The sequence below is a fragment of the Rhizobium sp. 01T417 genome (genome assembly GCF_056398905.1).
On record NZ_JBFTQH010000002.1, the window covers coordinates 1 to 230,686 of the forward strand.

General features: G+C 59.8%; 201 protein-coding genes, 1 tRNA gene and 2 riboswitches. Of the genes, 100 read left to right on the plus strand and 102 right to left on the minus strand.

What is annotated here, in order from left to right; all coding sequences use genetic code 11:
* Positions 1 to 416: 416 nt before the first annotated feature.
* The 3 genes from hrpB to AC1DPR_RS02240 all read left to right on the plus strand — a co-directional run bounded on the left by hrpB (position 417) and on the right by AC1DPR_RS02240 (position 4,867).
* Positions 417 to 2,882, plus strand: a complete 2,466-nt coding sequence (hrpB, locus tag AC1DPR_RS02230) for an ATP-dependent helicase HrpB (RefSeq protein ID WP_026372087.1) — start codon at positions 417 to 419, stop codon at positions 2,880 to 2,882.
* Positions 2,883 to 2,909: 27 nt separating this feature from the next.
* Positions 2,910 to 4,220: an ActS/PrrB/RegB family redox-sensitive histidine kinase gene (locus AC1DPR_RS02235; protein ID WP_018859450.1), complete on the plus strand. Its 1,311-nt coding sequence runs from the start codon at positions 2,910 to 2,912 to the stop codon at positions 4,218 to 4,220.
* A gap of 71 nt (positions 4,221 to 4,291) precedes the next feature.
* Positions 4,292 to 4,867, plus strand: a complete 576-nt coding sequence (locus AC1DPR_RS02240; RefSeq protein ID WP_025657901.1) for an ActR/PrrA/RegA family redox response regulator transcription factor — start codon at positions 4,292 to 4,294, stop codon at positions 4,865 to 4,867.
* A 2-nt stretch (positions 4,868 to 4,869) separates the two neighbouring features.
* Here the strand turns inward: AC1DPR_RS02240 and AC1DPR_RS02245 are convergent, their stop codons facing one another.
* Positions 4,870 to 5,364, minus strand: coding sequence for an MmcB family DNA repair protein (locus tag AC1DPR_RS02245; protein ID WP_026372086.1), 495 nt, complete (start codon positions 5,362 to 5,364; stop codon positions 4,870 to 4,872).
* Positions 5,365 to 5,544: 180 nt separating this feature from the next.
* Here AC1DPR_RS02245 and AC1DPR_RS02250 point away from each other — a divergent pair, with 180 nt between their 5' ends.
* On the plus strand, positions 5,545 to 6,231 hold the full coding sequence (locus AC1DPR_RS02250; protein WP_018859447.1) for a L,D-transpeptidase: 687 nt from the start codon (positions 5,545 to 5,547) through the stop codon (positions 6,229 to 6,231).
* Positions 6,232 to 6,303: 72 nt separating this feature from the next.
* Here AC1DPR_RS02250 and AC1DPR_RS02255 read toward each other — a convergent pair whose 3' ends face one another.
* The 5 genes from AC1DPR_RS02255 to hslV all read right to left on the minus strand — a co-directional run bounded on the left by AC1DPR_RS02255 (position 6,304) and on the right by hslV (position 13,036).
* Positions 6,304 to 8,472, minus strand: coding sequence for a malate synthase G (locus AC1DPR_RS02255; protein ID WP_477815714.1), 2,169 nt, complete (start codon positions 8,470 to 8,472; stop codon positions 6,304 to 6,306).
* A gap of 89 nt (positions 8,473 to 8,561) precedes the next feature.
* The gene (locus AC1DPR_RS02260; RefSeq protein ID WP_018859445.1) at positions 8,562 to 9,974 is read right to left on the minus strand and encodes a cytochrome P450; all 1,413 of its coding nucleotides are present in this window, start codon (positions 9,972 to 9,974) and stop codon (positions 8,562 to 8,564) included.
* 52 nt (positions 9,975 to 10,026) lie between these two features.
* Complete coding sequence (locus AC1DPR_RS02265; RefSeq protein WP_026372085.1) at positions 10,027 to 10,974, minus strand: DUF1402 family protein; 948 nt, start codon at positions 10,972 to 10,974, stop codon at positions 10,027 to 10,029.
* Positions 10,975 to 11,161: 187 nt separating this feature from the next.
* Positions 11,162 to 12,469 carry an ATP-dependent protease ATPase subunit HslU gene (gene hslU / locus AC1DPR_RS02270; RefSeq protein ID WP_018859443.1) on the minus strand — a complete coding sequence of 436 codons (1,308 nt, stop codon included), beginning with the start codon at positions 12,467 to 12,469 and terminating at the stop codon, positions 11,162 to 11,164.
* Between the two features lie 39 nt (positions 12,470 to 12,508).
* Positions 12,509 to 13,036, minus strand: a complete 528-nt coding sequence (hslV, locus tag AC1DPR_RS02275; protein ID WP_113469641.1) for an ATP-dependent protease subunit HslV — start codon at positions 13,034 to 13,036, stop codon at positions 12,509 to 12,511.
* 178 nt (positions 13,037 to 13,214) lie between these two features.
* Here hslV and hisB point away from each other — a divergent pair, with 178 nt between their 5' ends.
* Genes hisB through coaA form a run of 7 tightly spaced genes read left to right on the plus strand, consistent with a single transcriptional unit; the run spans position 13,215 to position 17,869 of the window.
* Positions 13,215 to 13,823: an imidazoleglycerol-phosphate dehydratase HisB gene (gene hisB / locus AC1DPR_RS02280; RefSeq protein WP_018859441.1), complete on the plus strand. Its 609-nt coding sequence runs from the start codon at positions 13,215 to 13,217 to the stop codon at positions 13,821 to 13,823.
* Positions 13,824 to 13,846: 23 nt separating this feature from the next.
* The gene (locus tag AC1DPR_RS02285) at positions 13,847 to 14,332 is read left to right on the plus strand and encodes a DUF2628 domain-containing protein (RefSeq protein ID WP_113469642.1); all 486 of its coding nucleotides are present in this window, start codon (positions 13,847 to 13,849) and stop codon (positions 14,330 to 14,332) included.
* Positions 14,333 to 14,983, plus strand: a complete 651-nt coding sequence (gene hisH / locus AC1DPR_RS02290; protein ID WP_018859439.1) for an imidazole glycerol phosphate synthase subunit HisH — start codon at positions 14,333 to 14,335, stop codon at positions 14,981 to 14,983.
* Between the two features lie 26 nt (positions 14,984 to 15,009).
* Positions 15,010 to 15,759, plus strand: a complete 750-nt coding sequence (gene hisA / locus AC1DPR_RS02295; protein WP_018859438.1) for a 1-(5-phosphoribosyl)-5-[(5-phosphoribosylamino)methylideneamino]imidazole-4-carboxamide isomerase — start codon at positions 15,010 to 15,012, stop codon at positions 15,757 to 15,759.
* Entirely contained in the window at positions 15,756 to 16,538 is a 783-nt protein-coding gene (gene hisF / locus AC1DPR_RS02300; protein WP_113469643.1) for an imidazole glycerol phosphate synthase subunit HisF, read from the plus strand. The genes hisA and hisF overlap by 4 nt, the downstream gene beginning before the upstream one ends.
* A gap of 15 nt (positions 16,539 to 16,553) precedes the next feature.
* Positions 16,554 to 16,877, plus strand: coding sequence for a phosphoribosyl-ATP diphosphatase (locus tag AC1DPR_RS02305; RefSeq protein ID WP_113469644.1), 324 nt, complete (start codon positions 16,554 to 16,556; stop codon positions 16,875 to 16,877).
* Positions 16,874 to 17,869, plus strand: coding sequence for a type I pantothenate kinase (coaA, locus tag AC1DPR_RS02310; RefSeq protein ID WP_018859435.1), 996 nt, complete (start codon positions 16,874 to 16,876; stop codon positions 17,867 to 17,869). Before AC1DPR_RS02305 ends, coaA begins: the two co-directional genes overlap by 4 nt.
* Here coaA and AC1DPR_RS02315 read toward each other — a convergent pair.
* The 3 genes from AC1DPR_RS02315 to AC1DPR_RS02325 form a co-directional block, all read right to left on the minus strand.
* The gene (locus AC1DPR_RS02315; RefSeq protein ID WP_113469645.1) at positions 17,866 to 18,477 is read right to left on the minus strand and encodes an alpha-ketoglutarate-dependent dioxygenase AlkB; all 612 of its coding nucleotides are present in this window, start codon (positions 18,475 to 18,477) and stop codon (positions 17,866 to 17,868) included. The genes coaA and AC1DPR_RS02315 overlap by 4 nt on opposite strands.
* 1 nt (position 18,478) lies before the next feature.
* Positions 18,479 to 18,913, minus strand: coding sequence for an alternative ribosome rescue aminoacyl-tRNA hydrolase ArfB (gene arfB, locus AC1DPR_RS02320; protein ID WP_113469646.1), 435 nt, complete (start codon positions 18,911 to 18,913; stop codon positions 18,479 to 18,481).
* Between the two features lie 96 nt (positions 18,914 to 19,009).
* A complete protein-coding gene (locus tag AC1DPR_RS02325) occupies positions 19,010 to 20,620 on the minus strand; it encodes a phosphoenolpyruvate carboxykinase (protein WP_018859432.1) in 1,611 nt (536 codons plus the stop codon).
* A gap of 342 nt (positions 20,621 to 20,962) precedes the next feature.
* On the opposite strand from AC1DPR_RS02325, the gene AC1DPR_RS02330 reads away from it, so the two are divergent.
* The 12 genes from AC1DPR_RS02330 (at position 20,963) to trxA (ending at position 38,612) form a co-directional block, all read left to right on the plus strand.
* Positions 20,963 to 21,694: a response regulator transcription factor gene (locus AC1DPR_RS02330; RefSeq protein WP_192241849.1), complete on the plus strand. Its 732-nt coding sequence runs from the start codon at positions 20,963 to 20,965 to the stop codon at positions 21,692 to 21,694.
* Between the two features lie 78 nt (positions 21,695 to 21,772).
* Positions 21,773 to 23,563, plus strand: a complete 1,791-nt coding sequence (locus tag AC1DPR_RS02335) for a sensor histidine kinase (protein WP_018859430.1) — start codon at positions 21,773 to 21,775, stop codon at positions 23,561 to 23,563.
* The gene (locus tag AC1DPR_RS02340) at positions 23,560 to 24,012 is read left to right on the plus strand and encodes an HPr kinase/phosphorylase (RefSeq protein WP_018859429.1); all 453 of its coding nucleotides are present in this window, start codon (positions 23,560 to 23,562) and stop codon (positions 24,010 to 24,012) included. Before AC1DPR_RS02335 ends, AC1DPR_RS02340 begins: the two co-directional genes overlap by 4 nt.
* 153 nt (positions 24,013 to 24,165) lie before the next feature.
* On the plus strand, positions 24,166 to 24,567 hold the full coding sequence (locus AC1DPR_RS02345) for a PTS sugar transporter subunit IIA (protein WP_007528763.1): 402 nt from the start codon (positions 24,166 to 24,168) through the stop codon (positions 24,565 to 24,567).
* Between the two features lie 16 nt (positions 24,568 to 24,583).
* Positions 24,584 to 24,859: an HPr family phosphocarrier protein gene (locus AC1DPR_RS02350; protein ID WP_018859428.1), complete on the plus strand. Its 276-nt coding sequence runs from the start codon at positions 24,584 to 24,586 to the stop codon at positions 24,857 to 24,859.
* A 169-nt stretch (positions 24,860 to 25,028) separates the two neighbouring features.
* Positions 25,029 to 26,429 (plus strand): adenosylhomocysteinase, encoded by a 1,401-nt coding sequence (gene ahcY / locus AC1DPR_RS02355; protein WP_018859427.1) that lies wholly within the window; start codon positions 25,029 to 25,031, stop codon positions 26,427 to 26,429.
* A gap of 204 nt (positions 26,430 to 26,633) precedes the next feature.
* A complete protein-coding gene (locus tag AC1DPR_RS02360; protein WP_018859426.1) occupies positions 26,634 to 29,216 on the plus strand; it encodes a PAS domain-containing sensor histidine kinase in 2,583 nt (860 codons plus the stop codon).
* Positions 29,216 to 30,730, plus strand: coding sequence for a bifunctional tRNA (adenosine(37)-N6)-threonylcarbamoyltransferase complex ATPase subunit type 1 TsaE/phosphotransferase (locus tag AC1DPR_RS02365; RefSeq protein WP_018859425.1), 1,515 nt, complete (start codon positions 29,216 to 29,218; stop codon positions 30,728 to 30,730). The genes AC1DPR_RS02360 and AC1DPR_RS02365 overlap by 1 nt, the downstream gene beginning before the upstream one ends.
* 13 nt (positions 30,731 to 30,743) lie before the next feature.
* Positions 30,744 to 31,475 (plus strand): nucleotidyltransferase family protein, encoded by a 732-nt coding sequence (locus AC1DPR_RS02370; RefSeq protein ID WP_018859424.1) that lies wholly within the window; start codon positions 30,744 to 30,746, stop codon positions 31,473 to 31,475.
* 3 nt (positions 31,476 to 31,478) lie between these two features.
* Positions 31,479 to 34,676: a double-strand break repair protein AddB gene (gene addB, locus AC1DPR_RS02375; protein WP_113469647.1), complete on the plus strand. Its 3,198-nt coding sequence runs from the start codon at positions 31,479 to 31,481 to the stop codon at positions 34,674 to 34,676.
* On the plus strand, positions 34,669 to 38,220 hold the full coding sequence (gene addA / locus AC1DPR_RS02380) for a double-strand break repair helicase AddA (protein ID WP_113469648.1): 3,552 nt from the start codon (positions 34,669 to 34,671) through the stop codon (positions 38,218 to 38,220). Before addB ends, addA begins: the two co-directional genes overlap by 8 nt.
* A gap of 71 nt (positions 38,221 to 38,291) precedes the next feature.
* Positions 38,292 to 38,612, plus strand: coding sequence for a thioredoxin (trxA, locus tag AC1DPR_RS02385; RefSeq protein ID WP_007528746.1), 321 nt, complete (start codon positions 38,292 to 38,294; stop codon positions 38,610 to 38,612).
* Between the two features lie 49 nt (positions 38,613 to 38,661).
* Here trxA and AC1DPR_RS02390 read toward each other — a convergent pair whose 3' ends face one another.
* From AC1DPR_RS02390 to AC1DPR_RS02435, 10 genes are all read right to left on the minus strand, one after another.
* Positions 38,662 to 40,014, minus strand: coding sequence for a bifunctional folylpolyglutamate synthase/dihydrofolate synthase (locus AC1DPR_RS02390; RefSeq protein ID WP_113469649.1), 1,353 nt, complete (start codon positions 40,012 to 40,014; stop codon positions 38,662 to 38,664).
* A 27-nt stretch (positions 40,015 to 40,041) separates the two neighbouring features.
* Entirely contained in the window at positions 40,042 to 40,947 is a 906-nt protein-coding gene (gene accD / locus AC1DPR_RS02395) for an acetyl-CoA carboxylase, carboxyltransferase subunit beta (protein ID WP_018859420.1), read from the minus strand.
* A gap of 39 nt (positions 40,948 to 40,986) precedes the next feature.
* Positions 40,987 to 41,826 (minus strand): tryptophan synthase subunit alpha, encoded by an 840-nt coding sequence (trpA, locus tag AC1DPR_RS02400; RefSeq protein ID WP_026372083.1) that lies wholly within the window; start codon positions 41,824 to 41,826, stop codon positions 40,987 to 40,989.
* 2 nt (positions 41,827 to 41,828) lie between these two features.
* Positions 41,829 to 43,049, minus strand: coding sequence for a tryptophan synthase subunit beta (trpB, locus tag AC1DPR_RS02405; protein WP_018859418.1), 1,221 nt, complete (start codon positions 43,047 to 43,049; stop codon positions 41,829 to 41,831).
* Between the two features lie 2 nt (positions 43,050 to 43,051).
* On the minus strand, positions 43,052 to 43,720 hold the full coding sequence (locus AC1DPR_RS02410; protein ID WP_112825374.1) for a phosphoribosylanthranilate isomerase: 669 nt from the start codon (positions 43,718 to 43,720) through the stop codon (positions 43,052 to 43,054).
* 74 nt (positions 43,721 to 43,794) lie between these two features.
* Positions 43,795 to 44,556 (minus strand): M48 family metallopeptidase, encoded by a 762-nt coding sequence (locus AC1DPR_RS02415; RefSeq protein ID WP_113469650.1) that lies wholly within the window; start codon positions 44,554 to 44,556, stop codon positions 43,795 to 43,797.
* Between the two features lie 94 nt (positions 44,557 to 44,650).
* Complete coding sequence (locus AC1DPR_RS02420) at positions 44,651 to 45,085, minus strand: DUF2852 domain-containing protein (protein ID WP_018859415.1); 435 nt, start codon at positions 45,083 to 45,085, stop codon at positions 44,651 to 44,653.
* Between the two features lie 145 nt (positions 45,086 to 45,230).
* Positions 45,231 to 46,508 (minus strand): polyhydroxyalkanoate depolymerase, encoded by a 1,278-nt coding sequence (locus AC1DPR_RS02425; protein WP_018859414.1) that lies wholly within the window; start codon positions 46,506 to 46,508, stop codon positions 45,231 to 45,233.
* Between the two features lie 205 nt (positions 46,509 to 46,713).
* A complete protein-coding gene (locus AC1DPR_RS02430; protein ID WP_113469651.1) occupies positions 46,714 to 47,556 on the minus strand; it encodes a fumarylacetoacetate hydrolase family protein in 843 nt (280 codons plus the stop codon).
* Positions 47,557 to 47,651: 95 nt separating this feature from the next.
* A complete protein-coding gene (locus tag AC1DPR_RS02435) occupies positions 47,652 to 48,605 on the minus strand; it encodes a glutathione S-transferase family protein (protein ID WP_113469652.1) in 954 nt (317 codons plus the stop codon).
* A 158-nt stretch (positions 48,606 to 48,763) separates the two neighbouring features.
* Here AC1DPR_RS02435 and AC1DPR_RS02440 point away from each other — a divergent pair, with 158 nt between their 5' ends.
* Together AC1DPR_RS02440 and AC1DPR_RS02445 are read left to right on the plus strand one after the other, a co-directional pair.
* Positions 48,764 to 49,048 (plus strand): DUF2218 domain-containing protein, encoded by a 285-nt coding sequence (locus AC1DPR_RS02440; protein ID WP_026372082.1) that lies wholly within the window; start codon positions 48,764 to 48,766, stop codon positions 49,046 to 49,048.
* 18 nt (positions 49,049 to 49,066) lie between these two features.
* Positions 49,067 to 49,660 carry a nitroreductase family protein gene (locus AC1DPR_RS02445; protein ID WP_062373739.1) on the plus strand — a complete coding sequence of 198 codons (594 nt, stop codon included), beginning with the start codon at positions 49,067 to 49,069 and terminating at the stop codon, positions 49,658 to 49,660.
* Positions 49,661 to 49,734: 74 nt separating this feature from the next.
* On the opposite strand, the gene gyrB is transcribed toward AC1DPR_RS02445, so the two are convergent.
* From gyrB to AC1DPR_RS02470, 5 genes are all read right to left on the minus strand, one after another.
* Complete coding sequence (gene gyrB / locus AC1DPR_RS02450) at positions 49,735 to 52,170, minus strand: DNA topoisomerase (ATP-hydrolyzing) subunit B (protein WP_018858961.1); 2,436 nt, start codon at positions 52,168 to 52,170, stop codon at positions 49,735 to 49,737.
* Positions 52,171 to 52,304: 134 nt separating this feature from the next.
* The gene (locus AC1DPR_RS02455) at positions 52,305 to 52,682 is read right to left on the minus strand and encodes a helix-turn-helix domain-containing protein (protein WP_018858960.1); all 378 of its coding nucleotides are present in this window, start codon (positions 52,680 to 52,682) and stop codon (positions 52,305 to 52,307) included.
* Positions 52,679 to 53,242: a Smr/MutS family protein gene (locus tag AC1DPR_RS02460; protein WP_113469653.1), complete on the minus strand. Its 564-nt coding sequence runs from the start codon at positions 53,240 to 53,242 to the stop codon at positions 52,679 to 52,681. The genes AC1DPR_RS02455 and AC1DPR_RS02460 overlap by 4 nt, the downstream gene beginning before the upstream one ends.
* Positions 53,242 to 54,360 (minus strand): murein transglycosylase A, encoded by a 1,119-nt coding sequence (gene mltA, locus AC1DPR_RS02465; RefSeq protein WP_113469654.1) that lies wholly within the window; start codon positions 54,358 to 54,360, stop codon positions 53,242 to 53,244. Before mltA ends, AC1DPR_RS02460 begins: the two co-directional genes overlap by 1 nt.
* Positions 54,353 to 55,057, minus strand: a complete 705-nt coding sequence (locus AC1DPR_RS02470) for a Tim44/TimA family putative adaptor protein (protein ID WP_018858957.1) — start codon at positions 55,055 to 55,057, stop codon at positions 54,353 to 54,355. The genes mltA and AC1DPR_RS02470 overlap by 8 nt, the downstream gene beginning before the upstream one ends.
* Positions 55,058 to 55,181: 124 nt before the next feature.
* Between AC1DPR_RS02470 and AC1DPR_RS02475 the strand changes: the two genes are divergently transcribed.
* Both AC1DPR_RS02475 and secB read left to right on the plus strand, forming a co-directional pair.
* Positions 55,182 to 55,670, plus strand: a complete 489-nt coding sequence (locus AC1DPR_RS02475; protein ID WP_018116317.1) for an FxsA family protein — start codon at positions 55,182 to 55,184, stop codon at positions 55,668 to 55,670.
* 92 nt (positions 55,671 to 55,762) lie between these two features.
* Entirely contained in the window at positions 55,763 to 56,245 is a 483-nt protein-coding gene (secB, locus tag AC1DPR_RS02480) for a protein-export chaperone SecB (RefSeq protein ID WP_016556856.1), read from the plus strand.
* Positions 56,246 to 56,302: 57 nt separating this feature from the next.
* On the opposite strand, the gene dnaQ is transcribed toward secB, so the two are convergent.
* From dnaQ to AC1DPR_RS02505, 5 genes are read right to left on the minus strand one after another with little or no spacing between them, the layout of a single operon-like run.
* Positions 56,303 to 57,013 (minus strand): DNA polymerase III subunit epsilon, encoded by a 711-nt coding sequence (dnaQ, locus tag AC1DPR_RS02485; protein WP_018858955.1) that lies wholly within the window; start codon positions 57,011 to 57,013, stop codon positions 56,303 to 56,305.
* Positions 57,006 to 57,617 carry a dephospho-CoA kinase gene (coaE, locus tag AC1DPR_RS02490; RefSeq protein ID WP_477815715.1) on the minus strand — a complete coding sequence of 204 codons (612 nt, stop codon included), beginning with the start codon at positions 57,615 to 57,617 and terminating at the stop codon, positions 57,006 to 57,008. Before coaE ends, dnaQ begins: the two co-directional genes overlap by 8 nt.
* Complete coding sequence (locus tag AC1DPR_RS02495) at positions 57,617 to 58,474, minus strand: shikimate dehydrogenase (RefSeq protein WP_018116314.1); 858 nt, start codon at positions 58,472 to 58,474, stop codon at positions 57,617 to 57,619. The genes coaE and AC1DPR_RS02495 overlap by 1 nt, the downstream gene beginning before the upstream one ends.
* Entirely contained in the window at positions 58,467 to 59,066 is a 600-nt protein-coding gene (locus AC1DPR_RS02500; protein WP_113469656.1) for a Maf-like protein, read from the minus strand. Before AC1DPR_RS02500 ends, AC1DPR_RS02495 begins: the two co-directional genes overlap by 8 nt.
* A 31-nt stretch (positions 59,067 to 59,097) precedes the next feature.
* Positions 59,098 to 59,919: a pyruvate, water dikinase regulatory protein gene (locus tag AC1DPR_RS02505; RefSeq protein ID WP_025657938.1), complete on the minus strand. Its 822-nt coding sequence runs from the start codon at positions 59,917 to 59,919 to the stop codon at positions 59,098 to 59,100.
* Positions 59,920 to 60,345: 426 nt separating this feature from the next.
* Here AC1DPR_RS02505 and hemE point away from each other — a divergent pair, with 426 nt between their 5' ends.
* From hemE to AC1DPR_RS02545, 8 genes are all read left to right on the plus strand, one after another.
* Positions 60,346 to 61,356, plus strand: a complete 1,011-nt coding sequence (hemE, locus tag AC1DPR_RS02510) for a uroporphyrinogen decarboxylase (RefSeq protein WP_018858951.1) — start codon at positions 60,346 to 60,348, stop codon at positions 61,354 to 61,356.
* Positions 61,357 to 61,359: 3 nt separating this feature from the next.
* Positions 61,360 to 61,896: a protoporphyrinogen oxidase HemJ gene (gene hemJ / locus AC1DPR_RS02515; protein WP_018858950.1), complete on the plus strand. Its 537-nt coding sequence runs from the start codon at positions 61,360 to 61,362 to the stop codon at positions 61,894 to 61,896.
* Between the two features lie 192 nt (positions 61,897 to 62,088).
* Positions 62,089 to 63,354: a transcription termination factor Rho gene (gene rho, locus AC1DPR_RS02520; protein WP_018858949.1), complete on the plus strand. Its 1,266-nt coding sequence runs from the start codon at positions 62,089 to 62,091 to the stop codon at positions 63,352 to 63,354.
* A 95-nt stretch (positions 63,355 to 63,449) separates the two neighbouring features.
* Positions 63,450 to 64,763 carry a tRNA uridine-5-carboxymethylaminomethyl(34) synthesis GTPase MnmE gene (mnmE, locus tag AC1DPR_RS02525; protein WP_113469657.1) on the plus strand — a complete coding sequence of 438 codons (1,314 nt, stop codon included), beginning with the start codon at positions 63,450 to 63,452 and terminating at the stop codon, positions 64,761 to 64,763.
* Between the two features lie 106 nt (positions 64,764 to 64,869).
* Positions 64,870 to 66,744: a tRNA uridine-5-carboxymethylaminomethyl(34) synthesis enzyme MnmG gene (gene mnmG, locus AC1DPR_RS02530; protein WP_477815716.1), complete on the plus strand. Its 1,875-nt coding sequence runs from the start codon at positions 64,870 to 64,872 to the stop codon at positions 66,742 to 66,744.
* Between the two features lie 33 nt (positions 66,745 to 66,777).
* Positions 66,778 to 67,395 (plus strand): 16S rRNA (guanine(527)-N(7))-methyltransferase RsmG, encoded by a 618-nt coding sequence (rsmG, locus tag AC1DPR_RS02535; RefSeq protein WP_018858946.1) that lies wholly within the window; start codon positions 66,778 to 66,780, stop codon positions 67,393 to 67,395.
* A 17-nt stretch (positions 67,396 to 67,412) separates the two neighbouring features.
* Positions 67,413 to 68,207 (plus strand): ParA family protein, encoded by a 795-nt coding sequence (locus AC1DPR_RS02540; protein ID WP_018858945.1) that lies wholly within the window; start codon positions 67,413 to 67,415, stop codon positions 68,205 to 68,207.
* Between the two features lie 26 nt (positions 68,208 to 68,233).
* Positions 68,234 to 69,118 (plus strand): ParB/RepB/Spo0J family partition protein, encoded by an 885-nt coding sequence (locus AC1DPR_RS02545; RefSeq protein ID WP_018858944.1) that lies wholly within the window; start codon positions 68,234 to 68,236, stop codon positions 69,116 to 69,118.
* A 9-nt stretch (positions 69,119 to 69,127) separates the two neighbouring features.
* On the opposite strand, the gene holA is transcribed toward AC1DPR_RS02545, so the two are convergent.
* From holA to leuS, 3 genes are read right to left on the minus strand one after another with little or no spacing between them, the layout of a single operon-like run.
* Entirely contained in the window at positions 69,128 to 70,162 is a 1,035-nt protein-coding gene (gene holA / locus AC1DPR_RS02550; protein ID WP_018858943.1) for a DNA polymerase III subunit delta, read from the minus strand.
* An 11-nt stretch (positions 70,163 to 70,173) separates the two neighbouring features.
* The gene (gene lptE, locus AC1DPR_RS02555) at positions 70,174 to 70,695 is read right to left on the minus strand and encodes an LPS assembly lipoprotein LptE (RefSeq protein WP_018116420.1); all 522 of its coding nucleotides are present in this window, start codon (positions 70,693 to 70,695) and stop codon (positions 70,174 to 70,176) included.
* Positions 70,685 to 73,315: a leucine--tRNA ligase gene (gene leuS / locus AC1DPR_RS02560; protein WP_018858942.1), complete on the minus strand. Its 2,631-nt coding sequence runs from the start codon at positions 73,313 to 73,315 to the stop codon at positions 70,685 to 70,687. The genes lptE and leuS overlap by 11 nt, the downstream gene beginning before the upstream one ends.
* 199 nt (positions 73,316 to 73,514) lie before the next feature.
* On the opposite strand from leuS, the gene AC1DPR_RS02565 reads away from it, so the two are divergent.
* Complete coding sequence (locus AC1DPR_RS02565) at positions 73,515 to 74,174, plus strand: YggS family pyridoxal phosphate-dependent enzyme (protein WP_113469660.1); 660 nt, start codon at positions 73,515 to 73,517, stop codon at positions 74,172 to 74,174.
* Between the two features lie 82 nt (positions 74,175 to 74,256).
* Positions 74,257 to 76,167, plus strand: coding sequence for a propionyl-CoA synthetase (locus tag AC1DPR_RS02570; RefSeq protein WP_113469661.1), 1,911 nt, complete (start codon positions 74,257 to 74,259; stop codon positions 76,165 to 76,167).
* Between the two features lie 58 nt (positions 76,168 to 76,225).
* Here AC1DPR_RS02570 and AC1DPR_RS02575 read toward each other — a convergent pair whose 3' ends face one another.
* A complete protein-coding gene (locus tag AC1DPR_RS02575; RefSeq protein ID WP_113469662.1) occupies positions 76,226 to 76,924 on the minus strand; it encodes a DUF1013 domain-containing protein in 699 nt (232 codons plus the stop codon).
* A gap of 228 nt (positions 76,925 to 77,152) precedes the next feature.
* On the opposite strand from AC1DPR_RS02575, the gene acs reads away from it, so the two are divergent.
* Positions 77,153 to 79,108, plus strand: a complete 1,956-nt coding sequence (gene acs / locus AC1DPR_RS02580) for an acetate--CoA ligase (protein WP_018858938.1) — start codon at positions 77,153 to 77,155, stop codon at positions 79,106 to 79,108.
* A gap of 523 nt (positions 79,109 to 79,631) precedes the next feature.
* Here acs and AC1DPR_RS02585 read toward each other — a convergent pair.
* Entirely contained in the window at positions 79,632 to 79,856 is a 225-nt protein-coding gene (locus tag AC1DPR_RS02585) for a DUF1674 domain-containing protein (RefSeq protein WP_018858937.1), read from the minus strand.
* Positions 79,857 to 79,979: 123 nt separating this feature from the next.
* Between AC1DPR_RS02585 and htpX the strand changes: the two genes are divergently transcribed.
* The 4 genes from htpX (at position 79,980) to purH (ending at position 85,814) form a co-directional block, all read left to right on the plus strand.
* Complete coding sequence (gene htpX, locus AC1DPR_RS02590; RefSeq protein WP_113469663.1) at positions 79,980 to 80,942, plus strand: zinc metalloprotease HtpX; 963 nt, start codon at positions 79,980 to 79,982, stop codon at positions 80,940 to 80,942.
* Positions 80,939 to 82,327 carry an RsmB/NOP family class I SAM-dependent RNA methyltransferase gene (locus AC1DPR_RS02595; RefSeq protein ID WP_026372014.1) on the plus strand — a complete coding sequence of 463 codons (1,389 nt, stop codon included), beginning with the start codon at positions 80,939 to 80,941 and terminating at the stop codon, positions 82,325 to 82,327. The genes htpX and AC1DPR_RS02595 overlap by 4 nt, the downstream gene beginning before the upstream one ends.
* A gap of 110 nt (positions 82,328 to 82,437) precedes the next feature.
* Positions 82,438 to 84,102: a heparinase II/III family protein gene (locus AC1DPR_RS02600; RefSeq protein WP_026372013.1), complete on the plus strand. Its 1,665-nt coding sequence runs from the start codon at positions 82,438 to 82,440 to the stop codon at positions 84,100 to 84,102.
* Positions 84,103 to 84,197: 95 nt separating this feature from the next.
* On the plus strand, positions 84,198 to 85,814 hold the full coding sequence (purH, locus tag AC1DPR_RS02605) for a bifunctional phosphoribosylaminoimidazolecarboxamide formyltransferase/IMP cyclohydrolase (RefSeq protein WP_113469664.1): 1,617 nt from the start codon (positions 84,198 to 84,200) through the stop codon (positions 85,812 to 85,814).
* A gap of 16 nt (positions 85,815 to 85,830) precedes the next feature.
* On the opposite strand, the gene AC1DPR_RS02610 is transcribed toward purH, so the two are convergent.
* On the minus strand, positions 85,831 to 87,216 hold the full coding sequence (locus AC1DPR_RS02610) for an MFS transporter (protein WP_113469665.1): 1,386 nt from the start codon (positions 87,214 to 87,216) through the stop codon (positions 85,831 to 85,833).
* 30 nt (positions 87,217 to 87,246) lie between these two features.
* On the minus strand, positions 87,247 to 92,022 hold the full coding sequence (locus AC1DPR_RS02615; RefSeq protein ID WP_477815717.1) for an NAD-glutamate dehydrogenase: 4,776 nt from the start codon (positions 92,020 to 92,022) through the stop codon (positions 87,247 to 87,249).
* Between the two features lie 254 nt (positions 92,023 to 92,276).
* Here AC1DPR_RS02615 and pdxY point away from each other — a divergent pair, with 254 nt between their 5' ends.
* The gene (pdxY, locus tag AC1DPR_RS02620) at positions 92,277 to 93,152 is read left to right on the plus strand and encodes a pyridoxal kinase PdxY (RefSeq protein ID WP_018858930.1); all 876 of its coding nucleotides are present in this window, start codon (positions 92,277 to 92,279) and stop codon (positions 93,150 to 93,152) included.
* Positions 93,153 to 93,214: 62 nt separating this feature from the next.
* The gene (locus AC1DPR_RS02625) at positions 93,215 to 93,856 is read left to right on the plus strand and encodes a carbonic anhydrase (RefSeq protein ID WP_018858929.1); all 642 of its coding nucleotides are present in this window, start codon (positions 93,215 to 93,217) and stop codon (positions 93,854 to 93,856) included.
* Positions 93,857 to 93,917: 61 nt separating this feature from the next.
* Here the strand turns inward: AC1DPR_RS02625 and AC1DPR_RS02630 are convergent, their stop codons facing one another.
* The 6 genes from AC1DPR_RS02630 to AC1DPR_RS02655 all read right to left on the minus strand — a co-directional run bounded on the left by AC1DPR_RS02630 (position 93,918) and on the right by AC1DPR_RS02655 (position 106,654).
* The gene (locus tag AC1DPR_RS02630; protein WP_018858928.1) at positions 93,918 to 94,736 is read right to left on the minus strand and encodes a lytic murein transglycosylase; all 819 of its coding nucleotides are present in this window, start codon (positions 94,734 to 94,736) and stop codon (positions 93,918 to 93,920) included.
* 170 nt (positions 94,737 to 94,906) lie between these two features.
* A complete protein-coding gene (locus AC1DPR_RS02635; protein ID WP_018858927.1) occupies positions 94,907 to 95,941 on the minus strand; it encodes an aspartate-semialdehyde dehydrogenase in 1,035 nt (344 codons plus the stop codon).
* 113 nt (positions 95,942 to 96,054) lie between these two features.
* Positions 96,055 to 96,306, minus strand: a complete 252-nt coding sequence (locus AC1DPR_RS02640; RefSeq protein ID WP_051085612.1) for a hypothetical protein — start codon at positions 96,304 to 96,306, stop codon at positions 96,055 to 96,057.
* Positions 96,296 to 97,516, minus strand: a complete 1,221-nt coding sequence (locus AC1DPR_RS02645) for an OpgC family protein (RefSeq protein WP_477815718.1) — start codon at positions 97,514 to 97,516, stop codon at positions 96,296 to 96,298. Before AC1DPR_RS02645 ends, AC1DPR_RS02640 begins: the two co-directional genes overlap by 11 nt.
* A 100-nt stretch (positions 97,517 to 97,616) precedes the next feature.
* Entirely contained in the window at positions 97,617 to 106,136 is an 8,520-nt protein-coding gene (locus AC1DPR_RS02650) for a GH36-type glycosyl hydrolase domain-containing protein (RefSeq protein ID WP_018858924.1), read from the minus strand.
* Positions 106,137 to 106,489: 353 nt separating this feature from the next.
* On the minus strand, positions 106,490 to 106,654 hold the full coding sequence (locus AC1DPR_RS02655; RefSeq protein ID WP_018858923.1) for a DUF1328 domain-containing protein: 165 nt from the start codon (positions 106,652 to 106,654) through the stop codon (positions 106,490 to 106,492).
* Here AC1DPR_RS02655 and AC1DPR_RS02660 point away from each other — a divergent pair.
* Positions 106,653 to 106,865 (plus strand): hypothetical protein, encoded by a 213-nt coding sequence (locus AC1DPR_RS02660; RefSeq protein WP_162763371.1) that lies wholly within the window; start codon positions 106,653 to 106,655, stop codon positions 106,863 to 106,865. The genes AC1DPR_RS02655 and AC1DPR_RS02660 overlap by 2 nt on opposite strands.
* 400 nt (positions 106,866 to 107,265) lie before the next feature.
* On the opposite strand, the gene AC1DPR_RS02665 is transcribed toward AC1DPR_RS02660, so the two are convergent.
* From AC1DPR_RS02665 to AC1DPR_RS02710, 10 genes are all read right to left on the minus strand, one after another.
* Positions 107,266 to 107,460 (minus strand): hypothetical protein, encoded by a 195-nt coding sequence (locus tag AC1DPR_RS02665; RefSeq protein WP_113469668.1) that lies wholly within the window; start codon positions 107,458 to 107,460, stop codon positions 107,266 to 107,268.
* Positions 107,461 to 107,620: 160 nt separating this feature from the next.
* The gene (locus AC1DPR_RS02670; protein WP_113469669.1) at positions 107,621 to 108,370 is read right to left on the minus strand and encodes an ABC transporter ATP-binding protein; all 750 of its coding nucleotides are present in this window, start codon (positions 108,368 to 108,370) and stop codon (positions 107,621 to 107,623) included.
* Entirely contained in the window at positions 108,367 to 109,200 is an 834-nt protein-coding gene (locus tag AC1DPR_RS02675; protein WP_018858918.1) for an ABC transporter ATP-binding protein, read from the minus strand. The genes AC1DPR_RS02670 and AC1DPR_RS02675 overlap by 4 nt, the downstream gene beginning before the upstream one ends.
* A complete protein-coding gene (locus tag AC1DPR_RS02680) occupies positions 109,197 to 110,132 on the minus strand; it encodes an ABC transporter permease (RefSeq protein WP_018858917.1) in 936 nt (311 codons plus the stop codon). The genes AC1DPR_RS02675 and AC1DPR_RS02680 overlap by 4 nt, the downstream gene beginning before the upstream one ends.
* Positions 110,129 to 111,196 carry an ABC transporter permease gene (locus AC1DPR_RS02685; protein WP_026372011.1) on the minus strand — a complete coding sequence of 356 codons (1,068 nt, stop codon included), beginning with the start codon at positions 111,194 to 111,196 and terminating at the stop codon, positions 110,129 to 110,131. Before AC1DPR_RS02685 ends, AC1DPR_RS02680 begins: the two co-directional genes overlap by 4 nt.
* 18 nt (positions 111,197 to 111,214) lie before the next feature.
* Positions 111,215 to 112,858: an ABC transporter substrate-binding protein gene (locus AC1DPR_RS02690; protein ID WP_113469670.1), complete on the minus strand. Its 1,644-nt coding sequence runs from the start codon at positions 112,856 to 112,858 to the stop codon at positions 111,215 to 111,217.
* 49 nt (positions 112,859 to 112,907) lie between these two features.
* Positions 112,908 to 113,966: a dipeptidase gene (locus tag AC1DPR_RS02695; RefSeq protein ID WP_018858915.1), complete on the minus strand. Its 1,059-nt coding sequence runs from the start codon at positions 113,964 to 113,966 to the stop codon at positions 112,908 to 112,910.
* A gap of 158 nt (positions 113,967 to 114,124) precedes the next feature.
* On the minus strand, positions 114,125 to 115,150 hold the full coding sequence (locus AC1DPR_RS02700) for an ABC transporter permease (protein ID WP_018858914.1): 1,026 nt from the start codon (positions 115,148 to 115,150) through the stop codon (positions 114,125 to 114,127).
* Positions 115,151 to 115,181: 31 nt separating this feature from the next.
* Positions 115,182 to 116,723, minus strand: coding sequence for a sugar ABC transporter ATP-binding protein (locus AC1DPR_RS02705; protein ID WP_026372010.1), 1,542 nt, complete (start codon positions 116,721 to 116,723; stop codon positions 115,182 to 115,184).
* 72 nt (positions 116,724 to 116,795) lie between these two features.
* Positions 116,796 to 117,725, minus strand: coding sequence for a sugar ABC transporter substrate-binding protein (locus AC1DPR_RS02710; protein WP_018858912.1), 930 nt, complete (start codon positions 117,723 to 117,725; stop codon positions 116,796 to 116,798).
* A gap of 327 nt (positions 117,726 to 118,052) precedes the next feature.
* Here AC1DPR_RS02710 and AC1DPR_RS02715 point away from each other — a divergent pair, with 327 nt between their 5' ends.
* Positions 118,053 to 118,562, plus strand: coding sequence for a DUF1993 domain-containing protein (locus AC1DPR_RS02715; RefSeq protein WP_477815719.1), 510 nt, complete (start codon positions 118,053 to 118,055; stop codon positions 118,560 to 118,562).
* A gap of 6 nt (positions 118,563 to 118,568) precedes the next feature.
* Here the strand turns inward: AC1DPR_RS02715 and AC1DPR_RS02720 are convergent, their stop codons facing one another.
* Both AC1DPR_RS02720 and galE read right to left on the minus strand, forming a co-directional pair.
* Positions 118,569 to 120,086 carry an alkaline phosphatase family protein gene (locus tag AC1DPR_RS02720; RefSeq protein WP_477815720.1) on the minus strand — a complete coding sequence of 506 codons (1,518 nt, stop codon included), beginning with the start codon at positions 120,084 to 120,086 and terminating at the stop codon, positions 118,569 to 118,571.
* Between the two features lie 8 nt (positions 120,087 to 120,094).
* Entirely contained in the window at positions 120,095 to 121,078 is a 984-nt protein-coding gene (gene galE / locus AC1DPR_RS02725; protein WP_477815721.1) for a UDP-glucose 4-epimerase GalE, read from the minus strand.
* A gap of 346 nt (positions 121,079 to 121,424) precedes the next feature.
* On the opposite strand from galE, the gene AC1DPR_RS02730 reads away from it, so the two are divergent.
* On the plus strand, positions 121,425 to 122,207 hold the full coding sequence (locus AC1DPR_RS02730) for a class I SAM-dependent methyltransferase (protein WP_477815722.1): 783 nt from the start codon (positions 121,425 to 121,427) through the stop codon (positions 122,205 to 122,207).
* Between the two features lie 6 nt (positions 122,208 to 122,213).
* Here the strand turns inward: AC1DPR_RS02730 and AC1DPR_RS02735 are convergent, their stop codons facing one another.
* The 11 genes from AC1DPR_RS02735 to AC1DPR_RS02785 all read right to left on the minus strand — a co-directional run bounded on the left by AC1DPR_RS02735 (position 122,214) and on the right by AC1DPR_RS02785 (position 133,480).
* Complete coding sequence (locus AC1DPR_RS02735; RefSeq protein ID WP_018855981.1) at positions 122,214 to 122,918, minus strand: response regulator transcription factor; 705 nt, start codon at positions 122,916 to 122,918, stop codon at positions 122,214 to 122,216.
* Positions 122,915 to 125,623: a sensor histidine kinase gene (locus AC1DPR_RS02740; protein WP_018855980.1), complete on the minus strand. Its 2,709-nt coding sequence runs from the start codon at positions 125,621 to 125,623 to the stop codon at positions 122,915 to 122,917. The genes AC1DPR_RS02735 and AC1DPR_RS02740 overlap by 4 nt, the downstream gene beginning before the upstream one ends.
* 60 nt (positions 125,624 to 125,683) lie before the next feature.
* On the minus strand, positions 125,684 to 126,253 hold the full coding sequence (gene kdpC / locus AC1DPR_RS02745) for a potassium-transporting ATPase subunit KdpC (protein WP_018855979.1): 570 nt from the start codon (positions 126,251 to 126,253) through the stop codon (positions 125,684 to 125,686).
* A gap of 12 nt (positions 126,254 to 126,265) precedes the next feature.
* The gene (gene kdpB / locus AC1DPR_RS02750; RefSeq protein WP_192241210.1) at positions 126,266 to 128,353 is read right to left on the minus strand and encodes a potassium-transporting ATPase subunit KdpB; all 2,088 of its coding nucleotides are present in this window, start codon (positions 128,351 to 128,353) and stop codon (positions 126,266 to 126,268) included.
* Positions 128,354 to 128,395: 42 nt separating this feature from the next.
* On the minus strand, positions 128,396 to 128,551 hold the full coding sequence (locus AC1DPR_RS02755; protein WP_169681903.1) for a hypothetical protein: 156 nt from the start codon (positions 128,549 to 128,551) through the stop codon (positions 128,396 to 128,398).
* Positions 128,552 to 128,560: 9 nt separating this feature from the next.
* Positions 128,561 to 130,264: a potassium-transporting ATPase subunit KdpA gene (gene kdpA, locus AC1DPR_RS02760; protein WP_018855976.1), complete on the minus strand. Its 1,704-nt coding sequence runs from the start codon at positions 130,262 to 130,264 to the stop codon at positions 128,561 to 128,563.
* A gap of 61 nt (positions 130,265 to 130,325) precedes the next feature.
* The gene (locus AC1DPR_RS02765) at positions 130,326 to 130,415 is read right to left on the minus strand and encodes a K(+)-transporting ATPase subunit F (RefSeq protein WP_016556800.1); all 90 of its coding nucleotides are present in this window, start codon (positions 130,413 to 130,415) and stop codon (positions 130,326 to 130,328) included.
* 434 nt (positions 130,416 to 130,849) lie between these two features.
* Positions 130,850 to 131,503, minus strand: a complete 654-nt coding sequence (locus AC1DPR_RS02770; RefSeq protein ID WP_477815723.1) for a CDP-alcohol phosphatidyltransferase family protein — start codon at positions 131,501 to 131,503, stop codon at positions 130,850 to 130,852.
* The gene (locus AC1DPR_RS02775) at positions 131,500 to 131,892 is read right to left on the minus strand and encodes a hypothetical protein (protein WP_026371623.1); all 393 of its coding nucleotides are present in this window, start codon (positions 131,890 to 131,892) and stop codon (positions 131,500 to 131,502) included. Before AC1DPR_RS02775 ends, AC1DPR_RS02770 begins: the two co-directional genes overlap by 4 nt.
* Positions 131,889 to 132,839, minus strand: a complete 951-nt coding sequence (locus AC1DPR_RS02780) for a phosphatidate cytidylyltransferase (RefSeq protein ID WP_018855973.1) — start codon at positions 132,837 to 132,839, stop codon at positions 131,889 to 131,891. Before AC1DPR_RS02780 ends, AC1DPR_RS02775 begins: the two co-directional genes overlap by 4 nt.
* Positions 132,836 to 133,480, minus strand: coding sequence for a lysophospholipid acyltransferase family protein (locus tag AC1DPR_RS02785; protein ID WP_477815724.1), 645 nt, complete (start codon positions 133,478 to 133,480; stop codon positions 132,836 to 132,838). The genes AC1DPR_RS02780 and AC1DPR_RS02785 overlap by 4 nt, the downstream gene beginning before the upstream one ends.
* A gap of 241 nt (positions 133,481 to 133,721) precedes the next feature.
* On the opposite strand from AC1DPR_RS02785, the gene AC1DPR_RS02790 reads away from it, so the two are divergent.
* The 6 genes from AC1DPR_RS02790 to AC1DPR_RS02815 all read left to right on the plus strand — a co-directional run bounded on the left by AC1DPR_RS02790 (position 133,722) and on the right by AC1DPR_RS02815 (position 140,905).
* Positions 133,722 to 134,003, plus strand: coding sequence for a DUF6074 family protein (locus AC1DPR_RS02790; protein WP_312867209.1), 282 nt, complete (start codon positions 133,722 to 133,724; stop codon positions 134,001 to 134,003).
* A gap of 444 nt (positions 134,004 to 134,447) precedes the next feature.
* Positions 134,448 to 135,611, plus strand: coding sequence for an isovaleryl-CoA dehydrogenase (locus AC1DPR_RS02795; protein ID WP_477815725.1), 1,164 nt, complete (start codon positions 134,448 to 134,450; stop codon positions 135,609 to 135,611).
* Positions 135,612 to 135,647: 36 nt separating this feature from the next.
* Positions 135,648 to 137,255: a carboxyl transferase domain-containing protein gene (locus AC1DPR_RS02800; RefSeq protein ID WP_477815726.1), complete on the plus strand. Its 1,608-nt coding sequence runs from the start codon at positions 135,648 to 135,650 to the stop codon at positions 137,253 to 137,255.
* Between the two features lie 7 nt (positions 137,256 to 137,262).
* The gene (locus AC1DPR_RS02805; protein ID WP_029792564.1) at positions 137,263 to 139,248 is read left to right on the plus strand and encodes an acetyl/propionyl/methylcrotonyl-CoA carboxylase subunit alpha; all 1,986 of its coding nucleotides are present in this window, start codon (positions 137,263 to 137,265) and stop codon (positions 139,246 to 139,248) included.
* Complete coding sequence (locus tag AC1DPR_RS02810) at positions 139,248 to 140,129, plus strand: hydroxymethylglutaryl-CoA lyase (RefSeq protein ID WP_049809243.1); 882 nt, start codon at positions 139,248 to 139,250, stop codon at positions 140,127 to 140,129. Before AC1DPR_RS02805 ends, AC1DPR_RS02810 begins: the two co-directional genes overlap by 1 nt.
* On the plus strand, positions 140,129 to 140,905 hold the full coding sequence (locus AC1DPR_RS02815) for a crotonase/enoyl-CoA hydratase family protein (RefSeq protein WP_029792561.1): 777 nt from the start codon (positions 140,129 to 140,131) through the stop codon (positions 140,903 to 140,905). Before AC1DPR_RS02810 ends, AC1DPR_RS02815 begins: the two co-directional genes overlap by 1 nt.
* A 159-nt stretch (positions 140,906 to 141,064) precedes the next feature.
* Here the strand turns inward: AC1DPR_RS02815 and AC1DPR_RS02820 are convergent, their stop codons facing one another.
* From AC1DPR_RS02820 to AC1DPR_RS02830, 3 genes are all read right to left on the minus strand, one after another.
* Positions 141,065 to 141,967 (minus strand): alpha/beta fold hydrolase, encoded by a 903-nt coding sequence (locus tag AC1DPR_RS02820; RefSeq protein ID WP_018855964.1) that lies wholly within the window; start codon positions 141,965 to 141,967, stop codon positions 141,065 to 141,067.
* A 210-nt stretch (positions 141,968 to 142,177) separates the two neighbouring features.
* Positions 142,178 to 143,401, minus strand: coding sequence for an alpha/beta fold hydrolase (locus AC1DPR_RS02825; RefSeq protein ID WP_245267916.1), 1,224 nt, complete (start codon positions 143,399 to 143,401; stop codon positions 142,178 to 142,180).
* 551 nt (positions 143,402 to 143,952) lie between these two features.
* Positions 143,953 to 146,067 (minus strand): carboxy terminal-processing peptidase, encoded by a 2,115-nt coding sequence (locus tag AC1DPR_RS02830; protein WP_018855962.1) that lies wholly within the window; start codon positions 146,065 to 146,067, stop codon positions 143,953 to 143,955.
* 368 nt (positions 146,068 to 146,435) lie between these two features.
* On the opposite strand from AC1DPR_RS02830, the gene AC1DPR_RS02835 reads away from it, so the two are divergent.
* The gene (locus AC1DPR_RS02835; protein WP_018855961.1) at positions 146,436 to 146,741 is read left to right on the plus strand and encodes a hypothetical protein; all 306 of its coding nucleotides are present in this window, start codon (positions 146,436 to 146,438) and stop codon (positions 146,739 to 146,741) included.
* Between the two features lie 111 nt (positions 146,742 to 146,852).
* On the opposite strand, the gene AC1DPR_RS02840 is transcribed toward AC1DPR_RS02835, so the two are convergent.
* Positions 146,853 to 147,257, minus strand: coding sequence for a response regulator (locus AC1DPR_RS02840; RefSeq protein ID WP_026371620.1), 405 nt, complete (start codon positions 147,255 to 147,257; stop codon positions 146,853 to 146,855).
* A 358-nt stretch (positions 147,258 to 147,615) separates the two neighbouring features.
* Between AC1DPR_RS02840 and bcsN the strand changes: the two genes are divergently transcribed.
* From bcsN to AC1DPR_RS02865, 5 genes are read left to right on the plus strand one after another with little or no spacing between them, the layout of a single operon-like run.
* The gene (gene bcsN, locus AC1DPR_RS02845) at positions 147,616 to 148,623 is read left to right on the plus strand and encodes a cellulose biosynthesis protein BcsN (protein WP_192241215.1); all 1,008 of its coding nucleotides are present in this window, start codon (positions 147,616 to 147,618) and stop codon (positions 148,621 to 148,623) included.
* A 57-nt stretch (positions 148,624 to 148,680) separates the two neighbouring features.
* A complete protein-coding gene (gene bcsA, locus AC1DPR_RS02850; RefSeq protein WP_018855958.1) occupies positions 148,681 to 150,870 on the plus strand; it encodes a UDP-forming cellulose synthase catalytic subunit in 2,190 nt (729 codons plus the stop codon).
* On the plus strand, positions 150,870 to 153,344 hold the full coding sequence (locus tag AC1DPR_RS02855) for a cellulose biosynthesis cyclic di-GMP-binding regulatory protein BcsB (protein WP_018855957.1): 2,475 nt from the start codon (positions 150,870 to 150,872) through the stop codon (positions 153,342 to 153,344). Before bcsA ends, AC1DPR_RS02855 begins: the two co-directional genes overlap by 1 nt.
* Positions 153,341 to 154,390: a family 8 glycosyl hydrolase gene (locus AC1DPR_RS02860; RefSeq protein WP_018855956.1), complete on the plus strand. Its 1,050-nt coding sequence runs from the start codon at positions 153,341 to 153,343 to the stop codon at positions 154,388 to 154,390. Before AC1DPR_RS02855 ends, AC1DPR_RS02860 begins: the two co-directional genes overlap by 4 nt.
* Positions 154,387 to 156,690 (plus strand): cellulose synthase, encoded by a 2,304-nt coding sequence (locus tag AC1DPR_RS02865; RefSeq protein WP_477815727.1) that lies wholly within the window; start codon positions 154,387 to 154,389, stop codon positions 156,688 to 156,690. The genes AC1DPR_RS02860 and AC1DPR_RS02865 overlap by 4 nt, the downstream gene beginning before the upstream one ends.
* A gap of 188 nt (positions 156,691 to 156,878) precedes the next feature.
* Here AC1DPR_RS02865 and AC1DPR_RS02870 read toward each other — a convergent pair.
* Positions 156,879 to 156,968, minus strand: a tRNA-Ser gene (locus AC1DPR_RS02870).
* Between the two features lie 304 nt (positions 156,969 to 157,272).
* On the opposite strand from AC1DPR_RS02870, the gene rplU reads away from it, so the two are divergent.
* The 11 genes from rplU to modC all read left to right on the plus strand — a co-directional run bounded on the left by rplU (position 157,273) and on the right by modC (position 166,792).
* A complete protein-coding gene (gene rplU / locus AC1DPR_RS02875; protein ID WP_007528566.1) occupies positions 157,273 to 157,590 on the plus strand; it encodes a 50S ribosomal protein L21 in 318 nt (105 codons plus the stop codon).
* Between the two features lie 35 nt (positions 157,591 to 157,625).
* Positions 157,626 to 157,895, plus strand: coding sequence for a 50S ribosomal protein L27 (gene rpmA / locus AC1DPR_RS02880; RefSeq protein WP_018855954.1), 270 nt, complete (start codon positions 157,626 to 157,628; stop codon positions 157,893 to 157,895).
* Positions 157,896 to 158,021: 126 nt separating this feature from the next.
* Positions 158,022 to 158,678, plus strand: coding sequence for a GNAT family N-acetyltransferase (locus tag AC1DPR_RS02885; protein ID WP_026371618.1), 657 nt, complete (start codon positions 158,022 to 158,024; stop codon positions 158,676 to 158,678).
* Positions 158,675 to 159,262, plus strand: a complete 588-nt coding sequence (locus AC1DPR_RS02890; protein ID WP_026371617.1) for a GNAT family N-acetyltransferase — start codon at positions 158,675 to 158,677, stop codon at positions 159,260 to 159,262. The genes AC1DPR_RS02885 and AC1DPR_RS02890 overlap by 4 nt, the downstream gene beginning before the upstream one ends.
* A 277-nt stretch (positions 159,263 to 159,539) precedes the next feature.
* On the plus strand, positions 159,540 to 160,622 hold the full coding sequence (gene obgE / locus AC1DPR_RS02895) for a GTPase ObgE (protein WP_477815728.1): 1,083 nt from the start codon (positions 159,540 to 159,542) through the stop codon (positions 160,620 to 160,622).
* Positions 160,609 to 161,778 (plus strand): glutamate 5-kinase, encoded by a 1,170-nt coding sequence (gene proB / locus AC1DPR_RS02900; protein ID WP_477815729.1) that lies wholly within the window; start codon positions 160,609 to 160,611, stop codon positions 161,776 to 161,778. Before obgE ends, proB begins: the two co-directional genes overlap by 14 nt.
* The gene (locus tag AC1DPR_RS02905; protein WP_018855949.1) at positions 161,771 to 163,054 is read left to right on the plus strand and encodes a glutamate-5-semialdehyde dehydrogenase; all 1,284 of its coding nucleotides are present in this window, start codon (positions 161,771 to 161,773) and stop codon (positions 163,052 to 163,054) included. Before proB ends, AC1DPR_RS02905 begins: the two co-directional genes overlap by 8 nt.
* A gap of 37 nt (positions 163,055 to 163,091) precedes the next feature.
* Complete coding sequence (locus AC1DPR_RS02910) at positions 163,092 to 163,685, plus strand: nicotinate-nucleotide adenylyltransferase (RefSeq protein WP_477815768.1); 594 nt, start codon at positions 163,092 to 163,094, stop codon at positions 163,683 to 163,685.
* A gap of 481 nt (positions 163,686 to 164,166) precedes the next feature.
* The gene (gene modA, locus AC1DPR_RS02915) at positions 164,167 to 164,952 is read left to right on the plus strand and encodes a molybdate ABC transporter substrate-binding protein (protein ID WP_113469684.1); all 786 of its coding nucleotides are present in this window, start codon (positions 164,167 to 164,169) and stop codon (positions 164,950 to 164,952) included.
* 74 nt (positions 164,953 to 165,026) lie between these two features.
* Complete coding sequence (gene modB, locus AC1DPR_RS02920; protein WP_018855946.1) at positions 165,027 to 165,728, plus strand: molybdate ABC transporter permease subunit; 702 nt, start codon at positions 165,027 to 165,029, stop codon at positions 165,726 to 165,728.
* Positions 165,725 to 166,792 carry a molybdenum ABC transporter ATP-binding protein gene (modC, locus tag AC1DPR_RS02925; RefSeq protein WP_477815730.1) on the plus strand — a complete coding sequence of 356 codons (1,068 nt, stop codon included), beginning with the start codon at positions 165,725 to 165,727 and terminating at the stop codon, positions 166,790 to 166,792. The genes modB and modC overlap by 4 nt, the downstream gene beginning before the upstream one ends.
* On the opposite strand, the gene AC1DPR_RS02930 is transcribed toward modC, so the two are convergent.
* Positions 166,793 to 167,164, minus strand: a complete 372-nt coding sequence (locus tag AC1DPR_RS02930) for a winged helix-turn-helix domain-containing protein (protein ID WP_018855944.1) — start codon at positions 167,162 to 167,164, stop codon at positions 166,793 to 166,795.
* Between the two features lie 204 nt (positions 167,165 to 167,368).
* On the opposite strand from AC1DPR_RS02930, the gene rsfS reads away from it, so the two are divergent.
* From rsfS to AC1DPR_RS02960, 6 genes are all read left to right on the plus strand, one after another.
* Positions 167,369 to 167,812 (plus strand): ribosome silencing factor, encoded by a 444-nt coding sequence (rsfS, locus tag AC1DPR_RS02935; RefSeq protein WP_018855943.1) that lies wholly within the window; start codon positions 167,369 to 167,371, stop codon positions 167,810 to 167,812.
* 109 nt (positions 167,813 to 167,921) lie between these two features.
* Entirely contained in the window at positions 167,922 to 168,404 is a 483-nt protein-coding gene (gene rlmH / locus AC1DPR_RS02940; RefSeq protein ID WP_477815731.1) for a 23S rRNA (pseudouridine(1915)-N(3))-methyltransferase RlmH, read from the plus strand.
* Between the two features lie 118 nt (positions 168,405 to 168,522).
* Positions 168,523 to 169,977, plus strand: coding sequence for a murein hydrolase activator EnvC family protein (locus tag AC1DPR_RS02945; protein ID WP_477815732.1), 1,455 nt, complete (start codon positions 168,523 to 168,525; stop codon positions 169,975 to 169,977).
* Positions 169,967 to 171,289, plus strand: coding sequence for a S41 family peptidase (locus tag AC1DPR_RS02950; protein ID WP_018855940.1), 1,323 nt, complete (start codon positions 169,967 to 169,969; stop codon positions 171,287 to 171,289). Before AC1DPR_RS02945 ends, AC1DPR_RS02950 begins: the two co-directional genes overlap by 11 nt.
* Before the next feature lie 80 nt (positions 171,290 to 171,369).
* A complete protein-coding gene (locus tag AC1DPR_RS02955) occupies positions 171,370 to 172,575 on the plus strand; it encodes a divergent polysaccharide deacetylase family protein (protein WP_477815733.1) in 1,206 nt (401 codons plus the stop codon).
* A gap of 14 nt (positions 172,576 to 172,589) precedes the next feature.
* Positions 172,590 to 173,123 (plus strand): RNA pyrophosphohydrolase, encoded by a 534-nt coding sequence (locus AC1DPR_RS02960; protein ID WP_018855938.1) that lies wholly within the window; start codon positions 172,590 to 172,592, stop codon positions 173,121 to 173,123.
* A 36-nt stretch (positions 173,124 to 173,159) separates the two neighbouring features.
* Here AC1DPR_RS02960 and bfr read toward each other — a convergent pair whose 3' ends face one another.
* The 5 genes from bfr to AC1DPR_RS02985 form a co-directional block, all read right to left on the minus strand.
* Entirely contained in the window at positions 173,160 to 173,645 is a 486-nt protein-coding gene (gene bfr, locus AC1DPR_RS02965; RefSeq protein WP_007528518.1) for a bacterioferritin, read from the minus strand.
* A complete protein-coding gene (locus AC1DPR_RS02970) occupies positions 173,611 to 174,024 on the minus strand; it encodes a (2Fe-2S)-binding protein (protein WP_018855937.1) in 414 nt (137 codons plus the stop codon). Before AC1DPR_RS02970 ends, bfr begins: the two co-directional genes overlap by 35 nt.
* A 68-nt stretch (positions 174,025 to 174,092) precedes the next feature.
* A complete protein-coding gene (locus AC1DPR_RS02975; protein ID WP_477815734.1) occupies positions 174,093 to 177,524 on the minus strand; it encodes an error-prone DNA polymerase in 3,432 nt (1,143 codons plus the stop codon).
* Complete coding sequence (locus AC1DPR_RS02980; protein ID WP_477815769.1) at positions 177,524 to 179,077, minus strand: Y-family DNA polymerase; 1,554 nt, start codon at positions 179,075 to 179,077, stop codon at positions 177,524 to 177,526. Before AC1DPR_RS02980 ends, AC1DPR_RS02975 begins: the two co-directional genes overlap by 1 nt.
* A complete protein-coding gene (locus AC1DPR_RS02985) occupies positions 178,989 to 179,936 on the minus strand; it encodes an ImuA family protein (RefSeq protein ID WP_018855934.1) in 948 nt (315 codons plus the stop codon). The genes AC1DPR_RS02980 and AC1DPR_RS02985 overlap by 89 nt, the downstream gene beginning before the upstream one ends.
* A gap of 161 nt (positions 179,937 to 180,097) precedes the next feature.
* Between AC1DPR_RS02985 and AC1DPR_RS02990 the strand changes: the two genes are divergently transcribed.
* Positions 180,098 to 180,535 carry a metallopeptidase family protein gene (locus AC1DPR_RS02990; RefSeq protein ID WP_018855933.1) on the plus strand — a complete coding sequence of 146 codons (438 nt, stop codon included), beginning with the start codon at positions 180,098 to 180,100 and terminating at the stop codon, positions 180,533 to 180,535.
* Positions 180,536 to 180,543: 8 nt separating this feature from the next.
* Here AC1DPR_RS02990 and AC1DPR_RS02995 read toward each other — a convergent pair whose 3' ends face one another.
* Positions 180,544 to 180,750: a DUF1737 domain-containing protein gene (locus AC1DPR_RS02995; RefSeq protein ID WP_018855932.1), complete on the minus strand. Its 207-nt coding sequence runs from the start codon at positions 180,748 to 180,750 to the stop codon at positions 180,544 to 180,546.
* Between the two features lie 13 nt (positions 180,751 to 180,763).
* The gene (locus AC1DPR_RS03000) at positions 180,764 to 181,672 is read right to left on the minus strand and encodes an HpcH/HpaI aldolase/citrate lyase family protein (RefSeq protein ID WP_026371613.1); all 909 of its coding nucleotides are present in this window, start codon (positions 181,670 to 181,672) and stop codon (positions 180,764 to 180,766) included.
* 111 nt (positions 181,673 to 181,783) lie between these two features.
* Between AC1DPR_RS03000 and AC1DPR_RS03005 the strand changes: the two genes are divergently transcribed.
* From AC1DPR_RS03005 to leuD, 3 genes are all read left to right on the plus strand, one after another.
* Complete coding sequence (locus AC1DPR_RS03005) at positions 181,784 to 182,026, plus strand: hypothetical protein (RefSeq protein WP_018855930.1); 243 nt, start codon at positions 181,784 to 181,786, stop codon at positions 182,024 to 182,026.
* 113 nt (positions 182,027 to 182,139) lie between these two features.
* A complete protein-coding gene (locus AC1DPR_RS03010) occupies positions 182,140 to 182,568 on the plus strand; it encodes a VOC family protein (protein ID WP_018855929.1) in 429 nt (142 codons plus the stop codon).
* Positions 182,569 to 182,706: 138 nt separating this feature from the next.
* Positions 182,707 to 183,315: a 3-isopropylmalate dehydratase small subunit gene (gene leuD, locus AC1DPR_RS03015; protein WP_018855928.1), complete on the plus strand. Its 609-nt coding sequence runs from the start codon at positions 182,707 to 182,709 to the stop codon at positions 183,313 to 183,315.
* Between the two features lie 58 nt (positions 183,316 to 183,373).
* Here the strand turns inward: leuD and AC1DPR_RS03020 are convergent, their stop codons facing one another.
* Positions 183,374 to 184,306, minus strand: a complete 933-nt coding sequence (locus tag AC1DPR_RS03020) for a pyridoxal-phosphate dependent enzyme (RefSeq protein WP_025658021.1) — start codon at positions 184,304 to 184,306, stop codon at positions 183,374 to 183,376.
* A 177-nt stretch (positions 184,307 to 184,483) separates the two neighbouring features.
* On the opposite strand from AC1DPR_RS03020, the gene leuB reads away from it, so the two are divergent.
* Together leuB and AC1DPR_RS03030 are read left to right on the plus strand one after the other, a co-directional pair.
* Complete coding sequence (gene leuB / locus AC1DPR_RS03025; protein ID WP_018855926.1) at positions 184,484 to 185,596, plus strand: 3-isopropylmalate dehydrogenase; 1,113 nt, start codon at positions 184,484 to 184,486, stop codon at positions 185,594 to 185,596.
* 117 nt (positions 185,597 to 185,713) lie between these two features.
* Entirely contained in the window at positions 185,714 to 186,475 is a 762-nt protein-coding gene (locus AC1DPR_RS03030) for a phosphatase PAP2 family protein (protein WP_477815735.1), read from the plus strand.
* A 66-nt stretch (positions 186,476 to 186,541) separates the two neighbouring features.
* Here AC1DPR_RS03030 and AC1DPR_RS03035 read toward each other — a convergent pair whose 3' ends face one another.
* From AC1DPR_RS03035 to AC1DPR_RS03045, 3 genes are all read right to left on the minus strand, one after another.
* Positions 186,542 to 188,428 (minus strand): MFS transporter, encoded by a 1,887-nt coding sequence (locus AC1DPR_RS03035; protein WP_113162026.1) that lies wholly within the window; start codon positions 188,426 to 188,428, stop codon positions 186,542 to 186,544.
* Positions 188,429 to 188,635: 207 nt separating this feature from the next.
* Complete coding sequence (locus tag AC1DPR_RS03040) at positions 188,636 to 188,989, minus strand: VOC family protein (protein ID WP_018855923.1); 354 nt, start codon at positions 188,987 to 188,989, stop codon at positions 188,636 to 188,638.
* A 113-nt stretch (positions 188,990 to 189,102) separates the two neighbouring features.
* A complete protein-coding gene (locus tag AC1DPR_RS03045; RefSeq protein ID WP_018855922.1) occupies positions 189,103 to 190,866 on the minus strand; it encodes a glucan ABC transporter ATP-binding protein/ permease in 1,764 nt (587 codons plus the stop codon).
* Positions 190,867 to 191,182: 316 nt separating this feature from the next.
* On the opposite strand from AC1DPR_RS03045, the gene AC1DPR_RS03050 reads away from it, so the two are divergent.
* Positions 191,183 to 191,923 carry a helix-turn-helix transcriptional regulator gene (locus tag AC1DPR_RS03050; protein ID WP_026371612.1) on the plus strand — a complete coding sequence of 247 codons (741 nt, stop codon included), beginning with the start codon at positions 191,183 to 191,185 and terminating at the stop codon, positions 191,921 to 191,923.
* A gap of 115 nt (positions 191,924 to 192,038) precedes the next feature.
* Positions 192,039 to 195,503, plus strand: coding sequence for a pyruvate carboxylase (pyc, locus tag AC1DPR_RS03055; protein WP_018855920.1), 3,465 nt, complete (start codon positions 192,039 to 192,041; stop codon positions 195,501 to 195,503).
* 126 nt (positions 195,504 to 195,629) lie between these two features.
* Here pyc and AC1DPR_RS03060 read toward each other — a convergent pair whose 3' ends face one another.
* The 3 genes from AC1DPR_RS03060 to AC1DPR_RS03070 form a co-directional block, all read right to left on the minus strand.
* Positions 195,630 to 196,391 (minus strand): amino acid ABC transporter ATP-binding protein, encoded by a 762-nt coding sequence (locus AC1DPR_RS03060; RefSeq protein WP_018855919.1) that lies wholly within the window; start codon positions 196,389 to 196,391, stop codon positions 195,630 to 195,632.
* A complete protein-coding gene (locus AC1DPR_RS03065; RefSeq protein WP_113469690.1) occupies positions 196,388 to 197,068 on the minus strand; it encodes an amino acid ABC transporter permease in 681 nt (226 codons plus the stop codon). The genes AC1DPR_RS03060 and AC1DPR_RS03065 overlap by 4 nt, the downstream gene beginning before the upstream one ends.
* A gap of 103 nt (positions 197,069 to 197,171) precedes the next feature.
* Positions 197,172 to 197,945: an amino acid ABC transporter substrate-binding protein gene (locus AC1DPR_RS03070; protein ID WP_113469741.1), complete on the minus strand. Its 774-nt coding sequence runs from the start codon at positions 197,943 to 197,945 to the stop codon at positions 197,172 to 197,174.
* A gap of 245 nt (positions 197,946 to 198,190) precedes the next feature.
* Here AC1DPR_RS03070 and AC1DPR_RS03075 point away from each other — a divergent pair, with 245 nt between their 5' ends.
* From AC1DPR_RS03075 to ispG, 3 genes are all read left to right on the plus strand, one after another.
* Complete coding sequence (locus AC1DPR_RS03075) at positions 198,191 to 198,967, plus strand: DeoR/GlpR family DNA-binding transcription regulator (protein WP_477815770.1); 777 nt, start codon at positions 198,191 to 198,193, stop codon at positions 198,965 to 198,967.
* 60 nt (positions 198,968 to 199,027) lie between these two features.
* A complete protein-coding gene (locus AC1DPR_RS03080; protein WP_192241227.1) occupies positions 199,028 to 200,221 on the plus strand; it encodes an MFS transporter in 1,194 nt (397 codons plus the stop codon).
* A 96-nt stretch (positions 200,222 to 200,317) separates the two neighbouring features.
* Positions 200,318 to 201,568, plus strand: a complete 1,251-nt coding sequence (gene ispG / locus AC1DPR_RS03085; protein WP_018855914.1) for a flavodoxin-dependent (E)-4-hydroxy-3-methylbut-2-enyl-diphosphate synthase — start codon at positions 200,318 to 200,320, stop codon at positions 201,566 to 201,568.
* Between the two features lie 17 nt (positions 201,569 to 201,585).
* Here ispG and AC1DPR_RS03090 read toward each other — a convergent pair whose 3' ends face one another.
* Complete coding sequence (locus AC1DPR_RS03090; RefSeq protein WP_018855913.1) at positions 201,586 to 202,224, minus strand: LysE family translocator; 639 nt, start codon at positions 202,222 to 202,224, stop codon at positions 201,586 to 201,588.
* A 116-nt stretch (positions 202,225 to 202,340) separates the two neighbouring features.
* Positions 202,341 to 203,255 (minus strand): polyprenyl synthetase family protein, encoded by a 915-nt coding sequence (locus AC1DPR_RS03095; RefSeq protein ID WP_018855912.1) that lies wholly within the window; start codon positions 203,253 to 203,255, stop codon positions 202,341 to 202,343.
* 134 nt (positions 203,256 to 203,389) lie between these two features.
* On the opposite strand from AC1DPR_RS03095, the gene mtgA reads away from it, so the two are divergent.
* The 5 genes from mtgA to AC1DPR_RS03120 all read left to right on the plus strand — a co-directional run bounded on the left by mtgA (position 203,390) and on the right by AC1DPR_RS03120 (position 206,505).
* Positions 203,390 to 204,136, plus strand: a complete 747-nt coding sequence (gene mtgA, locus AC1DPR_RS03100) for a monofunctional biosynthetic peptidoglycan transglycosylase (protein WP_026371609.1) — start codon at positions 203,390 to 203,392, stop codon at positions 204,134 to 204,136.
* Positions 204,137 to 204,233: 97 nt separating this feature from the next.
* The gene (locus AC1DPR_RS03105) at positions 204,234 to 204,953 is read left to right on the plus strand and encodes a DUF1868 domain-containing protein (protein WP_477815736.1); all 720 of its coding nucleotides are present in this window, start codon (positions 204,234 to 204,236) and stop codon (positions 204,951 to 204,953) included.
* 11 nt (positions 204,954 to 204,964) lie between these two features.
* Positions 204,965 to 205,612 (plus strand): glutathione S-transferase family protein, encoded by a 648-nt coding sequence (locus AC1DPR_RS03110; RefSeq protein ID WP_018855909.1) that lies wholly within the window; start codon positions 204,965 to 204,967, stop codon positions 205,610 to 205,612.
* A gap of 156 nt (positions 205,613 to 205,768) precedes the next feature.
* Positions 205,769 to 205,954: a 50S ribosomal protein L32 gene (gene rpmF, locus AC1DPR_RS03115; protein WP_016556742.1), complete on the plus strand. Its 186-nt coding sequence runs from the start codon at positions 205,769 to 205,771 to the stop codon at positions 205,952 to 205,954.
* 146 nt (positions 205,955 to 206,100) lie between these two features.
* Positions 206,101 to 206,505 (plus strand): hypothetical protein, encoded by a 405-nt coding sequence (locus AC1DPR_RS03120; RefSeq protein ID WP_018855908.1) that lies wholly within the window; start codon positions 206,101 to 206,103, stop codon positions 206,503 to 206,505.
* Between the two features lie 3 nt (positions 206,506 to 206,508).
* Here AC1DPR_RS03120 and phaR read toward each other — a convergent pair whose 3' ends face one another.
* On the minus strand, positions 206,509 to 207,081 hold the full coding sequence (gene phaR / locus AC1DPR_RS03125; RefSeq protein WP_018855907.1) for a polyhydroxyalkanoate synthesis repressor PhaR: 573 nt from the start codon (positions 207,079 to 207,081) through the stop codon (positions 206,509 to 206,511).
* A 235-nt stretch (positions 207,082 to 207,316) separates the two neighbouring features.
* On the opposite strand from phaR, the gene AC1DPR_RS03130 reads away from it, so the two are divergent.
* Both AC1DPR_RS03130 and phbB read left to right on the plus strand, forming a co-directional pair.
* On the plus strand, positions 207,317 to 208,498 hold the full coding sequence (locus tag AC1DPR_RS03130; protein WP_018855906.1) for an acetyl-CoA C-acetyltransferase: 1,182 nt from the start codon (positions 207,317 to 207,319) through the stop codon (positions 208,496 to 208,498).
* 68 nt (positions 208,499 to 208,566) lie between these two features.
* Entirely contained in the window at positions 208,567 to 209,292 is a 726-nt protein-coding gene (gene phbB, locus AC1DPR_RS03135; RefSeq protein WP_018855905.1) for a beta-ketoacyl-ACP reductase, read from the plus strand.
* On the opposite strand, the gene AC1DPR_RS03140 is transcribed toward phbB, so the two are convergent.
* The 8 genes from AC1DPR_RS03140 to metA form a co-directional block, all read right to left on the minus strand.
* On the minus strand, positions 209,289 to 209,441 hold the full coding sequence (locus AC1DPR_RS03140) for a hypothetical protein (protein WP_167354919.1): 153 nt from the start codon (positions 209,439 to 209,441) through the stop codon (positions 209,289 to 209,291). The genes phbB and AC1DPR_RS03140 overlap by 4 nt on opposite strands.
* 88 nt (positions 209,442 to 209,529) lie before the next feature.
* Complete coding sequence (locus AC1DPR_RS03145) at positions 209,530 to 209,676, minus strand: hypothetical protein (protein ID WP_018855903.1); 147 nt, start codon at positions 209,674 to 209,676, stop codon at positions 209,530 to 209,532.
* Positions 209,677 to 209,817: 141 nt separating this feature from the next.
* Positions 209,818 to 210,546: an SIS domain-containing protein gene (locus AC1DPR_RS03150; protein ID WP_169684190.1), complete on the minus strand. Its 729-nt coding sequence runs from the start codon at positions 210,544 to 210,546 to the stop codon at positions 209,818 to 209,820.
* Between the two features lie 14 nt (positions 210,547 to 210,560).
* Positions 210,561 to 211,712 (minus strand): N-acetylglucosamine-6-phosphate deacetylase, encoded by a 1,152-nt coding sequence (gene nagA / locus AC1DPR_RS03155; protein ID WP_477815737.1) that lies wholly within the window; start codon positions 211,710 to 211,712, stop codon positions 210,561 to 210,563.
* Positions 211,712 to 212,743 (minus strand): SIS domain-containing protein, encoded by a 1,032-nt coding sequence (locus AC1DPR_RS03160; protein ID WP_026371608.1) that lies wholly within the window; start codon positions 212,741 to 212,743, stop codon positions 211,712 to 211,714. The genes nagA and AC1DPR_RS03160 overlap by 1 nt, the downstream gene beginning before the upstream one ends.
* Positions 212,740 to 213,513 (minus strand): GntR family transcriptional regulator, encoded by a 774-nt coding sequence (locus AC1DPR_RS03165; protein WP_477815738.1) that lies wholly within the window; start codon positions 213,511 to 213,513, stop codon positions 212,740 to 212,742. Before AC1DPR_RS03165 ends, AC1DPR_RS03160 begins: the two co-directional genes overlap by 4 nt.
* A gap of 111 nt (positions 213,514 to 213,624) precedes the next feature.
* Complete coding sequence (locus tag AC1DPR_RS03170) at positions 213,625 to 214,647, minus strand: aldose epimerase family protein (RefSeq protein WP_477815739.1); 1,023 nt, start codon at positions 214,645 to 214,647, stop codon at positions 213,625 to 213,627.
* Between the two features lie 125 nt (positions 214,648 to 214,772).
* Positions 214,773 to 215,696: a homoserine O-acetyltransferase MetA gene (metA, locus tag AC1DPR_RS03175; RefSeq protein ID WP_018855897.1), complete on the minus strand. Its 924-nt coding sequence runs from the start codon at positions 215,694 to 215,696 to the stop codon at positions 214,773 to 214,775.
* 35 nt (positions 215,697 to 215,731) lie between these two features.
* Positions 215,732 to 215,809: riboswitch (SAM riboswitch) on the minus strand.
* 150 nt (positions 215,810 to 215,959) lie between these two features.
* Here metA and AC1DPR_RS03180 point away from each other — a divergent pair.
* Entirely contained in the window at positions 215,960 to 217,786 is a 1,827-nt protein-coding gene (locus tag AC1DPR_RS03180) for an ABC transporter ATP-binding protein/permease (RefSeq protein ID WP_026371607.1), read from the plus strand.
* A 4-nt stretch (positions 217,787 to 217,790) separates the two neighbouring features.
* Here the strand turns inward: AC1DPR_RS03180 and AC1DPR_RS03185 are convergent, their stop codons facing one another.
* From AC1DPR_RS03185 to AC1DPR_RS03200, 4 genes are all read right to left on the minus strand, one after another.
* Positions 217,791 to 218,351: a DUF5666 domain-containing protein gene (locus AC1DPR_RS03185; protein WP_245267918.1), complete on the minus strand. Its 561-nt coding sequence runs from the start codon at positions 218,349 to 218,351 to the stop codon at positions 217,791 to 217,793.
* Positions 218,352 to 218,545: 194 nt separating this feature from the next.
* Entirely contained in the window at positions 218,546 to 220,372 is a 1,827-nt protein-coding gene (locus AC1DPR_RS03190) for an ABC-F family ATP-binding cassette domain-containing protein (protein WP_477815740.1), read from the minus strand.
* A gap of 3 nt (positions 220,373 to 220,375) precedes the next feature.
* Positions 220,376 to 221,026, minus strand: coding sequence for a thiamine diphosphokinase (locus AC1DPR_RS03195; protein ID WP_477815741.1), 651 nt, complete (start codon positions 221,024 to 221,026; stop codon positions 220,376 to 220,378).
* 48 nt (positions 221,027 to 221,074) lie between these two features.
* A complete protein-coding gene (locus tag AC1DPR_RS03200) occupies positions 221,075 to 221,605 on the minus strand; it encodes a MarR family winged helix-turn-helix transcriptional regulator (RefSeq protein ID WP_018855892.1) in 531 nt (176 codons plus the stop codon).
* A gap of 118 nt (positions 221,606 to 221,723) precedes the next feature.
* On the opposite strand from AC1DPR_RS03200, the gene AC1DPR_RS03205 reads away from it, so the two are divergent.
* From AC1DPR_RS03205 to AC1DPR_RS03225, 5 genes are all read left to right on the plus strand, one after another.
* A complete protein-coding gene (locus tag AC1DPR_RS03205; RefSeq protein ID WP_113469698.1) occupies positions 221,724 to 223,256 on the plus strand; it encodes an MDR family MFS transporter in 1,533 nt (510 codons plus the stop codon).
* Positions 223,257 to 223,315: 59 nt separating this feature from the next.
* A riboswitch (TPP riboswitch) is annotated at positions 223,316 to 223,426 on the plus strand.
* Positions 223,427 to 223,470: 44 nt separating this feature from the next.
* The gene (gene thiB, locus AC1DPR_RS03210; RefSeq protein ID WP_018855890.1) at positions 223,471 to 224,499 is read left to right on the plus strand and encodes a thiamine ABC transporter substrate binding subunit; all 1,029 of its coding nucleotides are present in this window, start codon (positions 223,471 to 223,473) and stop codon (positions 224,497 to 224,499) included.
* Positions 224,499 to 226,133: a thiamine/thiamine pyrophosphate ABC transporter permease ThiP gene (thiP, locus tag AC1DPR_RS03215; RefSeq protein ID WP_477815742.1), complete on the plus strand. Its 1,635-nt coding sequence runs from the start codon at positions 224,499 to 224,501 to the stop codon at positions 226,131 to 226,133. Before thiB ends, thiP begins: the two co-directional genes overlap by 1 nt.
* Positions 226,126 to 226,842 (plus strand): thiamine ABC transporter ATP-binding protein, encoded by a 717-nt coding sequence (locus tag AC1DPR_RS03220; RefSeq protein WP_477815743.1) that lies wholly within the window; start codon positions 226,126 to 226,128, stop codon positions 226,840 to 226,842. The genes thiP and AC1DPR_RS03220 overlap by 8 nt, the downstream gene beginning before the upstream one ends.
* A 246-nt stretch (positions 226,843 to 227,088) precedes the next feature.
* The gene (locus AC1DPR_RS03225; RefSeq protein ID WP_477815771.1) at positions 227,089 to 228,633 is read left to right on the plus strand and encodes a M48 family metalloprotease; all 1,545 of its coding nucleotides are present in this window, start codon (positions 227,089 to 227,091) and stop codon (positions 228,631 to 228,633) included.
* Positions 228,634 to 228,686: 53 nt separating this feature from the next.
* Here AC1DPR_RS03225 and AC1DPR_RS03230 read toward each other — a convergent pair whose 3' ends face one another.
* Positions 228,687 to 229,550 (minus strand): RNA polymerase factor sigma-32, encoded by an 864-nt coding sequence (locus AC1DPR_RS03230; protein WP_018855886.1) that lies wholly within the window; start codon positions 229,548 to 229,550, stop codon positions 228,687 to 228,689.
* Positions 229,551 to 229,927: 377 nt separating this feature from the next.
* Positions 229,928 to 230,500: a CarD family transcriptional regulator gene (locus AC1DPR_RS03235; protein ID WP_007528356.1), complete on the minus strand. Its 573-nt coding sequence runs from the start codon at positions 230,498 to 230,500 to the stop codon at positions 229,928 to 229,930.
* Between the last annotated feature and the right edge of the window lie 186 nt (positions 230,501 to 230,686).

A 230,686-nucleotide genomic window follows, 5' to 3' on the forward strand; every position in this document is an offset into this window, starting at 1 on the left:
GCCAATCTTAAAAGAAACTTGAGAGCGAAGGACCTCGTCGCCAGCAGCGCCGCCGCCCTCGTTCAGTGAGGGGGCTTATAGATCCTACCCCTTTTCTAAGTCAACAGCGCCAGACAAAGTTTTTTGACATTTTTGTAACAGATTGATTCGATTGAGATATATTCTGGAAGCGCGGTTTCGGATTGCTTTTGGTGCGGAGGCGGCGACCTCTGCCTGTGCTGTTTCGGTCGCCACCACTTTGGGCTGTGTCATTTGGGGCGGTTGGGCTCCGCCGCAGTCCGGATGTCGGCATGACTTGCACGCGATAGGGCAGCATCGGTAGTTTCGTTTTCGATCCGACACGTGGGGAATGACCGGCGCTTGTCCTGAATGGTGGGGGCCGGCACCATTCCCGCCAACGAAACGAAGACACCGACGTGACCCCTATGACTTCCTTGCCGGAGCTTCCGGTTTCGCATGTTCTTCCCGAAATCGGGGCAGCACTCGGTGCACAGGGGCGCGCAGTCCTTTCGGCGCCGCCGGGCGCCGGCAAGACGACGCTCGTACCGCTCTATCTGCTGAGGCAGGACTGGCGCGGCGACGGCAAGATCGTACTTCTCGAACCGCGGCGGCTGGCAGCACGCGCGGCCGCCAGCCGCATGGCCTCGCTGCTTGGCGAGACTGTGGGGGAAACGGTCGGCTATCGCATGCGGCTCGACACCAGGGTTTCCGCCAAGACCCGCATCGAGGTCGTGACCGAAGGCGTGTTCGCGCGCATGATCCTCGAGGATCCGGAACTCTCGGGTGTCTCGACCGTCATCTTCGACGAGTTTCATGAACGCTCGCTGGACGCCGACTTCGGCCTGGCGTTGGCGCTCGACGTACAATCCGCCTTGCGCGACGACCTGCGCCTGCTGGTGATGTCGGCGACGCTTGACGTTGCGCGCGTTGCTGCGCTTCTCGACCAGCCGCCTGTTATCGAAAGCATGGGGCGAAGCTATCCGATTGACGTCCGCTACAAGGATCGGCCGGGCGGCGAACGCATAGAGGATGCGATGACGCGTGCGATCGTCGACGCCCATGCCAGTGAAAGCGGATCGATCCTCGCCTTCCTGCCCGGCCAGGCGGAGATCGCCCGCACGGCGGAGCGGCTCCAAGGACGCTTCGGGCCGGAGACACTGATTGCGCCCCTCTACGGCAACCTGACACAGAAAGAACAGGACGCGGCAATCCGACCGGCCGAAGGCGGGACGCGCAAGATCGTGCTCGCCACCTCGATTGCCGAGACATCGATCACCATCGACGGCGTACGGATCGTAATCGATAGCGGCTTGCAGCGGCTTCCGGTGTTCGAGGCCTCAACCGGCATCACACGGCTGGAAACGGTGCGCGTCTCTCGCGCCTCCGCCGACCAGCGTTCCGGGCGAGCCGGCCGAACCGAGCCCGGCATCGCCATCCGCCTCTGGCATCAGGGACAGACCGCGGCCTTGCCGGCTTTCACGCCGCCGCAGATTCTCTCCAGTGATCTCTCCGGTCTGGTCCTCGACCTTGCCCACTGGGGCGTTCAGGATGCCCGCGTGCTGTCCTTCGTCGACCAGCCGCCGGAGACGACGCTGGCGGAGGCGCGCGCGCTCCTGTTGCAACTCGGCGCGCTTGACAAGGACGGCGCACTCACCCCGCGCGGACGGATGATGCGTGACCTTGCGCTGCCGCCACGTTTGGCCGCCATGGTGATCTCAGCCGGCGAGACTGGGCAAGCGAGAGATGCGGCCGCCCTTGCCGTGCTGCTGACCGAACAGGGCCTCGGTGGTCCCGGTATTGACCTCGAGGAACGGATGCGACGCTTCCGGTCGGAACGAGGTGAGCGCGCGGAGGGCGCGCGCCAGCTGGCGGCTCGACTGGCCAAGGGTCTCGATGTCGCAAAGTCAACGGAACCGAGCCAGGCGGGACGCCTTCTGCTGCACGCCTTTCCCGACCGAATCGCGCTGCAACGCGGCGGCAGAGGCCGATTCCTGATGGCGAACGGGCGCGGTGCGGAGCTGCCGGAAACCGAGCGACTTGCCGGCACCCAGATGCTCGTCATCGCCGACTTGACCGGCCGGGCGGCGCAGGGGCGAATTCTGTCTGCAGCAGAGGTTTCGCGTGGCGAGATCGAGGAAGAGCTACCTGGCGCCATTTCCACCGACAATCAGGTCTTCTTCGACCGCCAGAGCCGGCAGGTCAGGGCCCGGCGCGCGACGCGGCTCGGCGCCATTGTCTTCGAGGAGACGCCACTGCCGCGTCCAACCGGCGAAGCCGTCAGCCGCGCGCTGGCGGTAGGCGTGCGCGAGCTGGGGCTGGAACTGCTGCCCTTTTCCAAGGAAGCCATGCAGCTGCGTGAACGCATCGGCTTTCTTCATCGCAACATCGGCGATCCTTGGCCTGATGTCAGCGACCAGGCACTGCTTGCGCGGCTGGACGAGTGGTTCGTTCCCTACCAGACGGATGCCCGCGGGATTTCCGACATTTCCTCGTCTGCTCTTTCGAACGGGTTGATGGCGCTGATCCCGCACGAGCTGCAGCGGGATCTTTCCCGCCTCGCCCCGACGCATTTCGACGCGCCGACGGGACAGCGACATCCGATCCAGTACGACGGCGAGGAGCCGACTCTGACGATCCGCGTGCAGGAACTCTTCGGCCTCAAGCAGCACCCGGCAATTGGAGGCGGAAGGCTGCCGCTGCTTCTGGAACTGACGTCGCCCGCACACCGGCCGATCCAGACGACACGCGACCTGCCGGGCTTCTGGGCCGGATCGTGGAAGGACGTGCGCGCCGACATGCGCGGCCGCTATCCCAAGCACCCCTGGCCGGAACGGCCGGAGGACGCCCCGCCGACGACAAGGGCAAAACCGCGTGGTACATGAGCCCTAGCATGGCTCAAGGAATGTCAAATGGTCGATACTGTCGAAAGTTCGTCGGAAGAGGACAGGCACAACAGCAGGCGCCTGAGACTGCAGACGCTGGTGCGGCTGAGATGGCTTGCCGTCGGCGGCCAGGCCGTGACGGTGTTCATCGTTGCCTTCTGGCTGAAGTTTCCGCTTCCGCTTATTGCCTGCGGGTTGCTGATCGCGGCGCTGGCGGCGGTCAACTTCTACCTGATGATCCGCTATCCGCCGACGCACCGGCTCTACCCAGGCGCCGCCTTCGCACTGCTCGGTTTCGATCTTCTGCAGCTTTGCGCACTGCTCTTCATCACCGGCGGCCTTGCTAATCCCTTCGCCGCGCTCGTCTGCGTTCCCGTGATCATTTCATTCGCATCGCAGCCGATCCGCTTCAGCACGGTGCTCATTTTCATTGCGATGGTCTGCATCACCATCCTTGCCTTTTCACCCTTTCCCTTGCCGTGGTTCGACGGGGTCGAGATCAATGTGCACACGGTGATGCAGTTCGGCGTCTGGTGCTCGATCGCATCGACCATGGCCTTCGCCGCCTTCTATGCATACCGGGTCTCAATGGAGGCGAGCCAGCTCGCCGACGCGCTGGCGGCAACCGAACTCGTGCTGCAGCGGGAGAAACACCTTTCGCAGCTGGACGGTCTTGCCGCAGCAGCGGCACACGAACTCGGAACGCCGCTTGCCACCATCAGCGTGGTTGCCAAGGAAATGGAACGGGAACTGAAGGATGACGATCGCTTTCGCGAGGACGTGCAACTCCTGCGCAGCCAGAGCGAGCGCTGCCGCGACATCCTGCGGCGGCTGGCGACGCTCTCGGCAGAGGGCGAGGCCCATCTTCGGCGGCTGCCGCTCTCATCCATGATGGAAGAGATCGTGGCGCCGCACAGGGAGTTCGGGATCAAACTCGAGCTCATCGAGAAGAGCCCGCGCAAGGGCGAGCCTATCACCGACCGCAATGCCGGCATCATGTACGGGCTCGGCAATCTCATCGAGAACGCCGTCGACTACGCGCGCGACAAGGTAACGGTCACGGTCGAACACGATCTGAGAAAGGTCCGCATCACCATCGAGGACGATGGAGAGGGCTATTCTTCCGATATCCTGACCCGGATCGGCGAGCCCTACGTCACGAAGCGGCAACGGGAGGACCGGGCCGGTGGGCTGGGACTTGGCCTCTTTATCGCCAAGACGCTCCTGGAACGATCCGGCGCGTCGTTGGTCTTCGAGAACCGCATGCCGGAAGCCGCCGGAGCGCGTGTCCGTGTCGAATGGCCGCGCATGCTGATCGATGCGAATTCGACAAAATGACGCTATGGGCATAATGAAAAAGCTGAATAATTGACTTATATCAGGCGGGGCAGCCGCCGGGATTGATAGATATGAACGAGCTTGACCACGATTCCTCCCTCGCCAATGCGGATCATATCGGTCCGGACGCCAGCTTGCTGATCGTTGACGATGACGGTCCCTTCCTGCGCCGTCTGGCGCGCGCGATGGAGACACGCGGCTTCACGGTCGAGACAGCTGAGTCAGTCGCCGAGGGTGTTGCCAAGTCCAAGAGCCATCCACCGAAATATGCCGTCGTGGACCTGCGGCTTGGTGATGGCAACGGTCTGGACGTAATCGAGGCAATCCGCCAGCGCCGCGACGATACCCGGATCATCGTTCTGACCGGCTACGGCAATATTGCGACGGCCGTTACCGCTGTGAAGCTCGGCGCGGTCGATTACCTGGCAAAGCCCGCCGATGCGGACGACGTCTATGCCGCCCTGACGCAGCGGGCGGGCGAGAAAGCAGAGCTACCGGAAAACCCGATGTCAGCCGACCGTGTGCGTTGGGAGCATATCCAGCGGGTCTATGAAATGTGCGAGCGCAATGTTTCGGAGACCGCGCGGCGGCTCAATATGCATCGCCGCACGCTGCAGCGGATCCTCGCCAAGCGCGCGCCGAAATAACCCTAAATATCGTCGACTTCAAACGGCTTGCCGTTTGCCCATTCGGCCATCAGCAGGCGCTGGGCGGCTACGCGGGAGAAATTGAGCGTCACGGATTTACGCGTCGCTGGCGCAAGGCGATGTTCGGGCGCCTCGCGGATCATATGCGCGCCGTAGCCATCCGATAAAAACAACCCGCAGCCCTCGGGGAAAATCTCAAGCGGAACATCCTTGTGCGTGGCGAAAAACAGCCGATCACAATGCAGGCGATAGTCCGGCCACTTGCGGTCGACGCGAAAGTCCTCGATCGAGGTCTTGATCTCGATGATCCAGATTTCGCCCTTCTCCGAAATGGTGATCAGATCCGCCCGGCGTCCGCTCGCAAGCGACAGCTCCGGCAACACGGCGTGACGCATCTCATGAAGTAAAATCTGAGTCCCGCGCCGCACGAGCATAGCTCTGTCCGACTGCCGGCCGTCTATTAACGGATTGTTATTGTAAACACTCAAAATCGTCATGGATAACCGTAGGTCTGGCGCGCGCGTTGTTGCAAAAAAACCATGCGCTTCTAATTTGCCGCTGCGTATTGATTTTGCCGCACTGCAACAGCTTGCAAAGGCAAAGTTAATCGAAAATAAACCATAATCAAAGATGGTTCAAAAGACCGTTTCCCCTTGCCCATTTCCTAAGAGACATCCATGCGTATCCGCAATGCATTTCCTGTATTCGGCCTGATGGCGACGCTCGCTCTGGCCGGTTGCTCTTCGACTACCGAGAGCGCCTCCGTTGAAGACAAGGCCGTGCCGGGCCCGACCGTCCAGACCGCGCAGATCTTCGACGACGCCTATGGCGTGACGACGGATGCCGGATATTCGCTGCCGGCGATCCCGATCCAGAAGGTCAAGCCGCAGTTCCGCCGCCAGATCGTCTCTTACGAAACCACCGAGCGTCCGGGCACGATCATCGTCAACACCCGCGAGCGCTTCCTCTATTACATCCTGCCCGGCGGCAAGGCGATGCGCTACGGCATCGGTGTCGGCAAGCAGGGCTTCGCCTGGGCAGGCACGGCCTATGTCGCATGGAAGCAGGAATGGCCGACCTGGCATCCGCCGAAGGAAATGGCCGAGCGCAAGCCGGAAGTTGCCAAGTATGTCGAAGATGGCATGGGCCCTGGCCTCAGCAACCCGCTCGGCGCGCGCGCCATGTATCTCTTCAACGAAAAGGGTCAGGACACCCTCTTCCGCCTGCACGGCACGCCGGAATGGGCTTCGATCGGCACCGCGGCCTCCTCGGGCTGCATTCGTCTGATGAACCAGGACGTTATCGACCTCTACAGCCGCGTACGTCCGGGCAAGACGACTTCGAAGGTCATCGTTATCCAGTAAGCTGTTGCCGAAATGGGGTATTAGAAAGGCCGCCGGAACATTCTTTCGGCGGCCTTTTCTATTGATTTGTTCTTAAGCCTGCTTGCCCTTCAGTTCGAGGCGGCGGCGATGGAGGACAGGCTCGGTATAGCCGTTCGGCTGTGCCCTGCCCTTCAAGACAAGATCGAGTGCCGCCTGGAAGGCGATCGAACCGTCGAAATCGGTTGCCATTGGCACGTAGGCGGGATCGGATGCATTCTGCTGGTCGACAACTGCGGCCATGCGCTTCATCGTCTCGGCAATCTGCGCTTCGGTCGTGACCTTATGATGCAGCCAATTGGCCATATGCTGGGCGGAGATTCGCAGCGTCGCGCGGTCTTCCATAAGGCCGATATTGTTGATGTCGGGCACCTTGGAGCAGCCGACGCCCTGATCGACCCAGCGGACAACGTAACCGAGAATGCCCTGGGCATTGTTGTCGAGTTCGCGCTGGATTTCCTCCGGCGTCCAATTCGGACGAACCGCTACGGGGACAGAAAGAATATCGGAGAGCTTGGCGCGCGCACGGTCCTTCAGACCCTGTTGAACGCGGGCGACGTTGATGCGGTGATAATGGGTCGCGTGCAGCGTCGCAGCGGTTGGGGACGGAACCCAGGCAGTATTGGCGCCGGCTTTCGGGTGCGCGATTTTCTGCTCCAGCATCGCCGCCATCAGATCCGGCATGGCCCACATCCCCTTGCCGATCTGCGCATGGCCGGAAAGACCGCATTCAAGGCCGATGTCGACGTTCCAGTTCTCGTAGGCGCCGATCCAGGCAGCCTGTTTCATATCGCCCTTGCGGATCATCGGCCCGGCTTCCATCGAGGTATGGATTTCATCGCCGGTGCGGTCCAGGAAACCGGTGTTAATGAAGACGACGCGTTCGCGGGCGGCGCGGATGCACTCCTTGAGATTGACGGTAGTGCGCCGCTCCTCGTCCATAATGCCCATCTTGATGGTATTGCGCGCCATGCCGAGGGCATCCTCGACGCGCGAAAAGATCTCGGCAGCGAAGGCGACTTCCTCGGGTCCATGCATCTTTGGCTTGACGACATAGACCGAACCGGCGCGGGAATTCTTGCGCCGGCCATTGGGGCCGACGTCGTAGAGCGCAATCATGCCGGTGATCATGGCGTCCATGATCCCTTCCGGCACTTCGTTGCCGTCACGATCGAGGATGGCGGGATTCGTCATGAGATGGCCGACGTTGCGCACGAGCATCAGCGACCGGCGATGCACTTCGAAGGGCGTACCGGTCGGGCCGCTGTACTCCAAATCGGGATTGAGCTTGCGGATGAAGCTCGAGCCACCCTTGGACACCTCCTCCTGCAGGTCGCCCTTCATGAGGCCGAGCCAATTGCGATAGACGACGACCTTGTCTTCGGCGTCAACTGCTGCAACCGAGTCCTCGCAGTCCATGATCGTCGTAATCGCCGATTCCAGCCAGACGTCGGAGATGTGCGCCGGATCGCTCTTGCCGATCGCGGTCGAGGCGTCGATGACGATGTCGATATGGATGCCGTTGTTCTTTAACAGGATCTGCGTCGGCGCCGCGGCATCGCCCAGATAGCCGGCAAAATGCGCCGCATCGGTCAGCGAAACATGCTCGCCGTCGGTCGAAGTGATGGCGAGTGCACCATCCCTGACAGCAAAGGTCGCGACATCCTTCCAGTTCCAGCTGTCGAGCGGAGCAGCGGTATCGAGGAAATTGCGAACCCAGCCGATGACCTTCTCGCCGCGCTTCGGATTGTAGCTCTTGCCCTTTTCGGCGCCATCGCTCTCGGGAATCGCATCGGTCCCGTAAAGCGCATCGTAGAGCGAACCCCAGCGCGCGTTGGCGGCGTTCAGCGCATAGCGCGCATTCATGACGGGAACGACGAGCTGCGGACCGGCGATCGAGGCGATCTCGGGATCAACGTTGGCGGTTGATACCTGAAAATCGGAGCCTTCCGGCAGGATATAGCCGATATCCCGCAGAAACGCCTGGTACGCTTCCATGTCGGTCGGCGCGCCATGCTGACGGTACCAATCATCGATTCGAAGCTGAAGTGCATCGCGCTTGGTAAGCAGTTCGCGGTTGCGCGGAGCCAGATCGTGAACGATGGCCGAGAAATCTGCAAAGAACTTGTCGGCATCGATCTGCAGGCCGGGCAACGCCTCCTTCACCAGGAACTCATGAAGGACGGCTTCAACAGCAAGACCGTTTTTATCGATGCGGCTCATTCAATGTCTCCCAAGACCACGGCAGCTTTTTCATGCTGCCACTTTGCGCGGCTTTCATTCATAGTCAATTATGCAATAATTCGAAAGATTTATGCCGCTACGGACAAAGACCGCGGCGTGACGCGCATCGGCAGGCCGTTTTGCGGCTGCGTCGTCAGTTTCTGAACCGGCCATGGCCTTGTCTTGTCCGTCATATCGAAGCGGAACCGGTGCATCAGCACGGCCAGAGCGATAACAGCCTCCTGCAGGGCAAAGGTCGCGCCGATGCAGACCCGCGGACCCGCGCCGAACGGGAGGAACTGGAAACGCCCGATCTTGGCGCGATTCTCCGGCAGGAACCGTTCCGGGATATAGGCGCGTGGCTTGTCCCAATAGAGCTCGTGACGATGGAGCGTCCACGGCATGATGAGAACGGTGACTCCGGCCTCGATCTCGACCGTTTCGCCTTTCGCATCGGTCCAGCGATCGGCGGCGATGGCGGCGCGATTGATCGACGGCGCCGGCGGATAGAGCCGCAGCGCCTCCTCGAAGGCGGCACGCGTGTAAGGCATCAGATCGAGCCATTTTACCGGCTCGACATCCTGGGCCAGCACGCGATCGATCTCCTCCTCCATCGCCTCGCGGATGTGCGGCGTGTTGGCGACGCAATAGAGCGTCCAGGCGAGCGCCCGCGCCGTCGTTTCGTGGCCCGCGCCGATGAAGGTGAGAATATTGTCTTCAATCTCGTCGTTCGTCAGCCCGCCGGTTGCAGCCTGATCAAGGAGCAAGGTCAGAAAGTCGTCCGGCGCGGAGGCTCGATCGGCTTGCATACGCGCGAGCCGGGCATCCATGGTCTGGCGCACGATGTTTCGGAACTTGTCCAGCACCTTTTGACCGCCGATGCGGGTGACGCGCGGAACCCATGAGGGCGCGCGCAGGAGATCCATCGGGTCGACGCGCCCCATGCGGTGGAGGAGTGCGTTTACGTCGTCGGCAAAGCTATCGGAGGAGGTGACTATCTCGCCTGAGAACAGCGTATCGGCGAGCATGGCGAAGGTCAGTTCCGTCATGTCGGCGGCAATCTCGAAGACCTTGCCGTCTCTGCCAGCGGATTCGTATTTTATCGCGTAGTCCTCGGACTGGCGAAGCATCTGCCCGGCGAAGCCGTTTGCGTGGCGCGGCGTGAAGACCGGTGATACCGCCTTGCGGGATCGCTTCCAAACCTCTCCTTCCGCCGTCAGCAGGCCGTCACGCAGGATCGGGCGCAAGATGAGTTGGCGAATATCCGACATGCGGTAGTTCGTGGCATTGTCGACGAGAACATGGCGGATCAAACCGGGATCATTGACGATCAGGGTTCTTTCCCGAAAGAACCGTGTCTGGATCCACGGCAGCGTGTAGGAAGGCTCGCCCCAGAGCTCCAGCGGATTGCGCAGGATGGTGCGGATGATCTCAAGGCGGCTCGGTGGCACCGTGCGGGGCAACGGCGCCGGCGGTTCAAAGGGATCCGGACGCATGTCCATGAGAATTCAGCCTTTCGCGGAAGATTCTAAACTCTTCCCGGCAAGGCGGAAGCTAGAGCAGGCGCTCCAACTCGTCCAGCTTGTCGTTGACCAACCAGCCGTAATAGTTTTCCTCCGGCCAGACGGTTTCGCCTGAAGCGCGGTTCTTGGCCGCCAGGGCCGCCGCGCGCTGGCGCGAATTGCCGACATTATAGAGGGTGGCGGTCAGGCCCGGATTCTTGGAAATGTCCATGTCGGCGATCTGTTTGTAATCGTCGATCGAGCGGCGGATGGAGGCAGCGACGAAGGCAAGCGAGATATCGGGCTCCATGATTGCCTTGTAGACGGCACCGGCGTCCCTCTCGTTCAGCTTTTCATAACCTGAGACCTTGGAGACGAGATCCGAGAGCATCAGCGCGGTCAGCGGGTTGATCTGGCCGAGGCCGAAGGTCTGACCAGCGTAGAAGGGCTGAAAGAAGACGGCACTGAAGCGGTTGTTCGGGTAGCTCTTGCCACCGACCGTCTTGCCTCGGAAGTCCCTTTCCCAGACGTCCTCACGGCAGCTCCACAACGTGTAGGAATCGCCCTTGCCGCTACATTCAGCAAACTCCGGCCGCTTGACGAAATCGTCCACGTCCTCGCCATCATAGGCGAAACGGAAACTTTGGCCAGCATAGGAAGCGGCCTTCACGTAATAGGATTGCAGGCGGTCATAGGCGTCGACATTGTAGGTATGCTCGCCGACGATCGCACCGACCACGTGGATCGGGTCGATGCCATAAGCGGCCGAAACTTTCTTGATCTTGCCCATCAGTTCGTGATCCGTGGCCAAGAGGTCACGGACCTTCTCGTATTTCCGATCGAACGAGCTCTTCGTGCCTTTGGTGCGACGAACCGAGGCGTCCGGAACATCCGGTTGCTCGGCATGACGATTACCTGACGGCACCACCTGCATGGCAAAAGCAGGCACCGAGGTCAGCACCGCAGCAACAATCAGGAGGCTTGTCATAAGGCGTCGCACGATCAGCATTCCCATCATTTTGGCATTGTCGCGAAGCGCGCTGACTGGACCACAATCTTGGCCGAATAATGCTGGCGCCGATAACGAGACGGGCCCTTCACTAAAAAGTAAAGGGCCCGCTGTCGAGAGTCCAAGCTGTCAAAATCGCGGCGTCACATCAGTAAGGACCGGACCCGATGCGTGTTCATCACAGAATGAACCGGGACAGATCTGTGTTCTGCGCCAGGTCACCGACGTGCTCGCGGACGTAGTCGGCGTCAATCGTCACGGTCGAGCCGCCGCGATCCGGAGCATTGAAGGAGATTTCGTCCAGAACGCGCTCCATGACGGTCTGAAGGCGACGGGCGCCGATGTTTTCGACAGACGAATTCAAGTGGACGGCCACATCAGCCAGGGCATCAATGCCATTGTCAGTGAATTCGAGGGTGAGGCCTTCCGTTTCCATCAGCGCCTTGTACTGCCTGATAAGACTCGCCTCGGTTTCCGTCAGGATACGGCGGAAGTCTTCCTTTGTGAGCGCGCGCAGTTCGACGCGGATCGGCAGACGACCCTGCAATTCCGGCAACAGATCGGACGGCTTGGAGACATGGAATGCGCCGGAGGCGATGAAAAGGACGTGGTCCGTCTTCACCGGCCCGTACTTCGTCGACACCGTCGTTCCTTCGACCAGGGGAAGCAGGTCGCGCTGCACGCCTTCGCGCGAAACGCCGGCACCCATGCCGCCGTCGCGAGCGGCGATCTTGTCGATCTCGTCGAGGAAGACGATGCCGTCATTCTCGACCGCACGAACCGCCTCGCGCTGGATAACTTCGTTGTCGATCAGCTTGTCGGACTCGTCGCGGATCAGATCCGTGTAGGATGCCTTGACCGTCGTGCGGACCTTCTTGGTGCGGCCACCCATCGCCTTCCCGAACATTTCGGAGAGGTTGAGCACGCCGATATTTGCGCCCGGCATGCCGGGAATGTCGAAGCCACCCATGCCGGTACCGGTGTCGGCGATCTCGATATCGATCTCCTTGTCATCAAGTTCACCGTTGCGCAGCTTCTTGCGGAAGCTGTCACGGGTCGCCGGCGAGGCCGTGGCGCCGACGAGCGCATCGAGAACGCGTTCCTCGGCGCTCATATGCGCCTTTGCCTGCACTTCGCTCCGCTTCTTCTCGCGTGCGAGCCCGATGCCGACCTCGACGAGATCGCGGATGATCTGCTCCACGTCGCGTCCGACGTAACCGACTTCGGTGAACTTGGTCGCTTCAACCTTGATGAAGGGCGCGCCCGCCAGCTTGGCGAGACGGCGAGAGATTTCCGTCTTGCCGACACCGGTCGGGCCGATCATCAGGATGTTCTTTGGCATCACTTCGTCGCGTAGATCCGGATCGAGCTGGTGGCGACGCCAACGGTTGCGCAGCGCGATTGCCACCGCGCGCTTGGCCTCATGCTGGCCGATGATGTAGCGGTCAAGTTCGGAAACGATCTCGCGGGGGGAAAATGTGGTCATATCGAATATCCCATCGGGGCGTGAATCTTTGAAACCGGGTCAAGCTTCGGCGTCGAGCGTTTCCACCACCACATTATGGTTCGTGTAGACGCAAATATCGGCGGCAATATCGAGGGCGCGACGCGCGACCTCTTCGGCGGATTTGTCTGTGTCCATCAGGGCGCGGGCCGCAGCGAGCGCATAATTGCCACCCGAACCGATCGCCATGGCCCCGTGCTCCGGCTCGAGAACATCGCCGTTGCCTGTTATCGCCAGCGTCACCTGCTTGTCAGCGACGAGCATCATGGCTTCGAGGTTGCGGAGATACTTGTCCGTGCGCCAATCCTTGGCAAGCTCGACGGCGGCGCGCATCAGCTGCCCCGGATATTGCTCGAGCTTCTTTTCGAGGCGTTCGAGGAGCGTGAACGCATCCGCTGTGGCGCCTGCGAAACCGGCAATAACCTCGCCCTTGCCGATGCGCCGCACCTTGCGGGCGTTGCCCTTCATCACGGTCTGGCCGAGGCTTACCTGACCATCGCCGGCCACGATGACCTTACCGCCCTTTCGAACTGTAATAATCGTTGTCATCTATTCACCTTTGCCCGTCTGCCGGGCTTGTTGTGTCGGGCCGAACGCCGGCCCTGTCGAGCCCTATGTAAGTGCGTGAATGCCGATTGCAAATGGCGTCTTTTTCTGCTGCCGCGGTTCTGGATATTTCGCGGCACGCCTGATAAGGAACGCCCGTATTTCCCGATGGAGCAGCCTTATGGCCGAGACCGCAGCAAGCCGCACGGGTACCGTGTCCCGCAAGACGAACGAGACTTCGGTTTCCGTTTCCGTCAATCTCGACGGCACCGGAAAGTCGAAAATTTCGACTGGCGTCGGCTTCTTCGACCATATGCTCGACCAGCTGTCACGACATTCGCTGATCAACATGGAAATCGAGACCAAGGGCGATCTCCATATCGACGACCACCATACAGTGGAAGACACCGGTATCGCGATCGGCCAGGCGATTGCCAAGGCACTCGGCGACCGCCGCGGCATCACGCGCTATGCATCGATCGACCTCGCCATGGACGAGACGATGACGAAGGCAGCCGTCGACCTCTCCGGTCGCCCCTTCCTTGTCTGGAACGTCACCTTCAGTGCGCCGAAGATCGGCACGTTCGACACCGAACTCGTTCGCGAATTCTTCCAGGCGCTTGCCCAGAACGCCGGCATCACCTTGCATATTCTCAACCATTATGGTGCCAACAACCACCATATTGCAGAGACGTGCTTCAAGGCCGTTGCCCGCGCGCTGCGTACGGCGACAGAGATCGATCCGAGACAGGCGGGCCGTGTTCCCTCGACGAAGGGCACGCTCGTCTGAGCCCCCTGAGGGAGCTTGACGACATGACTTCCAGCTATCTGGTTCTGACTGCGCCTAGCGGAACAGACCCCAACCACGAGAAGACGCGCTTCATTCGCGACGGTTTTACCGTGCTCGGGTTTCTCTTCCCCTGGATATGGCTGGCCTTCCACCAGCTGTGGCTCTACGCCATCGTGGCATTTCTCCTGCAAAGCCTTGGCGGTGCGCTGACAGACCGCGCAGACCTCTGGCCCGTCGGCGTTGCGATCACCTTCGGCACCAGTCTGCTGGTGGCGCTCGAGGGCCAGAATCTTCGCATCCGCAATCTGGTTGCGAAGGGCTGGGCTGAGGCCGACCTCGTTTCCGCCGACTCGCTGCAGACCGCAGAAGAAATCTACTTTTTGAATGTCCAGACCGACGCCGACGACAGCCGCCCGGCGCCGTCGCCGCAATGGGATCCCGCAGCCCATGCCCCGCGACACGGCAACGCCACCTCGCTCGGTCTCTTTGGTTTTGATGGAGGACGCTGAATGCGCGTCGCAATTATAGACTACGGTTCCGGCAACCTGCGTTCGGCGACGAAGGCCTTCGAACGGGCCGCACGGGAAGTCGGCATCGATGCCGTGATCGATCTGACCGACAAGGCCGAGGTTGTAGCCGCCGCCGATCGCGTGGTGCTGCCGGGTGTTGGCGCCTATGCCGACTGCCGACGCGGCCTCGATGCCGTTTCCGGCATGTCGGACGCTCTGATCGATGTGGTTGAGAAGAAGGCCCGGCCCTTCCTTGGTATTTGCGTCGGCATGCAGCTTATGTCATCGCGCGGTCTCGAGAAGACCGTCACGGATGGCTTTGGCTGGATACCCGGCGATGTCGTCGAAATGACGCCAGGTGATGCCAATCTGAAGATTCCACAGATCGGCTGGAATACGCTGGATCTGAAATCCCCCCACCCGTTGTTCGACGGCATTCCGACGGGGCCGAACGGGCTGCATGCCTATTTTGTGCATTCCTACCATCTGGCGGCGAAAAACCCCGCCGACGTGCTCGCGACGGCCGATTACGGCGGCCCGATCACCGCCTTCGTCGGTCGCGACAACATGGCCGGAGCCCAGTTCCATCCCGAAAAGAGCCAGAATCTCGGCCTCGCCCTGATTGCCAATTTCCTGCGCTGGAAGCCTTGAGCTCGCGCATTGCAAGGACTGACAGAATGATCCTATTTCCCGCAATCGACCTCAAGGATGGGCAGTGCGTTCGCCTCAAGCTTGGCGATATGGACCAGGCAACCGTCTACAATCCCGATCCCGGAGCCCAGGCGAAGGCCTTTGAAGACCAGGGATTCGAATGGCTGCATGTCGTTGACTTGAATGGCGCCTTTGCTGGCGAAAGCGTCAACGGCGCTGCTGTCGACGCGATCCTGAAGGCAACGAAGAACCCCGTTCAGCTTGGTGGCGGCATCCGTACACTCGACCATATCGAGAATTGGCTGTCGCGCGGCCTTGCCCGCGTCATTCTCGGAACGATCGCCGTGCGCGATCCGGCGCTCGTGATTGAAGCCTGCAAGAAGTTTCCCGGCCGTGTTGCTGTCGGAATCGATGCCAAGGGCGGCAAAGTCGCAGTCGAAGGTTGGGCCGAGGCCTCCGAGCTCGGCGTCATCGAGCTCGCGAAGAAGTTCGAGGGCGCCGGCGTTGCCGCGATCATCTACACCGACATCGACCGCGACGGCATCCTTGCCGGCATCAACTGGTCGTCGACGCTCGAGCTTGCCGAAGCCGTATCGATCCCCGTCATCGCGTCCGGCGGCCTTGCTTCGATCGAGGACGTGAAGCGGATGCTCGAGCTTGACGCACGCAAGCTCGAGGGTGCGATTTCCGGCCGCGCGCTCTATGATGGACGCATCGACCCGAAAGAAGCGCTGGCGCTGATTTCAGCCGCACGCGCAAAGGAGACTGCGCAATGACCCTCAAGGCTCGCGTCATTCCCTGCCTCGACGTCAAGGACGGCCGCGTCGTCAAGGGTGTCAACTTCGTCAATCTGGTAGATGCCGGAGACCCGGTCGAGGCCGCCAAGGCCTACGATGCCGCCGGCGCCGACGAACTTTGCTTTCTCGACATTACCGCTTCCTCGGACAATCGCGAGACGATCTTCGATGTCGTCGCTCGCACCGCCGAGCAATGCTTCATGCCTGTCACCGTCGGCGGCGGCGTTCGCACCATCGCTGACATTCGCAAGCTGCTGCTTTGTGGCGCGGACAAGATCTCTATCAACTCGGCCGCCGTCAACAATCCGGATTTCGTTGCGGAGGCCGCCGACAAGTTCGGCGACCAGTGCATCGTCGTCTCGATCGACGCCAAGCGGCGGACAGTGCCTGTCCAAGGCGATGTCAGCGCCTGGGAGATCTATACGCATGGTGGCCGCAATGCGACCGGCATCGATGCCGTGGATTTCGCTCGGAAAATGGTCGAGCGTGGCGCCGGCGAGCTGCTTGTTACCTCAATGGACCGGGACGGGACGAAGGTCGGCTACGATCTCGAACTGACGCGTGCCATAGCGGATTCGGTTCGGGTGCCGGTGATAGCTTCGGGCGGCGTCGGCGACCTCGATGATCTCGTGGCCGGGGTCAAGCAAGGACATGCCAATGCCGTTCTGGCTGCTTCGATCTTCCACTTTGGTACCTATTCCGTCGGGGAAGCGAAGCGCTATATGTCGTCGTGCGGCATCGACGTGCGTCTGGACTGAGTGGAAAGCGGAATCATGAGCGAATTTACCCTCGCCGACCTGGAAAAGATCGTCGATGCGCGATCGAAGGCCTCTCCGGAAGAATCCTGGACGGCAAAGCTCGTTTCTGCCGGTCAGCCAAAAGCGGCCAAGAAACTCGGCGAAGAGGCGATCGAGACCGTGATGGCAGCGATCGCCGATGACCGCGAAAACCTTACCTATGAAGCCGCCGACCTGCTCTATCACCTATTGGTCGTATTGAAGGTCGCAGGCATTCCGTTGCAAAGTGTCATGGCGGAGCTTGAGCGCCGTACCGCTCAATCCGGCCTGAGAGAAAAGGCGAGCCGGCAAAGTTCATGAGTATCGCAAGACAGCTCATCGGAGCGCCCGAAACGCTCGATCATTTTCAGGCGAATGCCTATTCGCCCTATCACTTCTTTTCTTCCGAGGAATGGGCGCGCTTCCGGGCGGATACGCCGCTCACCCTGAAGGGGGACGAGGTCAAGCGGCTGCGCTCCATGGGCGACCCGATCGACCTCGATGAAGTGCGGCGCATCTATCTGTCGCTGTCGCGCCTTCTGTCGGCGCATGTGGAATCCTCGCAGCTGCTGTTCGAGCAGCGCAATCGCTTCCTCAGCCTCTCCAACGTCGCGAAGACTCCCTTCGTGATCGGCATCGCCGGCTCCGTGGCTGTCGGCAAATCGACGACCGCCCGTATCCTGAAGGAACTGCTGTCGCGCTGGCCGTCCAGTCCAAAGGTGGATCTTGTCACCACGGACGGCTTCCTGCACCCGAATGCCGTGCTGCAGCGTGAAAACCTGATGCAGCGCAAGGGTTTTCCCGAGAGCTACGACACCGGCGCGATCCTGCGTTTCCTGGCCGCGATCAAGGCTGGGCAGCCGAACGTCAAGGCACCGTCCTATTCGCATCTTGTCTATGACGTGCTGCCGAACGAGTACAAGATCGTCGATCGGCCGGATATTCTGATCTTCGAGGGCATCAACGTGCTGCAGTCGCGCGACCTGCCGGCTGGCGGCAAGATCGTTCCGATGGTTTCCGACTTCTTCGACTTCTCGATCTACATCGATGCGGATGAAAGCCGGATTCACGACTGGTATGTGACGCGTTTCCTGCGGCTGCGCGAAACGGCGTTTCGCGATCCCCACTCCTTCTTCCACCGCTATGCCTCGATCAGCGAGGAGGAAGCGCTGACGATTGCCGAAGGCCTCTGGGAAAACATAAACCTGAAGAACCTGCGGGAAAACATCCTCCCGACGCGCCCGCGTGCCGACCTTATCCTGCGCAAGGGCAACAATCACCTGATAGAACAGGTCGCATTGAGGAAGCTCTAGGCCGTTACCCGGCGAAGCGTCAGATTGATCCGGCCGCCATTCTTCAGCAAGGTCGACGTCGATGGATAGATCCTGTCGACGCCATGGAAGCAAAGGCGCCCTTCCGCACCCAAGATCACGACATCGCCGCTTGAGAGCTTGAAGGAAAGCGTGCGGTCGTCGCGCGCGAGGCCACCGACGCGAAACAGGCAGCTATTGCCGAGCGAGATCGACACAACAGGCGCTGCAAGGTCCTGTTCATCCTTGTCCTGATGCAGTCCCATGCGGGCCTCGTCGGAGTAGAAGTTGACGAGGCAGGCCTGTGGCGGCTTGTCATAGCCAGAGACGTCGTTCCAGATCTCGATCAATTCCACAGGCATGTCCGGCCAGGGCTTGCCCGTAACGGGGTGGGTCGGCTGATAGCGATAGCCGCGCTCCTTGTCGGTTACCCAGCCGAGCGGTCCGCAATTCGTCATGCGCACTGACATCGGCTTGCCGGTGCCAGGCATGACGGGCACGAAGAGCGGCGCACCCGCCACGATCGACCTGACAATATCCACCAAAGCCTGCTGTCGCGGCCGGTCCAGATAAACAGGACGATGACTGACGCCGTTCGGAAGCTTCAGCATGTCAATCTCCGAGCGGTCGCCCGCGCATCTTCTTCACCTCCGCACGGCCCGATTTCTGCTTCAGCCGGCGCTCGACCGACCCCTTTGTCGGCTTGGTTTTCTTGCGCGGTGGCGGTGGCGGTTTTGCCGCCTCGAGAATAAGTTCCTTCAGCCGCTCGCGCGCGTCTTCGCGGTTGCGATCCTGGCTGCGAAAGCGGCTTGCCTCGATCATCAACACGCCCTCTTTCGAGAGGCGCTTCCCGGCCAGTTTCACGGCATTCGCTTTCACCCGCTCCGTCAAGGACGGTGAGTTTGGGATGTTGAAGAAGAGCTGGACTGCTGTCGAGACCTTGTTGACGTTCTGCCCGCCGGGGCCGCCCGCCAGAACGAACTGCTCGGTCAACTCCCACCCGGCGATGATGATTCGATCGTTGATGTAAAGCGGTTCGCTGGCCATACATTTTCTATCTCACATCGGCCGGCCCTTGGGAACAGACAAAGAAACCCGGCGGAGACCGCCGGGTTTCACGTGAATCATCAATGTTTTGGCGCATCATTCAGCGGCGGCGCGAAACCCCGGAGCCGCATCGCGCACCCCGCCATCCACGTGGCCTTCGAACTTCGCGAAGTTCTCGATGAACATCGTCACGAGCTTGCTAGCCTGCGCATCATAGGCGACCGGATCCTGCCACGTAGAACGTGGATCGAGGATGGCCGTGTCAACGCCCGGCACCACAACGGGAACAGCAAAGCCGAAGTTCGGGTCGACGCGGCTGTCTGCCTTACCGAGCTCACCCGAGAGTGCTGCGGCCAGCAGCGTGCGGGTCGCCTTGATCGGCATCCGCTTGCCGGTGCCGTAAGCCCCGCCGGTCCAGCCCGTGTTGACGAGCCAGCATTCAACGCCGTGGCGACCGATCAGATCCTTCAGCAAATTGCCGTATTCCGACGGATGGCGTGGCATGAACGGCGCGCCGAAGCAAGTCGAGAACGTCGCCTCCGGCTCGGTCACGCCCCGTTCGGTACCGGCCACCTTGGCGGTGTACCCGGAAAGGAAGTGGTACATGGCCTGATCCGGCGTCAGCTTGGCGATCGGCGGCATGACGCCGAAGGCATCGGCCGTCAGCATGATGATTGTCTTCGGGTGACCGGCGAGGCCGGTCTTGGAGGCGTTCGGAATGAAATCCAGTGGGTAGGCGCAGCGTGTGTTCTCCGTCAGCGAGCCGTCGTTGAAGTCGGGTTCGCGTTCATCGTTCAGAACGACGTTTTCGAGAATCGTGCCGAAGCGCTGCGTCGTTGCGTAGATTTCCGGTTCCGCTTCCGCCGAGAGACGGATCGTCTTGGCGTAGCAGCCGCCTTCGAAGTTGAAGATGCCATCCTCACCCCACCCGTGCTCGTCGTCGCCGATCAGCGTGCGGGCAGGATCCGCCGAAAGCGTCGTCTTGCCGGTGCCCGAAAGGCCGAAGAAGACAGCGGAATCCCCAGCCGGACCGACATTGGCCGAGCAGTGCATTGGCATGACGCCCTTTGCCGGGAGCAGGTAATTCAGCACGGTAAAGACCGACTTCTTCATCTCGCCGGCATAGAAGGTGCCGGCGATCAGCACTTCGCCATTCGTCAGGTCGCAAGCGATGACCGTTTCTGTGCGGCAGCCGTAACGCGCTGGATCGGCTTTGAAGGTCGGCAGGTTGATGATCGTCAGCTTCGGGACGAAGGATTCGAGCGTCGGGCGCTCTGGGCGGATCAGCAGGTTACGAATGAACAGCGAATGCCAGGCCAGCTCCGTGACGACACGGGTCGGCAGCGCGTTGTTTTCGTCAGCACCTCCGATGAGGTCCTGAACGAACAGATCCTTGCCGGCGGCATGCGCGAGCATGTCCTGCTTCAACAGCGCGAAGTGCTCCGGCGACATCGGCTTGTTGTTGTCCCACCAGATCTCGCCATCGGTTTTGGCGTCACGTACGACGAACTTGTCCCTCGGCGAACGGCCGGTGTGCTGGCCCGTCAGGGCCCGCAAGGCGCCATGGGCGGTCAGCTCAGCCTCACCCCGGCGAATCGATTCTTCATAGAGGGAGGCGGCGGTAAAGTTATAGCGAGCGCTGTTTGCGCTCCCCAAACCGATCGTCGCCAGCTCTATCGCCGGGTTGTGGACTCCGAACAGCTCCATGGTCTTTCCCTTCCCTTGAGGCTCGTGCCGTTAAGAACTGAGGCTGACCGTACGGGCTGGTTTTTTAAAACGCAAGAGCCGAGAATCAATAAAATGTAGTAATATCAAACTATTAATCGATTTAAATTTTTCCGATTTATTTTAAATCGTTTGAATCAGAAGTCGCTCGTCAAATTGACAACACAGCTTTTGGTTGTCTTCAAAACTTTGCGACAATCCCACCCTTTATCTTTGCCACAATTTGTTCCACCTTTATCCCCATAAGCGCATCCGGTTCAGAAAGGCCGCCTGGGGGACCTTCAAAATTCCTGGAGACGCGCATAGATGACGGAGACGAATACCATGCCGACAATCGCGCTCGTTGATGACGACCGCAACATCCTCACCTCGGTGTCGATCGCACTTGAGGCTGAAGGATATAAGGTCGAGACTTATACGGACGGCGCTTCCGCCCTCGATGGTCTTCTCGCCCGCCCGCCGCAGCTTGCCATCTTCGACATCAAGATGCCGCGCATGGACGGCATGGAACTCCTGCGCCGCCTGCGACAGAAATCCGACATGCCGGTCATCTTCCTCACTTCTAAGGATGAGGAGATCGATGAGCTGTTCGGCCTGAAGATGGGCGCGGATGACTTTATTACCAAGCCATTCTCACAGCGCCTGCTGGTCGAGCGGGTGCGCGCTGTTCTGCGCCGTGCATCGAGCCGCGAGGCTGCCGCCGCAGCCGGCGGTGCCGCTCCAAAGCCGGGCACGGCACAACAGCTCGCTCGCTCACTCGAGCGCGGTCAGCTGGTCATGGACCAGGAACGCCACACCTGCACCTGGAAAGGCGAGCCGGTGACGCTAACGGTCACCGAATTCCTCATCCTGCATTCGTTGGCCCAGCGTCCGGGGGTCGTCAAAAGCCGTGACGCGCTGATGGACGCGGCTTATGACGAGCAGGTCTATGTCGACGATCGCACCATCGACAGCCACATCAAGCGGCTTCGCAAGAAATTCAAGATGGTCGATATCGACTTTGATATGATTGAAACGCTTTACGGAGTGGGATACCGCTTCCGCGAAGCAGCCTGACGCCCAAGCGGCGCGGCATCTGAGAATTGTCGAGAGTGGTGATCGCGAAAGCGACCCGCTCTCCGAAAGGGCCTATCGTTGGCGCAGTTGGTGCAGGAAAGGGATCTGGATGAGGCGGAAGGCGTAAGCAGCCGCCGCGTCAGGGGACGCCGTTGGTCGCATCCCTTCACGATCATCCGCCGCATCTTCGGCAACGCCGTCTTTTCGAGCCTCACGCGTCGCATCCTGTTCTTCAATCTCGCGGCGCTTGTCGTTCTCGTCGGTGGCATTCTCTATCTCAATCAGTTTCGCGAAGGGCTGATCGATGCCCGCGTCGAAAGCCTTCTGACGCAGGGCGAAATCATCGCCGGTGCCGTCTCGGCCTCGGCCTCAGTCGACACCAACTCGATCACCATCGACCCGGAAAAGCTGCTCGAACTGCAGGCCGGGCAGAGCATTACGCCAGTTCCTAATGACGAGGACCTCGAGTTCCCGATCGATCCGGAGAAGGTCGCGCCGGTCCTGCGCCGTCTGATTTCGCCGACCAGAACCCGGGCGCGGATTTTCGACGCTGACGCCAACCTGCTGCTCGATTCGCGCCACCTCTATTCACGCGGTCAGGTCCTGCGCTTTGATCTGCCGCCGGTCGATGACGAAGAACAGACCTGGGGCCAGTGGTTCACGACGATCTTCAACAAGGTCCTGCAGCCTGGAAATCTGCCTCTCTACAAGGAAGCCCCGGGCGGCGACGGCTCTATTTATCCGGAAGTGATGAACGCGCTGACCGGCGTGCGCGGCGCTGTGGTTCGCACCACCGAGAAGGGCGAGCTGATCGTGTCGGTCGCCGTTCCGATCCAGCGCTTCCGCGCCGTCCTTGGCGTGCTGCTATTGTCGACGCAGGCCGGAGATATCGACAACATCGTCCACGCCGAGCGCCTGGGCATCATGCGCGTGTTCGGGGTCGCGACCCTCGTCAACGTTCTCTTGTCTCTCGTCCTCTCGTCGACGATCGCCAATCCCTTGCGGCGTCTGTCGGCGGCCGCCATTCGTGTCCGCCGCGGCGCGAGGGAGCGCGAGGAAATCCCGGACTTTTCGGCACGTCAGGACGAGATCGGTAACCTTTCCATTGCTCTGCGCGAGATGACGACGGCTCTCTACGATCGCATCGACGCGATCGAAAGCTTCGCGGCCGACGTCAGCCACGAACTGAAGAACCCGCTGACGTCGCTTCGCAGCGCCGTTGAGACGCTACCGCTCGCCAAAACGGACGAGTCCAAAAAGCGGCTTCTCGATGTTATCCAGCACGATGTTCGCCGCCTCGACCGCCTGATCAGCGACATTTCCGACGCCTCCCGCCTCGATGCGGAATTGGCGCGGGTCGATGCAGGTTCGGTCGATCTGGAGATTTTGCTTCGCGACCTCATCGACGTGTCGCGGCAAATCCGCAATCGCAAAAAGGAAGTGCAGATCGAATTCGCGATCGAGCGCAAACCGGGCGTCAAGACGCGCTTCGTGGTAAACGGCCACGACTTGCGCATCGGGCAGGTCGTCACCAACCTCATCGAGAACGCCCGCTCCTTCGTTCCTGAACACGATGGCAAGATCACCGTGCGGCTGGTCAGAACCCGCTCGCGCTGCATTGTCTATATCGAAGACAACGGCCCTGGCATCCAGGCAGAGAATATCGATCGCATCTTCGAGCGCTTCTATACCGACCGACCGGAGTCGGAAGGCTTCGGGCAGAATTCGGGCCTCGGCCTATCGATCAGTCGCCAGATTGCCGAAGCGCATGGTGGTTCGCTGCGCGCGGAGAACATTATCGATCCCGAGAGCGAGAAGCTGCTTGGAGCACGCTTCATTCTCGCTCTTCCCGCCGATACCACCGTATGACGGGCGCGCCTTCAAACATCCACGCAACGGCCATCGTCGTCGGCACGACCGGCCTTCTCTTCATGGGTCCCTCCGGCTGGGGAAAGTCGATGCTGGCCTTCGCCTGCATCAATGAAGCACAGCGCATGGGCATCTATTCCGTGCTCGTCGCCGACGATCAGGTGCTCATCTCCAAAGGAGACGAAACCGTGATTGCGACCTGCCCCGCGTCGATCTGCGGTTTGATCGAACTCCGCGGCACCGGCATCGTCCGAGTACCTCATATTGCAAGCGCCGTGATGCATTACGCTGTGCTTCCGGCAAGCGCGTCGGGAGAGAAACGGTTGCCGCCGGAAGGAGAGCAGACAACTATTGCTGGCAGCATAAATCTGCCGGTCATTCGGTTGCTGGCTAATACTCCGTTGCCGCTGGCGATACTGATGGCAAAAGCGCCCGATATTGGCCAGTAATGCCCGCGAAATTGGCAAATCCTGCCCTAAAAGTCGTATTTTTGTCTTGCACTTCGGCTTTTCATCGCCAAGATGTGCCCCCACGGTGGACGCGATTGCTGCATTGCGATATTGGGGCCACCGTTTGCATACGCCACTAGGAGCAGTAATATCATGATCGGACTTGTGCTTGTCACTCATGGCAAGCTGGCTGAAGAGTTTCGTCATGCGGTCGAACATGTCGTCGGTCCTCAGAAATTCATCGAAACGGTCTGTATCGGTCCCGAAGACGACATGGATCAAAGGCGACAAGACATCCTGGAAGCAGTGTCACGCGCCGACGACGGCCACGGAGTCGTCATCCTCACCGACATGTTCGGGGGCACCCCCTCCAACCTGGCAATATCCGTCATGAGCAGTGGCCACACCGAAGTCATCGCTGGCATGAATCTGCCGATGCTGATCAAACTTGCCGGGGTACGCGGCGAGAACAATATGGAAAAGGCACTTGTCGAAGCGTCCGAAGCCGGACGGAAATACATCAACGTCGCCAGCCGCGTCCTCAGCGGCAAATAGTGAGCACATTGCGCCCATGACGGCACTCTCCCGAGAAATTCTGATCATCAACAAGCGCGGACTGCACGCACGCGCTTCGGCAAAGTTCGTACAGCTGGTCGAGAATTTCGATGCCGCGATCACCGTATCGAAAGACGGAATGACGGTCGGCGGGACATCGATCATGGGATTGATGATGCTGGCCGCGAGCCCCGGTTCCAGCGTCCTAGTCTCCGCCAGCGGCAATCAGGCCGCACAGGCGCTTGATGCTCTCGACGAACTGATCCAGAACCGGTTCGGCGAGGAAATTTGAGCCGCTTGCAGCTCATATAAACATATAAAGACTTCTTTATATCATTATTGCCTTCGTCATAGAAGCCTGCTAAACGGCCATCCTAGCCGCGCATGCCGCGTGGATGCTTTCTGGCGCACATACGCTTGCGCCTTCGAATTTTGAGCCGCTTTTCAGCCTGGAGAACCCAATGAGCACTGAAAAAGATTATGTCGTCGCCGACATCGGCCTCGCGGACTTCGGCCGCAAGGAAATCACGATCGCAGAAACCGAGATGCCGGGCCTGATGGCCTGCCGCGCCGAATTCGGCGAAGCAAAGCCGCTGAAGGGCGCGCGCATCACCGGCTCGCTGCACATGACGATCCAGACGGCCGTTCTCATCGAGACGTTGGTCGCGCTCGGCGCCGAAGTTCGCTGGGCTTCGTGCAACATCTTCTCGACGCAGGATCATGCCGCAGCCGCAATCGCTGCTGCCGGCGTTCCGGTTTTCGCCATCAAGGGCGAGTCGCTGGAAGACTACTGGGTCTACACTGACAAGATCTTCCAGTGGGCCGATGGCGGCCTCTCCAACATGATCCTCGATGACGGCGGCGACGCCACCATGTACATCCTTCTCGGCGCCCGCGCCGAAGCCGGCGAGGACGTGCTCTCCAAGCCGCATTCCGAAGAAGAAGAAATCCTTTTCGCACAGATCAAGAAGCGTCTTGCCGCTTCGCCGGGCTGGTTCACCAAGCAGCGCGATGCGATCAAGGGCGTAACCGAAGAAACCACGACCGGCGTGAACCGTCTGTATCAGTTGAGCCAGAAGGGCCTCCTGCCCTTCCCGGCGATCAACGTCAACGACTCGGTCACCAAGTCGAAGTTCGACAACAAGTACGGCTGCAAGGAATCGCTGGTCGATGGCATCCGCCGCGGCACCGACGTGATGATGGCAGGCAAGGTCGCCGTCGTCTGCGGCTACGGCGACGTCGGCAAGGGCTCGGCTGCTTCGCTCCAGGGCGCTGGCGCCCGCGTCAAGGTCACGGAAGTGGATCCGATCTGCGCGCTGCAGGCTGCCATGGACGGTTTCGAAGTCGTCACTCTCGAAGACGTGGTGTCTTCGGCAGACATCTTCATCACCACGACCGGCAACAAGGACGTCATCCGCATCGACCACATGCGTCAGATGAAGGACATGGCAATCGTCGGCAACATCGGCCACTTCGACAACGAAATCGAAGTTGCGGCACTGCGTAACCTCAAGTGGACCAACATCAAGCCGCAGGTCGACCTCATCGAGTTCCCGAAGGGCAACCGCATCATCCTTCTGTCTGAAGGTCGCCTGCTCAACCTCGGCAACGCCACCGGCCATCCGTCATTCGTCATGTCCGCGTCCTTCACCAACCAGACGCTGGCCCAGATCGAGCTTTTCACCAAGCCCGGCCAGTACCAGAACCAGGTCTACATCCTGCCGAAGCATCTCGATGAGAAGGTTGCGCGCCTTCATCTCGACAAGCTTGGCGTGAAGTTGACGCAGCTTTCGGAAGAACAGGCCTCCTACATCGGCGTGAAGCCACAGGGCCCATTCAAGGCCGACCACTACCGATATTAATCACGAGATCAATATCCACAACATCTAGAGGGCGTCGCATTGACAAATGCGTCGCCCTTATTTTTTGGCACACATCTTCCCGCAGATTCCCTTCCGAAGTATTGTTTTAACACTCGATTCGTGGCCACGGACGTGTCCGTTTGCTTCGAAAATGGGATGTCTTGTCGTGATGGCGGCACATTAAGGGACGGAGACATACCGCGCATGTCGGAAATGATGCACAGCCTGGTCGAACAGGCAGAGGATGGCGTTCACGCTGACCCCTGCCCGCTCCGTTCGGGCGAACGGAAACCTGCCGGCACTTCAAGGGCCGTCGCCGAGAAGCCGGGACTATTGGCTCATGTGGCGCGGATTTTTGCGGCCGGCACTGCAATGACATCGATAGCGCAGCCGGTTCTAGCGCAGGTCGAAGCCGAGGCTGTCACATCCGCGCATCTTTTCACCTCGTCGCAGGTTGTCGGCCTTTCCGTCGTCATCGGCGTGATCTCCGCCGCGCTGCTTTCCACCCTTTGGGTCGTGCGGCAGCGTGGGAATATGGAAAGCGAAAGCCGGGAGATCCGCTCGGCACTCTCCGATGCGCAGCAGCGCATCTCGCAATATCAGGCACTGATTGCAGACAAGAATCGCCGGATCGTGATCTGGGATGGCAACGAGCGCCCTGAGCTTATCGGTCAGCTGCCTCCCGAAACCGGCGCGCCGCAGGACAACGAATTCCTCGCCTTCGGCCTGTGGCTGAAGTCGCGCTCCGCATCTGAGCTCGAGCGCGCGATCGACCGTCTGCGCGGGGCAGCCCATAGCTTCGACATGGTCGTTGAAACTCACCGGGAGGAGATCCTGGAAGCGCAAGGCCGGGTTTCCGGGGGCCGCGCATTCGTCCGTTTTGTAGCGCTGAACAATCTTCGCGCCGAGCTTGCTGAGCTTAAGATCGAGCGGGACAGACTGTTGTCCTCGATCTCGGCGTTTCAAAGCATGCTCGACGCAATCGATCTTCCGGCATGGCAGCGTGACACCGAAGGTCGGCTGACCTGGGTCAATCACGCTTACGGCGACGCGGTCGAGGCGCCCACGCCAGATCAGGCGGTCAACGAGGGCCGCGAGTTCCTGACCACCGTTGCCCGCGAGCGCATCCGTGCCACGGCGACGGCCGAGTCACCATTCCACGACAAGATCTCGACCGTGGTGCGCGGCAACCGCACCTTCTTCGACGTTGTCGATGTGAAGGTCCCAAGCGGCTCCGCCGGCATTGCCGTCGACGTTTCCGGCATCGAGACTGTTCGCGCCGAGCTTGAGCGGACCCTGAAAAGCCACGCCGAAACACTCGACCATCTCGCAACACCCGTTGCAATTTTCGACGGCGACCGACGGCTGCAGTTTTACAATCAGGCCTTCGTCTCGCTCTGGGAGCTTGATATCGCTTTCCTCGAGAGCCGGCCCGACAATGCGGAATTGCTGGAGCGCCTGCGCGCCGCGAAGAAGCTGCCGGACCAACTGAACTGGAAATCCTGGAAGGAAACCGCGCTCTCTGTCTATCGAGCGATCGATACCCAATCGGATTTGTGGCACCTGCCGAACGGCCAGACGCTCCGCGTATTCGCGACAGCGCATCCGCAAGGCGGTGCCACCTGGGTATTCGAAAACCTCACCGAGCAGGTCGACCTCGAGACGCGCTACAACACGCTTCTCAAGGTGCAGGGCGAGACGATTGACCACCTTTCGGAAGGCGTTGCCGTCTTTGGACCTGATGGGCGCATGCGCCTTTCCAATCCCGCCTTCCGTGCGCTCTGGGGAATCACGGAAGCGGAGGCCAAGCCCGGCACGCATATCCGCGCCCTTGGCGAGGCGTGCTCTCAATCATATGACCGTCCGGACGGATGGAGGACCTTCGCTGAGCTGATCACCAGCTTCGACGACGAGCGCCGCTCGAGCCAGGGAACGCTCGAGCTGTTCTCGGGTCTCGTGCTCGACTATGCTGTCATCCCGCTGCCGAATGCGCAGACGATGCTGACCTTCGTCAACATGACCGACAGCGTCCGTGCTGAGCGCGCCCTGACGGAAAAGAACGAAGCACTGCGCAAGGCAGACGAGCTTAAGAACGACTTCGTCCAGCATGTCTCGTATGAGCTGCGCTCGCCGCTGACCAACATTATTGGCTTTACCGACCTGCTGCGCACGCCGGGACTCGGACCGCTGAACGACCGGCAGGCTGAATATATCGATCACATCTCGACCTCTTCTTCGGTGCTGCTGACGCTGGTCAACGACATCCTCGATCTTGCCACGGTCGATGCCGGAATCATGCGGCTGAGCTACTCGTCGATTGATCTTGGCGACCTGCTCGACGACGTATCGATGCAGATTGCCGACAGGCTGCAGGAAAGCGGCGTGACGCTGGAGATTACCGCTCCGGCGCATCTGGGCTCGATCGTCGCTGACCCGCAAAGACTGAAGCAGATCCTCGTCAAGCTGCTCTCCAACGCAGCCAATTTCTCTCCGGAAGGTTCGTCAATCTCGCTCGAATGCCGGCGTGAAGGGATGGATTTCGTCTTCTCCGTCAGCGATCGCGGTCCTGGTATTTCGCAGGATATGATCGCCAATGTGTTTGATCGATTCGCGACCGGCGCTAAGAGCGGCAAGAGGGGCGGCGCGGGACTTGGGCTGTCGATCGTCGACAGCTTTGTCAGCCTTCACCATGGGACGGTCACCATTGACAGCCAGCCGGGCAAGGGCACGATCGTGACCTGCCGGATTCCTTCGGTCGATCTTCCGACGTCCGTCGCAGCCGAATGATGTCGGGCACTCCTGTCATTTCTCTCTTCCTGAAGGATGAGGCGGAAACAATCCGCTTTGGAGAGGACCTGGCGTTGGCGCTGAAACGCGGCGACTGCCTTGCCCTTTCGGGCGACCTCGGGGCCGGGAAATCGTCGCTCGCGCGCGCATTCCTGCGTGCGATGGCGGATGATGACGAACTCGACGTGCCAAGCCCCACCTTCACCCTGGTGCAAGCCTACGACCTGCGCATACCGGTCGCGCATTTCGACCTGTACCGTCTCGGCGATCCGGCCGAACTCACCGAACTCGGCTTCGACGAAGCACTCCAGGACGGCATCTGCCTCGTCGAGTGGCCTGAGATGGCAAGCGACGAGCTGCCGGCAGACCGCATTGCGCTCAAGCTGGAGCACGAGGGCCTGGGTCGAAGGGTGACCATTGCAGCCCCGGAAAAACAGGCTGCCCGGATACGACGCGTCCTGGCCATACGTGATTTCATCGATACAGCGGGATACACCAATGCGAAGCGTCGTTTTCTGACAGGCGATGCCTCGCTTCGAGCCTACGAGGCAGTCTATGCCGGTGATGGGAATCGACGCGTGCTGATGGATTGGCCACCTTTGCCGGAAGGGCCGCCGGTCCTGGATGGCAAGCCATATCCGAAGGTCGCGCATATCGCCGAGAATGCCTATCCTTTCGTTGCCATTGCCAATGTGCTCCGACAGGAGGGTTTTGCTGCACCGGAGATCTACCAGGTCGACTACGACCAAGGCATCCTGCTTCTGGAGGACCTTGGCACCGACGGCGTCCTGGATTTGCAAGGTCAGCCCATCGCCGACCGCTACCGGGCGAGCGTTGCCTGCCTGGCGCATCTGCACTCGCTGACGATCCCGCAGGACATTCGCGTCACCGACAGCCACGTCCACCACATCCCCGACTTCGATCGGACGGCGATGAAGATGGAGGTACGTCTCGTTCTCGATTGGCATTTGCCCTGGAAGCGTGGCCGTACCGCGGCCAGTGGCGCCGAGCGCGATGAATACCTCGCGATCTGGGACAGGCTGATCGACGAACTTGAAGCCTCCGAAAAAAGCCTTCTCCTCCGCGATTTCCACTCGCCGAACATTATCTGGCGCGACAACGAGCGTGGGATAGCGCGCGTCGGACTGATTGATTTCCAGGACGCGATGATCGGCCCCACAGCCTACGATCTCGCTTCAATCGTGCAGGATGCGCGCGTCACGGTCCCGCCCGATCTGTTCCGGCAATTGATGGACGACTATCTATCTCTGCGCAGAACAGAGGGTGGCTTCGATGAGGCTCGTTTCCTAAAGAGTTGGGCAATCATGTCTGCACAACGCAATTGCAAGCTTGCCGGCCTCTGGGTTCGCTTGATGCAACGAGACGGAAAACCTGGCTATATGAGGCATATGCCGCGCACCCTGTCCTATCTTTCCGTTGCGCTGGAACATGAAACGCTTGCCCCCTTGCGCGACTGGTGCGTAAGGGCTGGAATAGTACCAAGCGAATCATAATTTCTCGGATCAGATGAGCATCAAGCAAGCCATGGTTCTCGCTGCAGGTCTTGGAACCCGCATGCGGCCGATCACCGACACCATCCCGAAGCCGCTCGTGAAGATCGACGGCAAGGCGATGATCGATTACGCGCTCGATTCGCTTGCGGAAGCCGGTGTCGAAAGGGTCGTGGTCAATATTCATCACCACGCCGATCAGATGCTGGCGCACCTGGCTTCATACAAAGACCTCGAGATCATCATCTCCGACGAACGCGAGAAGCTGTTGAACAACGGCGGCGGCCTTGCGAAGGGCTTGAAGCTGCTTAATCCTGGCAAGGTTTTTGTCACGAATGCCGACCTCTTCTGGATCGGAGAACGCCGCGGCGTTCCCAGCAACCTGACACGCTTAGCCGGATTCTTCCGACCGGAAGAGATGGACATGGCTATGCTTTGCGTGAAACTGGAAGACACGACCGGGCACAACGGAAAGAACGACTTCAACATGGCGCGGGATGGCCGGTTGACGCGTTTCTTCGACTCGGGTCCCTGCCCAATTGTCTATGCCGGCGCCATTGCAATGGACACGTCGTTTCTCGATGACGCGCCAGCCGATCCATTCAACCTCAATCTCTATTTTGACAAGGCGATAGCTCGCGGCCGGCTCTACGGTACCGTACTCGAAGGACACTGGCTTACTGTCGGCACGCCGGAAGCGATTGGTGAAGCGGAGGAAACGATCCGGCGATACCGGACGTTTGCATGACGGATGGCCGAGCATCACCGGCCGAGGGTCTTGAGCATCCCCGCAGGGCTTCCCTTCCTGAAGAGCCTTGCCGAAAGCCTTTGTGACGGCCGACTGACACCGCATTTCCGGTATGATCCCGGCGATCCCCTATCGCTTTCGAAAACCACGATCTATCTGCCAACGAGGCGCGCAGCACGCGTGCTCCGCTCGGAGTTCGTCGATCTCCTCGGCGGACGATCCGCAATCCTCCCGGTTATCCGACCGCTCGGCGAGACCGACGACGATAGCGGCTATTTCGACGAAGCCCTGCCCGCGACCCTGGATCTTGCTCAGCCGTTATCCAACACCGCCCGCCTGCTGGAACTCGCGCGCCTTATCCTCGCCTGGCGAAACAAGCTGCCGGAGATTGTGCGCAGCATCCATTCCGATTCGCCGCTCGTCGCGCCCGCAAGCCCCGCCGACGCCATTTGGCTTGCGCGCAATCTTGCGGAATTGATCGACGCCATCGAGACCGAGGATCGGGATTGGAACGAACTGTCTCGCCTGAATGCGAAAGACTATGCGCTTTGGTGGCAACTGACGGCCGAGTTCCTGCAGATTGCCAGCGCCTTCTGGCCGGAGCGGCTGAATGAGCTCGGCAAATCATCGCCCGCAAAACACCGCAACGCAATTCTTCGTGCCGAAGCAAATCGCCTGGCGACAGCCCGGCCGATGGGACCCATCATCATTGCAGGATCGACAGGCTCTGTGCCGGCGACGGCCGACCTTATCGCAGCGGTCGCCAACCTTCCGGAAGGCGTCATCGTTCTGCCGGGGCTCGACCTCGGCATGCCGGATGAGCATTGGCGAATGGTGGCGCCCGACATTCGGATAGATCAGCCCGCCGACCCGGCGAGCCGCAGCCACTCGCAATACGGCCTCGCGCAGTTGCTAAAGCGACTGAAATTGACGCGGCAGGATGTGGTGCAGCTTGCCGCGCCGCCCGAGGAATTGCGACAGCGTAGCGAAATCCTCTCACATGCGCTCTCCCCTGCCGAAGCAACCAGCGACTGGGGCACATGGAAGGCGAAACTATCCGACGCTACGATCTCAGCGGCATTTGCAGATGTCTCGCTGATCGAGGCGGGCAATGAGCGCGAGGAAGCCACTGCAATTGCAATCGCCCTCCGCTTGGCGCTCGAGCGCGCGCCCGGCAATGACGGCGAGAGCCGGGCGGCATTGATCACACCGGATCGAAACCTAGCCCGCCGCGTGACGACGGAACTATCGCGTTTCGGCATCGTTGCGGACGATTCCGCAGGCACGCCGCTTTCCGCCACCCCACAGGGAACGCTGTTGCAACTGCTGCTGGAAGCAACCCTTCGCCCTGGCGATCCCGTCGCTATCGTCGGATTGCTGAAGCATCCCCTGGCGCATTTTGGGCTGGAGCGTGGCGTGCACGTGGCAGCGGTAGCAGCTCTGGAGCTGCTGGCACTGCGTGGTGGTGTGGCCGACGTCGACATCTCAGCGTTGGAACCGCTTCTTGAGCAGCAGCTGTCTGAGCAGGCGTTGGATCGTCACGCGCCGCAGTGGCGAAAATCCCTTCCCGCCGATGCGATTGACCACGCGCGTGCTCTTGCCCGACGGGTTGCCGAAGCGACCGAACCGCTAGCGTCGGCGCTTGTTCGGCGCCTTCCCGAAGAGCCGGGGCTAACGGCCAGCTTTGGGCTCGCCGATTGGGGGGAGCGAACCGGGCGCGTATTGGAGGCGGTAACCCGCGACGCGCGCGGCGATCTTGCTGGTCTCTGGTCCGGCGAAGCGGGCGACACCCTGGCGTCGATGCTCGGCGAAGTGATCGAAACCGAAGGGCAGATCGACGCGGATGGCCCGCAGTGGATCGACATCGTCACTGCGCTATTGGCTGGCCAGGCTGTAAAGCCACGGGCGCTAAGCCATCCGAGAATTTTCATCTTCGGCACGCTAGAAGCGCGCCTGCAGAACGTAGACACATTGATCCTGGGCGGCCTGAACGAAGGCTCATGGCCGGGTCAAACATCCAATAACCCCTTCGTTTCTCGGACAATGAAGACCGAGATCGGGCTGGAACCTCCAGAACGGCGCATCGGCCAGCTGTCGCACGATTTCGAAATGGCCAATGGCACGCGCCATCTCATCTATTCGCGAGCCCTTCGACAAGGTTCGACGCCAACCGTCGCGTCGCGCTGGTTGCAGCGGCTGCTCGCATTCGGCGGGCACGAGTTCGAGGCACAGCTCAAGGCCCGCGGAGACAATTTTGTGCATTGGGCGAACCTCATCGACCAAGGCGACAGCCAAGCGCCCGCGCAACGTCCAAGTCCAATACCGCCGCTGGAGATTCAGCCTAAGTCCTACTCTTTCAGCGAGGTCGGGCGCCTTCGTCGCGACCCCTATGCAATCTATGCACGCCGCGTTCTGCGCCTTGACCCGGTAGCACCGTTCAATCGAGACCCTGGCGCCGCGGAGCGAGGAACGCTCTATCACAAGATCATCGACCGCTTCGTCCGTGAAGGTCACGTTGCCGGAACGCCGGCAGCTGAAACGGCGATGGAGAGCATTCTGAACGAACTCTTCGATACGGAGCAACTTCCTGCACATATCGATGCAGTCTGGCGCCCGCGTTTCCGTGAAGTTGCCCGCGCGTTTCTCGAGTGGGAGGCGCAGCGACAGCCAGGCATTCGAAGAACATTGACCGAGGTGCGTGGCGGGGTGGAGTTGGAGGCGATCAATGTCCGCCTGAGCGGCGTCGCCGACCGGATCGACATCACCGGCAGCGGTACCGCCGACATCATCGACTACAAGACCGGATACAATCCCTCCGCCCCTCAGGCACGCGCGCTTCTTGATCCCCAGCTGGCACTGGAGGCCGCCGCGCTTCACGCCGGCGCCTTCCGAGATGCTGGCAGTCTTGTTCCACAAGATCTACTCTACGTGCGCCTGCGGCCGGGCAATCGCTTTAAGGTCGACACCGTCAACAACGAGACTTCGACCAGAACCGACAAGGCAAAGTCGGCCATGGACCTGGCCACCGACTCGATCGACCAACTCATAAAGTTCGTCTCGCTCCTGCAGTCAGGCGAAAAGGGCTTCACCTCGCGGCTTGTGCCGGCACAGCAGTTCGATTTCGGTGGTGATTACGATCATCTGGCGCGCGTTTCCGAATGGTCTGCCGCAGAGAGCGACGAGGAAACCGGCGATGAATGACGACGCAACGCTGCCTGAGGGCGATGATCCCGTTGCCTGGACGAGTTGGACGACCATCCAGCAATCGATCGCATCCGATCCGCAACGCTCAGCCTGGGTTTCCGCCAATGCCGGCTCCGGAAAAACGCACGTCCTGACGCAGCGTGTTATCCGGCTCCTGCTGGCCGGAGCACGTCCGTCAGCAATCCTCTGCCTGACCTATACGAAGGCGGCAGCCTCCGAAATGTCGAACCGCGTTTTCGAGCGGCTTGCCGAGTGGGCGGTTCTGCCGGACACGGAACTTGAAGAACGCATCACGCGGATCGAAGGCAAGGCGCCGGATAGGGTGAAGCTTGCGGAGGCGAGGCGCCTCTTTGCAAAAGCACTGGAAACGCCGGGCGGGCTGAAGATCCAGACCATTCACGCGTTTTGCGAAGCTTTGCTGCACCAGTTTCCGTTAGAAGCTAACGTCGCCGGCCACTTTTCCGTGCTCGACGATCGGGCTGCCGCGACGCTTCTTTCGGATGCACGGCGATCGCTGCTTACGGCCACTACACCGGAGGACGATCCGGCGCTCGCGGACGCCTTTGCTTACGTGCTCAATCTCGGCGATGAGTCAGGCCTCGAAAACCTTCTTGAAGAAATCATCGCGAACCGCACTGCGATCCGCACTTTCACGCAGGATGCGGAGCGGAAGGGTGGCCTCGATGCGGTACTGCGCACGAAGCTTCACCTCTCTGAAGACGATACTGCGACCGGGATCGCCGAGTCGTATTGGCCGCTTCCTGGTCTGCGCGGCGGGGTGCTCGACCGGTACCTAGACCTTGCGGATCAGAAAGGCGGGGCAAAGGCGCACGATATCGCAGCCGGCTTGCGGTCGGCAGCGCGCGAACGAGACCCCGCGCGCCGGGCGTCGGTGCTGGAGAAAATCTTCCTTACCGTAAAGGCTGAACCAAAGGCGGATTCGCAGTTTTTCGTGAAGGCCATGCTGACTGAAGCACCGGAGCTCATCGATGCCGTGGCAACGGCCCGAGCGCACGTGGTATTGTGTCGGGATCGGTTGAAAACGGCCCGCATGTACGAGGCAACACGCGCAGCGCTGATCCTCGCCGACCGCCTCAACAAAGACTACGACGACCTCAAGAAGCAGCGCAGCCAACTCGATTTCGAGGATCTGATAACGCGGACTTCCGAACTCTTGCACAAAAGCGACGTTGGCCCCTGGATCCACTACAAGCTCGACCAAGGGATCGACCATATCCTTGTCGACGAGGCACAGGATACAAGTCCAATCCAGTGGAGCGTGATCCAGTCGCTGGCCGAGGATTTCTTTTCCGGCGAGAGCGCCCGCAATGTGGTGCGTACCCTTTTTGCCGTCGGCGACGAAAAGCAATCGATCTATTCTTTCCAGGGCGCTCGGCCCGAACGCTTTTCAGAAGAAAGCCAGCGGACGCGTCGGCGAGTCTCGCAGAGCGGGCACGCCTTCTCAACGGTGCGGCTGCCGCTCTCATTCCGATCGACCTCGGATGTCCTTGCCGCAGTGGACCACATCTTCACACCGGCTGAAAATGCCCGCGGGTTAAGTGCGGCAGGCGAGCCGGTGGTGCACCGTTCTAACCGCATAGGCCACCCGGGCGCAGTCGATCTCTGGGAGATGGTCGCGCCTGAAGCGACGATCAAGGAAGAAGATTGGACCGCACCCTTTGACGCCACGCCGGAGAGCGCCCCAGCATCCGTTCTCGCCCGTCGCATTGCTCATGCGATCGGCAATCTGGTGGGCAAGGAAACGATCGTCGAGAAGGGCAAGGAGCGACTGATCGAGGCCGGCGACATCCTCGTCCTCGTGCGCAAGCGCGACGCCTTCGTCAACGCGCTGACACGCGCCTTGAAGCGACGCGGCGACATACCGGTTGCAGGCGCCGACCGCCTGCGCCTGACGAGCCACATTGCCGTGCAGGACCTCGTGGCGCTCGGCCGCTTTCTACTGTTGCCCGAGGACGACCTCTCCTTGGCAGCGCTGATGAAGAGCCCGCTTCTCGATCTGAGCGAAGACGACGTCTTCGCAATTGCCGCCCTGCGTACGGAGGGCGAGAGTGCCTGGGCTCACGTGCAGAAGTTCGCCGCTGATGGAAATGCGCGCTTTGAAACAGCCGTCTCTCGCCTCAGGCTCTTCCTGGACGAATCCGAGACGCTGTCGGTTCACGATTTCTATGCTCGTGTTCTCGGATGCCACGGCGGCCGACGACAATTCCTTGCCCGGCTCGGAACCGAGGTCAGCGATATTCTCGATGAATTCCTGACATTCGCGCTTGATCACGAAAGCTCGGGCCTGCCCGGCCTGCAATCCTTCATTTCGACGCTTGAAATCGAAGCACCGGAGGTGAAGCGTGAGCAGGACAAAGGCCGGAATGAAGTCCGGATCATGACAGTCCACGCCTCAAAGGGCTTAGAGGCACCGATCGTGTTCCTCGTCGACGGCGGCTCGAAGGCCTTCACCCATTCGCACATGCCGAAGCTGCGGCTGCTTGAACAGGGGAGCGGCGAGCCGCCCATGCCGGCATGGGTTCCGATCGGCGATCTCAGCAACTCGCTGACCCAGGCCGACGCGACGCGCATCCAATCGCTGGCGGAACAGGAATATCGCCGGCTGCTCTATGTTGCGATGACCCGGGCCGCCGATCGCCTTACCGTTTGCGGCTACAGGGGCATTCGTCCCAACACCGATACCTGGCATGCCATGATTTCCGCTGCGATGACCGACAGCCATCCGCATGTATCTGCTGCGACATTTTCTGGGCCTGACGGGACATGGGCTGGCATCGAATGGCGCGTACCACGGATAGAGAGAAGGTTCGAGCGCCTTGAACGCAGCGCGGAGACCGCCAGACAACAGACGGTCCCGCTTGGCCTCGACAGGCCACTGCCACCGCGCAGGCAATTGCCGCGCCCGCTCAGCCCATCCGGCGTCGGAACGATCATCGACGATGGCGCCGATGACCTCCTCGTCGCCTCCCCGCTTTTCACGGAAACGGGAAAGCCGGATCGCTCGCTGCAAAAAGGGCGGCTCCTCCACCGCATGTTGCAGGTGCTGCCGGATGTGCCGCGCGGCGATCAGCCAGATGCAGCATCACGATACGCCAAGCGTGCGGCGCCATTCTGGCCCGAAGCAGAGCGGCGGCAATTGGTCGACTCGGTCCTGAAGCTATTGGGCGCAGCCGACCTCGAAGCCGTCTTCTCGACTCATGCACAGGCTGAGGTCTCCGTCATGGGGACGCTGACGATCGCCGGCCAGGACTATGCCGTTTCCGGCCGTGTGGACAGAATGGCGGTCTTCGACGATCGCGTCGTCGTGCTGGACTACAAGACCAATCGCGTCCCGCCGCAGACGGCAGAGGCCATCCCATTTGCACACAAGGCGCAGCTTACGATTTATCGCGAGATCCTGGCGCCGCTCTATCCCGGCAAGCGCGTCGATTGCGTCCTTGTCTACACTGAAAATGCTTCGGTTCACATTCTGACGCCGGATGCATTGGCGTCGGCGCTTGCGCAACTCGAGACAAAGTGAAATACGGGCATTGAAATTCCCGCACCGCACGCTCACATGTGTTTCAACAGGAATCCGTAAAGGAGCAGCCTATGGCTACCGTAAAAGTCGATATCAACAACTTCCAGTCGGAAGTTCTGGAATCCGCAGAACCCGTCGTCGTCGATTTCTGGGCTGAATGGTGCGGCCCGTGCAAGATGATCGCCCCCAGCCTCGAAGAACTCGCTGTCGAGTTTCAGGGCAAGGTGAAGGTCGCCAAGCTCAATATCGATGAAAACCCGGAACTCGCCGCCCAGTTTGGCGTCCGTTCCATTCCGACGCTCGCCATGTTCAAGGCCGGCGAAGTTGCTGACATCAAAGTTGGCGCTGCCCCGAAGACCGCTCTTTCGAGCTGGATCTCGAGCGCCGCTTAATTTATCCATAAGCAGATAGGAAGAAGCCCGGCATTCGACCGGGCTTTTTTCATTTCGGGGGCGTCCCGTTGTCGGCAAGCACATCGCCGACGAGATAGAGAGAGCCGCCGATCAGGATGCGCGGTGGGTGGTCCTGTTCAAAGGCGCCCTCCTTGATCGCCTCCAACGCATCGCTGACCGTCGACATCGGTTCCGCGACGAGGCCGGCATCATAGGCGGCGTTTGCAAGGATCACCGGATCGATCATCGCGTCGCTGCCGCGGATCGGCACGCAATAGACCTTCTCGGCCAATCCCTTGAAAGCCTTGAAGTAGCCAACCGGATCCTTGGTGTTGATCATGCCGATGATCAGGAAGAGCGGGCGCGGCTGCTTTTCCTCGAAATTCGCCATGGCCTCGGCGATAACTTCGCCGGCGCCGGGGTTGTGGCCGCCATCGACCCAGATCTCCGCTTTAGCCGGAGCACTGGCCATCAGATTGCCGTCGTTCAGACGCTGGAGACGGCCCGGCCACTCGACCGACAGCAGCGCCTTTTCCATCATCGTTTCGGTGACCGCAAAGCCGGCGGCCTTGACGGCGCGGATCGCAGCGGCGGCATTGGCATATTGGTGGCGGCCGGGAAGGCGGGGCAATGGCAGGTCGGCGAGACCGAACTCGTCCTGATAGACGAGACGCCCATATTCCTCATGCGCCATGTAGTCCTGGCCGAAGACTGCGGTCGGGCAGTTCAGCCGTTCGGCGGTAGACATCAGCACGTCGAGCGCGGCATCATATTCCTGCTTGCCGATCACAACAGGGTGCCCGCGCTTCATGATACCGGCTTTTTCTGCCGCGATCAGTTCGACGCGATCGCCGAGGTAAGGCTGATGATCCAAGGAAATCGGCATGATGACCGAAACGGCCGGGTCGGAGATGACGTTCGTCGCGTCGAAACGACCGCCGAGACCAACCTCGATGATCGCGGCATCGGCCCGATGCTCTGAGAACAGAATGAAAGTGACTGCGGTGAGGATCTCGAAAACGGTGATCTTCTGCCCGTCATTGGCGTCCGCCACGCGCCGCACCGCCTCGGCGAAGACCGCATCGTCCACCAGTTGCCCGCGACCGCCCTTGGCGCCGATCCGATAGCGTTCGTGCCAGTTGACGAGATGCGGAGAGGTATGGACATGCGCGCTGTAGCCACCGGCTTCCAGCAAAGCCCGGCAAAACGCCGTCACGGACCCCTTGCCGTTCGTGCCCGCCACATGAATGACGGGCGGCAATTTCTTCTGCGGATCCCCGAGGACGGAAAGCAGTCGGGTAATGCGATCCAGGGATAGATCGAAGCCCTTGGGATGCAGGCCCAAGAGCTTGTCGATTTCCTGTGCTGCTTCACTCACTACGGCTTGGCCCCTGGGTATCATCGCTCACCCCGCCTGTGATGGGTTCTGTCAGGCGCTTGCAGCGATAGCAAGCGTCCCGCTGTTTTCCTTGGATAGGTTCGCAACCGGCTTCTTCGTCAGGATCTTCAAGACGCGCGCGAGCGTATCCGGAATATCGTGGCGCTTGACCACCATGTCCACCATGCCGTGTTCCAGCAGATACTCGGAGGTCTGGAAGCCTTCCGGAAGCTTCTCGCGGATCGTCTGCTCGATAACGCGCTTCCCGGCGAAGCAGATTTCAGCCCCGGGTTCGGCCAGATGCAGGTCACCGAGCATCGCGTAGGACGCGGTAACACCGCCAGTGGTCGGATTGGTCAGCACGACGATGTAAGGCAGTCCTGCTTCCTTCAGCATGTCTACCGCCACGGTCGTCCGTGGCAGCTGCATCAGCGACAGGATACCTTCCTGCATGCGGGCACCACCAGATGCCGGGAACATGACCAGCGGGCACTTCTCCGCAATGGCGCGTTCGAACGCCTTGACGATCGCCTCGCCCGCGGCAATGCCGAGCGAACCGCCCATGAAGTTGAACTCATGAACGACCGCGACGATCTTCAGGCCGCGCATCTTGCCGACGCCAGCGAGAATGGTGTCTTCCTGCTCGGTCTTGATGCGGCTGTCCTTCAGACGGTCCGTGTATTTCTTGGAATCACGAAATTTCAGCGGATCCTGGGCGACCTTTGGCTGCGGCAGAGCCTCATAGACGCCATCGTCGAAAAGGTCGGCAAGGCGAGCCTTTGCCGGCATCTTCATGTGATAACCGGAGGCCGGAATGACCCACTTGTTGTCTTCCAGATCCTTATGGAAGACCATCTCACCCGTTTCCGGGCACTTGATCCAGAGGTTCTCCGGCACTTCGCGGCGGCCCAGCATGGAATTGATGCGGGGGCGGACGTAGTTGGTGATCCAGTTCAAGTCGAAAACTCCTGATTGACTCTTGCCAATGTGGGGAAATTATTCGGCAGCAACAAGGCGCGCCGAACGTGTACCCGTTGACAGTCCACGAACGAGGGTGGCGACGGCCTGGACGGTATCGGCTGTCGCCTTCCCATCCTTGGTGAGGCTCGTTGCCACCTGATTGACAATTGCTGTGCCGACAACCACGCCATCGGCCGAGCTGCCAATGACCTTTGCATGGTCGGCGGTCTTGACGCCGAAGCCGACGCAAACAGGCAGGTTGGTGTGCTGCTTGATGCGCTTGACGGCGCCCGAGACCAGAGACGGATCCGGCAGAGCAGAGCCAGTGATACCAGTCATCGAAACATAATAGACGAAGCCGGACGTGTTCCGAAGAACGGTCGGCAGGCGCTTTTCGTCGGTCGTCGGCGTCGCCAGGCGAATGAAGTTGATCCCCTTCTTGATCGCAGGGATGCAGAGTTCGTCATCCATCTCGGGTGGAAGGTCGACGACGATGAGGCCATCGATGCCGGCTGCCAGCGCGTCGTCGAGGAACTTCTCCACGCCGTAGACATAGATCGGGTTGTAATAGCCCATCATTACGATCGGCGTCGCATCGTCCGTCTTGCGGAAATCGCTGGCAAGCTGCAGCGTCTTCTTCAGCGTCTGGCCGCCCTTCAGAGCGCGCTGGCCAGCCATCTGGATCGCCGGACCATCGGCCATCGGATCGGAGAACGGCATGCCGAGTTCAATAACATCGGAACCCGCTTCCGGCAGAGCCTTCATGATGCCGAGCGAGGTTTCGTAGTCGGGGTCGCCTCCCATGAAATAGGTGACGAGTGCCGGCCGGCCTTCCGCCTTAAGATCGGCGAAGCGTTTGTCCATACGTGCGGTCATGCTTACTCACCCATTCCCAGAATCTTGCCGACAGTGAAGATGTCCTTGTCGCCGCGGCCGGAGAGATTCATCAGAATGATCTCGTCCTTGCCCATCTTCGGCGCGCGCTTGATGACTTCGGCCAGCGCGTGCGACGGCTCCAGCGCCGGAATGATGCCTTCGAGGCGGGTCAGCGTCTGAAAGGCTTCGAGCGCCTCATGGTCCATGATCGGCACATATTCGACGCGACCGATGTCGTTGAGGTAGGAATGCTCGGGGCCGATGCCGGGATAGTCAAGACCAGCGGAAATCGAATGGCCTTCCTTGATCTGGCCGTCGCCATCCTGCAGAAGGTAGGTCCGGTTGCCGTGGAGAACGCCGGGCGAACCCGCCGTGATCGAGGCGCAGTGCTCGTCACCATTGAGGCCCTTGCCGCCGGCTTCGACGCCAACCATCTTGACGCTCTCGTCATCAAGGAACGGATGGAAGATGCCGATCGCGTTCGAACCGCCGCCGACGGCTGCGATGACGAGATCCGGCAGCCGACCTTCGGCTTCCAAAATCTGCTCACGGGCCTCGGTGCCAATGACGGCCTGGAAGTCGCGAACCATTTCCGGATAGGGATGCGGACCCGCGGCCGTGCCGATCAGGTAATAGGTGTCGTCGACGTTCGTGACCCAGTCGCGCAATGCCTCGTTCATGGCGTCCTTGAGCGTGCCGTGACCGGCGGTCACCGGCTTTACCTCGGCGCCAAGCAGCTTCATGCGAAACACGTTCGGCGCCTGACGCTCGACGTCGGTTGCGCCCATGTAAACGACACAGGGGAGACCGAAGCGGGCGGCAACCGTTGCCGAGGCAACGCCATGCTGGCCGGCACCAGTTTCCGCGATGATACGGGTCTTGCCCATGCGCTTGGCGAGCAGGATCTGGCCGATGCAGTTGTTGATCTTGTGCGAACCGGTGTGGTTCAGCTCTTCGCGCTTGAAATAGATCTTCGCGCCACCGAGTTCCGCCGTCAGACGCTCGGCGAAATAGAGCGGGCTTGGGCGACCGATATAGTGGGTGCCAAGCTGCTTCAGCTCCGCCTGAAATTCCGGATCGTCCTTTGCCTTGTTCCACTCGTCCTGCAGGTCGAGGATCAAAGGCATCAGCGTTTCGGCGACGAAACGGCCGCCGTAGATGCCGAAACGGCCGTCTTCATCAGGGCCGGAACGGAAGGAATTCGGTTTTGGCGTCTGGTTCACTCTCAACTCCCTGAGGTCGTTTCGGGCTGACAAGCCGTTTGGACCGCATCGAAAAACTCATCGATCATTGCGACGTTCTTGACGCCGGGCGCGCTTTCGACCCCCGAAGATACGTCGATCCCCGGCGCCTTGGTGATGCCGAGCGCCTCGGCAATATTGCCCTTGTTCAGGCCACCGGAAAGCATGTAATCCACGCTGCCGTCAAGCCAGGTAAGCAGGCTCCAATCGAAGGACACGCCGTTGCCACCCGGCAAATCCGACCCTTTTGGCGGCTTTGCGTCGAAGAGGAAGCGATCGGCAATGCCGACATAGGCCTCCACCCGCTTCAAATCATCAGCGGTCCGCACCGAAAAGGCCTTCATGACCGGCAGACCGTAGACCGCCTTTATCGTCAAAACGCGCTCCGGGCTCTCGTCGCCATGCAGCTGCAGGATATCGGGCCGAAGCAGCGCCACGATTTCATCAAGATCGTCGTTGCTCGGATTGACCACGACCGCAACGATCTTGGCCTTGCCGCGGGCCGGCTCCGCTAGCTTGCCGGCGATATCAGGCTCGATGTAGCGGGGACTCTTTTCGAAGAAGATGAAGCCGATATGTGTTGCACCGCGCGCGAGGGCGCGATCGATCGCCTCAGGCGTCTTCAGTCCGCAGATTTTGATATCCGGTTTCATGGCAGCGAAGTGACACGAAAAGCGCTTGGAGTCGAGCCAAATCACGACAAAAGCTGATTTTTGCGAGGCGTCGCTCAGTCGAAATCGATGGCGTGCAGTTGACTGCCGTGCCGCTTCAGCCAGAGCTTCGCCTCTTCCATCTGGGGGCAGAGCTTCTTGCAGAGCGTCCAGAAGCGTGGCCCGTGGTTCATCTCCTTGAGATGAGCGACTTCATGGGCCGCCAGGTAGTCTACCACAGACGGCGGCGCCATGACGATGCGCCAGGAAAAGCTCAGATTTCCCTCCGAGGAGCAGGAACCCCACCGACTGCGGGTGTCCTTCATGGCGATAGACCTGATGGGGGCATTGATCGAGCGGGCGTGGAACGTTGCCAGCCTCTCGAGATCGGCTCGCGCTTCCTTCTTCAGAAACGCGGCAATCCGGCGTCCGAGATGTTCGGGCATGCCGCTGACCTTGAGCACGGGTTTGCCATCAACGACGACGGCTTCTGTCAGGCCGCGCAGGCTGCCGGTGTGGTGAACGCGATGGGATACGCCCCGAAAGAGAATGGTGCCGCCATCACGAAGACCACTGTCGGGCGTGAATTTGGCAAGCTTGGTCAAGAGCCAGCCCTGATGGCGGTCGAGGAAGGCATTTACCTCGCGCTGTGCCAATCCGCTCGGGATCGTCATCTTCAGGCCCCGACCACCAGGCTCGATCCGCAAGGTAATGCGGGTTGCCCGCTCGTGCTGCTTGATCGTCAGCGGCATCAGGCGTCCGGCGACGTCAAGCGTTCGCGTTTCCGGCGGAGCCGGTTTTCGAACGCTGCGGCGTGGCTTTGCAAGGAGCGGGAACATGGGCATTTTCTATATGATTCGCTGGAATTCTTGGCAAAGAAAAGCCGGCATCGATGATGCCGGTTCAAGTTTCGGTGCTGAACGGTCCTGGGAATTACGGAGTCTGGTATTCTGCTACCGGACCATTGTCGTCGCGCTTGCCGTTCTTGCGGTCGCGCATGAAGCGGTCAAACTCTTCCTGGTCCTTGGCGCGGCGTAGTTCGCGCATGTAAGAGTCGAAATCCTCGCGCATTTCATCAAGCTTGCGACGCTCTTCTTCCAGCCGGTCGAGCTCGGCCTTGCGCCAATCATCGAAGGCAACATTGCCCGTCGAGAAATGAGGGCGATAGCGGCCATGTGAACGTCGGCAGCCGGCGAAGAATCCATCGGCGGCGCTGTTGGCGTCGCGCTTGAAACCGCGCAAACGCTCCCCAAAGATGATGTAGGCGAGCATGGCGAGACCCAGAGGCCAGAAAACCACGAAGCCGAGGATCATCAGGGCAATGGTAGCCGGAGTCCAATCCGGGCGAAGCAATGCTGACTGGTTCATCGTGCGGTGTCCTCGCATTTTCCGCGTCCGGCGAGATACCGAACGCTGGAATCGATGTGGTTACACGCCTGGCCCGCTTCAAGGCAGCGCCCGCCCAAATCGGACAACGCCTTGAAATACAATCGCTAATTCAGAATATACTAAATCAGGCGGATTTTCCGCCCTTGATCACCCGCTTCACCACGGGCTTTCCGGAACGGGCATGTTCCTTCACGAAGCTGATGATCCGCGGCGCAATCTCCCGGCGGAAGCGTGAGCCGTTGAAGACGCCATAGTGGCCGACGTCGGGCTGCAGGTAGTGCATGCGCATGTTGTCGGGGATGTTGACGCAAATGGTCTGGGCAGCCTTTGTCTGGCCGACGCCGGAGATGTCGTCGTTTTCCCCCTCGACGGTGAGAAGTGCCACGTTGCGGATGGCGGCGGGATCGACAAGCTTACCACGGTGGAGCAGCTCGCCCTTCGGCAGCGCGTGCTTGATGAAGACCTGTTCGACCGTCTGAAGGTAGAACTCCGCCGTCAAGTCCATGACCGCGAGGTACTCGTCATAAAAGTCGCGGTGCTTTTCGGCCGGCTCGCCATCGTTCTTCACCAGATGCATGAAGAACTCCTTGTGAGCGATCACGTGCCGATCGAGGTTCATCGACATGAAGCCGGACAACTGCAGGAAGCCGGGATAGACCGGACGCATGAAGCCCGGCTGCGGCCAGGGCACATTCATGATCACATTATCCGCGAACCATTCCAGCGAGCGTTCCTTGGCGAGCTGGTTGACGGCTGTCGGGTTGATGCGCGTGTCGATCGGTCCGCCCATCAGGGTCATCGATGAGGGCGAAAACGGATCGTTCTCCGCTTCCATGAGGGCGACGGCAGCCAAAACCGGCACGGAAGGCTGACAGACGGCAATCACATGCGTATCCGGGCCCAGGAAGCGAAGCATCTCGATGACGTAGTCGATGTAGTCGTCAAAATCGAAGGTGCCTTCCGTCATCGGCACCATGCGCGCATCGATCCAGTCGGTAATGTAAACGTCGGCGCTTGGCAGCAACGCTTCGACCGTGCCGCGCAGCAGTGTCGCGTAGTGGCCCGACATCGGCGCGACGATGAGAATGCGCGGGTCTGGCGCATGGCTGCTTGGAACATTGCGCGCGAAATGGAGCAGATTGCAGAAGGGATGCGACCAGACGATCTCTTCCCGTACGGCCACCTTTCCTTCCTCGACAACAGTGTCATGCAGACCGACGGCCGGTTTGCCGTAGCGTCGGGTCGTCCGCTCGAACATCTCGAGACTCGCCGCCATCGTACGCCCCCAGGGCGTCTGCGAAATCGGATTGAGGGGATTGGCATAGACCATGCGCATGATATCGGCGAAAGCCCGATAAGGCGCCAATGCGGCATGGTTCAATTCATAAAGCTGATAAAACATGAGATGCGCCACCTTTCTCTAACCTGGAAGACGACGCCGATTGAAAGGCATCGGATTCTTTCCAACGACGTGCTGGCACCTCAACGCAGATTAACAGGTTTTTGTTGCGCAGCAACATTGCCATCCGCACCGCAAAAAGAAATGCCGGGGAATTTACCCCCGGCATGATGGTGCGCTCGAATGCTTAATGATCGCAGAACGGACCTTATCGATCAGCCAGGAAGGTCTGCTTCTGCGTACCCAAGCCTTCAATGCCGAGCTCCACGACGTCGCCAGCCTTGAGGAAGCGCGGCGGCTTCATGCCCATGCCGACGCCCGGAGGCGTGCCGGTCGAGATCACGTCGCCCGGATGCAGCGACATGAACTGGCTGAGGTAAGACACCACATGAGCGACACCATAGACCATGGTTTTCGACGAGCCGTTCTGCATGGTTTCGCCGTTGACCTTCAGCCACATGCCAAGATTTTGCGGGTCGGCAATCTCGTCCTTGGTGACGAGCCAGGGTCCGATCGGACCGAATGTGTCGCAGGACTTGCCCTTGGTCCACTGGCCTGCACGTTCCGTCTGGAAGGCGCGCTCCGAAACGTCGTGGGAAACACAGTAGCCGGCAACATAATCAAGCGCTTCGGCTTCGCTGACGTACTTTGCCGTCTTGCCGATGACGACGCCGAGTTCGACTTCCCAATCGGTCTTTTCGGAGCCACGCGGGATCAGGACATTGTCGTTCGGCCCGACGATGGCCGATGTTGCCTTCATGAAGATCACGGGCTCCGGCGGAACAGTCGCGCCGGTTTCAGCAGCGTGATCAGAGAAATTGAGGCCGATGCAGATGAACTTTCCGGTGGCGGCAACGCAGGCGCCAATGCGACCCGAGGCGAGTTCCGGCAGGCTCTTCGGGTCAAGAGCCTTGAGTTTCGACAGGCCCTCGGGCGAAATCGCTTCGCCGCCGATGTCCGAGACGTGCGCTGACAGATCGCGAATCTTGCCATCGGAATCGAGCATGGCCGGTTTCTCACGACCAACCTCTCCAACACGCATGAGCTTCATAATATTTCCTCCTAAGCAGCATCCACGTTTTGATCACCTATGAACGAGATATTCACCGGTGTCATTATGGCTTTTTGCCGAAGCGGTACGCTGCTTCAGAAAATTTCGCCTAGATCGGGACCCGCAGGCACGATGCTTGTGGGGTTGAGGCTTTCGATCGAGTAGTAGCCGCGCTTTATATGGTCGAAGTTGACGGTCTCGACGACACCGGGCCAATCGAGCATTCGCCGGCAGAAGCGGCGAAGATTCTTGTAATCCGAGAGACGGCGCAAATTGCATTTGAACAGGCCGTGATAGGCGATATCGAAGCGCACGAGCGTGACAAAAAGACGAACGTCACTTTCAGTCGGATGGTCTGCAAACAGGAAGGGCCGATCGCCAAGCTCTGTTTCCACCCAGTCGAGGCACTTGAATACACCGGCAAACGCTTCCTCGTAGGCAAGCTGCGTTGTGGCAAAGCCCGCGCGGTAGACGCCATTGTTGAGGCTCGGATAGATCCGTTCGTTGAAGGCGTCGATCTCGGTGCGACGCGCTGCCGGATAAAGGTCGATGGGATTGCGAGCAAGATCGCCGAAACCTTCGTTCATCATCCGCAGGATATCAGCCGACTCGTTGTTGACGATCGTCTGCAACTGCTTATCCCAAAGCACGGGCACGGTTGCGCGGCCGGTAAAGTCGCGTGCCGCACTCGTATAGATCTCGTGCATATACGTTGCGCCGTGAATGTGATCCTGCGTGGCGCCCGGATAGTCGCCGAACCGCCAGCCCTGCTTCGTCAATACCGGCTCGACGACTGAAACCGAGATGGCCGATTCCAACCCTTTCAGCTTTCGACCGATCAGCGTCCGCGATGCCCAAGGGCAGATATAGGCCACGTAAAGATGATAGCGTCCTGCCTCGGCCTTGAAGCCGCCCTCTCCCGAAGGGCCCACGGCGCCGTCCGGGGTGACCCAATTGCGGAAGCTGGAGATCTGACGGACAAAGCCGCCCCTCTCGTCCTTCGCCTGAACCGGCTGCCAATCTTCCGTCCATTTTCCGTTTACGAGCAAGGCGTTTTTCCTCTGACGCTGATTTTGGGGGAACTTAGCGCGCCTTTACGCGCGTGGGAGGCCACTATTGTTGAAACAGACTGTGCACCACCGGAGATGGCGGAGTTGCTTGCCAAACGCATCGGATGGGGCCTAAGGAAGGCAGGAAGGAGCTTGATATGCCTGTTTCGACCTCGACTGTCGCCACCGAACACGCCAGCAAGTATCTCCAACAGCTCTGCAAACACTGGAGCCACAAGTTTACCGTGGAATTCACGGCGAAAAGCGGGCGTGTACCCTTCAGTGATACCGCCGAAGTCACGTTTTCAGCCGATCACGCGGCGCTTTATATGAGATTGTCGGCCGCTGACCCGGCCCAGATAGAGCGATACGAGAATGTCGTTGCCGACCACCTGAAGCGATTTGCTTTCCGCGAAGAACTCCACATCACCTGGAATGCCTGAACAGCACTTGGAAGAGCCATGACAAAGAGCAATAGCCGTGAATCCCAATATTCGATCGACCCCTTGTTTCTCGAGCGCTGGTCACCGCGTGCTTTCACCGGCGAAGTGATCGATGAATCGGAGCTCCTGACGATACTGGACGCCGCGCATTGGGCACCGTCGTCCGCGAACCAGCAGCCGTGGCGCTTTATCTATGCGCTCAAAGGTTCTGAGGACTGGGACAAGTTCGTTGGTCTCCTCGTCGAGTCAAATCAAGAGTGGGCAAAGAACGCCTCGGCGCTGATCTACGTCGTCTCAAGAGGCTTCAGCGGCGACTTCTCTGAAGGCAGGAAAAGCTACACACACTCGTTCGACGCTGGCACTGCTTGGGGTTATCTCGCGCTTCAGGCCCGGCTTTCGGGTTTCTACGCTCACGGGATGGGCGGCATCAAGCACGAAGAGATCCAGCAAACTTTTGCTATTCCCGAGGGTTACCGGGTGGAGGCGGGGGTCGCGTTGGGACGTCTTGCCGATAAGAGCGTCCTTTCGGAGCGGAACCAGGAGCGGGAAGTTCCGAGCCAGCGCAAGCCTCTTTCAGAGGTCGCCTTCCGCGGCAAGTTTATCGCCAACTAGTTCTCACGCAAAAGCCCCGCGTCGATGCGCGGGGCTTTTTTATGCGGCCTCTAGGCGGAAACGAGCTCCGCTCGCTAGATATCGAGGTTTGCAACGTTCAGCGCGTTGTCCTGGATGAACTCCCTGCGAGGTTCGACTTCGTCACCCATCAGGCGTGCGAACAAGCCGTCAGCGTCCGTTGCATCGGCAACCTTCACCTGCAGCAGCGAACGAACGTTCGGATCGAGCGTGGTCTCCCAGAGCTGCTCGGCATTCATCTCACCGAGGCCTTTGTAACGCTGCATCGTCAGACCCTTGCGGCCGCTCGCAAAAATCGCGTCCAGCAGTGCCCGTGGTCCGGAAATCTCGACATCACCGTCGCGTCGGGAGAGTGACGGAGGCGCCTGATAGATGTCCTTCAAGCGAGCCGACAGCTGATCGAGAAGCCGCGCGTCCTGCGAGCCGATCAACGCCATGTCGAGAACGACAACTTCCTTCACGCCGCGCACCATACGCTCAAGTTTGATGCCGCCTTCGCTCGTGAGGCCCCCTTCCCAACCGCGCTCTGTCTCTTCGGCAATCAGGTCAAGACGTCTGGCGACTTCACCGGCGAGCTGTTCAGCTCTCGAGCGGTCGCTAACGGCTTCAGCATTGAGAGCACCAGCAATTGCTGCCTGTTCGACGGCAGCGCGATTGTAGCGCGAGTGCAGATTGTCAAGGAGCGCGCGGAGGCGCAACGCATCGCTAATCACCTCGCCAAGATCCTGGCCGGTCCTCACTTCGCCGCTGCCGAGTTTTAAGGCAGCATCTTCGAGACCCTGGCCGACTAGGTAGTCCTCAAGGGCCTTCTCGTTCTTCACGTACTGGATCGATTTGCCGCGCGAGACCTTATAAAGCGGCGGCTGGGCGATGTAGAGATGGCCACGCTCGATCAGTTCCGGCATCTGGCGGAAGAAGAAGGTCAACAGCAGCGTACGAATGTGGGCGCCGTCGACATCAGCGTCCGTCATGATGATGATCTTGTGGTAGCGCAGCTTTTCGGCATTGAACTCGTCCTTGCCGATGCCTGTGCCGAGCGCGGTAATCAGTGTACCGATTTCCTGGCTGGACAGCATCTTGTCGAAGCGAGCACGCTCGACGTTGAGGATCTTGCCACGCAGCGGCAGGATCGCCTGGTTCTCGCGCGAACGCCCCTGCTTGGCCGATCCACCCGCCGAATCGCCCTCGACAAGAAAGACTTCGGATTTGGCCGGATCGCGCTCCGAGCAATCGGCGAGCTTGCCGGGCAGAGAGGCAATGTCGAGAGCGCCCTTACGACGCGTCAACTCACGCGCCTTACGGGCCGCTTCGCGCGCCGCGGCGGCTTCGACCACCTTGCCGACCAGAACCTTAGCTTCCGTCGGATGCTCTTCCAGCCACGTGCTCAGCGCTTCGCTGACGAGGTTCTCGACAACGGGGCGAACTTCCGAGGAAACCAGCTTGTCCTTGGTCTGCGACGAAAACTTCGGATCCGGCACCTTGACGGAAAGAACGGCGGTCAGGCCTTCGCGGCAATCGTCACCGGTCAGCGTCACCTTTTCCTTCTTCGTGATGCCCGACGTATCGGCGTAGGAGGTGATCTGGCGGGTCAACGCGGCGCGGAAGCCGGCCATGTGCGTGCCGCCATCGCGCTGCGGAATGTTATTGGTGAAGCACAGGACGTTCTCGTGGTAGCTGTCGTTCCACCACATTGCGACTTCGACCGTAATCCCATCCTTCTCGCCACGGATTGCCACCGGCTTGTCGACAAGCGGCTTCTTGGCGCGGTCGAGATAGGAAACGAAGGCCTCCAGGCCGCCGTCGTAGAGCATCTCTTCCTGCTTGATGTCCGAATGACGCTTGTCGCTCAGAAGGATGCGAACGCCCGAATTCAGGAAGGCGAGCTCGCGAAGACGATGCTCCAACGTGGCGTAGTCGAATTCGGTCATCGTGAAGGTTTCAGTGCTCGGCATGAAGCTGACTTCGGTGCCGGTTTCATCACCAGCGTCGCCAATCACCTTCAACGGCGCATCGGCTACGCCGTGCGTGAAACTCATTTCATGAATCTTGCCTTGACGGCGGATCTTCAGCCTCAGCCAGACGGAGAGCGCGTTGACGACAGAAACACCAACGCCGTGCAGACCACCGGAAACCTTGTAGGAGTTCTGGTCGAACTTACCGCCGGCGTGCAGCTGGGTCATGATGACCTCGGCTGCCGACACGCCTTCGCCGGTATGAATGTCCGTCGGGATGCCGCGGCCGTTGTCGGTAACGGTGACCGACCCATCGGGATTGAGCGTCACGGTCACGATATCGGCGTGGCCTGCGAGCGCTTCATCGATCGCGTTGTCGACGACTTCATAAACCATGTGATGAAGACCCGAGCCATCATCGGTGTCACCGATATACATACCCGGGCGCTTACGCACTGCATCAAGGCCCTTCAGAACCTTGATCGAGTCTGCGCCATATTCGGTACTAACGCCGTTTTCCGTCGTGGGTATATCGGTCATACTTTTCGAGAATTTCCCTGTTGTCGGGGCTGAAGTGAGACTTGCGAATCACCTGCCTTATACATGCCAGAATATAGGGTTTTTGATCCAAGTTCCCAATGCCAGCGCGCTTAAACTGGCCATAAATCAGGGGATTATGACCGTTTTCCGTCCGCTTTTCCGCCGTTTTTAAGAATGCTTGTCAGTTGGCCAAGCGTTGTTTGGTCGAGATCGCGAATGCGACCCGCCAGGAGGTTCGCAAAAGCGGTATGTTCGGCCGATAAACCCGATGTATCGACGACCACGCGAGGGTCCGAAGAACGGGCCAAAAGGAAGAGTTCTTCGGCCTCATCCCAGATGATGTTGAAGTAGCCGGCGATCCGCTGGAGCAGATCGAAGGTCGGCAAGCCGCGCCTTCCATGTTCGAGGGCCGACAGATAGGCCGGGGACACATTGAGGGCTGCCGCCATCTGCTTCTGCGAGACACCCTTGCGCTCTCGCAGCTTGCGGACGGCCTCACCGAACGGCGTCACGATCTCTCTCCATGCCGGCGCGACAGCCGGATATACAGGGCGCCTTCGCCTCCGTGATGGTGGGCTGCTGTTTCATAGGACGAGATGAAATACCGAAACTCCGGCTTCGAGAACCACATCGGGACGGCGCGTTTCAGGGCGCCTTCGCTGCCAAGCGAACTGCCCTTACCGGTGATCACAAGCACATGCCTCATCCCTCGTTCATGAGCTCGCATGAGGAACTCGAGCAGCAATATATGCGCTTCGCTCTGGACCAGCCCATGCAGGTCGATCCGGGCTTCCAATGGCACGCGGCCCTTGGCGATCTTGCGCTTGACCGGCCTTTCGAGCGGGTGATGGATACCCGAGCGTGTTTTTGGAGCGACCGGCGTAGCAGGCCCGGAGTCGCTCTCGGACGGTCGTTTCGCGGCGGCGGCCGTTTGCTGTTCAACCTCCACCTCTGTCAGAAAGGCATCGAGCTCGGCTAGCTGATCCTTCTTGCCGGGCATTGGACGCGTGCTCCGTGCCACCTTGCCCCAGAGTATCCTTTCATCCGTGTTGAGCTTCCGGTCTCGAGCCATCAGGCGAACCTCGCGGCGGCGGCATTCGGAAGCAGAATGACGAAGTCGGCGTCGTGGCGCACTGTTCCAGCGAGCTCTCCTGCATCAGCCCCTGACCCGGTGAAAATATCACCCCTCGCCGGACCGACGATGGCAGAGCCCGTGTCGAGAGCCAGCATCACTCGCGCGAACGGCTTGTCGCCATCGAGATGGACAAGATTCTCGGACCGAATGAAAAACGGGAAGCCAAAAGTATGGATGAGCCGATCGACGGCGAGCGAACGGCCGGCAATCAGCGGCACTTTTGCTGCGGCCACGGGCCCGGCGTTCAGATCTGCGCTCGGGACTTCGCGGAAGAAAATGTAGGAGCGATTGTGCCACAGGACCTCATCCACCTGCCGAGGATGGTCGCCGAGCCAGCGCCGAATAGTCTGCATCGAAATCTCGGATCGTTCGATTTCCCCGCGCTCGATGAGTAGCTTGCCGATCGCCGAGAAAGGATGTCCCGCCTTTGCCGCATAGGTGATGCGTCCAACCCTGCCATGAGGATAGCGCAAACGCGCCGCACCTTGAACATGGACGAAGAAGACGTCGACCTTCGACTTTGCCCAGGCAATCTCCAATCCCCTGCCCGCCAGGAAGCCTTCATCGATTGCCCGCCGATCCGGGTAGGCTTCAATGCCATCGGAGGTCAGCCGGCCGAAAGCGTAGCTGTCCGGCAGACCCACAGGGCGATTACCCTCATCAAGGTCGATCAGGTCTTCGGGGCGGCGATAGAAGGGAAAGCGATACTCATCATCCGGCACGGCCGAGACCATAATCTCAGGCTCGTAGAAAGCGGTGACGAAGCCCGGATTGCCGTCGATGCGACGAATTCTGAAGGGTCGACAGTGGGATTGGAAGAAGGTTCGGGCATCGGCTGCCGACGAGATATTCTCGCTGCGCGCTGCTTCAAGCAACGGTAGAAGGTCCTGAGCCGTCAGGCCGAGCGAGCCCGTCCGATACGGCTTGATGTCAATGACCTGCCGCCGGCATGCTTCCATCGCTTCAAAAAGGCTGGAAGGATCATCATCCTTCCAGCCTTGCAGATCGTCAAAGCTTATTGCTTGAAGGGCAAAGCCCGGAGTGTCTTCACTCATGTTCCGATTCGGTGGCCACGAGTTTCCAGTTGGGATCGCGGGAGCGGGTATCGCGCGCAAACGTCCAGAGATCATTGACCTCGGCAACGTTCTCCGCGTCGCCATCGATGAGCTTATCGACCTTGTCGTAAGTGGCGGAAATCAACTGGCTGACGATACGAACGGTAATCTGCACCTCCGTGCCCTTAATCTCGGTGCTGGCGATTTCCGCCTTGTCGATGCCGACGAAGGTCGATTTCACCTTCTCGCCTTTGGACTCGCGCTCGGTAATGGCTGCGTCGAAGCCGTCATAGACTTCACGCGACAGCAGGTTCTTCAGCGTCTTACGATCGCCGTCCGCAAACGCCATCACGATCATCTCATAAGCCATGCGGGCGCCATTGACGAATTCCTTCGGATTGAAGGAAGCGTCTGCCTTGTTGATTTCGCGCAGCGATTCATTGAGTGAGGTGCCGGCTGGTGCGAAAGCATCGATTGCCGCAAAGCGATCGTCTTCCTCAGTCGCTGCGTCACGGCGCGGCAGGGTCACCACTTTCCCGGCATCAGGAGAATCAGGTCCAACGGCATCCCGCGGCGTATAAAGATCGCGCGGGGGTTTCTCATTGCCCGTACGGCGGCCGAGGACGCTGCGCAGCTGCAAAAAAATCAGCACCGCCGCCACAAGAAAAAACAATGTGATGAAGTCGTTTGAACCCATATCCCGCCGCTGCCGCTGTTAACATCCCTGATTTGTACTCCCATATAGTCCGCCTATACAGATGATTCAAATAGGGTCGACAACGCGACCCTCCAACGGAGTCCGGCTCAGCCGGAATAAAACGATGCCCTTGAAGATCCTGCCTGGTTTTCTGCTGCTGCTTCCGCTCGCCGAGATTGCCGGTTTCGTGCTTGTCGGAAAGGCGATCGGGCTTTGGCCGACGCTGGCGCTTGTCATATTGAGCTTCATGGTGGGCATGGGCCTGCTCAGGCGCCAGGGCATCGGGATTCTCCGCCGTATGTCTGCGGAGGGGCGAAACGGCATGGTGCCGGGGCGCGAGCTGCTTCGACCGGCGATGTTCGTGATCGCTTCCCTGTTGCTGATGATCCCCGGCTTCATCACCGACATCGTGGCTTTGTTGATCTTCATTCCGGCTGTGCGCGATCTTGCCTGGCAATATATCAGCCGCCGTTTCGTCGTCGTCGGCTCAACGAGCGGCTTCGACACGTCGAGCCGCCCCAAGGACTCCAAGATCGTCGACCTCGACGACGAGGATTATCGACGCGAACCCAACGACAACTCTCCCTGGTCAGGGAAGCATCTCGGCAAGTGAGGAACCGTCCCCGCCGGCCGACTGGCCCAGGGTTGTAACACTATGCCCGAAATGATAGAGCGGCACCATCCAATGCCCTCGAGGAAAAGCCAATGGCCGACGAAAACAGCAATAACGGTGCAACGAGCCCGAGCCTTACCATCCTTGCGCAGTACACCAAGGATCTCTCTTTCGAAAATCCGGGTGCTCCGCGTTCGCTGCAGGCGCGTGACAAGGCTCCGGCCATCAATATCAATGTCAACGTCAACGCCAATCCGCTCTCCGATACGGATTTCGATGTCGTTCTGTCTCTGAACGCCGAAGCCAAGGATGGCGACAAAACGGTATTCCATACCGAACTCGTCTATGGCGGCGTCTTCCGGATTGCCGGGTTCCCGCAGGAGCACATGCTGCCGGTTCTCTTCATCGAGTGCCCGCGCATGCTGTTCCCGTTCGCACGTCAGATCATTGCCGACGTCACGCGCAATGGCGGCTTCCCGCCCCTGATGATCGATCCGATCGATTTCTCTCAGATGTTTGCGCAGCGGGTTGCCGAAGAGCAGGCCCGTGCCAAGGTACAGGCAACCACGAACTAACAGTTCGCGCATAGCACGCTGCCACAAAATGAAATGCCCGGGTCGCCCCGGGCATTTTTAGTTTGCGAGATCGTATTTTCCCCAGACGCCCTTCGCGCCGAGTTTGGCAATCAGCGCGTCATGGGCTTGCTGCTCTGCTTCGCTGAGACGTGGCGCAAGGGGCCGCGGACGCACAAGCGTCCCGATAATAATCTCCTCCACCAAGCTTTCCTGACCTGCCGAATTACTCGCGACGGTGCCGAGGCCAAGGGCGGCCTGACGACCACCGATCATCTCGATGTAGACATCGGCCAGCAGTTCGGAGTCGAGAAGCGCGCCGTGCTTCGTTCGATGCGTATTATCGATGCCATAGCGGCGGCAAAGTGCATCGAGGGAGTTGGGTCCCATCGGATGCTTGCGGCGCGCCATCGACAGCGTATCGAGCACGCGGTCGGGCAGGATCGGCGGCAAATCGAGCCTTGCGAGCTCAGCGTTTATAAAGCCCATATCGAACGTGGCGTTATGCGCGATCCACTTCGCGTCGCCAAAGAAGTCGATAATTTGCTGCGCAACATCTGCGAACGAAGGCTTGTCCTTCAAAAACTCATCGGTGATGCCGTGCACGGCAAGCGCGTCCGGGTGCACTTTCTGGTCGCCCGGATTGATGTAGATGTGGAGCGTATTCCCAGTCGGAAAATGATTGAAAAGCTCGATGCCGCCGATCTCGATAATGCGGTCCACACGGTTATCCAGGCCCGTGGTTTCCGTATCGAAAATGATTTCACGCATTCAGGAAGTCCCCGCTGGTGAGCCGCCGCTTCAGATCCGAGACGATCTCGGCGACCCGTTTTCTGGCCGTTTCGATGCTATGCGCGGTATCGATCACATAATCGGCTCTTGCGCGCTTTTCCGCATCCGGCGTCTGGCGCGCAAGAATCATATCGAATTTTTCCACTGTCATGCCTGGCCGCGCAAGTACGCGTTCGCGCTGTATCTGTGGATCACAGCTAACGACCACGATCACATCGACCCTGCTCTCGGCTCCTGTTTCGAACAACAGCGGGATATCGAGCAGCACCATCGGCGAGCCACGCTGCCGCTCGCGTTCGATGAATTCTGCTTCACGTTTCCTCACGAGCGGGTGGACGATGGCTTCAAGGCGCTTGAACCCGTCGGCACTTCCAGCCAGCTGGCGAGCCAGTTCCTGCCGATCGACGGCACCCTCTTTCATGGTTCCGGGAAAGGCAGCATGGACAAGGGGCGCCGCCTCCCCCGCATAAAGATCATGGACGACGGCATCGGAATCATTCACAGGCACCCCCGCTTCTGCGAAGAGCTTTCCCATTGTTGATTTGCCCATTCCAATCGAGCCGGTCAGTCCGATCCGCAACATCAGTGCTTGTCCATATCCTCGATAATCAGCGCGCGCAGCTTGTCATCAACCTTCGGGCGATGCCCGAACCATTTCTCAAAACCTGGAACGGCCTGATGCAACAGCATGCCGAGACCATCGACAACGGCAAATCCTTGCCGTTCGGCTTGGACAAGGAAAGGAGTCTTCAGGGGGACGTAGACGATATCCGTTACGACGGCATCGGAGAGCAGGGGCGAAAAATCGATCTCCGGCGCATCCTCGCCGTCCATGCCAAGCGAAGTCGTGTTCACGAAAAGGCCGGCGCCGTGCATGACTTCCGCCAGGGCTGCCATCGAATGCGCTTTTACGCTCGAGCCAAACCTATCCGCCAATTCCTGAGCGCGTCCGACCGTCCTGTTGACCAGATGAATTTCCTTGATGCCCCGATCGCGCAGCGCCTGAATGATGGCGCGGCTCGCACCGCCGGCACCGAGGACCACGGCCGAGTGCGCCTTGTCCCAGCCAAGATGACGCTCGTCCAGATTTGCGGTGAAGCCGCCTCCATCCGTGTTCGTCGCTTTGAGCCGGCCCCCCTCCATCCAAAGCGTATTGGATGCACCAAGCTCTTTAGAAAGCGCATCTGGATCGTCAGCGAGTTTGAACGCCATTTCCTTGTGCGGGATCGTGACGTTGCCGCCTAGGAAGCCAGCCTGGCCGCTCTTCAGCAATGCGATAAAGGCTGGAAAATCGGCTGGTGCGACTTCATGGGCGCGATACGATCCCGGTAGTCCGAGTGTCTTGAGCCAATAGCCATGGATCAGAGGCGACCGGGAGTGTTTGACAGGAAATCCCGTGACGAAAGCCCGCGGCCCAAATGTTTCACGTGAATCATCCATCAATCGCACCCAATTCTCTCAACTTTTCCAACAGAGGTAGCATCGGTAATCCCAAGATTGTAAAATAGTCCCCGTCGATCCGCGAAAACAATTGAAGCCCCTCCCCCTCGAGTTGGTAAGCGCCGACGCTCGTGAGTGCCCTCTCTCCGACGCGCTTCAAATGCCGCTGGATAAAATCCGCATCCAGCGGACGCATCGTCAGCTCAGCGTGTGAAACATGCTCCCAGACGATGTCGCCGTCGTAGGCGATCGCGATCGCACTGTTCAACCGGTGCGTCTGGCCCGACAGTATGCGAAGGTGGTTCTCCGCATCAGCCATATCCCTGGGCTTATGAAAGGTCTGCGGGCCAAGAGACATCGTTTGGTCCGAGCCGATCACTAGACAGGCCGGATACCGATCACTGACTTCTTTCGCCTTCGCCTTGGCGAGAACGAGGGCCACGGCATCCGGTGTTGCGCCTTCTCGTTCGAGCGGCGCTTCGACCGACCGCTCGTCAATATGAGCCGCATGAACCTCGAAGGTGAGGCCGGCATTTTGCATCAACATGCGACGGAACGGGCTGGAGGATGCGAGGATAAGCTTCGGTGTCATGGAGCCTCGAACAGGTTTGGTGCGGCAGCGCTTAACGCAGCTTCGGACGGAGAGCAACAATCGCCGCCGCGGTCTCTTCGATGGAGCGGCGCGTCACGTCGATGAGTGGCCAATTGTGCCGGGCGCAGAGCGACCGTGCGTATTTCAACTCCTCCGATATGGCGGCTCGGTCCGTGTATTGCCCGCGATCAAAACCGGGTGTCGCTCCGAGGATACGGTTCTCCCGGACCTGAGAGATGCGATCGGTGGTAGCGATCAGACAGACGATCAAGGGTTTGGTGGTCGCGAACAGGCTTTCCGGGAGCGGCACGCCATAGACGACGGGGATGTTGGCGGTCTTGATACCACGATTGGCGAGGTAGATGCTCGTCGGCGTTTTCGACGTCCGACTGATGCCGAGAATCACGACGTCGGCGTCATTGTAATCATCGGGCATCTGGCCGTCGTCGTGATCCATCGTGAAATTGAGCGCTTCGATGCGAGCGAAATAGCCGGCATTCATCACATGCTGGGCACCGACACGCCGGCGTGACGGTGCGCCAAGATAGATCTGAAAGGCGTCCATGACGGGCTCGAGCACGTTCACGGAAGCGACACCCATCTCCGCACAGCGCTGATCGACCAACGTCGCGAGTTCACGGTCAACGATCGTATAGAGAACGATCCCAGGCTGACTATCAATCGTCTGCAGAACCTGCAGAAGCTGCTTGCGATTTCGGACCAGCGGATAGACGTGTTCGATCGGCTGAGCGGATTTGAATTGTGCCGACGCGGCGCGCCCGGCCGAAATCAACGTTTCGCCGGTCGAGTCAGAAATCAGATGCAGATGGAAGAAGTTCGTGCGGTTCTCCACGCTATTTTCCGGGGCCTGTTGAAAAGACTGGACAACGGAGAGCTAAGAGACGCGGCACGGGTAAGGCAAGGGAAAACATGCCGCCTTTTCCACAAATGGAATTTCGTTGGAGCTGCTAAACGCGCTTTGTTGGTTCTGTGGACAGCTTCTGAAAGTTCCGCGCCTTTCCAAGGCTTTTCCACAGTTCAACGCCAAAAGGCTGCCTTTTATTTGATTGGAATCATTTGCGTTTTCTTAGTTATCCACGATATCGGCTTGATAAGCTGTTATTCGGTCCATTGGAATCGGCGATGGCGCGACAAAACGCTCCGGCCGTGGACAGATTTTAATCCTTGATAGAAACAGACTCTAAGAAATAGAAACCTTTTAAAATATCTTTGTATTTTTATAGGGAAGAAGCGCGTGGGTGAAAGCGGTCGGAAAATCATGAGAGTCTTGGACGGCGAAACGCTCAGTCCTCCTCCAATCTGGCTGATGAGACAGGCGGGACGATATCTCCCCGAGTACAGAGAAACGCGCGCGAAAGCCGGGAGTTTCCTTGACCTCTGTTATACGCCTGATCACGCAGTTGAGGTAACGCTCCAACCTATCCGCCGTTATGGCTTTGATGCAGCCATCCTCTTCTCGGATATCCTTGTGATTCCGGATGCGATGAAGCGCAACGTTCGCTTCACGGAAGGACATGGACCGGAAATGGATCCGATCGACGAAGCTGGCATCGACGGGATCGAGACAGAGCATGTCATCGCCTACCTGAAGCCGGTTCTGGAAACGGTGGAGCGCCTGCGACGGGAACTGCCTTCCGAGACGACCCTGCTCGGTTTCTGCGGCGCACCGTGGACGGTTGCGACTTATATGATCGCTGGCCATGGAACGCCTGACCAGGCTCCAGCGCGGCTATTTGCCTACAAGTATCCGAAGGCCTTCGAACGCTTGCTTGCAGTCCTGGCCGAGGTGTCGGCCGATTATTTGGTCGCGCAGATCGACGCGGGTGCCGATGCCGTGCAGATTTTCGATTCCTGGGCTGGTGTTCTCGGCGAGCGGGAATTCGAGGCTTTCGCCGTGAAGCCTGTTGCACGGATGATCGCGTCTATCAAGGCGCGGCGTCCGAACGCTCGAGTGATTGCCTTTGCCAAAGGCGCTGGGTTCCTGCTGAGAGATTACCGGCAGAAGACGAAGGCTGATGCGATCGGGCTCGACTGGTCGGTGCCTTTGGATTTTGCCGCGGAGCTGCAGAAGGACGGAGCCGTGCAAGGCAATCTTGATCCGATGCGTGTGGTCGCCGGCGGTGCGGCGCTGTCGGAGGGGATCAATGATATTCTCGACAAGCTCGGCAATGGTCCGCTGATATTCAATCTCGGTCACGGGATCACGCCACAGGCGGACCCTCGGAACGTGGCGCTGCTCGTCGAGCAGGTCCGCGGTTGGAGACGCTAGCACATGGCAAAGCAGACGGATGAGAGGCCGGGCACCTATGCGCGTCGCCGTGCCCACTTTGCGATCCTGTTTTTCGTGCTTCTCGGCCTGGGACTATTCCTCTGGAACCCGGACAATCTCTATCTCTGGATAAAGGCTCTTCATGTTATCGCGGTGATCTCGTGGATGGCTGGTCTGTTCTATATGCCTCGGCTCTTCATCTACCATACCGATGCGGAACCGGGCTCGACGCAGTCGGAGACCTTTAAGGTGATGGAGCGCCGCCTGCTCAGGGTGATCATGAACCCGGCTATGATGCTGACCTGGATCTTTGGTCTTTATCTCGCTTGGTCCGTATATGGTTTCCAGGGCGGTTGGCTGCACGCGAAGATCGGCCTGGTTGTGCTTCTGACTGCCGTTCATGTTTTTTTCTCGCGGGCGGCAAGGGCGTTCGAGCGCGATGAGAACCGCCATTCAGCGCGTTATTGGCGCTTCATGAACGAGGCGCCGACGGTTCTGATGATCGCGATTGTCATTCTCGTCGTGGTCAAGCCGTTCTGAGAAAAAGCGGGTTCGGTTAAATTTGCTTGATTTTAAGCAGCCCCCTTGCGGCGGTGAGCCTTACTCGCTATTTTCGCTCCACCTCATCCTTGTGGCATGTATGTAAAGTTCGATCGTCTGCGATCCCTTCGCAGGACCGATTACAGCCCTCGACATCGCCTCCCCCCCGAATTTAAGAGTAATGGTCACTTCATGGCTGAAATGAAGCTTCAAGAACTTAAGAGTAAGTCCCCGACGGATCTGCTGGCATTTGCCGAATCGCTCGAGGTCGAAAATGCGAGCACGATGCGCAAACAGGAATTGATGTTTGCGATCCTGAAGGTGCTTGCCAGCCAGGATGTGGAGATAATCGGCGAAGGCGTCGTTGAAGTGCTCCAGGATGGCTTTGGCTTCCTGCGCTCTGCCAACGCCAACTACCTCCCGGGCCCGGACGATATCTACATCTCACCCTCCCAGATCCGCCGCTTCTCTTTGAAGACCGGCGACACGGTAGAGGGTCCAATCCGCGGGCCTAAGGAAGGCGAACGCTACTTTGCGCTGCTCAAGGTCAACACCATCAATTTCGACGATCCCGAGAAGATCCGTCACAAGGTGCATTTCGATAACCTGACACCGCTCTATCCGAACGAACGCTTCAGGATGGAATTGGATATCCCGACCTCGAAGGATCTTTCGCCGCGCGTCATCGATCTCGTCGCGCCGCTTGGCAAGGGCCAGCGCGGACTGATCGTCGCTCCGCCGCGTACCGGTAAGACGGTTCTGCTGCAGAACATCGCGCACTCGATTACGGCGAATCATCCCGAGTGCTATCTGATTGTTCTTCTCATCGACGAACGTCCGGAAGAAGTCACGGACATGCAGCGTTCCGTTCGCGGCGAAGTCATCTCCTCGACGTTCGACGAACCCGCTGTACGCCATGTGCAGGTGGCGGAAATGGTTATCGAAAAGGCAAAGCGCCTTGTGGAGCACGGCCGTGATGTTGTGATCCTGCTGGATTCGATTACGCGCCTCGGCCGCGCATACAACACGGTTGTCCCCTCGTCCGGTAAGGTTCTCACGGGTGGCGTCGATGCGAACGCCCTGCAGCGCCCGAAGCGCTTCTTCGGCGCAGCGCGCAACATTGAAGAAGGTGGTTCGCTTACGATCATCGCGACCGCGCTTATCGATACCGGCAGCCGCATGGACGAAGTGATTTTCGAAGAGTTCAAGGGAACCGGTAACTCGGAAATCGTTCTAGACCGTAAGGTTGCCGATAAGCGTATCTTCCCGGCCATGGACATTTTGAAGTCCGGCACGCGTAAGGAAGACCTCCTCGTGCCGCGTCAGGATCTCCAGAAGATCTTCGTGCTGCGGCGCATTCTGGCTCCGATGGGAACGACCGACGCGATCGAATTCCTGATCGACAAGTTGAAACAGACGAAGAACAATCCCGACTTCTTCGATTCTATGAATACGTGATCCTTAGCCGGATTCTTTGATAAGCCGGTCACTGCTGTGGCCGGCTTTTCCATTTCTAGCGAAAACTCTCTTCAGCCTTGAACTGGAGTAGGAAAATGTCGTCGAGCAACGAAACCATCTTCGCGCTATCGAGTGGTCCTGTCCCGGCCGGCTTGGCCGTCGTTAGAATCAGTGGGGAGGAAGTGCCGGCGGTTGTCACCGCCCTCGTTGGCGACGTGCCGCCTGCGCGCCAGGCAGCATTACGATCGATTCGGACTCGTAATGGTCTTGTCATCGACACCGGCCTTATTCTGTTCTTTCCGGCACCCCATTCCTTTACCGGCGAGAATGTTGCCGAGCTGCACCTGCATGGCGGCCGCGCGGTTGTCGACGCCTTGCATCGTGAGCTCGCCCAATTCCGCAATTTGCGGGCGGCGGCACCAGGCGAATTTTCACGGCGAGCATTTGAGAACGGGAAGCTGGACTTAATCGAGGCTGAAGGCCTAGCAGATCTTATCGCTGCGGAAACGGAGATGCAGCGGCGTCTTGCTGTCGAGCAAAGCTCCGGGGGATTATCGTCAATCTACTACGGCTGGTCAGATAGGCTGACGCGTGCACGCGCGCTGATCGAGGCTGAACTGGACTTTCCCGACGAAGAAGATGTTCCGGGTTCGGTCTCAGATCAGGTTTGGGCGGATGTGGCGAGCCTGGTCAACGAATTGAAGAACCATCTGGAGCAACTCGAAGCCGGAGAGATCATCCGCGATGGGTTCAAGGTCGTCATAGCGGGCAGGCCGAATGCCGGCAAATCGAGCCTTATGAACGCTCTGGCGATGCGCGATGTTGCGATCGTCACTGACATTGCTGGCACGACACGGGATGTGCTCCACGTCGATCTTAGCATGGATGGCTATCTTGTCAGGCTCTACGACACTGCCGGTCTGCGCGAGACGGATGAGATCGTGGAGCGCGAGGGCATTCGACGGGCCGAGAAGATCATCGCAGAGGCCGACCTGGTGATCTTCATCGAGGACGTGTCGATTGAAAGCGGAGCAGAGGAACTGGCCGACGATGCCGTTCTGGTGGGGACGAAATCCGATTTGCCGCGTCAAAGCGCTCGAGCGTATGATCTATTGATCTCGACCACGCATGCGACTGGTCTCGATGCACTCCGAGCCTTGATCGTTGAGCGCCTAAAAACAAAAGTCCACCCCCAGTCCATGGCGATCCCGAGCCGCGCACGCCACAAGGAAACGCTGACACAGGCATTGGCTGCGCTGCGAACGTCCCTTCACGACTCCCATCGCGGTCTGGATCTACGGGCCGAGGACCTGCGTGTCGCGAGTGACGCCCTGGGACGAGTGACTGGGCGTGTGGATGTCGAGAATTTGCTTGATGTCATCTTCGGTGAATTCTGCATCGGAAAATGATTCACGTGAAACATCGGAATCATGCCCTGTCGTCTGGTTTCACGTGAAACGCCTTGACTCCCTGGGCGACATCGCTCATCACCTGACGATCTCAGGAGCTTAAATAATGGATACCTCACGGTTCGATGTCATCGTCATCGGAGGCGGGCATGCTGGATGCGAAGCCGCTGCCGCCGCCGCGCGCCTTGGCGCGAACACGGCGCTGGTGACTCATCGTCGCGATACCATCGGGATCATGTCTTGCAATCCGGCGATTGGAGGACTTGGCAAAGGACACCTGGTCCGAGAGATCGATGCCATGGACGGTCTGATGGGCCGCGTTGCTGATGCGGCCGGTATTCAGTTCCGGATGCTGAATCGAAAGAAGGGGCCGGCTGTTCGCGGCCCGCGTAGCCAAGCGGATCGGAAGCTCTATCGGCAGGCTATGCTTGCGGAGATCGAGAGCATTGAGAATCTCACTGTGGTCGAGGGCGACGCGTTCGATCTATCCATTAAAGACGGTCGGATCGCCGCGGTTGTCATGAAAGATAGCCGGATTCTCAAGTGCGCATCAGTTGTGTTGACAACGGGGACCTTCCTGCGTGGACTCATTCACATCGGCGACCAAAAGATACCCGCAGGTCGCGTTGGTGAACAGCCATCGGTGGGGCTTTCTCAAACGCTCTTAAATTTGGGCGTTCGTCTCGGGCGGCTGAAGACCGGAACGCCGGCGCGGCTGGATGGGACGACGATCGATTGGGAGAGTGTCGGCCAACAGGGAGCGGACGAGGATCCTGTCCCCTTCTCTTTCATGACAGATCATATCTTGAACCCACAAATCACCTGTGGCGTTACGCGTACGACGGAGGCGACCCATCGCATCATCGTCGAGAATTTGAAGCGTTCGGCCATGTATTCGGGGCAGATTGAAGGCGTCGGACCGCGCTATTGCCCGTCGATCGAGGATAAGCTGGTTAAGTTTGGCGAACGTGACGGACACCAAGTCTTTCTTGAGCCGGAAGGCCTGGATGACAGCACAGTCTATCCCAACGGTATCTCGACATCCCTCCCCGCCGAGATCCAGGATGCGTTCATTCATACCATTCCTGGTCTCGAACGGGTCCGCATTGTGCAGCCGGGTTATGCGATTGAGTACGATCATGTCGATCCGCGCGAGTTGAAACCATCGCTCGAAGTGAAGAAGATGCCAGGCCTGTTTTTGGCTGGGCAGATCAATGGAACGACGGGATACGAGGAGGCTGGAGCTCAAGGCCTCGTCGCTGGCATCAATGCTGCGCGCCTGGCTGGCGGTCAGGACGAGGTTCGTTTCAGCAGAACCGATTCCTATATCGGTGTGATGGTGGATGACCTGACCTCGCGCGGCGTTGCTGAACCATACCGTATGTTCACATCCCGGGCCGAATACCGCTTATCGTTGAGGGCTGACAATGCGGATGTCCGGCTGACGCCGTTGGCAATACAGATCGGCGCAGTCTCGGCTGGTCGCCGGGACCGTTTTGAAGCCTATGGCGAGGCGCTGGATGCGGGGCGCGCTCAGCTGACATCACTTTCCGTGACGCCAAGCGAAGCGGGGCGATTCGGTCTAAAGCTGAACCAGGATGGGCAACGGCGGTCGGCTTATGAGCTTCTGTCCTACCCGGATATTAGCCTGCCGGCTCTTGCGCCGATCTGGCCTGAACTAAATGGGCTGAATGGCCGCGTGGCTGAAGCGCTGGAAATAGAAGCGAGCTACGCGGTTTACATGGAACGGCAGTCAGCTGATATCGCGCACGTGAAGCGAGATGAAGACCGCGTGATACCGTCTGACTTCGATTTCGATCTGCTGTCCGGGCTGTCCAACGAACTGAAGCAGAAGTTGCGTAATATCCGACCCTACAACGTTGCACAGGCAACAAAGATCGATGGGATGACGCCCGCTGCGATTTCGCTGTTGCTCGTGCGCCTGCGTCGCGGCGCGGCGGATGTGGCGGCATCTGCTTAACGTTGTCCTATTGCAATCTGCGAGAGTCCTACCATGCAACTGAACGGCCGACGTGTTTCACGTGAAACACAGGAGCGTCTCGAACACTTTGTGGCCCTCTTTCAAAAGTGGGCGAAGTCGATCAACCTGACTGCGCCGTCAACGCTTGCCGATGCCTGGAGCCGGCACATTGCAGATTCGGTGCAAATCTTCCAGCTCCAGCCTCTTCCTCGCACGTGGATCGACCTAGGCAGCGGGGGTGGCTTTCCGGGCATTGTGACGGCCATCATGCTGGCGGAGCTCGATGATGGATGGGTCCATCTCGTGGAGAGCAACCATAAGAAGGCGGCCTTTCTGCGCACGGCGCTCCGGGAAACCGCCGGTAGAGGCTCTATTCACGCTGTGCGAATAGAAGACGCACCTGCAATCGTAGAGAATTGCGACTTTGTTTCCGCTCGGGCCCTCGCCGACCTAGGGAAGTTGCTGGGTTTTATTGAACCGTGGTCGAAACGGAATGCAAGTCTCCGAGCTTATTTTCACAAAGGCCGGGATTACCGGAGCGAGATCGAGAAAGCGCATGGTGACTGGAGATTCGATCTGTTAGAACATAAGAGCGCTGTCGAGCAGGATTCTGTCGTTTTGGAAATCTTCAATCTCCAGCGTGTGGCTTAACAGATCGGGCTTTGGCTATGGCTGGCGAACGAAATCGTATAATCACCATTGCAAATCAGAAAGGTGGCGTCGGCAAGACCACGACTGCCATCAACTTGGCAACAGCTTTGGCGGCGATCGGCGAGCGGGTCTTGATCGTCGATCTCGACCCGCAGGGTAACGCCAGCACCGGCTTGGGGATCGATCGTAAACATCGCCGGCTATCTTCCTATGATCTTTTGCTTGGTGACTATGGCATCGAAGAGGTGTCGCAGGAGACCGCTGTTCCAAACCTGTACATCGTGCCGTCCACGATGGACTTGCTCGGCATTGAGATGGAGATTGCAAGCCAAAGCGATCGCGTTTTCAAGCTCAAGAAAGCCCTCGCCAAAGAGGAGGCTTTCCGCTTCTCCTACATCCTTGTTGACTGCCCTCCCTCTTTCAATCTGCTCACGATGAATGCAATGGCGGCGGCCCATTCCGTGCTTGTGCCTCTTCAATGTGAATTCTTTGCGTTGGAAGGGCTCAGCCAACTCCTGGAGACAGTCGATCAGGTTCGACGTACCGTAAACCCCCGCCTCGATATCCAGGGGATAGTGCTGACGATGTTCGATTCCCGCAACAATCTGGCGCAACAGGTTGTTAACGATGTTCGCACGCATCTAGGGGAGAAGGTCTACCACACATTGATTCCTCGAAATGTTCGCGTGTCTGAGGCACCCTCCTATGGCAAGCCAGCAATTCTGTACGACCTGAAGTGCGCCGGCAGTCAGGCATATCTCCAGCTGGCGTCGGAAGTTATTCAGCGCGAACGGCAGCGTCTCGCGGCGTGATTTGAAAGAGAATGGCGAGTTTAGATATGAGCGATGACATCTCGAAAAGAAGGCTCGGCCGTGGCCTGGCCGCATTGATTGGTGAGATGGACCAACCGATGCCCGTTGATGCGGCCAAGCCAGGGGTCAGCGCCGATCGGATGGTCCCGATCGAGTTCGTCACTCGCAATCCGCGCAATCCTCGACGGTTTTTCGACGACGGCGAATTGCATGAGCTCGCGGGCTCGATCCGGCAGCACGGTATCGTGCAGCCCATTGTGGTTCGCACATTGGCCGCCAGCCAGTTCGAGATTATAGCCGGCGAGAGACGGTGGCGCGCGGCACAGCTTGCAGGCCTCGTTGAGATCCCGGTGATCGTGCGCGATGTCGATGACAAAACCGCTCTTGAGATTGCAATCGTAGAGAACGTTCAGCGCTCCGACCTCAATCCGCTGGAAGAGGCCCTCGGCTACGAGCAGTTGATGGCGGAGTATGGCTATACCCAGAACGATCTCGGCGAAATTATCGGCAAGAGCCGCAGTCACGTGGCGAATTCGCTGCGTCTCTTGAAACTGCCAGAGCCCGTTCGGGACCTTTTGGCCGCGGGAAGCCTCTCGGCCGGTCATGCCCGCGCCTTGGTGCCGACTTCCGATCCGACCGCCCTCGCCCGCACGATCGTTTCGAAAGGCATGTCGGTCCGTGACGCGGAGCGTTTGGCGCAGAATGATATCAAGGCTCAGTCGGAGCCGAAGATCCCGGGGCATCAGAAGGATCAGAAGGATTCAGATACGCTCGCCCTGGAACGGACCTTGTCGGATACGCTCGGCCTGGACGTGACGATCAATCACAAGGCAGGCGGCGGCCAGATCAGAATTTCCTATAAGTCGTTGGAACAATTGGAAGAAATCTGCCGGCTGCTCGAGCGCCGCTAAATGGAATCGCTATCGGCGCGCCGATTGCAGTGTCGTCGATAGCAGGGTCTGTAGGGCGATGCTGTCTTCCAACGACGCCCGTTTGCGCGTCTGCAAGATTGCCGCCTGCAGACGGTTTGCTTCTCGTGCCACCGCTTCAGCGGACCAGGTACGCAATGCCTGCTCGATAATCGGCTTGCGTCGGAAATGCAGATGACGACCAAGCGTCTGCATGACCTGAGCGGCCGGCAATCGCTTCTCCTCCATCTCCGTCTTCATGGCGTCCAGCAACTGAAACTGCTTCAGACAGGCCTGGATCACGAGAAACACCGCTGTCTTCGACGATATGATCTTTTGCATTGCATGCAGGAAGCTGCTTGGATTTCCGCTAAGGACGGCATCGACGGCGTCGTCCACCGAGATGGCGCTGGCGTCGCCTATTATTTCCGTAACGTGGTGCTCTTCGATGGTCGATTTTCCCCGACAATAGAGCGCCAGCTTTCGCAGTTCGTTGCGAGAGGCAATCCGATCCCCCCCTATCAACTCCAGCAGGGCCTGGCGTGCATCGGGCGTGATGCCCAGGCCAGCGCTTGAAAGTTCGCTATCTATAAGGCCGTTGAGGGCGCGGGCATCGTCGGCATAGCAGGGTATCGCCATGACAGTGCGTGCTGTCTCGGCGGCTTTCCGCAGCAGCGAGCCCTTCTTGAGGTCACCGCCCTCGATAAGAACGAATGTGCCGTCCGGCATGTTCGCTGAAAGAACCTGGAGGGAGTCGACAAGATATTTCTCGTTGGCTGCACCACGGATCCAGATGAGCTTGTCACCTCCGAAAAGGCCAATTGCTCCCGCCTCGTCCAAGAGGCGACCTTGATCGCGCTGTAGGTCGCCGATATCGAGCTTGATCAGCGAAAACGGATCATCCAATGCCACGCCCGTCCTGCCGGCCAGCGAGGTGGCGCGCTCCGAAACAAGACCGCGATCCGGCCCATAAATCACAAAGAGCCGGTAGTTGCGGGCGGATCGCTCAAGAAAGCCTTCAAACTCGTGCGATTTGATTTCCGCCATGCATCCGCTCCTCAGCGGCCAAGCGCAGCCGCAATATCGGCACCAACGAACTCAGCAGCCTGCCGTGCGGCGCGGTTCTCGGCGTCGCGGATGGCGCGTTGCTTGGCAAATTCCTGAGCTGGGAAGTCGACGAGCGCAGTGGCATAACGATTGCCGGCCTTGATGACGTGGCCGTCCTTTGTGGACTTCAGAGTGTAGTCGACGCTGACGGTCGCACGTCCGGCAAGCGATTCGTCTGACGACGCCACCAGCAGCGTGCTGATGACATTCGAGCGAGCGCTGAATTCAACCTTGTATTCGGGATTCTCAGGCTCGCCGGCGCCACGCGAAGCGATAAAAATCAGTCGATTGCGAACCTCTTGCTCAACGCGACCCCCCGCTTCCGAGAAACCGACGGACGCCAGCTTGCCCGCAGCGCCGGAACTTTCGGAATAAAGAGGGCGAACCTGGCAGGATGCGAGAAAAGCCGTGGACGCTAGGATTGCGGCAATGCCGGTGCCGCGCACCAGCTTAAAAGCGATATCAAACGACAATGTTCACAATCCTTTGTGGAACCACGATGATCTTCTTAGGCGTCTGACCGTTCAGCGCCTTCTTGACGTCATCCAATGCGAGCACACCCTCGGTGACGGCATTCTGATCTGCGTCGCGAGAAATTGTCAATTCGGCGCGCTTCTTGCCGTTGATCTGAACCGGCAAAATCACATCGTTTTCAACGACGAGGGTTTCGTCATAACGCGGCCAATCAGTGTGCGCCAGCAATCCGCCGTTGCCCAGCGCCGCCCAGCACTCCTCAGCCAGATGCGGCGTCATTGGTGCTACCAACTGGATAAGGATCTCGGCCGCGTCCCGCGCTGCGGCGCGATACGCCGTATCTCCTTCGCCTGCAGCGACGCGGGTCAATGGCGACGCCAGGGCATTGACGAGCTCGTAGATCCTCGCGACGGCCTTATTAAACCAGAGACGATCATAATCGTTCTGGACGGCCTTCAAGGTTTTGTGCGCGATCTGCGAAATCGCTTGAGCTTCCCCATCCTTAGCCGGAGTCGGCGCAACATCGCGAAGTTTGTCCGATGCCTCGGCAATCAGACGCCAGAGCCGCTGCGTGAAGCGGTGGGCGCCCTCTACGCCTGCCTCCGACCAGATAACGTCGCGCTCAGGCGGCGAGTCCGAAAGAACGAAAAAGCGGGCAGTGTCTGCACCGTAAGAAGCGATGATATCGTCCGGATCGACGACGTTCTTCTTCGACTTCGACATCTTCTCGATCGAGCCGATCGCGACTTCCTCCCCGCTGGAAAGGTGATAGGCGCGGCGTTTCCCGTCCAGCTCCTCGATGCGAATATCCGCCGGTGCAACCCACTCGCGGCCCATGCCCGTGCCGCGGCTGTAGGTCTCGTGCACGACCATGCCCTGGGTAAAGAGACCCTTGAACGGCTCCTTTGCATCGACGTGGCCTGTCTCGCGCATCGCCCGGGTGAAAAAGCGCGAATAAAGCAGATGCAGAATCGCGTGCTCGATACCACCAATATACTGATCGACTGGCAGCCAGCGATTGGCAGCGCTTTGGTCGGTCGGCTTGCTCTCCCAGGGAGCGGTAAAGCGGGTGAAATACCAGCTCGAATCGACAAACGTGTCCATCGTGTCGGTCTCCCGCCGTGCATCCTTGGCGCACTGCGGGCAAGCGACGTGCCGCCAGGTCGGATGACGATCGAGCGGATTGCCGGGCTGGTCGAAGGTTACATCCTCCGGCAGCTGCACCGGCAGGTCCTTCTTCGGAACCGGGACAACGCCGCAATCGTCGCAATGGATGACAGGTATCGGGCAACCCCAATAGCGCTGGCGCGAGATACCCCAGTCACGCAAGCGGAAGTTCACCCTGCGCTCACCCTGCGGAGCATTGCCAAGCGTCATTGACGACAGGCGGTCGGCAACGATCTCGAATGCCTCAGTTGTGCTCTTGCCATCAAGGAAGCGCGAATTGATCATGACGCCATCGCCGTCATAGGCAACGTCGCCGACGCTGAAGGTCGCGGCATCGTCATCCGCCGGCATAACAACGGGAACCACCGGCAGGTCGTATTTGCGTGCAAAATCCAGGTCACGCTGGTCACCGGATGGGCAACCAAAAATCGCGCCGGTGCCGTAGTCCATGAGGACGAAGTTTGCGACGTAGACAGGCAATTCCCATGACGGATCGAGCGGATGCTTGACGCGAATGCCGGTATCGATGCCCTTCTTCTCCGCAGTCTCAAGCGCAGCAAGTGAGGTTCCAGCACGGCGGCATTCTTCGCAGAAAGCATCGATAGCCGGATTCTTCGCTGCGGCATCCTTGGCCAGCGGATGGTCGGCTGCGATAGCCAGGAAGGAGGCGCCAAATAGCGTGTCCGGACGGGTCGTGTAGACCTCGATCTCGGTTTCTCCGGCCGGAGCCGTCTCCTGGACGATCTCCCAGCGCAGCATCATGCCTTCCGAGCGACCGATCCAGTTCTTCTGCATCAATCGGACCTTTTCCGGCCACTGATCAAGCGTGTCCAATGCCTCGAGCAGATCCTGGCTGAAGTCGGTGATCTTGAAGAACCACTGCGTCAGTTCCCGTTGCTCAACCAGGGCACCGGAACGCCAGCCGCGTCCGTCGATCACCTGTTCGTTGGCGAGAACGGTGTTGTCGACCGGATCCCAGTTCACCTTCGACTGCTTGCGATAGACGAGCCCCTTCTCGAGGAAATCTAGGAAAAGATGCTGCTGGTGCTGGTAGTAGGCGACATCGCAGGTTGCGAATTCGCGGCTCCAATCCAGTGAGAGGCCCATCGCCTTCAACTGGGACTTCATCGATGCGATGTTCTGGTAGGTCCAGGAGGCCGGATGTACACCGCGCTCCATTGCCGCATTTTCAGCCGGCATGCCGAAGGCGTCCCAACCCATGGGATGTAGAACGTTGTAGCCGCGAGCGCGCTTATAGCGAGCTACGACGTCGCCCATTGCGTAATTCCGCACATGGCCCATGTGGATGCGGCCGGATGGATACGGAAACATCTCGAGGACGTAATACTTCTCGCGCGGATCGCTGTTGTCGGTCTCGAAGACCTTCGCTTCGTTCCATTTTTGCTGCCAGCGAGGTTCAGCATCACGCGGGTTATAACGTTCGGTTGCCATGGTATTCGTATTTCCGAAAGATCAGGGGAAGTTGGTGGTGACCTTCACCATGAAACCACGGTAGCGTCAAGTTTTACGGGCGCCGCAAGCGTCCAATCTCGGCCCGCCGGCCACTATTTCGGGCGCGTGGGCCTTGGCAAGCACAGCCGGGGCGTTTAGTGCATTGCCATCTTCTCATGCAGTCATGTCGAGGCGAGTGATGGAACTTGAAGAGCGATTGAACGACGTGCGCTCGCGTATCTCCGCGGCCGAGCAGCAGGGGAAACGGCCCGACGGTTCGGTTCAGCTTGTCGCCGTTTCAAAGACATTCGACGCAGACGCGATCCGCCCGGCGCTTCAGGCCGGGCAACGGATCTTCGGGGAAAACAGGGTTCAGGAAAGCCAGGGAAAGTGGCCTGAACTGAAATCCGAGACGTCAGGCATTGAACTTCATCTCATCGGCCCTCTGCAGTCGAACAAGGCGGCCGAGGCGGTCGCGCTGTTCGATGTCATCGAAACCATCGACCGGGAAAAGATCGCCCGTGTGCTCGCCGACGAAATGAAGCGTCAGGCGAAGACCCCTCGCCTCTATGTTCAGGTGAATACCGGGCTTGAGCCGCAGAAGGCAGGAATCGCCCCTGATGATACAGTAGCGTTTGTCGCTCTTTGCCGCGACGAACTCGGCCTCGCCATTGAAGGCCTGATGTGTATTCCGCCGGCGGACGAGAATCCGGGTCCGCATTTCGCGTTGCTTGCCAGGCTCGCCATGGCTTGCGGCGTCGAGAAACTCTCGATGGGAATGTCCGGCGACTACGAAACCGCGATTGCCTTTGGCGCGACCAGCGTTCGCGTTGGCTCCGCGATCTTCGGTGCCCGCTGATACGCTCCTTTCGTCGGGCTTTCTCTCCTGCCATGCCTCTCCTAGATTGATAGGATAACTTGCGTGTCCTGGGGAGGAGCAGATGCAGGGAAGCTATCGCCAGACCTATTCCAGGTGGAAGGACGATCCGGAGGCTTTTTGGCGCGAGGCGGCGGCAGAAATCAGCTGGTTCAAACCGCCGGCGCAGACCTTTTCGCGAGAAGGTGGTCCATACGGCCGCTGGTTTGCCGGGGGCGAAACCAATACCTGCTACAATTGTCTCGATAGGCACGTTCTAGCGGGCCGTGGTGACGATACTGCCTTTATCTACGATAGCCCGATTAGCGGCACCAAGGCTGTGTTTAGTTATGGTGACGTCCTTGCTGAAGTCAGTGCCATTGCAGCAACGCTCCGGCAACTTGGAATCGCAAAGGGTGACCGCGTCATCATCTATATGCCGATGGTCCCGCAGGCAGTTTTCTCAATGCTTGCCTGCGCGCGCATCGGCGCGGTCCATTCCGTCGTGTTCGGTGGCTTTGCGGCAAATGAGCTCGCGGCCCGTATCGACGATTCGGGGGCGAAGCTCATCATCACGGCAAGTTGCGGGCTCGAGCCGGGACGGATCGTGCCCTACAAGCCCTTGGTCGATCAGGCGATTGCCATCGCGAAGTCGAAGCCGGCCCACTGCCTTGTCTTGCAGAGGCCGCAGCTTGCAGCTGATCTCACAGCCGGTCGCGACGAGGATTTCGACACTACTGTCGCGAGAAATCGTGGTGTGACCGTTGAGTGCATTCCCGTCTGTGCGACGGACGAACTCTACATTCTCTACACCTCAGGCACGACGGGCCAGCCGAAAGGGGTCGTGCGCGACAATGGCGGTCACATGGTCGCCCTCAATTGGTCGATGGCAAATATCTTCGGCATCAAGCAGGGCGAAGTGTTCTGGGCGGCTTCGGACATCGGGTGGGTCGTCGGCCATTCCTACATCGTTTATGCACCGCTGCTGGCAGGCGCGACCAGCGTGATATTCGAAGGAAAGCCAGTTGGTACACCGGATGCCGGCGTCTTCTGGCGCATCGCTTCAGAGCACGATGTCCGCGTTCTCTTTACGGCGCCTACCGCTTTCCGGGCCATTCGTCGGGAGGATAGCGATGGTGTTCGCCTCAAGGCCTATCCGATGCCGAATTTTCGTGCCCTGTTCCTTGCGGGAGAGCGCGCAGATCCGGAAACGCTGAAGTGGGCAGAGCGCATGCTTGATGTACCCGTGATCGATCATTGGTGGCAAACGGAGACCGGATGGCCGATGGTGGCAAACCCGCTCGGCCTCGAAGCTCTGCCGGTGAAGCATGGCTCCCCTTCGATGCCTATGCCCGGGTATAGTATCCATGTTCTTGATGATGCCGGCCACGCGGTTGAGCCAGGGACGCTCGGTAATATCGTTGTCGAACTCCCCCTGCCGCCTGGCTGCCTACCCACGCTGTGGAACGCCGACGAGCGTTTCCACTCGGCCTATCTGGCCGAATTTCCCGGTTATTATAAAACGGCGGATGCCGGCTATATCGACGACGACGGCTATCTCTTCATCATGTCGCGCACGGACGACATCATCAACTGCGCAGGCCACCGGCTGTCGACGGGAGCGATGGAGGAGGTTTGTGCCACGCATCCGGATGTTGCCGAATGCGCGGTGGTCGGAATCGCAGATCAGGTTAAGGGTCAGGTCCCTTGCGGCTTTCTCGTTCTGAAGAAGAATGTTTCACGGGAAACATCGGCCATTGAATCGGAGGTCGTGCAGCTGATCCGCGATGCAATTGGCCCGGTCGCTTCGTTCAAGACGGCGATAACCGTCGAGCGCCTCCCCAAGACGCGCTCCGGCAAGATCTTGCGCGGCACGATCCAGAAAATCGCCGACGGTGTGCCTTGGAAAATGCCGGCGACGATCGACGACCCCACTATTCTTGAGGAAATAGCCGAAGCCCTGCGCAAGCGTGGGTATGGTTCCCTGCCGATGTAGGTACAAAAAGAAAAGGCCCCGCTTACGCAGGGCCTTGTGGATCGATCACCGTAGGCAATCAATACTGGTCGTCTTCGTCCTCATCCTTCGGAGAGGATTTCAGCGACTTGAGCTTTGCGAAGACGGCATCGGCATCGATTTCCTTCTCCTCTTCGCGCTCATGGCGGGTCAGGCGCTCGGTTTCATGCGCCGACTCCAAGGTCGCTCCGAGTTCGGCCGCTGTCGGCAGCGGGCGTCCCTTTGCCGCCTTTTCGACTTCCATGTCGAGATCGATCTGGCTGCAAAGACCGAGTGTCACCGGATCCATCGGTGCGAGGTTAGCCGAGTTCCAGTGCGTACGCTCGCGAATCTGTTCGATTGTCGACTTCGTGGTGCCGACGAGGCGGGAAATCTGTGCGTCCTTCAATTCCGGATGATTGCGCACCAGCCAGAGAATGGCGTTCGGACGATCCTGGCGCTTGGAAACCGGCGTGTAGCGCGGGCCGCGGCGCTTGGATTCTGGCACGCGAACCTTCGGTTCCGAGAGCTTCAGCTTGTGCGCCGGGTTCCTTTCAGCGCGGGCGATTTCATCGCGCGAAAGCTGACCCGTTGCGATCGGATCGAGACCTTTGATGCCCTGTGCGGCTTCGCCGTCGGCAATTGCCTTCACTTCGAGCGGATGCAGTCTGCAGAATTGAGCGATCTGGTCGAATGACAGGGCTGTGTTGTCGACGAGCCAGATGGCAGTCGCCTTCGGCATGAGCAATTGTTGAGCCATGGATATAGTCCTTCTGTCGTCCGCGCCGGTGTCGCGGTCCGTGGATTGTCACCACTATGTCCGGGAAATATGGCGCTATATAACCGCAGTGATGCAGAATTGCAATTGATCACGAATGAAATGACCTTTGTCTAATTGCCGGGCAGATGTGAACTGCTATGAATGCCTATAGCCAGTCCGGGCTGCTTCGCTTTTTGGTCGCCCGGTGCCCGAGTGAGGAGGAGTTCCATGTCCGAAAAGATCTACCCGGTGCAAAAGCCGGTGAAGAACCATGCGCTTATCGATAAGGCCAAGTACGAGCAATGGTACGAGGAAAGCGTCGAGAACCCCGACAAGTTCTGGGGTAAACATGGCAAGCGGATCGATTGGTTCAAACCCTACACGAAGGTCAAGAACACGTCTTTCACTGGCCGAGTCTCGATCAAGTGGTTCGAGGACGGGCAGACGAACGTTTCGTACAACTGTATCGACCGGCACCTGAAGACCAACGGCAATCAGACGGCGATCATCTTCGAGGGCGACAATCCCTACGTCGACAAGAAGATCACCTATAACGAGCTCTACGAGCATGTTTGTCGCATGGCGAACGTCATGAAGAAGCATGGCGTCAAGAAGGGTGATCGTGTTACCATCTACATGCCGATGATACCCGAGGCTGCCTATGCAATGCTCGCCTGCGCGCGCATTGGTGCGGTCCATTCGGTGGTGTTCGGAGGGTTTTCTCCGGAGGCGCTGGCCGGCCGTATCGTCGATTGCGAATCCACCTTCGTGGTTACCTGCGATGAAGGGGTGCGCGGCGGCAAGCCGGTGCCGCTGAAGGACAATACAGACACGGCAATTCACATTGCCGCCCGTCAGCATGTCATCGTCGACAAGGTTCTCGTCGTACGGCGTACAGGCGGCAAGACGGGCTGGGCACCGGGTCGCGACCTCTGGTACCATCAGGAAATCGCCACGGTTAAACCGGAGTGCCCGCCGGTGAAGATGAAGGCGGAGGATCCGCTGTTCATCCTCTACACCTCGGGGTCTACCGGAAAGCCGAAGGGTGTGTTGCATACCACGGGCGGCTATCTCGTCTATGCAGCGATGACCCATGAATATGTGTTTGATTACCACCCCGGCGATATCTACTGGTGCACCGCCGACGTTGGATGGGTTACCGGACACTCCTACATCGTTTACGGTCCGCTTGCGAACTGCGCGACGACGCTAATGTTCGAAGGCGTGCCGAATTTTCCGGATCAGGGCCGATTCTGGGAAGTCATCGACAAGCACAAGGTCAACATCTTCTACACGGCACCGACGGCGATCCGGTCGCTGATGGGTGCCGGCGACCACTTCGTCACCCGCTCGTCGCGCTCCAGCCTGCGCCTGCTCGGAACGGTTGGCGAGCCGATCAATCCGGAAGCGTGGGAATGGTACTACAATGTTGTCGGCGACAAGCGCTGCCCCGTCATCGATACCTGGTGGCAGACGGAAACCGGCGGCCACATGATCACGCCGCTGCCGGGCGCGACCGATCTGAAGCCGGGTTCGGCGACGACCCCGTTCTTCGGCGTGAAACCGCAGCTGGTCGACAACGAAGGCAATGTGCTTGAGGGTGCCGCCGACGGAAACCTCTGCATTACCGACAGCTGGCCGGGGCAGATGCGTACCGTCTATGGCGACCACGAGCGCTTCATCCAGACGTACTTCTCGACCTACAAGGGCAAGTATTTCACCGGCGATGGCTGCCGACGGGATGAGGACGGCTACTACTGGATCACCGGTCGCGTTGACGACGTGCTGAACGTTTCGGGCCACCGCCTGGGTACCGCCGAGGTCGAGTCCGCACTCGTTTCGCATAATCTTGTCTCGGAGGCTGCTGTCGTCGGCTATCCGCACCCGATCAAGGGTCAGGGCATTTATTGCTACGTCACCCTGATGGCCGGCAATGAGGGTTCGGATGATCTGCGCCAACAGCTCGTCAAGCATGTTCGCGGCGAGATTGGCCCAATCGCTGCACCTGACAAGATCCAGTTTGCACCGGGTCTTCCGAAGACCCGGTCCGGCAAGATCATGCGCCGCATCCTGCGCAAAATCGCCGAGGACGATTTCGGCTCTCTGGGCGACACCTCGACGCTTGCCGATCCGGCGGTTGTCGACGACCTGATCGCGAACCGCCAGAACAAGGCGACTGCCTAAGCAAAAGCCGCTCCGAGCGATCGGGGCGGCTTCACTTCTCTACGGGCAGGTTTCTCGTGGCTTTCGGCCGCCGTTAAAGGCCCGGACAATCCCTTCCTCCAAGAGGTCCTGAGCCGGATTCCTGCCATCCGAAAGGGTTATATTTCGAGGATGCGACCGAAATACTTGTCGCCTGCGATCTGCGTAAGCTGGATCTCGGAGGATCCGGATGTAAGGCTTTCCAGGGCGTGACGGGCGTCGATTCCCGCTCCTTACGTCAGCGCAGCTCGAGTGCATCTCGGGCGCGTCGATCCCGCGAATACGGACATCGACTTCCATTGTCTGCTGCGGCCAAGGGCGCGCTTCGACCAGCAGTGTGTCTCCATCGATCACTCTCAGGATTTCGGCTGATACTGGCCCTTCAATTTCGTCGCGCGCCGCGGCGTTTACCGCAGTCACAAGAAGGGTCAGCGCAACAAACGAAGCAATCTCGCACGAAAGGAATAAATTCCGATCACGAGCGAAAGTCAATAGGAATATTTACTTAGAAATCGATGGCCCTGCCGTTGATTTCCCAGTCTCCGAAGCGGGAAGGATCAGCGCCGCCGCGGCCACCTATCTCTGTTGGCATTTCTACCGGCTTTTCGTTTCGGCGCCGCTCTTCGGCCTCGGCGAGCGCACGCTTGGCGGCTGGCGAGAGCAACTTGCGTGGCGCCTCGGCGGCTTCAGTCGCCAGGGTTTCATTGTTGTCGTTGTCCGCTGCCTGCATCACGCGATTCCGCCCGAAATATATTGAAAATGGCTGGTGAATGACCAAATCATAGAGCGCCGGCGCCTCAATTGAAACCCTCCGGTTTTGCGCGGCCCGCTTAGGGGTGTTTTGGAGATAGCAATGAACCTCGTCCGTACAGCCATGTTGCTTGCCTTCATGACCGCATTGTTCATGGCCGTCGGCTTTCTGATCGGCGGGCGGAGCGGCATGATGATCGCGTTCGTGATCGCCGCTGGGATGAACATCTTTTCCTACTGGAATTCGGACCGCATGGTGCTGTCGGCCTATCGCGCGCAGGAGGTTGACGAGCGTAATGCGCCCGAGTTCTTCGCGATCGTCAGGGATCTGACGCGCAATGCTGGCCTGCCGATGCCGAAGGTGTACCTCTACGACAGTCCGCAACCAAATGCCTTCGCGACTGGTCGCAATCCCGAGAACGCTGCTGTTGCCGCGTCCACCGGCTTACTGAGCGCACTGACGCCGGAAGAGGTCGCGGGCGTCATGGCCCATGAGTTGGCTCACGTGCAAAATCGCGACACCCTGACGATGACGATTACGGCGACCCTCGCCGGTGCAATCTCAATGCTGGGCAATTTTGCTTTCTTCTTCGGCGGCAACCGGGGAAACAACAACAATCCCCTGGGTTTCATCGGGGTATTGCTGGCGATGATCGTCGCGCCGCTTGCCGCGATGATGGTTCAGATGGCCATCAGCCGGACGCGCGAATATTCCGCCGACCGCCGAGGCGCGGAAATCTGCGGCAATCCTCTTTGGCTGGCTTCGGCACTGGGCAAGATTGCACGTAGCGCCTCGCACGTGCCGAATTACGATGCCGAGCGAAACCCGGCAACTGCCCACATGTTCATCATCAATCCGCTGACCGGTGCTGGCGTGGACAACCTGTTCTCAACGCACCCGAACACGGAAAACCGGATTGCGGCGCTGCAGGAAATGGCGCGCGGCGGCATGAATGGCTCGACGGCGCCGGCGCGCGCTGCTAATCCGATGCGCAAATCGCGCTCGGTTCCGAATACCGGTCTTGATCGCGGTGGTTCACAACCGCCGAAAGGTCCGTGGTCTTGAATTCAGACGGCAAGAAAAAACCATTTCGAAAACCAAAGTCGTCCAATCCGGGCGTTGTGGCTGGTCCGGCAAAGCCCGGATTCCAGGTTCGTGCCGCCGCCGCAAAGATCCTGGCAGCGGTCGTGGACCGTAAGCTTTCGCTGGACGGCGCCTTGGACAATGAACACGGCAATCCGGCCTATAAGGCGCTCAACGAGGGTGACCGCGCCCTCGTCCGCGCCATTCTGAATACAACGCTTCGGCATTTGCCGCGCATCGACGCCGCGATCTCCCGCCTGCTTGAATCGCCGCTTCCCGAAGGTGCGCGAGCGCTGCACCATGTTCTTGCGATTGCCGCAGCGCAGATCCTCTACCTTGATGTTCCGGATCATGCTGCGGTCGACCTGGCAGTCGAGCAATCAAATCAGGACCCGCGCAATCGTCGCTTTGCAAAGCTGGTGAACGCCGTTCTGCGCCGACTTGGACGCGAGAAGGACCAAATCCTTGCTGAGATCGCGACCATTCCGGTGATGCCGGAATGGTTTCTTCAAAGGCTCGAAAAGGCTTACGGCAAGGAAAGGGCGCAATCGATATCTGAATCGCAGCTCGAGCCGGCAGCGATCGATCTTACCGTCAAAGCTGATGCGCAGCGCTGGGCGGAACGTTTGGGTGGTTTCGCGCTGCCGACGGGTGGTGTGCGTCTGGCTGCCTTCGAGGGCAGCATCCCCTCACTCGAGGGATTTTCGGAAGGCGACTGGTGGGTCCAGGACGCGGCCGCCAGCATCCCAGCTCAGCTCTTTGGTGATTTGACAGGAAAGCGAGTTGCCGATCTATGTGCGGCGCCCGGCGGAAAGACTGCCCAACTGGTTCTCGCCGGTGGTGACGTTACTGCGGTTGAGCAGTCTGAAAACCGCATCAAGCGTTTGCGCGCGAACCTCGATCGGCTTGGACTGAAAGCCGAGACAGTCGCCAGCGACCTGACGAAATATGAGCCTGCAGAGCTGTTCGATGCGATCCTGCTGGATGCGCCCTGCTCATCGACGGGAACGACGCGCCGGCATCCGGATGTTCTCTGGGCCAAGGGGCCGGAAGATATAGCGAAGCTTGCTGCGCTTCAGGAGCGGCTGCTGCGCCATGCGATCACTTTGCTGAAGCCGGATGGCACGATCGTCTTTTCCAATTGTTCCCTTGATCCCGCCGAAGGCGAAGACGTCGTGGCTCGCGTCCTTTCGGATACGCCTTCAGTCGAGCGAGCGGCCGTTGATCCTGAGCGCTGGCCCGGGCTCGAAGCAGCAATCAGCGCGCTTGGCGAATTCCGCACGACACCAGACATGCTGGAGGTTCCCGCTGGTTTTGCGGGCGGTCTTGACGGTTTCTACGCTGTCGTGATGCGCCGTGTTGCTTGATCGCAGGGCAACTGGCATAGTTGAGCACCTGTCATAATTTGATACGCAAGTGTCACGGATTCCGGGCTTATTCACTTATTCTTAACGACGCGGGTCAATAGACAATAAACATGTGGTCCGGGTTCTCGACTCTTTATGTGAGAGAGGCTTGGCGGCGCACGCTGTGCCGCGGAGCAATCATGCGGTTGCGTCTCTTCCGCCACACGACCCACGCCCCCGAGCGCCTGATTGTGGCCCCCACCGATCTGCGTGCGGTTGATCCGCATGTCGCTGAAGAGATTTTGAACGGTCGCTTCCCGCTTGCCGGGCGGCTTCTCGAAACCGGTGGCAAGTCGCCCTTCAATTTCAGCCTTCCGTCCCGTTCCTTCGCACTGCGGCTTCATGGCTTCGGTTGGCTTCGCCATATGCGGACCAAGAAAAGCGACCTTCACTCGAGCGTTGCCCGCTCCATTGTCAACGACTGGCTGTCGCTGCATGGCGGCCGCATCGAGGGCATCGCCTGGGAAATCAATGTGACGGCGCAGCGCGTTATTTCCTGGCTCTCGCATTCGCCTGTGGTTCTTCACAATGCCGACCGCGGCTTCTATCGCCGCTTCTTGCGGTCGCTTGCCTTTCAGGTCCGGTTCCTGCGGCGAATGGCCAAGTACGCGCCGCCGGGGGAGGTTCGCTTTCGGCTGCGGATTGCCCTCGCGATGGCCTCGATTGCAATGCCGACGCGCGCAGGCGCGTTGCGGCGCGCTGCCGAAGCATTGGATCAGGAGTTCGATAGCCAGATCCTGCCTGACGGCGGTCATGTCTCGCGCAATCCCCGGGTAGGGCTGGAACTGCTTCTTGATCTCCTCCCGTTGCGGCAAACCTACGTTAATCTCGGGCACGATCTGCCGCAGAAGTTGATCTCGGGCATCGACCGCATGTACCCAGCCCTGCGCTTCTTCAGGCATCAGGACGGCGATCTCGCCCTTTTCAACGGCGCGACGTCGACCCTTGCGACAGAGTTGATGTCCTTGCTGCGATATGACGAGACGGCGGGAGATCCCTTCAAGGCGATGCCCCATTCGCGCTATCAGCGGCTGGCAGCGGGGAAAACGGTGGTCATTGCCGATACCGGATTACCGCCCACCGGAAGTCTGTCCCGCACGGCCCATGCCGGTTGCCTGTCATTCGAGATGTCGTCTGGACGCCATCGCTTTATCGTCAATTCCGGATCGCCGAAATTTGCCGGCCGCCGTTACGTGCAGATTGCTCGAACGACTGCCGCCCATACCACGGTGACCGTCAACGACACCTCGTCCAGCCGCTTCGCCCCGTCCGACTTCATTGCGAATGTGATTACAGACGGCGTGAAGACCGTGAATGTCGATCGCGCGCTCGCCGATGACGGCCGCGACGTGATCAAGGCGAGCCACGATGGCTACCTCAATGCCTTTGGCGTCCTGCATGAGCGCGAGCTGACCCTGAACGCCACAGGGCTGATCGTGACCGGCTGTGATCGGCTGGTCGCGCCGGAGGGCAAGGTCGATGAGGCAGTGCGGGCCGTGGCGCGCTTTCACGCCCACCCCTCCATCAACCTGAAGCAAATCGACAAAGAGTCGATCATGATGACGGCGCCCGACGGAGAAACATGGCTGTTCTCCTCGCCTGGCAACGAAGTGCTGATCGGCGAGGACGTCTTCTTTGCCGATGCCTCGGGCATTTGCGGATCCGATCAGATCGAGATCGGCCTCTCCTACCCCGACAGGCCGGAAATACGCTGGTTTTTATCGCGCAAGAGCTAGCGGCTGTTTCCGCGGGCGCAAAGCTGTGCTAACGCGGCCCCATCATCCGCTTATCCCTCGCTGGATATCTCCTGAAGACCAAACGGAGAAGCCTCATGGCCGTTGTTTCCAAGAAAATCCCTGCACCCGACAAAGTCAGCATCAAGACCGCGTTGCTTTCCGTATCCGACAAGACCGGTATCGTCGAACTCGCGCGCGCGCTTGACGACAAGGGCATCCGCCTTCTCTCAACTGGTGGCACTCACAAGGCAATTGCAGCGGCCGGGCTCGCGGTGACCGACGTTTCCGATGTCACAGGTTTTCCGGAGATCATGGATGGTCGCGTCAAGACCTTGCATCCCAAAGTGCATGGCGGCCTGCTTGCTATCCGTGACGATGCTGATCATCAAGCGGCGATGAAGGCGCACGGTATCGAGGGCATCGACCTCGTGGTCATCAATCTTTATCCATTCGAGGATGTCCGTGCCGCCGGCGGCGACTATCCGACGACCGTCGAAAACATCGACATCGGCGGTCCTGCGATGATCCGCGCATCGGCCAAGAACCACGCTTACGTGACGATCCTGACCGATCCGGCGGACTATCCAGAACTGCTCGAGCAGCTTGCCTCGGACGCCGGACAGACCGCTTATGCGTTCCGCCAGCGGTTGGCCGCCAAAGCTTTCGCCCGGACCGCCGCTTACGACGCCATGATCTCCAACTGGTTTGCCGAGGTTCTTTCGATCGACACCCCGCGCCATCGCGTCATTGGCGGTGTGCTCAAGGAAGAGATGCGCTATGGCGAGAATCCGCACCAGAAGGCGGCGTTCTATGTTACGGGCGAGCGCCGCCCCGGCGTTGCCACGGCGTCACTGCTTCAGGGCAAGCAGCTCTCCTACAACAACATCAACGACACCGATGCGGCCTATGAACTCGTTGCCGAGTTCCTGCCGGAGAAGTCGGCGGCCTGCGCGATCATCAAGCACGCCAATCCCTGCGGCGTGGCGACGGGTTCCAACCTGCTCGACGCCTACAAGCGCGCGCTTGCCTGCGATTCCGTTTCTGCTTTCGGGGGAATCATCGCGCTCAACCAGACGCTTGACGCCCAAACCGCCGAGGAGATCATCAAGCTCTTTACCGAAGTCATCATCGCGCCCGACGTGACTGAAGAGGCGAAAGCCATCGTCGCGCGCAAGGCCAACCTCCGGCTTCTGACCGCAGGCGGCCTGCCGGATCCGCGGTCTTCGGGCCTGACGGCGAAAACCGTCTCAGGCGGCCTGCTTGTGCAGAGCCGCGACAACGGCATGGTCGAGGATCTGGAGCTGAAGGTTGTTACCAAGCGTGCACCGACCCAGCAGGAACTCGAAGACATGAAATTTGCCTTCAAGGTTGCCAAGCACGTCAAGTCGAACGCCGTGGTCTATGCGAAGGACGGCCAGACGGCTGGCATCGGCGCGGGCCAGATGAGCCGCGTCGATTCTGCGCGGATTGCTGGCCTGAAGGCCGAGGAAGCGGCCAGGGCGCTCGGTCTCGCAGAGCCGTTGACGCGCGGTTCGGCTGTTGCCTCGGAGGCATTCCTGCCCTTCGCCGATGGCTTGCTGTCGATGATCGCAGCCGGCGCGACGGCTGTTATCCAGCCGGGCGGATCGATGCGTGACCAGGAAGTGATCGACGCTGCTAACGAGCACAATGTCGCGATGGTCTTTACCGGTATGCGGCACTTCCGCCACTGACCTGTAGCCTCTGCCGTTACGCCCTGTCCGCGGGATAGGGCGTACGGACAAGCAGGATCAGTCCCGCCGCCAGGAAGAGCACCAAGGTTGCCATTCCAAGCCGCGACGAGCCAGTCGTGAAGGTCACGATGGAAAAAAACAGCGTTGCCATGAAGCTGGTGGCGCGCCCCGAAAGCGCATAAATGCCAAAATAGCGGCCGGCCTCGTTCAGGCTCACGCTTCGGGCGAGGTAGGAGCGCGACGACGCCTGCACCGGACCGAAGGCAAGGCCGACCAGCAGACCATAGGCAACATATGCCTTCTCCGCTGCCGTACCGAAGAGGCCGCCGGAATCTGCAGTTGGCAGCGCAAGCAAGCCAAAGAGCGTGTATCCCGGCCATGTCGACACGATCCCGATGGTGGCAAGCAACAGCATCGCCAGACTGATTACGATCGTCGATTTGGAGCCGATGCGCCGATCGACCCTGCCCGCAATGAAGCAGCCGAAGATCGCAACGACATTGAGTATGATCCCATAGATTCCGATCTCGACCGTTGCCCATCCAAACATACCGGCGGCAAAGGCACCACCGAGTATCAGCAGTCCGTTGACGCCGTCCTGATAGATCATGCGGGCGATCAGAAAACGAACGATGCCACGACGACGCTTGAGCTCGCCAAGCGTGCTTTTCAGCTCCGTAAGGCCGGTGCGCACAGCGGCGCCAAACGAAAGGCCCTTGCTGACATCAGGCGTGAGAAAGAACATCGGAAGAATAAAGATCAGGTACCAGATGGCCGAGATCGGCCCGGTGATGCGGGCATCTTCGCCCTGGTGCGGATCGAGGCCGAACAAGGGCTCAAGACCAAGAATTGTCTTCCCTGATTGGGGGCTTCCCGCAAGCAGGACCACGACCGCGATCAGGACGATCATCCCCCCGAGGTAACCCAGGCCCCAGGCCGTATTCGACAGTTTGCCGACCTCTTCCTTGCCGACGAGCCGCGGCATCATGGAATCGTTGAAGACGATGGAGAACTCGGCGGCGACCGAAGCCAGGATCATGAATGTCATGGGGTAGATCAGAGGCGAACCGGGTGCGGCGAACCAGAGACCGAAGAGACTCGCAATCTTGATGACGGCGAAGAAGGCGATCCACGGCTTTCGCGCGCCGGACTGATCTGCGATCGACCCCAGGACAGGCGACAAGATGGCAATGATCACCGAGGAGATCGTCGCCATGTTGCTCCACATCGTCTGGGCCGATACCGGATCGTCTGTCAGACGCGACACGAAGTAAGGGCCGAAAATGAAGGTCGTCACAACAGTGAAGAACGGCTGAGCTGCCCAGTCGAAGAGCATCCAGCCCCAGATGCCCTTCTCCGATGCTCTAGCCGGCTGAGTTCCCGTCCAGTCGATGCGATTCACAGTCCGCTCCTGATTTCGAGCGGAACTGTCTCACCTCGCTCCGTCTCGCGCAAGGTCAGTCAACAGGCCTGCAGCCACGGTAATCCGGGCAAGGTTCGGATCGCCGCTGTCACTCAACCCCGACAATTCCTCGGCAATCCGGTTGATCCTGATGCGATCGCCGGCGTGCCAGGCCTGGACGGGAAGCTTGTCCTTCCCATGGTTTGCAAGCGCCGAAATCACGATATCGCGCCTCGCGCTTGCGATCTGGTCGATGCTGCGCGCCAACGCCAGATTTTCGTAGTGGTCGGCCGTGACGATGCGAGATCCGGCGGCGAGCAACCGTCCGATCCGGAATGTCTGGGAGACGGCGAAATAGCTTTCCGCAGCACGCGCCAGCGGCTCGCCCGTGCGTTCGGCGATCTGCATGATCTCGGGTACCAGCGCAAAGCCGAGTAGCCCCGAAATCTCGGCGGCCAGCTTATCCGGCACGCCAGCCTCGCGATACTCCTGCTGACGTGCCTCAAGCTCGGGCACTGTCTGGTTGGCGAATATCGGCTTGAGCTTCTTCAGGGCTGCCTGAAGCCTCTCAATAGTGGTGGCGATATCGCCCTTGGCCATCTGTGTCTTCAGAAGGAGGCGCGTCAGGACGGTGAAGGTGTGGCTGATCTCCTCGTAGATGCGGTTCTGCATCTGGCCGCCAATCCTGCCGTCCAACGCATCCGTGTCCGTCCAAAGGCGTCCGAGATCGAAGCCATCACGGGCAATGATTGCCGCCCGAACGACCTCCGGCGCGGATGCCGCCGTGGCATCCATCATGCTGACGGCGAAGCCGGGGCCGCCGCGGTTAATGGCTTCGTTGGCGAGCACCGTGGCAATGATCTCCCGTTTCAGACGATGGGCGTCGATATCGGACGCGTTCGTCTTGCGCATCTTCGCAGGGAAGTAATTGGAAAGCGTTGCGGCGAAATAGGGATCATCAGGCAAATCGCTGGCCGCCAAAGCGTCAAACAAGACGATCTTGGCATAGGAAAGCAGGACGCCGATCTCGGGTCTCGTCAGTGGCCTGCCTGCTGCATAGCGCTCGGCAAGGACGGTGTCGTCGGGTAGCGTCTCGACCTTCCGGTTCAACTGCTTGGCGCCTTCGAGCACCGTCATGAGCCGGGCAAGTTCCAGCCCGTTGGCTGTACCCTTACGCTCGGTCAGCGAAATCGCCAGAGACTGCAGATAGTTGTTCCGGAGCACAAGCTTGCCGACCTCGTCGGTCATTGACGACAGCAGCTGGTCGCGCTTCGCCCGTGTGAGACGGTTATCGTGCATTGCCGCGGCAAGAGCGATCTTGATGTTGACCTCGACGTCCGACGTGTTGACGCCGGCCGAATTGTCGATTGCGTCGGAATTGCAGCGCCCGCCTCTCAGGCCATAGGCGATACGTCCCTTCTGTGTGACGCCAAGATTCGCGCCCTCGCCGATCACCTTGGCGCGCACGTCTTCCGCCGCGACACGAATAGGGTCATTGGCGCGATCGCCGACCTCGGCGTCTGTTTCAGACGGCGCTTTGACGTAGGTGCCGATACCGCCGAACCACAGCAAATCGACGGGGCTCTTCAGAATGGCCGTCATGATTTCGAAAGGCGTCGCAACGGCCTTGTCTATACCGATTGCGGCTACTGCCTCCGGCGTCAGCGTCACGGACTTCGCCGATCGCGAAATGACCATGCCGCCTTTCGAAAGGACCCCCTTGTCGAAATCCTGCCAGCTCGATCGGGCCAGATTGAAAAGCCGCCGGCGCTCGGTAAGCGTCTTTTCCATATTCGGGTCGGGGTCGATGAAAATATCACGATGGTCGAAAGCGGCGACCAGCCGGATTTTTGGCGACAGCAACATGCCGTTGCCGAACACATCGCCGGACATGTCGCCGACGCCCGCAACGGTGAACGGCGTGGTCTGGATGTCGATGTCCATTTCGCGGAAGTGGCGCTTCACGGTTTCCCAAGCACCACGGGCGGTGATGCCCATCTTCTTGTGATCGTAGCCAGCCGAGCCACCCGAGGCGAAGGCATCGTCCAGCCAGAAGCCGGCCTCCTGGGCGAGCGCGTTGGCGGTATCCGAGAATGTGGCCGTCCCCTTGTCGGCGGCCACGACAAAATAGGGATCGTCGCCGTCAAGCCTTACCGTGTCCTTCGGCGGCACGATATCGGCGCCACTGATGTTGTCGGTGATCGACAGCAGCGTGCGGATATAGGTTTTGTAGGCTTCGCGGCCGGCGTTGAAGATCTCGTCCCGGTTACCGCCGATCGGGAGCTTCTTCGGATAGAAGCCGCCCTTTGCGCCGACTGGCACGATGACGGCGTTCTTGACCTGCTGTGCCTTCACGAGCCCGAGGACTTCGGTGCGATAATCTTCCGCACGATCGGACCAACGCAAGCCACCGCGCGCCACCTTGCCGAACCGCAGGTGCACGCCTTCGACTTCGACACCATAGACGAACATCTCGCGGAATGGTCGGGGTTCCGGCAACCCGTCGACCAGATTGGGATCAAGCTTGAAGGCCAGCATCGCTTTCGGCGAGCCGTCCGGATTGCGCTGGAAGTAGTTGGTTCTCAGGGTTGCGTCCACGACGTTGACGTAGCGCCGCAGGATCCGATCGTCATCGAGGCTCGGCACGTCGGAGAGTGCTGCTTCGATCTTTTCGTGCTGTTCGCTTGCCTTCTTCATCCGCGCCTTGTCGGTGATCTTGGGATCAAGCGTGTCGTGGAACAGCCGAAAGATCATCGCCGCGATTGCCGGGTATTTATCGAGCGTCGTTGCAATATAATCGAGCGAATAAGGGATGCCGGCCTGGCGCAGATAGCGTGCGTAGGCGCGAAGAACGCTGGTTTCGCGTGCGGTCAGGCCCGCCGAGACGATCAGCCGGTTGAAGGTGTCATTGTCAATCAGCCCGCCGAACGCTGCAAGGAAGGCTTCTTCCAAGGTTGCTCCGTGGCGGTGAAGGTCGATCTCGATACCGCCTCGGGCCTCGAGCTCCATGTCGTGCAGCACGACCAGCTTTTCCGAGCCGCCGGGTAGGGTGACATCAATATCGAATGTTCCTTCGCTGATGACATTAAAGCCGAGGTTTTCAAGCAATGGCACGCGGCGGGACAAAGCGAGCTGGCCGCCGGAATGGAAAATCTTCAGGCACAGCAGTTCGATCCCATCCTTTTCCCGCGTGTAGAACGCAATACGGATTGGTTCGCCAGCCGCGCAGGCGGCGATGTCCTCGAGATCATAGTAGGTCTCTTCCGGCGGGAAGAGATCCTGGAAGGCATGGCTTACCTGCAGGCGCGGCGCCTTCGGTCCGGCAAGCGCCTCGAAGCGGTCATCCCAGCGCGCGGTGATCGCGCGGATGGCCTCCTCCAGCTTTGCCTGTGGCACGCGTGGGGTTTTGCCTCCGGACCGACCGATGATGAAATGGACGCGCGCAACTCCGCCTTCGGGGAAGGCCGGGTAGTAGGCCGAGACACGGCCGTCATAGACGGTCTTCAGATAGGCTCCGATCTTCTCACGCACGATCGAATCGTACTCTTCGCGCGGCACATAGACGATCACGGAAACGAAACGATCGAAGTGATCGATGCGCGGCAGCGCCCGCACGCGCGGCCGATCGGCGAGATCATTGATCTGTTCGGCAAAGCTCGCCAGAAGCGTCGTATCGATCTGGAAGAGGTCGTCGCGCGGATAGGATTCCAGCGTGTTGTCCAGCATGCGGCCGGAGTGGCTCATGGGGTCAAAGCCGAAATGTTCCTTCACTCGTTCGATCTTGGAGCGGAGCAACGGGATATCGCTGGCGAGCGACGTGTAGGCAGTGGAGGTGAAGAGACCGACGATGCGCAACTCGCCGGTCACATTCCCGTTGGTATCGAAGCGCTTGACACCGACATAGTCCATATAGGCGCGGCGATGGACAATCGACTTGACGTTGGCCTTAGTGACGATCAGGAAATCCGGACCATCGAGGAATGCCAGAATTTCAGGCGTGGTCGTAACGGCGTCCCTGCCGGTGCGCAGAACGAGTACGTCTGGGTTGGAGAGAATGCCGAGACCGGTGCCCTTGTCGCGCTCAACCTTCGCGCTCGCGCCCTTTCCGGAATAGACATATTCGCGCATTCCGAGGAAGGTGAAGTTCGCGTCGCGCAGCCACGTCAGGAAGGCAAGCGCTTCATCCCTTTCCGCTTTCCGGCGGCTGGCATTGTAAGCGGAAAGCTCATCGATCACGGTTCCGAGCTTGTCCAGCATGGGCCTCCAGTCGGAAACCGTCACGCGCACCTGCTCGACCACCGTCTTTATCCGCTTGACGAGGTCTGCGGCCTGGGCTGTCGTTAGAGGGGCAAGATGCAGCTGGATATGGCTGACGCGATTGGCCGGCTCGCTCGGGAGATCGGCGGAGTAAAGTTCCGGCGCCTTGCCATCCTCCATCACCAGGATCGGATGCACGGCCATGTAGAGGTCGCGATAGCTGCTGGTAACTTCGCCCATTACCGATTCATACAGGAACGGCATGTTGTGGTCGGTGACCGTGAGAACGGATACGGCAACGCCGTCGGGCTCCACATCGGCGATGGTCTCGATGGTGATCCGTGCCGAATTGCTGCCCCAGGCCGCGAGCTCCTTGGCGGAATGGATGGCCGAAAGCGCCAGCATCTCCGGTGTGTAGCGTTCCAGGTCGTCGCCGCTGGCGCGACCGAACAGGAACTCGGGATTGAGGTAGGCTTCCCCCGTTGCCGTCGCGATCTTGGTCGCGCTCTCCAGTTGTTTTTCGCGCTTCGGATTGTTTCGGCCAGCCATCGCAGATACTCCTCATCTCCTCGATTTGGCGCAAGTTAGCAGAAGATTTGACGAAAGAATCTCTAAAAGACGGCATCCCGAGGCAGCTTTCATGCGTTTTTGGCCGCCGGGACGCAAATTTTCGAAAGATTTTTGGTTTGCCGTAAGTACGTGGAAATTCTTGAGGGGCGACGTTGGCATGCCTGCATGAAGGGCAGTTGACAGTGAAGCTGCAAAAAGGGGATCAACACTCATTGGAAGCCGAGTCGAGCATCATGTCGGAAAATGCCGCAGGAACTGTCATCGTTATCTCTAGCCACGTTGTGCGCGGCTCCGTCGGAAATCGTGCAGCGGTCTTTGCACTAGAGACGCTTGGTCACCAGGTCTGGGCGTTGCCGACGATCGTGCTTCCGTGGCATCCCGGTCACGGTCGGTCGACGCGGCTAACGTTCACCGAAAGCGATTTTGACGCGGCTATCGACGATCTCATTCGCGCGCCTTGGATCGGCGAGGTGAAGGCGGTTCTTTCCGGCTATTTCGGCAATGCCGCGCAGGCGCGCTCGGTTGCTCGGCTCGTGACGGCTTTGCGCGAGCACAAGCCGGACCTGCTCTATGTTTGCGATCCGGTCATGGGGGATCTGGGTGGTCTCTACGTACCACAGGCAACGGCGGAGGCGATCAGGGATCATCTGATACCACTGGCTTCGCTTGCGACGCCCAATCGATACGAACTGGCCTGGCTTGTAGGTGCCCCGCTGGAGGACAATACGGCGATTATGGACGCCGCCCTGTCGCTGGGGCCCTCCCGCATGCTGGTGACGTCAGCGGTGCCGATGATGGCCGGCGGCACAGGGAACCTCTATCTTTCGGGGCGTCATGCGCTGCTGGCGGAGCATCGCCTTATCGACAAGCCGCCGAATGGTCTCGGAGATCTACTTGCCGCGCTGTTTCTGTCGCGACTTCTTTCCGGCATGGAGGACGAGAAGGCGCTTCAGCTTGCAACGGCAAGCGTCTACGAGGTGCTTGCCCGCGCCGTAAAGCGGGGCAGCGATGAATTGACGCTGGCAAGCGACTCGTCGAGCCTGGCAACGCCGATGGCGATGGTCCAGATGCGGCGCTTGATGCATCCGGCGCAAAGGCGCAAAAGCTGACGACGCTTCCTATCTTGCAGTGCGATATTGATCTTGCCGGGCGCAAGCTGTAATCGAAGATCATGCAGCGTTTTCCAAACACCCTTCTCGACGGTTATCGCAACTTTATGAACGGGCGTTACACGGACGCCCGTGATCGCTATAAAGCGCTGGCCGAGCACGGCCAAAACCCAAGTACGCTGGTGGTCGCATGTTCGGATTCGCGCGCTGCGCCCGAGCTGATATTCGATGCCGGTCCCGGCGAACTGTTCGTCATCCGCAACGTGGCCAATATGGTGCCGCCCTACGAGCCGGACGGCCATTTCCATGCCACCTCGGCTGCGCTGGAATTCGCGGTTCAGGCCTTGAAGGTTACGGACATCGTGGTCATGGGTCACGGGCGCTGTGGGGGCATCAGGGCCGCTCTCGACCCAAGTGCCGAACCCCTTTCACCCGGTGACTTTATCGGACGCTGGATGTCGCTCGTGAAGCCTGCCGCAGAGCAGATCGGCGCCAACGATGTCATGACGCCTTCCGAGCGTCAGACCGCGCTCGAGCGCGTATCGATCCGCAACTCCATTGAGAATCTCAGGACCTTCCCGAACATCAAGGCATTGGAGGAGGAAGGCAAGATCGCGCTTCACGGTGCCTGGTTCGACATCTCGACCGGCGAACTCTGGGTGATGGATTCCGAAACTCGCGACTTCATTCGCCCGGACGTCTAAGCCCAAAACAAAAAAAGCGCCGAAGTTCGGTTCGGCGCTTTTGGCTTACGCTACGCTGTTCTCAATTTCCGTCTATCTGCTGTCCAATGTAGGCGATCGCCTGCTGATAGACCGTCGCCGCGTTCCAGCCGGCGATGGCCGCGAAGTTGGGCTCGCCCGGCTGATAACCCGCACCGGCCTGCCAGCCATGGCCCTTCAGGAAGTTGGCAGTCGAGGCAAGCGCGTCAGCGCGAGAACCGACCATATCGACGCGGCCGTCGCCGTCGCCATCGGCGCCGAAGCGCACGACATTGCGCGGCAGGAACTGCGTCTGGCCGATTTCACCATGCGCTGCTCCACGCGCCTGCGTATTGAGATAACCCTCAGAGACCAGCTGCAGCGCGGCATAAAGCTGGTCGGTGAAATAGTCGGAGCGACGGCAGTCATAGGCGAGCGTGGAGACGGCCGACAGCGTATGCTGGTTGCCCATGTAGCTGCCGAATCCGGTTTCCATGCCCCAAATCGCGATCAACGGGCCGGCAGGAACACCGAAGCGACGCTCGATCGATGCAAAAAGAGCTGCATTGGAGCGCTTCATGCTCTTGCCGCGCGAGATGATCGCGGCACCACCGCGCTTCTGCATGAAGGCATCAAAGGAAAGCTTGAAGCTCTTCTGGCCGCGGTCGGCGGCAATGGTCGGCCTGTTGTAGGAGACGTTTGCGAAGGCGCGATCCAGAACCGAGGGGCTGACACCGTTTGCAACGGCTTCTTGCTTGAACTCGTCCACCCAGGCGTTGAAGCCGGCGCCGTTGTTGCCGCACTGGGCTGCCGTGGCGGCTGCAGGAACTGCGTGGAGCATGCAGGCGGCGGCAGCTGCCAGCAAAAATTTCGTCATGCGCATGGAGATATCCCGATCTGACTGGCCTTCAAACCGGGCCAGCGGCCCCGCTTTCGGCAATATTGTCACCGTCTTTGATTTGGCAAGCGCGGGAAGCCGAAACGACCAACCCGCGCCAAGAAAAGCCCTTACCTTATTTAGCCGGGCTTAACAAACCATAGTTAACAACTGGTTCAGGCTGCCTGCTTGCGCGGCTTCACAAGTCCGCGATTGACAAGCAACTCGGCGATCTGGATCGCGTTCAGAGCGGCACCCTTGCGGAGGTTGTCGGAAACCACCCACATATTCAGGCCGTTCTCGACCGTCGCGTCCTCGCGGATGCGCGAGATAAAGGTCGCGTCTTCGCCAGCGGATTCGTAAGGCGTGATGTAACCACCGTTCTCGTGCTTGTCGATGACGAGGCAGCCGGGAGCTTCGCGCAGAATGTCGCGTGCCTGATCGGCCGTGATCTCGCTTTCGAATTCGATGTTGACCGATTCAGAGTGGCCGATGAAGACTGGAACGCGAACTGCCGTGCAGGTCACCTTGATCTTCGGGTCGAGCATCTTCTTGGTCTCGGCGAGAACCTTCCACTCTTCCTTCGTGTAGCCGTCTTCCATGAAGACGTCGATGTGCGGGATGACGTTGAAGGCAATACGCTTCGTGAACTTCTTGTTCTCGATCGGATCCGCGACGAAGACGGCGCGCGTCTGGTTGAACAGCTCGTCCATACCGTCCTTGCCAGCGCCGGAAACGGACTGGTAGGTCGAAACGACGACGCGCTTGATCTTGGCGAAGTCGTGCAGCGGCTTGAGAGCGACGACAAGTTGCGCAGTCGAGCAGTTGGGATTTGCGATAATGTTGCGCTTGCTGAACTGGGTTACGGCGTCCGGGTTCACTTCCGGAACGATCAGCGGCACGTCTGCGTCGTAACGCCACGCCGAGGAGTTGTCGATGACAACGCAGCCCTGGGCGCCGATCTTGGGCGACCACTTCTTGGAAACTTCGCCGCCGGCCGACATCAGGCAGATGTCCGTGTCGGAGAAATCGTAATTCTCGAGGTTGGCGACCTTCAGCGTCTTGTCGCCGTAGGACACTTCGGTGCCCTGCGAGCGCGCGGACGCAAGCGCCACGACTTCATCGGCAGGAAAACCGCGCTCGGAGAGGATATTGAGCATTTCCCGGCCAACATTCCCGGTCGCTCCCGCAACTGCAACTTTAAAACCCATTTCTCAAGCTCTCTTTCTCTTCTCTCCTCTTGTCCGGTGAGGGGGAAAGCGCGCAAATATCGCGGCTTCCTTGTCCCCAGCCGGGCCGGGGAGAGAGCGGCAGGCCAGAGACGTCAGACGGTTTTCGTCGTCGTTTTGGCCTTGGTTTTGGAAGAAACCGGAACGGCAATATCCATCCCGGCACCTTGTGCCCGGTCATTGCATGCAGCAATTGCGTGTGCGTCGCGAACCATGGATATTCCTTTTCCGCCGTTGCTCTTAGAAGGTTTTCCACAGGAGTCAAGGTTTTTGCGATCAGATGCGGCGGCGTGGCGGCGGACTTGCGATCTTCCAGCAGCCTGATGCCACCGCCGTCTAGCGCCGATCCCGCGAGCGATCGATGCGGACAGGAACCGGCACCAGCGTTCGGTTGGGCAACCTGTTTCGGCCGCCTGTCTCGAGCTTGCGCTTACGCTCAAGATGGTAGGCGTAGGCAAACTGGATGGCGATGCCGATAACCACGAAGACCGGGCCGACGATCCGGTCGTGGTTGTTGATGTAGAGCACCACCTGGCCAACCATCGCCAGAATGGTGCCGGCGACAAAGATGTTCAGCGAGTGGCGGCCGAGAATGGTCAGCGGATTGTCTGCGGACCGGCGAAGCAGGCGCGAGATTGCCGGAATATTGATGACGAGATACGTCAGCGCCAGAACGTGCAACAGTCTTGGCAGGGACAGGAAAGTTTTGTCGAAACCGGTCAGCACCGGCGGCAGACCGAGCGCTGCCAACGCAGTCCCGAAGCTCCAGAGTTGACCGACCACCCAGGCGAAGGACAATGCGACGTAAGCGGCGGCAGCAGCAAAAAGGACCGGGTGCTGCGGCAGTTTGCCGCCGCGGCAGACATGCATCATACCGACGATGCCGATCGTGAAGAGGAACTGCCAGGACAGTGGATTGAGGAACCAATAGCCCTCGATCAGCATGTTATGGGGCGCAATATCATAGGTGCCTGCAAAGAGCCAAACGGTGCCGGAGACGGCCAAAGCGAGAAGAGGGCTTGCCGCGTTGAGCAGAAGGATGACTGGCACCATCAGCATCAAGGCCCCATACATCGGGAGGATGTTGTTGTAGCCGATCTGATGTCCCAGCAGCACGAGCGAGGGAATACCAGCCTTCAGATTGGTGAGGACGGCAAGAATGTTGATCTCGCACAGCAGGCCGGGGCGGTGGAAGACCCAGGCGCCCGTCAGGAACAAGGCAAGCGTCATGAACGTCGTTATCATGTGAGCCAGGTAAAGAGTGAACGCCCGCTTCGTGGCCTTCACTGCTGTCTGGAGCCACGCGCCTGGCTCAAACCGCGTGCCGTAGGCCAAGCCGACGGCAATGCCTGAAATCAGGACGAACGCCTCGGCGGCATCCGAGAAGCCGAAATTCTTGGTTGTAAAGTTCTCGAAAATCTGACCGGGAACATGATTGATGAAAATCGTGATGAGCGCGAGCCCGCGCAGAACGTCCAACCGCGTATCGCGTTTCGCCGGCGCTACCGTCACAGAACTCTGCTTGGCGCCGATCGGTGCCCCGCGCGCTATTGCCATGGAATTCTCCTGCTCTTCCGATATGCAAACACAGTTGCGGCCAAAAGGGTTCCCTTTTGGCCGCAACGAATCGCCGGATCATTAGCCAGGAAAAATGCTGTTATCCGACCGGATATCCCTCGTCGGGATCGGTGACTTCGCGTCCGTTGATGGTCACATCGTAACCCCTCGGATGGGACGATTTTGAGACCGAAATGAGGTATTTAGCACCTGCGCGTTCAATATCGGCGGAGAAGCCGTCCCATGTGCTTGCCAGTGCTGGACGCACGTACAAGCGGCCATCCCTCACCCTGATGCCGAGGATGCCCTCGATCACCGAGCGGTAGAGCCAACCGGCCGAGCCAGTATACCAGGTCCAACCGCCGCGCCCGCTGAGCGCGCCCTCACCGTAGACGTCAGCTGCGATGATGTAGGGTTCGACGCGATAGTGTTCCGCCGAAGCCGGATCGCGCGCATGGCTGATCGGATTGAGCAGATCGAAGCAACGGAGGGCATCATCGCCGCGGCCAAGTTCAGCCAGTGCCAGCACAACCCAGGTCGCGGCATGGGTGTATTGCCCGCCGTTTTCACGAACACCCGGCGGGTAGGCCTTGATGTAACCAGGATCCTTAGCCGAGTTTGCAAAGGGCGGCGTGAAGAGCCGGATGATCCGCGCTTCCGGATCGACCAATTTCTCCAGCACGGAATTCATCGCCTTCGCCGAGTGCGCCGGATCTCCCTCCCCTGATAGCACGCTCCAGGATTGGGCGATGGAATCGATCTGGCATTCGAGGCTTTCCTTGGAGCCAAGCAAGCTGCCGTCGTCGAACGTGCCACGCCGGTAGTGAGCGCCATCCCAGGCAACGGTCTCGAGTGCGGCCTTGAGGGTGGTCAGGTGCTGTGTCCACCGCTCGACGCGCGCCTTGTCGCCGCGTTCCTCAGCATACGCCGAGAATGAACGGAGCGCGCCCGCCAGGAACCAGCCAAGCCACACACTGGTGCCCTGTCCGCCAATACCGACGCGGTTCATGCCGTCGTTCCAGTCGCCTCCGAGGAAGAGCGGCAGGCCGTTCTTGCCTGTTCGGGCGATGGCGAGATCGAGCGCGAGGGCCGCGTGTTCGTAAACGCTCACCTTGTCTTCGGAGACTTCCGGCAGATAGAAGGAGTCGTGCTGCCCTTCGAGGAGTGCCGGCCCTTCGAGGAAAGCGAGCTGTTCGTCGAGGACGCTCTTGTCTCCCGTAACGCTGCAATAGTGATGGATCGCGTAAGCGAGCCAAACCACGTCGTCTGAAATCATCGTCCGAACGCCGGCACCAGTGCCTGGCAGCCACCAGTGCTGCACATCGCCCTCGCGGAATTGACGCGAGGCGGCGTTCAGGATCTGCTTGCGAGCAATCGACGGCTCATGGATGACGAATGCCAACGTGTCCTGCAGCTGATCGCGGAAGCCGAAGGCACCGCTTGCCTGATAGAAGGCCGTGCGCGCCATGATGCGGCAGCCGAGGCTCTGGTAGGGGAGCCACGTGTTGATCAGATTGTTCATGCCCTGATCGGGCGTGGAAACCTGCACCTTTCCGGTGAACGCCTGCCAGAACGAACGATTTGCCTGGACAACGTCGTCAAAGGCGACCTTGCGGATATCGTTGATCACCGCCCGCGCTTCCGCCTTCGTCTTGGTATCGCCGAGGAAGAAGCAGACGTCGCGCTCCTCGTCCGGTGCGATCTCGATATCGAACGCCAGAACCGCTGCCGGGTCGCCGTCGAGTTCTGTAGCGCCTGAAAGGCTAGTTCCCAAGCTCAGTGCACGCGGTGCCTGGATCGTACCTGTCTTGCCGATGAATTCCCGGCGGCTGGCGGTAAAGCTCGATGGTTTCTCGCTGGCCACAAAGAAAGCGACACGACCGGAATAGTCGATGCTGTAGTTATTGCTTGCAAACAGCGCTCCGGTTTCCGCGTCGTGTTCCGAGAGGATGAACGGTGCGGACTTTTGCGAATTGTTGCCGAGAATCCATTCGACGTAGCCGTAGATCCGCAGCTTTCTTGGCTTGGAGCCTGTATTGCGTAGCCGGATTCGCTGCAACTTGACCGGTTTCTCGCGATCGACGGTCTGCGTAACCTCGAGTGCGATCTCGTTCTGGACGCTGGAGAAGGCCGAATAGCCCAGACCATGTCGCGCTTCGAATCGTATGTCTTGGCGATCTGAGAGGTTTGCGAACGGGGTCATGACCGCGCCGCTATCTTGATCGACGACGTAGATCGCTTCACCGGCGCGGTTGATGACTGCATCATTCGACCACGACGTCAGCTGATAATCGCGGGAGTTTGCGCTCCAGGTGAACCCCGCACCTTCCGCGGAGACATGGAAGCCGAACTTTTCGTTCGAGATTACATTGATCCACGGATGCGGCGTTGCGTGGCCCCCGGGAAGGCGCACGACGTATTCGCGACCGTCGCCGGCAAAACCGCCGATGCCGTTCCAGTAGTTGAGATCGCCTTCTTCCTCGATGACCACCTTCGATGGCCGTGCGGCGCGTTTCGGGGCGCTCCGCTTGATTGACGTCCTCGTGCGATCGGCGCGCTCCAGTTCCTGCTGCTCTTCCTTGCTTGGAGAAAAGAGTGCGGCGGCACGATTGATCTGATCGATAATCTTGCCGTTCTTGGCATGGAGCGTCACGCGGGAGGCCGAGATCAGCGCGTGATACGTCGATTCTTCCATCAGATCCTTGCGGACCGTGAAGATGTGCTGGCGCAAGCCATCGGCCTGACCCAAGCGGCGGACATTCTCGGCCATCTGGTCGACGGCGTGCTGCATGTCCTGTGCGTAGGACGACGCGCGCTCGTTCATGATGACCAAGTCGGCGGTGACGCCGCGCGAGCGCAGGTATTCCTGCGCAAGCAAGGCCTCCCTGACGATTTCGAGATCCATGTCATCGTTGACGCGCAACGTGAAGATCGGGAAATCGCCTGAGATCGCAAGCGGCCAAAGCGACGACTGCGACTGCATCCCGGCCGCGACCGCGGCAGCATCGGCTCGCAAATACATATCCGGATAAACCAGGTGGCGGCCGAGGTGCTGGAAGGCTGCTGCCTGCTGCGACGTGACACCGACGTGGCGCATCTGCACCTGCGTGCGGGTCCAGGCCTGGACGAGCTCGTTGTTGAAGGCGTCGGCGTGGCGGTAGCGATCAACTGCCTGGTCCACCTCATTGCGGCTCGGGGCGGCAATGGTCCAGAAAGTGACCGTGACCTTCTTGCCGGGCGGTACGCGGACGATGCGGCGAAGCGAGAGAACCGGATCAAGGGTGAAGCCGTCCGTGCCGGAAAGGGTCGCGCCCGGATCGAAGGCAGCAGCGTTTGCGAGGCTGCGTCCCCGACCGAGGAACTTGCGGCGATCGGTTTCGAACTCCGTGTCCCGCGTCGAGCCGGAGTTGTCGACGATAAGGTGGGCAACGGCCATATTCGGCTCGTTCGGATCACGCTTGTTGCGCTCGACCCGGATGACGTCACCACGCTTGCCGATCTCCGTCTTGACGAACATCCTCGCAAATGCCGGATGGGCGTTATCGACATCGTCCGTCGCCAGAACCGGTTCGAGATACGACGTCACCTCGATGAAGCGATCTTCCGTTCCGGTGTTGACGAGCGTCAGGCGTCGAGCCTCGGCATCATGCTCGGTCGCAACGATGCATTCGACTTCGCTGGTGATATCTCCGACAGTCTTGGTGAACTCCGCCTTTTCGTCGGCGAAGAGAACCTTAGCTTGTTCGCCTTCGACACTCTTTGGCTCCGCCGTTGTCGACCACCATTCGTTGGTTGCCGTATCGCGAAGGAAGATAAAGGTGCCCCAGCGATCCTCTGTCGGGTCGGCTTTCCAGCGGGCGACCGACTGGCCGTTCCACCGCGAATAGCCGGCGCCCGTTGCGGTCAGCATCAGAGAGTAGTGGCCGTTCGAGAGGAAGACCAGCTCGCGATCGCGCGAGGCGGGGTCGTAGATCTTGCGCAGTTCAGGGCGCAAGAGATCGTCCTGGATGCTGGCTGGGGTATCGGACTCGTGCTTGCCGCTCATGACCGGAATATCCCTCGGTGCCTTCTCTTGAAGAAGGAGCTCGGCAGCCTCGATCACTGGATCCGAGTGGAATAGTTCGCGCAGATGGCCGTTGAAGGCAACGTTCGCGACCGCGGCGATCGACATGCCGTGGTGGTGAGCATAGTAGTTATAGACGACCGCGCAAGTCTTGCCTTCCGGCAGGCGCGTCGGCGTAAAGTCCACGGCGTCGTGGAAGCCGAACTTGCCGAGCGCACCGAGCTTGCGCAGACGCTGCAGGTTCTCAAGCGCCGCGTCAGGATCGTACTGGCTGGCAAGGATCGACGCATAGGGCGCGATGACTGCGTTGTGGCCGAGGCCACGCTTCAGGCCGAGCGACGGTACGCCGAAGTTGGTGTACTGGTAATTCAGGTTATGGTCGCGGGCATTGAATGCCGCTTCCGAAATACCCCACGGAATCCCCAGCTTGCGCGCATGGTTCATCTGCTCGACCACGACCAGATTGTTGGTCTGGTTGAGGATACCGCCGCCACGCTCCTGCATGACGAGCGGTGGCATGAGGTATTCGAACATCGAGCCGGACCAGGAGACAAGCGCACCGCGCGAGCCAACCGGGACGACCTGGCGGCCGAGGCGGTACCAATGTTCCGTCGGCAGATCGCCCTTGGCGATGCCGAACAGGCTGGTGAGCCGGCATTCGGACGCCAGGAGGTCGTAGCAGGCCTGATCGAGCTCGCCGCTTTCGACGCGATATCCGATCGAGAGCAGGCGCCGCTCGGGTCGGAACAGGAAGCCGAAATCCATCGAGAAGGCGAGGTCGCGGGCCTTGTCACGCAAGGCAATCAGGCGCGGACGCAACGCATCGATGTTGGACAGATCGAAGGTGCTATCTGAAATGTGGGCTTCGCAGACCTTGACCAGAGACTCAGCCCAGCGCGTGACTTCGGCGCTCAGCGCAGACTTCACCTCGTGATCGAGGTTGGCCGCGAGCTTCTGAATGTCGCGCGCCAGTACGGCCAGGTTGATGATGCGGATGGATGCGAACTCATGCTCGCGCTTTACCGCAGCCAACGCATTCTGGAAGCCGATGATGCGTTCCTCCAGGCGACGGCGCAGCGGACGGACCGTCTTGCGATCGTCCGGCAGCTCCGACAGCACTTCCGCGAGGATGCCGGCAGTATCGCCGACGCCATCGAGATTGCCCTGCATATGGGCCGAAGGCGCTTCCGCCCAGTTGCGGCAGGCAGACGAGATCGCGATCAGGTGGCCGGCGAGGTTGCCGCTGTCGACTGCGGAAACATAACGCGGTCCAAGCGTCTCCAGCGTATCCGTGTGATACCAGTTGAAGAGATGCCCGCGGAATTTCTCCATCTTGTCGATTGTTGCGATCGTCTGTTCGAGCCGCTCTATGGTTTCCTCGAAAGAGAACCAACCGAAATGGCGGCCCGAGACGACCGACAGCAGGTAGACCCCGATGTTGGTCGGCGACGTGCGCGTCGCCACGATCACGTGCGGCGTTTCCTGAACGTTGTCCGGCGGTAGATAGTTCTGCTCGGCGGTGGTGAACGTCGCGAAATAGCGCCAGGTGCGGCGCGCGATCTTGCGGAGCTCGCTGGAAACGGAATCGGCAACCTCAAGCCGGTCCTCGGTCTCGGCGGACTGGCTGACATAGTAGGCGACCAGCGGCGAGATGATCCACAGGAACGCGAAAGGAACGCCGACGAGGTAGGCGTTGTCGCCGGAGAGGGCCGCTAAACCGAGTGCGAGGAGGGCCAGCACCGGCGCGTGCCACATTGCCTTGTAGTAAGACGGGATCGTTCCCTGCTTGCCGGCCTGGACGCTGGCTGCCGTTCGCCACTGCAGCATCAGTTTGTGGCTGAAAAGCAGGCGATAGAGCGAGCGACCGATGGCATCAGCCATCATGCAAGCGGAATCGGCGATGAACACGATCCGCAAGGCTACCTGAGCGTTGGCCGCGCGAATATCGGACCAGACCGTGTAAAGGTGAGCACTGGCGACGATATCGCTGCTGCGTGGAATGATGCCGTGGATCAGCGAGAGGGTCGGAGCGACGAAAAGGCAGAAAATCAAGAGGATCTGCCAGACGAGCGCGCCGAGCGGGCTCATGAAATACCAGCCGAGCACCGAAGCGAAGAACCATGCGATCGGCGTCAAAGAGCGCCGCAGGTTATCGAACATCTTCCAGCGGCCGAGCCCGGTCACACCGTGCGTCGGGTTGAACATGTACGGCAGCAGCTGCCAGTCGCCACGCGCCCAGCGATGCTGGCGCGACGTTTCGACCTCGTAGCGGGTCGGGAAATCTTCGACGAGTTCTAGATCGGTGACGAGCGCGCACCGGGCCATCGAGCCCTCGAGCAAATCGTGGCTGAGCACCGAGTTTTCCTCGATGCGACCCTTCAAGGATCCTTCGAAGGCGTCGACATGATAGAGGCCCTTGCCGGTGAACGTGCCCTCACCTGCCAGATCCTGATAGACGTCGGAGACGGTGAAGACGTATGGGTCGAGGCCGCGGTTGATCGAGAAGACACGTTGGAAGACCGATGCATCCTTGCCTGTTGTCAGCGATGGGGTGACACGCGGCTGCAGCACGCCGTAGCCGCTTTCGACGCGACCCGTGGCCGGATTGATGACCGGACGGTTGATCGGATGGTAAAGCTTGCCAGCGAGCTTCGTGACCGTATCGCGCATGAGGCGGGTGTCGGCATCGAGCGTCATCACGTACTGAATGTTTGCCGGTACGATATTTGCACCGGGAAGGTAGGTCGTATCGCGGTCGCCGCGAAGCAGCAGGTTCAATTCGTGCAGCTTGCCGCGCTTGCGCTCCCATCCCATCCATGCGCCCTCGGATGGATTGTAAAGACGACGGCGGTGCAAGAGGTAGAAGCGTGTCTTGCCGTCGAAGGCATAGCGTGCCGAGAGGTTCGCGACCTCGCGGCGGGCATAGTCCAGAACCTCGAGATCGGCCGAGGTTTCCTCGACTTGGCTGTCCGGCCAGTCGCTGAGCAGTGCGAAGTAGATTTCGCCGCGCGGATTCGCGAGATAATGAACTTCCAGATTGCGGACCAGCTCATCGACGCTGTCGCGGTTCGAGATGAGGCAGGGAACGACCAGAAGCGTACGGGCTTCCTCGGGGATGCCCTCCTTGAACTCGTAGCCGACCAAGCGGGCCGGTGTGACGAAAAACGACAGCACAGTGTTGAAGAGACCGGTTGCTCCTTCCGAAGCCGGAAGGGAGAACATGATCAGCAGGATTGCGATCTCAAGTGGTCCCATGCCCGCATGCGCCATGAACTTCCCAACAATCGCCATGGCGATGATGGTGAGCAGGATCACCGGAACGGCGATCGATAGCCAGTTGAATCGGCGGACCGTGCGGACGAAATGCTGGGTCAGAGTTGGGCGATAGTTCGATCGCGCTTCGAGCTTGGGTCTTTGGGCGCCGGTCAGGAAGCCGCCGACGTTTGGTTCGTGCGGTTGCGGCTCGTCGGAGGCCTTCGCCTCCTCGGTCATGTCGAGCGCCAGCTGGGCGATCTCCATTTCCGAGAGCTGCGAGCGCTTGGCGAGTTTTTCGATCTGCTTGCGATACTTGTTGCGTGAGCCGGAATCGAGATCGCCGTAGTCGGAATGATCCCAGAGCAGCTTGTCGACGTGGCTGACCTGTTCAACCCAGACCGACCACTCGGTGTCGTCGATCTCGCGAAGGCTGCGAATGATGTTGCCCATGGTGACGTTGCCGGAGGACAGGCGGCTGTGCTCCGCCATCGTCGTCTCTTCGGTGTCGCGACCGAGCGCTTCAAGGCGTTCGTCCAGCCATGCGATCGCCACGCTCGACGCCTGCGAGCCATCGCGCATGCGGTAGAGGAACTGCGTCGCGAAGGTGTTGTCTTCGGCGAGCGACTCGAGCGACCTGAGATAGTCGGCCGCCTGTGCCGGCTCCGTCAGCCGCACAAGCTCATCTGCAGCCTCATTGGCGCGCCGGCGCATCCGGCGGCTGCGTTCGACGCGGATCGAAATACGGCGCAGGTTTTCAACGAGCACGTAGCGCACGAGCGATGGCAGCGCCCAGAGCTCACCGATCCTCAGCGTTTCACCCTGCTGGAAGCCATCGACAAGGGCCGTCAGGCTTTCCTGCGAAATCGTGCTTTGAGTGTGGGCAACATAAAGCCAAGCCAACGCCAGGGTGCGTGGGATCTGGACGCCGTTCACGTTGATCGTCGGCAGTTCCCGATAGAAGCGCCGCGGGAAGTCGCGACGGATCTCTTGGATCGCTTCCTCAACGATGTAGTGGTTATCGAGCAGCCATTCCGCCGCGGGGGTGATCGTTTCCCCGGATTCCACGTCCGTTGCCGTGGTGCGGTAGACCCGCAGGATCTCCTTCTCGTTTTCCTTATGCCGCGCGAAGAAATCGAAGGGCGCAAAGGCGGGCAGCGAGTCGACGCCGCGGGCGGCCACGGTGGCGGCCATCGCCTTGATGTTCTCGATGGAAAGGTAGGTCGAGCGGATCGAGTCGTTGTGGTCGATCTGCTTCGGTTCGGACTCGCGGGACGGGCTCGGAGACGTGGCGGAAATTGACATGGGTTCGGTTCTGGATCCAAGCAAAGTTATGATGATTTGCGTAGCCTTTTGCACTGCCAAATATGACTGCCGCATGAACAGCGCCGGGGTTTCTTGATCCCGGACAACACAATCAAAACGACGATCAACCGACGATGCGAATCGGTTTAAACGCGACCTGTGTGGGCTATTTGCGTTAACGGCTCCGCTGCGCCCTCCACCCTTCTGAAGCCATTCCGGGAAAGTTGGACACCATTGCGATAATTCAAGTCAAGATGTTTCAAAGGATGCGGAGCTCGCTCGGCTAATCTCGCGTGCCGACGAAAAAACCGGCGCTCAAGAGCGCCGGCTTTCAACTCCTATATTATTCGTCCTCAGGTGCGACGCACGAGGCGCATGATCAGCGAGACAACGAAAAGGATCAGGAACAGGAAGAAAAGAACCTGGGCGATGGATGCGGATGCACCTGCAATACCGCCGAAGCCCAATACGCCGGCAATGAGCGCCACTACGAGAAATACGAGTGCATAGTAAAGCATGGCGATCTCCTTTGTTTTTGCTGCTCAAATAACGGCAGGTCGCCTTATTGGTTCCGTCGGAACTTCAGGCCCGCTGGATCCGTCAACGAAAAAGGCGCGCCGAGATGGACGCGCCTTCACAAAAATCTGGGAAAAGAACGCCGCTCTAAAAGGCATGGAAGAGATAGAGCAGAATAATCACAGGGATTGGGATGCCGATCAACCAGAGTAAAATGCCTTTCATCGTCATTCTCCTTCTCACATCGAGTGTGCTAAGGGAATGAACGGGGGAACGGATGGTTCCCGAAGCGGCATCTTCAGCGCAGCAGCCGCAGCGCTCTTGCCTTATCCTAAGATGCCAAAGACGAGAGCAGCAACGAAGACAAATGCCGCCGTAACAAGCGTAGCGTGAACAACAAGCTGAATCTTGCCGCGCCTCGTGGCCGGTCGCGCGGTCTGCGCGGGACGATACTGATTTACATGAGCGTGCGAGATACCCAGATCTGCCATGTGCTGCCTCCGTTTTCTCCGCTTTTCTTTTTTGTAGATCGTATTTTCGTATTTTCTCTATCTGATAAGTAGAGATAAAATTCTGTCCTGCCAGTGCGCGATAAAAAATCTGCCTCCGGTGATCAGACGAGGGTTCGCCACGCCCAAAGCAAGGAACGGTCCTCTATTGCACCCTGGTGCGGCTTGACCGTTGCCACCTGTGTTTCCAAAAGCCGCCGATCCTTCTCCGCGGGAATGGATGTCGTGGTTGCAGCTTCTCTATCGGTCTTGGCCGGGGGGTGCAGGTATCCCATGGTCATGCCGCCGAGAAAAAACATGCCTGATCTCCATGATCACGAAAATTAACGGGCGTTAACCGGATCATGACAGAAGTAAGGCGAGTGTCAATAGTCTAGTTGAATGGTCGTGTTTTAGCTAATTGTTAACGCTGAGGCCCGGCGAGCCTCAGCAAAATCAATTCGTTAAAAGGATTGCCTTTCAGGCTTTGACGAAACCCTTGCTGGCAACCATCAAATTTCGCGTGTAGTCCTCGGTCACGGCCGCCTGCGCCAGCTGGGCCGAGGTCAGGCGCTCGACGACGGTCCCATTTCGCATCACAGCAAGGCGATCGCACATATGGGTGACGACGCCGAGATCATGGCTGACCATAACGAAGGTCAGATTGCGATCACGCCGCACTTGTTCGAGGAGGTTCAGAACCTCGGCTTGCACGGAAGCGTCAAGCGCCGAGGTCGGCTCGTCAAGCAAGAGGATGGAGGGCTCGACAATCAACGCACGGGCGATCGCAACGCGTTGGCGCTGACCGCCGGAAAGCTGGTGCGGGTAGCGGAAGCGGAAGCCGTTTCCAAGTCCGACCTCGTCGAGGGCGCGCGCGATCCGCGTGTCGCTGTCGCTGATGCCGTGGATTGCCAGCGGCTCGAGCAGGAGGCGATCGATGGTCTGGCGCGGGTGCAGGGATCCGTATGGATCCTGGAAGACCATCTGCACCTGCCTGTAAAAGGCCTTCGATCGCTTCGTGCCGACGAGCGGATCGCCATGGATCTTGATGGAACCGCTTGCTACCGGCGCCAAGCCGGCAACGGCACGGAGCAGCGTCGATTTTCCGGATCCGGATTCGCCGACCAGGCCGAATGACTCGCCGGTCTCGATATCGACGCTGACGTCCTTCAGGGCGTGGAAGTGATCATAGATCACGCTCAGCTTGTCGACAGAAAGTGCAATGCTCATGCGGCCCACTCCGGCTTGCGATCCAGAACCGGCAGGGGATGCCTGCTTTCTCCGATTTGGGGCATGCAGTTCAACAGGCCCTGCGTGTACGGGTGGCGCGCATTCTTGAGATCGGATGCCTTGAGTTCCTCGACGACCTTGCCGGCATACATAACAATGACTCGGTCGCAGAAGGACGACACAAGACGCAGATCGTGAGACACGAAGATCAGCCCCATGCCGCGCTCCGACACAAGCCGGTCCATAATCCTGAGGACGTCGAGCTGAACCGTGACATCCAGTGCGGAGGTCGGTTCGTCGGCAATCAACAGTTCCGGATCGGCGATCAGCATCATGGCGATCATGGCGCGCTGACCCATGCCGCCCGAGACCTCGTGCGGATAGAGGTCGAACACTCGCTTCGGATCGCGGATCTGCACTGCCTCCAACATCGCGAGAGCGCGGTCGCGCGCCTCCGCCTTGCCGACTTTCTCGTGCGTCCTCAGCGTTTCGCAGATCTGCCGGCCAATCGACATGACGGGATCGAGTGAATATTTCGGATCCTGCAGGACCATCGCGATGCGCTTCCCGCGCAGTTGCCGACGTTGCTTGGCGGATGTGGCGAGAAGATCGATGCCGTTGAAATCCAGCTTGTCGGCCGACACGATGCCGTGCTTCGGCGTCAGGCCCATAATGGCGCGCCCCGTCTGGGACTTGCCGGAACCAGATTCGCCGACGATGCCGAGGCGTTCCTTGCCAAGGGTGAACGAGACGCCGCGAACGGCTTCGATCACGCCCGTGCGTGTGGGATAGCTGACCTTGAGGTTTTGAACGGTGAGGAGATCGGTCATTGGCCGCTCTCCTTGGGGTCGAGCGCATCGCGCAGGCCGTCGCCGAGAAGATTGAAGCCGAGGCTGACGATGAGAATCGCAAAGCCCGGCATGGCTGCCACCCACCACTGGTCCAGGATGAAACGCCGGCCAGACGCGATCATTGCGCCCCATTCCGGAAGCGGGGGCTGCGCGCCGAGACCGAGGAAACCGAGACCGGCGGCTGTCAGGATGATGCCAGCCATATCGAGCGTCACGCGCACGATGAGCGAGGAAAGACAAAGCGGCATCACATGCCGGACCACAATCCGCAGAGGCGATGCGCCCATCAGCTTGACCGCGGAGATGTAGTCAGAGCGACGAACGGTCAGCGTTTCCGCGCGTGCAATGCGAGCGTAGGGCGGCCAAGATGTAATCGCAATCGCGATGATCGCGTTCTGGATACCGGGTCCGAGCGCCGCAACGAAGGCGAGGGCCAGAACCAGCTTGGGGAAAGCCAGGAAGATATCGGTGATGCGCATCAGCGTGGCGTCGACCCAGCCGCCAGCGTAGCCCGACACCGTACCGACGATCAGACCGATCGGCGCCGAGATGGCAGCAACGAGAACGACGACCAGCAACGTCAAGCGGGCGCCATAGACAAGGCGCGAATAGATATCACGGCCCTGGTCGTCTGTGCCAAGCCAGTAGCCCTCAGAGCCGGGCGGCAGAAGACGCGCATTCTTCAGGTCGCCAACGATAGGCGAATGGGTTGCCAGCACGTTCGCAAACGCAGCCACGAACAGGAGGGCGATGATGATCAGCAAACCGACGACGGCCAGGCGATTTGCGGTGAACTGGCGCCAGGTCACGTAGGCTCGGCCCAATCGCGCCTGTCTGCGCGACTGCGGCCGATCGGAAAGCAGCCACTCGCGGCGGCTCATCGGCGCCGATTGATTTGCGGGAACCGTCATCGGCTTCGGGTCCTAGGGTCGAGCGTCCGATAAAGAAGATCGGACAAAAGGTTGATGCCGATGAAAACCGTGCCGATGACGATGGTGCCACCGAGAACAGCGTTCATGTCGGCGTTCTGAAGGGAATTCGTGATGTAGAGCCCGATGCCCGGCCAAGAGAAAACCGTCTCTGTCAGTACCGAACCCTCGAGCAGACCGGCGTAGGAAAGCGCGATGACGGTGACGAGCGGCACGGCGGCGTTGCGCAGTGCATGGCCCCAGATCACTCGGGTCTCCGACAACCCCTTGGCGCGTGCGGCAACCACATATTCCTGGCTGAGCTCATTGAGCATGAAGCTGCGCGTCATGCGGCTGATATAGGCAAGCGAAAAGTAGCCGAGCAGCGAGGCCGGCAGAATGATGTGGCGGAAGACATCGTAGAAGACGTCCCACTGCCCCTGCATGGCGCTGTCGATCAGATAGAAGCCAGTTACCGGCGTAAAACTGTACTCGAATACGATATCGATGCGGCCCGGGAAGGCCACCCATCGCAATTGCGCGTAGAAGATCACGAGCGAGATCAGCGCAAGCCAGAAGATCGGAACGGAATAACCGATCAGACCTATGACGCGGACAACCTGGTCGGCGACGCTGCCGCGCCGAACGGCAGCCAGCACGCCGAGCGGCACGCCGATGACCGAGCCGATGATGGTCCCGAGTGTCGCGAGCTCGATCGTTGCTGGAAACACGCGCTTAATGTCGACCATGACGGGATTGGTGGTCAGGACGGAGGTCCCGAAGTCACCCGACAGGATGCTCTTCAGATAAATAAAGAACTGCTGGTAGAGCGGCAGGTCGAAACCGAGCTCGCGACGGACGCGCTCGACGACATGCGTAGGCGCGCGATCACCGAGAATGGCAAGGACGGGATCGATCGGTACGACGCGGCCGATGAAAAAGGTTACGGCCAGAAGGCCAAGATAAGTCGTGACGGCGGCGACAAGAAATCGCCCGACCGCCTTGGCAATGGGAACAGCACGGCCCCGTTTGGGCCGTGCCTCCATCTTTGTTTCAACGATGCTCAACGGATCAATCCTGCCGGATCATTCCTTGCCGACCGGGCCGACATAGTTGGTGTCGAAGCTCGGGCCGAGTTTGAAGCCCTTGAGGCTCTTGCGGGCGCCTGCCACTTCGATCTGCTGGAAGATGATCACGAAGGGGCTGTTGGCGAGGAACTTCTTCTGGATGTCCTCGTACATGGCCGCGCGCTTCGCGCCGTCACGTTCCAGCAGTGCAGCCTTCGTTTCCTTGTCGAGTTCGGGCGCTTCCCAGGTGTTGCGCCATGCGAGCGTCTTGACGGTACCGGCGTCCGAGTTGTCCGGGTTCGTGGTGAAGGTATCGGCATTCGAGTTCGGATCGAAATAGTCCGAGCCCCACTGGCCAATGTACATGTCGTGTGTACGCGCGCGGAACTTCGTCAGGGTCTGCTTGCCGTCGCCGGGGATGATTTCCATCTTGACGCCAGCCTGGGCGAGCGACTGCTGCATGGATTCGGCAATACCCGTTACCGGCTGCGTATTGCGAACGTCCATCGTCACCGAGAAGCCGTCCTTCAGGCCAGCCTTCGCCAGCAGTTCCTTGGCCTTGGCCACATCGAGCTTATACGGTTTCTCATCCAGCGCACCGAGCTGGCCTTTCGGCAGGAAGGTCTGGTGGATTTCGCCGATGCCCTTGATCAGCGTCGAACCAATCGCGTCATAGTCGACGAGGTACTTGAAGGCTTCCTGGACTTCCGGCTTCTTCAGGTTTTCGTTCTTGGAGTTCAGGCTGACGTAATAGACCGTACCCTTCGGGGCGCTAACGGTCGTCAGATCGGCGTTCTTGGCGACTGCATCGAGATCGCCGGGCTCCAGGTTGCGGGCGGTGTCGATATCGCCGGCTTCCAGCGCCAGGCGCTGCGCCGAGCTTTCCTTCATGAAGCGATAGATCACGCGATTGAGCTTCGCCTTGTCGCCGTAGTAGTTGTCATTGCGCTCCATCACGACAACTTCATTGGCGCGCCACTCGCGCAGCTTGAAAACGCCCGAGCCCGCGTAACCGGTCTTCAGCCATTCGTTACCGAAGTCGTTGTCATACTTGTAATCGGCGCTCGGCGTCACGGACTTGACGTGATCCATAACGAGCTTCTTGTCGACAACAGAGGCAACGGTTGCCGTCAGGCAGTTCAGCACGAAGCTCGGCGCATAGGGCTTGTCGACGGTAAAGACGAAGGTGTTTTCATCCGTCGCCTTCGCCTTTTCGGTGACGTTGTCGCCATTGATGCCGAACTGGGTGATGATGAAGGCGGGGCTCTTGTCGAGCTTCACGGCGCGCTCGAAGGACCATGCGACGTCGTCAGCAGTGATCGGGTTGCCGGAGGCGAACTTCAAACCGGGCTTGAGCTTGAAGGTGTAGGTCAGTCCATCATCCGATACCGTCCAGCTGTCGGCGAGGTCGCCCTTGACCTTGGACGTGTCGTTCATGTCGAGACGGACGAGCAAGCTGTAGGTGTTGCTCGTGACTTCGGCCGTCGACAGTTCGAACGCCTCACCCGGATCCATGGTGATGATGTCGTCGAAGGCAAAGCCTTCGACCAGCGTATCCTTCGGCGTTTCCGCGAAAGCGGCCGGTGCAACTGCCATCATGATCGACAGAGCAGCGCCTGCCGAAAGTTGACGGAATGTGCGGTTGAATTTGCTGACTATCATGGTTTTTGGTTCCCCTGTTTTCCATTTCAATGCAAAGCTTTAGGCGGGCTCAGGCGTTTTCTTCTCCCCACGCCGAAGCCAGAATCCTCAGCCAGTTCCCGCTGGCCAATTTTTCGAGATCTCGCGCACCATAGCCAACGCGCTGGAGGGCGGCAATCAGCTTCTGGTTCCCTGCGGCGTCCCCTATTTCTTCGGGGATCGTCGCGCCGTCAAAGTCCGAACCGAGCGCCACACAGTCGATGCCGACGCGCTCCACGAGGTAGTCGATGTGGCGAACCATATCGATCAGCGGCGTATCGCCATCGGAGCGACCGTCGCTGCGCAGCATCGCGGTCGCATAGTTCACGCCGACGAGACCGCGGCTTTCCCTGATGGCGTCGAGCTGCTTGTCGGTGAGGTTGCGGGCGACTGGCGTCAACGCGTGAGCGTTGGAATGGCTGGCAACAAGCGGCTGATCGGTCGTCTTGGCGACGTCCCAGAAGCCCTTCTCGGTGATGTGCGCCAGATCGATCAGGATGCCTAGGCGGTTGCATTCGCGCACGAGGGCAAAGCCTGCCTCGGTAAGACCGGGCGCGGTGTCCGGGGACATAGGGAAGGCGAAGGGCACGCCGTGTCCGAAGATATTGTGGCGGCTCCATACCGGTCCCAACGAGCGCAGGCCGGCGGCATAAAATACTTCGAGCGCCGCCAGGTCAGGTCCGATGGCCTCGCAGCCTTCCATGTGCATCACGGCCGCGAAGAGCCCGTCAGCCATGGCCTTGCGGATATCCTTTACCGTGCGGCAAAGGCGCCAGGCGCCGGCGCGGTCCAGGCGAAGCGCGATGGCGGCCATTTCCGCGGCGATGTTCAGCGAGGACAGCGGTTCGAGGGGCGCAGCGAGCGGCGTGACGTAGTGGCCGTTCTTGTCGGGATCGGCAAAAACGAGATCGCCGGAGGGCACGTAGATTGCGCAGAGGCCACCGGCCAGTCCGCCAGCCTTGGCGCGCGGGCCATCTATGTGGCCCAAATCTGTTCCGTTTGAAAATTCAGCGACTGGATCGCCGCCATCCCTTTCATGTGTCCAAAGCCGAAGGAGGACGTCGTTATGGCCGTCGAATACGAATTGCATCTGCGTTCCTGTGTGCCCGGGCGGGCGATATGAAGAGCGCAGAATAGAAAAGCTGGCAGAATACGCCACCTCTTTTTTCAGAAATTTTGCTGTTCCGCAGCAATAGTTAGCAGAAACGAGAAACGGGAGCCGAGGCTCCCGTTCCGAAGGGTTTTCTATCAGTGCTTGGCGCGTTTCTTTTGGCGGTAGACGTCGATCACGACGGCGGCCACAATGATCAGGCCTTTGACGATCTCCTGGTAGTAGGCGTCGACTCTTAAGAAGGTGAAGCCAGAGGTCATCACGCCAAGAATGATCGTACCGATAACCGTGCCGGTGATGCGGCCGACGCCGCCGGTCAGAGACGTACCGCCGATGACAGCCGCGGCAATGGCGTCCAGTTCGTACATGACGCCCATGCCAGCTTGCGCAGTCTGGGCGCGGGCTGCCGTAACGACGCCCGCAAGGCCCGCAAGGAGACCGGCAATGGCGTAAACCTTGATCAGGTGAGCTTCGATATTGATACCGGAAACGCGCGCAGCCTGGACGTTGGCACCGATCGCATAGGTGAACTTGCCGTAGCGCGTATAGCGAAGCGCAATGTGGAAGATTAGCGCCACGACCAGAAAGACGATGACGGGCCAAATGCCGGTGCCGATGAAATTGAACTGCTCGGTGAGTCCCGAGACCGGCTGGCCCTTGGTGTACCACTTCGAAATGCCGCGTGCCGAAACCATCATGCCGAGCGTGGCGATGAATGGCGGGATCTTGGTCTTTGCAATCAGCTGCCCGTTGATAAAGCCGGCCGCAAGGCCGATGAGGAGGCCGACGCCGATCGGGATGAAGAATGGCAGGTCGGTCAGCGAAGGATAGAGCGCCCGTGGCCAGGTCGATGCCTGCGCGAAGCTTGCCGCAATCATCGCCGTCATGCCGACGACGGAGCCGGATGAGAGGTCGATGCCGCCGGTAATGATGACCTGCGTCACACCCACCGAGATGATGCCGATGACGGAGACCTGAAGGATCATGATCGTCAGGCGCTGCGAATTGAACAGAAAGCTCTGGCCGATGAAGATCCAGCCGAGAATTTCATAGACAAGTGCAATGCCGACCAGGACAAGGAAAATGCTGAGCTCGGGCGGGACACGCCGTCTGCGCGCGCGCGTTGCAAGCGGGGCCGCTACCTCAGCTGCGTTGGTATTCATGATATCCTCCCTTCGGTTGCCGGACGCCGCGTTACTGCGCGGCAAGCTCCATGACCTTGATCTGCGTTGCTTCGTCGCGATTGAGAAAACCGGTCACCCGACCCTCGTGCATCACCATGATGCGGTCGCTCATGCCCAGTACTTCGGGCATTTCCGACGAGATCATGAGCACCGCCACTCCGTTTTTCGCCATCTCTGTCACCAGGCGATGGATTTCAGCCTTGGCGCCGACGTCGATGCCACGGGTCGGCTCGTCGAGAATGAGGATTTTCGGATTGGTCAGCAGCCAGCGACCGATCAGAACCTTCTGCTGATTGCCGCCGGACAGGTTTTCCACGCGCTCATCGAGGTTGGGCGTCTTCACTCGGAGTTTCTTGGCCATGTCCTCGCAGGTCGCCTCGATCGAGCTTTCCTGCACAAAGCCCCCCTTGACGAACCTGTCCTGGAGAACGGCGATCTGCATGTTCTCGAGAACGCTGAGGATCAGCAAACAGCCCGTGTCTTTGCGGTCCTCGGTCAGGAACGCCATGTGATTCCGGATTGCGACGGTCGGCGAGGCGATCGTTGTCTTCTTGCCGAAGAGTTCGATCGTGCCCGATGTTGCGGGCGTCACGCCGAATAAGGTCTCGGCGACGTTTGATCGGCCTGAGCCGACAAGGCCGGCTACGCCGAGGATTTCGCCCGATCGCACGTCAAAGGAAACGTCACGGAAGACGTCGTTGAGCGACAGGTTCTTGACCGAGAGGACGACGTCGCCGATCGGCACGTCCTCTTTGGGGAACATCTGGGTGATCTCGCGGCCGACCATCATGCGGATGATGTCATCGCGGGTGACATCTGTTGAGGCATGAGTGCCGATATAGCGGCCATCGCGGAACACCGAGAACTCGTCGGCAATCTCGAACAGCTCGTTCATCTTGTGCGTGATGTAGACGATACCGATGCCTTGAGCTCTGAGGTCGCGAATGATCCGAAAGAGGTGTTCGACCTCGCGCTCGGTCAGCGCCGAGGTTGGCTCGTCCATGATCAGGACGTCGGAATTGTAGGAGACAGCCTTGGCGATCTCGACCATCTGCCGGCTGGCGACGGAAAGTTCGCGGACCTGGATCTCCGGGTCGATGTCGATGTTCAGCCGGCGAAACAGCTCGTCGGTCTGGCGGAACATGGCTGCGTGGTCGACAAAGCCAAACTTGTTCGTCGGCTCGCGACGGATCCAAATGTTCTCGGCGACGGTCATATAGGGCATCAGGTTCAGCTCCTGATGAATCATCGCAATGCCATTTTCCAAGGCGTCGAGCGGCGATTTGAGCTGGATCTCAACGCCCTTGAGGCGTACTTCGCCCTTGTCGGGAATATAGATGCCGGCGAGGATTTTCATCAGCGTCGACTTGCCGGCGCCGTTTTCGCCCATCAAGGCATGCACGGTGCCGCGCCTCAGCCGGAACTGAACATCATCAAGTGCGACAACGCCCGGGAACTCCTTCCGGACACCTTCGGCGCTCAACAGGTATTCCGCATTCGGAACAGCGCCGCTCTGGCGCACTGCAGCCATTGTAGACGGGCTGACAACCATCTCATCTCCTCCCGGACACGGACTGAGGGAAGGAATGCGGAACCCTGTCCCGCATCCCGATTTCTCCGAACGTTAGTTCTTCGCGACGAAGTCCTTGACGTTCTCAGGCGTGACGAGCTGGAAAGGAATGTAAACCTTCTTCTCTATCTTTTCGCCCTTCGCGAGCTTCAGGGCCGCATCAAGCGCGCCCTTGCCCTGCCCTGCGGCATCCTGGAAGACCGTCACATCGAGATCACCGGCCTGCATCGCGGCGAGTGCGTCCTGCGTTGCGTCAACGCCGCCGATCACGATCTTGCTGAGGTCCTTGCCGGCCGCCTTGAGCGCCTGAATGGCGCCGATCGCCATTTCGTCGTTGTTCGAAATGACGGCATCGAACTCGAGACCGCTGGAGAGCCAGTTGGTCAGAAGGTCGGACCCCTGAGTACGGGACCAGTTGGCCGTCTGCTCTTCGATGATCTGGATGCCCTTGCATTCGTCCGTCGCAATGACGTCATGGACGTCCTTGGTGCGCATGCGTGCAGCCTGGTTGGAGAGTTCGCCCATCATGACAACGGCCTTACCCTTGCCTCCCAACAGGCGGCAAACTTCCTTGGCTTCAAGCGTACCGGATTCCTGCTCGTTCGAAGCGACGAAGGCCTGTTTATCCGGAAGGCTGTCGACGTTGACCGGTTCGCGGTTGACGTAAACGAGCGGAATGCCGGCATCAGCCGCGATTTTCGACATGGCGGCGGTAGCGTCGGTGTCGACCGGATTGACGATGATCGCGTCAACCTTGGATGCGATGAAGTTCTGGATCTGGCTCTGCTGCTTCGCGACGTCGTTCTGGGCGTCTTCAACCTGCAGCGTCACGCCCTTCAGGGTCTTGGAATAGTCCTGCATCCCGTTGCGCAGGACGGTCAGGAAGTTGTCGTCAAACAGCGCCATCGAGACGCCAACGGTTTCAGCGTGAGCGGCCGTCGACAGGACGAGCGCCAGGGCAGTACCCATGATAAATTTCTTCATTTTGTTTTCCTCCACAAAGCGGTGTCCGGCTGCACCCTCCTCACGCCGGAGCTTCGGGCCATGCCCAAAAGCCAGTATCTTGTTCGCTGCGTGCCATCTCCCGTTGGCCATCCGTCAAGAAACGGAACAAACGAACCGTGAAATTTGTATCACGGAATATTCATTCCATTTTCTATGGGAGGCGTCAAGTCCAATTGAAGGATGAGGCCGCCGGCGCTTGGCGAAAATCTCGCCAAAACGGCTGCCAGGCACTGAAAAGCGCGATGTCGATGACTATATGGGCCGCGCTAGCGGCAGCCGTTTCGCTGCCCTTCCAAGGAGAAACTGATGCCGATCTCGATGTATCGATCAACCGTTCCGGTCTTCCAACGTGGCCTTAAGACGTTGAAGACCTATCTCGACAAAGCCGAGGCCTTCGCCAAAGAAAAAGGCGTCGATGGCGCGGATCTCGTTGCGGCGCGGCTATCTTCGGACATGCTGCCGTTTGCAGGCCAGTATCAGCGCGCGACCGACAGCGCCAAGTTGGCGATTGCGCGACTGACCGCCAGCGAGGCGCCGAAATTCGAGGATAACGAAGCGACGATCGCCGAGTTGCGTGCGCGTGTTGCCAAGACAGAGGCCTACCTTGCGGCCGTTGCGCCGGCTGCACTCGAGGGAACGGAAACGCGCGAAATCACTCTGTCTCCAGGGGGCAACAAGATCACGTTCCGCGGCGACGAGTATGTCATGACCTTCGCACTGCCGAACTTCTTCTTCCATCTTGCGACGGCTCACGCGATCCTGCGCAACCAGGGCGTTCCGGTCGGCAAGATGGACTATCTCGGTCGCTTCGCGTGACGAAGCTCAGGGCCGGTGCTTCACCGGCCCTTTCTCGGTAAGTTCGGTGAAGGCTAGCGTCTGATCCAGATGGCGGGCACGCAGCGAGAGAAGTTTCTCGGCATAGGCAAGCCGCACCGGCAGATAGGCTTCGTCTGACGCGAGGTTGTTCAATTCCATCGGATCAGCCTGCAGATCGAACAGCAGCGGTGACAGTGCTGTGAAATGCACGTATTTGAAGCGCTCATCCCTGATGACGGCAAGATTGCATTCGTTCGACCGCAATCCGAAATGAGTTTCCGGCTCCTGAGTGGCGATATCGCGGAAGTCAAATTCCCAGAAGGCTGCTTCGCGCCAATTTCCGGGCTCGCGCCGCATGAGCGGCAGGAGCGATTGTCCGTCCACACCATTCTCCGGCTCGATATTCAGGCGGTCGCACAATGTCGGGAAGATGTCTGCCGCGGACGTGAACCGCTCGACAACGCTGCCCCGCGTGGCGGCCTGCGGGTCGCGGATGACAAGCGGGATATGATAGCTGCCGTCGAAGAAGCCGCCCTTGCCGAGCGTCCAGTGATCGCCCGCCATCTCGGCGTGGTCGGAGGTGAAGATGATCAGCGTGTTATCCCAGGCCCTGGCTTCCTTCAATGCGCTCCAAACACGCCCGAGCTGCGCGTCGACCTCGGCAATCATGCCATAATAGATGGCGCGGATCGCGCCGAAGTCGCTGTCTTCCCAGTCGTTGACGCGACCGGCTGCGCCGTAGATGAAGTTACCCTTCTTTGCCCTCGGCATGGCATAGGACAGGTAAGGATGTGCGCTCTGTTCTATTTCATGGTTTTTCGCCCGGACGAAATGCGGACCGTCCTCCGGGCTGAACAGGTCGTTGTATCGAGGCGGGGCCGAAAATGGCGGATGGGGACGCAGGAACGAAACATGCGCGAACCACGGCGCATCTTGCTCGCCCAGCCAGCGGATAAACTCTCCTGCGAGAAACGCCGTCTGCGTCTCGTCCTTCGAATAGGCTGTTGCCGCGTTCGAGATCTCGCCGCGCCGCGCGCCAACAGGAATGTGGATGTCGCGGGTATGCGCTTCAGCGTGCCCCCGCGAGCGCAACCAGGAGAGCCATTGCTTTTCATGTTCGGGAAGGAGTTGCCGGGCCGTGAAACCGGGCAACAATCCCTCATAGGTCGTCAGATGCGGGTCGTTTTGATCCAGGCCGCGGGGGTCGGGTGCGGTGTCCGTGTAACCGAACAGCGTCGGATCATAGCCCGCCCGCCGCGCCGCCAACGCCAGATTGTCAAATCGGGCATCGAGGGGTGAGCCGTTCCGGCAAACCCGGTGGTTCATCTGATAGAGGCCAGTGTAGAGCGTGGCTCGTGCCGGCGAACATGGAGCCGCGCCGGCGTAGTGGCGCGCAAACAACACGCCTTCTGCCGCCAGCGCATCTACGTTCGGCGTCTTGAGGCAGGCATGCCCGGTCGCTGACAGACAATCGCCACGCCACTGGTCCGCGGTGATCAGGAGAATGTTCGGTCGACCGGTCATGGATGCATTCAGTGCTGGTTTGATTTTGCGTGCCAGTTCCACGCCGAGCGGATGATTTGAGACAAATCATACTGCGGCGTCCAGCCGAGAATCTCCCGCGCCTTGTCGTTGTTGGCAACCAGCGTGTGCGAGTCGCCCTCGCGGCGGCCGACATATTCCACAGGAAACGGCCGCTCGGAGACGCGCTCGATGGTGCCGAGCAACTCCTTCACGGTCGTCCCGGTGCCGGTGCCGAGGTTGAGAGCAACCGACTCGCCGCCGCGCAACAGATGCTCGACGGCACGGACATGGGCATCGGCGAGATCGAGGACGTGGATGTAGTCGCGGACGCAGGTGCCGTCGCGCGTCTCGTAGTCGGTTCCGAACACCCTGAAGCCTTCGCGGCGGCCAAGGGCGGCGTCGATCGCCAACGGTATGGCGTGCGTTTCCGGCTGGTGCCACTCGCCGATCCTGCCTTCGAAATCGGCCCCGGCAGCGTTGAAATAGCGAAGCACGACCGATCGAAAGCCCGTGTACTTGTCGTAGTCGGAAAGCGCCTGCTCGACGATGTACTTCGTGCGACCGTACGGATTGATCGGCACCTGGCGATGCGTCTCGTCGAGTGGCACGCTCTGCGGCAAGCCATAAGTCGCGCAGGTCGACGAGAAGACGAATGCCTTGACGCCAGCCGTCTGGGCAGCTGCCAGGAGTGTCAGTGTGCCGATGACGTTGTTCTCGTAGAAGGCAACCGGATCCTTGACAGATTCGCCGACTTCGATGAGCGCGGCAAAGTGCAGGATGGCGGCTGGCTTGTGTGTTGCCAGGACCTCGTCAAGGCGCGCCCGATCCCTGATATCCCCTTCTTCCGCGGGTCCCCACTTTACGAACTCGCGGTGACCGTTTGAGAAATTGTCGAAAACGACCGGTTTGAAGCCCTTGTTCGCAAGATCGAGACACGTGTGCGAGCCAATATACCCAGCGCCGCCAACGACCAGAACCGTTTCACCTGCCATGCACCACCTTCAATTCTCGTTTCGGATGAAGAGAAGACTTAAGGCAGGTCGATGGCAAGAAAAAGAAAGAAACGAACGGGGGAGGGACGCTGGCCTCGTTTTGTCGACGATGGCATTAGCAAATTGATCGCGCAAAGCTTTTCAGGCGCGATCGACTGTTCGGCAATGCTCAACACGACAATATTTTTAAATAGAACAGCAGACTCCTTTTGATCATTCCTGCAACCAAGCGTATCTATAAATACTGCTTTCGCGTGATTTTAAATAGAATTGACTTCTCTTCGTGATTTCTGCGAGAAATTGTCTTCTTCGGTGCCTCTGTTGATGAATCTGGAAGCACAGTTCAATGAATTCATCGATAAGAAAATTCATCTTCCATGATCTTCAGGCGATTGAAGGATACATTGATCCGCCTGACGCGCTGGTATTTCTTGCCGTTCTGCGGGCACAGCAATCAGCATCCTTGCAAGGTGGCTTGGCCGAGATCGGCGTTTACTACGGCCGATCCTACTTCCTGATGCGAAAGATCTGCGGAGAGGCCGAGAAGATCGTGGCGATCGATCCCTTCGATATCCTGAAATCCGAGCACGGCGCGACGCAATATGACCGTTTCGTGGCGGGTGGCCGCCAACTGGGCCTTTCCGTGGATGCAGAGCGCGTCGTCAAGAGCGACAGCACGCTGCTCAGGCCGGAGGACATTATTGAAAGGGCCGGCAAGGTCCGCTTTTTCAGTATCGACGGCGGCCACATGCTGCACCACGTCGCGGCCGACAGTCGTCTTGCTGCCGGGTCGCTTGCGGAGCATGGGATTATCGTCTTCGACGATACCTTCAATCCCGCCTGGCCGGAGGTCACGGTCGGGGTGACCGATTTCCTGCGTGAAGAGGCCGGCCGCTTCTCGGTTTTCTGCCTGACGAAATACAAGACCTATGTCTGCCGCAACGCTTTCCACGCATTCTATTCGCGTTCGATCATGACTTCACCGGAGCTGAAGGCGTTCGATCACATAGAGACGGATTTCCTCGGCTCGACGGCGATCCGGTTGCACAATCCGATGCGCCGCCGCATCGCTCATGAAGTGATGGTCGGATTGGGCATGCGCGCACTGTCGGAGCGCGCTTACCGATAGGCCGATTTAGGCTGCTGGCGGATCTGCTTCTTTCAGCCTGTATCCGACGCCGGTTTCAGTCGTGATGTATTGGGGCTGGTCCGGGCTCTGCTCGATCTTTTGGCGCAGCTGTCGCACGTAGACACGCAGGTATTGTACGTCGGCAGCGGGCCCCCAGATCTGCTTCAACAGAAACTGGTGGGTGAGGACCTTTCCCGCATGCTGGGCGAGGACCCGCAGAATGTCGTATTCCTTCGGCGAGAGCTTGATTTCCCTGCCGTCGATCTTGACAATGCGCTTGACGAGGTCGATCGACAGGCCGCCAGCCTGAAAGATCGCTCGTTCACCCTGCTGCTGCAAGCGATGACGCAAGGCGACACGAAGCCGGGCACCGAGTTCGTTCATGCCGAACGGTTTCGTCAGATAGTCATCGGCGCCCGCCTCCAGTGCCTTGACGATTCCGGTTTCATCGGTCCGGCTGGAAAGGATCACGATCGGCAAGGCAAGGCCTGCGTCTCTCCATTCCTGCAGCAGTTCATGGCCCGACTTGTCCGGCAGGCCAAGGTCGAGCACGATCAGATCCGGCGGATCATCCTTCGCTGCCTGCAGCGCCGCCACGCCGTTTGGCGCTTCGTGCACCTCGTAGCCTTGCGCCGTGAGACCAACGCGAAGCAGCTTGCGGATCGGGGGCTCGTCGTCAACGACGAGGATTTTTACGGCTGAACCGGTCATTTTAGCTCATCCAATTTAGGAATCTCGTTTGGCTTCGGAAGACGGATGGTGAAGACAGCACCCGAACGATCGGAGCGATTTCGGGCAGTGATCGCACCGCCCATCGCCTCGACAAAACCGCGACAGATGGACAGGCCGAGGCCCGTCCCGGCGCGAACCTGGTCCCCTTTGCTTACTCGATAGAATGTGTCGAAGACGCGGTCCACATCCGCCGGCGGAATGCCGGGTCCCTCGTCTGAAACCTCAACCACAACATTGTATTCGTCCGCCCGCCCATCGATACGGATTGACGACCCCTGCGGCGCATACTTGGCAGCATTGTCGAGTAAATTGAAAAGCACCTGTTCGAACAATACCGGATCGACGCGGATCATCGGCAGGTCTGCAGGAATCGTCATGACGGTCTTGTGGTGCGCAAGAATTTTCTCGGCGCGGCGCAGCGCGCTTCCGGCAATGTCGCCCGGGTAGTGAAGCGCATAGTTCGGCTCCATCGCACCGGACTCGATCTTCGTCATGTCGAGCAGGTTGGCAATAAAGCGGTTGAGCCGTTCCGACTCGTCGACGACGGTCGACAACAGATCCAGACGATCTTCAACCGACATGGAATCGCGGTAGTCCCGCAGAGTGCCTGCAGCGCCAAGGATGGCCGCGAGCGGCGTCTTCAGGTCATGCGAGATCGAGGTCAGGAGGGCAGAGCGCAGACGATCGGCTTCGGCAGCCAGCTTGGCGCGGTCAACATCCGCTACTAGTTGAATGCGCTCTATCGCAAGCGCCGCCTGATCCGCCAAGGCGTCGAGAAGGCGTTGCTGTTCGGGCGTCAGCAGAGGGCCGTCGCGTCGGTCATTGTCCAAGCCGATCACACCAACGGCGGCACGTCCGGTTCGCAGCGGCACGTAGAGGCGTTTGGCGCCAGGCAGGGTATCGGCGCCACGGCCTGCGGCGTGATTGTGCTCCCACGCCCAGCGGGCGGCGGCAATATCTGCCTCATCGAGGGTGTCATCCGGCGGATAACCGGCCTTGACGGCGATGGTGCCTTCTTCCGGCAGCAGAAGGACGACGCGGACCTTGAGCATCGATGCCAGCTGAAAGGCGGTGGCCCAGAGAACGTCGTCGAGCGTGCCGGTGCCGGCCAATTTCTTGGAAAAGAGGTAGAGGTCTTCCGTCGTCCTGGCACGCTGCCGGGCAGCAGCCGCCTGGCGTTGGACCGTTGCCGTCAGGTTGCTCGCGATGACAGCGACGCCCAGGAAGAAGAACAACGCAAGCACGCTCTCCGGATCGCTGATCGTCAGCGTGTAGCGGGGCGGCAGGAAGAAGAAGTTAAAGGACAGCGCGCTGATGATGCAGGTATAGAGCGCTGGGCGCAGCCCGTGGATGACCGCCGAGGTTAGCACCGCCATCAAGAACACGAGGGCAAGGTTGCGGACATCAAGAACCTGATCGAGCACCACGCCGGCGATGAGCGCGACAACCACATAGGCTGTCGCGGAGAGATAGGCCCGGATGTTGAAGTCGGGCACGGACGGTGCGGCTCCGACGCCGCGCGCGGATGTTCCCACCGTCTCGCTGCCGGAAATCACATGGACGCTGATATTGCCTGACGTCCGGATCAGATCGTCGGCTATGGAGCGGTGAAGCCAGTCACGCCAGGTCGGCTTGTTGGGGGCGCCGATGACGATGTGGGTAACGTTGTTGGCAGCGGCGTGGCGGACCAGCTCTTCGGAGACCTCACGGCCGGGAATGGTGATCGCCTCACCGCCGAGCTGTTCGGCCAATCGAAGTGTGGCCGCAATTGTGTCACGGTCGGTTTCAGTCAGATTGATGGAACGACCGGTCTCGACATAGACGGCCGCCCACGGTGCCCGCAGTCGCGAGGCCATTCGCGAGGCATAGCGTACCAGCGAGGCCGAGCGTGGATGCTGATCAACCGATACAAGGACCCTCTCACCTGCGGCCCAGGGACCAGCGATGGCATGCGCCTGCATGTGGGTCAGGAGTTGGTCGTCGACACGCTGCGCGGTCTTGCGCAATGCCAGTTCGCGCAGCGCAGTCAGGTTTCCGGGCGTAAAATAATTGGTCAGAGCCCGTTCGGCAGTCTTCGGAACATAGACCTTTCCGTCGTGCAGCCGCTTGATCAGATCATCCGGCGTCAGATCGATGATCTCGACGTCATCGGCCATATCGATGATCGAATCCGGGACGGTCTCTCGCACTCGGATGCGGGTAATCTGCGAAACGACATCGTTCAGGCTCTCGACGTGCTGGATGTTCAATGTCGAATAGACGTCTATGCCGCGGTCAAGCAGCTCCTTCACGTCGAGATAGCGCTTCGGATGGCGGCTGCCCTCGGCGTTCGTATGGGCAAGTTCGTCGACGAGGACGAGGCGCGGTTGGCGGGCGAGGATAGCGTCAATATCCATCTCCTCGAGCGGGCGGCCCTTGTAGTCGATCTTGACGCGCGGAATGACTTCGAAGCCATTGACGAGCGCTTGCGTTTCCTTGCGCCCGTGGGTCTCGACGATGCCGATCACCACGTCAACGCCATCGGACATCTTGGCACGGCCCGATTCCAGCATCTCGTAGGTCTTGCCGACGCCGGGCGCGGCGCCCAGGAAGATCTTCAGACGGCCACGTGTCTCCTGGCGCGCTTTCTCTAGCAGCGCGTCGGGCGAGGGCCTTCCAACCTTGTCGCGGTTGTCTTCCGGCATGCGGGTCAATCTTTCTGACGAGCAAGCCCCGGTGCGCGCAGGCGCCCGGGGCCTTCAATTTTACTGAGAGATAGAAGCATCAAGAGACTGATTCAATGCCAGAACATTGACCGTGCGTTCACCGAGGAACCCAAGTTCGGGGTGATTGACGGCGGCATCGACAATCGTCTTGAGCTTTGCCTCATCCATGCCGCGCGCCTTGGCGACGCGCGGTATCTGGAAGTAGGCGGCTTCGGGTGAGATGTGCGGATCAAGGCCGCTGCCGGAAGCCGTCACGAGGTCGATCGGCACCTCCACATTCGGGTTGGTCGCCTTGGCTGCTTCGTAATCAGTCTTCACGCGATCGATGAGCTTCTGGCTGGTTGGGCCGAGGTTCGAACCGCTGGAGCTGGCGGCATTGTAGCCGTCGCCTGCTGCCGAGGGACGGCCGCGGAAGTACTTATCGCCGGTGAAGGCCTGGCCGATCAGGGTCGAGCCGATCACGTGGCCGTCCTTCTCGATCAGGCTGCCATTGGCTTGCGCCGGGAAGAGTGCCTGTGCAGCGCCCGTCATTGCGAGCGGATAGAGCAGCCCGGTGATGGCGGTGGTGGCAACGATCATAACGATTGCCGGACGAAGTTCTTTCAACATGATGTCAACTCCTTAGGCGAGACCGATGGCCGTGATGACCATGTCGATCGCCTTGATGCCGATGAACGGGACGATGATGCCGCCGACACCGTAGATCAGCAGATTGCGGGACAAGAGCGCGCCGGCGCCGATTGCGCGGTATTTGACGCCTTTGAGCGAGAGCGGGATCAGCGCCACGATGATCAATGCGTTGAAGATGATGGCCGACAGGATCGCGCTCTGCGGGGTCGCTAGCCCCATGACGTTGAGGACGCCGAGTTGCGGATAGAAGGCCAGGAACATTGCCGGGATGATGGCGAAGTACTTGGCAATGTCATTGGCGATCGAGAAGGTCGTCAGCGCGCCGCGGGTCATCAGCAGCTGCTTGCCGATCTCGACGATCTCGATGAGTTTCGTCGGATCGCTGTCGAGGTCGACCATGTTGCCGGCTTCGCGGGCGGCGACCGTGCCGGTGTTCATGGCCACGCCGACGTCGGCCTGGGCGAGGGCAGGGGCGTCGTTCGTGCCGTCGCCGCACATGGCGACGAGCTTGCCTTTGGCCTGCTCCTCGCGGATCAGCGAGAGCTTGTTCTCCGGTGTCGCCTGCGCCAGGAAATCGTCCACGCCGGCTTCGGCGGCGATTGCTGCTGCCGTCATCGGGTTATCGCCTGTTATCATGACCGTGCGGATACCCATCCGGCGCAGTTCGGCGAAGCGCTCGCGGATACCGCCCTTGACGATGTCCTTGAGCTGGATGATGCCGAGCAGCTTGCCGTCACGGGCGACTGCCAGCGGCGTGCCGCCTGCCTTGGCGATTTCGTCGGCAATTGCCTGCAGTTCCCGCACGGTCTCGGTGTTGGTGCGGATGGCGATCGCTGCGTTGCCTGAAGCCGGTGCCGATGCGGCGCCAACATAGGCGAGTACGGCATCGACGGCCCCCTTACGGATCGAAGAGCCATCGACATCCACGCCGCTCATGCGCGTCTGCGCGGTGAAGGGCACGAAGGCGGCCTTCAGGCTGGCCATGTCGCGGCCACGGATGCCGTATTTCTCCTTGGCGAGCACGACGATCGAGCGGCCTTCCGGTGTTTCGTCGGCGAGCGATGCCAGTTGCGCGGCATCGGCAAGGTCCTGTTCGGAGATGCCGTGAACGGGGCGGAAGGACGTGGCTTGGCGGTTGCCAAGCGTGATCGTGCCGGTCTTGTCGAGGAGCAGCGTGTCGACGTCGCCGGCTGCCTCCACGGCGCGACCGGACATGGCCAGCACGTTGAAGCGTACCAGACGGTCCATGCCGGCGATGCCGATCGCCGAGAGAAGCGCGCCGATGGTCGTCGGAATCAGCGTCACGAAGAGCGCGACGAGGATGATGATCGGGATCGAGCCGCCGGCATAGCTTGCAAAGCTGGGGATGGTCGCGGTGGCCAGAACGAAGATCAGCGTCATGCCGGCAAGCAGGATGTTGAGGGCGATCTCGTTCGGGGTCTTCTGACGTTCGGCACCTTCGACGAGCGAGATCATGCGGTCGAGGAAGGTGTGCCCCGCGGCCGCGCTGATACGAACGCGAATCCAATCGGACAAAACCTGCGTACCGCCGGTAACGGCCGAACGGTCGCCGCCGGACTCGCGGATGACAGGGGCGGACTCGCCTGTTATCGCGGCCTCGTTGACAGATGCGACGCCCTCGATGACTTCACCGTCCGAGGGAATGATGTCGCCAGCCTCGACGAGGACAAGATCGCCGACCTTCAGGCTCGTGCCCGGAACGAGGCGGTAGCCGGTGCCGTTGTTGGCCGTCAGCAGTTTTGCCTGGGTTTCGGTGCGAGCCTTGCGCAGCGAGTCCGCCTGCGCCTTGCCGCGGCCTTCGGCAACGGCTTCGGCGAAGTTGGCAAAAAGCACGGTGAACCAGAGCCAAAGGTTGATCTGGAAGGAAAAGCCAAGATTTCCGCCGCCTGTGACGAGATCACGGACGAACAGGATCGTGGTCAGCGCCGAAACCGTTGCTACGACGAACATGACGGGGTTCTTGGCAAGGGTGCGCGGGTTCAGCTTCTTGAAGGCGGCGCCCACGGCCGGAATGAGAATGCGAGAATCCATGATGCTCGCTGATTTTGCCTGGCTCATAAGAGACTCCAGCTTGAAAAGAGTAAGGCGACCGTGTTGCGATCAGCCGTGTAGGATCCGAAGTACCGCGGCGATGACGAGGAGGCCGGCGAGCATCACTAGAATGATGTCGGAGGCGCGGGTCATCCGCTGGTTGTCACGTCCCGGCGAACCGGGACGTGCGTTGAAGGATTTGCGAAGCTTGTGACGAAGGATCATTGCTTCACCTCAAAAGGTCTGGCCGGCGATCGTGACCAGGTGCTCGACAACCGGGCCAAGCGCCAGGGCCGGGAAGAAGGTCAGTCCGCCGACAATCAGGATCGTGCCCGTCAGGAGGCCCACGAAGAGCAGGCCATCGGTCGGGAACGTGCCTGCCGAGGCGGGGACGGTCTTCTTGGCGACTAGGGAGCCTGCGATTGCGAGCGCCGGGACGATCACCAGAAAGCGTCCCATCAGCATGCCGAGGCCGAGCGTGATGTTGTACCAGGGTGTGTTGCCGGTCAGGCCACCGAAAGCCGAGCCGTTGTTCGCCGCAGCGGACGTGTAGGCATAAAGGATCTCGGAGAAGCCATGTGGTCCTGCCGTGCCGATCGAGGCGACGGCGGAGGGCAGCACGCTGGCGATCGCAGTAAACACGAGCATCGCAAGCGGCAGGCAAAGAATGGCAAGCACGGCCATCTTCATCTCCTTGGCTTCGATCTTCTTGCCAAGGTACTCGGGCGTGCGGCCGACCATCAACCCTGCGACAAAGATTGCGATGATCACGAAAAGCATGATGCCGTAGAAGCCCGCGCCAACACCGCCGACGATGACTTCGCCAAGCTGCATGTTGATGAGAGGGATCAAGCCGCCGAGTGCCGTGAAGCTGCCATGCATTGCGTTAACCGCACCGCAGGAGGCAGCGGTTGTTATGACCGCAAAGAGTGAGGACAACGTGACGCCGAAGCGCACTTCCTTGCCTTCCATGTTGCCGCCCTGCAGGCCGAAGGCGTGCATCAGCGGATTGCCTGCGGCTTCCGCCCAGTAGGTGACGCCGACGCCGACAATGAAGAGTACGCCCATGGTGGCGAGGATTGCCCAGCCCTGGCGCTGGTTGCCCACCATGCGTCCAAAGACATTGGTGAAGGCAGCACCGATTGCGAAGATCGAGACCATCTGGAGGAGGTTGGAAATCGCGTCGGGGTTTTCGAAGGGGTGCGCGGAGTTGGCGTTGAAGAAGCCGCCGCCGTTGGTTCCGAGCATCTTGATGGCAAGCTGCGAGGCCACCGGTCCAAGAGCAATCGTCTGCTTGGCGCCTTCGAGCGTCGTCGCGTCGACATAAGGGCCGAGCGTCTGCGGCACGCCGAGGTAGACATAGACCAGCGTCAGCACGATGCAGATCGGCAGGAGAATGTAGAGCGTCGCACGGGTCATATCGACCCAGAAATTGCCGACCGCCTTACCGGATGCGCGCGAAAAGGCGCGGATCAGGCCGATGGCGATTGCCATGCCGGTCGCGCCAGATACGAAGTTCTGCACGGTGAGGCCAGCCATCTGCGTGAGATAGGACATCGTGCTTTCGCCGCCGTAGTTCTGCCAGTTGGTGTTGGCGACGAAGCTTGTGGCGGTGTTGAAAGAGAGTTCGGGGCCAACCGCAGCCATTCCGGCCGGGTTCAGGGGCAAGATGTCCTGCATACGCAGCAGCGCGTAGAGGACGATGAAGCCGAGCAGGTTGAACATCAGCATGGCGAACGCATATGAAGTCCAGTGCTGTTCGTCGCGTTCGCTGGTGCCTGCAAGCGCATAAAGTCCCCGTTCAATAGGAACGAGGACGGGTGAGAGAAACGTGCGTTCGCCATTGAAGACGCGTGTCATGTAACCGCCGAGCGGTTTGACGAGCACAATGATGATCCCGCAGTAAAGTAGGATCTGAAGCCATCCGTTGAGGGTCATGGGAGGTAACTTTCAATACCCGATTTGTTTCGCCGGTCGCGCCTTGGGAGGAGGCGCGATGCTAGAAGCGTTCGGGGCGAATGAGAGCGTAGGTGAGGTAAACCGTGAGGAACACGGTGACGGCACCACTGAGAATATAGTCGAGTGTCATGGCGCTTCTCCGGTTAAAGTCGGTCGCAGGCTTTGGTGTAAGCAAAGCAGAGGGCGAAAAATACGATTGCTGTGGCGAGTAGAACTATGTCCATCATCGATCGTGACTCCTGTTGTTCTTCTGGAGTCAGACAAGACAAAGGGCACCATCCTCAGGATGGCACCTTTTATGCTTTCTGGCTGGAGATGATCCTTGGATCTCTCGGACATTAATATGCGGTCGAACCGCATAAGCGTTCGAGATCGGCGGCGGGCCGCGGATATAAAAATCTTATAAATGCCGATGGAAGAAAAATGCCTCGCCGAAGCGAGGCTAGTCCAAGGCCGCTTCGGGGAAAAGAAGAAGCGGCGCGGTTGTTGTATTGCTGGTGCGCTCGACTGCAAAGCGCACTTTCGAGCTTTTCGGTACGCCTGACGAGGATTGAGTGAAGCGCGTCAATTGCCCTCGTGGCCACCTTTCAGATTCCGAACGACGTTTCTGCCCCGTCGCAGCGCCGTGAAGGCAGCACCGATCGTAATCAGCCAGAGGGCAGCGAGTAGAACCTGATTGTGCCCGCTCCAAAGCGGTTCGAGGATCGAGAGGATTGCCGCAGCCGTGATTGTCGCCATTCGGTGTTGTTTTGCCATCGGGCCGGAGAAGTCGCTCGGTGTCCCGGTTGCTCGACCGAGCTCGCGAACATAGGCCGTCAATACGGCAAACGATGCCGCCGCCCAGCCAAGGCCGGGCGATCCGATGCCATACCCAACACCGGCCAGGATCAGGATGTCGGCGACGCGGTCGGGGAATTCGTTCCAGAAGGGGCCGTCCGCTGCGCCCTTGCCGCCCTCAACGGCAACCATACCGTCGAAGAGATTGCACAACAGCCGCAATTGGCAGAACGCGGCCGCGAGAACGAGGAGGAGCGGTCTTGTCCACCCGTCGTCCCGTCCCGCAAGGAAGAACGCGCCGCCGGCCAATGCCGCGGCGATCATGCTTGCCTGAGAGATTTGGTTCGGCGTGACCGACCGTGTCGCCAGCCATTTCGCAATGCGCTTTGCCCATTGCGTGTCTCTGCTTGCCAGCGGCCGGCGATCGCCCGTTTCCGTCATGCCACGATCCTCTGTTGGTAGACAAAGTAATTGTAGACTGCCGCGTAGGTCGTCGAGACGGTTAGCGGCACCGCTATGGTTTTTAGGATTTCCGGGGTGCCGCTCAACGCATGGATCGAGATCAGCACGGCAGTCGATGCCAGACATGCGATCAGCGGCGGTGCCCAGAGACCGGCGCGCCCTTTGAACTGTTTTGCGAGCCGCTCGATAACCGTCTTGAGAAAGAAGGTGAGGCCGGCCGAGAGTGCGCCCTGCACAAGGCCGGCAAATAGGGCTCGCTGCAGCAGGTGGCTGCTGTTGGCGAAGACCGCCCAGCCGCCCATGGCGACAAATGCGAAAAGCACATGCATCGCACTGCTCTGGGCCAGCCGACGGACCGGCGTCATCATGTGATCGACCACCAGTAGCGGACAATGTGAAAGAAGATCGGCGCGGAAAAGACGACAGAATCGAGCCGATCAATCAGTCCGCCGTGGCCTTCGATCAGGTGACCCCAGTCCTTGACGCCGCGATCTCGCTTGATCGCCGACATGACGAGGCCGCCGAAAAAGCCCATCATGGTGATAACGAAAGCCATGACCCCGGCCTGGAGCGGCGTGAAAGGTGTGATCCACCATAGGGCGGCACCGATCAACGTCGCGCTCAAGACGCCCCCGACAAAGCCTTCCACGGTCTTTGAAGGCGACAGGCTTGGTGCGATTTTTGTTCGACCGAACAGCTTGCCCCAGACATATTGGAGCACGTCGCTGAGCTGCACGATGATCACCAGGAAAGCGATCAGCAGAACGTTGCGGCCTTCGTAGCCGGGGATCGTCAGCGTCAGCAGCGCCGGAACGTGGGAGGCGCAGAATACGCAAATCATCAGCGCCCATTGGACTTCGGCAATGCGTATCAGGAAACGCTCGGTATCGCCGCGCAGTACGGAGATGATCGGCATCAAGAGGAACGCGTAGACCGGAATGAAGATCGAGAAGATGCCGTATTGCCTCTCCCACAACAGCCAATACTGCAGCGGCAGGACGACGAAGAAGGCGGCTGCGAGCGCCCAGTGATCGGCGCGTTTGGTGTCGGTCAGCGTAATGAACTCGCGTAGTGCTGCGAAAGAGCAGAAGCCAAACAGCAGCAGCACGCCGATCCGACCGGCAAGAAAGGCAAGGCCGATCAGGATGGCCATGATCCACCACGCCTTGATGCGTGCGTTCAGGTTCTCGATCGCGGCATTCGACTGGCCGGCCGGCAGTCGCCGCTGCAGCAGGTAGCCGATGGTCGACGAAACAATCAGGAGCGTGAAGATGCCAAGGACGAGTGTCCACAGGTCGGCGTTCGCTGCGTTCATTCTTTACCGCCCAGGTGTTTTGGTGACAGATCAAGCAGCGCCGTCCGCGCCCTGTCGAGGAAGGTTTCCTTGCTCTCGCCGGCGTCGATCCGAATGGCGTTGCCGAAGGTCACGGTGCAGATGAAGGGGATCGGGACGATCTCGCCTTTTGGCATGACCCGATTGAGATTGTTGATCCAGACCGGCACAAGCTGAATGTCCGGCCGGGTCGAGGCGAGATGGAACAGTCCGCTCTTGAACGGCAGCAGCGGCGCATCCGTCTGGTTGCGCGTTCCTTCGGGAAAGAGGATCAGCGACGCTCCGGAATCGAGCACTTCGGCCATGACTTCAATCGGATCGCGTGTGCGCTTGTCGCGGTCCCGCTCGATAAGAACTGCGTCGAAGACGTTGCAGCCGATGAAGCGGTTGATCGATGACTTCAGCCAATATTCCGCGCCAGCGACGGGGCGTGTCTGCCGTCTCAAGCTCGGCGGAAGGACGGCCCAGACCAGGATGAAATCGCCATGGCTGGAGTGATTTGCGAAGTAAACACACTGGCCCTGGGGAATGCCGTCATTCGGCCAGATAGCGCGAACCGCGGTAATGGCGCGCGCGAACACCACGATTGCCGCCGCAACAGGCTTCGCAACTACACGTCTCACTGATTTCAGCCCCCTCGCTGCATCAATAAAGCAGCCTGCAGAAACCTAGCGGCATTTCCGATGGTTCGGAAGTCCTGCTTGTGGCGGAGACCGTGTCGATGCCCGTTTTGACCGCCGCGATGAATTGAACGCCGCGTTTGTGGGGGGCGAAGAGGAAAGCGTTAACCATGGTCAGCTAGGAATGAGTCGGACGCAACGGAATGAGTCGATGTCAGTACAGTCAAACAAGAATCTGCAAGCAATGACGACAAGCGAGATCGTACTTTTCCCGGTCGCTTCACGCGCCGGAGACATTGAACGGTGCGCGACCGAACTGGACCGTCGCCACGGCGAGGATGCAGTACGCTTCTGGAAGACAGAATGCCGCCGGCTGGCTGATGAGCTGACGTCGCTTGGCTGCTCCGAAGCTAAGGTCCGCGAACAGGTCATGACGTTTCAGGCCGAGGTACAGGCCGAGCTGGTTCGCCGTCATCAAGTGCGGGCAATCGCCGAAAGCCGCAGTGGCCGCGCCATAAAGCGCTAGCGTCATAGGTGGCTCATATCGCCACTTGGGCCGTCGATTTTGTCGGACGGCCCTGAGCGGTTGAACGCGTCGTCCCGGCGGCGAATTCTTTCCATATTTTGCGCAGGATGAACCGTCTTGGTTCAGAAATTCCGCGCGCCCGGTGCTAGCATCCCTTTATTCTCACGCGGATCTCTAGAGATCCCGTGCGTCGCCTATCTCGGGAGGAAGGGCGGATGCCGGCGGAAGATCGATCGAACAGTCGCTGGGGCAATCTGGCGGTCAGAAACGTCTGGCCGACCGGAAATGCTTGCCATTTTCGCGTTCTTCAACGAGATTTATCAGGCCGACCGGCAGTGGAGGAGCTGCCGACAAGATACGCGCGTGAAGAACAATGACGGGAGAATGACGGCACACGCATACCGGACGCTGTTGTAGTCGCGCGCCGGACTTGGGAGGGAAGGCATGTATTCCGGTGGTTTGAGATTTGGTCTGGCGGACGAGATCGAGGCGCTCCGCGACAGCGTTCGACGTTTCGCGACGGAGCGCATTGCACCGCTCGCTGCCGAGACGGACAGCAGCAACAGTTTTCCAACGCCACTCTGGCGCGAGATGGGTGAGATGGGACTGCTCGGGATCACGGCCGAGGAGGCCTATGGCGGCGCCGGCTTGGGATACTTGGCCCATTGCGTCGCGATGGAGGAAATCAGCCGCACTTCCGCCTCCGTCGGCCTCAGCTACGGCGCCCATTCCAACCTTTGCGTCAATCAGATCAACCGCAATGGAACGGACGAGCAGAAGTCGCGTTATTTGCCGAAGCTCATCTCCGGCGAACATGTTGGCGCACTCGCCATGTCCGAGCCGGGCGCCGGATCCGACGTCATTTCGATGAAGCTTCGGGCGAAGAAGCGAGGCGACAGCTACCTCCTCAACGGCAACAAGATGTGGATCACCAACGGCCCGGATGCCGATGTGCTGGTGGTTTACGCGAAGACAGACCCTGATGCGGGTCCGCGTGGCATCACGGCTTTCCTCGTCGAGAAAGGCTTCAAGGGCTTTTCAACGGGCCCGAAGCTCGACAAGCTTGGCATGCGCGGCTCCAACACCTGCGAATTGATCTTCGAGGACTGCGAGGTTCCCGCGGCAAATCTGCTGGGCACACTCGGCGGTGGTGCGCGCGTTCTGATGTCGGGGCTCGACTATGAACGTGTCGTCCTCTCCGCTGGACCGATCGGCATCATGGCCGCCTGCATGGATGTCGTCGTGCCCTATCTTCACGAAAGAAAGCAGTTCGGCCAGGCGATCGGCGAATTCCAGCTGATGCAGGGAAAACTCGCCGATATGTACGTGACCATGAACACGGCGCGCGCCTATGTCTACGCGGTTGCGGCGGCCTGCGATCGCGGCGAGACGACGCGCAAGGATGCTGCCGGCTGCATTCTTTATGCCGCCGAGAAGGCGACGCTGTTGGCGCTTGAGACAATCCAGGCGCTCGGGGGGAATGGCTACACGAACGATTATCCCGCCGGCCGGTTGCTGCGTGACGCCAAGCTCTACGAGATCGGTGCCGGAACCTCTGAGATCAGACGCATGCTGATTGGCCGCGAGCTCTTTTCCGAAACGGCCTGATCCGAACGTTTCATCCGACAACCATCCTGGTGACCAATGACGGTTTTGAAGTCGCAGATTTCGACGAATTCGGAGAGCTTCAGGACAAATCGCACGGCGATGGCCGAAGCTATCCGTGCCATCGAGGACGCAGCCTTGAGTGCGGCGAATGGGGGCGGACTTGCAGCGCGCGAGCGTCACGTTGCCCGCGGCAAGATGCTACCACGGGATCGGATCGCCGCCCTGCTCGATCCGGCTACGCCATTTCTCGAAATCGGATTGACCGCAGCCCACGGCATGTACGGCAATGAGGCGCCGGGTGCTGGGCTGATAACCGGCATCGGCCGCGTTTCAGGCCGCGATTGCATGATCGTCTGCAATGACGCGACCGTCAAAGGCGGCACCTACTTTCCGATGACGGTAAAGAAGCACCTGCGCGCGCAGGAAGTCGCGGCCCAGAACAATCTGCCCTGCATTTACTTGGTGGATTCGGGCGGCGCGAACTTGCCGAATCAGGACGAGGTCTTTCCGGATCGCGATCATTTCGGCCGGATATTCTACAATCAGGCCAATATGTCGGCGGCAGGAATTCCACAGATCGCCGTCGTCATGGGCTCGTGTACGGCAGGTGGTGCCTACGTGCCTGCCATGTCCGACGAGGCAATCATCGTCGAGGGGCAGGGGACGATCTTTCTCGCCGGCCCGCCGCTGGTGAAGGCCGCAACCGGCGAAGTCGTTTCGGCCGAGGACCTTGGCGGTGGCGATGTGCACACAAGGCTCTCCGGTGTCGCAGACCATCTTGCGCGAGATGACGCGCATGCCCTGGCATTGGCGAGGCGCGCCGTCGCCAATCTCAATCGATCCAAGGGGGGTTGCGTCGAGCGCCAGGCGGTTGAGGCACCACTGTTCGATCCCTCGGAAATCGCAGGGATCGTCCCGGCCGACCTGCGCGTGCCCTACGACGTGCGCGAAGTTATCGCCCGTATCGTCGACGGCTCGCGTTTCGATGAATTCAAGGCGCGCTACGGGACGACGCTGGTCTGCGGCTTTGCACATGTCCATGGTATCCCGGTGGGCATTGTCGCCAACAACGGCGTGCTGTTCTCCGAGTCGGCCCTGAAGGGCGCCCATTTCGTGGAGCTCTGCTCGCAGCGCAGGATACCGCTCGTCTTCCTGCAGAACATCACCGGCTTCATGGTTGGCCGCAAATACGAAACCGAAGGCATCGCGAAGAATGGTGCGAAGCTCGTTACCGCAGTCGCAACGACCGGGGTGCCAAAGGTGACGATGCTGGTTGGCGGTTCCTTCGGTGCGGGCAACTATGGGATGGCCGGTCGTGCCTTCTCGCCGCGCTTTCTCTGGACATGGCCGAACAGCCGCATCTCGGTCATGGGCGGAGAGCAGGCGGCCGGCGTGCTTGCGACTGTGCGGGGCGAGGCGCTCTCCCGTGCCGGCACGCCATGGACACCGGAGGAGGAGACCAGTTTCAAGCAGCCGGTGCTCGATCTTTTCGAACGGCAAAGCCATCCGCTCTACGCGTCGGCGCGGCTATGGGACGATGGGGTGATCGACCCGGCCAAGAGCCGCGACGTGCTCGGTCTCTCGCTGTCTGCGGCGCTGAATGCACCGATTGAAGAGACGCGCTTCGGCCTGTTCCGGATGTGAGGTAGCGATGTTCCAGAAAATTCTCATCGCAAACCGTGGCGAGATTGCTTGCCGGGTGATCCGAACCGCCAGGCGCATGGGGATCGCCACGGTGGCGGTCTATTCGGATGCCGATGTTGGGGCGCTGCACGTCGAGATGGCCGACGAAGCGGTTCGGCTGGGGCCCGCGAGCGCGCAGGAGAGTTACCTCTCGATCGAGCGGATCCTTTCTGCGGCGCAGCGAACTGGCGCCGAAGCCATTCATCCTGGTTACGGGTTTCTCTCGGAGAATGCAGACTTCGCCGCAGCCGTAGAGGCCGCCGGCATTGTCTTCATTGGGCCGCAGCCGTCGTCCATTCGTGCCATGGGATTGAAGGATGCCGCAAAGGCGTTAATGGATCAGTCGGGCGTGCCGGTCGTTCCCGGCTACCATGGCGAGGAACAAGACGACGGGTTTCTCGCCGATCAGGCGACCCTGATCGGGTACCCCGTGCTGATCAAGGCACGCGCGGGTGGCGGCGGCAAGGGCATGCGCCGCGTCGACAGCGAGGAGGATTTTCCCGAAGCACTTGCTGCTGCGCGGCGAGAGGCGAAGGCCGCATTCGGCGACGATGCCGTTCTGATCGAGCGCTACCTCATTCGCCCGCGCCATATCGAGGTTCAGATCTTCGGCGATCGGCACGGCAATGTTGTGCATCTTTTCGAACGTGATTGTTCGCTCCAGCGCCGCCATCAGAAGGTGATCGAAGAAGCGCCGGCGCCGGGAATGACGCCGGAGATGCGTCGTGCCATGGGTGAAGCCGCGGTACGCGCGGCGCGTGCCATTTCCTATCGTGGTGCCGGCACGGTCGAGTTCATCGCGGATGTCTCGAACGGCCTCTGGCCGGATCGTTTCTATTTCATGGAGATGAATACCCGTCTTCAGGTCGAGCATGCCGTTACCGAAGCGATTGCCGGGGTCGATCTCGTCGAGTGGCAATTGCGTGTGGCGTTCGGCGAGCCGCTGCCGAAGAAGCAGTCGGAGCTTGAGATCTATGGCTGGGCCTTCGAGGCCCGGATCTACGCGGAGGATGCGGCCAAGGGCTTCCTGCCCGCGACGGGGACGATCAGGCATCTGGATTTTCCGGAGGTTACGGCGCGGATCGATGCCGGGATCCGTCCGGGCGATACCGTCTCGGCTCACTACGATCCCCTGATCGCCAAGATGGTCGTACACGGGCCCAGCCGGAGTGTCGCCCTGTTGCGACTGACCAGGGCCTTGCAGAGCTCGCATGTCGTCGGTGTCACCACCAATCTCGACTTCCTCGCCAGATTGAGCGAGCAGGACGAATTTGTCGCTGGCCATCCGGATACCGGGCTGATCGATCGCAATCTTCAATCTCTGACCGCGCTTGAGCCGCCTGCGGACACGGTGATCGCGCTTGCCGGCGTGTTGTCACTGGGTACGCTTGCGCGATCATCGGATGGCGATCCCTGGCTCACGCTGGGACATTGGCAGCTTTGGAGCGAGATGCAGCGCATCGTCGTTCTGAACTATGAAGGAGGGCATTCAACGCTACGGATTGCGGCTAAGGGTTTCGATTTCTTCGCCGTGCATGATGGACGGCGGGTCATTCCCGTGAAGATCGTCAGCCGGCAGGACGATGGTTGCCGGGTGGAGGTCGATGCCCGGCAGGTGCAGGTCAAGGCTAGTATGGCGGCGCATCACCTGGTCGTCAGCGTCGACCACCGAACGCATGTGTTCCATCTCGGTAACCCGCTCGATTTCAGTGCCACGGATGTTGCTGATGGCAACAGACTGATCGCGCCGATGCCGGGCTTTGTGAAGATCGTGCGGACGAGTTCGGGGGCGGAGGTCGCCAAGGGTGATGCGCTTGTCGTCATGGAAGCCATGAAGATGGAGCTGACGCTTGTCGCAGCCCGCGATGGGACGGTGGAAGCCGTCGAGGTGAGCGAAGGGCAGCAAGTCGACGAAGGAGCCGTACTTCTGACGCTGCGGGTAGAGGAGACGTGATGCAGCCCGGAGAATCGTCATTGCTGCCCCGGGACGTCTCGATCGTCGAGATGGCACCCCGCGATGGCCTCCAGAACGAGAAGAACCTGATCCCGACGGCGACGAAGATCGCCCTCATCGACATGATCTCGGAATGTGGTTTCGAGCGGATCGAGGCGACGAGCTTTGTCAGCCCGAAGTGGGTGCCGCAACTTGCTGACGCCGCCGAAGTGATGGCCGGCATCAAGCGCAGGCCGGGGGTCCGCTATGCCGTTTTGACCCCGAATATGAAGGGGTTTGAGGCTGCAATGGCCGCGGGCGCGGACGAAGTCGCGATCTTTGCGTCCGCCTCGGAGAGCTTCTCGCAACAGAATATCAACTGTTCCATCGCCGAGAGTATCGAACGCTTCAAGCCGGTTGCCGAAGCAAGCCGTGCACGTGGCGTTCCAATGCGTGGTTATGTCAGCTGCGTGGTCGAATGTCCCTATGAGGGGCCCATTTCGCCGGATGCGACGGCGCGCGTCGTCGAGAGCCTGCATGCATTGGGCTGCTACGAGATCAGTCTCGGCGACACGATCGGCAAGGGACGACCGGAAGAGGTCGATCAGATGCTGGTAACGGTCCTCTCCTGTGCGCCGGCGACGATGCTTGCGGGTCATTTCCACGACACCGACGGCTGGGCCTTGGACAATATCGGGGTTTCCTTGAAGCACGGGCTGCGGGTTTTCGACGCGTCGGTCGGCGGATTGGGCGGTTGCCCCTATGCTCCGGGCGCAAAGGGCAATGTCGATACTTTGGCTGTCGCTGAGTTCCTTACCCGCAAGGGCTATCGGACCGGGCTCGCGCCCGAGAAGCTGGAAGAGGCCGCCGATTTTGCCCAGAGCCTAAGGAGCGAGGCATAATGCCGAAAACGCTGATGATTTCGATCGACGAACGCGGCGTTGCGCGGCTTACGCTCACCCGTGAGGACAAGCACAATGCCATGTCCGCCGAAATGATCGACGAGTTGACGGAGGCCGCAAGCGCGCTCGGGTCGGATGGACGGGTGCGAGTCGTCGTGCTTGCTGGAGCGGGCAAGAGCTTCTGTGCCGGCGGTGACCTGGAGTGGATGAGAGCCCAGTTCAAGGCGAGCCGGGCGGAGAGAATCGCCGAAGCGCGGCGGCTGGCGATGATGTTCAAGGCCCTGAACGAGCTTCCGAAGCCGCTCATTGGCTGCGTCCACGGGAGCGCCTTTGGCGGCGGTATCGGGCTGATCAGCGTCTGCGATACAGTGATTGCCTCGGAGGCGGCGCGCTTCGGCCTGACGGAAGTTCGGCTTGGGTTGATACCGGCAACGATCAGCCCTTACGTCGTAGCGCGGATCGGCAGCCCTGCGGCACGATCCCTCTTCGTCTCCGGTCGAACCTTCGATGCTGCCCATGCCAAATCCATCGGTCTCGTCGCCTCTGTTGTTCCCGCTGCGAACCTCGACCGTGCTGTCGACCTCGAGATCGCGGAATTCATCGCGGCCTCACCGGAGGCAGCGACACGCGCCAAGGCCCTTGCGCTGTCTCTTGCGCCGCCCATCACGGAAGAGATCATCGAGAGCGTGATTTCCAAGCTTGCAGACAGCTGGGAGACCACAGAGGCGCAGGCGGGCATAACCGCCTTCTTCGAAAAGCGGCGGTCGAATCGATAACGGGAAGCTTCGAGACCGGTCAGTGGCGGCACGGTGAAGGCGGCGTGTGAGGTCGGATGGCCGCGAGGGCGCGCCAGTTATCCGACATTCGAAGCCAGCTGTGTGTGTACTGGTGCCCGTATCCTTCGCCGCTGGAGGAACTGAAACTCGTCCGCGCGGTCAAGTGCGATTGAAAACGGGACTTGTTCCAGCCAATGTGCTCCCTTCCAGCCTCGAAGAGATACCTTCCCGGGACACCTTTGCGTCATCTGCAAAACGACATAGCTCATCGTTGAACCTGGTAGGGTTCTCCAAAAAAGGTGCGTGCCCCGTTGCCGCATACCACGATGCCGTGGCTTCAGGACATAACGCTAGAAGGTGCCGCCCCATCGCCGGCAGGATCACCGTGTCCTCTTGGCCGTGCGTGACAAGGATGGGCACCGCAAGAGCGGTCAGTACATCGTCAGAATCGATCTCGCGGGTGAGCAGCGCAGCCCGGATTTTCGCTGGCACGGCCATGTTCCAGCAGATCGCCGTTTCGAATACCTCGGAAGGCAGTTGCGAATAAGTACACCCGCGCACGAAATTGCGGATTGCTTCGATGTTGCCAGGCAGGTCCTCGCTCGTGGCACCAATGACGTGGTCAAGGAAGCCCGGGCCAATCAAGGTGCCGAATGCTGCCTTATTGAGCGTGGTCGCCGCGCCTACAAAGTTGATGCCCGCAACCTTCGCCGTTCCATGGGCCCGGAGGTAGTCGCAAATAATGAAGCCGGCGTAGGACCAGCCCACAAAAACGGGACTGCGGAGGTTGAGTTGATCTACGACAGCGGCGATATCGTCGGCCCAAAGCTGCGGCTCGGTATAATACTCCGTTTCGAGCGGGGCCTCCGACATGCCGTGACCGCGCAGGTCCAGGACTACGAGGCGAAAGTCCTCGGCAAGCATGCTCTCATACTGGTTCTTCCAGCAGAGATGGTTCTGTGACCACCCGTGGATGAAGAGGATCGAAGGAGCGTCTTCTTTTCCCCACTCGCGAACATGCAGTCGCAATCCTGCGCCGCCGGTTACAGTGTGAACCTTCATCGTCGTGCCTCCTCGTCAGCGTCGAGAACTGTAGGAAGCACTTTATTCTGCCGGCGTGAGAAGGAGTGTGGGAGGAATCGTTGAAAATGCCGGGCGGATCGTTGAAAAGGCGCCCCTCGGGTGCGATCGCGCTTGAACGAGAGGCGGGAGCCAAACTCGGTTGATAGCGTCTCCAAGACCGTCGGGCGCGCCAAGGCGCCAGTCACAAGGCTACGCTGTTTCGGCGACGAAGCGCGTTACTTCACGAACAAACCGCTCAAAGGCGGGTTCGTTGGCGAGGAGAATGTGGTTGGCGCTATCGAGATCGACAAATCGAGCCCCGGGGATGCCGGTCGCAAACTCCCTTCCGCACTGAAAGGGAACGACCATGTCTTTTCTTGCGTGCAAGACCAGCGTCGGAATCGTCACCTGCGACAGGACATCCGAAACGTCGATCTCTCCGAACGCCTCGTGCAGGCGACCTGCGTTGCTGGGCGACACAGAAATGTGCTGCAATTCGTCAAACCAATCCATCTGCACCTCGTCCGCCCCTGGAATGAACATTGCAGTGAACAGATGTCGAAAAACCGGATTGTTCTGACCCCATCCTTCCCTGATCAAAGCGGTCATTGCCTCATGCGTTGCCACCTCRTGGCTGTCGCTTCGCTTTCGCCAGCCTTTTACAAATCCTCCGTACAGGATGAGCCCCGAAATCCGTTCGGGGTGTCGGACAGCGTAGGCAACGGAGACGGCACAGCTTTGCGATACACCCAGCAGCGTGAACCGATCGAGGCCCGCCGCGTCGACCACGCTCTCCAGGTCCGCAATCATCGCCGCAAACGAGATATCCTCGGCAATCCAGTCCGAGAGTCCGGTGCCGCGCTCGTCGTAGCGTATCAGCTTCGTCTTCTCCGACAGGGCGTCGATCCAATGCGTCCACACCGGACTTTCCCAATCATACTGGAGATGCGACATCCAATGTGCGGCTCTTACGATCGGTGATCCCCGCCCACACACCGCGTAAGCGATTGTTACCCGATCCGCGGTTTTGCAGAAGCGAATTTCCTGCGATCTTTTGCTGGGCGTCACTGCTGGCCACGGGACATCCGTTTCAAAGTTCCGCGAGATGAAAGCTGATCCAGGCTGTGAAGGTGGAAGTGACCGGAGTGGGACATCGCGAGACCCGTTGCTCACGCCGGAGACTGAAGGCTCCGGCCACTGTTCGGGGCGATCGACGGCGGCAATCTCGTTGGTAAGGCGATCGAGCACCAGGGAATAGACGTTTACTCGCTCAGGTCGGTCTTGCAGGCGTCGAACAAGGGCGCGCAGAATCTCCATGTGCACCCGAAGCGTAATATCCCGGTGACATAGCCGCCACGCTTCAAAGTTTGGGCAGTGCGGGAGGCATAGGCCATCGAGAAATTCACCACGAAATGTCGCGGCAAGCGACTCCAATCTCTCCGTGTCCAAGCGGTCGAGGTCCGCGGGCCTCAGAGAAGCCATACCCTTGAAGTCCACCTCGACCGTCTGGGGGCTGAGGAGAACGGAATTGTGGTCCGCATGCAGACGCACATGACCTTCCGTATTCACGATTGGCCTCAGCTTGTGAAGGCTCCACCTTAGGGAAGCCCGAGGGTCGTCCGGAACTTCCCAGAACATCTTGCAAAGATGCTCGCGACGTTGGGCTCTTCCGACGACAGCCAAATAGGCAAGAAGGGCACGGGTTTTCTTTGACTGCGGCAGAGGCAAAAGCTGTCCCTGCTGCGTGACGTTAAGTTCGCCCAATACCTTGATGGTTAGCTGGCCGACCATGATACACCAACCCAACGGAGTGCTCAGCCGACAGCTTAGAGCAATGCAGCTCAAGATAAAATCGGCTTCGCCTACCGTTCGGCGAGCTACGAGCGCGGGCCGCCGCAAGTGTATCCGATGGGGCCGCAGGCAGTCACGAGAACTCGCTTGCCGAACTCGGTTAGGTTTATCGCCTGCCACGCCATCGGATAGAGCTATTTTCCGTCGGTGCTTCCCGATAGTTTTGCGGCAGTCTTTGCCTTCCCTTGTAAGTCCGCCTCATCGGCAAGAATGGCGGCGGTCTCGTTCAGCAAGACGTCTTTTGCGTTCTTGCGGGCATTTTCCATAGCAATATCAGCGCTCAGGCTGCGCTCGTTTGACTGCAGTCCATCATCTGAACCAGAATCTTCGCTATCGCTTGCTTGCGCTTGAGACTTGAGCCGCTCCTCGCGAGCAGCCGCTTCCTTGCGACGTTCGGCTTCATTCAGGGAGATAACCCCTTTCTCGCGCTGCGCCTTCAGGTCAGCAATGTCTTTCAACAGTCGTTGGAAGTCCGGGTCGCTCTCGACCCGTGCATCATGGCGGCTTTGCAACGTCGGCAGCGATGCCGCTACAACCTTTGCCGGCGTATAGTTCGCAGGCTTGATTTGCGCCCAGGGCAGGGCGTTATCATAACTGGTCTCGCCGAAGCTTGTCGGATCCGAGAACCCCGGCAAGCTGATATCAGGCGTCACGCCCCGCAGCTGCGTCGTACCGCCGTTAATCCGGAAAAACTGGGCAATCGTCACTTTCAGCTCGCCGAATTCCGGTTTGCTGTTGCGAACCATGTCATCAAGATCGACGACGGTTTGAACGGTACCTTTACCGAAGCTTGGTTCGCCGACGATCACGCCTCGACCGTAATCCTGGATCGCCGCGGCAAAGATCTCCGACGCCGATGCTGATCCGCGATTGATCAGGACGCCCACGGGGCCTGTCCAGACTGGCGCCTTAAAATCAGCGCGTCTCACCGCGACCTTGCCGTCGCTGCCGCGTTGTTGAACGACCGGACCCTTGCCGATGAACAGACCGGTCAAATCGACCGCTTCGTCTAGAGAGCCGCCGCCATTGTTGCGCAGGTCAATAAGAACGCTGTCGACCTTTTCTTGCTCCAGTTCGCCGAGAAGCTTTGCGACGTCGCGGGTTGCGCTTTTATAGTCCTTGTCGCCTTTGCGCTTGGCTTCAAAATCCTCATAGAATGCCGGTAGGGTGATCACCCCGACTTTACGCGTGGCGTCGCCCACTTTCACGGGCAGCACGGTCTTGCTGGCAGCCTGCTTCTCGAGGCTGATTTTGTCGCGCACCAGGCTGATGGTGCGATGGGTGGCATCTGCTCCGGCATCCGCCGGCAGGACGTCCAAGCGCACGACGGAGCCTTTCTTGCCTCGTATCAATTGCACGACTTCATCGAGGCGTGTACCCATCACGTCCTTTATCGCCCCGTCCTTGCCTTGACCGACACCGGTGATGCGGTCTCCGACCGAGAGCTTACCGGATAGCTGCGCCGGCCCCCCAGGCACGAGTTCACGGATTGTCGTGTAGTCGTCGCGTTCCTGTAGCACCGCACCGATGCCAACCAGTGAAAGCTTCATCGCGATATCGAAGTCGGCGGAAGCGGTCGCGCCGAAATAGTCCGTGTGCGGGTCGACCGAGGTCGTATAGGCGTCCATGAACGACTGGAAAACGTCGTCGCTCTTGTACTTGTAAGCGCGCTCGAGCGTGTTTGCGTACCGTTTGTCGAGCGTCTCGCGAATAGCCGCGTCGGCTTTACCGCCTAGTTTCAACCGCAACCAGTCGCTTTTGACGCGCTTGCGCCAAAGCTCGTTGCTGTCGGCTTCCGACTGCGGCCAAGGTTCCTTATCGCGCAGGACGGAAAAATCTTCCTTCGCACCGAAATCGAAGTCCTGCTTAATCAAGGTGCGCGCGTAGTTCATGCGGTCGACAACGCGTTTCTCATACACGTTGAAGATCGCAAACGGGATCTTCAAGTCCTCCCGTTTGATGGAATCGTCGATCTCGTTCCGTTCAGACATGAACTTGTCGATATCCGTTTGCAGAAAGAGCATGTGGTCCGGATCGAGGGACTTGATGTACCGATCCAGGACCTTGGCCGACAAGGCGTCGTCAAGAGGAATGGGTTTATAGCTGAACCGCGTGAGGAATTGCGCACTTAGCTGAGCGGCTTGTGCCTGTTGCTTTTGCGGCTGCAAAACAGGCGGAGACGCGACGTCAGCATATGCAGGCTGTACGATTGCAAGAACTGCACCAAGGAAAACATAGGTTATGCGCATTCAGCGTTGATCCAATTCTTAAGGCCGAGAGTCAATGTGCGATCTAGGTCAAGCAAATTATGGTTTTTTGACAATCGAATCGATCAAATCGCCAATTTCCTGCGGCGGAAAGTCCGTTCGACGGACAGTAAGTGCACCCGTCGCCGGGGTATTGCTGGGAGGAGCCGGAGATTCTGGCAAGCTTTTTTTGTGAGAAAGGTGAAACCATGCTGGTGCACCCCCGCCCCTCCGCAACCGTTCATCTTCGTCACAGTGGAGATCGTAAACCAGCAGATCCGATAGAGGACGGATTCTACAAAGAATGAGTTGACCGTTTTCGATGGCGGGACGACACTTGCAACCTGCAGCAAGGCGGGAGAGAGAGAACGATGGACGAGCAAGACCGCTGGCGTCACATGGCAAGCGCGCCGAAAGACGGCAGTCGGATCCTCGTCACGATCCGCCAGTCCGAACAGGGGCCGGCAGAAGTCGACCTCGCCTATTGGTCGAATGGCGATCAGTTCGGTGCGGAAGGCTGGCGTGCCTCTGATTCCTCGCCAGGCCGAATCATTGAATATGCCGAGCCCGAAATGAAGTGCTGGATGCCGATGCCCTCGGCCAATCTCAATCGTGCGTCGATGCCCTCACCCTGGGAAGGCGACGACGCACAGGAGCTCGACGGGTCAGGGATTTGAGAGCTCGCGCCAGGATCGCTAACGCTTCTGTTGTGGCGCTGGCATCAATTGTATGGGGGCAGCCAGACTCCGCGTCCGCATGACTTTCAGGATGGTCACGACATCCTCGCGCTATCTGGTAGCGTTTGGCCGCTTCGGCAAAAAACGCGACGCGTGGGAACCGACCCGTCGCCCGATTTCGTTGGCGATAGCCTTTAGATCGTAAGGCTTGGGAAAGAAGCTCGCGTCCCAATCCAGGTCAGTAAGATCGATTTCACGACCAGACGTCACCAAGACGTGGATGAACGGCTTTGTCGCCTTGATGAGCCTCGCGAGATCCAGGCCGTTGAGTGCCCCAGGCATCTCCACGTCGGTCACGATCGCATCAACGTCATCGTTCACTCCAAGTGCCGCGATCGCCTCAAGCACGTTCCCGCATTCGATGACGCTGTAACCTTCCTCAAGCAGTTGGTCTGCCAGCACGAAGCGAATGAGGGGTTCATCTTCCACGATAAGGATCTTTGCCACTACTCGCATACTCCGTTTCGGATGCCGGTCTAACGCGCCAGGAGAGCAAATCGGTCCTCAAGGAAGAATGCGATTTGGTTACATGTTTAATAAAATGCAAATCAGTTTCGCGAGGTGATTTCGCAGTCTATCCAGGATGATCGACACACCGTGTTCAACGCCAGACGGAGAACACCGCGAGGATCGGAATCCGTCGACGACGTTGCCGGACAGCTGCACCGAGTGCCATTCCCTTCCCAGATCAACACTCGCTGTCGCACATTAACTATGGGTTAACCATAATCGTCGTTTACCATAGGTAGCGGCCTCAAGGGTCGTTGATTCGGAAGTCCAATGCGTAATCTCGCATGGACGTGAGGAAAGACGATTGCGGCGACCCGAAACGTCCAGTGTACTGAAGGCGTCATGCTTGGCACTGCTTGCCGGGCTTGTGGTCGGATGTCAGTCGTCAGGAAATGTCAGGCGCCCAAACGTCTCCGAGACGGTGCCCGCCGAAAGGGCGCTGGCCTTGCCCCCGCCTGGTGGTCCCTCGATCGTCAGTGTCGTCGAGCGCAAGCGTGGCAATGGCACAGAGCAGACGATTTCGCTCTACACGTCGTCTTCCGTGTCCGGTCAGAATTTTCTCGGGGTGCAGTTTTTTGGGGCATCAGGAGCCAATCCTGGCATCGGAAACGCCTCCTTTAGGATGGTCAGCGAGGACGGGATAATCCGCGAAGCCTTTGCGGCCGTTCCCGGCGTGCAGATGACGCGCTCGGCGACTTATCTGCAAAACAGCTATGGACCGTTCGGCTATGCCTCGGGCCTGAGCGGTTCGGGCGATACCTGTATTTATGGCTGGCAGCAGATCCGCTCAAGCAGATCCGCGCAGACGCAAGCGCGCAACTTCGGAATGATCCAGGTGCGGTTGCGCCTCTGTGATGCCCGGGCAACCGAAAGACAGTTGCTCGGAATCATGTACGGCTACACGATCGTTGGGATGCTGGATGGAGAAATCTGGAATCCGTTCGGGCATCCGCAGGGCACTGATCCGACGCTCGGGCGCCCCGGCAATCCGATCTATCCAGACGAGGGCGGCTATAGAAACACGCCGATGGCTTTTGGCTATGAACCAGCCCGTCCGGAAATCCAATCTCGTGTCGTTCGCGTACGCAGCGTTCAGCCGAGAGTCGAGGAGGCGCCCGTGCAATTGCCGCCGCCGACCGGCCCTCGCGTTCCGTTGCCTGATGGCTCGAGCAGTCTGCCGCAGCCAGACATGTCAGCCGCGCCTTCGGCCGAACAGACGCAACCGAGAACCGCGGTGGCGAGCGGCCTGACGGTGCCGTCACCGGAGTGCATAGGGGATTCGGCCATGACGGCCGCGTGCCAGAAGAAGTAGACGTGAGACGGCTGCGGTGTTCCTAAGCGCCCGGCCCGCATTGTCAAAGGGATGTTGATGCATAAAGCCCGAAGCATCATTACGTGGGCCTTCGTTTCTCTGTGCGTGATCGTTCTGATCACATTGCCTGTGAACCTGCAGACACAGCTGATCGCGAGCTTTGTTGTCGTCGCCGTGATGGCGATCATCAAGGGGCTGAAGGCTGAAGGCACCTGGAGACTGATTGCGCTTGCCTTTGGCACCTCCATCGTTCTTCGCTATGTCTATTGGCGAACGACCAATACGCTGCCGCCGATTAACCAGCCGGAAAATTTCATCCCTGGCCTGCTGCTCTATCTCGCGGAAATGTATAGCGTGGCGATGTTGGCACTCAGCCTGTTCATCGTCGCCACGCCCTTGCCTCCGCGTCCATCGCGCGCGAGCAAGGAAGAGCGGTTTCCGCATGTCGACGTGTTCGTCCCCTCCTACAACGAGGACTCCCACCTTCTCGCCAACACGCTGGCCGCGGCAAAGGCCATGGATTATCCGGCCGAAAGACTGCACGTCTGGCTGCTGGATGACGGTGGTACACTGCAGAAGCGCAATTCCAACAAGCTTCTCGAAGCCCAGGCCGCGGTGGCGCGCCATGACGAACTCAAGAAGCTTTGCGAGGATCTCGACGTCCGCTACCTCACGCGTGACCGCAATGAGCATGCCAAAGCGGGCAACCTCAACAACGGAATGAAGCAATCAAGCGGCGAGCTGATCGCCGTGTTCGATGCGGACCACGCGCCGGCACGCGACTTCCTGCTCGAAACCGTCGGCTATTTCGACGACGATCCGAAGCTGTTTCTTGTCCAGACCCCGCATTTCTTCATCAATCCGGATCCGCTCGAACGAAATCTTCGAACCTTCGAGAGGATGCCGAGCGAGAACGAGATGTTTTACGGCATCATCCAGCGCGGTCTCGACAAATGGAATGCCGCCTTCTTCTGCGGTTCAGCCGCCGTCCTTAGCCGGAGGGCGCTCGAATCCCAGGGAGGCTTCAGCGGCATCAGCATCACCGAGGATTGCGAAACCGCGCTTGCGCTTCATGGCAGCGGATGGAACAGCATCTATGTGGACAAGCCGCTGATCGCCGGGCTGCAGCCCGCGACATTTGCGAGCTTCATCGGCCAGCGCAGCCGCTGGGCGCAGGGAATGATGCAGATCTTGCGTTTCCGTTTCCCGCTGCTGAAGCGTGGCCTGACACTGCCGCAACGCCTTTGCTATATGTCGTCGACGCTCTTCTGGCTCTTCCCCTTCCCGCGTACGATTTTCCTGTTCGCGCCGCTTTTCTATCTCTTCTTCGATCTTGAGATCTTCACGGCATCGGGCGGCGAGTTCTTGGCCTATACGCTTGCCTATATGCTCGTGAACCTGATGATGCAGAACTATCTCTACGGGTCCTTCCGCTGGCCGTGGATCTCGGAGCTCTACGAGTATGTCCAGACGGTCCACCTGCTCCCGGCGGTGGTTTCGGTCATGCTCAATCCGCGCAAGCCAACCTTCAAGGTGACGGCGAAGGACGAGTCGATTGCCGTCAGCCGCTTATCGGAAATCAGCCGGCCGTTCTTCGTGATCTTTGCTGTCCAGCTGATTGCTCTGGCGGTGACCATCTATCGCATCTATGCCGAGCCATATAAGGCCGATGTGACCTTGGTGGTCGGTGGCTGGAACGTCATCAACCTCATTATGGCCGGCTGTGCCCTCGGGGTCGTGTCCGAACGTGGCGAGCGGGCTGCGTCCCGACGCGTGCGTGTGAACCGGCGTTGTGAATTCGGGGTCGGTGGCAAGTGGTACACGGCATCGATCGAAGACGTGTCGGTGCACGGCGCGCGACTGCATGTTTTCAACAAGCAGCTGGATCCCATGGTGATCGGGACCGAGGGGGAAATTCGCTTTCAGCCTCATAGCGGCGCAAGCATGGAAACACTCCCCCTAATCGTCCGCAATATCCAGCCGTCCGGCGAGATCCTGGCCGTTGGCTGCCAATACATTCCGAAGCGCGCGCTCGACCACCGCCTGATCGCCGACCTGATCTTTGCGAATTCCGATCAGTGGACACAGTTCCAGCAGGCGCGACGCCATAACCCAGGCCTCATTCGAGGAACAATCTGGTTTCTCGGCCTTTCGCTCTATCAGACAAGCCGTGGCCTCGTGTACCTCTTCCGGAGCACGAGATCTGAGAGCGAGCGCCCGCATCAGGTCGCGAAGGCAGGAAACTGATGAGGAAGATCACATCAATCCTGGCGTTTCTCCTTTCCGCCTCCGCGGTTGCCTATGCACAGACCGCGCCCTTCGACATGTCGGGCGAGCGTGAGCAAGGGAGCGCCCCGATGGTGCCGCGCCTGACATTACCGGCCACGCCTGCGCCGGCGACCGGCCCGCAAACACCCTCCACGCCGCCTGCACCCGCTGCTAACCCGACGCCACCATTCGCCATCGCACCCGCCTCACCGCCAGCCGCGGCTCAACCGCCGCCCGCGCAGGTGGAAGCGCCTCGCCCACAAACTGCCACGCCACCCCCTCTGCCTGCCGTCCAATCAAGCCTAAGCGCCGCGCTTCGAAGATATGTTGTTCCGTTCGCCAAGCTCGGCCTGGATGGCGAGTATGATCGCAAGTCGTGGTCGGTCTACATCACGCCGGAGCAGGCCGCCGCGCCTGCAAAGTTCAACTTCGCCTATCAGAATGCGGTTGTTGTCGCCCCGGAGGCGTCACAACTGACCGTTCTTCTGAACAATCGGATCGTCGGCCAACAGGCGATCGCCTCACCGGATGCACCATCGAATGTCTCCTTTGATGTCCCAGCGGGACTGCTGCAACCGGGCGCAAATCTTCTGACATTCGAAGCCACACAACGCCACCGCACCGATTGTACCATTGAATCGACCTACGAGCTTTGGACGGATATCGACCCGGCCAAGACCTATCTGAGCTTCAGCGGTCAAGAGGCAGCGAAGTTTTCCAGCACGGACGCCATTCGCGCGATCGGCGTCGATGAAACCGGCAGGACGCAGTTCAATTTTGTCGTACCGGCACTCGAGCAGCCAGGCACGACAAAACCTCTTCTGCGCCTTGCCCAGGGACTCTCGGTTCTGAGCGGCATGCCGAACGAGACATTCTCCTTCAGCGCGGATGCACTGCCCCAGTCTGGTCCCGGGCGCATGACTGTGGTTGTCGGAACGCCGGCAGAGCTCCAACCATTCTTCGCCCCCCCGCCGGCCGCGCAAGCGGCGCCGCTGGCCTCCTTTGTGACCGACCCGAAGTCGGGGGCACCCGTTCTTTTGATCAGCGGCCCGTCCTGGCCCGCAATTTCGGCCGCGATTGAAACCATTGTGTCGACGGTGGATCGGCCCGCGACCGCCATTCGCGATACGTTGGTAACCCAGCGTTGGAGCGCACCGGATGCACCGCTTGTTCTCTCGGCCACAAACCTGACATTTGCGCAGTTGGGCGTGAAGACAACGGAATTTTCGGGACGACGCTTCCGGACCAGTTTCAACATCGCCGTGCCGTCTGATTTCTACGCGAACGCCTATGGCGATGCGACGGTACTGCTGGACGCCGCCTTCACGCAGAATGTCCTGCCCGGCAGCCATATCGACATCTACGTCAACGGCAACATCGCTTCAACGGTGCCGATTTCATCAACGGGTGGGGGCATCTTCCGGCACTTGCCCATTCGCGTGACGATGCGGCATTTCAAGCCGGGCTTAAACACACTGTCTCTCGAAGCCATCCTGATGACGAAAGAGGACGACATATGCGTGCCGGGCACGACGGCCGGTACCACGCCGCGCTTTGCGCTCTTCGACACCAGCGAGATTCACATTCCGGACTTTGCCCGCATCGGGCAGCGACCAAACCTCGCCGGACTGTCAGGGACTGGCTATCCCTACAATCGCGCGACACAGCCCATTCCGCTGTTCATCGACCGGATTGATAGCGACACGCTGTCGGCGACGGCCACGCTACTCGGGCAAATGGCAGTGGTTGCCGGCCGCCCGCTCGACATTGAACCGGCCGCGACACCGGGCGCCATCGGCGAACGGGATGCGATTTTCATCGGCTCGATCTCGCAGATGCCGCCGGCCGTGTTGACGCAGTTGAATGTAGCAACGACCAGTCAGGCGTCCTGGCGACCGCCCGCCGCCGTCCAATCGAACCAGACCGAGCCTTCTGTGACCTTTGACGATTGGCGCTCCAAGGTCAGCGGCGGGGTATGGCGCGGGCAGATCACATCATTTCAGGAGTGGCTGCGCCGCAACTTCGACATTTCGCTGAGTTCACTGCAGTTCGTACCAGGGTCCGAGGAAGTCTTCACGCCCTCGAACGACGACAGCTTCTTGATCGCTCAGGGCAAAAGCGCTGCCGGGGGATCCTCCTGGACGATTGTAACGGCTCCTTCCGCCAAGGACCTGCGCGAGGGCGCCGAAGCCGTTACCACACAGGTCAACTGGCCGCAGATCGCAGGTCATATCACCACCTATTCCAGCAAGACCGGCAAGGTCGAAAGCGTCCCGGTCGGTCGCTTCGATTTCGTGGCCTCTCAGCCCTGGTCCCTCTCAAATTATCGCCTGATTGCTGCGAACTGGCTATCAACGAACATACTGTCCTACGCCTTCCTTCTGGTCGTCCTTTCGCTGCTGATCGGTGTTACCACGGCAAGCATGCTTTCCCGGCTGGGCAGGCGCGAATGAAGAGGTTGCTGAAACTGCTCTGCGCCGCAAGCTTCGCGGTTGTTGCTGTCTGCCAGCCCGCGCAGGCGCAAGGTCCCGGAATTAGCCCGCAGGCATGGGGCGCCTACAAGGCGAAGTTCCTGGATGCCAGCGGCCGCATCGTCGATGATGGCAACGGCAATATCAGCCACAGCGAAGGCCAGGGTTACGGCCTGCTGCTTGCCTACCTTGCCAACAACCCAGCTGACTTCGAACAGATATGGTACTTCACGCGCACCGAACTGTTGCTGCGCGATGACGGCCTGGCCGCCTGGAGATGGGATCCTGCCGTCACGCCGCATGTCACCGATAGCAACAATGCATCGGATGGCGATCTGCTGATCGCCTATGCGTTGGCCCTTGCGGGGTCTGCGTGGAACAAGACCGACTATATGGAGGCGGCTGCGAAGATGGCTCAGGCCCTTCTTTCGCATGTCGTCATCAGTTCAAACGGACACACCCTGTTGCTCCCTGGCGTCAGCGGTTTCAATTCCCCTGATCGCAAGGACGGCCCCGTCATCAATCCCTCCTACTGGGTGTATGAGGCGATCCCGGTCATGGCGCTCCTGGCCCCGTCCAACGCCTGGCAGAAGCTGTCGGACGACGGTCTGCAGCTGCTGCAGGCCATGCAGTTCGGACCACGAAAACTGCCCGCCGATTGGGTGAGCCTCAATCGCATGCCGGAGCCCGCAGCCGGCTTCGACGCGGAATTCGGATACAACAGCCTGCGCATCCCGCTCTATCTCGTGCGCGCGGGAGTTTCGGACAAGGCTCTGCTGTCAAGATTGCGAAAGGGAATGACCGCCGAGGAGGGCACTCCGGCGACAATCGACCTCTCGTCCGGCAAGCCGAAGGCGCTGCTGTCGGACCCGGGTTATCGAATTGTTAACGATGTCGTGGCCTGTGTGACGGAAGGAACCAAGCTGCCTGAGTCGTCGCAGCATTTTGAGCCGTCGCTCTACTATCCATCGACCCTTCATCTTCTTGGGTTGGCATTTGTCGGGGAGAAGCATCCGGAGTGTCTGTGAAATCCTCATCCGTTGCAATTGTCGTTGCGGTGGCGGTGGCTGGTCTGGTGACCGCCCTGAGGGACCGCGTGGCACTTCAGGAGATGCTGGGCTTCGGGCAGTCGGGTCACGCAGCTGCGCCACAATTTATGCTCATGGGACGTGTCACGGGACCGGAAACCAGTCCCAAGCCGCAGATCGACGTCCAGGCCATTGCCGATCGGCTACACGCAGCAACACTGGTTCCGCCGCTTCCTCAACAGGGTGAGACCGCCGGTGACGAGGCCGAAAAGTCGTTGATGGTCGCGCAGGCGCCTCAACAGCAGCCTACGGCGGCTCAGCCAGCCAAGTCAGCCCAGCCGAAAGTCGATGAGAGTGCCTTGCGCTATTTCGCCAGCCGCGGCGACAAGGCGCGCCTGCAGGCCGAGATCGCGCGGCTTCAGGCGCTGTACCCGAACTGGGTGCCGCCCGCCGATCCTCTGGCCGTTCCGCAGAGTGGCGACAGGCAGCTGGAGCAGATGTGGCAACTGTATTCGGAGGGACGCTACGCGGAACTCCGCAAGGCGATTGCCGACCGGCAGGCGTCCGAATCGGGATGGCAGCCGCCGCCTGACCTGCTTGACCGGCTGGATGTCGCCGAGGCCCGCGCGCGCCTCGTCAATGCGTCGGACCTGAAGCAATATGCAACCGTCGTCCAGATCGGCGCCAATACACCGAGCCTCCTGACATGCAGCGACATCGACGTGCTATGGCGGGTTGCCGAAGCTTTCGCGAAGACCGATCGCGCACCGCGCGCCCGGGATGCCTATGTCTATATCCTGAAGAATTGCACAAATCCGCAAGAGCGTGTGGCGACCATTCAGAAGGCGGCCGCCTTGCTTTCCTACGCAGTGATGCAGGATCTCCTGGCGCTTGAACGCCCCGATGGCAACGGCGGCCGCGAATTCGATGGCATTCGCAATGAGCTTGCCCGCCGCTTTGTCGCCGCCGGCAACGGTGACCCCGATCTGGCTGTGGCGCCGGCTTATCTTTCAATCGTGCAACGACTTGCTGAAACGGAGCGGCTGGCATCCGACAGCCTTCTTCTCGGCTGGTACCAGCTTCGCCGGGAAAACTATCCCGATGCGGAAAGATGGTTTCGGGCAGCGCGGGAGAAGGAAGACTCGGCAATCGCTTCCCAGGGTCTGGCGCTGGCGCTGATTGCCGAGAAGAAACCGCAAGAGGCGGAGGACGTCATGTACAAGTGGCGTGGTGCCTCCAAGGATGCGACCGCGACATATCTTGCTGCGACGGCGAACCTGATGGCCCTGCAGCCGCCTGCCAACCTCAGCGAAGAGGTACTTTCGCGCATCGCCAGCGAAATCATTGCCCAGAAATATGTGCCGACGGCACAGCAATTCGGCTGGTTTGCCCGCACTCTCAATCAACCGCAAACAGCGGCGCGCTGGTTCGAGACGGCGCTACGCTGGAAGCCGGATGACGAACCGTCCGCTTACGGATTGGCCATCACGCGCCAGCAGTTGCGGGACCGGGCGGGCGTAGCTGAGATCCAGCGCCTGTGGGGTGGCAGGTCCGAGCGCATCGCACAGTTGGGTGAGGCCACGAACCATCGGACCACAACACCTTCCCTGCCCGCTCCTCCCGGGCAGATGGTGCCGCAAGGTCCAACGGCAGCGTCACCGGAGATTGTCCGGGCACCGCCGGAGCGCATCGAAAGTGCAAACCCGCCAGCCGTCACCGAGGTCGTACGCCAGCCTGCGATGCAAACGGTCACGGTTCGCCGCGGTGCACGACAACTGCGCGGATGCACGACCACGGTCAATGCGCAACTGCTCGATCCGGAAACCGCACTGTCACGGGGCTGGTGCCTGATGGACATCAATCGTCCGATGGAGGCAGCCAAGGCTTTCGACGCAGCGCTCGCCAGTTCAAACCGCAAGACGCGCGAGGACGCAGCCTACGGCCAGAGCCTCGCCTTCCTGCGCGCCGGCCTATCCAACAATGCTGCCGTAGCCGCGACGAAGGCACCGCAGACGCAACAGCGCGCGGCCGAATTGCAGATTGCGATCCTGGCCGACCGAGCTCTCGCCGCCTTCGATGCAAAGCGCTATCGCGAGGCCTTGATATATCTCGATCAGCGCGCCCAGCTTCGCCAGGAACCGATCGATCTGATGGTGCTGCGCGGATATGCCTACCTGAACATGAAGATGTACGGCGATGCCGAGCGGATATTCACTGCCGCGGCCTCGACCGGCAACAAGGATGCAAACCGCGGTCTGGCCGATCTGAAGGCATCGACGCATCCTGATACCGTCGATTAGCGATAACGAGGATTGCTCTGCTGGCGCATGCATGTTGGCGTGAGCGGTGCCATTCAGCGTGCAGCTCACGCGGTCGCCGCGAGCATGGTCGCCGGGCGCACTTCACGCGCTGGATCCGACTCGTTACCAAGACGGGCTCCGCCGCCGGAGTTAGAGAAAACCACAACAAGGCAGCTAATTGGGGAAAATGGCGGAGAGGGTGGGATTTGAACCCACGATACCCTTGCAGGTATGCCGCATTTCGAGTGCGGTGCATTCGACCACTCTGCCACCTCTCCGCGGTCAGGTCGGCGCTTATTCGGCGCGGGGGGCTACATAGCGACAGAATGACGGGCTGGCAAGACGAAATCTCAAAGCTTTTCATCCTTTTGCCTTGACAGTTTTTTTATGCTCGCGTATCTCGGCTGCGCAATAGGTGTGGATAAGTCCGCGCCTTGCCTGCTTCGCGCTCGCGAGGCAGATCACCGGCAGCGAGAGTTCTGGGTCAAAGCCTTTGAAATCCCTGCTTAACCTCGACTGATAAAAAGACGGCCACCTGCTGATTGGCGGGCACGAGCCGGAACGAACATGAAAGGATAAAAAATGTTCGCAGTCATCAAGACCGGCGGTAAGCAGTACCGTGTGGCGGCAAACGACGTGCTGACCATCGAGAAGCTTGAAGCAACCGCTGGCGACGCAATTGAATTCACCGAAGTCCTCGTAATCGGCGAAGGCGCCGACGCTGCGATTGGTGCTCCCTTCGTCAAGGGCGCTTCCGTCAAGGCCGAAGTGGTCGAGCACAACCGCGGCAAGAAGGTCATCGCCTTCAAGAAGCGCCGTCGTCAGAACTCGAAGCGTTCGCGCGGCCATCGCCAGCACCACACTGTTGTCCGTATCACGGACATCGTGGCTGCCAAGTAAGATCACGGGACTTTAAGGTTTAAAGGAGAACACCAATGGCACACAAAAAAGCTGGCGGTTCATCGCGCAACGGTCGTGATTCCGAATCCAAGCGCCTTGGCGTGAAGAAGTTCGGTGGCGAAACCGTCATCGCAGGCAACATCATCGTGCGTCAGCGCGGTACGCAGTGGCATCCGGGCGCCAACGTCGGCCTCGGCAAGGACCACACCATTTTTGCGCTTACGGCCGGCAATGTGAACTACCGTACGAAGGCCAATGGCCGCGTGTACGTGTCTGTAATGCCGAAAGCGGAAGCAGCGGAATAAGCCGGTAGCGCTCTAAAACAGCCGGCGTCTCATCGACCCGGCTGAGCGTATCAGGTTCAGTCCAGAAAACAGGGGAGATGGGGCGCCATCTCCCCTTTTTTCTTGTCCAACGAAGGAGGACTGAACATGCAAGGCGAACTATTGAGGGAAGGCCAATCGCGGTCTTTCAGGGAAGACCAGCGGTCTCCCAAGGAACGGCTGAGGCCGGAGCGGTTAAGGACCGATTGCCCTGTCTTACTCTCGGAGCGGCTCGTCATGCGCGCACCGCACGAAGAAGACATCGACGCCCTTGCCCATCTCGCCAACAACGCCAAAGTCGCCACCATGGTGTCGCGCATGCCGCACCCGTACACGGCCAATGATGCCGCCGACTTCGTGCGACGCACGAAAAATGGCGAGATTGGCAAGTGCGTCTATGCGATCACCAAGGCCGAGAACGGCGCCTTTGTAGGGTGCTGCGGGGTCGAACCGCATCTTGACGGGCGGACCGTCGAGATCGGGTACTGGCTTGGAGAACCGTACTGGAATCAAGGCTTTATGACCGAGGCATGCCATGCTTTGGTCGATATGGTCTTTCGCACGCGGCAGGATGTCGATCAGATCGATGCTCGTTGCCGGGTGATGAACGTCGCTTCGCGGCGGGTCATCCAGAAGTGCGGTTTCCAGTTCCAGGGATCGGGGTTGGCGGCATCGCTGGCTCTCGGCAGCAATGTGCCCGTCGAATGGTACAGGCTCGACCGCAAGACCTGGATGTCGCTGAGAAGCTGGGGGAGCGTCCTATGAACGCGATCAGCCTTCAGAGACCCAGGAGCCAGTCGATGACGCCCGGCCCATTGCCGGTCATCACCACCGACCGGCTGGTGCTCCGCCCGCACAGGCTGAGCGATGCCGATGCGATCGCGGACACGCTGTCCGACTTCGCCGTTACCCGCATGCTCGCGCGCGTTCCTGCGCCTTATGACAGGCAGGACGCACTCGACTGGCTGGTTCCGGTGACGGCGGGTGGCATGGCCGACTGGCAGTTTGCCATCACGACTGGCGACGACGCTCATATCGGCGTCGCCGCCATCGAGCTTCGCCATGGCCTTTGGCACCTCGGTTACTGGCTGAACCGCTTCTACTGGCGGCGCGGCTATATGAGCGAGGCGGTAACGGCGGTGCTGGAGCGCTTTTCGCGCCGTATGCCGGAGACGACGGTTCATTCCGGGGTCTTCGCGGACAACCCGGCTTCGTTGAAGCTGCAGGAAAGGCTCGGCTTCCGCATGACCGGTTGCAGCGAAATCTACAGCTTCGCCCGCAACACCATGGTCACGCATGTCGAGACGATGCTGAAGCCGGGTGCCCTGCAACAGGCCAGGATTGCTTGAGACGAACGCGAGGCGTCCCGATCGTCGGGGCGCCTCAACCCCAACTACCGAATAACGACCCAGATGCGGAAATGGTCGGAGCTATGTCGATCTTCGCGGATTTCAGGTTGCTGGATGCGATGATGTTGCCGAACGGTCGAGGTCGTAGATACCATCAAGACCGCAGCCGTACTGTATGCTATAGCTCGCAAACCTCACGATAATCCTTTGACCTCCGATTGAACCGCCTATATCGAAAGCGGCAAGAGGAGCGATGAACGGCCACAATGGAAGTAAGATGAAATTTCTCGACGAAGCAAAAGTCTACATCAAGTCCGGAGACGGCGGCGCGGGCAGCGTCTCGTTCCGACGCGAGAAGTTCATCGAGTTTGGTGGCCCCGATGGCGGTGACGGCGGACGCGGCGGTGATGTCTGGGTCGAGGCGGTCAACGGTCTCAATACACTGATCGACTTCCGCTACCAGCAGCACTTCAAGGCCAAGATCGGTACGCACGGGATGGGCAGGGACCGTACCGGCGCCAATGGTGAGCACGTGACGCTTAAGGTGCCCGTCGGCACGCAGATTTTCGAGGAAGACAAGGAAACGCTCATTTGCGATCTCACCGAGGAAGGCCAACGCTACCGGCTCGCTACCGGCGGCAATGGTGGCTTCGGAAATGCGCACTTCAAATCCTCGGTCAACCAGGCGCCGGACTGGGCCAATCCCGGTCTTCCCGGTGAGGAAAAGACAATCTGGCTGCACTTGAAGCTGATTGCAGACGCTGGCCTTGTAGGATTGCCGAATGCCGGCAAGTCCACGTTCCTTGCAGCCGTCACCCGTGCCCGGCCGAAGATTGCAAATTATCCCTTTACGACGTTGCACCCGAACCTGGGTGTCGCGACTGTTGACGGTCAGGAATTCGTCCTTGCCGACATTCCGGGGCTGATCGAAGGCGCGCATGAAGGCGTCGGGATCGGTGACCGCTTCCTCGGCCACGTCGAGCGTACGCGCGTTCTGTTGCATCTCGTTTCCTCGCAAGAGGAAAAGGTCGGCAAGGCCTACACGACCGTCCGGCGCGAACTCGAGGCCTATGGCAGTGATCTTGGCGAAAAGGTCGAGATCGTCGCCCTGTCGCAGATCGACGTTCTCGATGACGCCACCTTGAAGAAGAAGACGAGGGAACTGACCAAGGCCTGCGGCAAGACGCCGTTCCAGATTTCCGCGGCGACGGGCAAGGGCATGACGGAAGTGCTGCGAGCCTTGCGGGATGTCATTGTCGAGGCGAATGCCGGCGGGGCGGAAAAGCTCGCCAAGGCACCGAAGCTCCGCCATCGCGATACGGTGTCGGATGATGAAGGCGAGGCCCATGACGACGCGTAAGTCGCTTGAGCGCTATCGCCGCATCGTCATTAAAATCGGCTCGGCTCTCCTCGTCGATCGCAAGACCGGTCTGAAGAAGGCGTGGCTCGACGCAATGTGCCGCGATATTGCGGCCATGAAGGCCAAGGGCGTCGACGTCCTTGTTGTTTCGTCCGGCGCGATTGCTCTCGGCCGATCGGTCCTCGATCTTCCTTCGGGAGCCCTGAAGCTCGAAGAAAGTCAGGCATCGGCAGCCGTCGGCCAGATCGCTCTGGCGCGTGCCTGGTCGGAAAGTCTGTCCCGCGACGAGATCGTTGCTGGTCAGATCCTTTTGACGCTCGGCGATACGGAAGAGCGCCGTCGCTATCTCAACGCGCGTGCCACCATCAATCAGCTCCTGAAGATCGGCGCCGTGCCGATTATCAACGAGAATGATACCGTTGCTACCAGCGAAATTCGCTACGGCGACAATGATCGCCTGGCTGCGCGGGTCGCGACCATGGCCGGTGCTGATCTGCTGATTCTGCTGTCCGATATTGACGGTCTCTATACGGCGCCGCCGCACCTCGATCCGCAGGCGGAATTTCTTGCCACGATCGCCGAGATCACGCCTGAAATCGAAGCGATGGCGGGTGGCGCTGCGTCCGAGCTGTCGCGTGGCGGCATGCGCACCAAGATCGACGCCGGCAAGATTGCGACGACGGCCGGCTGCGCAATGATCATCGCCTCAGGCAAGGCGGACAGCCCGCTCTCGGCGATCGAGAATGGGGCGCGCTCCTCTTGGTTTGCTCCTTCAGGGACGCCCGTCACGGCGCGAAAGACTTGGATTGCTGGTCAGTTGCAGCCGGCGGGCGAACTCCACGTCGACGAGGGTGCCGTTGTTGCGCTCGGCGCCGGCAAGAGCCTGCTTCCTGCCGGGGTTCGCAAGGTTGTCGGGCTTTTCAGCCGCGGCGATACGGTGGCGATCGTCGGCCCGCATGGCCGGGAGATCGCGCGCGGACTTGCTGGCTACGATGCCGAAGAGGCGCGGCAGATTACCGGCCGCAAGTCGACGGAGATCGAGGCAATCCTCGGCTACGCGGGACGTGCGGCAATGATCCATCGCGATGACATGGTGATGACGTCGCAGATCAGTTCAAAATCGGAAAGGCAGAAGAAGGACACAAGCTATGCTTGATACAGTTGCGCCGAGCCCTGACATTGACGCGCTGATGAATGACATCGGCCGCAAGGCCAAGGCTGCGGCGCGACCGTTAGGCTTTGCGTCCACTGAAGCCAAAAACAAGGCGCTGAACGCCATGGCGGATGCGATCCTCGCCAACAAGGATCACATCCTCGCCGAGAATGCCAAGGATCTGAAAGATGTCGCCGGCACGGACATGCTCGCATCCTTCGTCGATCGTCTGACACTGACCGACAAGCGCATTGCCGAGATGGCCGAGGGTATCCGCGCGATCGCGGCGCTGAAGGATCCGGTCGGCGAGGTGATCGCCGCCTGGGAACGCCCGAATGGACTGAAGATCGAGCGCGTTCGGACGCCGCTCGGTGTCATCGGTGTGATCTTCGAGAGCCGTCCGAACGTCACGGCGGATGCCGGCGCGCTCTGCCTGAAAGCCGGCAATGCGGTCATTCTGCGTTGCGGCTCGGATTCCCGGCGCTCATCGCACGCAATTCATGCCTGCCTCGTGCAGGGCCTGAAGGCCGCGGGACTTCCAGAGCATGCCATTCATCTCGTGCCGACAACCGATCGAGCTGCCGTCGGCGCGATGCTGCGCGGATTGGATGGTGCGATCGACGTTATCGTTCCGCGCGGCGGCAAGAGCCTTGTTGCGCGTGTCCAGAACGAGGCGAGGGTGCCCGTCTTCGCGCACCTTGAGGGGCTTTGCCATATCTATGTGGATGCATCGGCCGATCTCGGCATGGCCAAGGAGATCGTCGTCAACGCCAAGATGCGGCGCACCGGTATCTGCGGTGCGGTGGAAACGATTCTCGTCGACAGCGCCGTGGCCAAGAGCCATCTTCGCCCGCTGCTGGAGGCCCTTGCTGGAGCCGGTTGCGAAATCCGCGGTTCGGCTGCGGTCGTCCAGGCAATGCCTGGCGCGAAGGCAGCCACCGAGGAGGACTGGTCGACCGAGTATCTGGATGCCATCGTTTCGGTTGCTGTCGTCGATGGCATTTCGGGTGCGATCGAGCACATCCAGACCTATTCCTCGAACCACACCGAGGCGGTGATTGCCGACGATCCCGATGTGGTGCAGAGGTTCTTCACCGAGGTTGATTCCGCGATCCTGCTGCACAATGCATCGACGCAGTTTGCCGATGGCGGCGAGTTCGGGATGGGTGCCGAGATCGGCATTGCGACCGGCAAGATGCATGCCCGCGGCCCTGTCGGCGTCGAGCAGCTCACCTCCTTCAAATACCGCGTGCACGGCACCGGACAGACCCGGCCCTGACGTGATCAACGACGAAATCGACCGGCGCCATCTTCGCATGCCGCATAGCGAGCGGGGCATGGTGGTCGGTCTTTTCGGCGGTTCCTTCAATCCGCCGCATGACGGACATGCGCTGGTCGCCGAAATCGCGATCAAGCGGCTCGGCCTCGACCAGCTATGGTGGATGGTCACGCCCGGGAACCCGCTGAAGGATCGGCGACATCTGCTGCCGCTTGCCGAGCGCATCGCTCTGAGCGAGCGGCTAGCCCGACCCCCTTCGATCAAGGTCACCGCGTTCGAACGCGATTTCGCGACGAGTTTCACGGCAAACACGCTGGCGCGCGTCAAGGCGCGCAACCCACATGTCCATTTCATCTGGATCATGGGGGCCGACAGCCTGAAGACCTTCCATCAGTGGCAACGCTGGCAGGATATCGTCAACACATTTCCGATTGCCGTGATCGACCGCCCGGGCTCCACGCTGTCGTTCCTGTCATCGAAGATGGCGAGGACGTTCGATTTTGCCCGCGTTGACGAAGATGATTCCCGCGCGCTCTGGAAGCGCCAGGCACCAGCCTGGACCTTCATACACGGTCCGCGCTCCAGTCATAGCTCGACGGCTATCCGCGCTACGAACGGCACCGTAAAATAGTTCGACTTTTCAGGGAAGACGTACAAATGAAAAGCCCGACGGGGGAGGAGATCCGTCGGGCTTCGTAAACTCGATCGACAACTGGGAGGAGGAGTGTTGTCGATCCTATCCAACGGCTTTGGGAGGAGGAGATCGCCGTTCGATGAGTGTGTTGTACCATAGTCCCCGGATTCTTGAAGCGGGTCCATTGCATTGCAGCAATGCGCTACAAGCATGGCCGTAGCCAAAACCCTCCTCTATTTTGCCCAATTCTTTGGCATTCGAGACGATTTTCGTCGAGATTTCAAACTCCTGTCGGTTTCCCCCCTAAAATGGCGGGGAATTTTCGCCGTTTTTGGAACTGGGATCTCCGCAGTCATGCGCATCACGAATGTGTGAAGTCTGAGACGCGCAGACGGTTATGCTTGCCAAAATATAGCGCTAGCCAAGTCGCAAGCGACGTTATATTTCTACAGATATTTCCAAAGCTTCGGGAGAGATCATGCACAGTCGTCGCCAATGGATGAAATTTGCCGTCACAGCCATTTCGGCTGTCTTCTTAGGCGTTGCCGCAACGCCAGCCGCCGCTGCGGAAAAGGTCAGCGTTTTTGCAGCGGCCAGCCTGAAGAACGCCCTTGATGCAGCGAATGCCGCGTGGGCGAAGGAAGCCGGCAAGGAGGCCGTCGCCTCGTATGCTGCGAGCTCAGCGCTTGCAAAGCAAATTGAAGGCGGCGCACCCGCCGACATCTTCATCTCCGCCGACCTGGACTGGATGGACTATCTTGCGAAGAAGAATCTGATCAAGGCCGACAGCCGGTCCAATCTTTTGGGCAACCGAATCGTACTTGTCGCAACCAGGGACCACGCCAAGCCGGTCGAGATCAAAAAGGGCTTCGAGCTCGCCACGCTGCTCGGTGATGGCAAGCTCGCCATGGGTGAGGTGAAGTCGGTTCCGGCCGGCAAGTACGGCAAGGCTGCGCTTGAAGCGCTGGGCGTCTGGCCCTCGGTTGAGGCGAAGGTTGCCGGAGCTGAAAGCGTTCGCGCCGCGCTCGCGTTGGTATCGCGCGGCGAGGCGCCCTATGGCGTTGTCTACCAGACCGACGCCTCCGCGGACCCGGGCGTTGCCGTTGTCGGCACCTTCCCGGCGGATTCGCACCCGCCGATCATTTATCCGGTCGCTATTCTGTCCGAGAGCAAGAACCCAGACGCCGCGGCATACCTCGACTTCCTGAAATCGGAAAAGGTGGCTCATTTCTTTACCGAGCAGGGCTTCACCATCTTGAAATGATTGCGAATTCTCGCACGAAGACATAGCGTGAGAAGGCCCGTCGATACGGGCCTTCTATTTTTGGAGAGAATGGCTTGGACGCACTCGGCCTGAGCGATGATGAATGGACGGCAATCTTGCTCAGCCTGCGCGTGTCGGTGGTGGCGATGCTGGCCAGCCTGCCATTCGGCATCGGCGTTGCGCTGCTGCTGGCGCGGGGGCGGTTTTGGGGTAAGTCCGTTCTCAACGGTGTCGTTCATTTGCCGCTGATCCTCCCGCCTGTCGTCACGGGCTTCATTTTGCTGATCCTTTTCGGGCGGCGCGGACCGATCGGCAGCTTTCTCGATCACTACTTCGGCATCGTGTTTTCGTTTCGCTGGACGGGTGCCGCGCTCGCCTGCGGGGTCATGGCCTTTCCGTTGATGGTGCGCAGCATCCGGCTGTCGATCGAAGCGGTCGATCGAAAGCTGGAAGAGGCAGCCGGCACCTTGGGAGCCAGCCCATTCTGGGTTTTCATGACGATAACATTGCCGCTTACCCTGCCTGGCATCATAGCAGGAATGATCCTTTCCTTTGCGAAGGCCATGGGGGAGTTCGGAGCGACCATCACCTTCGTTTCCAACATCCCGGGGGAAACGCAGACGCTTTCGGCGGCGATCTACTCCTTCACGCAGGTCCCGGGTGGTGATGCCGGCGCCCTGCGGTTGACGCTCGTCGCTATCGTGATTTCAATGGCTGCCTTGCTTGCCTCGGAATTGCTGTCGCGCATCGTCGGCCGGAGGATTGATCCGGAATGACGCTTGTCGTGAAAGCAAAACAGCGGCTTGGTGCATTCGCGCTCGATTCCGCGTTTACCTCGGGGCGCGGGATCACCGCGCTTTTCGGCCGTTCCGGCTCTGGTAAGACCTCTATGATCCGTATCATTGCCGGGTTGGCGCGGCCCGACGCGGGCCAGGTCGTCCTCGATGGCGAAGTCCTGACAGATACCGAGCGGCGGATCTTTGTCGCCAAGCATCGACGGAGGTTCGGTTATGTCTTCCAGGAGGCGCGGCTGTTCCCGCACCTCAGTGTCCGTCACAACCTGTCCTATGGCCGGTGGTTTGCCAGAGCCACCGGTTCGGCAGAGGGATTGGATCATATTGTTTCGTTGCTGGGCATCGAAAGCCTGCTCGAGCGCAGGCCGGAAAAGCTCTCCGGTGGCGAGAAGCAGCGCGTTGCCATTGGGCGAGCCCTGCTTTCGGCTCCCCGTCTGCTGTTGATGGACGAGCCGCTGGCGGCGTTGGATGACGCCCGGAAAGCCGAGGTCATGCCCTATCTCGAGCGCCTGCGCGACGAGATGGACATTCCGATCGTCTATGTCAGTCATTCGATCGCCGAAGTCGCCCGCCTCGCCAATCAGGTCGTGGTCATGCGCGACGGAAAGGTGGAGGCAGTCGGCTCAGCCGTGGATGTGCTAAGCCATCCGCCTGCATCATTCGAGCGGCGTGATGCGGGGGCTCTTCTTGAAGGGACGGTGGAGAGCCTCGACGTGCAGCACCGCATTGCGACAATTGCCCTGAAATCAGCTCGGCTTCACGTCCCGGGAGCGATGCTAAACCTCGGTAAGCCCGTTCGCGTCCGCATTCCATCTCGCGACGTGATGCTGGCGATGAGAAAGCCGGAAGCGCTGAGCGCGCTCAACGTGCTTGAAGGTACCGTTCAGAACATGACGCAGGCAGACGACGCGACCATTGACGTTCTCGTCGATTGCGGTGGGGACACCATTCTTTCCCGGATCACAAGCTTTTCGGCAGAGCGGCTGGGCGTGCGGATTGGGTCGCCTGTTTTTGCTGTGATAAAGACGGTCGCGCTTGAGCCATGATCAGCGATTGCTTTCAGGCGATCGGTTGGCCTCCAGCCATGCCAGTTCTTCCGCAAGAGTGGTTTTCATCATCTGCTCCATCTTGCGAAAGCGGGCGAGGAGCTCATCGCCGAACGGCGTCAGCGCCGCACCTCCACCTTTTGGGCCGCCGCGCTGGGACTCGACGACGGGCTCGCGAAACATCCGGTTCATATCGCTGACAAGCAACCAGGCGCGACGATAGGACATGTCCATCGCCCTGCCTGCCGCGGAAATCGATCCCGTTTCCCTGATATGTTCGAGCAGTTCCATCTTGCCGCGCCCGAGGCGGTCTTCATGAGGAAAACTGATGCGGAGTATCGGTGTGAGCGTATCAACGGCGGGGCTTTTCATCGGCAAGTCTTCTATAGTCGAAAACGATCTTACTTTACGTGTGGTTGCAAGGACTGTACACAGCCGGGCCACATTCGGTCTTTCATCCACAGATGATCTATCGCGTCAAATGGTCGTTCACGCTTTGTGATTGTGCGCGTCTTGAAACGTTAATGGTTTGGTGCCTATCTTAACTATGATTTGGTCACCAAATCAGTGATGTGCATGTTTTGTCATTCCGAGAAAGGGAAAGCACTGACAACAGTACACGCCAAGGGAAAAACGCTTGCCGTTGTCCCGAAGAGCCCGGAACGTGGCGCCGATGCTGCCGCCCGCGCCCTGCACGCCGTCCTCACTAGCCTTGAGGACTCTAAGGCTGAAGATATCGTCACCATCGACATTGCTGGAAAATCGGCACTGGGAGACTTCATGGTCGTCGTCTCCGGGCGCTCGAGCAGGCATGTCATGGCGATCTCGGACCACCTGCTGTCTGATCTCAAAGACGAGGGCCTTGGAAGCGCCCGCGTCGAGGGTCAGGAAGGCGGCGATTGGATCCTGATCGACACCGGCGATGTCATCGTCCATGTCTTTCGTCCAGAAATACGCGAGTTCTACAACATCGAAAAGATGTGGGCCGCGCCCGATATGGACGAGGAAACGGTGCACTAACAGGCTGCTGGACGCTGTGTCCGCGGCCTGATAGACGGCATTTATTGGCCGGACGAATCCGGCTGGCGGCAGGTGTGTGCCGCCGGTTGCCGAACTGCGGGAGCGGATGATGCGTGTTGGTCTTTTTGCGGTGGGGCGGCTGAAGTCCGGCCCCGAGAAGGATCTTGCGGCCCGCTATTTCGATCGCTTTGCCAAGACCGGTCCTGCGGTCGGCCTCGAATTCTCCCGCGTGGCCGAAGTGGCTGAAAGTCGTGCGTCGAATGCCGATACGCGCAAGCGCGATGAAGCGGCGATGCTGCAGAAGTCGTTGTCCGAGGGGAGTGTTCTCATCCTGTTGGACGAGCGCGGCAAGGCGCTGGACAGTGAAGGCTTTGCCGATCTCCTTGGAAACTATCGCGACCAGGGCAAGCGCGACCTGATGATTGCCATCGGCGGTGCCGATGGCCTCGATCCGTCGCTATACGACGTTGCCGATGCAACCCTCTGTCTCGGCAAGATGACTTGGCCGCATCAGTTGGTTCGCACGCTCATCGCCGAGCAGCTTTATCGAGCCGTCACGATCCTTTCCGGCCACCCCTATCATCGCGTCTGATGGATTGCGTTGCTCACGTGAGCGTGTCCGTCCTGGTGTGCTCAGTCCCTCAATCGATCTGGCAAAGAATGTCAAATCAGCTTAATCTCCGCGCGATTTGAAGGGATTTCAAGCTCGTATGCCGACACGCGCGTTCAAGCCAAAATACGTCATTCTGTCGGCCTTGGCTGCAGGCTTGAGCGTGTCTGTGGCGGCAGTTGCGAACCGCCCCTTCGCTTCCGGCGCCTTCGCGCAGGATGCGCCGGAAGCTGCGCGGATCTCGCCGCCGGAGGCCCCTGCCCTGGCAAGCGCAACGGTTGCCCAGCCGCCGCCCGATCCGGCGGCCGACCTTGCGAAGAAGCGAGACGAGACGCGCGCCGAGCTTGAAGCCCTATCGAAGACCATCAGCCTCTCGTCCGATAAGGTTGCGGAGCTTCAGAAGAGCATCGCGGATCTGGACAAGAGCACCAGCAGCGTTCGCCAGGCGCTGATCGATTCCGCGGCGCGGCGCAAGTCGCTCGAGAAGCAGATCCTGGAGAGCGAGAAGAAACTGGCCGATCTCGGCGTCAAGGAAGACGCGGTCCGCCGGTCATTGCATGAGCGGCGTGGCCTGCTGGCCGAGGTGCTGGGTGCCCTGCAGCGGATGGGCCGCAATCCGCCGCCGGCCCTTCTCGTGACACCTGACGACGCGCTCGCTTCGGTTCGCAGCGCAATCCTGCTCGGCGCGGTGGTTCCCGGTATCCGAAAGGAAACTGACAAGCTCGTCGCCGATCTTGCCAACCTGTCTGCGTTGCAAACGGCAAGCGCTGCGGAGAAAACGGCGCTCACCACGACGATGACCAATAGCATCGAGGAAGAGCGCCGGATGGATTTGCTTCTCGCTGAAAACGAGAAGCTGAGCCGCAGCAGCGTGGCGGAACTGGATGCGGAGAAGAAGCGGTCGGAGGTTCTTGCCAGCAAGGCAACAAGTCTCGAGGGACTGGTGGCATCGATGGAAACCGAGATCGCATCGGTTCGCGACGCCGCCGCCGCGGCCCGCCAGGCCGAGGAAAACCGCAAGCTCTTAACCGACGAGCAGCGTGCCCAGGCCAAGGCCCTCGCGGAGAGCGGCGTGCCTGATAAAAACCGCATTGCGCCCGCATATCCCTTCGGAGAATTGAAGGCGAAGCTGGAATTGCCTGTGGCAGGCGATATCCTCCGCCAGTTCGGCGATGCCGACGGAACCGGCCATGAGGCGATGGGAATGACGCTTGCCACCAATCCGGAAACGGTGGTTACCGCTCCCGCAGATGGGCTTGTCGTTTACGCGGGTGCTTTTCGCAGCTACGGCCAGATGATCATCCTCGATGCCGGCAACGGCTACCACCTTGTCCTCTCCGGAATGGAGACGATCAGCACGCGCCAGGGGAAGTTCGTCTTCTCCGGCGAGCCACTTGCAGCCATGGGCGCGAAAAGAGTGGCGAGCGCGACAGCATTGGCGCTGGAAACCAACCGTCCGACGCTTTACATTGAATTTCGAAAAGATGGAAAACCGGTCGATTCCCGGCCTTGGTGGACCGCTAAAGACACTGGAAAGGCACGCAATGATTCGTAGGGCTTCTCTTGTTCTGGTCGGCGCATTGATGGGTGCGACCGCGATGAGCGTCATCTATTCGGCAGGCGTGCCTGCGGAAGCGGCCGGAGCCTCCACCTACAAGGAGCTTTCCGTTTTTGGTGACGTTTTTGAGCGTGTGCGCGCACAGTATGTGACGCCGCCGGCCGAGGACAAACTCATCGAAAATGCCATCAACGGCATGCTTTCTTCGCTGGATCCGCATTCGAGCTACATGAATGCCAAGGATGCGGCTGACATGCAGACCCAGACGAAGGGTGAATTCGGCGGTCTCGGCATTGAGGTCACCATGGAAGACGAGCTCGTCAAAGTCATCACGCCGATCGACGACACGCCGGCGGCAAAGGCTGGCGTTCTTGCTGGCGACTACATTTCCGAGATCGACGGTCAGTCCGTTCGCGGCCTGAAGCTGGAAGACGCGGTCGAAAAGATGCGTGGCCCGGTCAACACGCCGATCAAGCTGACGCTGATCCGCAAGGGTGCCGACAAGCCTATAGAGCTGACGATCGTTCGCGACGTTGTGGCTGTGCAGGCCGTGAAGTCGCGCGTCGAGGATGATGTCGGCTATCTGCGCGTCATCTCCTTCACGGAGAAGACCTACCCCGATCTCGAGAAGGCGATCGAGAAGATCAAGAAGACGGTTCCGGCTGACAAGCTGAAGGGCTACGTCCTCGACCTTCGTCTGAACCCGGGTGGTCTGCTCGACCAGGCGATCCAGGTGTCGGATGCGCTGCTGCAGCGTGGCGAAGTGGTTTCCACCCGCGGCCGCAATCCCGATGAGACCCGCCGCTTCAACGCTGGTCCGGGTGACCTCACGGACGGCAAGCCGGTAATCGTCCTGATCAACGGCGGTTCGGCATCTGCTTCGGAAATCGTTGCCGGCGCGTTGCAGGACCTGCGTCGTGCTACCGTTCTCGGAACGCGCTCGTTCGGCAAGGGCTCGGTTCAGACGATCATCCCGCTTGGCGAAAACGGCGCGCTGCGACTGACGACGGCGCTCTACTACACGCCGTCGGGCCGCTCGATCCAAGGCACCGGCATCACGCCGGATATCAAGGTCGAAGAGCCGCTGCCGGACGATCTGAAGGGCAAGATGACCACCGAAGGCGAGTCCAGCCTGCGTGGGCACATCAAGGGCCAGAGCGAGACGGACGAAGGCTCCGGTTCGGTTGCCTATATTCCGCCGGATCCGAAGGACGACGTTCAGCTCAACTACGCGCTTGACCTGCTTCGCGGCAAGAAGACGGACCCGTCCTTCCCGCCCAATCCGGACAAGGCCGTTAGCGCCAAGTAATTGCAATTTGAGGCGTCAGGCCGGATGGTGTATCCGGCCTGACGCCTTTTTGCTGTCCTGATTCTGAAGCGGAAACGAGCTTGAATACCGATCTGCACGCACCACTAGGACAGGGCCGTAAGGTTAAGCGGCAGCGGCCGGGTATTCTGCGGACGGGCCGTGTCGTCGCCGGGATTTGCCTCGTTCTGATCGGGGTTTCGTCGCTTTATACGGCATTCCGCGGAGATGGGCTGAAGCGCGAGAAGCCGCCAGTTCAAGACCAGGCGGCTTTGCCGCCATCCGATACTATTCAGAATCAGGTGCCGTCGCGGTCTTCGACCCCTGCCGCTCCAAATGGTATGGTGCCATCCGATCCCCGATCGGGTGCCAATGTGGAGCAGATGGTCACGGGCGATGGATCTGTCGTCACGAAATACTCCCCGAGACAACGCGACGGAAATGGCCCGGTGCTAGTTGATGCCTCGCAGGTCGGGCAGGACCCACGGATGGCGGCGTTGCCGAACGATGCGCTTCTGGAAAATACGCCGTTGGGGCGGCTCCCGATCGTCGGGCCGGACGGACGTCGCCCGATGGACCAGTACGCGCGACCATGGTCCGGTGCACACGGAACACGTATCGCGATCGTTGTGAGCGGATTAGGGTTAAGCCAGACAGGCACGCAGCGGGCGATCCAGCAGTTGCCGGAGGAGGTCACCTTCGCTTTTGCCGCCAGCGGCAACAGCTTGCAGCGCTGGATGCAGGAAGCGCGCCGCGGCGGCCACGAAATCCTGCTGCAGGTTCCATTCGAGCCTTTTGATTACCCGGCAAACGATCCCGGGCCGGATACGTTGCTGACGTCGACGTCGGCTGCGAAGAATATTGAAAGCCTGCACCGGGCGATGGGCGAGATCACCAATTATACGGGCATCATGAATTATCAGGGCGGGCGCTTCCTTTCCGACCCCAACGCCATGGAGCCGGTGATGCGGGATATCGGAAAGCGCGGGTTGCTGTTTCTTGACGACGGAACGTCGGCCCAGTCCAAAACCGCGGCAGCCGCAAAGGGAACGGAGGCGCCCTACGCCTTTGCTGATGTGCAGTTGGACAAGCAGCTTGATGTGAACGCCATCATCCAGAAGCTGGACGAGCTTGAACGCGTCGCAAAGCGCAATGGCCAGGCAATCGGTGTTGCCGCCGCCTTCGATGAGAGTATTGATGCCATCGCGCAATGGACGCAGGAGGCCGCGATGCGAGGCATTGAGATCGTCGGTGTCGCTGCGCTGACCAACGACCCGAAGAGACCCTGAAATAGAGAGAGCTGATGAGCAAGCTGATCGTCAACGCCGAAGACCTGCCGTATCGCCCCTGCGTCGGCGTTATGATCCTCAACCGCCAGGGTCTCGTATGGGCGGGGCGGCGGATTCCGGAAGAGAATTCCGAATATGATGGATCGCCGCAGCTTTGGCAGATGCCGCAGGGCGGCATCGACAAGGGCGAGGATCCGCTGGATGCCGCCTATCGGGAACTCTACGAGGAAACGGGCATTCGCACGGTGACGCTGCTTGCGGAAGCCAGGAACTGGATCAACTACGATTTGCCACCCCAATTGGTGGGCATTGGGCTAAAGGGGAAATTCCGGGGTCAGACGCAGCGCTGGTTTGCCTTCCGTTTCGATGGAGATGAGAAGGAGATCGCAATCAATCCGCCGCCCGGCGGCCATGCGGCGGAATTCGATGCATGGGATTGGAAGTCGATGGAAAGCCTGCCCGGTCTCATCGTGCCCTTCAAGCGGGCGGTCTATGAGCAGGTGGTCGACGAGTTCAGGCACTTGGCTGGCCTAAGCGCCGCAGAGTGAATGACCGGCGGCCAGGGCTGCCGGTCATGTCAATCGTTATTCGGCCTCGTTGGCGGAGTCGGCATTGAGCTGGCCGTACTTCGATTCGCCGATCTTGCCGAGCAGCTCCAGCTGTGTTTCGAGGAAGTCGATGTGACCTTCCTCGTCTGCCAGGAGCTCCTCGAAAAGCTTCATCGAGACGTAGTCCCCGGCCTCATGACAGATGTCGCGTGATTTCTTGTAGGCCGTGCGGGCATCGTATTCGCCGGCGAGGTCGGCTTCCAGAACTTCCTTGACGTTCTGGCCGATCCGAAGCGGGGCAAGAGTCTGAAGGTTGGGATGACCTTCGAGGAAGATGATGCGCGCGACCAGACGATCGGCATGATGCATCTCCTCGATGGATTCTGCCCGTTCCTTCTTGGCGAGCTTGGTGTAGCCCCAGTCTTCAAGAAGTCGGTAATGGACCCAGTATTGGTTGACGGCGCCGAGCTCGAGAAAGAGGGCCTCGTTAAGCCGCTCGATGACTTTTTTGTCGCCTTTCAATGTCCGCTCTCCTGTTTTCTTCATGGAATTCTCTGAGGCGGGACATGAAATCAAATATTTCGGCTTCCGTCGAGTGGTGACGGGCGTGATATTCCTCGGTCGTCTGGATGATGATGTCGACCACGTTCGGGAAGCAGCCACAGCAGCGGCCCCGTTTCCCCATGGCGTGGTATACCTTTGCAGGCACGATAAGCTGCCAACAATCCTCATCGAGAAGTTCTTTGATGACTTCCCGGATTTCGTGATCGGTTATGTAGTTGCAGCTGCAGACAAGCACGGCGTCATTCCAAACATGACATTCACTATCCCCTTTTCTGCAAAAGAAGATGATAGGTGTCAAGAAAAAATCGACTCGCGGAATAGGCCATTCGTCGCACATTGTGGGACTGTCGAAGGTACTCTCCGCTACATTGCAAAGCCTCAAATCCGGCGTTCTGATGCACGCTCTCAATGGAAATTGCGGCCCTTTGGCATGATCTGAGCTGTTTCCCGTGCTCCATGACTGCCGGAGATGAGGCTCTTCTCCATCACGGCGTTCTCAACTGAGTTTGCGAGTTTCCTTTGACGCGGATCCATCGTCGGATTGAGCGCTTGATCCGAACGATCGCTAACGCCAAAACGACGGGCTTCCTTCTGCAGGATGCCGAGCGCGGGGGTCATATCCTCGATATGATCGACGACGGTGTGGATCACGCCGCTCTGGCTCTGAAGCCTGCCATGAATCTTCACGAGTCGTGCTCCCATGACGATCGGGCGATATTTCTCGAAGACCCTTTGCCAGACAATGGCATTGGCAACGCCCGTTTCGTCTTCCAGTGTCATAAAGATGACGCCCTTGGCGGAGCCCGGGCGCTGGCGCACCAAAACCAGGCCGGCGATCGTCACCCTTCTGCCGTTCGGGACGGTAAGAAGATCGACACTCCGCACGACCCCGGCTTTGCGGAATTCGTCGCGGAGGAACGAGACCGGATGACCTTTCAGGGAAAGCGAGAGGTAGCGATAGTCCTCGATGACTTGTTCGCCAGGCAGCATTTCCGGCAGCCGCGTCTCCGGCTCGACCTGCAAGTCGATGTGGCTCACCTGGTCGAACAGAGGAAGCTTTTCGGCAGCGCTCTTCGCATCGAGCGCCCGCACCTCCCAGAGCGCTTCCCGCCGCGACAGCTTTATGGAGTGAAAGGCATCCGCATCAGCAAGCCGCTCTATATCCGCTTTCTGCAGGCCTGAGCGTAGCCAGAGATCGCGAATGGAAGAATAGCCCCTGCCTCTGTTGGCGACGAGTTGTTCCATACTCGCTTCCGAAAGGCCCTTTATCTGCCGGAAGCCAAGCCGAACGGCTCGCTTTGTCTTGATGACATCCCGCATGCTGGCATGCCGGAAATCGACTGAACGCTTGTTAAATTCTGCCTCCTCAAGCAAGCAATCCCAGTTCGATTCATTGATGTCGACGGGCCGGATATCAACCCCATGCTCCCTTGCATCCCTGACGAGCTGCGCGGGGGCATAAAAACCCATTGGCTGCGAATTCAGCATCGCAGCACAGAAGACATCAGGATAGTAGGCTTTCACCCAGGAAGAGGCATATACCAGTAGTGCGAACGAGGCCGCGTGGCTTTCCGGGAAGCCGTATTCGCCAAAACCCTTGATCTGGTTGAAGCATTGCTGGGCAAAGTCGCGGGGGTAATCCTTCGCGACCATGCCTTCGATGAACCGCGTTTCGAAATTGCCGATGGTGCCTGTTCGTTTGAAGGTCGCCATGGCCCGCCTCAGTTGGTCTGCTTCGGCCGGCTTGAATCCCGCAGCGGTGATTGCGATCTGCATGGCTTGCTCCTGAAAGAGCGGCACGCCGAGCGTTCGCTCCAGAACTCCCTTCAGTTCCTCGCTTGGATATGTCGTTGGGATACCGCGCGCTTTTTCCTCCCGGCGTTTCAGGTAGGGGTGGACCATGTCTCCTTGAATGGGGCCTGGCCTGACGATGGCGACTTCGATGACGAGGTCGTAGAATTTTTGGGGTTTCAGGCGCGGCAGCATGCTCATCTGCGCTCGGCTCTCGATCTGAAAGACGCCAAGCGTGTCGGCCCGGCACATCATCGCATAGACGGGCTCCTCATCCTCATGCTTATCGTTGCCGAGATCGGCGAGGGTCTTCTTCACGTCGTAATGCAGGAGAAGCAGATCGAATGCCCGCTTCAGGGCGGTCAACATTCCGAGCGCCAGGATATCGACCTTGAGGATCTTCAGATTGTCGAGATCATCCTTGTCCCATTCGACCATGTAGCGTCCGGGCATTGCCGTCTTCATGATCGGAACGACTTCATCCAGCCTGTCCCTAGTGATGACGAACCCCCCGACATGCTGGGTGAGATGGCGGGGAAAACCGAGAAGCTCGGATGCATATTTCAGCACGTTTTTGGTCATGGGATCGAAAATGTCGAGCCCGGCCGCCTTTGCTTCCCGTTCGGATAGCTTCTCTTCCGACCAGCCCCAGACCAAGCTGCCGATCGCGGACTGGACATCTTCTGAGAGACCGAAGGCTTTGGAAACCTCACGTCCGGCGGACCGGGTGCGATAAGTGGTCACCCCTGCGGTGAGACCCGCATGCTCCTTGCCGTATTTCTCATAGATATGCTGGATGACCTCTTCGCGCCTCTCATGCTCGAAATCGACATCGATATCCGGCGGTTCGTCGCGGTCCATCGACAGGAAGCGGTCGAAAAGCAGGGTGCTTTTCTCGGGATTCACCTCGGTTATCTCAAGGCAGTAGCAAATGACGGAATTTGCCGCGGAGCCGCGACCCTGACAGAGGATTTTTTTCTCATGCCTGGCGTACTGGATGATCCTGTGGACCGTCAGGAAGTATGGTTCATATTGCTTACGACGAACGAGATCCAACTCGTATTCGATGTTATTCTGAACTTTCTCAGGCACGCCGTTGGGGAAGCGCTTTGCTGCACCTGAATTGGTAAGGCGTTCCAGTGTTTCATAGGGTGTTTCCCCCTCGTCATTCTCGGAGGGATAGTTGTGCTCCAGTTCGTCGAGCGAAAAGGAAAGGCTTTCAAAGAACTTCCCTGTGTTTGTTACGGCGTGCGCATAGTCTCTGAAGAGGCGCAGAATTTCGTTGCCACTCTTGAGATAGCGTTCGGCATTCGGAGCCAGGAGAAAGCCAGCCTCGGGAATGGGAATATGCTCCCGGATCGACGTAACGATATCGGCGAGGGGGCGGCGGGCCGTATCGTGGTAGAGTGGCTGGTTGGTGGCGATCAGCGGGATGCGGCTACGGTCAGCTAGCATGGAGATGGTCGCAAACATGCGCCTATCGCGGCCGTCATAGGCGGGAGCGAGCGCCATGTGGATGTTTTTCCGGAAGCGTTTTCTGAAGCGCTCCAGACAGGCTTCGAACGCGGCGTGATTGTTATCGTCGGCAATGGACGGGTGCGGAATGATTGCAAGCATCATGTCGTCGCCCCATTCCATCAGATCTGCTTCCGACAGAATGCACTTACCCTTCTCGGCTCTCAGGTTTCCAGCGCTCAGCAACCGGCAAAGGTGCGCCCAGCCCTGGCGATCTCGGGGGTAGGCAAGAATGTCAGGCGTTCCATCCGCAAAGACGAGGCGGGCTCCCGGCTGGAAACGGATCGGGTCGGGAATGATGTCCTTCTTCTCGCGCTCCTCCAGAAGCCCGGCTTTCATTCGTTCGAACTTCTTCCGGATCGCCTCTGCCTGGGCATGGGCCCGGACGACACCTGCAACTGAGTTGCGGTCGGCAATGCCAAGGCCTCCAAGCTTCATAACGGCAGCCTGAACGACCATTTCCTCGGGCTTGGAGGCGCCCTCCAGAAACGAGAAATTGGTCTTGGCGCCGATTTCGAAGAAGGCGGACATCAGGCAATGACCCCGTGCATGAACCAACTCTGTGTTGTGTCACGCTCATAATGACCCTGGCGATAGATCCAGAAGCGGCGCCCCTTATCGTCTTCGATCCGGAAATAGTCCCGATCCCCAGCATCCTTTCCATCTACGCCATCGAGCCACCATTCCATTGCCAGCCGCTCCGGGCCCTCGCTCTTCAAGACACGGTGCTGCATGCGCCGCCAGTGAAAGCTCGCTGGTGCGCCATCAGGGATTTCGATGGCAAAGGCATCCATCGGCTCCGCTTTCCGCAATAGCCGGATGGGCCGTTCGCTCCTGGCTGGTGGCAGATGCCCCTCCCGGGTTTTCGGGGCGGACAGATGTTCGATTGCCGGCACTGTAGTGTAGGCTCTTTCCGGTATGTGGCTCTCCCGCAATTGGAAGGTTTGCAGGCAGTCTTCTCCGAGGCGAGCTGAAACCCGATCCACGAAGGCAGCAAGAGACGCGTCCTTCCGCTGGCGGTGTTCGAAGTCTCCCTGTGACGTCACGAAATCTTCGTGCAGGAGTACGTTGAGACGAAGGATCTCGAATCCGTAACCCGCATCGAAATCGTCGTGAATTGCCTGCAGGCGTTCGGCAAAGAGGGCGGCAATGCGCTTGGGCTCCCGCAAGGGCTGCGCGGTCCCGGCAGAAATGCGAAAAACCTTGCCGTCGACACGGAACAGGACCAACTCGAAGATACGGCCGCCGACACCGCGGGCTTCCAGCGAGGGCTTCAGGGAGACGGCAACCTGACCCGTGAGTGCGAGGATATCGTCTTCGGCTCCGATCGGCTCAATCAGGCGACGTTCGACCGAGAGGCTTGCGACCGGCAGGCGTGGAGAGACCGGCTCTTCATCGGTCCCAAGCGCCTGATCGAGCCTCAAGAGCACAGCTCCCCCAAAGCGGCGGGCGAGGGGGGCGCGGGGCGCGGTCAGCAAATCGCCGACATATTTGAGGCCCATCTTGTCCAGGCCCCCTATGGTTTCGTCCTCGAGACGCAGGGCCGCGACGGGCAGGGGAGCCAACGCCTGTTCTGCCTCCCCATGCTCGATGATGCCGCCTTGGCCAAAACGGCTGATGGCCCAGGACAATCCAGGCGAGGAAGAGATGGCGCCGCGGGCGTCAATTCCCATCTGGAAGAGCCGTGCGAGAATATCCTTGAGAAGGGGCGTCTCACCGCCAAACAGATGGGCGCACCCGGTAATGTCAAGGAACAAGCCATCGACGCCGTCGAGAGCAACAAGCGGGGTATAGCGATCGCACCAGTCGGCGATCGCTTCCAGGAAGCGCCGGTTGGCGGCTGGGTCGTCCTCGATCACATCAAGCGTGGGGTAGATGGCGCGGGCTTCGGCGACACCCATATGCTTTCGGAGATTGAGTGTTTCGGCAGCCTCGTCCAGTGCCGTCAGCCGCATCGTATTGTTGAGGCGGCTGGAACAGACGATCGGTGCGGCTTCAGGACGTCCGTGCGAACGCCAGGAGAGCCCCCATTTCTTTCTTGCGATCCGGTCGGTTGGAAGGTGCGGAAAGTGGAGTGCCAGAATGCGTTGCGCGTTCGTCTGGAAGGCGAGGGTTGGCTGATTGGGAGACGGCGAAAAAACGGCGGTCATGGGGGTTCCACTCCAGTAGAAAGGAGAGGGGAGCCGGGTTGCGGCTCTTCTCCAGGGTGAGATGAAAAACCGGATTGCCGATGCTACCGCCCAGCATCGTGCCATCCGGCAAGGGGCGCGCCTGTGCCGGCGCGGGTGCTGCAAGGAAGCGGAAATAAGCGCTGCTGGCTTCTTCCTCTCCAGCCTGCCGCAACAGGAAAAGCGGGCGTTTCGATGCTTTCGCCCGCAAGCTCAAACGACGGCTCTCCGTCAGGCCGAAGGGCTTTGGGTTGCCGCGGATCTCCAGAACCGTCGCAGGAAAAACGCCGCTTTCGACTGCAGATTCCGCAAGCCAGAGAGCGTCTTCAAGCTTGCGCGGACTGGCATAGAAGAACTGGTCCGGTTTCAGACCGAAATCTCGTAACCCTACGGCGTAGGGGACGCCTGCTTCCATCGTGGAAACCATGTCCGCGATCCACAGGATCGGTAGCGGCGCACTGTGGCTCTCCTCGACTTGACGCTGCAGCATGGCGGCAAGCGCCAGCACAAAGCCGCTGCCGGCACCGGCCTCCCGCAAGAGGTCGGTGCGAGCCTCGGTGATCCCGTCGAGCGGCAAGCCGCCATCGATCGCCTCGTCGAGTGCGGGTATTCCAAGAGGAAGACGCGGGCCGCTGTCGTTCTTGGCGGCGAGGCCTTTGTCGGCCAAGGCTTCGCTTTGCGCGGCCGCCAAGGCCGGCGCGGGCTTCCCTTCAAGCTTTGCAATGGTTTCGCGGAGCGCAAAAAGCCGCTCGCGCGTCACGGCCGACTGTGCCATGACGTTCTCCAAGTCTCAGATGTTCCTGTTATGTTCTTATGGATTCCAGAGGCGGGCGAAAGAGTCAACAGGCATTTGATGTGAATTTATTCCTGCCTTTGATTCCGCTCTCGAAAATCGTGCGCAAAGGTTCTATATGGGCGGCAAAGGAAGGAATATTAATGGCCCGCATAGACCAGAGCGAGGATTGGCGGGATCGCCACGCGCCGACGATCAGTACCTTCGAGTCGTTGGCGATGGAGGCATATAGCCACCTGCCGGAAGAATTCCGCTCGCTGACCACCAATCTGACCATCGAGATCGAGGATTTCCCTGACGACGACGTGTTCGAGGACATGGCGCTGGAAACGCCATTCGACCTTCTCGGCCTCTTTGAAGGCCGGGGCATCTCGGAGCGTTTCACGATGGAAACCGGCGAACTGCCGAACCGTATCCGCCTCTACAGGCGGCCGATCCTCGACTACTGGGCCGAGAACGACGAGACGCTGGGCGATATCATCACCCACGTCCTCATCCACGAGATCGGCCACCATTTCGGTCTCAGCGACGACGACATGGAACGGATCGAGGCAAGTGCCGAAGAGGCGGCCGAACGCTAAGCCTTCGCTTACTGTTCGGATAGCTTCATGTCCGGGTGGTAGTCCTTGCCTTCGACTTCCTTGACGATCGCCTGAGCGCACATCACCTGGCCGGTCTGGGTGTTGAAGGTCAGCGACGGCGAGCCGTTCAGCGACCAGCCCTTGTTGAGGGCGTCGGTTACGCGATGACAGAAAGCGGCATCATCCTGGCCGGTCAGAAGGCGATAAAGCTTCATCTAGAGTCGTCTTTCACTTCGCCGTTTGGCGCTCAGTAATCAGGCGGGCTTTATGAACCAGACTTTCCGCCTGGACAAGATGCAGCCGCTCGATCATCCGTCCATTGACATTGATGACGTTCAGACCTTCGGCAGCCGGGTCGGCAAAGGCGGCGATGATTGCCTCCGCCTCGGCAATTGCCGCATTGTCCGGGCCGAAATGCCGGTTTGACGCTTCGATCTGAGCAGGATGGATCAGCATCTTGCCGTCGAAGCCCATGGCCCGGGCATGCGCGCATTCGGCGTCGAAGGCATCTGCGTCCTTGAAATCATTGAAGACACTGTCGATCGCGTCGAGGCCATAGGCACGCACGGCAAGTACCACCTGCATCAGCCAGGGCACGAGATAGGTGCGGCCGGGCTGCGGCAAGACACCGGTCTCTTTGCGCAGGTCGTTGAGGCCAACGACGAAACAATCGAGTCTTGAGCCCGGCGTGCGTCCGGCTTCGGCGATCGCCGCCGCGTTCAGAATGCCGCGGGGCGTTTCGATCATCGCCCAGATGCGGAGGCTTTCCGGCGCATCGGCATCGGCAAGCCGGTCGCTGATGGACATCACATCCTGAGGCTCGGCCACTTTCGGCAGAAGCACGGCATCCGGTTCCAATGCCAAGACCAGCTCCATGTCGGCATTGCCGAATGTGGAAGCCAGCGCATTGATGCGGATGATCCGCTCCTTGTTCACCAGAGGAGGGCCCGAAAAAAAGGCTTTCAGATTGTCGCGGGCTTCCGCCTTTCGCTCCGGCGCCACCGAGTCCTCGAGATCGAAGATCACGGCGTCGCAATCGAGCGCATGGGTCTTTTCCAAGGCGCGTGCATTGATGGCCGGAACGCTTAGCACCGAACGGCGGAGATTCAAGGAACGAGTCGGAGAGTTGCGGGTCATCACAAATCTGTGCCAAGCTTTGTGATGGGTGGCAAGACAACAAAAAGCCATGCTCACCTTGCAGAGAAAGAAATGAAGGACCACATTCCTTTCCGAAGAAAGGTCTAAACCATGCAAAGCATTCGTTCCGTCTTCCTCCTGCTCGCAGGCATCACAGCCTTCATTGCGTTGGCGCTCCTCACATTTTCTGTGACGCTCGCAGTTGGCGGTATCCTGACGGTGCTCATGGTTGGCCGCGCGCTTTCGCTGAAGATGAAACCGGCCCCCGTTCGCGCCACCGCCAGAACGAAGTCACATTCCGGCGAGAGCATGCGTATCTGGAATGACGGGCGCGGCACGATCATCGACCTCTGACCGTCGGGTCGTTTCCAGAAAAATTTCGACATCGCTGTCGGCTCGGCTGATCTTCCCGCGTCTTTGAAAGGCCAGGGCTTTTGCCCAAACCAAATCAAACAATGGAGGACAGAATGGATACCGCAACGGAAACCGGCGCAACGAAAATGCCGCCGGTCAAGAATGGCTTGTTGCCTTATGTCACCGTCGACGGTGCTTTGAAGGCGGCGGAATTCTACAAGCGTGCGTTCGGCGCCGAGGAGGCTTTTGTCGTTCCTCCTGACGAAAACGGGCGGACGATGCATGTTCACCTCTACGTCAACGGAAGCTCGCTGATGCTCTGCGATGCCTACCCCGAGCATGGTCATCCCTTCGAAAAGCACCAGGGCTTCAGTCTCCAGCTTGTTATCGACGATATCGATTTCTGGTGGGAGCGCGCGGTTCAGGCTGGCGTAGAGGTGATCATGCCCGTTCAGCTGATGTTCTGGGGCGATCGGTATGGCCAGCTTCGCGATCCGTTCGGGGTTCTCTGGGCAATGAATGCGCCAGCGAATGCAAGTTGATCTCACGATATCCATGGATGGCTGCGCGTCGAATCCGCGCGCAGCCTTTTCCGCGGTGTAAATTTTCCTTCATTTTGGCCGAAATCTGGACTAAACGCTGATCAACAAAACTACGTCTGCTGACATTGGAGCCAGGCCATGGACAAATTCGTAAAGCTGACGGGCGTTGCTGCCCCTCTGCCTGTTGTCAACATCGACACCGACATGATCATTCCGAAGGATTACCTGAAGACGATCAAGCGCACCGGTCTTGGCAAGGGTCTTTTCGCCGAAGCCCGTTACAATGAAGACGGTTCTCCGAACCCGGATTTCGTGCTGAACAAGCCGGCCTATCAGAATGCGAAGATCCTGGTTGCCGGTGACAATTTCGGTTGCGGCTCCTCGCGCGAGCATGCGCCATGGGCGCTTCTCGACTTCGGCATCCGATGCGTCATCTCGACCAGCTTCGCCGACATCTTCTACAACAACTGTTTCAAGAACGGCATTCTGCCGATCAAGGTCAGCCAGGAAAACCTCGACAAGCTGATGGACGACGCCTCGCGCGGCTCCAATGCGATCCTGACGGTCGACCTGGAAAACCTTGAGATCACCGGTCCGGACGGTGGTTCGATCAAGTTCGATCTCGACGAGTTCAAGCGCCACTGCCTGCTGAACGGCCTCGACGATATCGGCCTGACACTCGAGAAGGGCAAGGCAATCGACAGCTTCGAAGCCAAGAACGCGGCATCGCGCCCCTGGGCTGCTTAAGTCTTAAAAACATAGCATTCGAGAAAGCCGGGTTTTCGCCCGGCTTTTCTTTTGCTGCTTACAGCAACCGTTCTTTCCAAACCTTCAGCTTTTCCAGCGAGACACCGATGCCGCCGCAGACTTCGATCAGCGGATTATTGAAGCGGGCGAGAATATCGGAATGCACGTCGGCCACCGCCAGGGCGGCCCCGCAGGCGGGCTCGACCAGAATGCGATAGGCATCGGCGAACTTCAGGCAGGCGGTGACCGCCTGCGCATCCGTGACCGTGACGCTTTCGATCGGGTGGTGCTTCGGCAGATCGAAGACGTGCTGCGCCACCTGACGTGCGCCAAGCGAACTGGCGATTGAGGTGATCGCCGGCAAGGTAAGGCGCTCGCCTGCAGCAAGGCTGGCATAAAGCGAAGCGGCCCCTTCGGTCTCGACGGCAATGACCGGCACATCAGACAGGCCGTTTCGCTCGAGACCGGCTACGATGCCCGCCAGCAAGCCGCCACCGCCGACGCTCGTGATGACGCAATCAAACTCGGCGCCCTTTGCGACAACCTCGTCGATCAAAGTGCCGTGCCCCTCCCACAGAAGGGGATGATCGAATGGGTGCACGTAGGCTGCGTTTCTGGCCTTCGCGTGTTCTATTGCGAAGGCATTCGCTTCGTCGAACACCGATCCATGCACGAGAACCGTGGCGCCGGTTGCTTCGATCGATTGGCGCACTTCCGGCGACGTCGTCTCCGGTACGACGATCGTCACCGGAATGCCGAGCGCCCGTCCCGTATAAGCGGCGGCGATCCCCGCATTGCCGCCGGAGGCGCAGAAGATCTCCCGTGCGCCGTTCTCGATCTCGTGCTGGCAAAGCCTGCCAACACCGCGAAGCTTGAAGCTTCCAGAGGGCTGCAGCGCGTCGAGCTTCAGCCAAAGCGGCTTGTTGCTTGCGCTGTAGTCGGCGGAGGTGCGGAAAAGCGGCGTGTCGAGGTGGAGCGGTGCAGATGGCATGATGGTGTCCGATGACCGTGGCGATGGAGGCTCTTCTTGTGGACCCGCATGCGCCGATCGGTCAACGAGGGATCGCGGCAGTAATTCCGCAACCGTACCGAATCGGCCTCCCACTCGCTTGAAATGCCGTTTTTGCAGGTCTAAGAAGCCGCAACTTGTTTTTCCGCGGAGGGTTTCATGACAGCGCGCAATCTTTTCCTGCTGCCGGGCGACGGCATCGGCCCAGAGGCCATGGGCGAGGTCCGCAAGATCATTGCCTATATGAACGAGGCAATGAATGCCGGCTTCGTCACCGACGAAGGTCTGGTCGGCGGCAGCGCCTATGACGCGCACGGCGCCGCGATCTCCGAAGGCGACATGCAGAAGGCGCTCGCAGCCGACGCCGTTCTCTTCGGCGCCGTCGGCGGTCCGAAGTGGGATGATGTTCCCTATGAGGTACGCCCCGAAGCCGGTCTGCTGCGCCTGCGCAAGGATCTGGAGCTTTTCGCCAACCTGCGTCCGGCCATCTGCTACCCGGCGCTCGCTTCCGCTTCCTCGCTGAAGCCGGAGCTGGTCGAAGGCCTCGATATCCTGATCATCCGCGAACTGACAGGCGGCGTCTATTTCGGCGAGCCGAAGACCATCACCGATCTCGGCAATGGCCAGAAACGCGCGATCGACACGCAGGTCTACGATACGTACGAAATCGAGCGCATCTCGGCCGTGGCCTTCGAAATGGCCCGCACGCGTCAGAATCGCGTCTGCTCGATGGAAAAGCGCAACGTCATGAAGTCGGGCGTGTTGTGGAACCAGGTCGTCACAGCGACGCACAAGGACAAGTATTCCGACGTCAAGCTCGAGCACATGCTGGCGGATGCCGGCGGCATGCAGCTGGTGCGCGCGCCGAAGCAGTTCGACGTCATCGTCACCGACAACCTGTTCGGCGACATGCTGTCCGACGTTGCCGCCATGCTGACGGGCTCGCTCGGCATGCTGCCTTCGGCTTCGCTTGGCGCCCCGGATGCCAAGACCGGCAAGCGCAAGGCGCTCTATGAGCCGGTGCATGGTTCGGCTCCTGACATTGCCGGCAAGGGCATCGCCAATCCGATCGCGATGATCGCTTCCTTCGCCATGTGCCTGCGCTATTCCTTCAACCTCGTGAAGGAAGCCGACAACCTCGAAAAGGCGATCGCCAACGTCCTCGACAAGGGCATCCGCACCGGCGACATCATGGCCGAAGGTTGCACGAAGGTTGGAACCATTGAGATGGGCGACGCGATCCTCGCCGAGTTCAAGGCGCTTTCTGCCTGATATTTCACGTGAAACACGCTTTCGGTCCTTCGCATCCACCGATGCGGAGGGCCTTTGCTTGAAGGCAGTTATTGTCGCCCCTATCTCCCTTCTGCATTGAGGAAAGAGCGGAGTGGAATGAGCGGGACCGTCGATCGCAAGCCAAGTTTCTGGAACTATCTGCGAAAGCGTTATGAGACGCGGCGTACGATCCATCGGCGGGTTCCCTGGAAGGGCTTCGTGTTCACCGCCATCAACGCGGTTGCCATTGCTTTCTTCGTCTTCGACCGTCCGCTCGGACAGGCGGCCAAGGACCTGGCGCCGCGGCTGATCACCGTTGCCGGGGACATTACCGATATCGGCAGGCTCGCCTGGATCCTGGCAGGCCTCTGCACGATCTTTGCCACCGGCTATCTCGTTCGCCGCCGACTCTGGAAGGTGCGCAGGCGGTTCCGCATGGTCTATTTCACACAGATGACGGCCTATGTCGGGTTGTCTGTGCTGGTCACCAGCATCATTGCCAACGTGTTGAAGTTTGCAATCGGCCGGGCCCGACCGCTGATCTATGACCAGGAGGGTGTCTTCAGCTTCGCGCCTTTCAATGCTGACTTCCTGCACCAGAGCTTTCCGTCCGGCCATTCGGCCAACATCGGCGCGCTGTTCGTGGCGCTCGCACTTCTTTTCCCGCGTTTTCGCCTTGGTTTTATCGGTATCGGCCTTTGGCTTGGCGCCACACGCGTCATCATCGGCGTGCATTATCCAAGCGATGTCGTGGCCGGCCTTGCGTTGGGCGCCTGGTTCGCCTTTGCCACCTCAGTCCTCTTCGCGCGCTGCGGTCTGGTGTTCTCCATCGATCGCGATGGCGGCTGGCCGACGCCGCGGCTGAGCCGTCTTCTCTAGCCCTCCATAAATAAAAAACCCGGCGCCTTGAGAGCGCCGGGCAGATGTTTGCAGTCTTTAATCGGCTCAATCCATGGCGTGGATATCGCGGTCCTTCGTTTCCGGCAGGAAGATCAGGCCGATGACCAGCGTGATGGCTGCGAAGACGATCGGATACCAGAGGCCGAAGTAGATATCGCCCTTGGCCGCGCTCATTGCGAAGGCCATCGCCGGCAACAAGCCGCCGAACCAGCCGTTGCCGATATGGTAAGGCAGCGACATGCCGGTGTAGCGGATGCGGGTCGGGAAGAGTTCGACCAGCAGAGCTGCGATCGGGCCATAGACCATCGTCACATAGAGAACGAGCACGAACAGAATGGCGATCGTGCCGATCCAGTTGACACGGGCAGGGTCGGCTACCATGGAGAAGCTGCCACCCTTGGCAATGTTATAGACCGCCATGTCGGTGGCGCCCTTTGCTTCATCGGCCGTCAGCAGCTTGTCGGCAACCAACTTGTCGGCCGGCACGGTCTGTTTTTCACCGGCGCGTACTGCGTCAGCGTTGAGGGCAAGCTCAGGGTTGGCCGCGATGAAGGCGTCCAGCTTCGCATCCGGCACCTTGATGGCGCCGCGGTTCAGCGGGTATCCGGCATCATGAAGGGCGATGTTGACGCCCTTTTCGAACGCGCCCGTCATTGCCTTTGCCTTGTCGCCGGCGGCGACGACGTCGAAGCTGGGGATGGTTTCGTCACCGATCTTGATCGTGGCAGGCTGGCCTGCCGGGCCGGGCACGACATCATAAGGCACCGAGTTCTTGGTCAGGAAGGCAGTGGCCACATCGCAAGAGTTGGTGAACTTCGACGTTCCAGTTGGGTTGAACTGGAATTTGCAATCCGCCGGATCGGCCGTCACGGTTGCACGGATAGAAGCCTGGGCTTCCGCGAGCGCCGGATTGGCAGTCCAGGTCATGGCCTTGAACAGCGGGGTGTAGGTAACGGCGGCGATCAAGAGGCCGGCCATTAGGATCGGCTTGCGGCCGATCCTGTCGGACAGGGCGCCGAAGATGACGAAGAAGGGCGTGCCCAGGAAGAGCGCAATGGCGACCATGATGTTTGCCGATTGCAGATCAACCTTGAGCACGTTCTGCAGGAAAAACAACGCATAGAATTGGCCGCCGTACCAGACGACCGCCTGACCCATCGTTGCGCCGAGAAGCGCGATCAGGGCGATCTTGGCGTTCTTCCACTGACCGAAAGCTTCCGTCAGCGGTGCCTTGGATCCCTTGCCTTCGGCCTTCATGCGCTGGAATGCCGGAGATTCGTTCATCTTCAGTCGAATCCAGACGGAAATCCCGAGGAGCACGACGGAGACGAGGAACGGAATGCGCCAGCCCCATGCCGCGAAGGCTTCCTTGCCCATCAGGAACTGCACACCGACGATGACGATCAGCGACAGGAAGAGGCCGAGCGTAGCCGTGGTTTGGATCCACGACGTGAAGTAACCGCGGCGTCCATGGGGCGCATGTTCGGCCACGTAAGTCGCCGCACCGCCATATTCACCGCCGAGCGCAAGACCCTGCAGGAGGCGAAGTCCGATCAGGATGATCGGTGCTGCGATACCGATCGTCGCCGCACCCGGCAGGATACCGACGAGGAAGGTAGAGAGGCCCATGATGAGGATCGTCACCAGGAACGTGTATTTGCGTCCGACGAGATCGCCGAGACGCCCGAAGACCAGTGCGCCGAACGGACGCACGAGGAAGCCGGCAGCGAAGGCCAAAAGCGTGAAGATGTTTCGCGTTGCTTCCGGATACTGGGTAAAATAGGTCGCGCCGATATAGGTTGCGAGCGAACCGTAAAGGTAGAAGTCGTACCATTCGAAAACGGTGCCGAGCGATGAAGCGAAGATAACCTTCTTCTCCTCGCCCGTCATCGGACCGGCCTTGGGGCCGTCGACGCTTGCGATATTTGCCATTTTCTGTCCTCCACAGAATGATGTGAAACGCGGCGCGCGACCACCATGCTCTCCTCAAAGCATACCCTCGGGTCGCGGTTCGCCTGACAAGAGTGTGACAGAAAAGCTCATCCATACAGAGAGCGGCTTTGGGATTATGACTTTAGTCTAACACTTTCCGCTGGATGGCGCAGCGCGTCCCGCCCGAGGAGTCGGGCGTTGCCGGCTTCACGGTCTATGAGAAAGAATATTCACGATTGTTCCAAAGGGGTCGCGCACGTAGAAGCGCCGAACGCCCCAGGGCTCATTGGCCGGCCCATAGATGATTTCGAAGGCTGATGCACTCATGGCTGCGAAGGCCTCGTCAACATCGTCGACCTCGATCGAGAGGCCTGGAACCGGTGTGTCTGAGCCGCCCTCGCTCGCAAAGCCCACCTGGACCCGCATTGATTGGTTTGAGCCATAGGTGGAGATCCAGTCGTGATCCATCAGTACGTCGAGGCCAAGGATATCCTTATAGAAGACCTTGGCAGCGGCCGGATCGGCTGTTTCGATGTTCGCTACGATTCGCAGGACCTTCATATCGCCTCCGGCAATACCGTTTCCCTTAAGCTATGCGCGAACTCCCCGCGGGCAAGAAAAAAGCCGGGCCGCAGGTACCGTCCGGCTTCTGTTTTTCCCTTGAGCGATCCGTCTTATGCGGCCTCGGTCGTGTGTGCCTTGCGAACTTCTTCGTCCGTGAGGATGCCGCTCGCGCGCAGCAGCGCCGCGAACCGGCCGTTGCTATGGCTGAGCTCATCGAAGCTGCCTTCTTCGACGACACGGCCACCGTCCAGGAACAGGACCTTGTCCGCTTCGCGAACAGTGGAAAGACGGTGCGCGATGATGAATGTCGTGCGGTTCTGGCGCAGGTTGTCGATTGCGGCCTTAACGCGATTTTCGGTTTCGACGTCAAGCGCGCTTGTCGCTTCGTCTAGCACGAGGATCGGGGCATCCTTGAGGATGGCGCGGGCAATCGCCACACGCTGACGTTCGCCGCCGGAGAGCCTGTTGCCGCGTTCGCCGACATGGGTGTCGTACTGCTCTTCGCGCGTCTCGATGAAGTCGGCGGCAGCGGCCGCTTCAGCTGCTCGACGCATGTCCTCATCCGAGGCGCCTTCCCGGCCGAGGCGAATGTTGTCGCTGATCGAGCGGTTGAGCAGGCCGGCATCCTGGAACACCGTCGCGATATAGCGGCGCAGCGACTTGCGGGTGATCTTCGTCGTGTCGTGACCATCGACGAGGATCTGGCCGCTATCCGGGTCATACACGCGCTGCAGCAGGTTGATCATCGTGGTCTTGCCCGAACCGGTCGGACCGACGATCGCAACTGTCTGACCAGCCTTGGCGGTAAAGGACACGTTGTGCAAGCCCTGCGCGGTGTTGCCGAAGCGGAACGACACGTTGCGGAATTCGACTTCACCCTTCACGTCGGCGATATCGTCATTGCCGGCAGGCTCTTCGCGTTCACGCACGGAGTCTTCGAGCGAGTAGAAATCCTCGAGCTTCGAACGGGCCTCGAAAATCTGCGTGGCAAACTGGCGCATCTGGTCGAGACGCGAGATCAGCAGGTTCGCAAAGCCGATGAAGGCAATCACGTCGCCGATGCGCAGCTCGCCGGACTGAACCATGAGCGTGCCGATGACGAGGATGATCATCATCGCAATGGTCGAAGCCATGCGGTTCATGGCGCCCGCGAGAGCCCACCAGTCGAGAACCGGATACTGAGCCTGCAGCAGGCGCTCGGCAAACGACTTCAGTGCCTTGGTTTCTGCTTCGATGCGATTGTAGCTATGGAGGACCGATACGTTGCTGATCGAGTCGCTGACGTGTGAGAAAACGGTGTGGTAGTGGTTTTCGACCGACGCCTGGCCATCCTTGGTGCGGCTCATGACGAGACGACCAATCAGCCAGTAGGCGACGCCGAGCACGACCAGCACGCCCGAAAGACGCAGGTCCATCGACATCGCAGTCGGCACCAGAAGCGCGATGGCAACGGCAGTCGCCAGGTGGTTGCGCATGAACTCGAGCCAAAGGCCAAAGAGCGTTTCGCATGCGCGCAGCAGCGTATGCAGCGCATTCGACGTGCCACGCTGATGATGCCAGGACAGCGGCATGGAGATGATACGGCCGAACGCTTCCGTCAGCAGTGTGGCGCGGCGGCCATGGGCCAGCCGGTCGGCCTCACGAGCGACAAGAACGAACGCTATGGTGTTGAAAACGGCAAAGCCAGCCCACATGAAAAGGATGGGTTTGACTTCGCCCTTGCCTGAAATTGCATCGATGATGCGACCGAACAAAATCGGTTCGGCGATTGTGATCGCGGCAAGCACGATGTTCGCAATAACGACCAGGGATACGCGGAGCTTGTAGGCGCCGAGATAGCGCAAAGCTCTAGCATAGACCTTGAATAGCGACACGGCGATACCTCTTGTGCATTTGCGAAATAATGGACGCTGCAACGCTACAAAACGATACCTGAACCAGCGATTAACGAAGCGTTCAGACGAGCGGTCGCGGCAAGATTCTTTTACGGAGCGCACCCACAGCAATCCATTCCGAGGGACTGAACTTTTTTGGGACGTATCGCAAATCTCGCAATTTTCACTTGCGTTGCATGGTCGCGCTGGCACACCATAGATTGACGTCTAAATGCGTCGCAGGGGCGCCCAACCAAACACTTCCCTTGGTCGTGATCATTCCGCTAGGAGCCCAACTGGCGTAGGGGCATATATTTTGAGTATTCATTCATTAATTCAATTGCTTGTCGTTCTGGAAGAGTGTCGAAGACCCGAAGGAGTTGTTGGCGAACTGGAGCATGTCATCCACGCCTACGGCTTCCAGTATTATGGCCTTTTGCGACACCTGAAAGCGACTGAAGATCCAATCAGTCTGATGTTTGCCGGTCATTGGCCAGAGAAATGGCCGCAGATCTATATTTCGAAAAAATACGTTCTCAGCGATCCGACGGTTCGCTATCTCGCATATGCGCAAAGGCCGTTTCGCTGGAAGGATAGTCTGGCGGCCTTCCGGAAGGACCCGCATCACCGCCGGATGGAGCAAATGATGGCCGACGCGCATAGCCATGGCCTGAAGGACGGCTACATTTTCCCGATCCAGGGCAGAAACGGCATCCTTGGTAATATGAGCATAGGCGGGACACCGGTAGACCTCTCTCCTGTCGAGATCTCGCTCTTTGATGCCGTTGCCCGAAAGGCTTTCTGGCGTCTTCTTGAGCTTAAGGGGGAGGCGGATGCGCTCGAAGAAGTTTCCGGCATCGACACGCGTTTGACGCGCCGGGAGATGGAAATACTTCAATATCTCGCGGAAGGCATGACCTCGGTTGAGATTGGCAAACGCCTCAAGATTTCAAACCACACCGTCGACTGGTACATGAACGGCCTACAAGACAAGCTGAAGGCAAAGAATAGACAGCACGCGGTCGCTGTCGCCTTCCGGCATGGGCTGATCACCTAGTCTTAGAGAAATTCCATTTCGGACGGTTCCGGAAATTGAACTTTCCGTGACAGCGCGTTAAGACTTCTCTTCGCGGGTGCAGCATTGCCCGTTTCGATGCCGTGAGGAGACTGCATTGCCCATATCCAAGATACTTGTTGCCAACCGTTCGGAAATTGCCATCCGCGTGTTTCGCGCGGCCAACGAGCTCGGGATAAAAACGGTCGCGATATGGGCGGAAGAAGACAAACTGGCGCTGCACAGGTTCAAGGCAGACGAAAGCTATCAGGTCGGCCGCGGCCCGCATCTTGCCCGCGACCTCGGCCCGATCGAGAGCTATCTGTCGATCGATGAGGTGATCCGCGTCGCCAAGCTTTCCGGCGCCGATGCGATCCATCCCGGCTACGGCCTGCTGTCGGAAAGCCCGGAATTCGTCGATGCCTGCAACAAGGCAGGCATCATCTTCATCGGCCCGACGGCCGATACCATGCGCCAGCTCGGCAACAAGGTCGCCGCGCGCAATCTGGCAATCTCCGTCGGCGTGCCTGTCGTGCCGGCAACGGAACCGTTGCCGGATGATATGGCTGAGGTCGCCAAGATGGCGGCGGCGATCGGCTACCCCGTGATGCTGAAGGCCTCCTGGGGTGGCGGCGGACGCGGCATGCGCGTCATCCGCTCGGAAGCCGACCTTGCACGCGAGGTGACGGAGGCCAAGCGCGAAGCGATGGCGGCCTTTGGTAAGGACGAGGTTTATCTCGAAAAGCTCGTCGAGCGTGCGCGCCATGTCGAAAGCCAGATCCTTGGCGACACGCATGGCAATGTCGTTCATCTCTTCGAGCGCGACTGCTCGATCCAGCGCCGCAACCAGAAGGTCGTCGAGCGTGCGCCGGCGCCTTACCTGTCGGAAGCCCAGCGCCAGGACTTGGCGGCATACTCGCTGAAGATCGCGGGTGCCACCAACTACATCGGTGCGGGCACCGTCGAATATCTGATGGATGCCGACACCGGCAAATTTTACTTCATCGAAGTCAATCCGCGCATCCAGGTCGAGCACACGGTCACCGAAGTCGTTACAGGCATCGATATTGTCAAGGCGCAGATCCACATCCTTGATGGCTTTGCGATCGGTACACCGGAATCGGGCGTTCCCGAGCAGAAGGACATTCGCCTCAACGGCCATGCCCTGCAGTGCCGCATCACGACAGAGGATCCGGAGCACAACTTCATTCCGGACTACGGCCGCATCACCGCCTATCGTTCGGCATCCGGCTTCGGCATCCGTCTCGATGGCGGCACCTCCTATTCCGGCGCGATCATCACCCGGTACTACGATCCGCTGCTGGTCAAGGTCACTGCCTGGGCCCCGAACCCGCTGGAAGCGATCTCCCGCATGGACCGTGCATTGCGTGAGTTCCGTATCCGCGGCGTTGCGACGAACCTCACCTTCCTGGAAGCGATCATCACGCATCCGAATTTCAAGGATAACAGCTACACCACGCGCTTCATCGACTCGACGCCGGAACTCTTCCAGCAGGTCAAGCGACAGGATCGCGCAACGAAGCTTCTGACTTACCTCGCTGATGTGACGGTCAACGGCCATCCGGAAGCAAAGGATCGGCCGAAGCCGTCCGCCGATATCGCCGAGCCGATCGTCCCTTACACCAACGGCAGCGGCATTGCCGACGGCACCAAGCAGCTTCTCGACAAGCTCGGCCCGAAGAAGTTCGGCGAGTGGATGCGCAACGAAAAGCGCATCCTGATGACCGATACGACGATGCGCGACGGCCACCAGTCGCTGCTTGCGACCCGCATGCGCACCTATGACATCGCGCGGATCGCCGGCACCTATGCGCACGCTTTGCCGAACCTCCTGTCGCTCGAATGCTGGGGCGGCGCGACGTTTGACGTTTCGATGCGCTTCCTGACGGAAGATCCGTGGGAGCGTCTGTCGCTCGTGCGCGAAGCCGCACCTAACCTGCTGTTGCAGATGCTGCTGCGCGGAGCAAACGGCGTCGGCTACAAGAATTACCCCGACAACGTCGTCAAATACTTCGTCCGGCAGGCTGCTGCCGGCGGCATCGATCTCTTCCGCGTCTTCGACTGCCTGAACTGGGTGGAGAATATGCGCGTATCGATGGATGCGGTGGCCGAGGAGAACAAGCTCTGCGAAGCGGCGATCTGCTACACCGGCGATATCCTGAATTCGGCGCGCCCCAAGTACGATCTCAAGTACTATACGGACCTTGCCGTTGAGCTCGAAAAAGCCGGCGCGCATATCATCGCGCTGAAGGATATGGCGGGCCTGCTGAAGCCGGCTGCCGCCAAGGTGCTGTTCAAGGCGTTGCGCGACGCCACCAGCCTGCCGATCCACTTCCACACGCACGACACCTCGGGCATTGCAGCGGCGACGGTTCTCGCGGCGGTCGATGCCGGCGTCGACGCGGTCGATGCGGCAATGGATGCACTGTCCGGCAACACCTCGCAGCCCTGCCTTGGCTCGATCGTCGAGGCCCTGCGCGGCTCCGAGCGCGATCCCGGTCTCGATCCGGAATGGATCCGTCGGATCTCTTTCTATTGGGAAGCGGTGCGCCATCAGTACGCGGCCTTCGAAAGCGACCTCAAGGGACCGGCCTCCGAAGTCTATCTGCACGAAATGCCGGGCGGCCAGTTCACCAACCTCAAGGAACAGGCCCGTTCGCTCGGCCTCGAGACGCGCTGGCACGAAGTGGCGCAGGCCTATGCCGACGCCAACCAGATGTTCGGCGATATCGTCAAGGTGACGCCGTCCTCGAAGGTCGTCGGCGACATGGCGCTGATGATGGTCTCGCAAGACCTGACGGTTGCCGATGTCGTCAGCGCCGACAAGGAAGTCTCCTTCCCGGAATCTGTTGTCTCGATGCTGAAGGGCGATCTCGGTCAGCCTCCATCAGGCTGGCCGGAGGCGCTGCAGAAGAAGGCACTGAAGGGCGATGCGCCCTATACGGTGCGTCCGGGTTCGCTGCTTGCCGACGCTGACCTCGATGCCGAGCGCAAGACGATCGAGACCAAGCTGGAGCGCGAGGTCAATGACTTCGAATTCGCGTCCTACCTGATGTATCCGAAAGTCTTCACCGACTTTGCGCTGGCCTCCGACACCTACGGCCCGGTCTCCGTCCTGCCGACGCCGGCCTATTTCTACGGCCTTGCCGATGGCGAGGAACTGTTTGCCGATATCGAAAAGGGCAAGACGCTTGTCGTCGTCAACCAGGCGATGAGCCAGACCGACGAGCAAGGCATGGTGACTGTCTTCTTCGAACTCAACGGCCAGCCGCGCCGCATCAAGGTGCCGGATCGCGCCCATGGTGCGACCGGTGCCGCCGCCCGCCGCAAGGCGGAACCGGGCAATGCCGCGCATGTCGGTGCGCCGATGCCAGGCGTCATCTCGCGCGTCTTTGTCTCGCCCGGGCAGGCGGTCAATGCCGGTGACGTGCTTGTTTCCATCGAGGCTATGAAGATGGAAACGGCGATCCACGCCGAAAAGGACGGTGCGATCGCGGAAGTGCTTGTCAAAGCCGGCGACCAGATCGACGCCAAGGATCTGTTGGTCAGCTACGCGGGCTGACGAAGATGCGAAGGACAAAAAGAGGGCGGCCTTCGGGCCGCCCTTCTGCTTTTTATGCGCGAATTGATATGAGCAAGCTCAAGATTGTCGGGGGAACGCGCTGCGCGCTGTCGCTCTACGCGCCCCCTAAATATCGTAGGTATGGGCGGCGTTGATCGTCGAGATGAAGCGTTTGGTGCGCTCTCGCTCCGGCGCCGTGAAGATGTTCCTTGCGCTTCCCGTCTCGACCACACTGCCGGCCTCGAGGAAGACAACGTCGTTGGCGATCTTCGAGGCAAGGCGCAGGTCATGCGTCGCCATCACCATCGTCGTGCCCTCGCGGGCGAGACGGCCAAGAACATCGACGACTTCGGCGGAAAGCTCGGGGTCGAGCGCCGACGTCGGTTCATCGCAGAGAAGAACTCGCGGAGAGGGAGCGAGCGCGCGGGCGATTGCGACGCGCTGCTGTTGTCCACCCGAGAGCGTCGAAGGCCAGGCGTCGGCCTTGTGCGCCATGTTGACCTTTGTCAGCAATTCCATCGCCCGTTCACGCGCCTTTTCCTTCGGCCACTTGAGCACGGTGATGAGGCCCTCCATTACATTCTCGATGGCCGTCTGATGCGGAAAGAGCTGGAAGTTCTGGAATACCATTCCGGTCTGCCGGCGGATCTTCTGGATCGCCTGCCAGCCGGTCTTCTGGCCCAGCGTAAAGCTTATTTTCTCGTCGCCGAGGCGGATCGTGCCTGCTGTCGGGATCTCCAGCAGGTTGATGCATCGCAGCAGCGTGCTCTTGCCTCCGCCCGAGGGGCCGACGAGTGCGGTGACGCTGCCTTCCGGAATCCGGATGCTGATGTCTTTCAGGATGACGGCGTCGCCGAAGCGCTTTTCGATATGGGAAAGCTCGATCATGCGTTTGCCTCCAGCATGCCGCCATAGCGCGCGAAGCGACGCTCGAGGCGAACCTGCAACGCTGATAGGACGGAGCTCAAAGCAAGGTATATCAATGCGGCCTGGATGTAGAGGATGAGCGGCTCGTAAGTGGTCGCGACGATGCGCTGCGCAGCCTGGAACAGCTCCGGGACCGTAATGGCGGCCGCCAGCGACGTGTCCTTCACCAGCGAGATGAACGTATTGGAGAGCGGCGGTACAGCAACGCGCCCGGCCTGGGGCAGGATCGTGCGGCTCATCGCCTGGCGCCAGCTCATGCCGATCGAATAGGCCGCTTCCCACTGCCCCTTCGGCACGGAGGAGATGACGGCGCGGATGATTTCGGAGCTATAGGCGCCGATGTTGAGGGTGAAGCCGATCAGCGCTGCCGGAAAGGCGTCGAGCAGGATGCCGATGCTCGGCAGGCCGTAAAAGATGACGAAGAGTTGCACCAGCAGCGGCGTGCCCCTGATGGCCCAGACATAGAAGCGCGCGATGGCGGCGACCGGCGCCGGCGCGAAAAGCCGTGCGATTGCCGTCAGCAGTCCAAGGATGAGACCGAGTGTGAATGACAGGAGCGTCAGCGGGATCGTGAAGATCAGGCCGGCCCAGAGGAGCGGACCAAGCGACTCCGCCATCAGTTGAAGCCAGTGCGGCAAGGTTCAATCCTCAAAGAAGATGCGTCCAGCGAGGTTTCGCTGAACGCTTTCTCGGGAACATATAAAGGATGTGGCGGCGGCAGCAAGCCGCCTGTGTTACGAGTTACTTCGAAACGTCCTGACCGAAGTACTTGTCGGAGATCTTCTTGTAGGTGCCGTCGGCCTTGATGTCGGCCAGTGCCTTGTTGATGGCTTCCAGTAGCTCCGGCTCACCCTTGCGGATGATGATGCCGGAAAAATCGGCATTTTCCTGCTGGGCGACGATCTTCACCGGAGCGTCAGGCTTGTGCTTCTTGAAGTCGAGGAAGGAGAGGCTGTCGTTGATCGTCGCGTCTGCACGCTTGGTCAATACGAGCTGGATCGACTGGTCGAAACCATCGGTACCGACGAGTTCTGCGCCGGACTGTTCGGCAAGCTTGCCGAAGTTGCTGGTCAGCGACTGAGCCGACTTCTTGCCCTTCAGGTCCGCAAAGCCCTTGATGCTGTCGTCGCCGTCGCGAATGATGAGAACGGCCTTGGATGCGATGTAGGGCTCGGAGAAATCGTACTTCTGCTTGCGGGCTTCGGTGATACCGACCTGGTTGATGACCGTGTCGTAGCGCTTGGCATCAAGACCGGCGATCAGGCCGTCCCATTTGCCTTCGACGAATTCGGCCTTGACGCCGAGCTTGGCAGCAACCGCCTCGCCGATCTCCACGTCGAAGCCGACCAGCTTGCCGCTATCGTCATGATAGGTGAACGGGGCGTAAGTACCCTCCGTGCCGATCTTGAAGACACCCGCAGACTTGACGGCGGCGAGGTTTTCGCCGGCAACGGCGGGAAGAAGGGCGGCGGCCTGGATCAGTGCTGCAGCGGCGATGGTCTTCAGGAGGTTCATTTTTTTATCCAATTCACAGGGTGTTTGATGCACGAAAAATCGCAGAAAAGCTGATCGCTGCGAAGCGTAGAAAACTGCGAAGAAAATCGGCATCTGCGAATATTTTTCTCATTTATCACAGATTTGGCGCGCCCTGTTTCAGTTTGTGAAGATCGAGATAGCGCACCACACTTGCGTGCACGTTTGTATCCGTTTATGCATGTTTTTATCAGTTTTTGATCAACCAGGCTGAAGTCGGCATGAACATGAACGAACTCCTCCTGCAGGAGCGCCAAAGCGTCATCCTGCGGAAGCTACAGAGTGATGGTCGGGTGCTAGCCGCAGATCTTGCAGTTGAATTCCGTGTATCCGAAGACACGGTCCGCAGGGACCTGCGCGAGATGGCAGCTGCCGGCCTGTGCGAGCGCGTCTATGGTGGCGCGTTGCCGGTTGCGCCCGCCGGCGGGAGCCTTGGCCACCGGGCAGGGATCGCGCGGGATCGCAAGCAGGCGCTCGCCGTCGCCGCTGTGTCGCAGATCGTTCCCGGCTCGACCGTGTTTTTCGATGCGGGCAGCACCAACCTCGCAATTGCGACGGCCCTGCCAATGGATTTGACCCTGACGGCAGCGACCAACGCGCCAGCGATCGCCGCCGCCCTGATCGAGAAGCCGGCGGTTAACGTGATCCTGATCGGCGGGCTTATCGACCGGCAGGTCAGCGGTGCGCTCGGCGCGAAGGCCATGCGCGACATGGAGTCCCTCTCGCCCGATCTTTGCATCCTCGGTGCTTGCGGGATAGATCTGACGGCTGGCGTGACGACTTTCGGCTTCGAAGATGCTGAATTCAAGCGTTTTGCAGCATCGCGAAGCAAGAAGGTTTTGGTCGCCGCGACGTCCGACAAGTTCGGCACTGCCGCGCCGCACAGTGTACTTCCGGTGGCGCAGTGTGAATGCCTGGTGGTCGAGCAGGACGCCGACCCGGCCATGCTGGCGCGCTATCGCGACAGCGGCTGCAGGACGATCGTGGCTGGCGGAACGCCGTAACTATCATTCAATAAACGCGTCGGGCGCGAGTGCCGACGTCGAGACACTGTGGGAAGAGACATGGATAACCACGTTAACACAGCGCCGATGGTCAGAAGCGGCTACGTAACGAAGAACAGGATAGCGGTTTCGCTGCTGTTTCTCGTCAACGGCTTCATCGTTGGCTGCTGGGCGCCGAAAATTCCCGAATTCGCAGAGCGCCTGCAGCTGAGCAAGTTTCAGTTGGGTCTGATGATCCTGGTTCTTGGTGTCGGTTCGCTTACCCTGATGCCAATCGCGGGGGCGCAAATCGCGCGCTATGGCTCGAAACTTGTCGCGCAGATCGCCGCGGTGTGCCTTCTGCCTGCGCTGCTTGCACTGACGCTTGCGCCGAACGTTGCGACAGGGGCGATCTCGATCTTTCTGTTTGGCGGCTTCATGGGCGCCATGGACGTTGCCATGAATGCGAATGCGGTTGCGGTCGAGCAATCGATGCGGCGGTCGATCATGTCCTCGTGCCACGCCTTTTGGAGTTTGGGCGGTTTGATCGGTGCCGGCCTCGGTGGCCTGCTGATCGCCAAGGTCGGCGTGCTCTGGCATGCGCAGATTGCGACTGCGCTTGCGGCGATCGTTTTGGGTATCGCCTGGAGGATGATCCTTGCGGACCCTCCGCATCCCGACGAGAAGAAGGAAAAGCTCCGGCTGCCTCTGGTGCCGCTGCCATGGCTGATCGGATTGATGGCGCTGTTCTCGATGGTTCCCGAGGGCGCTGTGCTGGATTGGGGCGCGCTCTACCTGCGTGAGGAACTGGGAGCATCGGTGGCGCTTTCCGGCTTCGGCTTTGCGGCGTTTTCGCTGACGATGTCGGTCATGCGGTTTGGCGGCGATCTTGTTCGCGACCGGCTTGGCGGCGTGATGACGCTTCGGATCTGCACGCTGTTTGCAATATCAGGCATGCTGCTCGCCGCCTTTGCGCCCAATGCGGAAATTGCGATCCTAGGCTTTGCGCTTTGCGGGATCGGGATCTCGAACATGGTTCCGATTGCCTTTTCGGCTGCCGGCAATATTCCGGGCCTGCGCGCCGGCATTGGCCTCTCGGTGGTAACCACCATGGGCTATTCCGGCATGCTGGTGGCTCCGTCGGCAATCGGTTTCGTGGCGGAGCATATCGGCTTCAGCGTCGTCTTCATGGCTTTGCCGGTGTTGCTGGTCGTCGTGCTGCTGTTTTCGAACCTTGCACGCTATGCCGACGGCATATCGGGTGGCGGTCACTGAGACGGCTCCAAGCAAAAGTGATGTGCGGGGCGGTTGACAACAAAGCGGGCATGATCCACCTGAAAGACACGAAATTCAGGGGTTCAAGAACTCTATATGTCTTCTGCTGCAGATTTTGATCCGAAGCCGCGCCGCGCATCCGTTGCGGTCGATGTTGGTGGCGTCATCGTGGGTGGTGGTGCGCCTGTTGTCGTCCAGTCGATGACGAATACCGACACTGCGGATATAGACTCCACCGTTGCGCAGGTGGCGGCTCTTTTCAAAGCGGGGTCCGAGATTGTCCGCATCACCGTCGACCGCGACGAGAGCGCTGCCGCGGTTCCGAAGATTCGCGAACGGCTGCTGCGCCTTGGCATGGACGTCCCGCTCGTCGGTGATTTTCACTACATCGGCCACAAGCTTCTTGCCGACCATCCGGCCTGCGCCGAGGCACTGGCGAAATACCGTATCAATCCGGGCAACGTCGGCTTCAAGGACAAGAAGGACAAGCAGTTCGGCGACATCATCGAGATGGCGATCCGCTACGACAAGCCGGTGCGCATCGGTGTGAACTGGGGTTCGCTGGATCAGGAGTTGCTGACGGCGCTGATGGACCAGAACGCCGAGGCTGGCTCACCGCTTTCGGCGCGTCAAGTGACGCGTGAGGCAATCGTGCAGTCCGCCTTGATCTCGGCCAATCTGGCCGAAGAGATCGGCCTTCCGCGCAACCGCATCATCCTGTCCGCCAAGGTCAGCCAGGTCCAGGATCTGATCGCGGTCTATTCGATGCTCTCCGAACGCTCCGACCACGCCCTGCATCTCGGCCTTACCGAAGCCGGCATGGGCAGCAAGGGGATCGTCGCTTCATCGGCTGCCATGGGCTATGTGCTGCAGCAGGGAATCGGCGATACGATCCGCGTGTCGCTGACGCCGGAGCCGAATGGCGACCGGACGCGCGAAGTGCAGGTTGCCCAGGAGCTGCTGCAGGTGATGGGCTTCCGCCAGTTCGTGCCTGTCGTTGCGGCTTGTCCCGGCTGTGGGCGCACGACCTCGACCGTATTCCAGGAATTGGCGCAGAACATCCAGAACGACCTTCGCAAGAACATGCCGGTCTGGCGCGAGAAATATCCGGGTGTCGAAGCGCTGAACGTTGCGGTCATGGGCTGCATCGTCAACGGACCAGGTGAAAGCAAGCACGCCGACATCGGCATTTCCCTGCCCGGCACCGGCGAAACGCCGGCTGCGCCCGTGTTCATCGACGGCAAGAAGGCGTTGACCCTGCGCGGGCCGAACATCGCTTCTGACTTTGAGGCGCTCGTGGTCGACTACATCGAAAAGCGCTTCGGGCAGAAGACGGCCGCCGAATAAGCGCCAGCCGGAAGCGTTCAGATTCGGCTGGTCAGCAGCTTCAGCCCCGCGACACAGTAGAAGGCGGCCATGGCCCCCTCGATCCAGCGGCGTATGTTGCGGTAGATCTTCAACGCATGTGGTGTCGAGAACAACACGGCGTAGCCCATGAAGACGGTAAAGCCTGTCACCATGCACACTCCGATGATCAGGCCGGCGACGGGTGCCGGCGCGCCCTGCGGCATGCCGAGGGCGATGATCGCCAGCCACGCGAAGATGGCCTTCGGGTTGGTGATGTGGATACCATAGCCGCGCAGCAACTGGGCCCGCGTCGAAAGGTTTCTCTGCACGACAGCTGTCGGCAGGTCATTGTTGGCGCGTACGGCCTTGAAGGCCTTGTAGGCGAGATAAAGCAGATAGAGGCCGCCGAAGACCTTCAGGATCTCAAGCGCGATGGCGTAGGTCTGGAGGATGGTCGCAAGACCGAGAGCGGCGGCGCAGGCCCAGGTGAACGAACCCGCGAAGATGCCAAGCGCGATGGTCATGCCTGCCTTCCGGCCGTGCGTCATCGACGTCGACACGATGGCCATGATTGCCGGACCAGGGCTGATGACGGCGATCAGATAGGCGACGTAGGCCGGCAGGATCTGCGGCAGGTAGGTCAGGATCTCATGCATCTTGCGTCTCTTGTTCGGCCACTCGGCTATTGCCGGTTTTTTTGCCCCGGCTCCACGCGAACGACAAGGGACTGCATCTCGTCAGGTGGCGGAAATATTGTCTAGGTGACGCTTTTTCAGCTCTTGCGTCCGGCAATGAAGCGAGCTGCTTCAGTCAGAACTGTGCCGCGCCCGGCATAGGGAGACAGCAGTGCTTCGGCCTCGCGCACATGCTCGGCAAGCTTGGCTTCCGCCCATGCCATGCCGTGCAGTGCCACCAATGTGCCCTTGCTGCGACCGGCGTCCTTACCCGTCGCCTTGCCCATTGTGGCTGCATCGGAGGTGAGATCGAGAATGTCGTCCGCGAGCTGGAAGGCGAGGCCGATCCTCTCGCCGAACTGACGCAGTCGTGTACGATCCTCCGGCGAAGCGCCGGCAATGATGGCGCCGGCTTCGCAGGCAAAGCGGATGAGCGCGCCTGTTTTCATGGCCTGCAGCGTCACGATGCCTTGTTCGTCCGGCGCCTGCTTCTCGGCGGCAAGGTCGAGTGCCTGACCGCCTGCCATGCCCCCGATGCCTGCGGCTCGCGCCAGCGCGAGCGTCAACGCCACTTTGGCGGCATCAGGCAATTTCGTTTCGGGCGCAGCGATGATGTCAAAGGCATAGGTGAGCAGACTATCGCCAGTGAGGATGGCGGTCGCCTCGTCATAGGCGATGTGCACGGTCGGCTTGCCTCGACGCAGGTCGTCGTCGTCCATTGCCGGCAGATCGTCGTGAACCAGCGAATAACAGTGCACGCATTCGAGTGCCGCGCCCACACGCAGCGCCGCGTCTCTGTCCCCGCCGAGCAGCGATGCCGCCTCGATGACCAGGAAAGGGCGGAGCCGCTTGCCGCCGTTCAGGCTGGCATAGTGCACGGCTGAACGCAGCCGTTCCGGACGGGCGATCTCGCCGTTCAATACGGATGACGACAGCAGGGTGTCGAGCACAGCCTCGACCTCGCGCGCGGTGGCCGTCAATCTGGCTTCGAATGTTTCAGAGCTTGCGTCCATGGCGCGCTGTTTGGCATGAGCTGCCTTCCCTCTGCAACGGAATTGTCGATCATCCGGCGAAGATTTCCTTTGTCTCTGGCAATGCCAGTTCGCAAACGGTATGGAGGAGAAGGGCAAGAGACTGGGTCGGGGAATTGGACATCACGCCGGAGAGAGAGGAAAGCATGACCGTGCCGTTTCACAGGCACGCGTTGTTTTGGCTCAAGGGCCGGCCCGTGATCATGCGCATCGCTCTCGCACTGGCGGCGCTCGTCATTCTTCCCTATGTCCTGATTGTCCTCTATCTGCTGCCTTTCGTTCACCCCGTTTCCACGCTCATGCTTCGCGATCTGGTGCTGCTGCGCGGCTACGACCGGCAATGGGTATCGCTCGACGATATCTCGCCGGTTCTCGTCCAGTCGGTGATGATGTCCGAGGATGGACAATATTGCTTCCACGGCGGTGTCGATTGGGGCGAGATGCGGATGTTGTTGGAGGATACGCTGAGCGGCCAGGCGACCCGTGGCGGAAGTACGATCCCGATGCAGACGGTGAAGAACCTGTTCCTCTGGAATAGCCGGTCCTTCGTTCGCAAGGCGATGGAGCTGCCGTTGGCTGTGACCGCAGATTTCGTCTGGTCGAAGCGGCGCCTGATGGAGATCTATCTCAACATTGCCGAATGGGGGCCGGGGGTATACGGCATCGAGGCCGCGGCACGTCACCATTTCAACGTGCCGGCATCGAAGTTGACCAGTCGGCAGGCCGCTCTTCTTGCCGTGTCGCTTCCCAACCCCTTCGATCGCAACGCCGGCAAGCCCGGGCGTGGCTTGCGACGGCTCGCCGGCCTGATCGAGCGCCGCGCGCGAGGGTCGGGCGATTACATCAGATGCATTTATGATTGATATCGCAATAAGTCGTTGGTGCTCATGAGTGTCATCTGGCATTCGTGCTTTAAAATTATGGACGGAAATCCCTCCATCAACGACCGGATTACCAGCGATGATTTCTGCCCTTTCGCCCAGCCTTCTGACCTATTCCGCCATTCATAATCCTGTCCCGCCGAGGCATCTCGGGACCCGCTACGACGCAACTGGGACGTTTCTGCGCGAGCCCGGCAATACGGTAGTCTGTCATCTGGTCGAGGGATCGCGCTCGCAGCGGGCGATCGTTGAAGCGCGTGAGACGTTTCTGGCGATGCCGGAAGCTTCGCAGTTCGCCTTCACGCCGATCTCCAGCCTGCACATGACCCTGTTTCAGGGTATTATCGAGTATCGCCGCACGCCGCCTTACTGGCCGGAGGACGTGGCGCTTGATACCGGGATCGAGCGCATGAGCGAGATCTTTCTGGATCGGCTGCAATCCTACGAGCCACCGGGCCCGTTTGAGGTTGAAGTCACCGAGGTCACGCCGGTCGGACTTACGGTGGACGGCATTACCGCAGCGGACCGGCGGATCATGAAGGACTGGCGGGACGCGTTCGCCCCTGTGTTCGGCTACCGGCACCCGGATCATGACACCTATGCGTTCCACGTCACATTCTGCTATCCGATCGCAAGGCTGCCGGAAGCGGCGCTCCGGGCATGGCAGGCGATGCTCGATGGCGCGCTTGCCACACTGCGCGAAACCGCTCCGGTGATAGAATTGAAGCCTCCGGCCTTCTGCTCTTTCGACGATATGAACCATTTCGAGGAGCGGCTTGTGTTCGCGCCTGCAGCGTAAAGGGAGATTTCATGGACAAGCTCACGCTCTATATCGGCAACAAGAACTATTCGTCCTGGTCGCTTCGGCCATGGATCGCCATGACGGCCGCCGGCATTCCCTTCGAGGAGGTGCTGGTTCCCTTCGATTTTCCCGCCGGCAATCCTCGCTTCAGGGAGTTCTCGCCAACGGGGCAGGTTCCTGTGCTTCTGCACGGCGAGGTTCGTGTCTGGCAGTCACTGGCGATCATCGAATATGTTGCCGAGCTCTTCCCGGAAGCCGGGCTATGGCCAAGGGAGCGTGGGAAGCGAGCGGTCGCGCGCGCTGTTTCCATGGAAATGCTTGCGGGTTTCGGAGCCCTGCGGAACGCCTGCCCGATGAATATCCGGCGGCCGAAGGGCAAGATCGCGCTTGCTGATGGGGTCATGGCCGATGTCGCCCGCATCGAGACGATCTGGCGCGACCTGCGCGCCCACTCCGGCGGGCCGTTCCTTTTTGGCGGTTTTTCAGGCGCCGACGCGATGTTCGCGCCAGTTGTCAGTCGTTTCGATGTATACGACCTGGTATCTGCCGGCGACACGCTCAGTTATATTGCAGCCATCAAGGCGCATCCCGCCTGGAAAAAGTGGGAAGAGGCGGCGCGATCCGAGCCCTGGATTGTTGAGGAAGACGAGGTCTGACCCTTGAATCGCAGGAATCTCAAAAAATAAGCTTGGGGACTGGTCAAGCCCCCTCAAGGCATGTATAAGCGCGCAAAATTTCCGAAATCGCGATACGTCGTTTCGGCCGCCAGTCTGGCCGTAGGATGTGTTTGCCCGTGAAGTGGAGTAAGAGAAATGGCTGTACCGAAGAGAAAAACGAGCCCGTCCAAGCGCGGTATGCGCCGCTCTGCCGACGCGCTGAAGGCTGCGACCTACGTTGAAGACAAGAACTCCGGCGAACTGCGCCGTCCGCACCATATCGATCTGAAGACCGGTATGTATCGCGGCCGTCAGGTTCTGACGCCGAAGGAAAGCGCATAATACATTTGCGCTCTGTCTGAGTAAGACTTGCGAGGTCGGCCATGTGCCGGCCTTTTGCTTTTTCCGACGACAAATACATTCTTTGGATGGCTTGAAGTCACGCGGCGATTTACGGCACTATTCTCTCGCTGGGGGAGATTTGCCACATGTTCAATGCTGTGCCGCTGATGGTTATTCCGTTCATTCTCTACAATATGTCGATGCTGGGCTTGATGGGCGGCGGCGGGCTTCCATCGCTCGAAAACGATGTCATCGTTTTGTCGATGATTTCGGGGGCCATGTGGAGCATGTCGCTCGGCGACCTCTTCATCGTCATCGCGCTTGCAGTTCTGTTCTTCGAAATATTGAAGGCGACCCGCAATGACGGCAGCCTTACCAATCACATATTGTCGATGCTCGTCTTTATTGCCTTCCTGGTCGAGTTTCTCCTCGTCCAGGATGCGGCCACCCAGGTTTTCTTCATCCTGATGACGATTGTGTTGATCGATGTGATTGGCGGCTTTGCCGTATCTATTCGCACCGCCAGGCGCGATGTTTCGATCGGGCTCTGACGCTTAGAGACTATCGAGTTTGTTCTGAAGGGCGCGCAGCTGTTCCTTCAGCTCGTCGATGTCCTTTGCTTCCGCCTTGCGGCTCTCCTTGGCCGGCGGCGTCATGAACGGTGAAAACATCTGCATGGCCTGCTGGAACATCTCGGTATTGCGACGGACCTGGTCTTCGACCAGCTGCATCGGCAGTTGCAGGTTCTTGCCGATCGGCGTTTCGCCGAAAGCGCGCGTGACCTGCTCGCGCATCTGCGCCTGCTGTTCGGTAAAGGCGCGCATGGAGTGTTCCAGGAAGCTCGGAACGACCATCTGCATCTGGTCGCCGTAATAGGTAATCAGCTGGCGGAGGAACGAGATCGGCAGGAGCGTGTTGCCCGTCTTGGATTCCTGTTCGAAAATGATTTGTGTCAGTACCGAGTGGGTAATGTCGTCCCCGCTTTTTGCATCCTGGACCGTAAAATCCTCCCCCTTCTTTACCATCTCCGCCAGGTCTTCCAACGTTACGTAAGTGCTGGTGCCTGTGTTGTAGAGGCGGCGATTGGCGTATTTCTTGATTACGATCTGCCCGTCATTCTTCGCCATATCAGTCTCCCGAAGCCCGTCTGATTGTTATGGAAATTCCTCCACGGAGGAATGTAGACGCAAACGAAGCCCAGTGACAATCTCTTTGTGCGATGCGGCAACCCCTTTTGCAGCAGAGATAATTTGCCCCAGCGTAAGCAGTGCCTAAAATTGAATGTTAGCGTCTTGTCGTTTGACTTGGCGCTGAAGCTTTGTCAGTTTCCTCTGTATCTGATGGAGTTAACAGGAGATCGTCATGTCGAGTTCATCCATCGTCATCGCTAGTGCAGGCCGCACAGCCGTTGGCTCATTTAATGGCGCGTTCGCCACCGTTCCGGCCCATGAACTGGGTGCGGCCGCGGTCAAAGGTGCGCTGGAGCGTGCAGGCGTCGATGCCAGCGAAGTCGATGAAGTCATTCTCGGCCAAGTTCTTCCGGCTGGCGAAGGCCAGAACCCGGCCCGCCAGGCCGCCATGAAGGCGGGCGTTCCCAAGGAGGCGACGGCATGGGGCGTCAACCAGCTCTGTGGCTCCGGTCTTCGGGCGGTGGCGCTCGGCATGCAGCAGATCGCGCTCGGTGACGCAAAGATCATCGTCGCCGGCGGTCAGGAGTCGATGTCGATGGCGCCGCATGCTGCGCATCTGCGCGGCGGCGTCAAAATGGGCGACATGAAGATGGTCGACACCATGATCAAGGACGGCCTGACGGACGCCTTCTACGGCTATCACATGGGCATCACCGCCGAGAACATTGCCCGCCAGTGGCAGCTCTCCCGCGAGGAGCAGGACCGCTTTGCCGTCGCGTCGCAGAACAAGGCGGAAGCCGCGCAAAAGGCGGGTCGCTTCGCCGATGAAATCATTCCGTACGTTATCCAGACACGAAAGGGCGACGTCACTGTCGATGCCGACGAGTACATCCGTCATGGTGCGACGTTCGAATCGATGGCCAAGCTGCGTCCTGCCTTCGACAAGGAAGGCACGGTGACCGCGGCGAATGCCTCCGGCCTGAACGATGGTGCCGCCGCGGCCGTGCTGATGACCGAGGCCGAAGCCTCCCGTCGTGGTATCCAGCCGCTCGTCCGCATTGTTTCCTGGGCTACGGCAGGCGTTGATCCGCAGGTCATGGGAACCGGACCGATCCCAGCGTCGCGCAAGGCGCTGGAAAAGGCGGGTTGGTCTGTCGGCGATCTCGATCTGGTCGAAGCAAACGAAGCCTTTGCCGCGCAAGCATGCGCGGTCAACAAGGACCTCGGCTGGGATCCTTCGATCGTCAACGTCAACGGTGGCGCGATCGCGATCGGTCACCCAATCGGCGCGTCCGGCGCGCGGGTGCTCAACACGCTCCTCTTCGAGATGAAGCGCCGTGGCGCCAAGAAGGGATTGGCGACGTTGTGCATAGGTGGCGGCATGGGCGTCGCGATGTGCTTTGAAGCTCTTTGAACAGCAGGCAATCCAACCATAACCTGAGCCCCGCAGGATAGCGGGGCCTTCAAATGAGGGAGCTGAACATGAGCAGGGTGGCTGTTGTCACTGGTGGTACCCGCGGCATTGGCGCCGCGATTTCCGTCGCACTGAAGAATGCAGGCTATGCAGTTGCCGCCAACTACGCGGGCAACGACGAGAAGGCGAACGCCTTTCACAGCAGGACAGGCATTCCCGTCTTCAAATGGGATGTTTCCGACTATGCATCATGCGGTGAGGGCATCGCGAAGGTAGAGGCTGAACTGGGTCCGGTCGACGTCCTTGTCAACAACGCCGGAATCACCCGGGACGCAATGTTCCACAAGATGACGCCGCAACAGTGGCACGAGGTCGTCAACACCAACCTCACCGGACTCTTCAACATGACGCACCAGGTCTGGGGTGGCATGCGCGACCGAAGCTACGGGCGGATTGTCAACATCTCTTCGATCAACGGCCAGAAGGGGCAGATGGGGCAGGCGAACTATTCGGCGGCCAAGGCCGGCGACCTCGGCTTCACCAAGGCACTTGCGCAGGAGGGTGCAGCCAAGAACATCACCGTGAATGCGATCTGCCCGGGCTATATCGGGACGGAAATGGTTCTCGCAGTTCCCGAGAAAGTCCTCAATGAACGGATTATTCCGCAGATTCCGGTCGGCCGCTTGGGCGAGCCTGAAGAGGTTGCCCGCTGCGTCGTCTTCCTGGTTTCCGATGATGCGGGTTTCATTACCGGATCGACGCTCAGCGCCAATGGCGGCCAGTTGTTCGTTTAGCGGATGGAGGCTGTAAGGCCGTTATCGTGGCTCTCGATCTGCTGCGAATAGCGGCCTTGCTGGCTACGCGTATCGTACGGATTCAAGTATGCCGCATAGGTCGCCATGGCGATCGTCAATATTGCGGCTGCGCCGATAATTCTGGTCATGCCCTGCACTCCGAATTCCCCACGGCCCATTGGTCGTTCAAACCGGTGTCGATATTGGGGCGGATTTGAGGAATTATTAGGCTGTCTTTCAGCCCTTTGGGTGACGCCTTGCCTTAGCCCTGACCGGCACCTTTTGCATTGCGCGATCTTCGCCGCGAAGAGCGGCAGCGGCCGTTGTCACGAATGCAGCCGCAATCAGGATGGCGACCGCGGAATTCAAGATAATCTGCGTCATGGGACCGTTCCTTTCCAAGTCGGCGGGACGTAGCTTGCCGCTGTTCTTGAAAGAAATATGCGCCTCACTCGCACGGTCCGGTAGATTGAACTTTGGCGCCCGACTGTCGGCGTGGCGTTGACAATCGGGCGCCGCGCTCTCCTAGAGGTGCGGATTGCGCGGTCGGTATTTTGACACCAGCCGCTGGTTCACCGCTGCCGCGCCCGGCATGTTGGCGCTGAGATAGATCGGTGCGTCGCCGCTCTTCGCCAGCTCCGAAGCAACCTCTGCGAAGATCGCGTTGAGGACCGTTGCACCGATCGCCGTGGAAACCGGCCCGACTTTTAGCTCCGTGCCCGGGAGCGCTATTACGGCATCGCCAGGGGGAAGACCGTTGTCCAGTACGATATCGGCGATGTCGGCCAGCCGCCGCCGGCCGTTTGCAATCGCACTCGAATAGGAGACCGACGTGATGGCGATCACCTTGGCGCCGATTTCGTGGCCATAATCGGCAGCTTCGATCGGCGCTGCATTCACGCCGGAGTTCGATGCGATGATGATGACGTCGCCGGGCTGCATCCCATAGCGCTCCAGTACCGGCCGCACCAATCCTTGCGTACGCTCGTAAACGGAACTGATTACGGCGCCTTCGTGCAGCATTGCGGAGCCGACGAGGACCGGGATCGTCAAGGCGAGGCCGCCTGCTCGATAGTGGAGCTCTTCCGCCAGCATATGCGAGTGCCCGGTGCCGAACACATAGACCCGCTGGTCGTTGCGGGCGGCTTCCAGGATCGCTTTGGCCGCCAAAGCCATGGGCTCGGCGAGTTCCGTCTTCAAAGCCTCGAGCCGGCCAATCAGATTGGAGAAATAAGCATCGGTGATCGCGGTCATCCCATCCTCGCTTTCTAGGCGGCTTCACCGCTGATGAAGGTCCGTGTGACCTCCAGGGCGTCGGTGAGATGCACCAGGTCGGCCCGGGCGCCCGGTGACAGGTGGCCGCGGTCGTCAAGGCGCAGGAAGCGCGCCGGGTAGAGCGTCGCCATGCGAAGGGCCTCGGCGAGAGTCAGTTCCAGATAGGTAATCCCGTAGCGGATGGTGGACGCCATATCGACATCGGAGCCCGCGAGCGTGCCATCGGAAAGAACCAGCTTCGAGCAGAACCCGCCCCTTTCGCGCCGAACCGTACGACCGTTCAACGTGAAAGAGTCTTGCTCCGATCCAACCAGCGACATCGCGTCGGTGACGAAAAAGAGCTTGCCCTCGCCCCGCTTGGCACGAAGCGCGGTTCGAAGCGCCTTCGGATCGACATGATGGCCGTCGGCGATGATGCCGCACCAGACCGAGGGGTGATCGATGGCCGCACCGACCAGACCGGGCGCCCGGTGGCCAAGCTGGCTCATGGCGTTGAAAAGATGGGTGACGCCACGTGCGCCCGCATCGAACCGTACCTCTGCCGCCTCGCTGGAGCAATCGGAATGACCGATGCTGACGGTGACGCCGGCTTCGTTGAGTTCGCGCACCTGTTTCGACGTGACCTGTTCGGCCGCCATCGTTACCAGCAGCGTGCCGATCGCCTCCTTGGCCACAATGAACGCCTTCACGTCCCTGTCTTCGACGGGGCGCATGAGCTCGGCAAGGTGTGCTCCCTTGCGGGCAGGCGCCAGATGCGGGCCCTCGAGGTGCAGACCCGCCACGCCGCGGTTCGACTTGACGGCTTCCTTGGCTGCCTCGATTGCTGCCGCTGTCGCGTCCGCGGTATCGGTGATCAGCGTCGGCAGCAATGCAGTCGTTCCGTAAGGGCGATGACCTTCAGCAATCATGTACATGGAGGCTGGCGACGGCTCGTCGTTGAGCATCCGGCCGCCACCGCCGTTCACTTGCGCATCGATGAAACCTGCGGAAAGCACGCCGCCTTCAAAGCGCGTGTGCTCACCGTCAGGAAGGTCGCCTGCCGCCGCAATCGCCTCGACACGGCCGTTCGAGACAATGAGCGCCTTGTCGTCGTGGAAGCGCTGACCGTCGAAGATCCGCGCGCCGGAGAAGATCTTGCGAACCATCACATCGTCTCCGTGACCTTGAGCAGGTTGGCCGGCTTGTCGGGGTCGAATCCTTTCCGACGGGTGACCGACTCGATCAGGCGGTAGTAAACGAGCAGCGAAACAAGGGGATCGAGCAATCCGCTGCCGGTCGTCGGCACCTGGACATTGATGCCGGAAACCGGCTTGGCCGAGAACGGCACGGTGGTGGCGCCCAGCTTTTGCAGTCGCTCCAGAGCCTGCACGTTATTGCCGAAGGCCGGATCATCCGGCGTGAAGGCGACGATCGGGAAGCCTGGCTGAACAAGGCGCATCGGACCATGCATCAGCTCGGCAAGGGAGAAGGCTTCTGCATGCAGGCCTGCCGTCTCCTTGGCTTTCAAGGCTGCCTCAAGGGCGATGGCGAAGGCAGGACCGCGACCAGCGGTGTAGAGTGAGCTGGCGTTGAATAGGACGTCCTCTGCGGCCTTCGTATCGATGCCGCTGGTTGCCTGGAGGGCATCGGGCAGCTTTTCCAGGGAGGCATGCAGATCGCGCTTGCCGCTGATGGCGGCCGTGACACCGGAAAGCGCGGCGACCGAGGCGATGAAGGACTTGGTCGCAGCTACGCTCTTTTCGGCGCCCGCATTGAGCCCGAGAACGATGTCGGCCTGCTTGGCAAGCGGACTATCGGTGACGTTGACGACAGCGATCGTCGTTGCGCCGCCGCGTTTTGCCGCATCCTGCAAGGCAACGATGTCGGGGCTCGCGCCGGATTGCGACACTGTGAAGTGGATGCCACCCTTCAGATGCAGCGATGCGCTGTAGACCGAGGCGATCGAAGGGCCAACCGATGCGACTGGCACGCCACAGGTAATCTCGAACAGGTATTTGAAGAAGGTCGCGGCGTGGTCCGAAGAGCCGCGCGCCGCGGTCGTCACGACGCTCGGAGCGCCCGATGCAAACAGCTTTGCAATTTCGTCGAGGACGGGCCTTTCTTTCTGCAGCAGCGTTGCGACGACCTCCGGCGACTGGCCGGCTTCCTGCAACATTAGCGACGGGCTTTCACTCATAGGTCATCTCCGATTCTCAATTCCGCAACAAAATCATATGCATCACCACGATAGTGGGAGCGGGTGTATTCAACGACACGCTGGTCCTCCAGACGCGACACACGTTCGATCAGCAGTGCGGGCGCGCCGGCATTCACGTTAAGCGCAGCGGCCGACGACGGATCGAGTGTGACCGCCGTCAATCTCTGCAGCGCTCGGACCGGACGGTGGCCGTTCGCCGCGAGCGCTTCATAAAGAGATCCCTCGCCGCCACCGCCTTCGCCGAGAAACTTTATCGGCACGACAGCGCGTTCGATGGCAAGCGGCAGCCCGTCGGCAAGGCGCAGACGATCGAGGCGAAGAACCGGTTCATCAAGCCCAAGGCCAAGCAGGAACGCCTCTTCCGGAGATGGCGTGTTGACCGTCCGAGACAAGATCCTTGCGGCCGGAGCGCGACCGCGCGAGCGCATGTCGGCAGAAAACGACGAGAGCCGCCACAGCGACTGTTCCATTCGCTCGACCTTGGCGGAAACAAAGGTGCCGCTTCCGTGCCGCGACTCGAGCGTGCCTGAATTCATCAGGTCGCGATAGGCGGTCCGAACGGTGACACGCCCGACCTTCAAGGCTTCGGCCAGATCGCGCTCGCCGGGGAGCGCCGTTCCGGGCTTCAGCAACCCTTCCTGGATCAAACCGGTCAGCGCCTGTGCCAGCCGCTTGTAAAGCGGCCCGGTCAACACCTCGTCGCGCAGGCCACGGCTGTTCAGTTCCGCTATCAGACTGGTTCTATCCATTTTGCAATAATAGAACCTATTTAGAACCAATCGCAAGCAAGAAATGACGCGCAAAAAAACCCCCGCAGGAAGCCTGCGAGGGTTGGCTCATTCGAGAACAAGGCGAGAGCGTTAGCTCTTCGAGAAAATGTAATCCGTTTCCTGACGCAACACTTCACCCGGGCGCAAAACGGCATCGGGGAAGCCCTCGTGGTTGATCGCATCCGGCCAGATCTGTGTTTCCAGGCAGAAGCCGGCGAAGGGACCATACTTGCGTCCATCGAGGCCTGGCACAGGCACGTCGAGTTTGAAGCCGGCGTAGAACTGTACGCCGGGCTCCGTGGTGCGAACTTCCAGCGAAACGCCTGAGTTCAGGCTGCGGGCAAGCGCGACGGAGCGCTTTGCGGTGCGTTCGGTGGAGAGGCAGAAATTGTGATCGTAGAGCGCCTGTTCGCTACCGTCGAACCGCTTCATGGGCGACATCTCGCGGAAGTCGAAAACCGTTCCGGCGACGGGCCGTACCTCTCCGGTCGGGATCTGCAACTCATTCGTCACGAGGTAGCCGTCGGCTGCAATCATGATGTCGTGGCCGAGCGCATCGTCGCGGCCGTCGAGGTTGAAATAGGCATGCTGGCAGACGTTAGCGATCGTCGGTTGATCGCTCGTCGATTCGTAGGTCACGGAAAATTCGCCGTTGCCGTGTACCCAGTACGTCGCCTGGATGGTGCAGTTGCCCGGATAGCCGCCGCGACCGTCGGGATCGACGATCTTCAACACGACGCGGTCGGCATCATGCTCGACGATTGTCCAGTTCCGCTTGGCGATGTTGTCGTTGCCGCCGTGAAGATGGGTAACGCCCTTCTCGTTGAGATCGAGTTGATAGTTCTTGCCATCCAAGGTGAACTTGCCGCCGCCGATGCGGTTTGCGCAGCGCCCAGGCGTCGCTCCAAAGTAAGAGGAGTGGGCGGGGTAGCTGTCAAAATCGTCGAAGCCAAGCAGCAGCGGCGCATCGTGACCGTCAAGGCGGAGATCCTGAATGACGGCGCCCCAGGTGATGATCTTGGCGGTCAGCCCGCCACCCTTGATCTCGACACGAAAGACAGTCTCGCCCGACTGGGTTTGCCCAAAAACTTCCCGTTTCAACATTTCCGCCATAGCGACCATCCAGATATATCTTTAATTGAGGCAGGGAACCTGCCCCCATTTGCCGCAAACCGCAACGGGTGTCGTAAAAAAGAAGCACAGTCAGACTAGGCGCGGCCGCTTAGCATCGGCTTCTGTCAGTTGCCCTTGCCGATGTCGTTGAGATCGTAAGGTGTCGTCTGGTAGATCTCGTTGATCCAGTTGCCGAACAACAGGTGCGCGTGGCTGCGCCAGCGATTTTGCGGCGCCAGCGACGGATCGTTGTGCGGGAAATAGTTGTGCGGCATCTTGATCGGCACGCCGGCATTCACGTCGCGGAAGTACTCGTCCGAGAGCGACGTTGAATCGTACTCCACATGATTGAACATATAGAGCCGCTTGCCCTTGCGTTCATGCACCAGGCAGACGCCCATTTCGCTGGATTCCATCAGGATCTCCAGGTCTGGTGACTTTTCGATGTCGCTGCGGCGAACCTCGGTCCAGCGCGACACGGGCACTTCGAAATTGTCGGAGAAACCGTTCAGGTAGACCGACGACGGCTTCAGATTCCGGTGTCGGTAGACACCGAAGGCCTTCTCCTTGAGTTCGTACTTCGGAACGCCGTGGAAATGATAGATCGCGGCCATCGCGCCCCAGCAGACGTTCATCGACGAATGGACGTTGGTTTCCGTCCAGTCGAAAATCTGCTGCATTTCACCCCAATAGTTCACGTCCTCGTAGGGCAGTGTCTCGATCGGCGCGCCTGTTGTGATGAAGCCGTCGAACTTGCGGTCCTTCACTTCCTCCCACGTCTGGTAGAAGGCGAGAAGATGGTCTTCCGAGGTGTTCTTTGCTTTATGGTTGCCCACGCGGATGAGCGAAAGCTCCACCTGCAGCGGCGAAGCGCCGACCAGGCGGGCCATTTGCAATTCCGTCTTGATCTTGTTGGGCATGAGGTTGAGAAGCCCGATCTGCAGCGGCCGGATGTCCTGACGGATTGCCGCCGTCTCGGTCATCACGCGTACGCCTTCCTGAACCAGGGTTTCAAACGCAGGCAAGGTATCGGGGATCTTGATGGGCATTGCGGTCACTCGATCAAAGAAACGAATATATCGCTATCGGTCCGCACGCGGCCCTTTAGCAACTTCTTTAACGTGGCTGCAAGCCGGCCGGCCAAATCACCACGGAGTGCCTTAAATAGCGCCAGTCGGGCTGCGAATCAATTGCTCATACGAAGAGTGGGGTCGATGCGAAGTCACTCACACGTTAAAGGTTGCTAGAATCTGTTGGTGGACACAGCGAATCACCACGTTTATTGAAGTAGAATGACGACTAGGGACGCGTAATGGCAGATGACCTCAAAGGCAGGCCAAGCATTCAAGGGCAGGACAGAGTAGGATACGACCTGAGCCTGGGCTATCGCTTGAGGGTCATGTTCTCGGCTTTCTGGCATTCGCCCGTGCGGGGAAGGGTCTTGGTGATCGCTACTGCGCTGATCGCCATCATTCTTGCGACCGCCTATGCCACCGTCATTCTCAACCAGTGGAACGCGCCATTTTACGACAGCATCGCGCGGCGTGATCTGCCCGGCTTCTTCCATCAGTTGAAGGTCTTCGCGTTGATCGCCGGCATGCTGCTGCTGCTCAACGTCGTGCAGGCCTGGCTCAATCAGATGACCGCGGTCTACATGCGCGAAGGCCTGACGCGTGATCTTGTCAACCAGTGGCTTCAGCGCAAGCGTGCGCTTCGGCTTTCGGCCAGCGGCCTCATCGGCGTCAATCCCGATCAGCGCTTGCACGAAGACGCCCGCAACCTCGCGGAAAGCACCACGAGCCTGATGATCGGGCTGGTGCAGGCGACGATCCTGCTGATCAGTTTCATCGGCGTTCTGTGGGATCTCTCAAGCGGCTTTATCTTCCGTTTCGGCACGCATTCCTTTTCCATTCCGGGCTATATGGTTTGGGCTGCGATCTTTTATGCGGCGTCCGCATCGATTCTCAGCCAACTGGTGGGCCGCAAGCTTGTAAAGCTCAATGCGGATCGTTTCTCGAAGGAAGCAGAGCTTCGCTTCGCGCTGATGCATGCCAACGAGAACATGCCGGCGATTACCGTGGCACGCGGCGAGGAGAATGAGCAGAAACGTATCGACACCGACATCAGTGCGGTGCTTGCCGTCATCAAGCGGGTGGCGATGGCCAACGTCAACCTCACCTGGGTATCGGCCGGCTACGGTTGGCTCGTCGTTGTCATCCCGATCATTGTTGCCGCACCCGCCTACTTCTCCGGCGGCCTGACGTTTGGCCAGCTGATGGTGTCCGTGGGCGCCTTCAACCAGGTCAACACCGCCCTTCGCTGGTATGTCGCGAATTTCGGTCCCATCGCCGAATGGCGCGCCACCCTGATGCGCGTCACCGATTTCCGGCAGGCGCTCACCAGCATGAATGACGAGATCAATATGAAGGGAACGATCAAGTACGAACGGAACCCTTCCGGAAACCTGACGCTGGAGCATGTCCGGATCGCCGCCAAGATCGGTGAGGACATCGACCAGTGCGGTGGTTTCCGCATGCACGAAGGCGCGGTGACGATCAAGGCCGGCGAAAAGGTCATGATCAACGGCGACCACAACGTGAATCGCAAATTGCTCTTCCTTGCGCTTTCCGAGCTTTGGCCGTGCGGCGGCGGCAAGATCGGCTTGCCGCCCACGGACGACATGCTTTTCGTCCCGCAATCGGCCTACATTCCGGGTGGTACCCTTCGCGAAGCATTGGCGTTTCCGGAACCCGTGGACGCCTATCAGAACGCCGATGTCGTTACGGCGCTGGAAAAGGCAGGTCTCCAAAATCTGGTTTCCCGGCTTGATACCCGAGCCCGCTGGGACAAGCTGCTTGACTCAGACGAGCAGCGGGCGATCGGTTTCGCTCGCCTGCTTCTCGTGCGGCCGAAATGGATTGTATTCGACGAAGTGCTGGAGGGCATGGAGCCGGAATGGCAATCGACGATGATGCAGGTCCTCGCTTCCATGCCTGAGGCAACGATGATCTACATCGGTCGGTCAGACACATACGTCGAGACTTTCAAGCCACGCGTTCTGCATCTTGAAGCGCTGCACGCGAAGCCTGAGATGAAGGTCGTGGCAAAGGCGCCGAACGCGCCGGCACCAGCACTCTGATCACTTACATCGGCGGTACGGCGCCGTTTGTGCCGACCGTGACATTCGCCGAGGACACAGTGCCGTCCGCAGCTTTTTCACCCATTACGATCACGCGCGCTCCTGCGACAAGATCCTTCTTTCCCGCAGGCGCGATGGTAACGATGGGTGTATCGTCGGCAATGGATATCGTCTTTTCCTTGCCCTGATAGGTGAGCGTGATGGTGTGGCCGTCGACTGCCTTGACGGCCTTAGCCACGGTTGCGTTGGTCATCGTGCTGTTCGGCTTCAGGTCCCAGGGGCGACTGCCTTCTCCGGTGCCTTTCATGGCTGCTGGAAAGATCAGCACTTCGAGAGCACCATCGCCGCCATCGGCTTTCGGCAACGAGGCGACGCCAACGAAATCCCCTGGCTTGATGTCTTCCACGGAAGCCTTCCTGATGCCGCGGACCTTCCAATCCGGCTTCAATTTTACCGTCTGCTCGGTGCCCTCTCGCGTTTTCACCACCAGCGTGTTGCCGTTCAGGCTTTCGATCGCACCGCGCACGCGTTGCGCCTCCTGGGCAAGCGCGCCGTGTGACGCCATAGTGAGGAAACCCGCGGCCCAGACGAGCCCGGTCAATGCGTTGAGATTGTGTGGCATGATCTGCATCCTTGCCGTCGTACGAACTGCGGCTACGGGGCGCAGCTTAGTCCCGCCGGTCGAAGGCTGACGAATCAATGAAAAGTGAAGCCAGATTGCCCAGCAACAGATGGGGCGGAATGGGAGGGTGTGCTGTCTCAGCCCTCCAACTCCTCCCGCAGCATCTCAAGCTCCAGCCATTCCTCCTCCATCTTCGTCAGGCTGTCGCGGAATTTCTCCATCTCGGCCGCTAGGCGATTGAACGTGGTGGGGTCTTTGCTGAACAGGCTGGGATCTGCCATCTGCTCTTCGCGCTTGGCGATTTCGGCTTCCGCCTTGGCCATTTCCTTCGGAAGATTTTCGAGCGCGAACTTCTGCTTGTAGGAAAGCTTGCCTTTTCCTTTTGCCGTTTCGGCGGAAGCGGCTGCCTCCTGCGGCTTCGCTCGTTCCGCCGCCTTCTCGGCCTTCCGTCGCTCGTCGATAGCGCCCTTTCGTTGTGCCAGCATGTCCGAATAGCCGCCGGCATACTCGATCCAGCGACCGTCAGGTGCATCCGGCACAGCCGGCGCGATTGTCGACGTCACCGTGCGGTCGAGGAAATCGCGGTCGTGGCTGACGAGAATCACGGTGCCGGGGAAGCCGGCGACGATTTCCTGCAGCAGATCCAGCGTCTCGATATCAAGGTCGTTGGTCGGCTCGTCGAGGATCAACAGATTCGCCGGGCGCGACATGATGCGGGCCAGCATCAGCCGTGCGCGCTCGCCGCCTGAAAGGTTCCTGATCGGCGTGCGTGCCTGCTCGGGCTGGAACAGGAACTCCTTCATATAGCCGGTCACGTGCCGCTGCTCGCCGTTGACGAGGAGGTTCTCGCCGCGGCCATCGGTCAGGTAATGGGCGAGCGTCTCTTCCGGATTGAGGTCTTCGCGCTTCTGATCCAGCGTCGCGATTTCCAGATTGGTCCCGAGCTTGACCGTGCCGCTGTCCGGCAAGAGCTGCCCGGTCAGCATCTTCAACAGCGTGGTTTTGCCGGCGCCGTTCGGGCCGACGAGACCGATGCAATCACCGCGATGCACGCGGATGGAAAAGGGAGCGACGATCGGCCGGTCGCCGAAGGTCTTCGTGATCTTCTCGGCTTCGATGACGAGCTTGCCGGACTCCTGCGCATCTGAAACCGTTGCCTGCACGGTGCCCTGCGGACCTTTGTGGCCGCGATACTGAGTACGCATGGTCTGCAGTTCGCCAAGCCGGCGCATGTTGCGCTTGCGCCGGGCCGTGACGCCGTAGCGCAGCCAATGCTCTTCGCGCTCGATCGCCTTGCCGAGCTTGTGCTGCTCGAGCTCTTCCGCCTCCAGAACCTGGTCACGCCAGGCTTCGAAATGGGCAAAACCCCTGTCGAGCCGCCGCGATGCGCCGCGGTCGAGCCAGACTGTTGCCGTTGAAACCTTCTCCAGGAAACGGCGGTCGTGGGAGATCAGGACGAGCGCACTGCGGCTCTTCTGCAGTTCGCCTTCCAGCCATTCGATGGTCGGCAGGTCGAGATGGTTGGTCGGCTCATCGAGCAGCAGGATGTCGGGTTCTGGCGCGAGTACGCGGGCGAGGGCAGCGCGGCGGGCTTCTCCGCCCGAGAGGTTTTGTGGATCTTCCTCACCGGTGAGGCCGAGATGCGAGAGGAGATAGGTGACGCGATAATGATCGTCACCCGGGCCGAGGCCGGCTTCGGCATAGGCCTGCACCGTCTTGAATCCGGTGAAATCGGGAGCCTGTTCGAGATAACGCACGGTCGAGGAGGGGTGGCGGAAGACCTCTCCCGACTGTGCTTCGACGAGACCGGCAGCAATCTTCAGCAACGTCGACTTCCCGGAGCCGTTGCGGCCGACGAGACAGATCTTGTCTCCGGGCTCCACCTGCAGGGCGGCGCCGGCAAGCAATGGCGTGCCGCCGAAGCTGAGAAAGACGTCGTCGAGTTTCAGAATGGGAGGCGCCAAAGATCAGACTCCGGAAAGATCATAGGGGCGGGCGAGCACAATGGCGCGGCCGCTCTCGAGCGAAAAGCGCACTTTGCCTTTCGCGACATTGGAAATGGTGCGTGACGAGCCGAAGGGCAAATGGAAGTCGGCAAGCGGGTAGCGCGCGTTTTCGATTGTCAGGCCGCGAAGTTCGCTGAAGCCAGGCACCGAAAAGAGACTGCCTGGTGGCAGGTCCAGTTCGATTGCGCCTGAAATCAGCGGCACAGCCTCTTCGCTGCCAGACGTGAGCAGTACGTCATAACCCTGCTCCGCCAGGCTGACGGCATAGAGCAGGTGCTGGATGGCATGGTCGGAGCGTTCGCCTGCAAGGGCGCCGGCCAAGACGAGGCGTTTCGCGCCGCGGGCGACCGCTTCCGCAACCGCAATCTCGCCGTCGGTTGAGGCCTTGGCAGCGGGATAAGGTTGCCTGGGGACGTCAGGAAAAGCGGCTTCGAGATCCGCCGGCGTGGAATCGAAATCGCCGACCCACAATTCCGGAACGACGCCGAGCGCTGCCGCATGACGCATGCCACCATCGGCGGCTATGAAACGGCTGCCCGAGATGGCATGTCGCAGGCGGTCGGTTATCTGCAACTCGCCGCCAAGCAGAATGGTGAAGGTGGATTGGCTCATGGGCACTGCCCATAGCGCAAACCAGGGGGGAAGGGAAAGGGCCGCCGCTCAGGCTTCGTCAGCGATATCCTTGACGCGAGCCTCAAAAACACTTTCGAAGCCGGAAATGAACTTCTCGAATAGCTCTCCGAACGCCTCGATCTCTTCCGGCTTCCAGTCTTTGACCACTTCGGAAACGAATGCGAGCTTCTGCGCGCGTATTTCCGACAGCAACCTCTGCCCGAGCGGCGTCATCACGACGATGATCCGCCGCGCATCCGCCTGAGATGCCTTTCGCCGCAGAATATTCCGCCCCACCATTTCCGCGACGATGCGGCTTGCGCGCGAGGGGTCGATCCGCATCATCTCGGCAATCGTCCCAACCGTTACGTCGCCAGCCTCTTGTGCACGCCGCACAGCGTCCAGCACGTCGAGGTGTGACAGCTCGAGGCCCGGTGCGACACTTTGGATCGCGAGCCGACCGATCAGTCTCCGCCCGGTCATGAGACGCATACGGGTCATGCTTTGCCCAATGCGCAGGATGTCCGGCTCATGCGTCTCGGCGTCAGTCTCGGTCGGATTCGTCAAGCTCTCGTTCATTGCGGTAACATAGCATCTCAGGCGTCAATTGAGAATATGCCAATGTCAATCAAGTGACGTTGACAAATATATGCTAACAGCACATAAATGGCCACTCTCCAATTTGGAACGACGCTTCATGGATACTCAAATTGCCGCAGCGCCGCTTGTGACGGATCACCGCCGGCGGTTCATCCTCTTCCTTTTCCTGATGGCAGCCATGTTCATGGCGACACTCGACAACCAGATCGTCGCAACGGCTTTGCCGACGATCGTCGGCGAGTTCGGCCACCTCGAGCGGTTCAGCTGGGTCGGCTCCGCCTATCTTCTCGCCGTGAGCGCGGTGATGCCGCTTTACGGCAAGCTCGGTGACCTCTTCGGCCGCAAGTATGTGATGATGGCCGCGATCATGATCTTCACGGTCGGTTCCGCCGTTTGCGGACTGGCGGTATCCATGAACACGCTGATTGCGGCCCGCGTGCTGCAGGGGCTTGGCGGCGGCGGCATCATGGTGTCGATCTTCGCCGTCAACGCCGACCTCTTCGAACCGCGCGAACGGGCGCGTTACCAGAGCTATTCCAGCCTCGTTCTGATGGCGTCGGGCGCTATCGGACCCGTCCTTGGCGGGGCAATGAGCGATCTCTTCGGCTGGCGCTCGATCTTCCTCGTCAATGTTCCGATCGGTTTCGTCGTCCTTGTCGGTCTGGCCTTGATGCTGCCCTACCGGAAGCCCAACCGCCGTCCGAAGATCGATTACGCCGGCGCCCTGCTGCTCGCCTTGACGACGGCTAGCATCGTTCTTGCCGCCGATGGCTCTCAGGTTTTCGGCTCGCTTGTTGCTCCTCAAAGCCTGGCGATCATGGCGCTCGGTGTAGCGGCGGCCATCGGTTGGATCTTCGTCGAGCGACGCGCCGCCGAGCCGATCGTTCCCCTGTCACTGTTTCGCAATTCGACATTCAGCCTGTTGCTCATCATGTCGATCATGAGCGGCGCGATCGGCATCGGCATGGTCAATTATTTCGCGTTGTTCCTGCAGACGACGACCGGCCTCTCGCCATCGGCGGCCGGAGCGTTCTTCATTCTTCTGACCGGCGGCATCGTCTGCGGGTCGCTGTCGGCCGGTCGCATCATCTCCATCACCGGGCGCTACAAGCCCTTCGCGATCGCAAGCCTGACCTGCAGTGCCATCGCGTTTGCGCTGCTCACTCAGGTTCATGTCGGAACACCGGTCATGGTGATCGGGGCGGTGATGGCTCTCCACGGCTTCGGCGTCGGCCTTGCACAGCAGGTCCCGGTCATCGGCGTCCAGAATGCCGCTCCGGCGCGCGACGTCGGCGCCGCAACGGGATCGGTGACGCTGTCGCGCATGGGCGGCGCATCGATCGCCATCTCCATTTATGGCGCGATCATCGGCTCGCAGCTCGGCAAGACCGGACTCTCCATTCCCGGCGTGACCGATATCGAGCAACTGACGCCAAGGATGCTGGCGGCGTTGCCGGAACAGGCGCGTCAAGCCGTCGCCGACGCCTATGCCAGCGCGTTCACGCCGCTTTTCATGGCATCCTGCGCGATCGCTCTCATCGGCCTTTGTGCCGCCTTGATGCTGAAACCGACGCAGTTGCCCCGCGTGGTAGAGGTGCGGCCGGCGGCAAGGGCCGAAGCCGCCGAGTAAATGCCGATGGCGGCCTAAGGCCGCCTCTTGCAAGACGCCTAGCGTGGCGATACATCTCAAGCGCTCTAACGGGGTGCCCGTGCCATCAGGCACGCGGCTGAGAGGCTGAAAGCCAACCCGCGGAACCTGATCCGGCTAACACCGGCGGAGGGATTAGACGCGTGACATCTGGCACCGCCCTTTTCCCCTTCAAGCAAACCAGAGGAGAGGTGCCATGTTCAAATTCAAATCCCTGAGCCGTTCGTTGCTTGCCACGATCTTCATTGCGACTGAAGCCCTAGCCGGCGCGGACGCGCAGGCGGCAGACAAGACGCTTACCGTCTACACTTATGAAAGCTTCACATCCGAATGGGGTCCGGGGCCGAAGGTCAAGGAAGCGTTCGAGAAGACCTGCGGCTGCAACGTCAATTTCGTCAGCGTGGCGGATGGTGTGGCACTGCTGTCGCGTCTTAAGCTCGAAGGCGCCGGCACGAAGGCAGATGTCGTGCTTGGCCTGGATACCAACCTGACCACGGAAGCGAAGGCGACCGGCCTGTTCGATACGAGCGGCATCGATGTCGGCGGGCTCAAGGTGCCGGGCGGCTACAAGGACGATGTATTCGTGCCGTACGACTATGGCCACTTCGCTGTCATCTATGACACGCAGACGATCAAGAACCCTCCGCAAAGCATGAAGGATCTAGTCGAAGGCGACCCTGCGCAGAAGATCGTCATCGAGGACCCACGCACCTCGACGCCCGGGCTCGGTCTCCTGTTGTGGGTAAAATCCGTCTACGGCGACAAGGCGCCGGAGGCCTGGGCAAAACTCAAGAAGCGGGTGTTGACGGTAACGCCCGGTTGGTCAGAGGCCTATGGGCTGTTCACCAAGGGGGAAGCACCGATGGTGCTTTCCTACACGACGTCGCCTGCCTATCACATGGTCGCGGAGAATACGGACCGCTACCAGGCGGCTGCATTTTCAGAAGGCCATTACATACAGATCGAAGTGGCCGGACTGCTGAAAAATGCGCCCGACAAGGAGCTTGCGCGCGATTTCCTGAAATTCATGGTGACGCCGGGCTTCCAGGACACCATTCCGACCAACAACTGGATGATGCCGGTTTCGGCGACATCGCAGCCGTTGCCGGATGCGTTCGGCAAGCTCGTGAATCCGTCAAAGACCTTTCTGATGAGCTCGGATGAAGTTGCCGAGAATCGCAAAGCCTGGATCGACGAGTGGCTGGCTGCCATGAGCATGAACTGATGCTTTTGACCAAGGCCGAGATGCGACGGGCGATGCTCGGCGGGGCTGCGAGCCTCGCCGGCATTATCGCTTTCGTCGGCCTTGCGGTCCTTGCCTTGCTTCTCTCGAGCGGTGGTTCGTCGATTCTTGCGACCGTGTTTGAACCGTACATCCTGCGGATATTGCGTTTCACGCTGTTGCAGGCCGTGCTCTCCACCGCGCTCTCCATCGTTTTTGCCATTCCGGTCGCGCAAGCCCTGGCGCGTCAACGGCATTTCCCCGGCCGTATCTGGATTATCAGGCTGATGGCCGTGCCGATGGGGCTTCCTGTTCTGATCGGGGCGCTCGGATTGATCGGTATCTGGGGGCGGCAGGGCATCATGAACTCGGCGCTGCTTAAGTTCGGCCTGGCGGAACCGGTCAGCATATACGGGCTCTCGGGGATCCTGCTGGCGCATGTCTTCTTCAACATGCCTCTGGCGGCGCGCCTGATGCTGGCCGCACTGGAGCGCGTCCCATCGGAATACTGGCTGATGGCGAGTGGCTTGGGCATGCGCCCCCTATCGACTTTTCGCTTCATCGAATGGCCGGTCCTGCGTTCGGTCATCCCCGGTATCGCCGGCCTAATCTTCATGCTGTGCGCCACTAGCTTCACGCTTGTGCTGACATTGGGCGGAGGCCCTGCGGCAACGACGGTCGAGGTTTCCATCTATCAGTCCCTGCGCTTCGATTTCGACCCTGGCCGGGCTGTTACGCTTTCCCTGCTTCAGATCGTACTTACATCAATGATCCTCGGAGCCCTGTCGCTTCTTCCCGCTCCAAAGGATGAGGGGATGACAGTTGGCAAGCCTGTCAGGCGTCCGGATGGGCGACTGCCGGGCGCGCGGCTTGTGGATGGTGGCGTCCTGCTGCTTGCCACGCTGTTTCTAGCGCTCCCTTTAATGTCCGTGGTCCTGGCCGGCCTGCGGTCCGATCTGATGAAGCTCTTGCGCGAGCCCATCTTCTGGCAATCGGCTGCGACCAGTCTGGCTATCTCGATTTCGGCGGCTGCTCTCGCTTTGCTGATTTCGATGACGTTGGTGAGCGCGCGCCGCACGGCGCTTCTCCGGGGTTCAGGGGCCTTCGGCAGGAGGTTTCTTTTTGCCGCCATGGGCGGCGCGTCGTCGCTGGTGTTGCTCGTGCCGACAATCGTCCTTGCGACCGGTTGGTTCATTGCCTTGAGAAATCTCGGTAACGCGAGCGCCGTCGCTCCGGTGCTGATTGTCGCCATCAACGCGTTGATGTCGCTGCCCTTTGTGATGCGCGTCCTTGAACCGGCTTTCATCGTCCACAAGCATCGGACGCAGAAGCTTGCGGCGAGCCTCGGTGTCACAGGTTGGGCACGTCTGCGCCTCATCGACACGCCGGCTCTGTTCAAGCCGATGCTTACGGCATTTTCGTTCGCGATGGCGCTGTCGCTCGGCGATCTGGGCGCGGTTGCGCTGTTCGGTTCGGACAGCTTCGTCACCCTGCCATGGCTCGTCTATAGCCGCATGGGCAGCTATCGGACGAACGATGCCGATGGGCTGGCGTTGATCCTTGGTGTCGTTTGCCTGTTGCTCACGATCGCCGGTACGATGGGCCCAGCGCGCCGAGAGGTTGCCGTCCATGGTTGATCCTGAGTTCGCGATCGAGATGCAGCAGGTCGGTCTTCAGCTCGGCAATCAGAATTTTCAGTTTGATTGCCGGCTTCCCACCGGTGCCGTGATTGCCGTGACGGGGGCGTCCGGGGCCGGCAAGTCGACCTTCCTCAATCTGCTTGCCGGCTTCGACACGGCTCTCAAGGGGCGGATCCTGATCGCCGGAAAAGATGTGACCGAGGTTTACCCGGCGCAGCGGCCGGTCTCCCTGGTCTTCCAGGACAACAATCTGTTCGCGCACCTCGATATCTTTACCAACATCGGCCTTGGCATTAGCCCGTCGTTGAAACTCACGACCGCAGATTGCCGAACCATCTCGTCTTCGCTTGAAAAGGTGGGGCTCGCCGGTTTCGAGCGGCGGATGCCAGGGACGCTCTCCGGCGGGGAACGGCAGCGGGTAGCCTTTGCACGCGCGCTTGTTCGCAACCGGCCGGTGCTGCTGCTGGACGAGCCCTTCGCGGCCCTCGACCCCGGTCTGCGAAACGGAATGGCGGCGCTGCTGCTCGACATGCATCGTGAAACCGGCAATACCGTCGTCGTCGTCTCGCACGATCCGGACGAGGTCAAACGCATCGCAGACTTCGGTCTTTTCCTTGAAGACGGCAGGATTGTCGTGGCGGCTCCAATTGACGAATTTCTGGGCCGAGCGGACCATCCAGGATTGACGCAATTTCTCCGCAGTTGACGAATCTGGCAGTCGCAACGGCACTTTCGCCATAATTTGAGGCGACCGAGGAAACTCAAAGCACGTTAGGCTTGCTAAAATACAACGGCGCCACATTTACTTAGAGTCTCGCTATGCAACCGATGCGGAAATCAGTTACAGCAAAGACTTGTGTCCCCGATTGTGCAGTGCAAGAGCGGGGACGGACGCCTGTTGAATCACGATGAGACCGGCCGGGTCGCGGAAGCGGACCGGTTGACACGCAAGATGACTTGGAGAGCCAGACTGGACAGTATGCCGACGTGGAAATTCCCCGCGCCTTCCAGTGATGTGCTCTCGTCTGCGTGCCGTCTGGTGCGACGAGCCTCGGTCGTCTGTGCGACGAGCATGGCGCTGTTCGGTTGTCAGTCCATTCTCGAGCAGTCCTATCAGCCAAGCGTTGCGCCGTCCTCCAATCCGCAGATCGTCGATGAAGTCCAGAAGAACGATCCGCGCGCGGCCATGGGTGCGCGCGAACATCCGCGCATCGTTGCGAGCTATGGAGGCGAGTACAAGGACGCAAAGACCGAGCGCCTGGTCGCCCGGATCACGGGCGCGCTGACAGCCGTCTCCGAGAACCCGAGCCAGTCCTATCGCATCACCATCCTGAACTCCCCGGCTATCAACGCATTCGCTCTGCCGGGCGGTTATCTCTATGTGACACGCGGTCTGCTGGCGCTCGCCAACGATGCATCCGAGGTCGCTGCCGTTCTCTCGCATGAGATGGGCCACGTTACGGCAAACCACGGCATCGAACGGCAGAAGCGCGAGGAGGCGGAAGTCATTGCCAGCCGCGTCGTTGCCGAGGTGCTGTCGAGCGATATTGCCGGCAAGCAGGCTCTGGCGCGCGGCAAGCTCCGATTGGCTGCTTTCTCGCGGCAGCAGGAATTGCAGGCCGACGTGATCGGCGTCCGTATGCTTGGTGAAGCAGGCTATGATCCCTATGCCGCTGCGCGGTTCCTGGACTCCATGGCCGCCTATAGTCGTTTCATGTCGGTCGATCCTGAGGCGGATCAGAGCCTCGACTTCCTCTCCAGCCACCCGAACTCTGCGCAGCGCATCGAACTCGCGCGCGATCATGCACGTGCCTTCGGCCAGGAAGGCAAGGTTGGCGATACGGGCAGGGACTATTATCTCGATGGGATCGATGGCCTGCTCTACGGCGACAGCCCGGAGGAAGGCTATGTCCGCGGCCAGACCTTCCTGCATGGCGGGCTTGGCATTCGCTTCGACGTACCTCCCGATTTCAAGATCGACAACAAGGTCGAGGCGGTTATGGCGACCGGTCCGGGCGACATCGCAATCCGCTTCGATGGTGTTGCCGATAACCAGAACCAAAGCCTGACCAACTATATCTCGAGCGGCTGGGTTACCGGTCTCGATCCGTCGACCATTCAGCAGATCACGGTCAACGGTATGGAGGCCGCAACGGCACGCGCGAGTGCAGATCGTTGGGATTTCGACGTCACGGTGATCCGCAACAATGCGCAGATTTTCCGGTTCCTGACGGCCGTCCCGAAGGGAAGCCCGGTCTTGCAGCAGACGGCCGACGTCTTGCGGGCAAGCTTCCGCCGCATGACCCCGGATGAAACGGCTTCCCTGAAGCCTCTGCGGGTCCGGGTCGTCAAGGTACGGCCGGGCGAGAACATCACGACGCTTGCTTCGCGGATGATGGGCACGGATCGAAAGCTCGATCTCTTCAAGCTTATCAATGCCCTGCCGACCGGCGCCGCTGTCTCTCCCGGCGACCGCGTCAAGATTATTGCAGAATAAAAAGAGGCCCGGTTTTCACCGGGCCAATTGCATCACTGGGGGAGTAAGCTCTTTCAGGCCGATGCGGCCATATACGGGTCAGCACTCACGAGAGCGCTGCGGAGTTTTTCCATCGCCCGGCTTTCGATCTGCCGGACGCGCTCCTTAGAAATGCCGAGATCTGCACCGAGTTCCTCAAGCGTAGCGCCATCTTCGGCGAGCCTGCGGGCGCTGATGATCTTCATTTCCCGCTCATTGAGGTGCTTCAGGGCCGAAGCGAGCCAATTGCGACGGCGCTCGCCGTCGATCATGTTCGATACCTGCTCGTCAGGCAGAGGATCGTCGCTCACGAGGAAATCCATCTTCTCGGCGCTGTCGGCATCACCCGAGACTGAGGGCGCCTGGAGCGAGGCGTCATTGCTCGAGAGCCTGGCGTCCATTGTCTGGACGTCTGAAAGGCTGACGCCGAGGGCTGCCGCGATTTCCTGGTGGATGGACTGGAGCGTGAGCTGCGTGTCGCCCCTGGCAAGCTTGGCGCGCAGACGGCGAAGATTGAAGAACAGGGCCTTCTGGGCAGAACTCGTACCGCCGCGAACAATCGACCAATTGCGAAGGATGTAGTCCTGGATAGAGGCGCGGATCCACCAGCTTGCATAGGTGGAGAAGCGGACATCGCGCTCGGGCTCGAAGCGGGCCGCGGCCTCCAGCAGACCGACGTATCCTTCCTGGACAAGGTCGCTCATGGGCAGGCCGAAATTGCGAAATTTCCCGGCCATGGAGATAACGAGACGCATATGGGCCATGGCGATCTGGTTGCGGGCACCACGATCATCATTGTTCTTCCAGCGGATTGCGAGATCGTGTTCCTCTTCGCGAGCAAGGTAGGGAGCCGCCATGGCGATTTTGATCATGCGCCGGTCTGCTGACATGTTCTTCATATCGGTCTCCTGAGGCGTGACGCCAAAAAAGGGCAAAGAAATCTTGCTTCCGGACATTGGCTGCCCAGATCAAATTCATGTCTTGAACGTATAAAGGCCCCGAACTCTGGACGTTTCCAGATGGGGCCCTAGCTTAGGGTTATGCGCCGGTAATACGGCCGGGTAGGACCAGTTTCTTCAAGTTGCCGGATAGGCAGAACGTGGAAGGCATGATCCGCTCCTCATCGATCGTTTCCAGGATGCGAGCGTTCGAGGAGGGTAATGTCAGTTCCCGACGCGGTCCGCAGCTACATCTTTAAAACGCGCCACGTCGGAAAAAGTTCCAATAAAAAACCCGGCACAAGGCCGGGTTTTTTTGCAGGAAAAACAAGGAGAGCTTATGCAGCTTCATCCTGAGATTCGTCTTCCTCGATTGCCTTGCCGCGCTTCGGACCCTTGTTGAGGTTGGTCTCGACGAGGCGAACGGCTTCGGTTTCCGACATCTTGTTCACGGCAGCGATTTCGCGTGCCATGCGATCAAGTGCAGCTTCATACAGCTGGCGTTCGGAATAGGACTGTTCCGGCTGGTTCTCGGCGCGATAGAGATCGCGGACAACTTCAGCAATGGAAATGAGGTCGCCGGAATTGATCTTCGCATCATATTCCTGGGCGCGACGGGACCACATGGTACGCTTGACGCGCGCCTTGCCCTGCACAACCTTCAATGCACGCTCGACGAAATCGGTTTCGGAGAGCTTACGCATGCCGATGCTCATGGCCTTGGCGACCGGCACTTTCAGGCGCATCTTGTCCTTCTCGAAATCGATAACGAAAAGTTCAAGCTTCATGCCTGCTACTTCTTGCTCTTCGATGGCGCTGATGGTACCGACGCCATGTGCGGGGTACACGATCGATTCACCGGTCTTGAAGCCGTGACGTGCGGAAGAAGGTTTTTTCTGCTGGGTCGTCATTCTATTCAAACACTCCCTGTTACGCTCCCGGCTGCAGCCGGAGCCGGGTCAGTCAAGCCCGGATGAGACGGTCGGATCCGTCGGGTGACTTACTTCTGGTCCCACCGGACAAAAACAAACATCTCCATGCGCACAAGCTTAGAGCCTCACAGCTCAAGGCGTTGATATGTCACGGAAACCGCGTTT

Coding starts and splice junctions, on each gene's coding strand:
- AC1DPR_RS02715 (WP_477815719.1), top strand. CDS start 118,053: ATGCCGATCTCGATGTATCGATCAACCGTTCCGGTCTTCCAACGTGGC.
- mnmE (WP_113469657.1), top strand. CDS start 63,450: ATGTCGTCGAGCAACGAAACCATCTTCGCGCTATCGAGTGGTCCTGTC.
- AC1DPR_RS03035 (WP_113162026.1), bottom strand. CDS start 188,428: ATGGCAAATATCGCAAGCGTCGACGGCCCCAAGGCCGGTCCGATGACG.
- AC1DPR_RS03130 (WP_018855906.1), top strand. CDS start 207,317: ATGTCGAGTTCATCCATCGTCATCGCTAGTGCAGGCCGCACAGCCGTT.
- AC1DPR_RS02795 (WP_477815725.1), top strand. CDS start 134,448: ATGTATTCCGGTGGTTTGAGATTTGGTCTGGCGGACGAGATCGAGGCG.
- AC1DPR_RS02680 (WP_018858917.1), bottom strand. CDS start 110,132: ATGACGGTTCCCGCAAATCAATCGGCGCCGATGAGCCGCCGCGAGTGG.
- AC1DPR_RS03110 (WP_018855909.1), top strand. CDS start 204,965: ATGGACAAGCTCACGCTCTATATCGGCAACAAGAACTATTCGTCCTGG.
- modC (WP_477815730.1), top strand. CDS start 165,725: ATGACGCTTGTCGTGAAAGCAAAACAGCGGCTTGGTGCATTCGCGCTC.
- AC1DPR_RS02765 (WP_016556800.1), bottom strand. CDS start 130,415: ATGACACTCGACTATATTCTCAGTGGTGCCGTCACCGTGTTCCTCACG.
- AC1DPR_RS03205 (WP_113469698.1), top strand. CDS start 221,724: ATGGATACTCAAATTGCCGCAGCGCCGCTTGTGACGGATCACCGCCGG.
- AC1DPR_RS02690 (WP_113469670.1), bottom strand. CDS start 112,858: ATGATAGTCAGCAAATTCAACCGCACATTCCGTCAACTTTCGGCAGGC.
- AC1DPR_RS02240 (WP_025657901.1), top strand. CDS start 4,292: ATGAACGAGCTTGACCACGATTCCTCCCTCGCCAATGCGGATCATATC.
- AC1DPR_RS02830 (WP_018855962.1), bottom strand. CDS start 146,067: ATGCGCATAACCTATGTTTTCCTTGGTGCAGTTCTTGCAATCGTACAG.
- AC1DPR_RS02445 (WP_062373739.1), top strand. CDS start 49,067: ATGACAAAGAGCAATAGCCGTGAATCCCAATATTCGATCGACCCCTTG.
- AC1DPR_RS02475 (WP_018116317.1), top strand. CDS start 55,182: ATGCCCTTGAAGATCCTGCCTGGTTTTCTGCTGCTGCTTCCGCTCGCC.
- AC1DPR_RS02660 (WP_162763371.1), top strand. CDS start 106,653: ATGGCGATCTCCTTTGTTTTTGCTGCTCAAATAACGGCAGGTCGCCTT.
- dnaQ (WP_018858955.1), bottom strand. CDS start 57,013: ATGCGTGAAATCATTTTCGATACGGAAACCACGGGCCTGGATAACCGT.
- hisA (WP_018859438.1), top strand. CDS start 15,010: ATGATCCTATTTCCCGCAATCGACCTCAAGGATGGGCAGTGCGTTCGC.
- AC1DPR_RS02740 (WP_018855980.1), bottom strand. CDS start 125,623: ATGCCGGAAGACAACCGCGACAAGGTTGGAAGGCCCTCGCCCGACGCG.
- AC1DPR_RS02495 (WP_018116314.1), bottom strand. CDS start 58,474: ATGGATGATTCACGTGAAACATTTGGGCCGCGGGCTTTCGTCACGGGA.
- AC1DPR_RS02755 (WP_169681903.1), bottom strand. CDS start 128,551: ATGATCCTTCGTCACAAGCTTCGCAAATCCTTCAACGCACGTCCCGGT.
- AC1DPR_RS02930 (WP_018855944.1), bottom strand. CDS start 167,164: ATGAAAAGCCCCGCCGTTGATACGCTCACACCGATACTCCGCATCAGT.
- AC1DPR_RS03090 (WP_018855913.1), bottom strand. CDS start 202,224: ATGCATGAGATCCTGACCTACCTGCCGCAGATCCTGCCGGCCTACGTC.
- AC1DPR_RS02970 (WP_018855937.1), bottom strand. CDS start 174,024: ATGTGCGACGAATGGCCTATTCCGCGAGTCGATTTTTTCTTGACACCT.
- AC1DPR_RS02950 (WP_018855940.1), top strand. CDS start 169,967: ATGATTCGTAGGGCTTCTCTTGTTCTGGTCGGCGCATTGATGGGTGCG.
- trpA (WP_026372083.1), bottom strand. CDS start 41,826: ATGACCGCACGTATGGACAAACGCTTCGCCGATCTTAAGGCGGAAGGC.
- hisB (WP_018859441.1), top strand. CDS start 13,215: ATGGCCGAGACCGCAGCAAGCCGCACGGGTACCGTGTCCCGCAAGACG.
- AC1DPR_RS03105 (WP_477815736.1), top strand. CDS start 204,234: ATGATTTCTGCCCTTTCGCCCAGCCTTCTGACCTATTCCGCCATTCAT.
- AC1DPR_RS03095 (WP_018855912.1), bottom strand. CDS start 203,255: ATGGACGCAAGCTCTGAAACATTCGAAGCCAGATTGACGGCCACCGCG.
- AC1DPR_RS02670 (WP_113469669.1), bottom strand. CDS start 108,370: ATGAGCATTGCACTTTCTGTCGACAAGCTGAGCGTGATCTATGATCAC.
- AC1DPR_RS02945 (WP_477815732.1), top strand. CDS start 168,523: ATGCCGACACGCGCGTTCAAGCCAAAATACGTCATTCTGTCGGCCTTG.
- AC1DPR_RS02700 (WP_018858914.1), bottom strand. CDS start 115,150: ATGAATACCAACGCAGCTGAGGTAGCGGCCCCGCTTGCAACGCGCGCG.
- AC1DPR_RS03075 (WP_477815770.1), top strand. CDS start 198,191: ATGAACGAACTCCTCCTGCAGGAGCGCCAAAGCGTCATCCTGCGGAAG.
- AC1DPR_RS02340 (WP_018859429.1), top strand. CDS start 23,560: ATGACGGGCGCGCCTTCAAACATCCACGCAACGGCCATCGTCGTCGGC.
- AC1DPR_RS02720 (WP_477815720.1), bottom strand. CDS start 120,086: ATGACCGGTCGACCGAACATTCTCCTGATCACCGCGGACCAGTGGCGT.
- AC1DPR_RS03160 (WP_026371608.1), bottom strand. CDS start 212,743: ATGAGTGAAAGCCCGTCGCTAATGTTGCAGGAAGCCGGCCAGTCGCCG.
- AC1DPR_RS02305 (WP_113469644.1), top strand. CDS start 16,554: ATGAGCGAATTTACCCTCGCCGACCTGGAAAAGATCGTCGATGCGCGA.
- AC1DPR_RS02625 (WP_018858929.1), top strand. CDS start 93,215: ATGCAGCGTTTTCCAAACACCCTTCTCGACGGTTATCGCAACTTTATG.
- hemJ (WP_018858950.1), top strand. CDS start 61,360: ATGGCAAAGCAGACGGATGAGAGGCCGGGCACCTATGCGCGTCGCCGT.
- phaR (WP_018855907.1), bottom strand. CDS start 207,081: ATGGCGAAGAATGACGGGCAGATCGTAATCAAGAAATACGCCAATCGC.
- rplU (WP_007528566.1), top strand. CDS start 157,273: ATGTTCGCAGTCATCAAGACCGGCGGTAAGCAGTACCGTGTGGCGGCA.
- AC1DPR_RS03195 (WP_477815741.1), bottom strand. CDS start 221,026: ATGAGCCAATCCACCTTCACCATTCTGCTTGGCGGCGAGTTGCAGATA.
- AC1DPR_RS02545 (WP_018858944.1), top strand. CDS start 68,234: ATGAGCGATGACATCTCGAAAAGAAGGCTCGGCCGTGGCCTGGCCGCA.
- AC1DPR_RS02815 (WP_029792561.1), top strand. CDS start 140,129: ATGCCGAAAACGCTGATGATTTCGATCGACGAACGCGGCGTTGCGCGG.
- nagA (WP_477815737.1), bottom strand. CDS start 211,712: ATGGTTCGCAAGATCTTCTCCGGCGCGCGGATCTTCGACGGTCAGCGC.
- AC1DPR_RS02600 (WP_026372013.1), top strand. CDS start 82,438: ATGTGGTCCGGGTTCTCGACTCTTTATGTGAGAGAGGCTTGGCGGCGC.
- AC1DPR_RS03185 (WP_245267918.1), bottom strand. CDS start 218,351: ATGGCGTCACACGGCGCGCTTGCCCAGGAGGCGCAACGCGTGCGCGGT.
- thiP (WP_477815742.1), top strand. CDS start 224,499: ATGCTTTTGACCAAGGCCGAGATGCGACGGGCGATGCTCGGCGGGGCT.
- AC1DPR_RS03230 (WP_018855886.1), bottom strand. CDS start 229,550: ATGAAGAACATGTCAGCAGACCGGCGCATGATCAAAATCGCCATGGCG.
- AC1DPR_RS02260 (WP_018859445.1), bottom strand. CDS start 9,974: ATGGACATGCGTCCGGATCCCTTTGAACCGCCGGCGCCGTTGCCCCGC.
- AC1DPR_RS03005 (WP_018855930.1), top strand. CDS start 181,784: ATGCAAAGCATTCGTTCCGTCTTCCTCCTGCTCGCAGGCATCACAGCC.
- mnmG (WP_477815716.1), top strand. CDS start 64,870: ATGGATACCTCACGGTTCGATGTCATCGTCATCGGAGGCGGGCATGCT.
- hisH (WP_018859439.1), top strand. CDS start 14,333: ATGCGCGTCGCAATTATAGACTACGGTTCCGGCAACCTGCGTTCGGCG.
- trxA (WP_007528746.1), top strand. CDS start 38,292: ATGGCTACCGTAAAAGTCGATATCAACAACTTCCAGTCGGAAGTTCTG.
- AC1DPR_RS02810 (WP_049809243.1), top strand. CDS start 139,248: ATGCAGCCCGGAGAATCGTCATTGCTGCCCCGGGACGTCTCGATCGTC.
- AC1DPR_RS03010 (WP_018855929.1), top strand. CDS start 182,140: ATGGATACCGCAACGGAAACCGGCGCAACGAAAATGCCGCCGGTCAAG.
- hslU (WP_018859443.1), bottom strand. CDS start 12,469: ATGACCACATTTTCCCCCCGCGAGATCGTTTCCGAACTTGACCGCTAC.
- AC1DPR_RS03120 (WP_018855908.1), top strand. CDS start 206,101: ATGTTCAATGCTGTGCCGCTGATGGTTATTCCGTTCATTCTCTACAAT.
- AC1DPR_RS02835 (WP_018855961.1), top strand. CDS start 146,436: ATGGACGAGCAAGACCGCTGGCGTCACATGGCAAGCGCGCCGAAAGAC.
- metA (WP_018855897.1), bottom strand. CDS start 215,696: ATGCCCATCAAGATCCCCGATACCTTGCCTGCGTTTGAAACCCTGGTT.
- AC1DPR_RS02735 (WP_018855981.1), bottom strand. CDS start 122,918: ATGACCGGTTCAGCCGTAAAAATCCTCGTCGTTGACGACGAGCCCCCG.
- AC1DPR_RS02665 (WP_113469668.1), bottom strand. CDS start 107,460: ATGTTTTTTCTCGGCGGCATGACCATGGGATACCTGCACCCCCCGGCC.
- secB (WP_016556856.1), top strand. CDS start 55,763: ATGGCCGACGAAAACAGCAATAACGGTGCAACGAGCCCGAGCCTTACC.
- AC1DPR_RS02460 (WP_113469653.1), bottom strand. CDS start 53,242: ATGGCTCGAGACCGGAAGCTCAACACGGATGAAAGGATACTCTGGGGC.
- AC1DPR_RS03020 (WP_025658021.1), bottom strand. CDS start 184,306: ATGCCATCTGCACCGCTCCACCTCGACACGCCGCTTTTCCGCACCTCC.
- AC1DPR_RS03200 (WP_018855892.1), bottom strand. CDS start 221,605: ATGAACGAGAGCTTGACGAATCCGACCGAGACTGACGCCGAGACGCAT.
- AC1DPR_RS02975 (WP_477815734.1), bottom strand. CDS start 177,524: ATGTCCGCCTTCTTCGAAATCGGCGCCAAGACCAATTTCTCGTTTCTG.
- AC1DPR_RS02840 (WP_026371620.1), bottom strand. CDS start 147,257: ATGCGAGTAGTGGCAAAGATCCTTATCGTGGAAGATGAACCCCTCATT.
- AC1DPR_RS03170 (WP_477815739.1), bottom strand. CDS start 214,647: ATGGCGGAAATGTTGAAACGGGAAGTTTTTGGGCAAACCCAGTCGGGC.
- AC1DPR_RS02630 (WP_018858928.1), bottom strand. CDS start 94,736: ATGCGCATGACGAAATTTTTGCTGGCAGCTGCCGCCGCCTGCATGCTC.
- arfB (WP_113469646.1), bottom strand. CDS start 18,913: ATGGCCAGCGAACCGCTTTACATCAACGATCGAATCATCATCGCCGGG.
- leuB (WP_018855926.1), top strand. CDS start 184,484: ATGACAGCGCGCAATCTTTTCCTGCTGCCGGGCGACGGCATCGGCCCA.
- AC1DPR_RS02285 (WP_113469642.1), top strand. CDS start 13,847: ATGACTTCCAGCTATCTGGTTCTGACTGCGCCTAGCGGAACAGACCCC.
- AC1DPR_RS02650 (WP_018858924.1), bottom strand. CDS start 106,136: ATGTCAATTTCCGCCACGTCTCCGAGCCCGTCCCGCGAGTCCGAACCG.
- AC1DPR_RS02235 (WP_018859450.1), top strand. CDS start 2,910: ATGGTCGATACTGTCGAAAGTTCGTCGGAAGAGGACAGGCACAACAGC.
- rho (WP_018858949.1), top strand. CDS start 62,089: ATGGCTGAAATGAAGCTTCAAGAACTTAAGAGTAAGTCCCCGACGGAT.
- thiB (WP_018855890.1), top strand. CDS start 223,471: ATGTTCAAATTCAAATCCCTGAGCCGTTCGTTGCTTGCCACGATCTTC.
- AC1DPR_RS02695 (WP_018858915.1), bottom strand. CDS start 113,966: ATGCAATTCGTATTCGACGGCCATAACGACGTCCTCCTTCGGCTTTGG.
- pdxY (WP_018858930.1), top strand. CDS start 92,277: ATGTCGGAAAATGCCGCAGGAACTGTCATCGTTATCTCTAGCCACGTT.
- AC1DPR_RS02780 (WP_018855973.1), bottom strand. CDS start 132,839: ATGAACGCAGCGAACGCCGACCTGTGGACACTCGTCCTTGGCATCTTC.
- AC1DPR_RS02430 (WP_113469651.1), bottom strand. CDS start 47,556: ATGAAGCTCATGCGTGTTGGAGAGGTTGGTCGTGAGAAACCGGCCATG.
- AC1DPR_RS02565 (WP_113469660.1), top strand. CDS start 73,515: ATGGAACTTGAAGAGCGATTGAACGACGTGCGCTCGCGTATCTCCGCG.
- AC1DPR_RS02775 (WP_026371623.1), bottom strand. CDS start 131,892: ATGATGACGCCGGTCCGTCGGCTGGCCCAGAGCAGTGCGATGCATGTG.
- AC1DPR_RS02570 (WP_113469661.1), top strand. CDS start 74,257: ATGCAGGGAAGCTATCGCCAGACCTATTCCAGGTGGAAGGACGATCCG.
- AC1DPR_RS02990 (WP_018855933.1), top strand. CDS start 180,098: ATGGCCCGCATAGACCAGAGCGAGGATTGGCGGGATCGCCACGCGCCG.
- gyrB (WP_018858961.1), bottom strand. CDS start 52,170: ATGACCGATATACCCACGACGGAAAACGGCGTTAGTACCGAATATGGC.
- AC1DPR_RS02370 (WP_018859424.1), top strand. CDS start 30,744: ATGAGCATCAAGCAAGCCATGGTTCTCGCTGCAGGTCTTGGAACCCGC.
- rpmA (WP_018855954.1), top strand. CDS start 157,626: ATGGCACACAAAAAAGCTGGCGGTTCATCGCGCAACGGTCGTGATTCC.
- AC1DPR_RS02255 (WP_477815714.1), bottom strand. CDS start 8,472: ATGAGCCGCATCGATAAAAACGGTCTTGCTGTTGAAGCCGTCCTTCAT.
- AC1DPR_RS02910 (WP_477815768.1), top strand. CDS start 163,092: ATGCCGCATAGCGAGCGGGGCATGGTGGTCGGTCTTTTCGGCGGTTCC.
- proB (WP_477815729.1), top strand. CDS start 160,609: ATGACGACGCGTAAGTCGCTTGAGCGCTATCGCCGCATCGTCATTAAA.
- coaA (WP_018859435.1), top strand. CDS start 16,874: ATGAGTATCGCAAGACAGCTCATCGGAGCGCCCGAAACGCTCGATCAT.
- AC1DPR_RS02250 (WP_018859447.1), top strand. CDS start 5,545: ATGCGTATCCGCAATGCATTTCCTGTATTCGGCCTGATGGCGACGCTC.
- AC1DPR_RS03070 (WP_113469741.1), bottom strand. CDS start 197,945: ATGAACCTCCTGAAGACCATCGCCGCTGCAGCACTGATCCAGGCCGCC.
- ispG (WP_018855914.1), top strand. CDS start 200,318: ATGTCTTCTGCTGCAGATTTTGATCCGAAGCCGCGCCGCGCATCCGTT.
- AC1DPR_RS03030 (WP_477815735.1), top strand. CDS start 185,714: ATGAGCGGGACCGTCGATCGCAAGCCAAGTTTCTGGAACTATCTGCGA.
- AC1DPR_RS02730 (WP_477815722.1), top strand. CDS start 121,425: ATGAATTCATCGATAAGAAAATTCATCTTCCATGATCTTCAGGCGATT.
- AC1DPR_RS02860 (WP_018855956.1), top strand. CDS start 153,341: ATGAAGAGGTTGCTGAAACTGCTCTGCGCCGCAAGCTTCGCGGTTGTT.
- ahcY (WP_018859427.1), top strand. CDS start 25,029: ATGAGCACTGAAAAAGATTATGTCGTCGCCGACATCGGCCTCGCGGAC.
- holA (WP_018858943.1), bottom strand. CDS start 70,162: ATGGCGGAAATCAAATCGCACGAGTTTGAAGGCTTTCTTGAGCGATCC.
- addA (WP_113469648.1), top strand. CDS start 34,669: ATGAATGACGACGCAACGCTGCCTGAGGGCGATGATCCCGTTGCCTGG.
- AC1DPR_RS02325 (WP_018859432.1), bottom strand. CDS start 20,620: ATGGAGCTGTTCGGAGTCCACAACCCGGCGATAGAGCTGGCGACGATC.
- AC1DPR_RS02995 (WP_018855932.1), bottom strand. CDS start 180,750: ATGAAGCTTTATCGCCTTCTGACCGGCCAGGATGATGCCGCTTTCTGT.
- AC1DPR_RS02635 (WP_018858927.1), bottom strand. CDS start 95,941: ATGGGTTTTAAAGTTGCAGTTGCGGGAGCGACCGGGAATGTTGGCCGG.
- hisF (WP_113469643.1), top strand. CDS start 15,756: ATGACCCTCAAGGCTCGCGTCATTCCCTGCCTCGACGTCAAGGACGGC.
- AC1DPR_RS02675 (WP_018858918.1), bottom strand. CDS start 109,200: ATGACCGATCTCCTCACCGTTCAAAACCTCAAGGTCAGCTATCCCACA.
- AC1DPR_RS02245 (WP_026372086.1), bottom strand. CDS start 5,364: ATGACGATTTTGAGTGTTTACAATAACAATCCGTTAATAGACGGCCGG.
- AC1DPR_RS03235 (WP_007528356.1), bottom strand. CDS start 230,500: ATGACGACCCAGCAGAAAAAACCTTCTTCCGCACGTCACGGCTTCAAG.
- AC1DPR_RS02410 (WP_112825374.1), bottom strand. CDS start 43,720: ATGAAACCGGATATCAAAATCTGCGGACTGAAGACGCCTGAGGCGATC.
- AC1DPR_RS02425 (WP_018859414.1), bottom strand. CDS start 46,508: ATGTTTTATCAGCTTTATGAATTGAACCATGCCGCATTGGCGCCTTAT.
- coaE (WP_477815715.1), bottom strand. CDS start 57,617: ATGTTGCGGATCGGACTGACCGGCTCGATTGGAATGGGCAAATCAACA.
- AC1DPR_RS02390 (WP_113469649.1), bottom strand. CDS start 40,014: ATGATACCCAGGGGCCAAGCCGTAGTGAGTGAAGCAGCACAGGAAATC.
- AC1DPR_RS03225 (WP_477815771.1), top strand. CDS start 227,089: ATGACTTGGAGAGCCAGACTGGACAGTATGCCGACGTGGAAATTCCCC.
- acs (WP_018858938.1), top strand. CDS start 77,153: ATGTCCGAAAAGATCTACCCGGTGCAAAAGCCGGTGAAGAACCATGCG.
- AC1DPR_RS02790 (WP_312867209.1), top strand. CDS start 133,722: ATGACGACAAGCGAGATCGTACTTTTCCCGGTCGCTTCACGCGCCGGA.
- AC1DPR_RS02420 (WP_018859415.1), bottom strand. CDS start 45,085: ATGAACCAGTCAGCATTGCTTCGCCCGGATTGGACTCCGGCTACCATT.
- AC1DPR_RS02500 (WP_113469656.1), bottom strand. CDS start 59,066: ATGACACCGAAGCTTATCCTCGCATCCTCCAGCCCGTTCCGTCGCATG.
- AC1DPR_RS02645 (WP_477815718.1), bottom strand. CDS start 97,516: ATGGCAATAGCGCGCGGGGCACCGATCGGCGCCAAGCAGAGTTCTGTG.
- AC1DPR_RS02330 (WP_192241849.1), top strand. CDS start 20,963: ATGCCGACAATCGCGCTCGTTGATGACGACCGCAACATCCTCACCTCG.
- AC1DPR_RS03180 (WP_026371607.1), top strand. CDS start 215,960: ATGGCAGATGACCTCAAAGGCAGGCCAAGCATTCAAGGGCAGGACAGA.
- htpX (WP_113469663.1), top strand. CDS start 79,980: ATGAACCTCGTCCGTACAGCCATGTTGCTTGCCTTCATGACCGCATTG.
- AC1DPR_RS02585 (WP_018858937.1), bottom strand. CDS start 79,856: ATGCAGGCAGCGGACAACGACAACAATGAAACCCTGGCGACTGAAGCC.
- hemE (WP_018858951.1), top strand. CDS start 60,346: ATGAGAGTCTTGGACGGCGAAACGCTCAGTCCTCCTCCAATCTGGCTG.
- AC1DPR_RS02855 (WP_018855957.1), top strand. CDS start 150,870: ATGAGGAAGATCACATCAATCCTGGCGTTTCTCCTTTCCGCCTCCGCG.
- hslV (WP_113469641.1), bottom strand. CDS start 13,036: ATGACAACGATTATTACAGTTCGAAAGGGCGGTAAGGTCATCGTGGCC.
- AC1DPR_RS02890 (WP_026371617.1), top strand. CDS start 158,675: ATGAACGCGATCAGCCTTCAGAGACCCAGGAGCCAGTCGATGACGCCC.
- AC1DPR_RS02575 (WP_113469662.1), bottom strand. CDS start 76,924: ATGGCTCAACAATTGCTCATGCCGAAGGCGACTGCCATCTGGCTCGTC.
- AC1DPR_RS02540 (WP_018858945.1), top strand. CDS start 67,413: ATGGCTGGCGAACGAAATCGTATAATCACCATTGCAAATCAGAAAGGT.
- AC1DPR_RS02315 (WP_113469645.1), bottom strand. CDS start 18,477: ATGCTGAAGCTTCCGAACGGCGTCAGTCATCGTCCTGTTTATCTGGAC.
- AC1DPR_RS02615 (WP_477815717.1), bottom strand. CDS start 92,022: ATGGCTGGCCGAAACAATCCGAAGCGCGAAAAACAACTGGAGAGCGCG.
- AC1DPR_RS03060 (WP_018855919.1), bottom strand. CDS start 196,391: ATGATCGAGCTTTCCCATATCGAAAAGCGCTTCGGCGACGCCGTCATC.
- AC1DPR_RS02710 (WP_018858912.1), bottom strand. CDS start 117,725: ATGAAGAAATTTATCATGGGTACTGCCCTGGCGCTCGTCCTGTCGACG.
- AC1DPR_RS02655 (WP_018858923.1), bottom strand. CDS start 106,654: ATGCTTTACTATGCACTCGTATTTCTCGTAGTGGCGCTCATTGCCGGC.
- kdpB (WP_192241210.1), bottom strand. CDS start 128,353: ATGAGCCAGGCAAAATCAGCGAGCATCATGGATTCTCGCATTCTCATT.
- AC1DPR_RS03165 (WP_477815738.1), bottom strand. CDS start 213,513: ATGGATAGAACCAGTCTGATAGCGGAACTGAACAGCCGTGGCCTGCGC.
- rsfS (WP_018855943.1), top strand. CDS start 167,369: ATGTTTTGTCATTCCGAGAAAGGGAAAGCACTGACAACAGTACACGCC.
- galE (WP_477815721.1), bottom strand. CDS start 121,078: ATGGCAGGTGAAACGGTTCTGGTCGTTGGCGGCGCTGGGTATATTGGC.
- AC1DPR_RS03140 (WP_167354919.1), bottom strand. CDS start 209,441: ATGACCAGAATTATCGGCGCAGCCGCAATATTGACGATCGCCATGGCG.
- AC1DPR_RS02770 (WP_477815723.1), bottom strand. CDS start 131,503: ATGACGGAAACGGGCGATCGCCGGCCGCTGGCAAGCAGAGACACGCAA.
- AC1DPR_RS02415 (WP_113469650.1), bottom strand. CDS start 44,556: ATGTTCCCGCTCCTTGCAAAGCCACGCCGCAGCGTTCGAAAACCGGCT.
- kdpA (WP_018855976.1), bottom strand. CDS start 130,264: ATGACCCTCAACGGATGGCTTCAGATCCTACTTTACTGCGGGATCATC.
- AC1DPR_RS03040 (WP_018855923.1), bottom strand. CDS start 188,989: ATGAAGGTCCTGCGAATCGTAGCGAACATCGAAACAGCCGATCCGGCC.
- mltA (WP_113469654.1), bottom strand. CDS start 54,360: ATGAGTGAAGACACTCCGGGCTTTGCCCTTCAAGCAATAAGCTTTGAC.
- leuD (WP_018855928.1), top strand. CDS start 182,707: ATGGACAAATTCGTAAAGCTGACGGGCGTTGCTGCCCCTCTGCCTGTT.
- rpmF (WP_016556742.1), top strand. CDS start 205,769: ATGGCTGTACCGAAGAGAAAAACGAGCCCGTCCAAGCGCGGTATGCGC.
- AC1DPR_RS02350 (WP_018859428.1), top strand. CDS start 24,584: ATGACGGCACTCTCCCGAGAAATTCTGATCATCAACAAGCGCGGACTG.
- AC1DPR_RS03220 (WP_477815743.1), top strand. CDS start 226,126: ATGGTTGATCCTGAGTTCGCGATCGAGATGCAGCAGGTCGGTCTTCAG.
- AC1DPR_RS02820 (WP_018855964.1), bottom strand. CDS start 141,967: ATGAAGGTTCACACTGTAACCGGCGGCGCAGGATTGCGACTGCATGTT.
- AC1DPR_RS03080 (WP_192241227.1), top strand. CDS start 199,028: ATGGATAACCACGTTAACACAGCGCCGATGGTCAGAAGCGGCTACGTA.
- AC1DPR_RS02885 (WP_026371618.1), top strand. CDS start 158,022: ATGCAAGGCGAACTATTGAGGGAAGGCCAATCGCGGTCTTTCAGGGAA.
- addB (WP_113469647.1), top strand. CDS start 31,479: ATGGCCGAGCATCACCGGCCGAGGGTCTTGAGCATCCCCGCAGGGCTT.
- modA (WP_113469684.1), top strand. CDS start 164,167: ATGCACAGTCGTCGCCAATGGATGAAATTTGCCGTCACAGCCATTTCG.
- phbB (WP_018855905.1), top strand. CDS start 208,567: ATGAGCAGGGTGGCTGTTGTCACTGGTGGTACCCGCGGCATTGGCGCC.
- AC1DPR_RS02470 (WP_018858957.1), bottom strand. CDS start 55,057: ATGGGTTCAAACGACTTCATCACATTGTTTTTTCTTGTGGCGGCGGTG.
- AC1DPR_RS02805 (WP_029792564.1), top strand. CDS start 137,263: ATGTTCCAGAAAATTCTCATCGCAAACCGTGGCGAGATTGCTTGCCGG.
- AC1DPR_RS02960 (WP_018855938.1), top strand. CDS start 172,590: ATGAGCAAGCTGATCGTCAACGCCGAAGACCTGCCGTATCGCCCCTGC.
- AC1DPR_RS02905 (WP_018855949.1), top strand. CDS start 161,771: ATGCTTGATACAGTTGCGCCGAGCCCTGACATTGACGCGCTGATGAAT.
- AC1DPR_RS02440 (WP_026372082.1), top strand. CDS start 48,764: ATGCCTGTTTCGACCTCGACTGTCGCCACCGAACACGCCAGCAAGTAT.
- AC1DPR_RS02985 (WP_018855934.1), bottom strand. CDS start 179,936: ATGGCACAGTCGGCCGTGACGCGCGAGCGGCTTTTTGCGCTCCGCGAA.
- AC1DPR_RS03150 (WP_169684190.1), bottom strand. CDS start 210,546: ATGACCGCGATCACCGATGCTTATTTCTCCAATCTGATTGGCCGGCTC.
- kdpC (WP_018855979.1), bottom strand. CDS start 126,253: ATGTTGAAAGAACTTCGTCCGGCAATCGTTATGATCGTTGCCACCACC.
- purH (WP_113469664.1), top strand. CDS start 84,198: ATGGCCGTTGTTTCCAAGAAAATCCCTGCACCCGACAAAGTCAGCATC.
- leuS (WP_018858942.1), bottom strand. CDS start 73,315: ATGGCAACCGAACGTTATAACCCGCGTGATGCTGAACCTCGCTGGCAG.
- AC1DPR_RS02345 (WP_007528763.1), top strand. CDS start 24,166: ATGATCGGACTTGTGCTTGTCACTCATGGCAAGCTGGCTGAAGAGTTT.
- AC1DPR_RS02360 (WP_018859426.1), top strand. CDS start 26,634: ATGTCGGAAATGATGCACAGCCTGGTCGAACAGGCAGAGGATGGCGTT.
- AC1DPR_RS03145 (WP_018855903.1), bottom strand. CDS start 209,676: ATGACGCAGATTATCTTGAATTCCGCGGTCGCCATCCTGATTGCGGCT.
- rsmG (WP_018858946.1), top strand. CDS start 66,778: ATGCAACTGAACGGCCGACGTGTTTCACGTGAAACACAGGAGCGTCTC.
- AC1DPR_RS02365 (WP_018859425.1), top strand. CDS start 29,216: ATGTCGGGCACTCCTGTCATTTCTCTCTTCCTGAAGGATGAGGCGGAA.
- bcsA (WP_018855958.1), top strand. CDS start 148,681: ATGCATAAAGCCCGAAGCATCATTACGTGGGCCTTCGTTTCTCTGTGC.
- AC1DPR_RS02705 (WP_026372010.1), bottom strand. CDS start 116,723: ATGGTTGTCAGCCCGTCTACAATGGCTGCAGTGCGCCAGAGCGGCGCT.
- rlmH (WP_477815731.1), top strand. CDS start 167,922: ATGCGTGTTGGTCTTTTTGCGGTGGGGCGGCTGAAGTCCGGCCCCGAG.
- obgE (WP_477815728.1), top strand. CDS start 159,540: ATGAAATTTCTCGACGAAGCAAAAGTCTACATCAAGTCCGGAGACGGC.
- AC1DPR_RS02800 (WP_477815726.1), top strand. CDS start 135,648: ATGACGGTTTTGAAGTCGCAGATTTCGACGAATTCGGAGAGCTTCAGG.
- AC1DPR_RS03000 (WP_026371613.1), bottom strand. CDS start 181,672: ATGACCCGCAACTCTCCGACTCGTTCCTTGAATCTCCGCCGTTCGGTG.